Source organism: Microlunatus sp. YIM B11417, from assembly GCF_059617205.1.
On record NZ_JCAMPJ010000002.1, the window covers coordinates 1 to 223,895 of the forward strand.

Annotated in this window: 214 protein-coding genes, 4 tRNA genes, 1 pseudogene and 1 riboswitch (1 of these 220 running past the window's edge); of the genes and pseudogenes, 111 read left to right on the forward strand and 108 right to left on the reverse strand. The window is 69.6% G+C overall.

Annotated elements, in window-relative coordinates:
* Positions 1-322: 322 nt before the first annotated feature.
* The 6 genes from AC6CCG_RS10115 to AC6CCG_RS10140 all read right to left on the reverse strand — a co-directional run bounded on the left by AC6CCG_RS10115 (position 323) and on the right by AC6CCG_RS10140 (position 5,747).
* On the reverse strand, positions 323-1,753 hold the full coding sequence (locus AC6CCG_RS10115; protein WP_496654413.1) for a glucosaminidase domain-containing protein: 1,431 nt from the start codon (positions 1,751-1,753) through the stop codon (positions 323-325).
* 25 nt (positions 1,754-1,778) lie between these two features.
* Positions 1,779-3,236: an FG-GAP-like repeat-containing protein gene (locus AC6CCG_RS10120; protein WP_496654414.1), complete on the reverse strand. Its 1,458-nt coding sequence runs from the start codon at positions 3,234-3,236 to the stop codon at positions 1,779-1,781.
* Positions 3,237-3,390: 154 nt separating this feature from the next.
* Positions 3,391-4,209 carry a deoxyribonuclease IV gene (locus AC6CCG_RS10125; RefSeq protein WP_496654415.1) on the reverse strand — a complete coding sequence of 273 codons (819 nt, stop codon included), beginning with the start codon at positions 4,207-4,209 and terminating at the stop codon, positions 3,391-3,393.
* 50 nt (positions 4,210-4,259) lie between these two features.
* Positions 4,260-4,724 (reverse strand): P-loop nucleotide/nucleoside kinase family protein, encoded by a 465-nt coding sequence (locus AC6CCG_RS10130; RefSeq protein ID WP_496654416.1) that lies wholly within the window; start codon positions 4,722-4,724, stop codon positions 4,260-4,262.
* A 49-nt stretch (positions 4,725-4,773) separates the two neighbouring features.
* Positions 4,774-5,331 (reverse strand): TetR/AcrR family transcriptional regulator, encoded by a 558-nt coding sequence (locus tag AC6CCG_RS10135; RefSeq protein ID WP_496654417.1) that lies wholly within the window; start codon positions 5,329-5,331, stop codon positions 4,774-4,776.
* Positions 5,328-5,747, reverse strand: coding sequence for an SRPBCC family protein (locus tag AC6CCG_RS10140; protein ID WP_496654418.1), 420 nt, complete (start codon positions 5,745-5,747; stop codon positions 5,328-5,330). Before AC6CCG_RS10140 ends, AC6CCG_RS10135 begins: the two co-directional genes overlap by 4 nt.
* 84 nt (positions 5,748-5,831) lie before the next feature.
* Here AC6CCG_RS10140 and AC6CCG_RS10145 point away from each other — a divergent pair, with 84 nt between their 5' ends.
* Entirely contained in the window at positions 5,832-6,194 is a 363-nt protein-coding gene (locus tag AC6CCG_RS10145) for a VOC family protein (RefSeq protein ID WP_496654419.1), read from the forward strand.
* On the opposite strand, the gene AC6CCG_RS10150 is transcribed toward AC6CCG_RS10145, so the two are convergent.
* From AC6CCG_RS10150 to AC6CCG_RS10160, 3 genes are read right to left on the reverse strand one after another with little or no spacing between them, the layout of a single operon-like run.
* A complete protein-coding gene (locus AC6CCG_RS10150) occupies positions 6,195-7,058 on the reverse strand; it encodes a phosphotransferase (RefSeq protein ID WP_496654420.1) in 864 nt (287 codons plus the stop codon).
* Entirely contained in the window at positions 7,048-8,094 is a 1,047-nt protein-coding gene (locus AC6CCG_RS10155) for a M48 family metallopeptidase (RefSeq protein WP_496654421.1), read from the reverse strand. Before AC6CCG_RS10155 ends, AC6CCG_RS10150 begins: the two co-directional genes overlap by 11 nt.
* A 40-nt stretch (positions 8,095-8,134) precedes the next feature.
* Positions 8,135-8,575, reverse strand: a complete 441-nt coding sequence (locus AC6CCG_RS10160) for a protein-tyrosine phosphatase family protein (RefSeq protein ID WP_496654422.1) — start codon at positions 8,573-8,575, stop codon at positions 8,135-8,137.
* 141 nt (positions 8,576-8,716) lie between these two features.
* Between AC6CCG_RS10160 and AC6CCG_RS10165 the strand changes: the two genes are divergently transcribed.
* The 11 genes from AC6CCG_RS10165 to rplI all read left to right on the forward strand — a co-directional run bounded on the left by AC6CCG_RS10165 (position 8,717) and on the right by rplI (position 20,792).
* A complete protein-coding gene (locus AC6CCG_RS10165; protein ID WP_496654423.1) occupies positions 8,717-10,681 on the forward strand; it encodes an ABC transporter substrate-binding protein in 1,965 nt (654 codons plus the stop codon).
* Entirely contained in the window at positions 10,678-11,676 is a 999-nt protein-coding gene (locus tag AC6CCG_RS10170; RefSeq protein WP_496654424.1) for an ABC transporter permease, read from the forward strand. The genes AC6CCG_RS10165 and AC6CCG_RS10170 overlap by 4 nt, the downstream gene beginning before the upstream one ends.
* 7 nt (positions 11,677-11,683) lie before the next feature.
* Positions 11,684-12,835: an ABC transporter permease gene (locus AC6CCG_RS10175; protein ID WP_496654425.1), complete on the forward strand. Its 1,152-nt coding sequence runs from the start codon at positions 11,684-11,686 to the stop codon at positions 12,833-12,835.
* Positions 12,836-12,845: 10 nt separating this feature from the next.
* Positions 12,846-13,877, forward strand: a complete 1,032-nt coding sequence (locus AC6CCG_RS10180; protein ID WP_496654426.1) for an ABC transporter ATP-binding protein — start codon at positions 12,846-12,848, stop codon at positions 13,875-13,877.
* Positions 13,874-14,911, forward strand: a complete 1,038-nt coding sequence (locus AC6CCG_RS10185; RefSeq protein ID WP_496654427.1) for an ABC transporter ATP-binding protein — start codon at positions 13,874-13,876, stop codon at positions 14,909-14,911. The genes AC6CCG_RS10180 and AC6CCG_RS10185 overlap by 4 nt, the downstream gene beginning before the upstream one ends.
* Before the next feature lie 83 nt (positions 14,912-14,994).
* Positions 14,995-17,565, forward strand: a complete 2,571-nt coding sequence (locus AC6CCG_RS10190) for a hypothetical protein (RefSeq protein ID WP_496654428.1) — start codon at positions 14,995-14,997, stop codon at positions 17,563-17,565.
* A gap of 187 nt (positions 17,566-17,752) precedes the next feature.
* The gene (locus AC6CCG_RS10195) at positions 17,753-18,655 is read left to right on the forward strand and encodes a type IV toxin-antitoxin system AbiEi family antitoxin (protein WP_496654429.1); all 903 of its coding nucleotides are present in this window, start codon (positions 17,753-17,755) and stop codon (positions 18,653-18,655) included.
* 389 nt (positions 18,656-19,044) lie between these two features.
* On the forward strand, positions 19,045-19,335 hold the full coding sequence (gene rpsF / locus AC6CCG_RS10200; protein ID WP_496654430.1) for a 30S ribosomal protein S6: 291 nt from the start codon (positions 19,045-19,047) through the stop codon (positions 19,333-19,335).
* Between the two features lie 114 nt (positions 19,336-19,449).
* The gene (locus AC6CCG_RS10205) at positions 19,450-20,010 is read left to right on the forward strand and encodes a single-stranded DNA-binding protein (protein ID WP_496654431.1); all 561 of its coding nucleotides are present in this window, start codon (positions 19,450-19,452) and stop codon (positions 20,008-20,010) included.
* 76 nt (positions 20,011-20,086) lie between these two features.
* Complete coding sequence (gene rpsR / locus AC6CCG_RS10210) at positions 20,087-20,323, forward strand: 30S ribosomal protein S18 (RefSeq protein ID WP_179752559.1); 237 nt, start codon at positions 20,087-20,089, stop codon at positions 20,321-20,323.
* Positions 20,324-20,342: 19 nt separating this feature from the next.
* On the forward strand, positions 20,343-20,792 hold the full coding sequence (gene rplI, locus AC6CCG_RS10215) for a 50S ribosomal protein L9 (RefSeq protein WP_496654432.1): 450 nt from the start codon (positions 20,343-20,345) through the stop codon (positions 20,790-20,792).
* Positions 20,793-20,933: 141 nt separating this feature from the next.
* Here rplI and AC6CCG_RS10220 read toward each other — a convergent pair whose 3' ends face one another.
* Together AC6CCG_RS10220 and AC6CCG_RS10225 are read right to left on the reverse strand one after the other, a co-directional pair.
* A complete protein-coding gene (locus AC6CCG_RS10220; RefSeq protein WP_496654433.1) occupies positions 20,934-21,593 on the reverse strand; it encodes a hypothetical protein in 660 nt (219 codons plus the stop codon).
* Positions 21,594-21,804: 211 nt separating this feature from the next.
* Complete coding sequence (locus AC6CCG_RS10225; protein ID WP_496654434.1) at positions 21,805-22,404, reverse strand: TIGR03086 family metal-binding protein; 600 nt, start codon at positions 22,402-22,404, stop codon at positions 21,805-21,807.
* Positions 22,405-22,455: 51 nt separating this feature from the next.
* Here AC6CCG_RS10225 and AC6CCG_RS10230 point away from each other — a divergent pair, with 51 nt between their 5' ends.
* A complete protein-coding gene (locus AC6CCG_RS10230) occupies positions 22,456-22,890 on the forward strand; it encodes a MarR family winged helix-turn-helix transcriptional regulator (protein ID WP_496654435.1) in 435 nt (144 codons plus the stop codon).
* A gap of 47 nt (positions 22,891-22,937) precedes the next feature.
* Here AC6CCG_RS10230 and AC6CCG_RS10235 read toward each other — a convergent pair whose 3' ends face one another.
* The 3 genes from AC6CCG_RS10235 to AC6CCG_RS10245 all read right to left on the reverse strand — a co-directional run bounded on the left by AC6CCG_RS10235 (position 22,938) and on the right by AC6CCG_RS10245 (position 26,205).
* Positions 22,938-24,095 (reverse strand): hypothetical protein, encoded by a 1,158-nt coding sequence (locus tag AC6CCG_RS10235; protein ID WP_496654436.1) that lies wholly within the window; start codon positions 24,093-24,095, stop codon positions 22,938-22,940.
* Between the two features lie 188 nt (positions 24,096-24,283).
* Positions 24,284-25,636 (reverse strand): MATE family efflux transporter, encoded by a 1,353-nt coding sequence (locus AC6CCG_RS10240; protein ID WP_496654437.1) that lies wholly within the window; start codon positions 25,634-25,636, stop codon positions 24,284-24,286.
* 290 nt (positions 25,637-25,926) lie between these two features.
* The gene (locus tag AC6CCG_RS10245) at positions 25,927-26,205 is read right to left on the reverse strand and encodes a cell division protein CrgA (RefSeq protein WP_496654438.1); all 279 of its coding nucleotides are present in this window, start codon (positions 26,203-26,205) and stop codon (positions 25,927-25,929) included.
* 92 nt (positions 26,206-26,297) lie between these two features.
* On the opposite strand from AC6CCG_RS10245, the gene AC6CCG_RS10250 reads away from it, so the two are divergent.
* The gene (locus AC6CCG_RS10250) at positions 26,298-27,119 is read left to right on the forward strand and encodes a DUF881 domain-containing protein (RefSeq protein WP_496654439.1); all 822 of its coding nucleotides are present in this window, start codon (positions 26,298-26,300) and stop codon (positions 27,117-27,119) included.
* A 44-nt stretch (positions 27,120-27,163) separates the two neighbouring features.
* On the forward strand, positions 27,164-27,802 hold the full coding sequence (locus tag AC6CCG_RS10255) for an aminodeoxychorismate/anthranilate synthase component II (RefSeq protein ID WP_496654440.1): 639 nt from the start codon (positions 27,164-27,166) through the stop codon (positions 27,800-27,802).
* 14 nt (positions 27,803-27,816) lie between these two features.
* On the opposite strand, the gene AC6CCG_RS10260 is transcribed toward AC6CCG_RS10255, so the two are convergent.
* Complete coding sequence (locus AC6CCG_RS10260; RefSeq protein ID WP_496654441.1) at positions 27,817-28,251, reverse strand: GNAT family N-acetyltransferase; 435 nt, start codon at positions 28,249-28,251, stop codon at positions 27,817-27,819.
* A 96-nt stretch (positions 28,252-28,347) separates the two neighbouring features.
* Here AC6CCG_RS10260 and AC6CCG_RS10265 point away from each other — a divergent pair, with 96 nt between their 5' ends.
* Positions 28,348-29,016, forward strand: a complete 669-nt coding sequence (locus tag AC6CCG_RS10265; protein ID WP_496654442.1) for an alpha-ketoglutarate-dependent dioxygenase AlkB — start codon at positions 28,348-28,350, stop codon at positions 29,014-29,016.
* A 32-nt stretch (positions 29,017-29,048) separates the two neighbouring features.
* Here AC6CCG_RS10265 and pknB read toward each other — a convergent pair whose 3' ends face one another.
* From pknB to AC6CCG_RS10295, 6 genes are all read right to left on the reverse strand, one after another.
* Positions 29,049-31,016 (reverse strand): Stk1 family PASTA domain-containing Ser/Thr kinase, encoded by a 1,968-nt coding sequence (pknB, locus tag AC6CCG_RS10270; protein ID WP_496654443.1) that lies wholly within the window; start codon positions 31,014-31,016, stop codon positions 29,049-29,051.
* Between the two features lie 79 nt (positions 31,017-31,095).
* Positions 31,096-32,541, reverse strand: coding sequence for a peptidoglycan D,D-transpeptidase FtsI family protein (locus AC6CCG_RS10275; protein ID WP_496654444.1), 1,446 nt, complete (start codon positions 32,539-32,541; stop codon positions 31,096-31,098).
* The gene (locus AC6CCG_RS10280; protein ID WP_496654445.1) at positions 32,538-33,941 is read right to left on the reverse strand and encodes an FtsW/RodA/SpoVE family cell cycle protein; all 1,404 of its coding nucleotides are present in this window, start codon (positions 33,939-33,941) and stop codon (positions 32,538-32,540) included. Before AC6CCG_RS10280 ends, AC6CCG_RS10275 begins: the two co-directional genes overlap by 4 nt.
* Before the next feature lie 16 nt (positions 33,942-33,957).
* On the reverse strand, positions 33,958-35,526 hold the full coding sequence (locus AC6CCG_RS10285; RefSeq protein WP_496654446.1) for a PP2C family protein-serine/threonine phosphatase: 1,569 nt from the start codon (positions 35,524-35,526) through the stop codon (positions 33,958-33,960).
* Between the two features lie 8 nt (positions 35,527-35,534).
* Entirely contained in the window at positions 35,535-36,011 is a 477-nt protein-coding gene (locus tag AC6CCG_RS10290) for an FHA domain-containing protein FhaB/FipA (protein ID WP_179752519.1), read from the reverse strand.
* An 8-nt stretch (positions 36,012-36,019) separates the two neighbouring features.
* Positions 36,020-36,730: an FHA domain-containing protein gene (locus tag AC6CCG_RS10295; RefSeq protein ID WP_496654447.1), complete on the reverse strand. Its 711-nt coding sequence runs from the start codon at positions 36,728-36,730 to the stop codon at positions 36,020-36,022.
* 254 nt (positions 36,731-36,984) lie between these two features.
* On the opposite strand from AC6CCG_RS10295, the gene AC6CCG_RS10300 reads away from it, so the two are divergent.
* A tRNA-Leu gene (locus AC6CCG_RS10300) sits at positions 36,985-37,067 on the forward strand.
* Between the two features lie 163 nt (positions 37,068-37,230).
* On the opposite strand, the gene AC6CCG_RS10305 is transcribed toward AC6CCG_RS10300, so the two are convergent.
* Positions 37,231-38,112 carry an alpha/beta fold hydrolase gene (locus AC6CCG_RS10305; RefSeq protein WP_496654448.1) on the reverse strand — a complete coding sequence of 294 codons (882 nt, stop codon included), beginning with the start codon at positions 38,110-38,112 and terminating at the stop codon, positions 37,231-37,233.
* Between the two features lie 62 nt (positions 38,113-38,174).
* Here AC6CCG_RS10305 and AC6CCG_RS10310 point away from each other — a divergent pair, with 62 nt between their 5' ends.
* Positions 38,175-38,729, forward strand: a complete 555-nt coding sequence (locus tag AC6CCG_RS10310) for a TetR/AcrR family transcriptional regulator (RefSeq protein ID WP_496654449.1) — start codon at positions 38,175-38,177, stop codon at positions 38,727-38,729.
* On the opposite strand, the gene AC6CCG_RS10315 is transcribed toward AC6CCG_RS10310, so the two are convergent.
* The 5 genes from AC6CCG_RS10315 to AC6CCG_RS10335 all read right to left on the reverse strand — a co-directional run bounded on the left by AC6CCG_RS10315 (position 38,726) and on the right by AC6CCG_RS10335 (position 45,459).
* The gene (locus AC6CCG_RS10315; RefSeq protein WP_496654450.1) at positions 38,726-40,333 is read right to left on the reverse strand and encodes a bis-aminopropyl spermidine synthase family protein; all 1,608 of its coding nucleotides are present in this window, start codon (positions 40,331-40,333) and stop codon (positions 38,726-38,728) included. The two genes, AC6CCG_RS10310 and AC6CCG_RS10315, sit on opposite strands and share 4 nt — an antisense overlap.
* Positions 40,330-41,088, reverse strand: a complete 759-nt coding sequence (locus tag AC6CCG_RS10320) for an aminotransferase class IV (RefSeq protein ID WP_496655386.1) — start codon at positions 41,086-41,088, stop codon at positions 40,330-40,332. Before AC6CCG_RS10320 ends, AC6CCG_RS10315 begins: the two co-directional genes overlap by 4 nt.
* The gene (locus AC6CCG_RS10325) at positions 40,970-42,406 is read right to left on the reverse strand and encodes an NAD(P)/FAD-dependent oxidoreductase (protein WP_496654451.1); all 1,437 of its coding nucleotides are present in this window, start codon (positions 42,404-42,406) and stop codon (positions 40,970-40,972) included. The genes AC6CCG_RS10320 and AC6CCG_RS10325 overlap by 119 nt, the downstream gene beginning before the upstream one ends.
* Before the next feature lie 83 nt (positions 42,407-42,489).
* Positions 42,490-43,263: a DUF72 domain-containing protein gene (locus AC6CCG_RS10330; protein ID WP_496654452.1), complete on the reverse strand. Its 774-nt coding sequence runs from the start codon at positions 43,261-43,263 to the stop codon at positions 42,490-42,492.
* 30 nt (positions 43,264-43,293) lie between these two features.
* Positions 43,294-45,459, reverse strand: coding sequence for an AAA family ATPase (locus AC6CCG_RS10335; protein WP_496654453.1), 2,166 nt, complete (start codon positions 45,457-45,459; stop codon positions 43,294-43,296).
* 196 nt (positions 45,460-45,655) lie between these two features.
* Between AC6CCG_RS10335 and AC6CCG_RS10340 the strand changes: the two genes are divergently transcribed.
* Complete coding sequence (locus tag AC6CCG_RS10340) at positions 45,656-46,477, forward strand: alpha/beta fold hydrolase (protein WP_496654454.1); 822 nt, start codon at positions 45,656-45,658, stop codon at positions 46,475-46,477.
* Here the strand turns inward: AC6CCG_RS10340 and AC6CCG_RS10345 are convergent.
* Both AC6CCG_RS10345 and AC6CCG_RS10350 read right to left on the reverse strand, forming a co-directional pair.
* The gene (locus AC6CCG_RS10345; RefSeq protein WP_496654455.1) at positions 46,464-47,627 is read right to left on the reverse strand and encodes a DUF418 domain-containing protein; all 1,164 of its coding nucleotides are present in this window, start codon (positions 47,625-47,627) and stop codon (positions 46,464-46,466) included. The genes AC6CCG_RS10340 and AC6CCG_RS10345 overlap by 14 nt on opposite strands.
* Positions 47,624-47,908 carry an AbrB/MazE/SpoVT family DNA-binding domain-containing protein gene (locus tag AC6CCG_RS10350; protein WP_496654456.1) on the reverse strand — a complete coding sequence of 95 codons (285 nt, stop codon included), beginning with the start codon at positions 47,906-47,908 and terminating at the stop codon, positions 47,624-47,626. The genes AC6CCG_RS10345 and AC6CCG_RS10350 overlap by 4 nt, the downstream gene beginning before the upstream one ends.
* Positions 47,909-48,000: 92 nt before the next feature.
* Between AC6CCG_RS10350 and AC6CCG_RS10355 the strand changes: the two genes are divergently transcribed.
* On the forward strand, positions 48,001-48,816 hold the full coding sequence (locus AC6CCG_RS10355) for an HIT domain-containing protein (protein WP_496654457.1): 816 nt from the start codon (positions 48,001-48,003) through the stop codon (positions 48,814-48,816).
* A 326-nt stretch (positions 48,817-49,142) separates the two neighbouring features.
* Here AC6CCG_RS10355 and AC6CCG_RS10360 read toward each other — a convergent pair whose 3' ends face one another.
* Positions 49,143-51,530 carry a Tex family protein gene (locus AC6CCG_RS10360; protein ID WP_496654458.1) on the reverse strand — a complete coding sequence of 796 codons (2,388 nt, stop codon included), beginning with the start codon at positions 51,528-51,530 and terminating at the stop codon, positions 49,143-49,145.
* A 123-nt stretch (positions 51,531-51,653) separates the two neighbouring features.
* Positions 51,654-52,652, reverse strand: coding sequence for a class I SAM-dependent methyltransferase (locus tag AC6CCG_RS10365; RefSeq protein WP_496654459.1), 999 nt, complete (start codon positions 52,650-52,652; stop codon positions 51,654-51,656).
* Between the two features lie 147 nt (positions 52,653-52,799).
* Between AC6CCG_RS10365 and AC6CCG_RS10370 the strand changes: the two genes are divergently transcribed.
* Genes AC6CCG_RS10370 through AC6CCG_RS10380 form a run of 3 tightly spaced genes read left to right on the forward strand, consistent with a single transcriptional unit; the run spans position 52,800 to position 55,436 of the window.
* On the forward strand, positions 52,800-53,810 hold the full coding sequence (locus tag AC6CCG_RS10370; RefSeq protein WP_496654460.1) for an ABC transporter ATP-binding protein: 1,011 nt from the start codon (positions 52,800-52,802) through the stop codon (positions 53,808-53,810).
* Positions 53,807-54,616, forward strand: a complete 810-nt coding sequence (locus AC6CCG_RS10375) for an ABC transporter permease (RefSeq protein ID WP_496654461.1) — start codon at positions 53,807-53,809, stop codon at positions 54,614-54,616. Before AC6CCG_RS10370 ends, AC6CCG_RS10375 begins: the two co-directional genes overlap by 4 nt.
* A complete protein-coding gene (locus AC6CCG_RS10380; RefSeq protein ID WP_496654462.1) occupies positions 54,609-55,436 on the forward strand; it encodes an ABC transporter permease in 828 nt (275 codons plus the stop codon). Before AC6CCG_RS10375 ends, AC6CCG_RS10380 begins: the two co-directional genes overlap by 8 nt.
* Here the strand turns inward: AC6CCG_RS10380 and AC6CCG_RS10385 are convergent.
* Entirely contained in the window at positions 55,433-56,605 is a 1,173-nt protein-coding gene (locus AC6CCG_RS10385) for an AI-2E family transporter (protein WP_496654463.1), read from the reverse strand. The genes AC6CCG_RS10380 and AC6CCG_RS10385 overlap by 4 nt on opposite strands.
* A gap of 117 nt (positions 56,606-56,722) precedes the next feature.
* Between AC6CCG_RS10385 and AC6CCG_RS10390 the strand changes: the two genes are divergently transcribed.
* The 3 genes from AC6CCG_RS10390 (at position 56,723) to AC6CCG_RS10400 (ending at position 58,916) form a co-directional block, all read left to right on the forward strand.
* The gene (locus AC6CCG_RS10390) at positions 56,723-57,523 is read left to right on the forward strand and encodes an LLM class F420-dependent oxidoreductase (protein WP_496654464.1); all 801 of its coding nucleotides are present in this window, start codon (positions 56,723-56,725) and stop codon (positions 57,521-57,523) included.
* Between the two features lie 364 nt (positions 57,524-57,887).
* Positions 57,888-58,037, forward strand: coding sequence for a hypothetical protein (locus AC6CCG_RS10395; protein WP_496654465.1), 150 nt, complete (start codon positions 57,888-57,890; stop codon positions 58,035-58,037).
* A 36-nt stretch (positions 58,038-58,073) separates the two neighbouring features.
* Positions 58,074-58,916, forward strand: coding sequence for an SGNH/GDSL hydrolase family protein (locus AC6CCG_RS10400; protein WP_496654466.1), 843 nt, complete (start codon positions 58,074-58,076; stop codon positions 58,914-58,916).
* Here the strand turns inward: AC6CCG_RS10400 and AC6CCG_RS10405 are convergent.
* Positions 58,853-59,206, reverse strand: a complete 354-nt coding sequence (locus AC6CCG_RS10405) for a winged helix-turn-helix transcriptional regulator (RefSeq protein ID WP_496654467.1) — start codon at positions 59,204-59,206, stop codon at positions 58,853-58,855. The two genes, AC6CCG_RS10400 and AC6CCG_RS10405, sit on opposite strands and share 64 nt — an antisense overlap.
* A 74-nt stretch (positions 59,207-59,280) precedes the next feature.
* Between AC6CCG_RS10405 and AC6CCG_RS10410 the strand changes: the two genes are divergently transcribed.
* Positions 59,281-59,766, forward strand: a complete 486-nt coding sequence (locus AC6CCG_RS10410) for a group II truncated hemoglobin (RefSeq protein WP_496654468.1) — start codon at positions 59,281-59,283, stop codon at positions 59,764-59,766.
* 240 nt (positions 59,767-60,006) lie between these two features.
* On the opposite strand, the gene AC6CCG_RS10415 is transcribed toward AC6CCG_RS10410, so the two are convergent.
* The 3 genes from AC6CCG_RS10415 to AC6CCG_RS10425 form a co-directional block, all read right to left on the reverse strand.
* Positions 60,007-61,233: a sensor histidine kinase gene (locus AC6CCG_RS10415; protein ID WP_496654469.1), complete on the reverse strand. Its 1,227-nt coding sequence runs from the start codon at positions 61,231-61,233 to the stop codon at positions 60,007-60,009.
* Between the two features lie 208 nt (positions 61,234-61,441).
* On the reverse strand, positions 61,442-63,751 hold the full coding sequence (gene metE / locus AC6CCG_RS10420) for a 5-methyltetrahydropteroyltriglutamate--homocysteine S-methyltransferase (RefSeq protein WP_496654470.1): 2,310 nt from the start codon (positions 63,749-63,751) through the stop codon (positions 61,442-61,444).
* A gap of 124 nt (positions 63,752-63,875) precedes the next feature.
* Positions 63,876-64,047, reverse strand: a riboswitch (cobalamin riboswitch).
* Between the two features lie 53 nt (positions 64,048-64,100).
* Entirely contained in the window at positions 64,101-64,796 is a 696-nt protein-coding gene (locus AC6CCG_RS10425; protein ID WP_496654471.1) for a hypothetical protein, read from the reverse strand.
* An 88-nt stretch (positions 64,797-64,884) separates the two neighbouring features.
* On the opposite strand from AC6CCG_RS10425, the gene aat reads away from it, so the two are divergent.
* The 4 genes from aat to AC6CCG_RS10445 are packed head-to-tail and all read left to right on the forward strand — an operon-like array spanning position 64,885 to position 67,416.
* A complete protein-coding gene (gene aat, locus AC6CCG_RS10430) occupies positions 64,885-65,595 on the forward strand; it encodes a leucyl/phenylalanyl-tRNA--protein transferase (RefSeq protein ID WP_496654472.1) in 711 nt (236 codons plus the stop codon).
* 10 nt (positions 65,596-65,605) lie between these two features.
* Positions 65,606-66,133 carry a hypothetical protein gene (locus AC6CCG_RS10435; protein WP_496654473.1) on the forward strand — a complete coding sequence of 176 codons (528 nt, stop codon included), beginning with the start codon at positions 65,606-65,608 and terminating at the stop codon, positions 66,131-66,133.
* A gap of 41 nt (positions 66,134-66,174) precedes the next feature.
* Positions 66,175-67,041 (forward strand): Fpg/Nei family DNA glycosylase, encoded by an 867-nt coding sequence (locus AC6CCG_RS10440; RefSeq protein WP_496654474.1) that lies wholly within the window; start codon positions 66,175-66,177, stop codon positions 67,039-67,041.
* Positions 67,042-67,416 (forward strand): rhodanese-like domain-containing protein, encoded by a 375-nt coding sequence (locus tag AC6CCG_RS10445; RefSeq protein WP_496654475.1) that lies wholly within the window; start codon positions 67,042-67,044, stop codon positions 67,414-67,416.
* Positions 67,417-67,420: 4 nt separating this feature from the next.
* Here AC6CCG_RS10445 and AC6CCG_RS10450 read toward each other — a convergent pair whose 3' ends face one another.
* Both AC6CCG_RS10450 and AC6CCG_RS10455 read right to left on the reverse strand, forming a co-directional pair.
* Complete coding sequence (locus tag AC6CCG_RS10450) at positions 67,421-68,362, reverse strand: phage baseplate protein (RefSeq protein ID WP_496654476.1); 942 nt, start codon at positions 68,360-68,362, stop codon at positions 67,421-67,423.
* A gap of 91 nt (positions 68,363-68,453) precedes the next feature.
* A complete protein-coding gene (locus tag AC6CCG_RS10455) occupies positions 68,454-69,071 on the reverse strand; it encodes a LysE/ArgO family amino acid transporter (RefSeq protein WP_496655387.1) in 618 nt (205 codons plus the stop codon).
* 82 nt (positions 69,072-69,153) lie between these two features.
* Between AC6CCG_RS10455 and AC6CCG_RS10460 the strand changes: the two genes are divergently transcribed.
* A complete protein-coding gene (locus tag AC6CCG_RS10460) occupies positions 69,154-70,050 on the forward strand; it encodes a LysR family transcriptional regulator ArgP (protein WP_496654477.1) in 897 nt (298 codons plus the stop codon).
* A gap of 98 nt (positions 70,051-70,148) precedes the next feature.
* Entirely contained in the window at positions 70,149-70,967 is an 819-nt protein-coding gene (locus AC6CCG_RS10465) for a glycerophosphodiester phosphodiesterase (RefSeq protein WP_496654478.1), read from the forward strand.
* 321 nt (positions 70,968-71,288) lie between these two features.
* Here the strand turns inward: AC6CCG_RS10465 and AC6CCG_RS10470 are convergent, their stop codons facing one another.
* Complete coding sequence (locus AC6CCG_RS10470) at positions 71,289-72,503, reverse strand: arginine deiminase (RefSeq protein WP_496654479.1); 1,215 nt, start codon at positions 72,501-72,503, stop codon at positions 71,289-71,291.
* A gap of 84 nt (positions 72,504-72,587) precedes the next feature.
* Here AC6CCG_RS10470 and AC6CCG_RS10475 point away from each other — a divergent pair, with 84 nt between their 5' ends.
* Positions 72,588-73,355, forward strand: a complete 768-nt coding sequence (locus tag AC6CCG_RS10475; RefSeq protein WP_496654480.1) for a glycosyltransferase family 2 protein — start codon at positions 72,588-72,590, stop codon at positions 73,353-73,355.
* Entirely contained in the window at positions 73,352-75,031 is a 1,680-nt protein-coding gene (locus AC6CCG_RS10480) for an MptA/MptB family glycosyltransferase (RefSeq protein WP_496654481.1), read from the forward strand. Before AC6CCG_RS10475 ends, AC6CCG_RS10480 begins: the two co-directional genes overlap by 4 nt.
* On the opposite strand, the gene AC6CCG_RS10485 is transcribed toward AC6CCG_RS10480, so the two are convergent.
* From AC6CCG_RS10485 to AC6CCG_RS10495, 3 genes are read right to left on the reverse strand one after another with little or no spacing between them, the layout of a single operon-like run.
* Positions 74,919-77,066: a YhgE/Pip domain-containing protein gene (locus AC6CCG_RS10485; protein WP_496654482.1), complete on the reverse strand. Its 2,148-nt coding sequence runs from the start codon at positions 77,064-77,066 to the stop codon at positions 74,919-74,921. The genes AC6CCG_RS10480 and AC6CCG_RS10485 overlap by 113 nt on opposite strands.
* A gap of 2 nt (positions 77,067-77,068) precedes the next feature.
* Complete coding sequence (locus tag AC6CCG_RS10490) at positions 77,069-77,749, reverse strand: ATP-binding cassette domain-containing protein (protein WP_496654483.1); 681 nt, start codon at positions 77,747-77,749, stop codon at positions 77,069-77,071.
* On the reverse strand, positions 77,746-78,360 hold the full coding sequence (locus AC6CCG_RS10495) for a TetR/AcrR family transcriptional regulator (protein WP_496654484.1): 615 nt from the start codon (positions 78,358-78,360) through the stop codon (positions 77,746-77,748). The genes AC6CCG_RS10490 and AC6CCG_RS10495 overlap by 4 nt, the downstream gene beginning before the upstream one ends.
* 90 nt (positions 78,361-78,450) lie before the next feature.
* On the opposite strand from AC6CCG_RS10495, the gene pheA reads away from it, so the two are divergent.
* Both pheA and AC6CCG_RS10505 read left to right on the forward strand, forming a co-directional pair.
* Entirely contained in the window at positions 78,451-79,374 is a 924-nt protein-coding gene (gene pheA / locus AC6CCG_RS10500; RefSeq protein ID WP_496654485.1) for a prephenate dehydratase, read from the forward strand.
* Positions 79,375-79,408: 34 nt separating this feature from the next.
* Positions 79,409-80,290 (forward strand): DUF2510 domain-containing protein, encoded by an 882-nt coding sequence (locus tag AC6CCG_RS10505; RefSeq protein ID WP_496654486.1) that lies wholly within the window; start codon positions 79,409-79,411, stop codon positions 80,288-80,290.
* Here the strand turns inward: AC6CCG_RS10505 and AC6CCG_RS10510 are convergent.
* Positions 80,271-81,980: a bifunctional phosphatase PAP2/diacylglycerol kinase family protein gene (locus tag AC6CCG_RS10510; protein ID WP_496654487.1), complete on the reverse strand. Its 1,710-nt coding sequence runs from the start codon at positions 81,978-81,980 to the stop codon at positions 80,271-80,273. The genes AC6CCG_RS10505 and AC6CCG_RS10510 overlap by 20 nt on opposite strands.
* A 182-nt stretch (positions 81,981-82,162) precedes the next feature.
* Here AC6CCG_RS10510 and serS point away from each other — a divergent pair, with 182 nt between their 5' ends.
* From serS to AC6CCG_RS10525, 3 genes are all read left to right on the forward strand, one after another.
* On the forward strand, positions 82,163-83,443 hold the full coding sequence (serS, locus tag AC6CCG_RS10515; RefSeq protein ID WP_496654488.1) for a serine--tRNA ligase: 1,281 nt from the start codon (positions 82,163-82,165) through the stop codon (positions 83,441-83,443).
* Positions 83,444-83,496: 53 nt separating this feature from the next.
* The gene (locus AC6CCG_RS10520) at positions 83,497-84,288 is read left to right on the forward strand and encodes an HAD family hydrolase (protein ID WP_496655388.1); all 792 of its coding nucleotides are present in this window, start codon (positions 83,497-83,499) and stop codon (positions 84,286-84,288) included.
* Between the two features lie 156 nt (positions 84,289-84,444).
* Positions 84,445-85,089: an HAD family hydrolase gene (locus AC6CCG_RS10525; RefSeq protein ID WP_496654489.1), complete on the forward strand. Its 645-nt coding sequence runs from the start codon at positions 84,445-84,447 to the stop codon at positions 85,087-85,089.
* Positions 85,090-85,102: 13 nt separating this feature from the next.
* Here AC6CCG_RS10525 and AC6CCG_RS10530 read toward each other — a convergent pair whose 3' ends face one another.
* On the reverse strand, positions 85,103-85,504 hold the full coding sequence (locus AC6CCG_RS10530; protein ID WP_496654490.1) for a DMP19 family protein: 402 nt from the start codon (positions 85,502-85,504) through the stop codon (positions 85,103-85,105).
* Positions 85,501-86,889, reverse strand: coding sequence for an AAA family ATPase (locus AC6CCG_RS10535; RefSeq protein ID WP_496654491.1), 1,389 nt, complete (start codon positions 86,887-86,889; stop codon positions 85,501-85,503). Before AC6CCG_RS10535 ends, AC6CCG_RS10530 begins: the two co-directional genes overlap by 4 nt.
* A 162-nt stretch (positions 86,890-87,051) precedes the next feature.
* Here AC6CCG_RS10535 and AC6CCG_RS10540 point away from each other — a divergent pair, with 162 nt between their 5' ends.
* Complete coding sequence (locus AC6CCG_RS10540; protein WP_496654492.1) at positions 87,052-87,621, forward strand: WhiB family transcriptional regulator; 570 nt, start codon at positions 87,052-87,054, stop codon at positions 87,619-87,621.
* Between the two features lie 78 nt (positions 87,622-87,699).
* Here AC6CCG_RS10540 and AC6CCG_RS10545 read toward each other — a convergent pair whose 3' ends face one another.
* A complete protein-coding gene (locus tag AC6CCG_RS10545) occupies positions 87,700-88,281 on the reverse strand; it encodes a bacterial proteasome activator family protein (protein WP_496654493.1) in 582 nt (193 codons plus the stop codon).
* A 111-nt stretch (positions 88,282-88,392) separates the two neighbouring features.
* Here AC6CCG_RS10545 and AC6CCG_RS10550 point away from each other — a divergent pair, with 111 nt between their 5' ends.
* Positions 88,393-90,288: an ABC transporter ATP-binding protein gene (locus AC6CCG_RS10550; protein WP_496654494.1), complete on the forward strand. Its 1,896-nt coding sequence runs from the start codon at positions 88,393-88,395 to the stop codon at positions 90,286-90,288.
* Complete coding sequence (locus AC6CCG_RS10555; RefSeq protein ID WP_496654495.1) at positions 90,285-92,213, forward strand: ABC transporter ATP-binding protein; 1,929 nt, start codon at positions 90,285-90,287, stop codon at positions 92,211-92,213. The genes AC6CCG_RS10550 and AC6CCG_RS10555 overlap by 4 nt, the downstream gene beginning before the upstream one ends.
* A gap of 685 nt (positions 92,214-92,898) precedes the next feature.
* Here the strand turns inward: AC6CCG_RS10555 and AC6CCG_RS10560 are convergent.
* Positions 92,899-94,344 carry an MFS transporter gene (locus AC6CCG_RS10560; protein ID WP_496654496.1) on the reverse strand — a complete coding sequence of 482 codons (1,446 nt, stop codon included), beginning with the start codon at positions 94,342-94,344 and terminating at the stop codon, positions 92,899-92,901.
* A 79-nt stretch (positions 94,345-94,423) separates the two neighbouring features.
* Here AC6CCG_RS10560 and AC6CCG_RS10565 point away from each other — a divergent pair, with 79 nt between their 5' ends.
* Positions 94,424-95,044: a TetR/AcrR family transcriptional regulator gene (locus tag AC6CCG_RS10565; RefSeq protein WP_496654497.1), complete on the forward strand. Its 621-nt coding sequence runs from the start codon at positions 94,424-94,426 to the stop codon at positions 95,042-95,044.
* Here the strand turns inward: AC6CCG_RS10565 and AC6CCG_RS10570 are convergent.
* Positions 95,041-96,231, reverse strand: a complete 1,191-nt coding sequence (locus tag AC6CCG_RS10570) for an MFS transporter (protein WP_496654498.1) — start codon at positions 96,229-96,231, stop codon at positions 95,041-95,043. The two genes, AC6CCG_RS10565 and AC6CCG_RS10570, sit on opposite strands and share 4 nt — an antisense overlap.
* 9 nt (positions 96,232-96,240) lie before the next feature.
* Positions 96,241-97,485: an FAD-dependent oxidoreductase gene (locus AC6CCG_RS10575; protein ID WP_496654499.1), complete on the reverse strand. Its 1,245-nt coding sequence runs from the start codon at positions 97,483-97,485 to the stop codon at positions 96,241-96,243.
* Positions 97,486-97,579: 94 nt separating this feature from the next.
* Between AC6CCG_RS10575 and AC6CCG_RS10580 the strand changes: the two genes are divergently transcribed.
* From AC6CCG_RS10580 to AC6CCG_RS10620, 9 genes are all read left to right on the forward strand, one after another.
* Positions 97,580-98,194 carry a TetR/AcrR family transcriptional regulator gene (locus tag AC6CCG_RS10580; protein WP_496654500.1) on the forward strand — a complete coding sequence of 205 codons (615 nt, stop codon included), beginning with the start codon at positions 97,580-97,582 and terminating at the stop codon, positions 98,192-98,194.
* A gap of 97 nt (positions 98,195-98,291) precedes the next feature.
* On the forward strand, positions 98,292-98,798 hold the full coding sequence (locus tag AC6CCG_RS10585; protein WP_496654501.1) for an Asp23/Gls24 family envelope stress response protein: 507 nt from the start codon (positions 98,292-98,294) through the stop codon (positions 98,796-98,798).
* Between the two features lie 71 nt (positions 98,799-98,869).
* Positions 98,870-99,052, forward strand: a complete 183-nt coding sequence (locus AC6CCG_RS10590; RefSeq protein ID WP_496654502.1) for a hypothetical protein — start codon at positions 98,870-98,872, stop codon at positions 99,050-99,052.
* A gap of 4 nt (positions 99,053-99,056) precedes the next feature.
* A complete protein-coding gene (locus tag AC6CCG_RS10595) occupies positions 99,057-99,449 on the forward strand; it encodes an Asp23/Gls24 family envelope stress response protein (protein WP_496654503.1) in 393 nt (130 codons plus the stop codon).
* 68 nt (positions 99,450-99,517) lie between these two features.
* The gene (locus tag AC6CCG_RS10600; protein ID WP_496655389.1) at positions 99,518-100,009 is read left to right on the forward strand and encodes a DUF6286 domain-containing protein; all 492 of its coding nucleotides are present in this window, start codon (positions 99,518-99,520) and stop codon (positions 100,007-100,009) included.
* 20 nt (positions 100,010-100,029) lie between these two features.
* On the forward strand, positions 100,030-100,623 hold the full coding sequence (gene amaP, locus AC6CCG_RS10605) for an alkaline shock response membrane anchor protein AmaP (protein WP_496654504.1): 594 nt from the start codon (positions 100,030-100,032) through the stop codon (positions 100,621-100,623).
* Between the two features lie 2 nt (positions 100,624-100,625).
* Complete coding sequence (locus tag AC6CCG_RS10610) at positions 100,626-101,210, forward strand: RNA polymerase sigma factor (protein ID WP_496654505.1); 585 nt, start codon at positions 100,626-100,628, stop codon at positions 101,208-101,210.
* The gene (locus tag AC6CCG_RS10615) at positions 101,201-101,839 is read left to right on the forward strand and encodes an Asp23/Gls24 family envelope stress response protein (RefSeq protein ID WP_496654506.1); all 639 of its coding nucleotides are present in this window, start codon (positions 101,201-101,203) and stop codon (positions 101,837-101,839) included. Before AC6CCG_RS10610 ends, AC6CCG_RS10615 begins: the two co-directional genes overlap by 10 nt.
* Entirely contained in the window at positions 101,832-102,170 is a 339-nt protein-coding gene (locus AC6CCG_RS10620) for a hypothetical protein (protein WP_496654507.1), read from the forward strand. Before AC6CCG_RS10615 ends, AC6CCG_RS10620 begins: the two co-directional genes overlap by 8 nt.
* A 3-nt stretch (positions 102,171-102,173) precedes the next feature.
* Here AC6CCG_RS10620 and AC6CCG_RS10625 read toward each other — a convergent pair whose 3' ends face one another.
* Both AC6CCG_RS10625 and AC6CCG_RS10630 read right to left on the reverse strand, forming a co-directional pair.
* Positions 102,174-103,337 carry a Gfo/Idh/MocA family protein gene (locus AC6CCG_RS10625; RefSeq protein ID WP_496654508.1) on the reverse strand — a complete coding sequence of 388 codons (1,164 nt, stop codon included), beginning with the start codon at positions 103,335-103,337 and terminating at the stop codon, positions 102,174-102,176.
* Between the two features lie 2 nt (positions 103,338-103,339).
* Positions 103,340-104,365 carry a LacI family DNA-binding transcriptional regulator gene (locus AC6CCG_RS10630; RefSeq protein ID WP_496654509.1) on the reverse strand — a complete coding sequence of 342 codons (1,026 nt, stop codon included), beginning with the start codon at positions 104,363-104,365 and terminating at the stop codon, positions 103,340-103,342.
* Between the two features lie 1,646 nt (positions 104,366-106,011).
* Between AC6CCG_RS10630 and AC6CCG_RS10635 the strand changes: the two genes are divergently transcribed.
* Positions 106,012-107,736 (forward strand): sialidase family protein, encoded by a 1,725-nt coding sequence (locus AC6CCG_RS10635; protein WP_496654510.1) that lies wholly within the window; start codon positions 106,012-106,014, stop codon positions 107,734-107,736.
* Here AC6CCG_RS10635 and AC6CCG_RS10640 read toward each other — a convergent pair.
* Positions 107,727-108,704 (reverse strand): NAD(P)H-quinone oxidoreductase, encoded by a 978-nt coding sequence (locus AC6CCG_RS10640; RefSeq protein WP_496654511.1) that lies wholly within the window; start codon positions 108,702-108,704, stop codon positions 107,727-107,729. The two genes, AC6CCG_RS10635 and AC6CCG_RS10640, sit on opposite strands and share 10 nt — an antisense overlap.
* Before the next feature lie 78 nt (positions 108,705-108,782).
* Between AC6CCG_RS10640 and AC6CCG_RS10645 the strand changes: the two genes are divergently transcribed.
* Together AC6CCG_RS10645 and AC6CCG_RS10650 are read left to right on the forward strand one after the other, a co-directional pair.
* A tRNA-Ser gene (locus AC6CCG_RS10645) sits at positions 108,783-108,869 on the forward strand.
* Between the two features lie 23 nt (positions 108,870-108,892).
* On the forward strand, positions 108,893-109,360 hold the full coding sequence (locus AC6CCG_RS10650; RefSeq protein WP_496654512.1) for a YcxB family protein: 468 nt from the start codon (positions 108,893-108,895) through the stop codon (positions 109,358-109,360).
* A 13-nt stretch (positions 109,361-109,373) separates the two neighbouring features.
* Here AC6CCG_RS10650 and AC6CCG_RS10655 read toward each other — a convergent pair whose 3' ends face one another.
* Entirely contained in the window at positions 109,374-110,981 is a 1,608-nt protein-coding gene (locus tag AC6CCG_RS10655; RefSeq protein WP_496654513.1) for an LCP family protein, read from the reverse strand.
* 428 nt (positions 110,982-111,409) lie between these two features.
* Here AC6CCG_RS10655 and AC6CCG_RS10660 point away from each other — a divergent pair.
* Together AC6CCG_RS10660 and AC6CCG_RS10665 are read left to right on the forward strand one after the other, a co-directional pair.
* Positions 111,410-111,500 (forward strand) — tRNA-Ser (locus AC6CCG_RS10660).
* A gap of 76 nt (positions 111,501-111,576) precedes the next feature.
* Positions 111,577-111,984 carry a YkvA family protein gene (locus AC6CCG_RS10665; RefSeq protein ID WP_496655390.1) on the forward strand — a complete coding sequence of 136 codons (408 nt, stop codon included), beginning with the start codon at positions 111,577-111,579 and terminating at the stop codon, positions 111,982-111,984.
* A 15-nt stretch (positions 111,985-111,999) separates the two neighbouring features.
* Here AC6CCG_RS10665 and AC6CCG_RS10670 read toward each other — a convergent pair whose 3' ends face one another.
* The 4 genes from AC6CCG_RS10670 to AC6CCG_RS10685 all read right to left on the reverse strand — a co-directional run bounded on the left by AC6CCG_RS10670 (position 112,000) and on the right by AC6CCG_RS10685 (position 115,247).
* Positions 112,000-112,851 (reverse strand): 5'-3' exonuclease, encoded by an 852-nt coding sequence (locus tag AC6CCG_RS10670; protein ID WP_496654514.1) that lies wholly within the window; start codon positions 112,849-112,851, stop codon positions 112,000-112,002.
* Positions 112,852-112,984: 133 nt separating this feature from the next.
* On the reverse strand, positions 112,985-113,680 hold the full coding sequence (locus AC6CCG_RS10675; RefSeq protein WP_496654515.1) for an SDR family NAD(P)-dependent oxidoreductase: 696 nt from the start codon (positions 113,678-113,680) through the stop codon (positions 112,985-112,987).
* 36 nt (positions 113,681-113,716) lie between these two features.
* Positions 113,717-114,859 carry a glycosyltransferase family 4 protein gene (locus tag AC6CCG_RS10680; protein WP_496654516.1) on the reverse strand — a complete coding sequence of 381 codons (1,143 nt, stop codon included), beginning with the start codon at positions 114,857-114,859 and terminating at the stop codon, positions 113,717-113,719.
* Between the two features lie 241 nt (positions 114,860-115,100).
* A complete protein-coding gene (locus AC6CCG_RS10685; protein WP_496654517.1) occupies positions 115,101-115,247 on the reverse strand; it encodes a hypothetical protein in 147 nt (48 codons plus the stop codon).
* 265 nt (positions 115,248-115,512) lie between these two features.
* On the opposite strand from AC6CCG_RS10685, the gene AC6CCG_RS10690 reads away from it, so the two are divergent.
* The 4 genes from AC6CCG_RS10690 (at position 115,513) to AC6CCG_RS10705 (ending at position 120,178) form a co-directional block, all read left to right on the forward strand.
* Entirely contained in the window at positions 115,513-115,890 is a 378-nt protein-coding gene (locus AC6CCG_RS10690) for a RidA family protein (protein WP_496654518.1), read from the forward strand.
* Positions 115,868-117,199 (forward strand): type III PLP-dependent enzyme domain-containing protein, encoded by a 1,332-nt coding sequence (locus AC6CCG_RS10695; protein ID WP_496654519.1) that lies wholly within the window; start codon positions 115,868-115,870, stop codon positions 117,197-117,199. The genes AC6CCG_RS10690 and AC6CCG_RS10695 overlap by 23 nt, the downstream gene beginning before the upstream one ends.
* A 22-nt stretch (positions 117,200-117,221) precedes the next feature.
* Positions 117,222-118,781: an N-acyl-D-amino-acid deacylase family protein gene (locus AC6CCG_RS10700; protein WP_496654520.1), complete on the forward strand. Its 1,560-nt coding sequence runs from the start codon at positions 117,222-117,224 to the stop codon at positions 118,779-118,781.
* A 77-nt stretch (positions 118,782-118,858) separates the two neighbouring features.
* Positions 118,859-120,178, forward strand: coding sequence for an enolase C-terminal domain-like protein (locus tag AC6CCG_RS10705; protein ID WP_496654521.1), 1,320 nt, complete (start codon positions 118,859-118,861; stop codon positions 120,176-120,178).
* A 12-nt stretch (positions 120,179-120,190) separates the two neighbouring features.
* Here the strand turns inward: AC6CCG_RS10705 and AC6CCG_RS10710 are convergent, their stop codons facing one another.
* Together AC6CCG_RS10710 and AC6CCG_RS10715 are read right to left on the reverse strand one after the other, a co-directional pair.
* A complete protein-coding gene (locus tag AC6CCG_RS10710; protein ID WP_496654522.1) occupies positions 120,191-121,216 on the reverse strand; it encodes a DMT family transporter in 1,026 nt (341 codons plus the stop codon).
* Positions 121,217-121,279: 63 nt separating this feature from the next.
* Positions 121,280-122,383 carry a glycoside hydrolase family 183 protein gene (locus tag AC6CCG_RS10715; protein WP_496654523.1) on the reverse strand — a complete coding sequence of 368 codons (1,104 nt, stop codon included), beginning with the start codon at positions 122,381-122,383 and terminating at the stop codon, positions 121,280-121,282.
* A gap of 124 nt (positions 122,384-122,507) precedes the next feature.
* Between AC6CCG_RS10715 and AC6CCG_RS10720 the strand changes: the two genes are divergently transcribed.
* The gene (locus tag AC6CCG_RS10720) at positions 122,508-123,404 is read left to right on the forward strand and encodes an LLM class flavin-dependent oxidoreductase (protein WP_496654524.1); all 897 of its coding nucleotides are present in this window, start codon (positions 122,508-122,510) and stop codon (positions 123,402-123,404) included.
* A 51-nt stretch (positions 123,405-123,455) separates the two neighbouring features.
* Here the strand turns inward: AC6CCG_RS10720 and AC6CCG_RS10725 are convergent, their stop codons facing one another.
* Complete coding sequence (locus AC6CCG_RS10725; protein ID WP_496654525.1) at positions 123,456-125,339, reverse strand: phosphoenolpyruvate carboxykinase (GTP); 1,884 nt, start codon at positions 125,337-125,339, stop codon at positions 123,456-123,458.
* Positions 125,340-125,674: 335 nt separating this feature from the next.
* Between AC6CCG_RS10725 and AC6CCG_RS10730 the strand changes: the two genes are divergently transcribed.
* Entirely contained in the window at positions 125,675-126,436 is a 762-nt protein-coding gene (locus AC6CCG_RS10730) for a GntR family transcriptional regulator (protein WP_496654526.1), read from the forward strand.
* Between the two features lie 25 nt (positions 126,437-126,461).
* Here AC6CCG_RS10730 and AC6CCG_RS10735 read toward each other — a convergent pair whose 3' ends face one another.
* Positions 126,462-127,436 carry a nitrilase family protein gene (locus AC6CCG_RS10735; RefSeq protein WP_496654527.1) on the reverse strand — a complete coding sequence of 325 codons (975 nt, stop codon included), beginning with the start codon at positions 127,434-127,436 and terminating at the stop codon, positions 126,462-126,464.
* A gap of 70 nt (positions 127,437-127,506) precedes the next feature.
* On the opposite strand from AC6CCG_RS10735, the gene AC6CCG_RS10740 reads away from it, so the two are divergent.
* Complete coding sequence (locus AC6CCG_RS10740) at positions 127,507-128,403, forward strand: LysR family transcriptional regulator (RefSeq protein WP_496654528.1); 897 nt, start codon at positions 127,507-127,509, stop codon at positions 128,401-128,403.
* On the opposite strand, the gene AC6CCG_RS10745 is transcribed toward AC6CCG_RS10740, so the two are convergent.
* The 8 genes from AC6CCG_RS10745 to AC6CCG_RS10780 all read right to left on the reverse strand — a co-directional run bounded on the left by AC6CCG_RS10745 (position 128,354) and on the right by AC6CCG_RS10780 (position 137,711).
* On the reverse strand, positions 128,354-129,097 hold the full coding sequence (locus tag AC6CCG_RS10745; protein WP_496654529.1) for an HAD family hydrolase: 744 nt from the start codon (positions 129,095-129,097) through the stop codon (positions 128,354-128,356). The two genes, AC6CCG_RS10740 and AC6CCG_RS10745, sit on opposite strands and share 50 nt — an antisense overlap.
* On the reverse strand, positions 129,094-129,972 hold the full coding sequence (locus AC6CCG_RS10750) for a carbohydrate ABC transporter permease (RefSeq protein ID WP_496654530.1): 879 nt from the start codon (positions 129,970-129,972) through the stop codon (positions 129,094-129,096). Before AC6CCG_RS10750 ends, AC6CCG_RS10745 begins: the two co-directional genes overlap by 4 nt.
* 2 nt (positions 129,973-129,974) lie before the next feature.
* Positions 129,975-130,898 (reverse strand): carbohydrate ABC transporter permease, encoded by a 924-nt coding sequence (locus tag AC6CCG_RS10755; RefSeq protein WP_496654531.1) that lies wholly within the window; start codon positions 130,896-130,898, stop codon positions 129,975-129,977.
* Entirely contained in the window at positions 130,898-132,139 is a 1,242-nt protein-coding gene (locus tag AC6CCG_RS10760; RefSeq protein WP_496654532.1) for an ABC transporter substrate-binding protein, read from the reverse strand. The genes AC6CCG_RS10755 and AC6CCG_RS10760 overlap by 1 nt, the downstream gene beginning before the upstream one ends.
* Positions 132,140-132,222: 83 nt before the next feature.
* Entirely contained in the window at positions 132,223-133,134 is a 912-nt protein-coding gene (locus AC6CCG_RS10765; protein WP_496654533.1) for a helix-turn-helix domain-containing protein, read from the reverse strand.
* A 10-nt stretch (positions 133,135-133,144) separates the two neighbouring features.
* On the reverse strand, positions 133,145-133,918 hold the full coding sequence (locus AC6CCG_RS10770) for a phytanoyl-CoA dioxygenase family protein (RefSeq protein WP_496654534.1): 774 nt from the start codon (positions 133,916-133,918) through the stop codon (positions 133,145-133,147).
* A 134-nt stretch (positions 133,919-134,052) separates the two neighbouring features.
* On the reverse strand, positions 134,053-134,961 hold the full coding sequence (locus AC6CCG_RS10775) for a threonine ammonia-lyase (protein ID WP_496654535.1): 909 nt from the start codon (positions 134,959-134,961) through the stop codon (positions 134,053-134,055).
* Positions 134,962-135,116: 155 nt separating this feature from the next.
* Positions 135,117-137,711: an esterase-like activity of phytase family protein gene (locus tag AC6CCG_RS10780; protein WP_496654536.1), complete on the reverse strand. Its 2,595-nt coding sequence runs from the start codon at positions 137,709-137,711 to the stop codon at positions 135,117-135,119.
* Positions 137,712-137,886: 175 nt separating this feature from the next.
* Here AC6CCG_RS10780 and AC6CCG_RS10785 point away from each other — a divergent pair.
* The 4 genes from AC6CCG_RS10785 to AC6CCG_RS10800 all read left to right on the forward strand — a co-directional run bounded on the left by AC6CCG_RS10785 (position 137,887) and on the right by AC6CCG_RS10800 (position 141,904).
* A tRNA-Arg gene (locus tag AC6CCG_RS10785) sits at positions 137,887-137,962 on the forward strand.
* 104 nt (positions 137,963-138,066) lie between these two features.
* Positions 138,067-139,419 carry a tyrosine-type recombinase/integrase gene (locus AC6CCG_RS10790; RefSeq protein WP_496654537.1) on the forward strand — a complete coding sequence of 451 codons (1,353 nt, stop codon included), beginning with the start codon at positions 138,067-138,069 and terminating at the stop codon, positions 139,417-139,419.
* Positions 139,416-140,021: a hypothetical protein gene (locus AC6CCG_RS10795; RefSeq protein ID WP_496654538.1), complete on the forward strand. Its 606-nt coding sequence runs from the start codon at positions 139,416-139,418 to the stop codon at positions 140,019-140,021. The genes AC6CCG_RS10790 and AC6CCG_RS10795 overlap by 4 nt, the downstream gene beginning before the upstream one ends.
* Positions 140,022-140,515: 494 nt before the next feature.
* Entirely contained in the window at positions 140,516-141,904 is a 1,389-nt protein-coding gene (locus AC6CCG_RS10800; protein ID WP_496654539.1) for a hypothetical protein, read from the forward strand.
* Positions 141,905-142,175: 271 nt separating this feature from the next.
* Here the strand turns inward: AC6CCG_RS10800 and AC6CCG_RS10805 are convergent, their stop codons facing one another.
* The 3 genes from AC6CCG_RS10805 to AC6CCG_RS10815 are packed head-to-tail and all read right to left on the reverse strand — an operon-like array spanning position 142,176 to position 143,830.
* Positions 142,176-143,024: a helix-turn-helix domain-containing protein gene (locus tag AC6CCG_RS10805; protein ID WP_496654540.1), complete on the reverse strand. Its 849-nt coding sequence runs from the start codon at positions 143,022-143,024 to the stop codon at positions 142,176-142,178.
* Between the two features lie 18 nt (positions 143,025-143,042).
* Positions 143,043-143,612: a DUF6879 family protein gene (locus AC6CCG_RS10810; RefSeq protein WP_496654541.1), complete on the reverse strand. Its 570-nt coding sequence runs from the start codon at positions 143,610-143,612 to the stop codon at positions 143,043-143,045.
* Positions 143,609-143,830, reverse strand: a complete 222-nt coding sequence (locus tag AC6CCG_RS10815; protein WP_496654542.1) for a hypothetical protein — start codon at positions 143,828-143,830, stop codon at positions 143,609-143,611. The genes AC6CCG_RS10810 and AC6CCG_RS10815 overlap by 4 nt, the downstream gene beginning before the upstream one ends.
* Positions 143,831-143,979: 149 nt before the next feature.
* Between AC6CCG_RS10815 and AC6CCG_RS10820 the strand changes: the two genes are divergently transcribed.
* The 12 genes and pseudogenes from AC6CCG_RS10820 to AC6CCG_RS10875 all read left to right on the forward strand — a co-directional run.
* A complete protein-coding gene (locus AC6CCG_RS10820; protein WP_496654543.1) occupies positions 143,980-144,333 on the forward strand; it encodes a helix-turn-helix domain-containing protein in 354 nt (117 codons plus the stop codon).
* A 433-nt stretch (positions 144,334-144,766) separates the two neighbouring features.
* On the forward strand, positions 144,767-146,812 hold the full coding sequence (locus tag AC6CCG_RS10825) for a TraM recognition domain-containing protein (RefSeq protein WP_496654544.1): 2,046 nt from the start codon (positions 144,767-144,769) through the stop codon (positions 146,810-146,812).
* On the forward strand, positions 146,809-147,657 hold the full coding sequence (locus tag AC6CCG_RS10830; RefSeq protein WP_496654545.1) for an RRQRL motif-containing zinc-binding protein: 849 nt from the start codon (positions 146,809-146,811) through the stop codon (positions 147,655-147,657). Before AC6CCG_RS10825 ends, AC6CCG_RS10830 begins: the two co-directional genes overlap by 4 nt.
* Positions 147,654-148,349 carry a hypothetical protein gene (locus AC6CCG_RS10835; RefSeq protein WP_496654546.1) on the forward strand — a complete coding sequence of 232 codons (696 nt, stop codon included), beginning with the start codon at positions 147,654-147,656 and terminating at the stop codon, positions 148,347-148,349. The genes AC6CCG_RS10830 and AC6CCG_RS10835 overlap by 4 nt, the downstream gene beginning before the upstream one ends.
* Positions 148,346-148,714: a hypothetical protein gene (locus AC6CCG_RS10840; RefSeq protein WP_496654547.1), complete on the forward strand. Its 369-nt coding sequence runs from the start codon at positions 148,346-148,348 to the stop codon at positions 148,712-148,714. Before AC6CCG_RS10835 ends, AC6CCG_RS10840 begins: the two co-directional genes overlap by 4 nt.
* A complete protein-coding gene (locus AC6CCG_RS10845) occupies positions 148,711-150,033 on the forward strand; it encodes a DUF2637 domain-containing protein (protein ID WP_496654548.1) in 1,323 nt (440 codons plus the stop codon). Before AC6CCG_RS10840 ends, AC6CCG_RS10845 begins: the two co-directional genes overlap by 4 nt.
* Before the next feature lie 157 nt (positions 150,034-150,190).
* Complete coding sequence (locus AC6CCG_RS10850) at positions 150,191-151,177, forward strand: relaxase domain-containing protein (RefSeq protein ID WP_496654549.1); 987 nt, start codon at positions 150,191-150,193, stop codon at positions 151,175-151,177.
* Positions 151,177-154,671, forward strand: coding sequence for an AAA family ATPase (locus tag AC6CCG_RS10855; protein ID WP_496654550.1), 3,495 nt, complete (start codon positions 151,177-151,179; stop codon positions 154,669-154,671). Before AC6CCG_RS10850 ends, AC6CCG_RS10855 begins: the two co-directional genes overlap by 1 nt.
* Before the next feature lie 35 nt (positions 154,672-154,706).
* A complete protein-coding gene (locus AC6CCG_RS10860; protein ID WP_496654551.1) occupies positions 154,707-156,989 on the forward strand; it encodes a hypothetical protein in 2,283 nt (760 codons plus the stop codon).
* 312 nt (positions 156,990-157,301) lie between these two features.
* The gene (locus AC6CCG_RS10865; RefSeq protein WP_496654552.1) at positions 157,302-157,697 is read left to right on the forward strand and encodes a hypothetical protein; all 396 of its coding nucleotides are present in this window, start codon (positions 157,302-157,304) and stop codon (positions 157,695-157,697) included.
* Positions 157,694-157,921: a hypothetical protein gene (locus AC6CCG_RS10870; protein ID WP_496654553.1), complete on the forward strand. Its 228-nt coding sequence runs from the start codon at positions 157,694-157,696 to the stop codon at positions 157,919-157,921. Before AC6CCG_RS10865 ends, AC6CCG_RS10870 begins: the two co-directional genes overlap by 4 nt.
* A 101-nt stretch (positions 157,922-158,022) precedes the next feature.
* Positions 158,023-158,127: pseudogene (locus tag AC6CCG_RS10875) on the forward strand (hypothetical protein); the annotation flags it as partial.
* Between the two features lie 28 nt (positions 158,128-158,155).
* On the opposite strand, the gene AC6CCG_RS10880 reads toward AC6CCG_RS10875, so the two are convergent.
* The 5 genes from AC6CCG_RS10880 to AC6CCG_RS10900 all read right to left on the reverse strand — a co-directional run bounded on the left by AC6CCG_RS10880 (position 158,156) and on the right by AC6CCG_RS10900 (position 162,863).
* Complete coding sequence (locus tag AC6CCG_RS10880; RefSeq protein ID WP_496654554.1) at positions 158,156-158,548, reverse strand: hypothetical protein; 393 nt, start codon at positions 158,546-158,548, stop codon at positions 158,156-158,158.
* A 1,716-nt stretch (positions 158,549-160,264) separates the two neighbouring features.
* Positions 160,265-160,702: a pyridoxamine 5'-phosphate oxidase family protein gene (locus tag AC6CCG_RS10885; RefSeq protein WP_496654555.1), complete on the reverse strand. Its 438-nt coding sequence runs from the start codon at positions 160,700-160,702 to the stop codon at positions 160,265-160,267.
* A 248-nt stretch (positions 160,703-160,950) separates the two neighbouring features.
* A complete protein-coding gene (locus AC6CCG_RS10890) occupies positions 160,951-161,358 on the reverse strand; it encodes a pyridoxamine 5'-phosphate oxidase family protein (protein ID WP_496654556.1) in 408 nt (135 codons plus the stop codon).
* Positions 161,359-161,514: 156 nt separating this feature from the next.
* Complete coding sequence (argF, locus tag AC6CCG_RS10895; RefSeq protein WP_496654557.1) at positions 161,515-162,552, reverse strand: ornithine carbamoyltransferase; 1,038 nt, start codon at positions 162,550-162,552, stop codon at positions 161,515-161,517.
* Positions 162,549-162,863: an Hsp20/alpha crystallin family protein gene (locus tag AC6CCG_RS10900; protein WP_496654558.1), complete on the reverse strand. Its 315-nt coding sequence runs from the start codon at positions 162,861-162,863 to the stop codon at positions 162,549-162,551. Before AC6CCG_RS10900 ends, argF begins: the two co-directional genes overlap by 4 nt.
* A 200-nt stretch (positions 162,864-163,063) precedes the next feature.
* Between AC6CCG_RS10900 and AC6CCG_RS10905 the strand changes: the two genes are divergently transcribed.
* Together AC6CCG_RS10905 and AC6CCG_RS10910 are read left to right on the forward strand one after the other, a co-directional pair.
* Positions 163,064-163,633, forward strand: a complete 570-nt coding sequence (locus AC6CCG_RS10905) for a pyridoxamine 5'-phosphate oxidase family protein (RefSeq protein ID WP_496654559.1) — start codon at positions 163,064-163,066, stop codon at positions 163,631-163,633.
* A 10-nt stretch (positions 163,634-163,643) separates the two neighbouring features.
* Positions 163,644-163,946 carry a hypothetical protein gene (locus AC6CCG_RS10910; protein WP_496654560.1) on the forward strand — a complete coding sequence of 101 codons (303 nt, stop codon included), beginning with the start codon at positions 163,644-163,646 and terminating at the stop codon, positions 163,944-163,946.
* Between the two features lie 96 nt (positions 163,947-164,042).
* Here the strand turns inward: AC6CCG_RS10910 and AC6CCG_RS10915 are convergent, their stop codons facing one another.
* The 3 genes from AC6CCG_RS10915 to AC6CCG_RS10925 form a co-directional block, all read right to left on the reverse strand.
* Positions 164,043-164,255 carry a cation-transporting P-type ATPase gene (locus AC6CCG_RS10915; RefSeq protein ID WP_496654561.1) on the reverse strand — a complete coding sequence of 71 codons (213 nt, stop codon included), beginning with the start codon at positions 164,253-164,255 and terminating at the stop codon, positions 164,043-164,045.
* A gap of 117 nt (positions 164,256-164,372) precedes the next feature.
* Positions 164,373-165,287, reverse strand: a complete 915-nt coding sequence (locus tag AC6CCG_RS10920) for a universal stress protein (protein ID WP_496654562.1) — start codon at positions 165,285-165,287, stop codon at positions 164,373-164,375.
* Between the two features lie 16 nt (positions 165,288-165,303).
* A complete protein-coding gene (locus AC6CCG_RS10925) occupies positions 165,304-165,789 on the reverse strand; it encodes a universal stress protein (RefSeq protein ID WP_496654563.1) in 486 nt (161 codons plus the stop codon).
* Positions 165,790-166,038: 249 nt separating this feature from the next.
* Here AC6CCG_RS10925 and AC6CCG_RS10930 point away from each other — a divergent pair, with 249 nt between their 5' ends.
* The 5 genes from AC6CCG_RS10930 to AC6CCG_RS10950 are packed head-to-tail and all read left to right on the forward strand — an operon-like array spanning position 166,039 to position 171,139.
* Positions 166,039-166,560 carry a flavodoxin domain-containing protein gene (locus tag AC6CCG_RS10930; RefSeq protein WP_496654564.1) on the forward strand — a complete coding sequence of 174 codons (522 nt, stop codon included), beginning with the start codon at positions 166,039-166,041 and terminating at the stop codon, positions 166,558-166,560.
* Positions 166,561-166,565: 5 nt separating this feature from the next.
* Entirely contained in the window at positions 166,566-167,150 is a 585-nt protein-coding gene (locus AC6CCG_RS10935) for a DoxX family protein (RefSeq protein ID WP_496654565.1), read from the forward strand.
* Positions 167,151-167,179: 29 nt separating this feature from the next.
* A complete protein-coding gene (locus AC6CCG_RS10940) occupies positions 167,180-167,851 on the forward strand; it encodes a CBS domain-containing protein (protein ID WP_496654566.1) in 672 nt (223 codons plus the stop codon).
* Positions 167,852-167,864: 13 nt separating this feature from the next.
* Positions 167,865-170,141: a phosphoenolpyruvate synthase gene (gene ppsA, locus AC6CCG_RS10945; RefSeq protein WP_496654567.1), complete on the forward strand. Its 2,277-nt coding sequence runs from the start codon at positions 167,865-167,867 to the stop codon at positions 170,139-170,141.
* On the forward strand, positions 170,138-171,139 hold the full coding sequence (locus AC6CCG_RS10950; protein WP_496654568.1) for an Acg family FMN-binding oxidoreductase: 1,002 nt from the start codon (positions 170,138-170,140) through the stop codon (positions 171,137-171,139). Before ppsA ends, AC6CCG_RS10950 begins: the two co-directional genes overlap by 4 nt.
* A gap of 54 nt (positions 171,140-171,193) precedes the next feature.
* On the opposite strand, the gene AC6CCG_RS10955 is transcribed toward AC6CCG_RS10950, so the two are convergent.
* Genes AC6CCG_RS10955 through AC6CCG_RS10975 form a run of 5 tightly spaced genes read right to left on the reverse strand, consistent with a single transcriptional unit; the run spans position 171,194 to position 176,509 of the window.
* Positions 171,194-172,252, reverse strand: coding sequence for an alcohol dehydrogenase catalytic domain-containing protein (locus AC6CCG_RS10955; protein ID WP_496654569.1), 1,059 nt, complete (start codon positions 172,250-172,252; stop codon positions 171,194-171,196).
* Positions 172,249-173,211, reverse strand: coding sequence for a carbamate kinase (locus AC6CCG_RS10960; RefSeq protein WP_496654570.1), 963 nt, complete (start codon positions 173,209-173,211; stop codon positions 172,249-172,251). Before AC6CCG_RS10960 ends, AC6CCG_RS10955 begins: the two co-directional genes overlap by 4 nt.
* A 40-nt stretch (positions 173,212-173,251) precedes the next feature.
* Positions 173,252-174,499: an arginine deiminase gene (locus AC6CCG_RS10965; protein ID WP_496654571.1), complete on the reverse strand. Its 1,248-nt coding sequence runs from the start codon at positions 174,497-174,499 to the stop codon at positions 173,252-173,254.
* A gap of 2 nt (positions 174,500-174,501) precedes the next feature.
* Positions 174,502-175,938 (reverse strand): amino acid permease, encoded by a 1,437-nt coding sequence (locus AC6CCG_RS10970; RefSeq protein ID WP_496654572.1) that lies wholly within the window; start codon positions 175,936-175,938, stop codon positions 174,502-174,504.
* A 13-nt stretch (positions 175,939-175,951) separates the two neighbouring features.
* A complete protein-coding gene (locus AC6CCG_RS10975; protein ID WP_496654573.1) occupies positions 175,952-176,509 on the reverse strand; it encodes a flavodoxin family protein in 558 nt (185 codons plus the stop codon).
* A 237-nt stretch (positions 176,510-176,746) separates the two neighbouring features.
* Between AC6CCG_RS10975 and AC6CCG_RS10980 the strand changes: the two genes are divergently transcribed.
* From AC6CCG_RS10980 to AC6CCG_RS10990, 3 genes are all read left to right on the forward strand, one after another.
* On the forward strand, positions 176,747-179,242 hold the full coding sequence (locus AC6CCG_RS10980) for a cation-translocating P-type ATPase (RefSeq protein ID WP_496654574.1): 2,496 nt from the start codon (positions 176,747-176,749) through the stop codon (positions 179,240-179,242).
* Positions 179,243-179,295: 53 nt separating this feature from the next.
* The gene (locus AC6CCG_RS10985; protein ID WP_496654575.1) at positions 179,296-179,748 is read left to right on the forward strand and encodes a pyridoxamine 5'-phosphate oxidase family protein; all 453 of its coding nucleotides are present in this window, start codon (positions 179,296-179,298) and stop codon (positions 179,746-179,748) included.
* Positions 179,749-179,965: 217 nt separating this feature from the next.
* Positions 179,966-181,660, forward strand: a complete 1,695-nt coding sequence (locus tag AC6CCG_RS10990; protein ID WP_496654576.1) for a sensor histidine kinase — start codon at positions 179,966-179,968, stop codon at positions 181,658-181,660.
* 29 nt (positions 181,661-181,689) lie between these two features.
* Here the strand turns inward: AC6CCG_RS10990 and AC6CCG_RS10995 are convergent, their stop codons facing one another.
* Complete coding sequence (locus AC6CCG_RS10995) at positions 181,690-182,391, reverse strand: response regulator (RefSeq protein ID WP_496654577.1); 702 nt, start codon at positions 182,389-182,391, stop codon at positions 181,690-181,692.
* Positions 182,392-182,547: 156 nt separating this feature from the next.
* Here AC6CCG_RS10995 and AC6CCG_RS11000 point away from each other — a divergent pair, with 156 nt between their 5' ends.
* Positions 182,548-183,414, forward strand: a complete 867-nt coding sequence (locus tag AC6CCG_RS11000; RefSeq protein WP_496654578.1) for a universal stress protein — start codon at positions 182,548-182,550, stop codon at positions 183,412-183,414.
* Between the two features lie 64 nt (positions 183,415-183,478).
* Here AC6CCG_RS11000 and AC6CCG_RS11005 read toward each other — a convergent pair whose 3' ends face one another.
* The 5 genes from AC6CCG_RS11005 to AC6CCG_RS11025 all read right to left on the reverse strand — a co-directional run bounded on the left by AC6CCG_RS11005 (position 183,479) and on the right by AC6CCG_RS11025 (position 188,090).
* Positions 183,479-183,739: an SHOCT domain-containing protein gene (locus AC6CCG_RS11005; RefSeq protein WP_496654579.1), complete on the reverse strand. Its 261-nt coding sequence runs from the start codon at positions 183,737-183,739 to the stop codon at positions 183,479-183,481.
* A gap of 144 nt (positions 183,740-183,883) precedes the next feature.
* The gene (locus AC6CCG_RS11010; protein ID WP_496654580.1) at positions 183,884-184,351 is read right to left on the reverse strand and encodes a hypothetical protein; all 468 of its coding nucleotides are present in this window, start codon (positions 184,349-184,351) and stop codon (positions 183,884-183,886) included.
* A 4-nt stretch (positions 184,352-184,355) separates the two neighbouring features.
* Positions 184,356-186,998: a bifunctional acetate--CoA ligase family protein/GNAT family N-acetyltransferase gene (locus tag AC6CCG_RS11015; RefSeq protein WP_496654581.1), complete on the reverse strand. Its 2,643-nt coding sequence runs from the start codon at positions 186,996-186,998 to the stop codon at positions 184,356-184,358.
* The gene (locus AC6CCG_RS11020; protein WP_496654582.1) at positions 186,995-187,261 is read right to left on the reverse strand and encodes a DUF1876 domain-containing protein; all 267 of its coding nucleotides are present in this window, start codon (positions 187,259-187,261) and stop codon (positions 186,995-186,997) included. The genes AC6CCG_RS11015 and AC6CCG_RS11020 overlap by 4 nt, the downstream gene beginning before the upstream one ends.
* A 40-nt stretch (positions 187,262-187,301) precedes the next feature.
* Positions 187,302-188,090, reverse strand: a complete 789-nt coding sequence (locus AC6CCG_RS11025; RefSeq protein WP_496654583.1) for a DUF4389 domain-containing protein — start codon at positions 188,088-188,090, stop codon at positions 187,302-187,304.
* Positions 188,091-188,266: 176 nt separating this feature from the next.
* Between AC6CCG_RS11025 and AC6CCG_RS11030 the strand changes: the two genes are divergently transcribed.
* Positions 188,267-188,905 (forward strand): PIG-L family deacetylase, encoded by a 639-nt coding sequence (locus AC6CCG_RS11030; protein ID WP_496654584.1) that lies wholly within the window; start codon positions 188,267-188,269, stop codon positions 188,903-188,905.
* Positions 188,906-188,940: 35 nt separating this feature from the next.
* Here AC6CCG_RS11030 and AC6CCG_RS11035 read toward each other — a convergent pair whose 3' ends face one another.
* Both AC6CCG_RS11035 and AC6CCG_RS11040 read right to left on the reverse strand, forming a co-directional pair.
* On the reverse strand, positions 188,941-189,945 hold the full coding sequence (locus AC6CCG_RS11035; RefSeq protein ID WP_496654585.1) for a type I glyceraldehyde-3-phosphate dehydrogenase: 1,005 nt from the start codon (positions 189,943-189,945) through the stop codon (positions 188,941-188,943).
* 26 nt (positions 189,946-189,971) lie between these two features.
* A complete protein-coding gene (locus tag AC6CCG_RS11040) occupies positions 189,972-190,844 on the reverse strand; it encodes a universal stress protein (protein WP_496654586.1) in 873 nt (290 codons plus the stop codon).
* A 325-nt stretch (positions 190,845-191,169) separates the two neighbouring features.
* Here AC6CCG_RS11040 and AC6CCG_RS11045 point away from each other — a divergent pair, with 325 nt between their 5' ends.
* Both AC6CCG_RS11045 and AC6CCG_RS11050 read left to right on the forward strand, forming a co-directional pair.
* On the forward strand, positions 191,170-191,703 hold the full coding sequence (locus tag AC6CCG_RS11045; protein WP_496654587.1) for a hypothetical protein: 534 nt from the start codon (positions 191,170-191,172) through the stop codon (positions 191,701-191,703).
* Positions 191,704-192,268: 565 nt separating this feature from the next.
* A complete protein-coding gene (locus tag AC6CCG_RS11050) occupies positions 192,269-193,159 on the forward strand; it encodes an ArdC-like ssDNA-binding domain-containing protein (protein ID WP_496654588.1) in 891 nt (296 codons plus the stop codon).
* 339 nt (positions 193,160-193,498) lie between these two features.
* Here the strand turns inward: AC6CCG_RS11050 and AC6CCG_RS11055 are convergent, their stop codons facing one another.
* From AC6CCG_RS11055 to AC6CCG_RS11065, 3 genes are all read right to left on the reverse strand, one after another.
* The gene (locus AC6CCG_RS11055; protein ID WP_496654589.1) at positions 193,499-194,026 is read right to left on the reverse strand and encodes a hypothetical protein; all 528 of its coding nucleotides are present in this window, start codon (positions 194,024-194,026) and stop codon (positions 193,499-193,501) included.
* Entirely contained in the window at positions 194,019-194,435 is a 417-nt protein-coding gene (locus AC6CCG_RS11060) for a helix-turn-helix domain-containing protein (RefSeq protein ID WP_496654590.1), read from the reverse strand. The genes AC6CCG_RS11055 and AC6CCG_RS11060 overlap by 8 nt, the downstream gene beginning before the upstream one ends.
* Before the next feature lie 1,293 nt (positions 194,436-195,728).
* Positions 195,729-196,757, reverse strand: a complete 1,029-nt coding sequence (locus AC6CCG_RS11065; protein WP_496654591.1) for an NAD(P)-dependent alcohol dehydrogenase — start codon at positions 196,755-196,757, stop codon at positions 195,729-195,731.
* A 327-nt stretch (positions 196,758-197,084) separates the two neighbouring features.
* Between AC6CCG_RS11065 and AC6CCG_RS11070 the strand changes: the two genes are divergently transcribed.
* The 3 genes from AC6CCG_RS11070 (at position 197,085) to AC6CCG_RS11080 (ending at position 199,462) form a co-directional block, all read left to right on the forward strand.
* The gene (locus tag AC6CCG_RS11070; RefSeq protein ID WP_496654592.1) at positions 197,085-197,852 is read left to right on the forward strand and encodes a DUF4386 domain-containing protein; all 768 of its coding nucleotides are present in this window, start codon (positions 197,085-197,087) and stop codon (positions 197,850-197,852) included.
* A gap of 417 nt (positions 197,853-198,269) precedes the next feature.
* Positions 198,270-198,848, forward strand: coding sequence for a hypothetical protein (locus AC6CCG_RS11075; RefSeq protein ID WP_496654593.1), 579 nt, complete (start codon positions 198,270-198,272; stop codon positions 198,846-198,848).
* Between the two features lie 41 nt (positions 198,849-198,889).
* Positions 198,890-199,462, forward strand: a complete 573-nt coding sequence (locus AC6CCG_RS11080; RefSeq protein ID WP_496654594.1) for a hypothetical protein — start codon at positions 198,890-198,892, stop codon at positions 199,460-199,462.
* Positions 199,463-199,607: 145 nt separating this feature from the next.
* On the opposite strand, the gene AC6CCG_RS11085 is transcribed toward AC6CCG_RS11080, so the two are convergent.
* The 5 genes from AC6CCG_RS11085 to AC6CCG_RS11105 all read right to left on the reverse strand — a co-directional run bounded on the left by AC6CCG_RS11085 (position 199,608) and on the right by AC6CCG_RS11105 (position 203,822).
* Positions 199,608-199,778: a hypothetical protein gene (locus AC6CCG_RS11085; RefSeq protein WP_496654595.1), complete on the reverse strand. Its 171-nt coding sequence runs from the start codon at positions 199,776-199,778 to the stop codon at positions 199,608-199,610.
* Positions 199,779-199,931: 153 nt separating this feature from the next.
* Positions 199,932-200,114, reverse strand: a complete 183-nt coding sequence (locus AC6CCG_RS11090) for a YegP family protein (protein WP_496654596.1) — start codon at positions 200,112-200,114, stop codon at positions 199,932-199,934.
* 14 nt (positions 200,115-200,128) lie between these two features.
* Complete coding sequence (locus AC6CCG_RS11095; protein ID WP_496654597.1) at positions 200,129-201,193, reverse strand: fatty acid desaturase family protein; 1,065 nt, start codon at positions 201,191-201,193, stop codon at positions 200,129-200,131.
* Positions 201,190-201,756 carry a DUF5994 family protein gene (locus AC6CCG_RS11100; protein ID WP_496654598.1) on the reverse strand — a complete coding sequence of 189 codons (567 nt, stop codon included), beginning with the start codon at positions 201,754-201,756 and terminating at the stop codon, positions 201,190-201,192. The genes AC6CCG_RS11095 and AC6CCG_RS11100 overlap by 4 nt, the downstream gene beginning before the upstream one ends.
* A 1,091-nt stretch (positions 201,757-202,847) precedes the next feature.
* The gene (locus AC6CCG_RS11105; protein WP_496654599.1) at positions 202,848-203,822 is read right to left on the reverse strand and encodes a helix-turn-helix domain-containing protein; all 975 of its coding nucleotides are present in this window, start codon (positions 203,820-203,822) and stop codon (positions 202,848-202,850) included.
* A gap of 130 nt (positions 203,823-203,952) precedes the next feature.
* On the opposite strand from AC6CCG_RS11105, the gene AC6CCG_RS11110 reads away from it, so the two are divergent.
* The 3 genes from AC6CCG_RS11110 to AC6CCG_RS11120 all read left to right on the forward strand — a co-directional run bounded on the left by AC6CCG_RS11110 (position 203,953) and on the right by AC6CCG_RS11120 (position 206,615).
* Entirely contained in the window at positions 203,953-204,933 is a 981-nt protein-coding gene (locus AC6CCG_RS11110) for an aldo/keto reductase (RefSeq protein WP_496654600.1), read from the forward strand.
* Positions 204,934-204,959: 26 nt separating this feature from the next.
* On the forward strand, positions 204,960-205,943 hold the full coding sequence (locus tag AC6CCG_RS11115) for an aldo/keto reductase (RefSeq protein ID WP_496654601.1): 984 nt from the start codon (positions 204,960-204,962) through the stop codon (positions 205,941-205,943).
* A gap of 159 nt (positions 205,944-206,102) precedes the next feature.
* Positions 206,103-206,615, forward strand: coding sequence for a flavodoxin (locus AC6CCG_RS11120; protein WP_496654602.1), 513 nt, complete (start codon positions 206,103-206,105; stop codon positions 206,613-206,615).
* Between the two features lie 136 nt (positions 206,616-206,751).
* Here the strand turns inward: AC6CCG_RS11120 and AC6CCG_RS11125 are convergent, their stop codons facing one another.
* Positions 206,752-209,499: an ATP-binding protein gene (locus AC6CCG_RS11125; RefSeq protein WP_496654603.1), complete on the reverse strand. Its 2,748-nt coding sequence runs from the start codon at positions 209,497-209,499 to the stop codon at positions 206,752-206,754.
* A 143-nt stretch (positions 209,500-209,642) separates the two neighbouring features.
* Between AC6CCG_RS11125 and AC6CCG_RS11130 the strand changes: the two genes are divergently transcribed.
* The 6 genes from AC6CCG_RS11130 to AC6CCG_RS11155 all read left to right on the forward strand — a co-directional run bounded on the left by AC6CCG_RS11130 (position 209,643) and on the right by AC6CCG_RS11155 (position 215,898).
* Positions 209,643-210,443, forward strand: coding sequence for an SDR family NAD(P)-dependent oxidoreductase (locus AC6CCG_RS11130; protein WP_496654604.1), 801 nt, complete (start codon positions 209,643-209,645; stop codon positions 210,441-210,443).
* Positions 210,444-210,508: 65 nt separating this feature from the next.
* Positions 210,509-211,114 (forward strand): dihydrofolate reductase family protein, encoded by a 606-nt coding sequence (locus AC6CCG_RS11135; RefSeq protein ID WP_496654605.1) that lies wholly within the window; start codon positions 210,509-210,511, stop codon positions 211,112-211,114.
* Between the two features lie 429 nt (positions 211,115-211,543).
* Entirely contained in the window at positions 211,544-212,500 is a 957-nt protein-coding gene (locus tag AC6CCG_RS11140; protein WP_496654606.1) for a TIGR03885 family FMN-dependent LLM class oxidoreductase, read from the forward strand.
* The gene (locus AC6CCG_RS11145) at positions 212,500-214,038 is read left to right on the forward strand and encodes an alpha-amylase family protein (protein WP_496654607.1); all 1,539 of its coding nucleotides are present in this window, start codon (positions 212,500-212,502) and stop codon (positions 214,036-214,038) included. Before AC6CCG_RS11140 ends, AC6CCG_RS11145 begins: the two co-directional genes overlap by 1 nt.
* Positions 214,039-214,060: 22 nt before the next feature.
* The gene (locus tag AC6CCG_RS11150; RefSeq protein ID WP_496654608.1) at positions 214,061-214,807 is read left to right on the forward strand and encodes a phosphotransferase enzyme family protein; all 747 of its coding nucleotides are present in this window, start codon (positions 214,061-214,063) and stop codon (positions 214,805-214,807) included.
* Between the two features lie 137 nt (positions 214,808-214,944).
* Complete coding sequence (locus tag AC6CCG_RS11155) at positions 214,945-215,898, forward strand: hypothetical protein (protein WP_496654609.1); 954 nt, start codon at positions 214,945-214,947, stop codon at positions 215,896-215,898.
* A 30-nt stretch (positions 215,899-215,928) separates the two neighbouring features.
* Here the strand turns inward: AC6CCG_RS11155 and AC6CCG_RS11160 are convergent, their stop codons facing one another.
* Genes AC6CCG_RS11160 through AC6CCG_RS11170 form a run of 3 tightly spaced genes read right to left on the reverse strand, consistent with a single transcriptional unit; the run spans position 215,929 to position 218,611 of the window.
* The gene (locus AC6CCG_RS11160; RefSeq protein WP_496654610.1) at positions 215,929-217,521 is read right to left on the reverse strand and encodes an MFS transporter; all 1,593 of its coding nucleotides are present in this window, start codon (positions 217,519-217,521) and stop codon (positions 215,929-215,931) included.
* Complete coding sequence (locus AC6CCG_RS11165) at positions 217,521-218,027, reverse strand: VOC family protein (RefSeq protein WP_496654611.1); 507 nt, start codon at positions 218,025-218,027, stop codon at positions 217,521-217,523. Before AC6CCG_RS11165 ends, AC6CCG_RS11160 begins: the two co-directional genes overlap by 1 nt.
* 5 nt (positions 218,028-218,032) lie before the next feature.
* Complete coding sequence (locus AC6CCG_RS11170) at positions 218,033-218,611, reverse strand: dihydrofolate reductase family protein (protein WP_496654612.1); 579 nt, start codon at positions 218,609-218,611, stop codon at positions 218,033-218,035.
* Positions 218,612-218,715: 104 nt separating this feature from the next.
* On the opposite strand from AC6CCG_RS11170, the gene AC6CCG_RS11175 reads away from it, so the two are divergent.
* The 4 genes from AC6CCG_RS11175 (at position 218,716) to AC6CCG_RS11190 (ending at position 221,910) form a co-directional block, all read left to right on the forward strand.
* On the forward strand, positions 218,716-219,588 hold the full coding sequence (locus AC6CCG_RS11175; RefSeq protein ID WP_496654613.1) for a LysR family transcriptional regulator: 873 nt from the start codon (positions 218,716-218,718) through the stop codon (positions 219,586-219,588).
* Positions 219,589-219,721: 133 nt separating this feature from the next.
* Positions 219,722-220,843 carry a Gfo/Idh/MocA family protein gene (locus tag AC6CCG_RS11180; RefSeq protein WP_496654614.1) on the forward strand — a complete coding sequence of 374 codons (1,122 nt, stop codon included), beginning with the start codon at positions 219,722-219,724 and terminating at the stop codon, positions 220,841-220,843.
* Between the two features lie 111 nt (positions 220,844-220,954).
* Positions 220,955-221,542 (forward strand): dihydrofolate reductase family protein, encoded by a 588-nt coding sequence (locus AC6CCG_RS11185; RefSeq protein WP_496654615.1) that lies wholly within the window; start codon positions 220,955-220,957, stop codon positions 221,540-221,542.
* A 95-nt stretch (positions 221,543-221,637) separates the two neighbouring features.
* A complete protein-coding gene (locus AC6CCG_RS11190) occupies positions 221,638-221,910 on the forward strand; it encodes a hypothetical protein (RefSeq protein ID WP_496654616.1) in 273 nt (90 codons plus the stop codon).
* A gap of 13 nt (positions 221,911-221,923) precedes the next feature.
* Here the strand turns inward: AC6CCG_RS11190 and AC6CCG_RS11195 are convergent, their stop codons facing one another.
* The 3 genes from AC6CCG_RS11195 to AC6CCG_RS11205 all read right to left on the reverse strand — a co-directional run.
* Positions 221,924-222,322 carry a nuclear transport factor 2 family protein gene (locus AC6CCG_RS11195; RefSeq protein ID WP_496654617.1) on the reverse strand — a complete coding sequence of 133 codons (399 nt, stop codon included), beginning with the start codon at positions 222,320-222,322 and terminating at the stop codon, positions 221,924-221,926.
* A gap of 62 nt (positions 222,323-222,384) precedes the next feature.
* A complete protein-coding gene (locus AC6CCG_RS11200) occupies positions 222,385-222,987 on the reverse strand; it encodes a dihydrofolate reductase family protein (protein ID WP_496654618.1) in 603 nt (200 codons plus the stop codon).
* An 88-nt stretch (positions 222,988-223,075) separates the two neighbouring features.
* On the reverse strand, positions 223,076-223,895 hold the 3' portion of the coding sequence (locus AC6CCG_RS11205; RefSeq protein WP_496654619.1) for an MBL fold metallo-hydrolase. 14 nt of this gene lie beyond the right edge of the window; only the last 820 of its 834 coding nucleotides appear in the window; the start codon falls outside the window, past its right edge — the gene reads right to left on this strand; its stop codon occupies positions 223,076-223,078.

Consider the following 223,895-nt stretch of genomic DNA (forward strand, 5'->3'; position numbering starts at 1 on the left):
GGTGGGTGCGCGGACAACCATCCGGCCGCGATGGTCTGGGTGCCGCTGCCGCGGTACTGCGATGCGGCCTCCCGCCAGGCCCATCCACGTCCGCGCACCCACCCCCGGACCCCGACCGCCTTCTTGATCATGGCGAGCCTCTTCGGGGCCGTTGGAGAGCCGAGCGCCGGCCGGGTCTCCTCGACTGGGATGAACGAGCGGTGATCGAGTCACGATGGGGGAGGGGTCGCGAGGTGCGAGGGGAACGTGCACTGAGCTTGTCGAAGTGCCAGGCCAGATGGCGAACCACCGGCAGCGGGTGGCTGCCGGTGGTTCGTTTGGATCAGGCGATGGCTTGGAAGGTGTTCCAGCCGTGGCCGATGGCGGCTCGTTTGCCGAGGGCGGGCTTCCACGTGCCGGTGGCCCGGGAGTTGTTGGGGTAGTAGTACATGTCGCCCTTGGCGTCGACGGCGATGATGTCGGCGTGCTTGTCGCCGGAGAAGTCGGCGGCCTGGAGGTGTTTCATTGTCGACCAGCCGTGGCCGATCTGGGCGCGTTTGCCGAGGGCGGGCTTGAACTTGCCGGTGGCGTTGGAGTTGTTCGGGTAGTAGAACATGCCGCCCTTGGCGTCGACGGCGATGATGTCGGCGTACTTGTCGCCGGAGAAGTCGGCGGCTTGGACGAACTTCATGGTGTTCCAGCCATGCCCGATCACGACCGCCTTGCCGAGGGCGGGCTTCCACTTTCCGGTGATCTTGGAATTGTTCGGGTAGTAGAGGAGGTTGCCCTTGGCGTCGACGGCGATGAGATCGGCGTGGCCGTCGCCGGAGAAGTCGGCGGCCTGGACGAACTTCATGGTGTTCCAGCCGTGGCCGAGTTGGGTGCGCTTGCCGAGGGCGGGGCTCCACTTGCCGCTGGCGCGGGAGTTGTTGGGGTAGTAGAAGAGGTTGCCCTTGGCGTCGACGGCCAGGACGTCGGCGTGGCGGTCGCCGGAGAAGTCGGCCGACATGATGTGCGGGTAGCCGATCCAGCCGTGGCCGAGCGCGGCGCGCTTGCCGAGGGCGGGCTTGAACTTGCCGGTCGCGTTGCTGTTGTTGGGGTAGTAGAAGAGGTTGCCCTTGGCGTCGGCGCCGAGGATGTCGGAGTATCCGTCACCGGAGAAGTCGCCCACCGTGCCGGCCGGCTTCGGCGGGACCGGAGCGACGTTGTACTTGTACAGGTTGTACTTCTTCATGATCGAGATCAGCTTGTCGGCGTAGTCGGGATCGGTCGCCCAGCCACCCTTCTGCACCTCCCGGGCGAACTGGTCCGGGTTGTTCACGTACTTGAAGGCGGCCGCGTAGCGGGGCAGCGTGGACAGGATCCGGCCGTAGTCGCGCAGGCCGTCGGTGGTGCTCCGGTAGACCCGGAAGTACGCGTGCTCGGTATGACAGCCCGGCGTGCACTCCTCGGTCGGGTAGTCGTGGCAGCCGATCGCGATCGGACCATGATCACCACCGCTGCCGCACTTGATGCCGAAGTAGTTGTTGTCGTTCTTGGACAGCTTGCTGGCACCCCAGGCCGATTCCAGAGCCGACTGGGCCAGGGTCACCGATGCGGGGACCCGGAACTCCTTCTGGGTCGCCTGAGCGCCGGGTACGGTCTTCGCGAAGTACGACTGCGGGTCGGCCTGGGCCGCCGGTGCCGTGGCCAGCCCGGCCGCGACCAGTCCGGCAGCGGCCACGCCGACGGCCAGCACCGAACGGAACCGGCTCAAGATCTTTCGAGACTTCATGATCATTCCTTTCCGTGTCGGGAGCTCAGGCGATGGCCCGGAAGGTGTTCCAGCCGTGGCCGATCTCGGCCCGCTTGCCGAGGGCCGGCTTCCACTTGCCGGTCACTCGGGAGCTGTTCGGGTAGTAGTAGAGGCCGCCCTTGCTGTCGACGGCGATGATGTCGGCGTGCTTGTCGCCGGAGAAGTCGGCGGCCTGAAGATGCTTCATCGTCGACCAGCCGTGCCCGATCTGGGCGCGCTTTCCCAGGGCCGGCTTGAATTTGCCGGACGCGTTCGAATTGTTCGGGTAGTAGAACATCCCGCCCTTGCCGTCGACGGCGATCACGTCGGCGTACTTGTCGCCGGAGAAATCGGCGGCCTGGACGAACTTCATGCCGGCCCAGCCATGCCCGATCACGACGGCCTTGCCGAGGGCGGGCTTCCACTTTCCGGTGATCTTGGAATTGTTCGGGTAGTAGAGGAGGTTGCCCTTGGCGTCGACCGCCACGATGTCGGCGTGGCCGTCACCGGAGAAGTCGGCGGCCTGGACGAACTTCATGGTGCTCCAGCCGTGACCGAGCTGGGTGCGCTTGCCGAGGGCCGGCTTCCACTTCCCGGTCGCGTTGCTGTTGTTGGGGTAGTAGAACAGGTTGCCCTTGGCATCGACGGCGAGGACGTCGGCGTGCCGGTCGCCGGAGAAGTCGGCCGACATCACGTGTGGGAAGGTCGACCAGCCGTGGCCGATCTCGGCCCGCTTGCCGAGCGCCGGCTTGAACTTGCCGGAAGCGTTGCTGTTGTTCGGGTAGTAGAAGAGGTTGCCCTTGGCGTCGGCGCCGAGAACGTCGGAGAACCCGTCACCGGAGAAGTCACCCACCGTGCCGGTCGGCTTCGGCGGCGCCGGCGGCGCGTCGGACACCCCGGGCGGGGCGACGTAGCCGGAGATCAGGACGTTCCGGCCGCCGGCCCGGGCCGTGGTCGGATTGATGGTCCGCTTCTTCACGGCGTTGCTGTAGTTGCCGTCGATCGTGGTGATCGTGCCGTCCCGGTTCACCGAGTAGACCACCGACACGTGGCCGCCCGTGCCGGAGCCCGGCTCGCCGTACACGACGATGTCGCCGGGCAGCGGGTTGCCGCGCTGGCCGGCCGGGCGACGCTTGAACAGCCCCTTCGACACGCCCCACGAGCCGACCGCCGTCGCCACGTACGTCTTCCGCGGCGCACCGGCGACGCCGGACTTCTCCCAGACCCAGGTGGCGAACATGGCACACCAGTCCGCGCAGAGCGGGCCGTACGGCTGGCACTGGCTGCCCGGGGCCTGGTAGCCGACCTGGCGGTTCGCGGTCTCCGCGATGCCGGCGCGGGTGGCCGCCGCGTACGCCGGTCGTTCGGATCCGGTCAGGATCGGCGCGGCCACCGCACCGAAGAGTCCGAGCGCCAGCGCCACCACAACGGCGGCCAGGCGCAGACTGAGGGGCTCGCGTCGGGCGAGCGCATTCGTTGGCATCGCAGTCTCACTTCCTCGCGCAGTGACGACGAGGAAGCGTCATCCGTGACCCATCACCCCGTCGGCCGGCTCGATGCCGGTGGCACCGTTCTACGGGGCGAGACTCACCGGACTCTGACGCGACGCTGACGCGGCGATGTCCGAAACCCGGCGATCAGGACAGCTGCTCCCGCAGCCAGGCGATGTCGCCGGCCTGACCCTCCCGGCCGCCGGGCGTCTCCACGATCACCGGTGCGCCGGCCGTGGTCACCACGTGCAGCAGCGACTCGCCGGCGATCTCGCCCTCGGTGAAGTTGGCGTGCCGGTCGGCGCCGGAGTCGAACGGGTCGCGCGAGTTGTTGGCGTGCACCAGGTCGACCCGGCCGGTGATCGCCTTCACCCGGTCAACCACTCCGGCCAGGTCCTCGCCGCCGGCGTGCGCGTGGCAGGTGTCCAGGCAGAAGCCGACCCGGTCGCCGCCCTCGGCCTGCCCGATCGCGTCCCAGAGCCGGGCGATCCGGTCCAGCCGGCGGGCCATCGCGTTGTCACCGCCGGCGGTGTTCTCGATCAGGATCGGCACCGGCGCGTCCAGCCGCTCGATGCACTTGCGCCAGTTGTCGAAGCCGCCCTCCGGGTCGTCGTTCTTCAGCCCGTGGCCGCCGTGCACGATCACCCCGGCCGCGCCGACCTCGGCCGCCAGCGTGACCGTCTGTTGCAGCAGCTTCCGGCTCGGGATCCGGATCCGGTTGTTCGAGGTCGCGACGTTCAGCACATACGGCGCGTGCACGTACAACGTGATCTTCGCGGCCTCCGCCGCCTCCCGCAGCGCCGCGGCGCCGCCGGCATAGGCGACCGTCGGCGCCTTCCAGCCCTGCGGGTCGCCGAGGAAGAACTGCGCCAGGTTCGCCTGCCGGGCGACCGCCTCCGCGATCGGGTCCTCCTGGTCCCCATGGCCGCCGATGGCGAGGGTCTCTGCTGTCAGCGTGTCACTCACCCGGCCGACCCTAGCGACCGCCACCGACACCCGCTGGGCGGGCCGCCGACTCAGTCGAGGCCGGCCGGGAGCTTCCGCTCCGGACTCACGATCCTGATCTCCAACTCCTCGTCGGCGCAGGGCTCCTCGAAACGCCGGTCCGGCTGCTCGGCCCGGCCGGGCAGCAGGTGCAGGGCGGCCCGGAAGCCGGCGATCCGGGCGCGGTCCTGCCAGGCCGCCCGCTCCGACCGGCTCCACTGGTTCCAGTCCAGCACCGCGTCGGCACCGGCACCGAGCACCTGGCAGGCCGTGTCCCAGATCAGGTTCGTGCAGCGCTCGGCGAGCTCGCCGTAGCCCGGATCGTCGTCCGGTAACCGGTAGAGCTGCTGCATCCACTCGTCGAAGGTGAATCGGACCGCAGGATTGCTCCGCTCCAGCTCCCGGGCGAGGTCGGTGGTGCCGGAACCGTCGGGGCTCGCGAGCAGGTGGAGGGTCGGCGCCGTCGCCCGCCGAACCGGGTACTGCTTCATGATCATGATTCTGCACCCATCGGGCCGCCGGATCCGGCAGATCGGGGGATGTCGTTCAAGATCGCAACGAGGTCGGTACGAGCAGTTGGTTCAACCGCTCCGCGGCGGCGTCGACGGCCACCCGATCACCGGTCAGCAGAAGATCGAACAGCAGCCCGCGGGCGGCTCCCAGGGCGAGCCGGGCGGTCGCCGCACAGTCCTGCTCCGGTACGCCGAGCCGCCGGCACAGCTGCTCCAGCGGCGGCAGCCACGGATCGATCAGCCCGCGCCGCAGTGGCCGGGCGTGCTCCCGATCCTGCATCGCGTGCGCGCCGAGCTCGAAGAACAACCGGCCGTGCCGCTCGGCGGCCGCCGACACCGCCCGCCAGTAGTCGCGACCCTGCTCGAGCGTCGGCCGGTGGGGATCCATCACAGCGTCGAGCAGCTCCCGCTGCTGGCGTTCCACCTCCGCGACGACGGCGGCCAGCAGCCCGTCCCGCGACCCGAAGTGATAGATCACCATCCGGTGGCTGGTGCCGACCTCCTCGGCCAGCCGGCGCAGGCTGATGTCACCGATCCCGGCCCGGGACAGGTAGTCGACGGCGCGGTCCAACAGCGCCTGCCGACCGGTCACCGAGTGGCCTCGGACCGTTCCTTGAGGCCGGCCATCTCCATCGCGACGTAATTCCGGGCCAGCTTGCCGAGCAGCAGCCCGAACAGCCCCGACAGCGGGCCGGTCTGCTCGAAGCCCAGCTTCGCCCGGGATCCGGTCGCGGTCGGTTCGACGGAGTGGCGGCCGACGGTCGTCAACCCGGTCGAGTCCGCGGTCCAGTCGAACCGGCTGTTCTCGTCGAGCCGGCTCACCGTCCAGACCGCCTTGGGCAGCTTCGGCTGGACGACCTCGACGCGTGCCCCGACCCGGAGTTCGCCGTCGAGCAGGCGGAGCGACGTCATGGACGCCGTCCACTCGGGCCAGCGCTCCACGTCGGCGAGGATCGACCACACCACCGAGGCCGGTGCATCGATCGTGGTCTCTTGTTCCACCTTCATGTACCAAATGGTACACACGGCTGCGGTGTCGATTTCCGGGCGGCTCGGACGTGGTAGTGGTGAGACCCGACGAAGGGAGTACGGATGTACAGGGAGTCGTTCCCGATCCTCGCGGTGCCGGAGGTGGACCGGGCGCTGCGGTTCTACCGTGACCTGGTCGGAGCGGAGGTGACCTACCAGTTCCCGGACGAGGGACCGCCGGACTACGTCACCCTGGCGATCGGCGGGACGAAGCTCGGCATCGGCCGCGATCCCGAGGCGACCGAACCGTCCCGGCGGTTCGCCCTCTGGCTGTACGTGGACGACTGCGACGCCGCCGTTGATCAACTCAGGGCGGCCGGCGCGACGGTCGACGCCGAACCGGCCGATCAGCCCTGGGGCGAACGGACCGCGCAGGTCAGGGACTTCGACGGCAACGTCGTGCACCTCGGCGCGCGGCCGAACTGATCATGAACCCGCGACCCGCTGGATCGCGGCGGCTCCCTCGTCGGCCCACTCCTGGAAGATCGGCGCGGTGACGTCGGGGAAGAAGTCGTGCTGTGCCACCACGGCCCAGCGCAGGTGCAGGAAGTACGCGACGCCGTAGTCGGCCGGATCCACGTACGGGAATGGATCCGTGCCGGCCTCGGCGAGCAGCCAGACCAGGTCGATTCGGGCCGGCGCCACGGCCGGCGTGCCCCAGTCGATCACCCGGTAGCCGTCCTCGACGAGCAGGATGTGCTCCGGCTTCAGGTCCCGGTGCACCACCCGGGACTCGGTGGCGATCCTGTCGATCACCGGTGCCGAGGCAGCCCAGTCCGCGACGGTGCTGATCACGTCCGGTCCCGGCTCGCGGAACCGGCCGTCCTTGATCAACCGGCGCAGCTTGTCGAGGGTACGGTCCACCTCGGCCGTCCACCGCTCCGGCGACCCGACGTCCAGATAGACCGGAGGCCCACCGCCCAGCTGCGCGAGCCGATCAAGGACCGCCTCACCGTGCCGCAGCAGTTGATCATGATCGGCGGCGAGCCCGGCCAGGGACGGCGCGTCGATCCAGTCGACCACCAGGGTCGAGCAGCCGCCGAGGGTGCCGAGCGACCGGTGGCCCGGCAGCAGCGACGACCTCGCGGCGTCGTAGAACGCCGACTCGACCAGCGGCGGCAGCATCGACTTGTAGGCGTACCGCCGGCCGTCGGCGAGCTCGACCCGCTGGGTCAGCGAGAGCGGCCATTCGCGGACCGGTTCCCGTGCGACGAGCTCCCCGCCGAGCAGGGCGGCGAGCTCGTCGTCGCCGTGCGTGACCAGCGACCGCACCGGAGCGTCAGCGGTCACCGTCCGGCCGGGCGCCCGGCCCGCTCTTCCACCAGTCGCGAACCCGGTTCGCGGCGCTGCCGCTGACGCCGCTGACCACCGTGCCGGCCTTGTTGAGCACCTTGAACAGCGGATCGGCGGACGTCTCGAAGTCCTTCTTGTACGAGGCCGCGGCCGCCTTCACGTCCTCGCTCAGCGGGGCGTCCTTGTCCGCCGAGCGCCGCGGGTAGTTGCCGGCCAGCACGTCCTCGTAGCCGTCCTGGACCCACTTCTGCAGCTCGGCGGCCCGCAGCGCCGCCATCGGGTGGGTCAGGTCGGCGGTCTGCAGGATCTTCAGGAAGCTGTCCCGGATGTCGCCGCCGGACTCGTACTCCTTCGCCTGATCGAGGAACGCCGTGGTGTCCATCTCGTCAGGGTCCTTGGCTCCGGCCAGTGCGGCATGCACCCGCAGCGCCGCCTTCGGGTCCTGGCCGCAGAGCAGCCCGGCCCGGTCACAGGACAGCTCGGACTTCCGGAACCACTCGTTCAGCCCGAGGATGATCGCCCGCAGGCCCCAGACGCCGATCGGCATCCACTGGATCGAGTTCGCGACCGCGATCAGCTGCAGCAGCATCGTCCGGTAGAGCGCATGACCGGACAGCACGTGGCCGACCTCATGGCCGACGATGAACCGCAGCCCTTCATGATCAACGATGTCGAGCATGCCGGTGGTGATCACGATGATCGGCTTGTCCAGCCCGATCGCCATCGCGTTGGGCATCGGGTCACGCTGCACGTACAGTTCCGGCACCGGCTGCAGATCCAGCGTCGTGGCGCACTCGGTGAGCACCTGGTGCAGTTCCGGGAACTGACGCGGCGAGACCCGGATCGAGGTGGCCAGGAAGGCCAGCCGGACGCTGCGTTCGCCGATCGCTCCGGAGATCGCCTTGAGCACCTGGTCGAAGCCGGGGATCGCGCGCAGCGCCACCAGGGCGCCGCGGTCGGCGGGGTGTTCGTACGCGCGCGGGCTGAGATCCGGGAACCGGATGCGCCCCGGCCGCGAGGAGTCTTCGGTCATGGCACCGAGGGTAGTCCGCGGCGGAAGCAGCAGCGGGTGATCAGTGCGGGTCAAGGTCGACCCGGGCCACGAACCGGCGTTGCCACGGCGTCTCCACCGCACGCGGGTGATAGTGCCGCCGGGTCCACGCGACGGCGTCCGCGGCCGGCACCCCGCTGAGCCGGGCCAGGATCGCCACCGCGGTGCCGGTCCGACCGATCCCGCCGCCGCAGGCCAGCTCGACCCGGCGATCCGCACTTTGATCATGGACGCGGCGCAGCACCCGGATCGCCTCGGTCCTGGAGTGCGGCAGCCGGAAGTCCGGCCAGCGGATCCAGACCGACTCCCAGCCGTCCTCCGCATGCGGCTTGGCAGTCAGGTAGACCCCGAGCTGTGGCCGTTCCGGTCCCTCCGGGCGGCCGTGCCGGAGCCCGCGCCCGCGAACCCGGCGGCCGTCCGGCAACTCGACCAGTCCGCTCGTCCCGTCACTCCACGACTCCATGCGTCCAAGGATGGCGGAGGCCGGCGGCAACCCATTGACCGGCTCCGGTCCGGCGTTTAAGCTTAAATCACGAATTCCGCAGTGCGGAGTAGTGATGTTGCACAGCGGATTAACGGCATCTCATCGAGGGAGATGACGCCGATGTGGCAGGGTCATTCGACGCCCTGGCCCGGGGGACCTTCCCGGCGGCCGGCGTTCAGTCGCAAGGACTTCCTTTCGCTGGCGGGCCTGTCCGCCGGTGCGGCCGGCCTCGGCGGGTGCAGCTTCTTCTCGCTGGAGCCGGACCGCGGCGATGCCAAGGCCGGTCCCAAGGGAGCCGAGGCGCCGATGCTGGCCGAGCAGGTGGCCGCCGGGGCGCTGCCGCCGGTGGAACAGCGGCTGCCGCGGAATCCTCGGGTGATCGAGCCGCTCGATCAGATCGGGGTGTACGGCGGCGCGCTGCAGACGGTGCTGGAGAGCACCGACGCCAGCTGGCTCTGGATGACCGTCGTCCATGATCATCTGATCACCTGGGATCCCTTGTACAGCGAGATTCTGCCCAACATCGCGGAGGCGTACGAGGTGGAGCGGGACGGTGCGCTCTACGTCTTCCACCTGCGCGAGGGGATGCGCTGGTCCGACGGCGAGCCGCTGACCGCGGACGACCTGACCTGGTGGTACGAGAACGTCCTGCGCAACGAGAGCGTCACGCCGGTGGTGCCGCGGGCGCTCACCGCGAACGGGCAGCCGGTCCGGGTCAGCGCCACCGGTGACTGGGAGGTCCGGTTCGCGTTCGACAGCCCGAACTCCTTGTTCCTCGAGCAGATCGCGATCCACGGGCCGCCGTTCCGGCTGCTGCCGCGGCACTATCTGGAGCAGTTCCACGGCGGCCTCAACCCGGACCTGCCGGATGACTGGAGCCAGGACTTCCTGGCCAAGATCGACGAGCTGGAGAACATCGACCTGCCGGTGCTCAGCGGCTGGGTACCGCGCAACCCGCACGGCGACGGCGGCCGGCAGGTGTGGGAACGCAATCCCTACTACTGGAAGGTCGATCCGGACGGCAGTCAGCTGCCGTATCTCGATCAGGTGGTGTTCACCTTCTTCGCCGAGGAAGGCCCGCTGCTGCTCGCCGCCGCCAACGGCGACGTGGACCTCTATCAGCGGCAGGAGATCACGATCCCGAAGAACCGGCCGGTGCTCAGCGACGGCCAGGACCTCGGCGACTACGAGTTGATCAAGGTACGGGAGCCGAACCACAACACGGTCGGGATCTGCATCAACCTGACCCACCCGGACCCGGTCCGCCGGAAACTGTTCCAGAACAGGGACTTCCGGATCGGCCTGTCGCATGCGATCAACCGGCAGCAGATCATCGACCTGGTCTACCTGCGCCAGGGCCGGCCCTGGCAGACAGCACCGCGGCCCGAAGTGCCGTTCTACACCTCGGACGACTTCGGCACCCAGTACACCGAGTTCGATCTCGACCTGGCCCGTGACCACTTCGGCAAGGCCGGCCTCGCCGAGCGGGACGGCGAGGGCCGACTGCTCGGCCCGGACGGTCGGCCGATCGTGATCACCGTGCTGTGCCAGTCCCGCTACCCGGACCTGATCGACTGCATGGAGTTCGTCAAGCGGACCTGGGCCGAGGTCGGCATCGAACTGCGGATCGAGACCGCCAGCCCGGAGCTGGTCTCGACCCGGATGGACGCGAACGACTACGACTGCACGCTGGACAAGGGCGAGGTCGGCTATCTGGATCTGCTCGGCGATCCGCGCTGGCTGTTCGCCACCGGCGGCTCGTCGTACGCGCCGCTGTGGTCCCGCTGGTACGAGGGCGGCGAGCCGAACGAACCGCCGCCGGCAGCGATGCAACGGCAGATGTCGATCTATCGCGAACGGGTCGTCGGCACGGCCGACCGGGACGCCCAGTACGCGGCGATCAAGGAAGTGATCGAGATCGCCCGGGACGAGTTCTGGACGATGGGCCTCTCGTTGCCCGGCGAACCCTTCTGCGTCAGGACGAACCGGCTGCGCAACGTGCCGGGCGACGACCAGATGTGGATGTCCTTCAAGTGTCCGTACCCGGCGGTCACCAACATGACGACCTACTACCTGGAGTCATGATCATGCTCAGTTACGTGGTGCGCCGGCTGCTCTACATGATCCCGACTGTGTTCTTGATCAGCATCGTCGCGTTCCTGATCATCTCGCTGCCGCCGGGCGACTACCTGACCACCCTGATCGCGCAGATGCGGGCCCAGGGCGGCGAGGTCGACCAGGCCCGGATCGCCGCCCTGGAGCTGCGCTACGGCCTGGACTCGCCGATCTGGGTGCAGTACGGGAAGTGGATCGGCGGCATCCTGACCGGCGACTTCGGCGAGTCGTTCCAGCTGAACCGCCCGGTCACCACCGTGCTGGCGCAACGGCTGCCCCTGACGATCATGATCGCCCTCTGCACGTTGATCTTCACCTGGATCATCGCCCTGCCGGTCGGGCTCTACTCGGCGGTCCGGCAGTACAAGTTCGGCGACTACCTGGCCACCACGATCGGCTTCCTCGGCCTGGCCGTGCCGAACTTCCTGATCGCGCTGGTCCTGATGTATCTCGGCTACCGGTTCTTCGGGGCCAGCGTCGGCGGCCTGTTCTCGCCCGACTTCGCCGACGCCAACTGGAACCTGGGCCGGATCCTCGACCTGCTCGGACACCTCTGGGTGCCGGTCGTCGTGCTCGGCATGGCCGGCACCGCGGGACTGATCAGGATCCTGCGGGCCAACCTGCTGGACGAACTGCGCAAGCCGTACGTGATCGCGGCCCGGGCCCGTGGCATCCCGGAACGCAAGCTGATCTTGAAGTATCCGCTGCGGGTCGCTCTGAACCCGTTCATCTCGACGATCGGCTGGGTGCTGCCGGCGCTGGTCTCCGGCGAGGTGATCGTCGCCCAGGTGTTGTCGCTGCCGACCACCGGTCCGGTGCTGCTGAGTTCGCTGCTCAGCCAGGACATGTACCTGGCCGGCTCGATCATCCTGATCGTCTCGGTGCTCACGGTGATCGGAACGCTGCTGTCCGACTTCGCGCTGGCCTGGCTGGATCCGCGGATCCGGCTCCGGATCGGCGGGTGAGGTGATCATGACGACCCTCGCAGAACGCGAATCGGTGGACCAGCCCGCCGTGACCGGAAGCCGGGCCGACCTGTCGACCGCGGGTCAGGGCAGGCTCGTCTGGCGGGCGTTCCGGCGGCACAAGCTGGCCATGGTCGGAGCCGTGATCACGATCGTGTTCTATCTGGTCGCGCTGTTCGGCGAGTTCCTGGCGCCGTACAGCAGCGACGCGTTCAACGAGGCGTACCCGTATGCCCCGCCGCAGGTGGTCCAGTTCGTCGACGTCTCCGACGGCGGGATCCGGCTCGGGCCGTTCGTGAACGGCTACCGGTCCGAGATGGACCCGGAGTCGCTGAAGTTGATCTACTCGGTGGACCCGGACACCCGGATCCCGCTGCGGTTCTTCGACACGTCGGCGGAGGGCTACCGGCTGTGGGGCCTGTTTCCGGGCAACGTGCACCTGCTCGGTCCGGTCGACGACAGCCAGCCGATGTACCTGCTCGGCTCGGACCGGAACGGCCGTGACATGTTGTCCCGGATCATCCACGGCACCCGGGTGTCGATGACGATCGGCCTGGTCGGCGTCGCCATCGCGTTCCTGCTCGGGGTCGGGCTCGGCGGCATCTCCGGCTTCTTCGGCGGCCGGCTGGACACCGTCATCCAGCGGATCGTCGAGTTCTTCATGTCGGTGCCGACGCTGCCCCTGTGGCTCGGCCTGGCCGCCGCGGTGCCGGGCGACTGGGGCCCGTTGCAGCGCTACTTCGCGATCACCTCGATCCTGGCGATCTTCGCCTGGACCGAGCTGGCCCGGGTGACCCGCGGCCGGTTCCTGTCCTTGCGCGAGGAGGAGTTCGTCACCGCCGCCCGGCTGGACGGCAACCGGGCGCCGCGGATGATCTTCCGGCACCTGCTGCCGCTGTTCAGCAGCCACCTGATCGCGTCCTTGACCCTGTCGGTGCCGGCGATGATCTTGGCCGAGACCTCGCTGTCGTTCCTCGGCCTGGGCCTGCAGGCGCCGGTGGTCAGCTGGGGCGTGCTGCTCCAGGAGGCCCAGAACATCCGGGTGGTCGCCACCGCGCCCTGGCTGATGCTGCCCGGCCTGGCCGTGGTGCTCGCCGTGCTCTCGTTGAACTTCGTCGGGGACGGACTGCGGGATGCCGCCGATCCGTACAAGAACTGAAGGGGGCCCGATGGCCGACATCCTGCTCGAGATCGACCGGCTGCGGACCCACTTCTTCGTCGACGGCGGCGTGGTCCGCGCCGTGGACGGAGTGAGTCTCTCGGTGCCGGCCGGGAAGACGGTCTGTGTGGTCGGCGAGTCCGGTTGCGGCAAGAGCATCACAGCCAGATCCGTGCTGCGCCTGATCGAACGGCCGGGGAGCATCGTCGACGGCCGGATCCTGTTGTCCGGTGGCGATGCCGAGCCCGTCGACCTGGTCGCGCTGGATCCCGAGGGTGAACGACTGCGGGAGATTCGCGGCGGCGAGATCGCGATGGTGTTCCAGGAGCCGATGGCCTCGCTGTCGCCGATGTACACGGTCGGCAACCAGCTGGTGGAGGCGATCCGGGTGCACCTCGACCTGACCGAGGAGGAGGCCCGGAAACGGGGCGTGGAGCTGCTCGGCCGGGTCGGCATCCCGCGGCCGGAACGGATCATGGAGAGCTACCCGTTCCAGCTGTCCGGCGGGATGTGCCAGCGGGTGATGATCGCGATCGCGCTGTCCTGCCGGCCGCGACTGCTGATCGCCGACGAGCCGACCACCGCACTGGACGTCACCACCCAGGCCCGGATCCTCGACCTGCTGGCCGATCTCCAGGCCGAGACCGAGATGTCGATGATCTTCATCACCCACGACCTCGGCGTGGTCGCCGAGATCGCCGACGAGGTGGTGGTGATGTATCTCGGCACGGTGGTCGAGCAGGGGCCGGTCGACGACATCTTCCACGACCCGCAGCACCCGTACACCCGGGCGCTGCTCGCCTCGATCCCGCGGATGGGCCGCGGCGCCCGGGAGCGGTTGGCGACGATCCCGGGTCAGGTGCCACCGCCGCTGCAACGGCCGGCCGGCTGCCCCTTCCATCCGCGCTGTCCGGAGGCGATTCCGGGATTGTGCGACGCCGAGGACCCGCCGCAGGTCGAGCTCGGCGACCGGCGCCGGGCCCGCTGCGTCCTCCATGATCGAGAACGGCTGGACCGGCACCGGGTGGAGGTCGCGTCATGATCGACTCCGACGCCCTGCTGTCCGTCGAGGACCTGTCGATGCGGTTCCCGATCCGTGGCACCGGGCTGTTCGCGCGGACCACCGGGCACGTGCACGCGGTCAACGGGGTCAGCCTGGCGGTCCGGCCCGGTGAGGTGCTCGGCCTGGTCGGCGAGTCCGGCTGCGGCAAGACGACGCTCGGCCGGTGCATCGTCCGCAGCGAGCGGCCGACCGAGGGCCGGCTGCACTACCGCGGCCCGGACGGCCGGGTGGTCGACCTCGCCGCGCTGAACGCCCGCGAGCTGAGGCCGTACCAGAACCAGGTCCGGGTCGTCTTCCAGGATCCGTTCTCCTCCTTGAACCCGCGGATGACGATCTTGGAGATCGTGGGCGACCCGCTCCGCGTCGGCGGCATCGCCCGCGGGTCGGAGCTGGAGGAGCGGGTCGCGATCATGCTGCGCAAGGTCGGCCTGTCGCCGGGTCATCTGCGCCGCTACCCGCACGCCTTCTCCGGCGGCGAGCGGCAGCGGGTCAACATCGCCCGGGCCTTGATCACCGAGCCGCGGCTGGTGATCGCCGACGAGGCCGTCTCGGCGCTGGACGTGTCGGTCCGGGCGCAGGTGCTGAACCTGCTCCGCGACCTGCAGGAGGAGTTCGAACTGACCTACTTGTTCATCTCGCACGACATGTCGGTGGTGGAGAACCTCTGCGACCGGGTCGCCGTGATGTACCTGGGCAAGATCGTCGAGCTGGCCGACACCGCCGAGCTGTACTGCCAGCCACGGCATCCCTACACCCAGGCGCTGCTGTCGGCCGTGCCGCGGCCGGACCCGCGGCTGCGCGGCACCGGACGCCGGCACCGGCTGCCGGACAACTTCCCCGACCCGGCGAATCCACCGACCGGCTGCTTCTTCCACACCCGCTGCGAGTACGCCGACGACGCGGCGTGTGTGCAGCAGCGGCCGGAGCTGCGGGTCCTCGCCGGTGATCATCGAGCCGCCTGCCACCATACCGAGACGCTGACCCTGACCGGCGTCGACCAGACCGTGCCCTGAGTCGCCCCCCGAGCCGCCCACCACGCGCCCTGAGCCTGTCGAAGGGCCAAGCCCGATCCCCTGAAACCGAAGGAGTCCTGATCATGGAAACCCGTCCCACCCCGGTCGTCCTCGAGATCGACTCGGCGGTCGCCGGACCACCGGTCGACTGGGCCGGCGGGATCCTCGCCGGCCAGCTGGCCGAGCGCGGAGCGGAGTTGATCATCGCCGGCGAGGACCCGACGGTGACCGTGGTCGCCGCGGCTGATCACGGTCCGGAGGACTTCTCGTACGAGGCCGCTGACGGTCGCCTCACCATCCGGTCCGGCGCGGCCGTCGGCGCCTCGTACGCGCTGATCGGGCTGGCCGACCAGCTCGCCCTGGACGGTTCGCTGGCCGCGGCGATCGGCCGGCTGGACGGGCGGCGCGCCGCGGCTGCCGTACCGACGCGGGGGATCATGCGGTCCTTCTCCAGCGTCGACGAGGACCTGCCCTGGTTCCATGATCGACAGTTCTGGACCGACTATCTGGACTGGATCGCGCGCTGCCGGTTCAGCCGGTTCCACCTCGCCCTCGGCATGCAGTACAACTACGGCGCCGACCGGCACGGCGCGACCGACAACTACCTCTGCTTCGCCTACCCGTTCCTGTTCGACGTCGACGGCTGGGACGTCCGGGCGGAGGGAGTCCTGGCCGAGGAACAACGTGACAACCTCGAGGTGATCAAGTTCGTCGCGGCCGAAGCGACCCGACGCGGCCTGAAGTTCCAGCTCGGCCTGTGGAACCACGCCTACGACTACGGCCGCGACTCCGAACACCGGTTCCCGATCACCGGCCTCACCCCGGAGACCCACGCCGACTACTGTGCCGCCGCGATCACCCGGCTGGTCGCCGAGGTGCCCGAGCTGACCGGGTTCACCTTCCGGGTGCACTACGAGGGCGGCATTCATGATCATGGCCATGAGGCGTTCTGGGGCACGGTGTTCGACGCGCTGGCGGCGACGGGCCGCGAGCTCGAGGTCGACATGCACGCCAAGGGAGTCGATCAAGCTCTGCTGGACGCGGTCGATCAGCCCACGTTGCACCCGGTGCTGTCCGCGAAGTACTGGGCGGAGCACCAGGGGCTGCCGTACCACCAGACGACGATCCGCCGCCGGGAGGAGGCCAAGCCGGTGCCGCCGGGCAAGGAGATGACGGCGATCACCGAGTTCTCCCGCCGGTTCACCCGTTACGGGTACGGCGACTTCCTCAACGAAGATCGCCGGGCCGACCTGATCTTCCGGGTCTGGCCGGGCACCCAGAAGGTGCTGCTCTGGGGCGACCCGGCGCTCGCGGCCGGCTACGGGCGGCTGTCCACCTTCGCCGGCGCCCGCGGCGTCGACGTCTGCGAACCGCTGTTCTTCAAGGGACGCAAGGGATCCGGCCGGCCCGGCGGCCGCGAACTGTACGTCGATCCGGAACTCGAGCTCGGGTTGCGGGACTGGACCAAGTACAAGTACACCTATCTGCTCTGGGGCCGGCTGCTGCACAATCCGGACGCGCCGGCCGATGAATGGGCAGGCCACCTGCGCGAGACGTACGGGGACGCGGCCGACGCCGTGGCCGATGCGCTGGCGCCGCTCAGCCGGATCCTGCCGCTGATCACCGTCGTGCACGGCGTCGGCGGCTCCAACAACGGCTACTGGCCGGAGGTCTACACCAACCTGCCGATCACCGACGGCGTCCACCCCGGGCACTACCGCGACACCGACGACCCGCCGCGCTGGGGCACGGTCAGCCCGTTCGACCCGACCCAGTTCTACGTGATCGACCAGTACGCCGACGACCTGGCCACCGGGCGGCTGGACGGCCGGCACACCCCGGCCGAGGTGGCGGGCTGGCTCGACGGGATGGTCGACGCGGCGGCCGGGCCGCTGGAATCGCTGCGGTCCGTCGCCGACCCGTCGCCGCAGCTCCGCCGGGCCCTGGTCGACCTGGAGGTCCAGCACCGGCTGGGCCGCTACTTCGCCGCGAAGTTCCGCGCTGCCGCCGACTACGCGGTGTGGCGCCGGACCGGCAACGTCGGCTCGCTGCGTCGGGCCGTCGACCAGCACCGGGCCGCTCTGCGCGCCTACGCGGAGATCCTGCCGATCGTCGACGGCATCTACACGATCGACCTGCGCTTCGGCCCGGAGCGCAACGAGCACGGCCACTGGGCCGACCGGCTGCCGGCGCTGGAGCAGGACGTGATCTCGATGGAGGCCGAGCTCGCCGAGGCCACCGGCCCGGAACACATCACCGCCGACGAGTCGGCCCCGATCGAGCACCCGCTCCGGCCGGTCCGGACCGGGCTGCGGCACGACCCGCCGAAGACGTACGCCCGGGGCGAGGACCTGGTCATCGCCGTACAGGCCGATCCCGGCGTGACCGGCGTCCGGCTGAACTACCGGCACGTCAACCAGGCCGAGTCCTTCGAGAGCGTCGCCCTGGAGCCCGCGAACGGCGGCTACCAGGGCATCATCCCGGCCGGCTACACCGCGTCGACGTACCCGCTGATGTACTTCTTCACCGTCGACCACGGCGAAGCCGGCGTCACCGTCCACCCCGGCTTCGAGCCCGACCTGGCCAACCAGCCGTACCACCTGGTCACCAGCGACCAGTTCACCGGAGGCCCTCAAGCCCGCGCCGCCACCTGACCATCCCGAGTTCCGCAACCGCGACCGTTCCTCCGATCCGCGACCGTTGCACTGGTCGCGTTTGCGTGGAACGGTCGCGGATCGGGCCATGGAGCGGTTGTCCACAGTTGGCCGCAGCCCATGTCTCCTTTCCACAGATTTTCTGCGGCGGTGGCGACAGGGCGGTTGCGGTGGTGGGGTTCGAAGGGTGAGCGAGGTTGTGATGGCGCGGCAGTTGGCCGCGGAAGGGTTTCGGCCCTCGGAGATCGCACGGCTGGTCCGGCGGCGGGAGCTGATCCGGGTCCGGCGTGGTGGATACGTGACCGAGGTGCCTGACGATGAACGGGAGCAGCACCGACAGTTGATCGACGCGACGCTGCGACTGAGCAGCACCGATGTCGTCGTCAGTCACCTCTCGGCTGCGGCGCTGCACGGATTGCCGATCATGAGGAACACGCTGGATCGGGTCGAGTTGAGTCGGCCGGGCCGGTCGGGCGGCTACGTCAGAAAGTCTGTCCACCTGCACGCGGTACTGCTGACGGACGCGGATCGGGTGGTTCTCGACGGGCGTCCGGTGACGACACTGGCCCGCACCACCGTCGACGTGGCCCGCCGACTACCGGAGCGTCGCGGGGTGGCCGTGGCCGACGCTGCGCTCGCCTTCGGCATGACGGTCGAACAGGCCGCGGCCGCGGTCGGCAGGCTCGGCGGGTGCACCGGGATCGGCCGGGCTCGCCGGGTGCTGGACTTCGCCGACGGGCGGAGCGAGAGCGTGGGCGAGTCGGAAGGTCGGTTCGTCATGGCTGCGGCAGGTCTACCGCCGCCGACTCTGCAGTTCGAGGTGTACGACGAGCGTGGTGAGTTCGTCGCTCGGTGTGACTATGCCTGGCCGGAACAGCGGACCCTCGGCGAATTCGACGGTCTGATCAAGTACGGCCGGCTGCTGAGGCCGGGCGAGACGAGTTCTGACGTCATCGTGGCCGAGAAGCTCCGGGAGGACGCGCTGCGCGACCTCGGCTGGGAGGTCGTCCGGCTGATCTGGGACGACCTCTCCCGCCCCGCCAACCTCGCCGCACGCGTCCGCCGAGCGTTCGCCCGCGCCCGGACCTGACTTGACCGCCCACGGCCCAGCCCCGCATCCGCGACCGTTGCAGCGGTCGCGGACGGGAGCAGCGGTCGCGGACCGGGTGATCTGCACTTGCCGGTGGCCGGGTTTGCGCCGGCGCCGACGGACTTCGATCCGGGGGGATCTGCGACCGTTCCACCCATCCGCGACCGTTGCAGCGGTCGCGGATGCGAGCAACGGTCGCGGATCGGAGCGGGATCGGTGCGGGCCGGGTGGATTGGCGCCGAGCGGGGGCCGGCGGGTAGTCTGCGGGGTCGGTGTCGCTTCGGCGCCGCCGTGCGGGCTGCTCGCGGAACGAGCCGGCTCGCTGCATTCGCCCTCCTGCCACGGGGACGTCCCGTGGCCGCCGAGACCAGAGGAGGTGGAGTTCGCGCATGCGCAAGTACGAGATCATGGTCATCCTCGACCCCGATACTGAAGAGCGTTCCGTTCAGCCGACGCTCGAGCAGTACCTGAAGATCATCACCAACGGTGGCGGATCGGTCGAGAATCTTGACATCTGGGGCCGTCGCCGGCTGGCGTACGACATCCAGAAGAAGTCCGAAGGCATCTACGCGGTGATCGACCTGACCGCAGCCCCGGACGACGTGAAGGAACTGACCCGTCAGTTCTCGATCAACGAAACGGTCATGCGGACCAAGGTCATCCGGCCCGAGCTGCACTGACACGTCCGGGGGATTTGTCCACAGATTGCGGCCCGCAGGGGGTGTCGTTGTCAGTAGATGCTGGCACCCTAGGGAGCGACCGCAGACCGTACTAGCTTGACGGAGACCTCAACGATGGCAGGCGAAACCCAGATCACGCTCGTCGGCAACCTCACCGCCGACCCGGAGCTTCGCTTCACCCCCTCGGGTGCGGCGGTGGCCAACTTCACCGTCGCGTCGACGCCGCGCACCTTCGACCGGCAGACCGGCGAATGGCGGGACGGCGAGGCGATGTTCCTCAACTGCGCCGTCTGGCGGCAGGCGGCGGAGAACGTCGCCGAGTCGCTGCAGAAGGGCATGCGCGTGATCGTCCAGGGACGCCTGAAGTCGCGGACGTACGACACCCGCGAGGGTGAGCGCCGCACCGTCTTCGAGATCGACGTCGACGAGATCGGTCCCGCTTTGCGGTACGCCTCGGCCAAGGTGACCCGGAACCCTGCCGGTCAGGGTCGCCAGGGTGGCGGCGGCGGAGGCGGCGGCTACAGCAACAACAGCGGCGGTGGCGGCGGTTACGGCGGCAACTCGGGCGGCGACGACCCGTGGGCCACCGGTGCCCCGGCCTCGCCGCGCGGGGGCCAGCCGTCCGGCGGCAGCGACCCGTGGGCGTCGCCGCAGAGCGACGAACCCCCGTTCTGATCCATCTGACCAACCACAGGCACATTCCGGCCGGGGAGACAGGCCCTGGCCGGGCTCAGTAAAGGAGAGCACCACAATGGCCACATCACCGCCTGTTCAGCGCAAGCCGAAGAAGAAGTCGAACCCGCTGAAGGCCGGCCAGAACATCGACTACAAGGACGTCAACACCCTGCGCAAGTTCATCTCCGAGCGCGGCAAGATCCGCGCCCGGCGGGTGACCGGACTGAGTGTCCAGGAGCAGCGCAAGGTCGCGATCGCGATCAAGAACGCCCGCGAGGTGGCCCTGCTGCCGTACGCCTCGACGGCGCGCTGAGTCGAAGGAGTCTGACCAGATGAAGCTCATTCTGACTGCCGCCGTGGACAACCTCGGGGTTGCCGGCGACATCGTCGAGGTCAAGGACGGCTACGGCCGGAACTTCCTGATCCCGCGTCACTTCGCGATCCGTTGGACCAAGGGTGGCGAGAAGCAGATCGAGGGCATCAAGCGGAGCCGGGACGCCCGGGAGATCCGCGGCCTCGATCACGCCCAGGAGGTCCGGACCCAGCTCGAGGGCCTGACCGTCCAGCTCGAGCGGCGGGCCGGTGACACCGGCAAGCTGTTCGGCGCCATCACGGCCGCTGACGTCGTCGGCGCGATCAAGAAGTCCGGCGGACCGTCGGTGGACAAGCGGACCGTCGAGATCGGCAAGCCGATCAAGACCGTCGGCGCGCACACCGTCGGCGTGAAGCTGCACGACGCCGTCACCGCGCACCTGCCGGTCACGGTCGTCGCCGCCGGCTGAACCGAACCATCGCGGCGGCCCCGCACCCGGATCCGGGTGCGGGGCCGTTGTCGTCTCTCGGGGCGTACTGCTGGTCAGGGTTGCCGTGGCCGCCCGGCCAGGTCGCCGGCAGCGCGGCCGATGTCGCCGGTTCCGACTGACTCAGACTTCTGCGGCTGCAAGGAGTTCCCAGGCACGGTCGGCGAGCTCCGCCGGACCGCCGCCGCCGACCTCGAGTTCGATCACGGTCCAGTCGGTCCGGTTCAGCACCCGGCCGGTCAGCTCGGCCTCGACGCGAAGATGGTCGGCGGCGGAGTCCAGGTCGGTCACCCGGCCGGTGCCGGGCGCCGACCGCAGCTTGCCGACATACCAGTCCAGCCAGCCGGGACCTTCCCGTTCGACCGCACGGAGCAGGGTGGTCCGCGGGTCGTCGGTCAGCCGGACGATGATCACCCGGGTCGGCGGCGCGACCCGGCCGAGTTCGCCGACGATCGCCTCGATCGCCGGCTCGTCGTGTCCCCAGGCGAGCAGGGACGGGATGTAGGGCAGCAGAGCGTCGGTGATCAACAACTCGGTGCCGTCGCCCTCGGCCCGGCGCAGGTAGCGTTCGGTGGCGGTGATCAGCGTCTCCGGCCGTACGCTGCCGGCGCCACCGGCGAACTCCGTTGCCACGTCGGCGAACTCCGTCCGGCTCAGGATGTGCTCCTCGGCGAAATGATCAACCGAGCGGCCGGCCGCGGCGAACCGTTCGGCCAGCGCGCCGCAGAGAGTCGACTTTCCGCTGCCCGGGCTGCCGAGGACGGAGATCAGGGTGGTGCGCACGGGCTCAACCCTGCCACGGCGGGAAGGCCGGTCAGGATCGGTTCCTCGGCGATGTGCGATCGGCCGACGGCCTGCCCGCGGTGAGTCGTGAGGCCGCGCGCACTGCCGATCGGCGGCTTCGACCAGGCGCCGGCGCGCTGTCGGGTGAATTCCCGCCGGTCAGTCGCGGCGGAAGTTCACCCGAACCCTGCGCCGGGCCACTCGGTCGGCGTCAGTGCGGCCAGGACGGGTTGCGGCCGAGCAGCGCGACGATCTTGTCCAGCGAGGTCGCGTCGTCGGCGTACGGAACGGCCGGGCCGAACGGGGAGCCGGGCTCCGTGCGGGACGCATCGTCCGGAATCTGCTCGGACAGGTCGAGCACCGGCCGGAGGATCGCGTCGTCGAACTCGAGCGGCAGGTCCAGCGTGCGGGCCAGATCCCAGGCGTGCACGACCGAGTCGACGAGTTGCATCAGCACTGCCTGCGCGCCGGGGAACTCGCGCTCCCGCGTCAGCAGCGGCAGGGCGAACGAGCGGTCCAGCACGCCCGGCTCGGCGAACGCCTCGAGCAGCGTCTTGGTCGCGGCCGCGTAGTCCGCCACCGGGTCGGCCCGGTTCGGGTCGCCGGCCCAGGGCTCCGGGTCGTTGCCCCGGCCGCGGGCGGCGGCTGCGAAGCCGAGGTTCTCGGTGGTCAGGTGGTCCAGCAGCTGGCGCAGGCTCCAGCCGGCGCAGGGGGTCGGGGCGGACAGTTGCTCGGGTGTGGCCTGCTCGGCCAGCTCCACGGTCCGCCGGGCCGCCACCGCGTGCTGAGCGATCAAGGAATCAGTAGGCATGTGTAGATCATAGGCACACGCATATCATCTGTTCAAGGGTACCGTCGGATCATGGCGATGAGCGAGCGGCCCGACCTGGCGGCGATGCTGTTTCCGTTCGTCCGTGAGTTGATGGCGATGGAGCGGCCGATCCTGGAGGCGAACGGCCTCACCATGTGGGGCTACTCGATCCTGATCACCCTCGGCGCCGAGCCGGTGCGTACCCAGGCTGCGCTGGCCGAGATGATCGGCGCGGACAAGACCCGGATCATCGCGGACCTGGACACGCTGCAGGAAGCCGGCATGATCACCCGCGACGTCGATCCGGACGACCGTCGGGTCCGGCTGGTGGCGATCACGGCGAAGGGCCGGCGGGCCCGCGACCGTGCCCAGGCAGCGATCCAGCGGGAAGAGGAGCGCCTTCTCGCTCCGCTTCCCGCCGCCGATCGCCGTACCTTCCTCAGGGTGGCCCAGTCGTTGGCCGAGCTCACCCGTTCCGATCCCTGAGCCTGTCGAAGGGCAAGGCACGATCCCGCTCCGGCCCTTCGACAAGCTCAGTGCGCGTTCGATCCTGGCGGGGCGGACCGCCGGTGCAGGACGTACCCCCAGACGGCGAGCGACAGCATCGGTCCCCAGAACCAGAACGGGAAGATCACCGCGCTGATCAGGCCGTCGACGACGCCGACGGAGCCGAAGCTCCTGATCATCGGGACCGCCGAGACCATCAGGATGGCCGCGACGAACGACCCGGGACCGGCGGCCGCCCAGACCGGCACCGGACGGCCGGCGAAGAACGGGACCCAGCGCGGGAAGATCTCACCCCAGCGGGAGATCAGGCCGAGGGTGAGGATCAGGCCGGCCCAGCCGCCGGAGGACAGCAGCACGCCCCAGATCCGGATGTCGGGCGGCAGCCCCTCGCCGCCGCCGTACGGCCACGGAGTCAGCCAGGTCAGCCGGATCAGGCAGTACGGCAGCGGACCGAGCGCGGCCAGGATCGTGATCACCCGACGGTGCCGCAACACCCAGGCGGCCGGCCGGTCCAGCAGCCGGTTCCGTTGGGCGGTGCGGGCCGCGACGAGCAGCCACAGCAGGGTGGTCGCGGCGAGCGCGAAGATGATCGCCACGATGCCGAGCCGGTCGCGCAACCCGGCGATCCGGCCGGCCAGCACCAGCAGCGAGTCGGCCGGCACCAGCCCGGTGGCGAAGATCGCGACGATCCCCGCGACGGCCGCCAGCGCGAGCCAGCGGCCGATCGTGAACTTGCGGACCAGTTGGACGACCAGCAACACGCTGCCGGCCACCACGGCCAGGGCCATCAGATAGCCGGCCATCATGATCGCGGTCTCGTTGAGGATCCCGATGCCGATCAGCAGCGGCACCGCGACGCCGATCATGATCACCAGGACGGCGGGCAACGAGGCCGGTCCACGGACGAGCAGGACCGTGGCCGTCGCGACGGCGACCAGGCCGGCGCCGAGCAGGGCTCCTGCGGTCGCCGCGGGGCCGGCCAGCCCGTTGAGCAACGAGAGCGCGGCGTTGAACTGGCCGGTCGTGTTGGCCATCAGGTTGGTCGCGGGCACGGCGAGCCAGACCGCGGCGAGCACCGTGCAGAACAGTCCGGCCAGGCCGGCCAGCACGATCAGCGGGCGGTCCGTCCTGCGGTCGACCGGGCCCGGCTTCGGCCGGCCGCGTTGCTGCAGTTGGTTGATCATGGTGACCCCTTCGACTCGGCAGATCCACCCCACGACGGGGTTCTCCTCCGCTTCGCTCCCCCGAACCACGCCGCGGGGAACCCCGGATGAGTCGACCTTCTCGCCGGGCGCTGGGTCGCGGCATCACCCCCGCGGGTGAGCCGGCGGGGTGTCCGGGTGATCGCCGCGCCGGCGGTGGGGAGTCCGGGTCAGACGGTCGCGCCGGTGCGGAGCCAGGCGGTCCCGCGGGCCCGGAGCAGCAGCGTGATCACCCGGGCCGTCATGTAGCCGCCCCAGGCGATCCACAGCCAGACCAGGCCGGCCCGGTTGCTGCCGACCAGGTACGCCAGCGGCAGGTAGGCGGCCAGCGCGACCAGCCCGGCGAGGGCCAGGTAGCGTCCGTCGCCGGCGCCGATCAGGATCCCGTCCAGCACGTACGTGACGCCGGCGATCGGGGTGATGATCACGACGACGACCAGTACCGCGGTGATCAGCCGGACCACCTCCGGATCCGGCGTGAACAGCCCGACGTAGAGCGGCCGGGCCAGCAGCGCGATGATGCCGAACGCGACGCCGGAGACGACACCCCAGCCGATCATCCGGCGCATCGCCGCTCGACCCCGCTCGGTGTCGCCGGCGCCGAGGGCCGTGCCGATGATCGCCTGCGCGGCGATCGCGATCGAGTCGAGGGCGAACGCGAGCAGGGTCCACAGGGAGCCGACCACCTGGTGCGCGGCCAGTGCGGTCGCGCCACCGGTGGCCGCGACCATCACCGTGATCGTGTAGCCGGCCTGCAGCGCCGCGGTCCGGATGACCAGCCAGACCCCGGTCCGGGCCGCGGACAGGATGCCCTGGGGCCGGAACCGGAGTAGGGCCCCGTCCCGCCGGGCCGCCCGGACCACGAACACCGCGAGCACGACCGCAGCGCCGGTCTGGGCGATCAGCGTGCCGACCGCCGAGCCGGCGATGCCGAAGTCGAGCCCGTACACGAAGAGGACGTTGAGCCCGATGTTCGCCAGATTCGTCGCGATCACGACGAAGAGCGGCGTCCTGGTGTCGTGCAGCCCGCGCAGTACGCCGGTGCTGGCCAACACGAGCAGTACCGACGGCAGCCCGAGGGCGGCGATCCGGAGATAGCTGGTGGCCGCGGCGGTGACCTCCGGGTCGGCGCGGTAGATCCCGAGCACGGCCGGCATCGCCAACTGCAGGGCGACGCAGAGCAGGACGCCGAGCAGGACCGCGAGCACCATCCCGTCCAGGCCGCCGGTCATCGCCCCGGCCCGATCACCGGCCCCGAGTCGCCGGGCGACGGTGCCGGTGGTGCCGTAGGCGAGGAAGACGGCCAACCCGACGAGGAAGGCGAGCACGTTCGCCGCGAGCCCGAGCCCGGCCAGCTGGGTGGTGCCGAGGTGGCCGACGATCGCGGAGTCGGCGAGCAGCAGCAGCGGCTCGGAGAGCAGTGTGGCGAAGGCCGGCACGGCCAGCGCGAAGATCTCCCGATCCTGCTTGGAGAGGAGACGTCCGAGGAGGCCACGGGAGCCGGCCCCGGGCGTGTGAGGCATCGCCAGTATTGTCCCAGGCGGCGTCCGCGCCGACGGCCATGGGTCCGTCAACGGCGCCTGACCAGGGAACACGCCAGCAGAATCAACCGGGAGTCAGGGCTCGCGGCTGTCACCATGGGTGCTGGTGGTCCCCTGCCTGCGCGCCCCCAAGTCCGTCCGGCCTCTTCCCTATCTGCCGGCGGAATGCCGCTGCGCGGCAGGGGACCCACTCACGTCGTCGGCAACCCGCAGCAGTTGTCCACAGGGTTACCCCCAGCTGTGGAGAATCACACCGGTGTGATTCGTCGGCGTCAGCGCCAGAGGGTGGCGATGACGAAGGCGCCGGCCAGGCCGCCCATGCCGATCAGGATGTTCCAGTTGCCCAGCTCGGACATCACGGGGATGTTCTGGCCGGCCACGTAATAGACGATCAGCCAGGCGACACCGAGCAACCCGACCGTGATGAAGGTTGGCGGGACCCAACGCCGACTGCTCGGCGGCTTGACCCGCCTGGTCGGTGTCGGCTTCGGCTCCGTCGACTTCTTGGGCTTCTTCTTCTCGACGGATTTCCGGGTTTTGGACTCGGGCACGCATACTCCTCGCTCGTTGCTGCCCAGGGTAGTCAGTGACCCCGGACCGGCGCCATTCTCCGGCCCTCGCCCGAGGGCACTACTGTCGGAGCATGGCGTCGCGACATCCGGTCGGAGAGCTGCTGAACCGGGTCAACCGGGTGCTCGGACGCGCCCGTGACCGGCAGCAGATCACCGGCCCGAAGCGGCTGCTGGGACGCACCGCGACGACCGTGCTGTGCCTCCTGGCCGGTCTGATGATCGTGGTCGGCGGGCTCAGCGCCCGCGGCACCGATCTCCGGCCCGACCGGAACACCGACCTGGTCGGACTGGTCCGGTCGGAGGCCTGGAACAGCGAGGAGCTCCGCCGCCGGGCCGACGAGCTGCGCCAGGAGGTCGACAAGCTGGCCGAGCAGGGGACCGGCGTCGATCCGAGCCGGATCGCCGAGCTGGAACGGCAGTCCGACATCGCGGGACTCCGGGGCGTCGCCGGACCGGCCGTCTCGGTCACCCTCGACGATGCGCCCGAGACCGTGGCCGCCGACGGCATCGACGCCGACCTGCTCGTGGTGCACCAGCAGGACATCCAGGCGATCGTCAACATCCTCTGGCAGTCCGGTGCCGAGGCGATGACGATCCAGGGCCAGCGGGTGATCTCGACGACGGGCATCAAATGCGTCGGCAACACGGTGGTGCTGCACGGCATCCCGTACGCGCCGCCGTACGAGATCAAGGCGATCGGCGACCGCCGGCAACTCGAGGACGGCCTGGCCAATTCCGAGTTCGTCAACGTCTTCCAGCGCTACGTCGACGCGTACGGCCTCGTCTACCGGACGGGCTTCGACGCCAACGCGAAGTTCCCGGCCTACCCCGGTTCCGAACTCCGTTACGCGCGCTCGCTCGGTGGTGACAACCGGAGCCCGGGAACCCGGTGATCCCGCCGTGGGCAGCAGTCCGGCTCACGGGGCACAATGGTGCGGTGCCCGTGAAGATCCTCGTCGTCGACAACTACGACTCCTTCGTCTACAACCTCGTGCAGTACCTCGCTCAGATCGGGGCCGAGGTCGAGGTCTGGCGTAACGACGACCGTCGCTTCGACGACCCCGACTTCGCGGCCGAGTTCGACGGCATCCTGCTGTCGCCCGGCCCGGGCGTCCCCGAGCAGGCCGGCGTGTGCGTCCGGCTGGTCACCGAGTACGGCGGGCGGGTGCCGATCTTCGGCGTCTGCCTCGGGCTGCAGGCGATCGGCGTCGCGTACGGCGGCGTCGTCGACCGGGCTCCGGAACTCCTGCACGGCAAGACCTCGAGCGTGCTGCACGAGGGCGCCGGCGTGCTGGCCGGGTTGCCGTCACCGTTCACCGCGACGCGCTACCACTCGCTGGCGATCATGCCGGAGACGCTGCCGGACGTCCTCGAGGTGACCGCCCGGACCGACGAGAACGTGATCATGGCCGTGCGCCATCGCGAACTGCCGGTCGAGGCCGTGCAGTTCCACCCGGAGTCGGTGCTCACAGAGGGCGGCTATCAGCTGCTGGCCAACTGGCTCGCGGTCTGCGGCGACACCCAGGCGCCCGCGCGCGCCGTCGGCCTCGCTCCGCTGATGTCGGCGCACTCCTGAATCACCCGCCGGGCTCAGAGCGGGTCCGGCAACCTCCTTTCCGGGTGGGCCGGCCGGACCATGAAGGTCTCGTCGGGCTCGGCGAAGCCGTACGAACGGTAGAGCTCGTGCGCGTCCTTGGTGGCGAGCGTCCAGCGGAACCGGGCGCCCGGACCGTGATCCACCATGGTCGAGACGAGCCGGCGGCCGAGTCCTTGGCCGCGGTGGTCGGGCAGCACGAAGACGTCGGCGAGGTAGGCGTCCGAGACTCCGTCGGAGACGGCGCGGGCGAACGCCACCAGGGCTCCGGTGTGGCTGACGTACCCTCCGACGACGCGCCAGGCGGTGGCGAGCTGCCGGTCGAAGTCGGCCCGGGACCGCCAGCGTCCCCAGTACGCATCGGTGGAGAGAAAGGCCCAGATCGCGTCGGCGTCGAGCCGCGCCGGGTCGTCATCGAACTCATAGGTCACTCCCGAATCCTTGCAGGACGTGTTCCTGACAGAAAGTGATCCGGCCGCACCCGGGAATATCGAACACAGTAGCGAATCTTCGGCTATGCTGCAACCATGGCTGGACAACAGGCGCTCGCACCCGAGCCACGCGACTGGGCACCGGAGCCGATCCAGGGCTCCCTGTTCGACCAGGGGACCATCGGGCTGACTCCGCTGCTCGGACTGATCACCCGTGAGGACATGGGCCGCGGGGCCTGGGTCGACGTGCTGCCGGGCTGGCTGAGCGGTGCCGACCTGCTCTACCGGAGCCTTGTCACCGACGTCCCGTGGTACGCGGAGCGTCGCCAGATGTATGAGCGGGTGGTCGACGTGCCCCGGCTGCTCTGCTTCTACGACGAGCACGACCAACTGCCGCATCCGGTGCTCGAGGAGGCGCGGGATGCGCTGTCGGCGCACTACGCGGCAGAGTTGGGCGAGCCGTTCCGGACCGCGGGCCTCTGTCTCTACCGGGACGGCCGGGACTCGGTGGCCTGGCACGGCGACACCATCGGCCGGGGCCGGAACGAGGACACCATGGTGGCGATTCTCTCGGTCGGCTCGGCCCGGTCCCTGCTGCTCCGGCCCCGCGGCGGCGGCGTGACGATCCGGAAGAGCCTGGCACCCGGCGACCTGATCGTGATGGGCGGCAGCTGCCAGCGGACCTGGGAGCACGCGATCCCGAAGACCGCCCGCCCGGTCGGTCCCCGGATCAGCATCCAGTTCCGGCCCCGCGGCGTTCGGTGAACGCCGCGGACCGGGAGTTCAGCGGCTGACGGTCAGCCGCCGTGCCGCCAACCGAACCAGCCGAAGAAGCCGTTGGCGTTGCCGTTCCCGTTCGCGTTGCCGCCGCCGTTGGCGTTGCCCTCGCCGTCGTCGTCGGAATCGGCGTCACCGCCTCCCGGCGGTGACTGCGAGTTGCTCGGCGGCCCGAACGAGCCGGACGGCGGCTGGCTGCTGGACGGCGGCGGTGACGAGGAGGTCGGATCGGGATCCGGCTCGGGCGCCACGGCGCGGTAGGCGGTGATCTTGGAGCCGCGCTTGAGCATCGTGCCCTCTTCGGGATCCTGCGCGACCACGGTGTCCGGCGTCGCGTCGGGGTCCTCGCGGGTCTTCCAGACGATCTCGAAGCCGCGGTCCTCGGCGTCCCGTTCCGCCTTCTCGACGGTGCTGCCGATCAGGCCTGGCACCTCGGACTTCCCGGTGGCGACGGTCAGCGTCACCTTGCTGCCGGCCGGCTGGGTCGAGCCCTCCTTCGGGTCGATCTCCAGCACGTCGCCCTCGTTGTCGTCCAGGTCCTCCTCGGTGGCGTCCACCACCTCGACCTCGAAGTCGAGGTCCTTGAGCTCCTTGGTCACGTCGTCGACGTTCTTGCCGAGCAGGTCGTCCGGGATCTGCACCTGCTTCGGGCCGACGTTGATGTTGAGCTTGACCACCGAGCCCTCGGGGACCTCGCCGTCCTGCGGATCCTGCTTGACCACGGTGCCGACGCTGCCGTCGTCCTTGCCGTTGACGCTGCGCGCATCGACCTTGAGGCCGGCGTTGGTCAGCTGGCTCTCCGCCGCCTCCTTGTTGTAGCCGATCACCCGCGGCACCTTGACCATCACGACCGACGGGGTCGGCGAGAACGAAGGCGTCGGCGAGGGGCCTGTCTGCTGCCCGAAACCGCCGAACTGGTAGATGGCGAAGGCGGCGCCGGCGACCAGCAGCACGGCCAGGCCGACGATGAAGACGATCAGGCCGGCCCGGTTCTTCGGCCGGTCATCCTCGTCGTCCCAATCGTCCTCGGGATCCGGTTCGGGATCCGGCTGGTGGGCCGGCACGACCGGCACCGGCGGCACCACCCGGGTCGCGTTGTCGTCCGCGCTCGGCACCGGCGGCACCACGGCGGTCGCCTGCTGCCCGGACAGCACCCGGGCGATGTCACGCCACATCTCGCGGGCCGACTGATAGCGGTCGTCCGGGCTCTTGGCCAGCGCCTTCAGCGTGATCGCGTCGATGTCCGGTGTGATCACCGGGTCCAGCTCGCTCGGCGCCATCGGCATCTCGCGGACGTGCTGGTACGCGACGCTGACCGGCGACTCGCCGACGAACGGCGGCCGGCCGACCAGCAGCTCGAACAGTAGGCAGCCGGCGGAGTAGATGTCGCTCCGGGCGTCCACGGTCTCGCCGCGGGCCTGCTCCGGCGACAGGTACTGCGCGGTCCCGATCACGGCCGCGGTCTGGGTCATCGTGGCGGACGTGTCGGCGACCGCGCGGGCGATGCCGAAGTCCATCACCTTGACCTGGCCGGTCCGGGTCAGCATCACGTTGGCCGGCTTGATGTCGCGGTGGACGATCCCGGCCTTGTGGCTGTAGCTCAGCGCGTCCAGCACACCCTGGGTCAGCTCCAGCGCGCGCTCGGGCAGGATCTTGCGCCCGTCCCGCAGCACGTCGCGCAGAGTCTGGCCCTCGACCAGCTCCATCACGATGTACGGCACCGAGACGCCGGTGTGCGGGTCCGGCTCCTCGCCGGTGTCGTACACGGCGACGATCGTGGGATGGTTCAGACCGGCTGCCGACTGCGCCTCCCGCCGGAACCTGGCCTGGAACGTGGGATCGGTGGCCAGATCCGCCCGCAGTTGCTTCACCGCCACCGGTCGGCCGAGCCGGGTGTCGACGGCACGCCAGACCTCGGCCATGCCGCCACGCCCCAGCAGACCCTCCATCTGGTAGCGCCCGCCGACCATCCCTTGGTCGCCTGTCATCGCAATCCTTTCTCGACCCCGTGCCATTCTGGCCAACCGGGGGCCGGAGCGCTATTCAGCGCCGTCACCCTGGACGTGGTCATTCGAGAGCCGCCTTCATCACGTCTCTCGCGATCGGAGCGGCCAGCCGGCCGCCACTGATGTCGTTCCGTTCGATGTCCGCGTCCTCGATCATCACCGCGACGGCGACCTGCTTGCCGTCCACCTCGGCGAACGAAGTGAACCAGGCGAAGGGTTTCCGCTTCGGGTCAGACTGTGCGGTGCCGGTCTTGCCGCCGACCGTGAAGCCGTCGATCGCGGCCCGGCCGCCGGTGCCGTCGGTGACGACGCCGACCATCATCTGCTTCAGCAGCCGTGCGTTCTCCGGGCTCATCGCCGCGCCGACCTCGGTCGGCTTGTGCGTGCTGATCGGCTGCAGGTCCGGACCGCGCACCGTGTTGACCAGGTACGGGTCCATCAGCACGCCGTCGTTCGCGATCGCGGCGGTGACCATCGCCATCTGCAGCGGGCTGGCCGCGACGTCGAACTGGCCGATCGAGCTGAGCGCCAGCTCGGCCCCGTTCAGGTCGTCCGGGAACTGGCTCGCCGCAGCCCCGAGATCGGACAGGTGGCGCTGGTTGAAACCGAACTTCTGCGCCTGCGCCCGCAGCTTGTCCTGTCCGAGCTGCAGGCCCAGGTTCATGAAAGCCGTGTTGCAGGAGACGTTCAGTGCCTGGCTGATGGTGATCTGGGTACCGCCGCAGTTGGTGTCGTTGCCGACGTCCCGCCCGGTGCCGGGCAGCCGCAGCTTGTCCGGTGAGGCCACCTTGCTGTCCGGCTTCAGTCCCGCCTCCAGCGCGGCGGCCGCGGTGACCAGCTTGAACGTCGAGCCGGGCGGATAGATCTCCCGGGCCGCCCGGTTGGACAGCGGCCGCTGCTTGTCCGCGTTCAGTTCCCGGTACGCCTTGTCGGCCTTGCTGATGTCGTGGCTGGCGATCTCGTTGGGGTCGAACGTCGGGCTGGTGACCAGGCCCAGCACGGCGCCGGTCTTCGGATCCAGCGCGACGACGGCACCCTTCTGGCCCTCCAGCGCCTCGGCGGCCGCCCGCTGCACCTCGGGCAGGATCGTCGTCTCGATGCTGGCGCCCTGCGGCGTACGGTTCGTGATCATGTCGATCAGCCGCCGGACGAACAGCGAGTCGTCGGTGCCGGCCAGCTCGGTGTTGTAGCTGTTCTCCAGCCCGGTCCGGGCGTGATCGTAGGAGTAGTAGCCGGTCAGTGCCGCGTACAGCTCGCCGTCCGGATAGTTGCGCAGATACTTGAACCGGTCCTTGATCTCGGTCGTCTCGGCCAGCACCGTCTTGTTCTCGTCGCCGGCCACGATCGCGCCGCGGTCCTGGGCGAACTCGGCATCCCGGGCGCGCCGGTTCAGCGGGTTGGCATTGAGCTCCTGGGTGCGGAACATCGCCGCATAGGACCCGTTCGCCAGCAACAGGGCGAACATGATCATGGTCACGATCGCGACCCGGCGGATCGGCTTGTTCATCGGGCACCTCCGCCCGGACCGGCCGGGACCAGCGGCAGCAGCTGGGTCGTCTCGTCGTCCGAGCCGCGCTCGGCGATGGTCGGCACCGGCTTGCGTACCTGGTGCGAAATGATCATCAGCAGACCCAGCACGATCCAGTTGCAGATCATCGAGGATCCGCCCTGGGACATGAACGGCGTGGTCAGGCCGGTCAGCGGGACCAGCCGGGTGACGCCGCCGATGATCGTGAACACCTGCAGCGCGAACGCGAACGAGAGGCCGGCCGCAAGCAGCTTGCCGAACGGCTCCCGGCACTGCAGCGCGGTCCGCAGGCCTCGGGCGACGATCAGCCCGTAGATCATGATCACCGCCATCAGCCCGGTCAGGCCGAGCTCCTCGCCGACCGCGGCGGCGATGAAGTCGCTCCGGGCCAGCGGGACCAGGCCCGGCCGGCCCAGCCCGAGCCCGGTGCCGAGCAGGCCGCCCCAGGCCATCCCGAACTGGGCCACGATCACCTGGTAGTTCTGGTCATAGTTGGAGAACGGGTCCAGCCAGGAGCTGACCCTGATCTTGACGTGGTTGAAGTTGAGGTACCCGAGCCAGGCGCCACCGGCGAACAGGATGGTGCCGAGCACCGGCCAGCCGGCCCGCTCCGTGGAGACGTACAGCATCATCACGAACAGGCCGAAGAACAGCAGCGAGGTGCCCAGGTCGCGCTGGAAGACCAAGATCGCCAGGCTGACCAGCCACATCAGCAGGATCGGACCAAGATCACGAAGTCGCGGCAGGTCCAGCCCGATCACCCGCCAGCCGGCCAGCGCCAGCACGTCCCGCTTCTCCACCAGATAGGACGCGAACGCCAACGACAGCAGGATCTTGGCCGCCTCGGCCGGCTGGAAGGAATAGGGTCCGATGCCGATCCAGATCTGCGCCCCGTACACCTCGCGGCCGAGGCCCGGCACCAGCGGCAGCAGCAACAGGACCAGACCGACCAGGAACAGCGTGTACGTGAAGCCCTGCAGCGGACGGTGATCACGGATGATCACCGCGCACAGGATGAACAGGACCAGCCCGATCGCGGTCCAGATCAACTGGGTCCGGGCACCGAAGATCGGCGGGTCGTTGGCCAGGTCGATCCGGTGGATCACCGCCAGCCCGAGCCCGTTCAGCACGACGCCGCAGGGCAGGATCACCGGGTCCGCGTACGGCAGCCGCCAGCGCACCACGACGTGGGCGGCCAGGGCGAGCACGGTCAGCACGCCGGCGTGGACGGCGAAGAAGTCGTCCAGCCGTCCGTTCAGGTTGTAGTCGACCATCGCATAGCCGCCGATGCCGATCCCCAGCGCGAGGATGATCAGCAGCAACTCGACGCCGCGCCGCTTCCGCGGGACGACGGTTTGGGCCGGTGCCGCCGCACTCATCGGTATCGGGGCCGGGTCAGCATGGCTGCCCCGGGCCGGCATTCGGAGAGGCCGTCCCGCTCGGCTTCGGCGGACACGTGGACGACGACGGGGATGCCGACGACTTGGCCGACGGCGTCGGGCTCGGCGAAGTTCCGTTCGGCGGCGTGGACGGCGGCTTCGGGTCCTCCGTCTTGCCCTGGCCGGCGGCCTCGGTCAACCGGGCCACGGTCTGCCGGGCCGCGGTCAGATCGGCCACCTCGATGTTGGACCGGACCTGGTCCTGGTACGCCGACGGCAGCGCCGACAGGGTCAGCGGCTGCACCTCGTAGACGGTGGAGAGGGAGAAGCCGGGCACCGGGTCCGGCAGGCCCTGGAAGATCGCCACCTGATCATCGGCGGCGCCGACGAAGAACTGGGTCCGGGTCCAGGCGTAGCCGGCCGCGACCGCGCCGGCCAGCAGCACCACCAGCGCGACGACCCCGATCAGCGGGCGGAGCAGCCGGCGGCGGCTCGGCGCCTGCGGTTCGTAGCGGGCCTCGTCGTCGCCGTCCTCCGGCTCGACGGCGTCCTCCGACATCGGGTCGACAAGATCGTCTTCGTCGCCGAAGTCGCGCTCGGCCCGGTCCGGCCGCGGCGGCACCGCCGGGATCTCCCGCTCCGAGGCGGCGCCCAAGATCATCACCCGGTCGTCCGGCTCGCTGTCGACGACGTCGGCGACCACCACCGTGATGTTGTCGATGCCGCCCTCGGTGAGGGCCGCCTCGACCATCCGCTCCATGCTGGTGTGCAGATCCGGCTCGGCCAGCGCCGTCGCGAGTTGATCATCCTCGACCAGACCGCACAGACCGTCGCTGCAGAGCAGCAGTCGATCACCGAGCCGCAACTCGACCGTGGTCAGGTCGGGGTCCGCGGCCGGCTGCCCGTTCAGCACCTTGACCAGCAGGGAACGGTGCGGATGGACCGCGGCCTCCTCCTCGCTGATCTTGCCCTCGTCGACCAGCGACTGCACCCAGCTGTGATCATGGGTGAGCCGTTCCAGTGAGCCGTCGCGGAACAGGTAGGCACGGCTGTCCCCGATGTGGGCCAGGGCCAACGCGTGGCCGTCGAACAGCCCGCCGGTGACCGTGGTGCCCATGCCCTCCAGCGAGAAGTCGGCCGCGATGAAGTCGGAGATCCGTTCGTTGGCGGCCCGGATCGCGTCGGCGAGGACGGTCAGTTCCCGCTCCGGCTGGACCTCGGCGTCGACGTGCCGTACCGAATCCACGGCGATCGCCGAAGCAAGATCACCGGCGGCGGCCCCGCCCATCCCGTCCGCGACCAGCAGCAGCCGCGGGCTGACGTACCCGGAATCCTGGTTGTTCTTCCGGATCAGGCCGATCTCGGAATGGGCGACGTAACGCAGCCCGTACGGACCCGACGACTCCGGCGCCGGCTGCCCGGCCAGGTCCGGCAGCACGATCGTCTCGGTCGGCAGGTCCGACTCGACGACGTCCTCGTCCGGCTCCACCGGATCGGTGGCATCGACCGGTTCGGTGGGCTCGGAGGCCGACTTGGCCCGGCGGGCGGACGCGGTCGTCTCCGGGTCCGTGGGCTTGCGCGTCATTGCGGCGATCACGGCTCCAGTTTCATGGCGGTCTTGCCGATCCGGATCCCGTCGGCCAGGGTCACCGTCGTCGGCGCGGTGATCCGCTGGCCGTTGACGTATGTCCCGTTGGTCGAGCCGAGGTCCTCGATGTAATAGCCGTCGGTGGTGGCCACCACCCGGGCGTGCCGGGTCGACACGTAGTCGTCGTCCAAGATCAACTGGCAGTCGGCGCCGCGCCCGATCATGACGACGCCGTCGGACAGGCTGGCCTGCTGGCCGGCCTGTGCGCCCGCGCTGATCGCCAACACTCGGGGGGATCCCTTCGCCTTCTTGCGCTTCTTCGGCGGCGCGGGCTGGTCGAGTTCCTGCCGCCGCCCACCGTCCGGATTCGGCACCGGTCGGCCGAACAGATCGCTGCGGATGACGGACACCGCCGAGAGAATGAAGAGCCACAGTAGCGCCAGGAACAGCACCTTGAGAATGGTGACAGCGATCTCAGACATCGCCGTCCTCAGCGCCCGGCAGGTGCATGCACCAGCATCCGGGTCTGTCCGATCTCGATCCGAGATCCGTCGCCCAGGTGGGCCTGCCGGACCCGGCGGCCGTCGACGACGATGCCGTTGGTCGAGCCGAGGTCGACGATCTCCACCCGGATCGTGGAGCCGTGATGGACGACCCGGATCTCGGCGTGCCGGCGCGAGATGCCCGGATCGTTGATCCGCAGGTCCGCCTCGCTGCCCCGGCCGATGATCAGCCCCGGCGGCTGCAGCGGATGGCGCATCCCGTTCACCTCGAGCACCAACTGGGCCCGATTGATCGCGGTGATGCTGGCCGGCGAGTCACCGCCCGCCCCGGACACCGCCTGGGACGCCACGGTGAACCGGCCGACCGGCAGCGACTCGTTGAGCTCGAGGTGGATCCGGATCGGGCCGTTGAACTGGTAGCCCATGTCGCGGGCGTGCGACTTCAGCTCGGTGGACAGTTCGGCCGAGAGCGTCTTGCTGTACGGCGCCAGCTTGTCGTGGTCGTGCTGGGACAGCCCGACCACGAACTCGTTCGGGACCAGACGCTTGTCCCGCGACAACAGCTTCGCCTCCGAGTCGAGCTCCCGGAGCAGCCGGGCCGCGATCTCGACGGGCTGGACATCCCCCTTGAAGGCGCGCGCGAACACGCCGTTCACCGCGCCCTCGACCTTCTTCTCGAAGCGCTGGAAGATTCCCACCCGTCCTCCTTTCGGTCTCACCGGCGACCCCTCATGCCGCCCTGGACGACCGCCGCGTCCGGCTGTGAGCGACCCAGCCTGTGGCGCACCCGGTCCGGATGCAAGGTCGATGGTATCCGTCGTCCAACGGTGGGCGGATCACCTCCACGCCGTACGTAGCGTCCGCCCACGGTCGTGCCCGTCAACCGATGCGGAGTTCCCGGGACATCCGTGCTAGCCTTGCTCGGCGTTCGCATCTCACGAGATGTGGAACTGCGCGAGTGGCGGAACGGCAGACGCGCTGGCTTCAGGTGCCAGTGTCCGCAAGGACGTGGGGGTTCAAATCCCCCCTCGCGCACGCAGGCGGTCGACTGTGGTCGGCCGCCTTTTTGGCATCCTCCCGGGGGCCTGCGTGCCTTTCTTTGCGGGGGCCGAGCCCCCGCAGGCCCCGCGGCGGTGGTGGAGATTCGTTGGCGGGTTGCGTTGGTGTGGGTTCCGGATCGGCTTGGTGCGGGGGGCTCCTACCCGTTGTTGCGGAACCAGTCGGCGGCTAGGGCGGCTACCTCGGTGGGGGCGTCGTCCGTGATGAAGTGGGCGGCGTCGTCGACGTAGGCGAACTCGAAACGGTCGGCGTGGCGCTCGGGGTTGCGGCAGATTCGGGTCATCAGTTCCTCGGTCCAGGGGCGGTCGCGGCGGCCGAAGACGGCGAGGGTGGGGACCGTGAGGCGGCGGTGGCGGTAGACGCCGCGGCTCAGGCGGAGCGACTCGGGCAGGATCATGCCGCGGGTGAGCGGCCGGACGGCCTGGTCGATCTCGGGGCGTTGCAGCGGGGCCAGGTGGGCCTCGAGGGTGGCCTCGGACAGAGGGTGGGCGACGTAGGCGGCGGAGAAGGTTCCGCGCAACGAGGTGCCGGGGCGGTGCCAGATGAAGTGGGGCAGGTGCCGGAAGCCCGGGATGATCTTCGGGCTGAACCGCATGAAGAACGGCGGTACGGAGAGCTGCACGGCGGCCCGGACCCGCCCGGGATGCTCGTACGCCAGCTGCAGGGCGGTGATCGTGCCCATGTCGTGGGACAGGACGTGGGCACGTTCGATCCCGAGCGTGTCGAAGAGGGCGAGCAGGTCGTGCAGGCGGGTCTCGCGCTCGATCCGCGGGGTCTCGGCCACGGTCCAGCCGGCTCCGCGCAGGTCCGGGCAGAGCGCGCGATAGCCGGCCTCGGCGAGGGCCGGGGCGACCGTGCGCCATTGCCACCAGTGCTGGGGGAAGCCGTGCAACAGCACGACGGGGTCACCTTCGCCGACGGCGGCGACGTGGGTTCGGAGACCAGGGGTCTCGACGGTGAAGTGATCGAAGCCTGTGGCCGCCGGCAACGGCGGCGACCAGGTTGAGGTCGGGGTGGACATCGCGACTCCTTTGACGCGGAATACTATGTTCATAGTAGAACCCTCCGAAGGGAGTTTTGTCGATGCCGGCGGCGACTCGGGATCGTGCGCTCGAGGCGGCCGTGGAGTTGCTCGGCAGCGAGGGCGTACGGGCGCTGACCCATGCCCGGGTCGACGAGCGCGCGGGTCTGCCGCCCGGATCGACCTCGAACTGGTTCCGGACCCGGCGGGCCCTGCTCCGCGGTGTCGTCGATGGGATCGCCGAGCTGGAGCGGGCCGACTTCGATCCCGCGGTGATGGCGACGATCTCGGACGTCGACGCGTTGATTGAAGGCCTGTGCGCCATGACGGAGGTGCAGTCCGGGCCGTTCGCCGCGCGGACCCGGGCCCGTTACGCCCTCTTCCTGGAACTCTCCGACGACCCCGAGCTCGGCGGACCGCTGCGGCGGCAGCGCCTCGAGTTCGAGCGCTGGACCGAGGCGATCGTGACCGCGGTCGGGCTACCGGACCCGGGCCCGGCGAGCCGGGCCCTGATGGCGCTCTGCGACGGGCTGCTGCTGCACCGGCTGACCGTCGACCCCGGCCTGGACCTGCGCCCGGTCATCGACCGCGCGGTCCGCGCCCTCGCCGCGGGTTAGCCGGCCCGGGCCAGGAGGTCGGCGAGGCCGGCGCGGGGGAGGGCGATCGGGCGGGCTTCGAGGAGTTCGGCCGGCAGCTCCGCGGCGGTACGGTCTCGGGCGGCCTCGCGCTCCAGCGGCGAGCCGGCCCGCCGGGCCGCCTTGACCAGGCCGTCCCGCCAGGCGTTCTCGAGGGAGCGGTGGGCGCCGTCCAGGATCGCGCGGCGGAACGTGTCGGCGGGGGACAGCCCCGCCGGGTCGACCCGGACCGCCTCGACGATCGCGAGCCGCGGGCCGGGCGTGCTGCGGCGGAACCGGAGCTCCCATTTCGCGCCGACCAGCGCGCGCAGGGCCTGCTGGCCGGCCTGGTCGGCCAGGTCCGGATGATGGTTCGGTACGGCGACGGCGACCCGCGGACCGGACAGGGCGAGCAGGATCCGGGCCAGCCAGGGGCCGGGATCGGCGGTGGCGTCCACGGCCACCGCGGCCGACCGGGCATCCCGGATCGCACCGGGGCCGGCGAGCACCTCGGCCAGGTCGACGGCCGGCACGGGACCGGACGGGGAGCGGCGTCGTTCCGGTACCACCAGGGCGGCCACCGGCAGCGGGTCCGGGCCGGCGGCCGCGGCGAGCAGCTCGGCGGTCTCGACGCCGGAGCCGGCCGATTCGACGGAGTTCTCGCCGTGCGTGTAGATCGCCAGCGGGGTCCGGTCGGCCCGGTCCAGGGCCGCCCAACTGCCGCGGGTGGGTCGCAGTTGATAGAGGTCCGCGGCGCTGCCCACCGCCTGGGCGCCGTGATAGCGGTTGAAGTGCGGCAGGATCGCCTCGTACGCCAGCGCCAGCGAGGTGAGTTCGCGCTGCACGGCCAGGCCGAGGGCAGGCTGATGGCTGCCGAACCCGTACGCCAGCAGCAGCCGGCCGAGCCTCCGGTCGCGCAGCCCGGCCAGTCCGCGGAGCAGGAACAGCCGCACCCCGTCCGGCGTGTAGGGCGGGTCGGTGAAGATCAGGTCCGCCGTCTCGTGCAGGTCGGTCGGCAGTCCGAATCGGAGATCGGCCCAGCGGCAGGCGATCGGCCCTGGCTGCTCGGCCAGGAAGGCGAGCAGGCGCTCGTCGAGGTCGACCACCACCGGGCGTGCGGCCGGTGCCACCAGGGTCAGCCCGACCGAGGTCAGGTCATGATCACCGACGAACAGCACGGTCGCGCCGGCCAGGTCGAAGGTCCGGTCCAGCCACCGGGCCCGCCGCAGTACGGTCTCCGCGGTCGCCGGCACGTGGTCGAAGGAGCGGACCGGAGCCGGTGCGGCGTCGATGATCGCCTGCATTCTGGTGATCATGTCGGCCGGCGGTCGATCCTGATCATCGGGCAGCAGTCCGGCCAGGCCGAACCGGTCGCGATAGAGCGGAGCCTGCCTCGGATCGAGGCCCAGTCGATCATGATCACGACCGAGGTCGTCGGCGAGCCGGTCCAGCAGTTCCTCGACCACCCGCCGGGGCAGTGCGGTCTCCATGATCAACTCGGCCAGCGTGACGCCGCCCCGGTCCAGCAGGGCCAGTGCGACCCGGTGCGGCCGGGCGTACGGGCCGAGTTCGGTGATCAGCTCCGCCACGTCGGACAGCGCGGTCACGGTGTCTCACCCGGGATGGCGGCATAGGCCTCGCTCAGCCGGCCCAGCACCGGATGATCATGATCGAACACGTCCTCGTCGATCGCGGCGATCGGCCGGACCCCGAACCCGCTGTTGGTCGCAAACGCCGCCGCGAAGCCGCCGAGGTCGGTCGTTTCGACCGGTCGGCTCACCGAACCGGGGGCGGTCCCTTTGAGCAGCAGTTGCGTCACGCCGGGCAGGACCTCCGCCACCGGCCAGACGACCTCATGATCACGGACGAAGCCGATGTTCCAGGTCGGCCCCTCGGTGATCATGGTCCCGTCGATCAGCAGGGCGTCGTCGGCGCCGGCCCGGCGCGCCTCCCGCCGGGCCCAGAGGGTGCCGAACAACCCGACGTGCTTCACCTCGGGAAGTTCGCGCCGGACCGACACCGTGCGCAGCCGAAGCGGCGGCAGGGCCGCGGTGCCGGCCGGCCGGGTCGTGATCAGGACCGCCGGCTCGCCGTCCGGGTGCAGCAGGTCCGCCGCCGGGTCGAACACGGTGACCCGGACCATCCGGGACCCCGGCTCCGTGACGACCGGCCGCAGCCAGTCCCGCACCCGCGCCACCGGCAGCTCGGCGCCGAACAGGCGGCGGCAGTCCCGGGCCAGCCGGTCACAGTGCTCGGTGAGACCCCGGATCCGCCCGTTCTCCGCCAGCATCGACGTGAAATGGCCGTAGTTGATCAAGGCCAGGGTCGCCAGCTGGTCCTGGGTCGCCGGCTCCCCGTTCAGCACTGCCATGGGCCAACCCTCTCACCAGCACCCGGGCCAGGAACGCCGGCCGGGTCAGTGCGGTGGGCGGGTCGAGCAGCGCCATCACCCGGACGAACTGGCGGGCCACGGCGGGGTCGGCGGTCGCAACGCGTTGGATCCGCCGCGTCAGTGCCCCCGTGATCCGGCTGGCGGCGGTCTGGCGCTCCCGATGTTCGGGCAGAGCGAGATCGCTGCCGACCGCGATCGCCCAGGGCGCCTCGGTGACGGCCGCAGCGGCCCGGAAGTAGCGCTGCGGCAGCGTTTCCAGGTCGCCGTCGAGTTCCTCGGCCAGCCCGGCGGCCTGCAGTGCGGCCACGGTCAGGCCCTGGGCGTAGACCGGGTTGAGCGCGCAGAGGGCGTCGCCGATCGCGATCACGCCACCGGGCAGCCGGGCAGCACGGTCGTAGCGGAGCCGGCGGACCGCGGGAATCCGGTAGCCGCGCACGCTCCCCTCCGAACGTCCGGCCAGCAGCGCCCCGGCCAGCCCGACCGGCGCGACCCTTCGGATCACGGCATGCAACCCGGCCTCGTCACGCGGCGCCCGATGCCCGCCGGTGGCGACCGTGGTGACCAGGTGCCGGCCGCCCTCGACGGCCAACAGCGCGAGCCCGTACGGACACGCGGCGGTCGGCGCGATCAGGGCGCCCCGGACGCCGCCCGGCAGCTCGGCCGGAAGCCGGGTCACCAGGCTGGCGTACCGGATCTCGACCGGCAGCCGGTCCGTCGGCACCGCGGTCCGCCACTCGGCCGCCAGCCAACGATCGAGCCGGGAGCCGCGGCCGGTCGCGTCGACGACCAGGTCGGCCGGGACCGCCTCCGCCGCGCTGCCCGGGTGCCGCCGGACGGTCCGCACCCCGGCGCACTGGGCCCCGATCCCGGCCGGCAGCAGCCCCACCACGTCCCGGCCGGTGATCAACTCCACGCCGGGCGCGGCCAGCACCCGTTCCCGCAGCCGGTCGTCCAGCAGGGACCGGCTGACCTGGAGGGTGGTCGCGCCGATCGAGGCGGCACACAGCCGGTGCCCGCCCAGCACGAGCAACAGGTCGGAACCCGGATCCGCGGTGACCGCCCCCTCGGCGACCAGCTCGGCCGACAGCCCGGGAACGAGCCGGTCCAGCTCCAGCAACCCGCGGCAGAGCAGGGTGTGGGCGTGCGGTGCCTGCGCCACCTCGCGGTGCGGGCCGGCGGCGTGCGGGTCCCGGTCGATCAGCGTCACGCGCCCGTACCGCTGCGACAGCACCCGGGCCGCCAGCAGACCGGCGAACCCGGCGCCCAGGATGACGGCATGTCCGTCCATGGCGAACCTCCCTCGGTGAGGTTCGACGATCCGCGGCGGCGCTGGTCAGCCGCCAGGCCGGGCCCTGTCCATCCGCTGCCCGATCACTGCCCAGGGCCGGCGAGGGGCGGCGTCCGGGTGGCCGTGCGACCCAGCCGCGTCACCGTGCGGGCGAAGCGGACGGCGTCCCGGACGGCGGCGCCGCCCGGATCGTTGTTGAAGTAGGTGAACACGTCCGCCTCGTCCGGCCAGGTGTCGGCCAGCCGCCGGGCCCAGTTGCGCAAGGCCTGATCGCCGTAGCTCGGCCACGGCTGGGCGGCGCCCTGGTGCAACCGCAGGTAGCCCCAGCCGGCGGTACGCCACAACGGCGCCCGCGGCCGGCCCCGGACATCGGCCCAGCACAACGCCGCCCCGCGCTCGGTCAGGATGGCCCGGACCTCCGGCGTCCACCAGGACTCGTGCCGCGGTTCCACCGCCACCCGGACCTCGGCGGGGAACAGCCTCAGACAGCGGTCCAGCCGCTCCGGGTCGGCGCGCAGCGTGGGCGGCAACTGGAGCAGCACCGGCCCCAGCCGGTCGCCCAGGCCGGCCGCGACGTCGAGGAACCGGCGAACCGGCTCCTCGGGCTCGGCCAGCCGCTTGATGTGGGTCAGGTAGCGGCTGGTCTTGACCGCCATGACGAAGCCGTCCGGGGTCCGGGACCGCCAGGACTCGAACGTCTCGCGGGTCGGCAGCCGGTAGAACGCGCTGTTGTTCTCGACCGTGGCGAAGGCGCCGACGTAGTGCTCGAGCCACAGTCGCTGGGGCAGCCCGGCCGGGTAGAACCGGTCGCGCCACGACGCGTACTGCCATCCGGAGGTGCCGATGTGGACCGGCATTCCTCCATTCAACTACACCGGCGCGGGACCTCAGGCCGACCGGGCGGGTCCGTCGAGCTCACGCTGCCAGAGTCGCTCGGTGACGGACTCGACGCCACGGTCCCGGTGCCGGCGATAGGTGCTGAACGGCAGGTCGAGCAGTTCGGCAGCCTTCTCCTGCGACGGCGCCGGCCGGACGAAGGTCCGGTCCAGCACCCGGTGCAGGGGCTCCGAGCGGGGGTCGTCGCGGAGCTCCGCGACCGCCTCGCGGAGCAGCCTGGCCAGCGCCTGCTCCGGCGGCCGGTCCGGCTCGGTCGCCCGGCGGACCAGCGCGGAGCCGACCAGCGGGTTGTCGGCCAGGTCGGCCGGCCGGTGCAGCGTCCGCAGCGCGTCCCGGACCGCGGCCGTGAACTCCTCGTGGGAGAGCACCAGCTCGGCGCCGCGCCGGTGTATCGGCTCGACCGGCTCGCCCAGTTCGCGGGCCGCGGTGAGGTCGATCCATTCGGCGATCCCGATCCGGCGCCAGTCGTGCCCGAACACCTCGTACGCGGTGTCGCCGACCCGGTAGCCGGCCTCCGGCAGGTGGTGGAAGTCCAGGTGCCCGAGGAACGCGCGCCAGTGGTCGAGGTCCGTGTACGTACCGACGAAATCCCAGGCGGTACGGGGACGCAGCAGGATGTCCTGGGTATGGAAGGCGCCGAGCATCGTCCCGCTCGCCTGCAACTGCCGCTCGTCGACGGTGTCCCGGTCGACCAGGAAGCGCCAGGCCTTGACCAGCTCGCCCGGCCGCGGCGGCCCGTACCGCTGCGCGTAGTCCCACATCGCCCGGGTGCCAGGATCGGCCTCCCGGTCCGCCGGCGCGGCCCGGTCCAGCGACAGGTAGCCGGCGAAGCCGAGCAGCGAGCCGTCGCCGTCGCGGAAGACCAGGAACGCCTCCGGCTGCCGGTCCAGCCAGTGCTCGACCCAGTGGGCCTGCTCCGAGCCCTGCTGTCGCTCGGTCAGCGCGATCAGCGCCGGCCGGTCGGCGTCGGTGACCGGATCCGTGTAGCCGCTGCCGAGCAGTCCCCAGTCCCAGTGCGCGCCGGCCACCGGGTGATGCCGGAGCAGGAACAGTAGGTCCGCCATCACCGTGCGCCGGTCGGCCGGCGAGATCTCCCGGGCCCGCAACCGCTCCACCAGCGAGACTCGGATCCGGCGGTGCAGCGCCCCGTACCGCTCCTGGTCGCGCCAGCGCAGGTCGGCGTCGAGCAGGTCCCGGACCAGGTCGTGGCAGCGCAGCCCGTCCGCGGTCTCGTCGACGAACGTCTGCCCGCGCAACCAGGTGAACAGCTCCGGCACCGGCACCGCCGGCTCCTCCAGCACCGCGCGGAGCAGCGCCTCGGTGACGTGCCGGGCGTGGCCGCAGACCTGCAGAGCGGCCAGGTGGTCGGTGCTCGGCGCGGTGTCGATCAGGCGATTGAGCAGCGCCCGGACCAGGTCCGGATCCTCGGCCAGGCTGGCCGGCAGCTCGGAGTCCGGTCCGGCCCGGTGGATCGCGTCCACCAGGAGTGACAGGGCCAACGGGTGGCCGTGGGTCAGCCCGGCGACCCGCTGGTGCAGCGCCGGGGGTACCTGCTCGATCTCCAGGTAGTGCCGGGTGCCGTCCGGCGGCAGGCCGCGCAGCGAGATCACCCGGAGCAGGTCCCGCCAACCCGGATCGGCCAGCCAGCGCGCCGACGGCGGCAGCCGGCCGGCCAGGACGACGATCAGCTCGGCCGGCAGCTGGGGCAGCAGCCGGTCGGTGAACCAGGACTCGATCGGGGCCAGCAGCTCGAAGGTGTCGACCAGCAGCACCCAGCGGCTGCCGTCGCCGAGCCGGTCCAGGAACCCGTTCGGTACGTGCTCGTCGGCCGGCAGCCCGAGCGCCTCGGTGATCGCATCGGCCAGCGCGGCCCGGAAGCCCTCGGGGGTGGGCGGCGAGACTCCGTACCCGTCGATCCGGAGCGGGGTCCGGCCGGCCCGGGCGCCCCGGTCGGCGTAGGCGTCCAGCAGGCTGGACTTGCCGATCCCGCCGGGGCCGTACACGAAGAGCACGTTGAACGTCTGGTCCGGCTCGGCCAGCGCGGACTCGAACAGTTCGAGCTCCGCGGACCGCCCGACGAACCGCCGCCGCCGGCCCCGGTCGATCCGATTCGCCAGTCGCCGTTCCGGCTGGGGCGTGGTCGCGCCGCTGCTCATCTGCTGCGTCCTCACTGTCGCCTGACGTCCTGCGCCCGACAGTATCGACCGGCTCGACCGGGGCTCGTGGGCCGAACGGGGTCGGCTGGGCTGATCTTGCGCAAATCCAGCGTTGATGGTGCGCGGACCCGGTGGGCACCGGTTGGGCAGCGGTTGGTCTGGCGACTGAGCAGTCGGTACGGGAAGCCTTCCGGGCATGCCCGAGATCGAACTGAGCGCCGGAATCCTCGACTACGACGACACCGGCGGCTCCGGTCCGTGCCTGGTCCTGCTGCACGGACCGTTGATCGGCCGGACCGTGTGGCGGAAGGTGGTCGCCGAACTCGGGCCCGACTACCGCTGCGTGGCGCCGGCCCTGCCGCTCGGTTCGCACCGCCGTCCGATGCGGGCCGACGCGGACCTGACCATCGAGGCGCTGGCCGACCTGGTCGCGGAGTTCCTGGACCGGCTCGACCTGACCGACGTCACCCTCGTGATCAACGACTGGGGCGGCGCGCAGCTGATCGTGGAGCGCGGCCGCGCCGAGCGGGTCGGCCGGCTGGTGCTGACGCCGTGCGAGGCGTTCGACAACTTCCCGCCCGGCCGGGCGGGCCGGTTGCTCGGTGTACTGTCCCGGATCCCCGGCGGCCTCGGCCTGCTGGCCCTGCTGGCTCGATCACCAGGGGCGCGAGCCCGGCTGGCCGCCGGGATGGCCAAGCATCCGATTCCGGACGAGGTGCTGCGGGACTGGCTGGAACCGCTGGCCGATCCGGCGGTCCGGCGGGATCTGCGGCGGTACGTGGTCAGCGTGCCGCTCGTCAGTGGCCGGGACTGGAGCAGCGGCCTGGCCGGGTTCGCCAAGCCGGCGCTGATCGTCTGGGCACCGGAGGACACGATGATGCCGCCCGACCACGGCCGCCGGCTGGCCGAGCTGCTGCCGCGCGGCCGGCTGGTCGAGCTGGCCGACTGTGCGGCCTTGATCCAGGAGGATCAGCCTGCCGCGCTGGCCGACGAACTGCGGGCGTTCATCCCGGGCTGACCCGCCGCGGGGCCGGATAGGTCAGGCGCCGGAGCAGGTGTTCGGCCGGGCCGCGGCGGCCGGACCGGCGCAGCAGTTCGGCCAGTCCGATCGAGCCCAGCCAGGTCAGCACAGCGACCGCGGTCGCTCCGGTCATGCCGAGGCCATCCTGCAGGCCGAGTCCGGCGAACAGGACGAGGAAGATCACCGACTGCAGCAGGTACGCACTCAGCGACCGCTGGCCCAGCGCCTGGACCGCGGTGGTCAGCCGGCCGGGCCGGCGCCCCACCGCGATCGCGATCAGGGCGAGGATCGCGGCCAGCGCGACTCCGCCGACGTAGCCGGTCAGCGGCTGCAGCACCGAGGCGACCATGATCAACTCCGGGGTCGGCACCACGGCCCCGGTCTCGATCACGATCGCGGGCAGGGCGCCGGCGGCCGAGACGGCGGTCCCGATCACGGCGAACCGGGTCAGCGTGGGCCGATGCGGGGCCGGGTCGTCGAGGTAGCGGCGCCGGGCGGCCCAGACGCCGAAGATCATCGGCGGCAGCACGATCAGGGTGCCGAAGGCGAGGCCGAACGGGAGACCGGGCAGCCGGTCCAGCAGGTACTGCAGCCAGTTCCGGTCGCCGACCGCGACGCTGCCGGTGGTGTACGCCGCGACGCCGTTGCTGAGCGGGATGAACATCGCCGGGGCGGTGGCTGCGGTGGCCGGCAGCAGGGAGATCGCGGCCACGATCAGCACGGTCCGGTCCTTCGCGCGGAGCAGCCCGGCGATCAGGATCCCGGCCAGACCGTACGCGGCGAGGATGTCGATCGGCACCAGCAGCAGGAAGTGCGCCAGGCCGAAGGCGACCAGGAGCCAGCCGCGGCGCCGGATCAGCTTCCGCGGTGCGGGCCAGGCGTTGCCTCGGGCCAGTTGCCGGTCGGTCAGCTGGACGAGGGCGTACCCGAAGAGGAAGGCGAACAGCGGCCGGGCGGTGTTGTGGACGAAGATCAGGTGGAAGACGCCGAGCGCCTCGTTGACGGCCGCCGGGCCGCGCCCGACGTCGGTCACGAACAGCGGCGCGTGCGCGATCGCGATCAGCAGCAGCATCCCGCCGCGAGCCAGGTCGGGCGCGAGCGCGCGGCCGGTGCTGACGGGAGTCCTCGGGGCGGCCAGGTCGGTCATGGTTCCGGTTGGTCCTCCGGTCTCGGATCGCGGGCATGTTCGGTGATCTGTTCCAGCACGGCGGCCGGTCCCTGCCAGTTGGTGATCAGGCGGTCGATCGTGGCCAGGGCGAGGCCCTGCGCCGGGTCGCCGAGGACCAGCAGTTTGTCGCCCGGCCGGATGTTCAGATCGCGTCTGGCTTGGGCGGGAATGACGATCTGACCCCGCTCGCTCACCGTCACCGCGCCGTAGAAACCGCGGCCTCCCGGTCCGTAGGTGGTGCCGCCGGTGTCGTCGGCCATGGAAGCCTCCTGCAGTAGATACAAAGGATATCATGTAAATCATGCGCGACCTGGGCGTACGGCAGCGCACCGGGAACGCTACGGTTGTTCGGGTGCGCCCGGAAACCGTCGCCGAATTCGGCACTTGGCGGATCGTCGTCCCCGCGGTCCGGGTGGTCGAGTCCCATCTGGTCCTGGTCCGGAGCGTCGGTCGTGTCGACTCCCTGAACGAGCGTGAGGCGGCCGATCTGATCGACGCCTACCGTGCCGCGACCTCGGTGCTGCACCGGATCTTCGGATCCTCCGGCTTCATGATCAGCTTCTCGGTGCTCTGGCAGCCGGACTCCGAAGGCATCGGCGAGCCTGACCCGGTCCCGGGCGCCGGCTGCGCGATCCACGTGTTCGGTCGCCGGCCCGGCGAGCTGATCAGCCCGGTCCGCGCGATGGCCCTGCCCCGGCGGGTCCGGTTGCCCGCCCGGCCCGACCCGGAACTGATCGAGCGACTCCGCCACGAGCTGTCCCTGCCGGCCGAGCGGCTCACCATCGAGGCGCCGGAAGGCAACCTCTGCGACGGCTGTACGGGTTCGGTGCTGACCGATCAGGAGCGCTGGCGCAGCCGCGACGTCCGGGTGATCCGACCGCGCCGGGTGCTGATCGACCCCCACGTGCTGGTGCTGCCGCTCCGGCACGTGGTCAGCCTGCGCGACCTGGAGCCCTCCGAAGTGGTCTCGCTGTCCGCTCGCCTGATCGAGTCCCTGGCCCAGTTCCGGCTCGGCTCCGGCTCGACCGGCCTGAGCGGCTTCGCCAACGACGGCATCCATGCGCGCCAGGAGACCCCGCACGTCCATCTGCACGTGTACGGCCGCTCGGCCTCCGAGCCCGTCAACCCGTACCAGCGGCTGGCCGCCTACCTCTCCCCCAACCGCTGACCGGTCACCAAAGCAGCGGTTCTGGCGGCGTGCCGCTGCGGAAGTGACCTGTCGCTGACCCGGCGCGCCGCCGCGGGTGACCCCGGGAGCGGATCGCGAGCCGGGTCCACGACGCCGCTCGGGCCGACCAGCGTGGCTGTCGTTGGCCGCGGGCGGTCGATCGCCGAGTCCTGCGGCCCGGGCCGAGGGCGAACGCGGACCGCCGCGAGTGCGGGTCACGATCCCTGAGGTGACTCTCTCGCGTGACCGGCCTCGCCGCCGGAGTCTGCCAGGGCGCGAGACCGCGCCCGCGCCAGCCTCGGTGCAGGTCGTGGACTACTCCTGAGTCAGCGGGTGTAGCCGGCCCGGCGGAAGGCGTCGGCCATGGCGCCCTGCGGCTCCCGTTCCTCGCGCCGCTGCTTCGGCCGGCCGCCACGACCCTGTCGCCCGTTCCGGTCACCGCCCTTGGCGTCGGCCGACTTGCCGCCACCGCCCGGCTTGCCACCGCCCGGCTTGCCACCGCCCGGCCGGCCCTCGCCGGGCTTCCGCTCGCCGGGCTTGGACTCGAGATCGTCGTCCAGGCGCAGGGTGAGCGAGATCCGCTTCCGATCATGGTCGACCTCGAGCACCTTGACCTTGACCAGGTCTCCGGGCTTGACCACTTCGCGCGGGTCCTTGACGAAGTTCTTCGACAGGGCGGAGACGTGGGCCAGGCCGTCCTGGTGGACGCCGATGTCGATGAACGCACCGAAGGCGGCCACGTTGGTCACCTGGCCCTCCAGGATCATTCCGGGGCTCAGGTCGGCCAGCGTCTCCACGCCGTCGGCGAAGGCCGCGGTCTGGAACGCGGGGCGCGGGTCCCGGCCCGGCTTGTCCAGCTCGGCCAGGATGTCGGTCACCGTCGGCAGGCCGAACCGTTCGTCGGTGAAGTCGGCGGCCTTGACGGACTTCAGCGCGCTGCTGTTGCCGATCAGGGTCTTCAGCTCGGTACCGGTCGCGGTGAGGATCCGCCGCACCACCGGGTACGACTCCGGATGCACGCCGGACGAGTCCAGCGGATCGTCGCCGTCGCTGATCCGGAGGAACCCGGCCGCCTGCTCGTACGCCTTCGGACCCAGCCGGGCCACCTCGAGCAGCGCCGCCCGGGACCGGAACGGCCCGTGCTGATCACGATGCAGCGCGATGTTCTCGGCCAGCCCGGAGGTGATCCCGGAGACCCGGGTCAGCAGCGGCACCGAGGCCGTGTTGAGGTCGACCCCGACCGCGTTCACGCAGTCCTCGACCACGGCGTCCAGCGACCGGGACAGGGCCAGCTCACCAAGATCATGTTGGTACTGCCCGACGCCGATCGACTTCGGGTCGATCTTGACCAGCTCGGCCAGCGGGTCCTGCAGCCGTCGGGCGATCGACACCGCGCCGCGCAGTGACACATCCAGCTCGGGCAGTTCCTGCGATGCGTACGCGGACGCCGAATAGACCGACGCCCCGGCCTCCGAGACGACCGCCTTGGTCAGCTCCAGTTCCGGATGCTTGATGATCAACTCGCGGGCCAGCTTCTCGGTCTCCCGGGACGCGGTGCCGTTGCCGATCGCGATCAGCTCGACCTGGTGCTCCTTCGCCAGCCGGGCCAGCGTCGCGATCGACTGGTCCCACTGGTGCTTCGGCACGTGCGGGTAGATCACATCGGTGGCGACGACCTTGCCGGTCCGGTCCACCACGGCCACCTTGACGCCGGTCCGGAAGCCCGGGTCCAGGCCGAGGGTGGCCCGGGTGCCGGCCGGGGCGGCGAGCAGCAGGTCCTTCACGTTGGCGGCGAAGACGCGGACCGCCTCCTCCTCGGCGTGCTGCCGCAGCCGCATCCGCATGTCGATGCCGAGCGTGATCATGATCTTGGTCCGCCAGGCCCAGCGGACCACGCCGACCAGCCAGGCGTCGGCCGGGCGGCCCTGGTCGGCGATCCCGAACCGGTTGGCGATGATCTTCTCGTACCGGCTCTGACCTTGATCATCATCGCCCTCGTCCGGGGCGATCTGAATGGCCAGCACGTCCTCGGTCTCGCCCCGGTAGAGGGCCAGGATCCGGTGCGACGGCAGCGTGGTGAAGGACTCGGAGAAGTCGAAGTAGTCGGAGAACTTGGCGCCCTCCTTGGCCTTGCCGTCGCGGACCGTCGAGACCAGCCGGCCGTTCTGCCAGAGCAGTTCCCGCAGCTCGCCGATCAGGTCGCCGTCGTCGGCGAACCGCTCGATCAGGATCGCCCGGGCCCCGTCCAGCGCGGCCTTGGTGTCGGCCACGTCCTTGGCCGGGTCGACGTACGCCTCCGCCGTCGCCACCGGCTCCAGCGTCGGGTCGCCGATCAGCGCGTCGGCCAGCGGTTCCAGCCCGGCCTCGCGGGCGATCATGGCCTTGGTCCGCCGCTTCGGCTTGTACGGCAGGTAGAGGTCCTCCAGCCGGGCCTTCGTATCGGCCGCCAGGATCCGCTGCCGCAGGTCGTCGTCCAGCTTGCCCTGCGCCTCGATCGACTCCAGGATCGCCTGCCGCCGCTCGTCCAGCTCGCGCAGGTAGCGCAGCCGTTCCTCCAGCGTCCGCAACTGGGTGTCGTCCAGCCCGCCGGTGACCTCCTTGCGGTAGCGCGCGATGAACGGCACCGTCGACCCCTCGTCGAGCAGAGCCACGGCCGCCCGCACCTGGCCCACCGCGACGCCGAGCTCTTCGGCGATCCGCTCCTCGACCGACACCCTCGAAACCTGCTGCACCCTGAACCCCTCACTGTCCTGCCCGGAAATCCGAAGCGACCCTAGCCGACGGGCCGCAGCCTGGCAGGCACAGGACACATCACGGGACTGACAGTCCGGGCCGGATCAGACGTCGGCCCAGGCCACGTGGCGATCGGCACCGGCGACGGTGAGGCCGTGATGCTCGAGGAAACTCACCGCCGTGCCGTACGGACCCGGCTCGGCCAAGGTGACGATCAGCCGGCCGCCGTCGGCCAGGACGTGCTCGCGCAGGTGATCGACGAGCGCGCGCCGACGATGCGGCAGCACCGGATCCGGCCGCACGTGAACGAGGTCGAACCGCCGGCCCTCGGGGTGGACCCAGGTCTGCATGGTGCCGACCCAGAACCGGTCGGCCCAGTGGGGCAGCCGTGCCTGCGCGAGCTTGATCAACTCCGGTCCGAGATCCATCCCGTACGGCTCGACGGTGATCCCGCGCTCGGCACACCAGGCCTGCACCGACTCCATCAGGAACCCGTTGGCGCAGCCGACGTCGAGGAAGGTCGCGTCCCGCTCGATCGCCTCGGCGACCGGCCGCCGGCTGTGCGTCCAGTCCTCGAGGGTGCCGCCGTTCCCGGACTGGCCCCACGGCGTGTCCGCACGGAGATAGGCCGCCTGCAACAGACGCAGATTGTCGGCGGCGACGCTGTCGTCGGTCTGGGCCCGCCACGCCGCGGCCGCGTCCACGAAGAAGCGAGCCGCGGCCGCCTCACCGTCGGCGGCCAGCCGCGCCGCGAGCCGGTCGGCGGTCAGCTGCTCCAGCGGGACCGCGCGGAACTCCCGCCGGCCCCCGTACGGCGCTCCGACGGCGAAGCCGTACAACTCGAGACCGGCGGCCGGGTCGGCGGGATCGAGCTCGGCGACGGCGACGGAGTGCAGGCCCTGGGTCCGGACGCCGTGGGTGTGCAGCGGCACCCGCAGCGCCGTGTCGAGCAGCCAGTGCTCGCCGTCGGCGACGTCACCGGTGCTGAGGGCCGGGCTGCCGTCGACGGGCACGAGGCAGAGGCCCTCGGGAACGAGCAGGAGCAGCGTGATCCGACGGACCAGCTCGGGTCGGGGATCGGCGGAAACCAGTCGATAAGGCATTCGGTGATCATGGTCCGAGTCGGCCTCGGTGGCTCGTTTCCCGGCGAGCCGACCGCCCGGCACCGGCGTGGCGAGACCGGCCGGGTGTTCCCGGGACGAACGTCTTAATGCGTTGCCGCAGCGGGCACGGTTTGACACTGTGACCGGGTGGCGACCGTCGAGGGTCCGTTGGTCCGGGTCGAGGGACTGATCAAGGAGTTCCGGCGCGTCAAGCGGGTGCCCGGCCGGCTGAGCGCGATCCGTACCTTCCTCAACCGTGAGCACGACGTGATCCGCGCCGTGGACGACGTCTCGTTCTCGATCATGAACGGGGAGTTGATCGGGTTCCTCGGGCCGAACGGGGCGGGCAAGTCGACCACGATCAAGATGCTCACCGGCATCCTCACTCCCACCGCCGGTACGGTCTCGGTGGCCGGCCGCGACCCCTCCCGGGAGCGCAAGGCCAACGCCGCGACGATCGGCGTCGTCTTCGGCCAGCGCAGCCAACTCTGGTGGGACCTGCCGCTGCGCGAGTCGTTCCGCGCCGTCCGCGATCTCTACGGCGTACCGCCCGCCGACGGCGACCGGCGGCAGGCGGAGCTGGTCGAACTGCTGGAGATGACCGACTTCCTGGACGCCCCGGTACGCCAGCTGTCCCTGGGCCAACGGATGCGCGGCGACCTGGCCGCGGCCATGCTCTACCGGCCCCGGCTGCTCTTCCTGGACGAGCCGACGGTCGGCCTCGACGTCGTCGCCAAGCAACGGATCCGCGAGTTCGTCGGCCACACCAACGCCGAGAGCGGCACCACGATCCTGATCACCACCCACGATCTGGAGGACGTCGAGCGACTCTGCCGCCGGATCGTCGTGATCGACCACGGCCGGGTGCTCTACGACGGCGGCCTGGCCGAGCTGATGGCCCATTACGCGCCGTACCGGGATCTGGTGGTCACCCTCGCCGAGCCGCACGACGTCGACGTCCCGCCGCTGCAGCAGGTCGACCGGGACGACCGCCGGGTCACGCTGCGGTTCCGCTCCGACCGGATCAAGGCCCCGGAGGCGATCGCGGCCGTCACTGCCGCCCACGCCGTCGTCGACCTGTCCGTCGTCGAGCCCCGGCTGGAGGACGTGATCGCCCGGATCTACACCGAGCGCGGCCTGCCGGACGGCTCGCCGTGACGGCGCTCCGGCTCCGGACCCGGGCCGTGCTGGCCCAGATCCGGATCGGCTGCCTGACCCCGTGGTCCTACCGCGGCTCGATGCTGCTGTCGCTGGTCGTGATCGCGATCCAGGTCGTGCTCTATACGGTCGTCTGGCGGGCCATCTATGCCGGGCACGACGGGCCGGTCGCGGGCGCCGACGTCCGGCAGGCGGTCGGCTACGCGGTGCTCGGCATCACCGTGGCCGCGGTCCTGGACACCTGGCCCGGCCAGTCGATCGAGTGGCGGGTCCGGGAGGGCCTGATCGGGATCGACCTGACCCGACCGCTCGGCCTGCTGACCCAGAACCTCGCGGTGCAGACCGGCTTCGTCCTCGCCGCGCTGCCGACGGTCCTGGTCGGGCTCGGCGCCGGCCTGCTGGTCGGTGGCCTGCAGCCGCCCGCCGATCCGGTCGCCGCGCTCGCCTTCGTGGTCAGCCTGGTGCTGGCGTTCGGCGTCGCCCAGTTGATCACGCTGCTGATGGGCCTGACCTCGTTCTGGACGCTCGAGGTCGGCGGGATCCAGATGGCGTTCGCGGTCGTCCGTACCTTCCTGTCCGGCTCGGTGCTGCCGCTCTGGTTCATGCCGGACTGGCTGCAGGCGATCGCGACGGCGCTGCCGTTCCAGGCGGCCACCTTCACCCCGGTCGCGATCTACTTCGGCCGTCCGCCCGGCGGCCTGGCGATGGCGCTCGGTGTCCAGGTGTTCTGGGTCGTGGCGCTGGCGCTGCTGGCCGCCCTGGTCTGGTCCCGGGCCCGGCACCGGGTGGTGGTCCAGGGTGGCTGACGTCGTCGCGGCCCGGCCGCCGTCGCTCTTCCGGCAGTACGCGGTGCTGCTGCGGATCGGGCTGACCTCGGCGCTGCAGTACCGGGCCGACTTCGTGCTGACCGCGATCGGCGCGATCTGCTACGAGGCGGTCTCGCTGGCGTTCGTCGGCGTGGTGGTCTTCGCGTTCGGCGGGATCGGCGGCTGGGGGCTGGTCGAGGTCGCGTTCGTGTACGGGATCCGCTCGATGGGCCACGCCCTGCACGGCTTCCTGTCCGGTCAGCTCTGGGCCACCGACCGGGTGGTCCGCGACGGCGAGTTCGACCGCATCCTGCTCCGCCCGGTCAACCCGCTGGTGCAACTGCTGACCCGTCGGTTCACCGTGACCGCGTTCGGCGACCTCGCCTTCGGCCTGGTCGTCCTGGTGATCACCGCCGCCGCGGCGCCGATCGCCTGGACGGTGCCGACGGTGACGTACCTGATCATGGCGGTGATCGGCAGCGCCTTCGTCGAGTCGGCGGTGATGCTGGCGCTGTCCGCGCTGTCGTTCCGGCTGCTGGTCAGCATGCCGATGCTGCAGGTGGCCGACCAGGTGTTCGTCACCTTCGGCCCGTACCCGCTCAGTGTCTTCCCGCGCGCCGTCGCGTACCTGATGACGTTCCTGCTGCCCTTGGCGTACGCGGCGTTCTTCCCGGCCGCGGTGCTGCTCGGCCGGACCGACGAGCTGTTCGTCCCGCTCTGGCTGGCGCTCGCGTCACCGGCGATCGGCGTCGCGCTCTACGTGCTCGCGGTGATCTTCTTCCACCGCCAGTTGCGCCACTACGCGAGCCCCGGTCACTAGCCGGTACGGGCAGCGCGTGGCACCTTCGTCTTCCGGCGCAGCCCGAACATCGGCCGGTCCACGTCCGGCGCCTCGCCCGGCGTCGCACTGATCAACGCGCCGAACCATCGGGTCCGGTCGGACTGGTCGATCAGGATCGCCTTGACGAAGAGGGTCGCCGGCACGGCCAGCAGGGCGCCCAGCCCGCCGAGGATGAAGGACCAGAAGATCAACGAGATGAACGCGACGGTCGGGGTGATGCCGACCGCGTCGCCGGTGAACTTCGGCTGGATCAGGGTCTGGATCACGAAGTTGATCACGCAGAACGAGATGATCACCGCGAGCATGTCGCGCAGCCCGTTCTCGCCGCCGCTGAGCAGGGCGAGCAGGGCGGGCGGGATCATGCCGACGACGAAGCCCACGTTCGGGATGTAGTTGGTGACGAAGGCGAATACGCCCCAGGTGACGGCCAGCGGCACACCGATGATCGACAACGCGATCACGTCGAAGATCGACACGATGAAGCCGAACAGGGAGGTGACGATCCAGTACTTGCGGACGTTCCGGGCGAAGGTCTCCAGGGCCTCCGCGACCCGCGGCCGGGCCTCCCGGATGATCTCCATCCGCGGGGCGATCCCGGACGCGTCGAAGGCCAGGAAGACGACCACGGTGACCATCAGGGCGCCGAGCGACAGCCAGTTGGTGATGCCGCTGAGCAGCGTCTGCGCAACTCCGGTCAGCGAGCTCGGGTCGAAGCTGTTCAGGAACGACTGGAACTGTTCGGTGCCGACACCGAAGCCGGCCAGGGTGTCCAGCACGATGTTGTAGAGCCGGATGAAGGCCTCGCCGTACTTCGGCAGGGTCGTCGCCAGCTGGGTGATCGACAGCGCGATCGAGCCGAGGATGACGATCAGGATGCCGTAGATGGTGAACAGGGCGATCGTGCTGGCCAGCCAGGCCGGGACGCCGACCCGGCGCAGCCAGATCCGGAACGGGTGCACGGTGATCACCAGGGTGAGCACCAGGAAGACCGGGCCGGCGATGTCGGAGATCGCCTTGACCCCCATCGCGGCGACCACGATCCCGGCGGCGACCAGCACACCCCAGAGCGGCGGCGACCAGCCGGGGCCGGGGTCGGTTCGGCGGCTCGTGCGCTCGACGCCGCTGCGACGCGTACGTGGACCCGGCATCTGTTCCTCCCGCTCACCTGACCTGGCGTCGCGAGTGTAGTTCTCCCTGGTGACCCCCGGTCGAAGGAACGGGACACCACGACCAGGGTCGGACGTCCGGATCCTAGGGTGAGACTCATGACAGACATTCCGTACGCCGACCGCCCGTTCCGGGTGGGCGTCCAGCTCCAGCCGCAGCACGCCGACTACTCCGCGTTGCGGGAGGCGGCGGCCGCGGCCGAGGAGGCCGGGGTCGACGTGATCTTCAACTGGGACCACTTCTTCCCGCTCTCCGGCGAGCCTGACGGCCTGCACTACGAGTGCTGGACGATGCTCGGCGCCTGGGCCGAGCAGACCAGCCGGGTCGAGATCGGCGCCCTGGTCAGCTGCAATTCGTACCGCAACCCCGAGCTGCTGGCCGACATGGCCCGCACGGTCGACCACATCAGCAACGGCCGGCTGATCCTCGGCATCGGCGCCGGCTGGTTCCAGCGCGACTACGACGAGTACGGCTACGAGTTCGGTACCGCCGGCACCCGGTTGGCCGACCTGAAGCAGGCGCTGCCCCGGATCAAGGACCGCTGGTCGAAGCTCAACCCGGCGCCGACCCGGGACATCCCGGTGCTGATCGGCGGTGGCGGCGAGAAGAAGACGCTGCGCTACACGGCCGAGCACGCCACCATCTGGCACGGCTTCGGCGACGCCGAGACGCTGAAGCACAAGAACGCGGTGCTGGACGACTGGTGCGCCCAGATCGGTCGCGACCCGGGCGAGATCGAGCGGTCGACGGGTGTCAACGGCAGCCCGGACGAGGAGGCGCAGGGCCTGGTCGACGTCGGGGTACGGATGGTGACGATCACGACCGACGGCCGGGTGAACTACGACCTGACCCGGGTCAAGGAGTGGGTGGCCTTCCGCGACGAGTTCAACGCGGCGTAGGCTGCACCGGTCAGGCAAGACTGAAGGGCCGGCGGATCCGAAGATCCGCCGGCCCTTAGCGCATTCGTCGACCCCCCTGAGTGTCGGCGAATCAGACTGTGGCTGGTACCCCTCCCCGTGCTGGGTACCGATCCATCTGCCCCCCTTGCGTAAAGAATCATGACCCGGCAGCCTCTGCAGGTCCGCCAGGATCCCTCAAGAGTTACGCAAGGTCTGCACAAAACTGACATGAGCCGGTGCAGCGCACCTCAGGACCCGTGCCACCGGGGTCCGATACCCCGACGACCAGCGCCGTCGTCGGCGTACCCGGAACTCCGGACCGGCGACCGATGGCGGATTAGGCACTGCGAGCGATTCTTGATGCATGGATGCGATACAGGTACTCATCACGGTGTTGGCGATCATCGGAATCGTCGTCGTCGGCGTGCTGGCGATCGTGCCCACCATGCTCGACGTGTCGGCCCGCGCCGCCAAGACTCCGCGCAGCCGCAGTCACGTCGACCTGGCTGCCTGACCCGCTCGGCTTGAGCGGTACGGCAGAATCCAGGGCGTGGTGAGCTTCGAGCGGTACGTCGCCATCGGTGATTCCGCGACCGAGGGTCTGGAGGACCCCGACGGCAACGGCGGCTACCGCGGCTGGGCCGACCGGCTCGCGCAGCACATCGCCGACGGTCAGGACGAGCCGCTCGACTACGCCAACCTCGCCGTCCGCGGGCTGCGGCTGGACGAGATCCGCAACACCCAGTTCGACGACGCCCTGGCCTTGAAGCCGGATCTGATGACGATCTTCGGCGGGGTCAACGACGTCCTCGCCTTCGGTTGCGACTACGACCAACTCGCCGCGACGCTCGCCGAGATGTACAGCGAGGCCCGCGGCAACGACATCACCGTCCTCACCTTCACGATGCCCGACCCGACGGCGATCAACCCGTTCGGGCGCCGGCTCCGGGACCGGATGTTCCGGCTGAACGACCTGGTCCGGGCCGAGGCCGCCCGGTACGGCGTGATCGTGCTCGATCTGCAGGCCTACCCGATGGCCGGCGATCCGAGGCTCTGGTACGAGGACAAGCTGCACGGCAACCCGCTGGGCCACGAGCGGGTGGCCCGCGGACTGGCCTGGCGGCTCGGCATCGACGGAATGGACGAGTCCTGGGCCGAGCCGCTCCCGCCGGAGTCGACCCGCTCGGTCCGGGCGCAGCTCACCGAGGAACTCGACTGGGCGGTGACCCACCTGGCGCCCTGGCTCGGCAAGGGGATTCGCGGCATCCCGCACGGCGCCGGGATCGTCGCGAAACGCCCGGTCCCCACAGTGGTCGCCAAGTCCCTGGGTCAGTCGACCGGCTCCGGCAACGTGATGCCGCGCTCGGCCGCCCGCCGCGCTCCCCAGTCGTAGAGCGCCTGCAGCACCGGAGCCAGGCTCTGTCCCTCCTCGGTCAGCCGGTACGAGACCGGCGCCGGCATCTCCTCGGCGTCCCGGTGCACCCGCCGCTCGACCAACCCGGCCGCCTCCAACTCACGCAGCCGTTGGGTGAGCATCTTCTCGCTCAGGCCGGGGATCCGCCGCCGCAGCTGCCCGTACCGGTGCACGCCCTCCTTGAGGTGGGCCAGGATCACCGGGGTCCAGCGGCCGGCGATCGCATCGACCGCGACCTCGACGGCGCAGGAGTAGCCGCGTCTGTTCATCCGTTCACCGGCCCTCCACGCACCGGAAAGTGCGTACTTGCGGATCCGTCCCGGCTCGACTCTAGTTTCTGTACGTGAGCATCGAACACGAGCCGGCCGCGGCGACGCCGAGCCTGTACGCGTGGGCCGGCGGCAGCGAAGCGCTGGAACGGCTGACCGAGGACTTCTACCGGGAAGTGATCAAGGACGAGCTGCTGGCGCCGGTGTTCGCCGGCATGTCGGCCGATCACCCGAAGCACGTCGCGGCCTGGCTCGGTGAGGTGTTCGGCGGGCCGCCGGCGTACTCGCGTGATCATGGCGGGCACCCGGGCATGGTCCGCCACCATCTGGGCCGGGCGATCACCGAGCAGCAGCGGCGCCGCTGGGTCGCCCTGCTGCTGGAGGCCGCCGACCGGGTCGGCCTGCCCGACGACCCCGAGTTCCGCGCCTCCTTCGTCGGCTACCTCGAGTGGGGCAGCCGGATGGCCGTCATCCTCTCGGCCCCCGACGCCCAGCCCGACTTCGACGAGCCGATGCCGACCTGGGATTGGGCCCGCCCACCCTGGGTGCCCGGCCCCTGACCGCGATCCGGGCCGGCCCGACCGCCGGTGACCCGAATCTGCAACGCAACGCCTACCGCAATCGGGTCGCGGCTGTCGGAGACAGAACCCTGACGCGGACCGAGCCGAAACCTCGTGGTGTTGTCGACCTGCCCACGTGGATGGTGCCGATCACGGTGGGGTTGTCGACATTCCGACGCTGAACATGCCGAGCTGGGTGGGTTGTCGACATTCCCACAGTGGGCGGGGTGGGGTGCCGGGTCAGTGGGAGACGGCGGCGGGGTGGTGGGCCGGATCGGTGGTGGGCCGCGGGGCGCCGTGGTCTCGGCCGGCAGGGCGGAGTTCGACCGGGCCGGCTGTGCTGGTCCGGGCCGCCTGCTCGCTTGCCGGGAGAGCGAGCTGGGTGGTCAGGCCGCCGCCGGAGTCGGCGCGGACGGTGAGGGTGGCGTCCAGCGAGCGGGCCAGGTTCTGCGTGATCGCGAGGCCGAAGCCGTGGGCGGCCGCACCGGTCCGGGTCTCGGGGGTGGGGTTCAGTGCGTGCTCGACCTCGCGCTGGGTCATCACCTCGCCGGTGTTGGAGATCGTGATCGTCGGCTGACCCCAGCCGCGGCTGGTGCCGACCCAGACGGTTCCGTGTCGCCGGTTGTAGCGGATCGCGTTGTCCAGCAGCTGATCGACGATGCCGCGCAGGATGGCTCGGTCGGTCGCCGCCCGGACGTCGTCGATGTCGAAGATGATCTTGACCTGATGCTGGCGCCGCAGCGATTCCAGGCCGACCGCCGACTCGACGATGACGTCGTCCAGGTTGTTCACGGTGATCATGGGCTCCACGGTGCCGGATCGGGACAGCGCCATCAGGCCGTCGACCAGGTCGAGTGATCGCTGGTTGGCGTACGCCAGCTGTTCGATCAGCCGCTGCGTCCGGGCCGTGATCAGCCAGTCATTCGCGGCGGCGTCGAGCAGCTGCCGGGTCGTCGTCAGCTGGGTCGGCAGCTCGGTCGCCGCGATCGCGGTGAACCGGCGGCGGGCCTCGAGCTGGTGGTCCAGCCGGGTCAGCATCCGGTTGAAGCTGGTCGCCAGGGCGGCGAGCTCGTCGCGGCTGGACACCTTGGCCGGCTCGTTGACCTCGAGCCGGCCGGCCGGCGGCCCCTGCGCGGCCCGGGTGGCGGCGGCGTTGAGATCGTTGAGCGGGCGGAGTACGCCGCCGGTGATCATCCAGGTGACCAGGGTGGTGCCGGCGATCAAGGTGATCAACGCGACGACCGAAACGATCATGAGGGCGTCGACCAGTCGCCCGGTGCCGCCGGTCAGCAGCGGGTCGGGCACCAGTCGAACGGCGAGGTTGACCGCGACCAGCGCGGTGGTGGCGGCGATCGCGGCGAGGATCCCGTACACGATGGTCAGCTGGGCGCGCGTACTGACCCGTCGGCGCACCCGTCGCCAGCTGAACAGGAAGGCCCGGCCGAGCGTGACGGGTTGCGCGGTCATGACCGACGTTCCGCGATGATCAAGCGGCACATCTCAATCCCCCGATCGACAGTGTCGATTATGCGCAGGATCTGGCCGTCGCGGGCGCAATCGGGGCAATCGGCCGCGGCGTGTCCGGCGCCGCCCTGGTGCGCTGAGCCTGCCGAAGCGCCAGGCCCGAGCGGACCTTGCCCTTCGACAGGCTCAGGGAACTGATCAACTCGGCGGATCAGCCGGTCGGACTCAGCTCGATCCGAACCTGCTTCGCCGCCGCCACCAGATGCCGCAGCGACTGCTCCACCTCGGCATAGCCGCGGGTCTTCAGACCGCAGTCAGGATTGGCCCAGAGCCGTTCGGCGGGCAGGGTCTGCCCGGCCAGCCGGAGGGCTTCGATCATCTCCTCGACCGGCGGCACCCGCGGCGAGTGGATGTCCCAGACGCCCGGGCCGACCTCGCGCGGATAGCCGGCGTCGGACAGCTCGCCGACCACCTCCATCCGGGACCGGGCCGCCTCCAGGCTGATCACGTCGGCGTCCATCGCGACGATCGCGTCCACGATGTCGCCGAACTCGGCGTAACACATGTGGGTGTGGATCTGGGTCGCGTCGGCCACCCCGGCCGTGGACAGCTGGAACGCCGCGACGGCCCAGTCGAGGTAGGCCGGCCGGTCGGCCCGGCGCAGCGGCAGGGTCTCCCGCAACGCCGGCTCGTCCACCTGGATCACCCGGATCCCGGCGGCCTCCAGGTCGGTCACCTCGTCCCGCAGCGCCAGCGCCACCTGCCGTGCCGTGTCGCCGAGCGGTTGATCATCGCGGACGAACGACCAGGCGAGCATGGTCACCGGCCCGGTCAGCATCCCCTTGACCGGACGGTCGGTCAGGCCCTGCGCGTACGAGGCCCAGTCCACGGTCATCGGCCGCGGCCGGGCCACGTCGCCGACGATGATCGGCGGCCGGACGCACCGGGTCCCGTACGACTGGACCCAGCCGTTGCGGGTGCTCAGGAACCCGACCAGCTGATCGGCGAAGTACTGCACCATGTCGTTGCGCTCCGGCTCGCCGTGCACCAGCACGTCGACCCCGAGCTCGGTCTGCAGCTTGATCACCTCGGCGATCTCGTTCCGCATCGCCTGGTCGTACGCGGCGTCGTCGATCTTCTTCGCTCGCAGGTCGGCCCGCGCCTGGCGCAGCGTGGTGGTCTGCGGGAACGAGCCGATCGTCGTGGTCGGGAACGCCGGCAGCTTGAGTTGATCATGCTGCGCCTCCGCCCGGACCGGGTACGCCGAGCGGCGCCGGAGTTGATCATCGCTGACGGTGGCCAGTCGCTCCCGTACCGCTTGATCACGGACGATCGGCGACGACGCGCGGGAGGCCAGCCGGGTGGCGTTCACGGTCAGCTCGCCGGCCACCGCGTCCCGGCCCTCGTTCAGCGCCCGGGCCAGGATCGCCAGCTCCTCGAGCTTCTGGTCGGCGAACGCCAGCCAGCCGGCCACGGTCGGGTCCAGGTCGGGCTCGTCGGTGACGTCGATCGGCACGTGCAGCAGCGACGACGAGGACGCCACGTCGAGCCGGTCCACCAGGCCGAGCAGCGTGCCGAGCTTGCCCAGCGCCGCGGCCAGGTCGGTCCGCCACACGTTGCGGCCGTCGACCACGCCCGCGATCAGCCGCTTGCCGGCCAGGCCCGGCTGCCCGGCCAGTTCGTCGAGGCTGGCCGCGCCGGGGCCGACCAGATCGACCGCGAGCCCCTCGACCGGAGCCGAGGCGAGCACCGGCGCGGCCTCGCCGAGCCGGTCGAAGTAGCTGCCGATGATGATCTTGGGCCGGTTCGGCACCGCGGCCAGCGTCGCGTAGGCCTCCCGGACCTGTTCCAGCCGGTCCGGTTCGAGGTCGGTGACCAGCACCGGCTCGTCCAGTTGCACCCACTCCGCACCCGCCTCGGCGAGCCGGCCGAGCAGCTCCGCGTACACCGGAATCAGCTTGTCCAGCAGGGAGATCGGCGCGAAGTCCGGGTCGTCGGCGGACTTGGCCAGCAGCAGGAACGTGACCGGACCGACCAGCACCGGACGGGCCGCGACGCCCAGCTCGGCCGCCTCGGCCAGCTCGCCGATGATCTTGGTCGGGTCGAGGATGAACTCGGTGCCGGCCGACAGCTCGGGCACCAGGTAGTGGTAGTTGGTGTCGAACCACTTGGTCATCTCCAGCGGCTGCACGCGGTCGTCGCCGCGGGCCATCGCGAAGTAGCGGTCCAGCCGGCCCGCCTCGGTCGTGGTGTCCGGCACCGCCGCGGCGTGCCGGGGCGGGATCGCGCCGACCATCCAGGCGGTGTCCAGCACGTGGTCGTACAGCGAGAAGTCGCCGACCGGCACCTCGCCGAGCCCGGCGTCACGCAGTCGTTCCAGCCGTTGCCGCCGCAGCGTCGCCGCGGTGTCCAGCAGGGCGGCTGCATCCGTCCTGCCCTTCCAATAGCGTTCGATGGCGCGCTTCAGTTCGCGGCGCCGGCCCTGGCGTGGATAGCCGTGGGTCGTGGCAATCGAAGTCATCTGAAGAGAACTCTCCTTCGCGAGTCCTGCTGATCAGCCGGAGGCGGGCAGCACCGGAAGACCTTCCGGCACGACCTTCCTCCGAGATCGTCACCTCCGCCAGGCGGGCGCCGGGCGGACGGCTGGCAGGTCTTCGGACTCGAGGGCGCGGGCGAACCCACCTACTGGCCGTCGCTTCCCAGGCCGGGGGCCCAGTGCTCGATGACGGCGATCGTTCCCTGATACCGCTGCGGGGCAGTCCCGGATTCGCACCGGGTTCCCTTGTCCAACCGCACCATCACCCTATGCGCGGCACCGCACCGGGCCCGGAATATCTCGCCGTTCAGAACCGGCGGAGCATCACCGGAGGTCAGGCTCGGATGGCGCGGCGACGGACCAGTTCGGTCTTGGCGTACTTGCCGATCTGGTGGGTGGCCATCCCGTCCATCACGGCGCCGACGCCGCCGCCGATCAACGGGATCCGCTTGGTCACGAGCAGGGCGAGGTTGCGGCCGCCGACCGCGGCGAGCAGGCCGGACACGACGGCCTGGGCGACCGCGGCGTCCAGGCCGGGGTCGAAGACCGGCGCGGTGGCGACGGCCAGCGGCGAGGTGGGGAACGTGCCCTCGGCGATCCGCTTGGCCACCTGTTCGCCGCCGAGCAGACACATCAGCAACGCCGTCCGGACCCGGGGATCGTCGAGGTCGTACCCGCGCAGGTGGGCGATCGCGGCCACCATCCGGACCTGCACCACGGCGACGCCGGTCAGGTTCGCCGGCAGCGCGACCGGCAGCGTGGCCAGCCCGCCGATGTTGGTGACGAAGCCCTGCGCCGAGCCGAGCATGATGTGCGACTCGATCACGGACTCGATCGCGTCGTCGACGTACCCGGCGCATTTGGTCAGATGCTTGCCGGCCGCGTGCTTGGCGCTCGGCAGCCGGCCGATCCCGTCGATCGCCGCCTCGACGACCCGCCGCAGCACGCCGCCCGCCGCCTGCGGACCCTGGGTCCGGATCGGTTCGAGCGTGCGCGCGATGTTGCGACCGAACTCCTGTGCTGACGGCATCCGACCTCCCGGGCCACGAAATCACCACCAGCGTACGTGCCCGGGGGCGATGGCGCGTCGCTCGCGCCCGGGCGGCACAATCAAGGGCATGCAGCCGTCGCCGTTCGGTCCGCCGGCGGACTGGCCGGACGAGGACCTGATCGGGTACTCGCACGGGTTCGACCTGGGGCTGGTCGTCGCGGGCTATCGCTCCGGCGTGTTCCCGATGCCGATCGGCCGCGGCACCATGGGCTGGTTCTCCCCGGTCCGGCGCGGCGTCCTGCCGCTGGACGGACTGCGGATCAGCCGGTCGCTGCGCAAGATGCTCAAGCGGTACGAGATCCGGGTGGACACCGCCTTCAGCGCGGTGCTGGACCGCTGCGCCGACCCGCGCCGCGAGGGCTCCTGGATCAACGCCGAGATCCGGGCTGTCTACACAGAGCTGCACCGGGCCGGCGTGGTCCATTCGGTCGAGGCCTGGACCTCCGACGACCGGTTGGCCGGCGGTCTGTACGGGGTCGGGCTGGGCGGGCTGTTCGCCGGCGAGTCGATGTTCCACGACGCCGAGATCGGCCGGGACGCCTCCAAGGCGGCGCTGGTCGGACTGGTGGAACTGCTCCGCGCCGCCGGCCCGGACGGCCGGGTGCTCGACGTGCAGTGGCAGACCGATCACCTGGCCACCCTCGGCGTCGTCGAACTGGACCGGGCCGACTATCTCGGCCTGTTGCCCGCGGCGCTGCGGGCCGAACCGCCGGTCTGGCGGGCCGGTGTCCTCGCCACGCCGGGGACCACCCGCCCGGCCGAGCCGGTGACGGACTAACATCCCGCCAGTGCAGGACGAGCGGAAGACCGTGCGGCTGAACCGGTTCTGGACCGGCCAGGTCGAACCCTTGGACGTGCTGCTGATCGTGTTCGCGGCTGCGGCGGTCGCCGGAATGGCGACCTGCATCTACGTCGCGATCTGGCTGCGGTCGACCCAGCCGGCGATCTCCGGCGCGGTGGTGATGATGGCGATCGTGCTGGGCCTGGCGCTGGCCGGGATCGGGTGGCTCGGCGTCCGCGGCCGGACCGTCCAGGTGGGCCTGGCTCGGTCCGGGGTGGTGCTCGGCAGCGGCGAGTCGCGGCTGGTCATCCCGTGGTCCGACGTCGACCGGATCGTGGTCGAGGACGCCGACGGCGACGGCAAGTTCCTCCCCGTCCGGATCCAGCTGAGCGACATGGCGGCGGAGTTGGACGATCCCGTCGTGAGCCGGATGTTCGGCGGCGACGGGCTGGCCCTGTCCCGGATGGGCGGGCTGCCGGCCCAGCGGCTGGACCGGGTGGCGACCTGGGCCGAGCACCGCCTCGAACTCGCCTGAATTCCGCCGGCCGGGGCGTTCCCGGCGAATAGATTGGTGTCATGCCGGAGATGCCTGAGGTCGAGTCCCTCGTACGGTTCCTGCGGCCGGTCTGCATCGGACGGACGATCGCCCGGGTGGACCTGGTCGCGTTCAGCGCCCTGAAGACGTACGACCCACCGCTGACCGCCCTGTCCGGACTGGAGATCGACGGGGTCGACCGGCACGGAAAGTTCATCGACCTGTCCGCGCAGGGCCTGCACCTGGTGTTCCACCTGGCCCGGGCCGGCTGGCTGCGCTGGAAGGACGAGGTGCCGGACAAGCCGATCCGGCCGAGCGCCAAGAATCCGCTGGCGTTGCGGTTCCGGCTGGACGACGGCTCCGGGTTCGAGCTGACCGAGGCCGGCACCCAGCGCAAGCTCGCCGTCTACGTCACGGCCGACCCGTCGACCATTCCGCACGTCGCGACGCTCGGCCCGGACCCGCTGTCGGACGAGTTCGACGCCGCCGCCTTCGCCGACCTGCTGCAGCGGGCCGGCCGGTCCCAGCTGAAGGGCGTCCTGCGGGACCAGAAGATCATCGCCGGGATCGGCAACGCCTACTCCGACGAGATCCTGCACGCCGCCAAGCTGAGTCCGTTCAAGGGCGCCAACACGCTCACCGACGAGGAACGGGACCGCCTGTTCGCGGCGATCAAGGACGAGCTGGCCGGTGCGATCGAACGGGCCGAGGGCCTGGCGGCGAAGGATCTCAAGGGGGAGAAGAAGGCCGGCCTGCGGGTGCACGGCCGCAAGGGCGAGACCTGTCCGGTCTGCGGCGACACGATCGCCGAGGTGTCCTTCCACGACTCGTCGCTGCAGTACTGCCCGACCTGTCAGACCGGCGGCAAGAAGCTCGCCGACCGCCGGCTGTCGAAGCTGCTCAAGTAGATGGGCCACCTCGCGGCGCTCTGGTCCATGATCAAGTTCCGGTTCGCCCGTAAACCGGGTGATCATGGGCGGGTGGATGTGATCGAGATCGGACCGGACCAGGTCGACCAGCACGTACGGGACGGCTGGACCCTGTTGGACGTACGGACCGACGGCGAGTGGGCCGGCGGCCGGATCGACGGCGCGGTGCACCTGCCGCTGGACCAGTTGATCGCCCGACTGGACGAGGTGCCGGACCGGGTGGTCTGCGTCTGCGCAGTCGGTGCCCGGTCCGCCCAGGCGGCGAGCTACCTGGCCGCGCAGGGCCGGGAGGCGGTCAACCTGGCCGGCGGCGTCTACGGCTGGCAGTCCTCCGGCCGCGCGCTGACCAGCTGACCGGCTAGAGGTAGAAGAGGTTCGACCGCCGGACGCCGCCTTCGCCCGAGGCGAAGCCGAAGTGGAGCCTGGTCGGCGCCGAGCCGAACGACCCGACGGCCATCCCCTCCGGTTCGCGATAGACCAGGTCCGCGCCCGCGTGGGTGAGCACCCGCTCGGCCAACGCTCCGGTACGGGTGTCGATGCGGGACAGGTAGGCGTTGCCGGGCGGCGGATTGGAGTCGCCGTACGCGGTGCCGTCCAGCGTGTAGACGTCGCTGCCGTACAGCGCATAGCCCTGGAACACGCCGAGCCCCGGTGGCTGCGCGAGGTCGACGATCCGGTCGGGTGCGCCGCCGGCGGCGACGTCGGCCAGCCGGAAGATCGCGATCCGCTTGCCCGCGCTGGTGTGGTAGCGGACCGCCATCCGGCCGGCGTCGTGATCGATGGCGCAGGTGGTCTCCAGCGCCTCGGGCACCGGCCGGAACGTCGTCGCCCGCGCGTCGTCCCGGCTGAGCGTCGCGCCGTTCTCCCAGGCGAACCGCTTGAGCACCGTGCCGTAGCCGTTCGCGTTGGCCTCGCCCTCGGTCCACAGGTAGGTGCCGCCGCGGAAGGCCTGGGCGGCGAACGAGACGGCGTGTCCGTAGCCGAGCAGCACCATCGCGCCGAGCAGCCTCCCGGTCCGGTCCACCTCGCTGATGTGCAGGTCGCCCGCGACACCGGGCGAGCCGGCCTTCAACTGGGCGACGAACAGCCGGTCGTTCTCCGGGTCGAACGTGAACGACTGCTGGACCGTGGCCGAGGCCAGTGCGGCGCCGGTGTAGAGCGTCCGGGCGGGGGCCGAGAGGTCGAACGACCGGGGCCGGGCCGAGGCGGGCCGGGTGCCGCCGGACCAGCCGGCCGCGGCCAGGCCGGCAAGCCCGGCGGCACCGAGAAGTCTGCGTCGATTCCACATCGCTGATGCCATTCCGAGCTCCCTCTGCGCAGGTCAGATTAACAATCAGGATGTGAAAGCTAACACTCGGTGTGACGTGAATTCACAGTGTGCGGCGGTTGTCTCATTCGGTGGTGATGCCGGAGATGATCAAGGAACCGGCCAGCCCGATCATGATCACGGCGATCAATCCGTCGAGCAGCCGCCAGGTCAGCGGCTTGGCGAACACCGGCCGGAGCAGCCGGCCGGCGAGGGCGAGGGTGAGGAACCAGAGCACGCTGGCGACGATGGCGCCGGCGCCGAACGGCCAGCGGCCGTCGGGCCCGTGGGTGTTCGCCACGGTGCCGAGCAGCAGCACCGTGTCCAGGTAGACGTGCGGGTTCAGCCAGGTCAGGGCCAGCGCGGTGATGATCACCCGGGCCGTCGAGGCCGAGCCGCCCGTCGCGGCGTCGAGACGTTGCTGCGGTCCCAGGGCCCGGCGGGCGGCCAGGATCCCGTACCCGATCAGGAAGGCGGCGCCGCACCAGCGCAGCACGTCGATGATCACCGGGGCCTGCTGGACGATCACGCCGATGCCGCTGATCCCGAGCAAGATCAACACCACATCGGAGGCAATGCAGATCGCTGCCACGACTCCGGCCCGTTCGCGGCTGATCGCCTGGCGGAGCAGGTACGAGTTCTGCGCCCCGATCGCGACGATCAGGGACAGGCCCATGCCGAACCCGGCGGCTGCGGTGTGCATCACCCGGCCGAATCTAGGTTCCGGCAGGCTGTCGTACCAGCTAAAGATTCTGACGAATCATCAGGATTGCTAATGTCGGAGGATGCAGGTCCAGTTCGATCAGCTGGCCACCTTCCTGGCCGTACTGGAGGAGGGCACGTTCGACGCGGCCGCCCGCCGGCTGCAGGTGACGCCGTCCGCGGTGAGCCAGCGGATCAAGGCGCTCGAGGTCGGGACCGGCCGGGTGCTGCTGCTGCGCAGCAAGCCGGTCCGGCCGACCGAGTCCGGTGAGGTGCTGGCCCGGCTGGCCCGGCAGACCGCCCTGTTGACCGGCGAGGCAGTGGCCGAGCTGGGCGGACCTGCTGGTCCCGGGCAGGTGCAGGCGGCCGAGATCCCGATCGTGATCAACGCCGACTCCCTGGCCACCTGGGCGCTGCCGCCGCTGGCCCGGCTGGCCGACCAGCACGGGCTGCGGTTCGACATCCATCGCGAGGACGAGCAGCACTCGGTCGAACTGCTCCGGGCCGGTGCCGTGATGGCCGCGGTGACCGCGATCGCCGAGCCGGTGCAGGGCTGCAGCGTCCGCCGGCTGGGCCGGCTGCGCTACCTGCTGGTGGCCAGCCCCGGCTTCGCCGAGCGCTGGCTGCCCGGCGGTCTGACGGTGGAGAACCTGGCCGGGGCGCCGATGCTGGCGTTCGACCACAAGGACGACCTGCAACGGCGCTACCTGCGCCGGCGCACCCGGCGCCGGCTCCGGCCGCCGCAGCACTACGTGCCGTCCTCGGCCGAGTTCGCCCGGGCGGTCACCCTGTCGATGGGCTGGGGTCTGTTGCCGGAGCAGGACGCTCGCCCGCTGCTCGCGGCCGGCTCGGTGATCCAGCCGGAGCCGAAGGCGTCCGTGGACGTCGCGCTGTTCTGGCAGCGCTGGCGGCTGCCGTCGCCGGCGCTCGACCTGGTCAGCGACGCGATCGCCCAGGCGGCTTCGGTTGCGCTTCGGTGAACTGCGCGGTCGTACGATCCGGAAAGGTCCGTGACCATTCGTCCAACTCCGACCCGGCTCGGTGAGCCGATCGGCGCGGGTGTGCCAGACTGATCGCCGTGATTTCACCGGTGCATGCGGCCCGGCCGCAATCCCACCAGCTCTTCGCCCACCGTGGATTCTCCGGCCGCCAGCCCGAAATGACGATCGCCGCCTACCGTGCCGCGATCGACTGGGCCGGCGAGACCGGAACCCGCCTCGGCCTCGAGTGCGACGTCCAGTTCAGCGCCGACGACCAGCTGATCTGCCTGCACGACAGCCGGGTGGACCGGACCGCCACCACGACCGGCATCGCCTTCGAGTTCACCGTCGCCGAGCTGAAGGCCCTCGACTTCGGGTCCCGCCAGACGCAGAACCCGTCCGAGGAACAGCGCACGCTGATCACGCTCGCCGAACTGCTCGCCATGGTGGACGAGGCCCGGCAGCGCGACGTCGACGTGACCCTGGCGATCGAGACCAAGCACCCGAACCCGCGCGGCCTGGACACCGAGGACCGGGTCGCCGCCATGCTCGCCGACTACGGCTGGACCAAGGCCGGTGCGCCGGTGCGAATCATCAGCTTCTCCATGGAGGCGCTGCTCAAGGTCGGCCGGCTGCTGCCGGACCTGGAGCGGACCTACCTGCAGCAGTTCGACTTCGGCGACTACGAGACCGGCGAGCTCCCCGACGGCATCGAGGCGTTCGGCCCGGACATCGCCATGCTCCGCGTCGACCCCGACTTCGTCGCCCGCGCCCACCGGAACGGCAAGCAGGTCCACCCGTGGACCCTGAACGAGCCGGACGACATCGACTTCGCCCTCTCCCTCGGCGTCGACGGCCTCACCACCGACTTCCCCGACCGCGCCCTGGACCGCCTGAACACCCCGGCCCGCGCCTGACCGCCGAGGAGCACGGCCGGAGTGAATTTCGGCCGGTCAGTCACGGCGGAATCCACATCGGTCGGAACGTGAGCCACCGCACCACCAAGGTCCTCCGCGGGTCACCCGAAGGTGCCGAATCCGCAACGCGCTCTGCCTGAGTCCGGGTTCGCCGCACGACCCGATCCCTTCGCCGAACGTGGCCCGACTCCCCGGTCTTCCCCCACACTTCTTGCCGCTTTACGCGAGAAGTAACGCGTGGGAAGTGCCGGTTTTTCACGTTAACGTGAAAAACTTGTGGCCAGAGTGACGTGGGGGACCGCCGCCGGCGAGAGTGGGGGGTCAGTCGCGGAGGACGGGGCAGGACATGCAGCGGGGGCCGCCGCGGCCGGAGCCTAGTTCGGAGCCGGCCAGGGTGATCACCTCGATGCCGGCGGCCTCGAGGCGGGCGTTGGTCTCCACGTTGCGTTCGTACGCGACGGCGACCCGCGGCTCGATGGCCAGGGTGTTGTTGCCGTCGTCCCATTGTTCGCGTTCCGCGGTCACCGGATCGAGGCCGGTCGCGATCACCCGCAGCCGGTCGATGCCCATGGCGGTCGCGGCCGCCTCCAGGAACGGGGTACGTTCGCCGATGATCAACTCGCGGCCCTCGCCGGGTCGGACCGGGATCGCCGACAGGCGGTCGGCCACGTTGGGATACATCACCACGGCGTCGACGTCGACCATGGTGCAGATGGTGTCCAGGTGCATGGTGGCCCGGTTCTGATCGATGGGTACGACCAGCAGTTGCTCGGCCAGACCATGATCGAAAACGGTCCGGGCGAACCGCTCGGCGCCGGCCGGCGTGGTCCGTTCGCCGACACCGACCGCGAGAACGCCCGGCGCCAGCGCCAGGACGTCGCCGCCCTCCAGGTGTTCCCGGGTCCACCCGTGCAACCGCGGTACGGACTCGAATCGCGGGTGGAACGCGTAGATCAACTCGGTCAGCTGGGTCTCCCGCTGCCGGGCCGGCATGGCCAGCGACGTGATCGCCACCTGGTCGCCGACGCAGACGCTGGAATCCCGCGTGAACAAGAGGTTCGGCAGCGGATCGATCAGGAAGTCCTCGGCTGCCAGCAGCGACGAGACCAGCCCGGTCGAGCGCAGCTCGTCGTTGCGCAGCCCGGCGATCAGCACTCCGGACAGTTCGTCCGGCCCGAGCTGGACGAGTTGATCACGGAGCTGGCGGCGAAGTTGATCACCGAGCCGGAGGTCGGTCAGGACGCCGTCGATGGCGTCGGCGGCCGCGGTCGGCTGGGCCAGTGTCTCGATCAGCAGCTGCTCCAGGTGCAGCACCTCGACGCCGCGGTCCCGCAGCGCGGCGGCGAACGCGTCGTGCTCGTCCCGGGCCCGGCTCACCCAGGGGATGCCGTCGAAGAGCAGGGCATCGTTGTTGCGCGGGGTCAGCCGCCGCAGTTCCGGTCCCGGACGATGCAGCAGTACGGTGCGCAGCCGACCCACCTCGGACCGTACGCCGACCGGGCGCTGATCAACCTTCTCGGCAACGTTCTCGGCCATAGCGCCAGACCCTACCCCCGGCCCAGGAGGGTGGTGCCGGATACGAACGCGCGGCGACCAGCAGGAAACCACTAACCTTGCCCTGTGACTTCCCGGACGCCGATCGCCTGCGTGATCTGGGCCAAGGACGCGCAACGGCAGGTGGCCGACGTCGTCCGGGCCGCCGCAGCACTGCCGGGGATCGACCCGGTGATCGTCTGCGACGACGGCAGCGCCGACGAGACCGCCAAGTACGCCGGCGCGGCCGGGGCGATCGTGGTCACCCATCAGCGGGCCCGAGGCTGGGCCGCCGCGATGGAGTCCGCGGTCAACGCGCTCGGCATCCTGGAGCAGCGGGATCGCCGCTCCGAGGCGGCCTCGCTGTTGTTGCTGTCCGCCACCGGCGGCCAGCCGGCCGAGCTGGCGCCGCTGGTCGAGCCGATCCGGTCCGGCCGGGCCGACCTGACGATCGCGGTACCTGTCCCGGAGTCGGCCGCCGCGCCCGGCGTTCCCGAGCTGGCCGCGATTCGGGGCATCGCCGAACTGACCGGCTGGACGCCGCGGGCGCCGCTCGCGGTCGAGCGCTGCCTGACCCGGCGTGCCTTCGAACTGACCAGCCCGCTGGCCGCGGGCTGGGGCGGCGCGGTGAGCATGCTCGTCGACGTGCAGCGAGCCGGCCTGACCGTGGCGGAGGTCGAGCTGGACCGGCCGCGCCGCGAGTCCTCGCTCGATCTGACCGAGCGGTTCGACCGGGCGGTCCAACTGGCCGAGGTGACCCGGGCCCTGGCCGCGCGCGGCCTGGTGCAGGCCGGGCTGTCCGAGTTCAAGGAGTCCGGCGGCATTCAAGGAATACTGAAGCGGTTCAAGCGATGACCCGAACGACCCAACGACCGGCGGGATCGAACTCGACCGGCTACGTCCCCGATGCCTGGCATCGTGATCATCGGATCGCGCTGGCCATGATCATCGGCGCGACCGTGCTGACCTTGATCACCGGCTTCCTCGGCCCGTCCGCGGTCACCCTGACCCTGGGTGCGCGGTCCAGCCTGCTGCCGCCGTGGTACCTGCCGGACGGCAGCCCGAAACCCAACGAGTGGGTCGTTTCCACGATGATCTGGGCGGTGATCATCGTCGGCGGGGTCGGCCTGACCATCGCCCTACGCGCGCTGTCCCGCGGCTGGCGGCCGGATCATCGCAAGATCTTCGGCCTCGGCACCGGGCTCAGCCTGGCCACGATCCTGGTGCCGCCGATGACCTCGGCCGACATCTTGATGTACGCGGCGTACGGCCGGCTGCAGGTCACCGGCCACAACCCGTACGACACCACCCCGGCCGAGGTGTTCCGGACCGTCTACGACCCCGTCCTCCATCAGATCGAACCCCCCTGGTGGGACGTGGTCAGCGTCTACGGCCCGATCACCTCCTGGACCCAGTGGGCCGCCAACATCATGGGCGGCGAGAACCTGCACGACATCGTCTTCTGGCTGCAGGTCTTCGTCGTGGTGCCGTTCCTGCTGGCCGGCGCCGGGATGGTCGTGCTGGCCCACGGCGACAAGACCCGGCAGGCCCGCACCGCCCTGCTCACGGTGGCCAACCCGCTGCTGATCTGGGCCGTGGTGGCCAGCGGCCACAACGAGGCGATGTCGGTGATGTTCGCGGTCGGCGGGCTGCTGCTGATGCGGAAGAGCCCGTTCGGCGCCGGGATCGGGATCGGCCTGGCCGGCTGCGCGAAGCTGAGCATCGGGCTGTGGGGCGTCGCCATGTTGTGGGCGTACCGCAAGGAACCGAAGAAGGCGCTGCTGCTCTGTCTCGGGGCGGTGATCCCGATGGGGCTGTGCTACGGGCTCTGGCAACCGACCGCGCTGGTCCGGGTGCTGAACAACACGACGTACGTCTCCGTGGGGTCCTGGCCGGACCTGCTGTTCCGCCTGTTCGGCCTGTTCCCGGGGCCGCCCGGGATCAAGAAGCTGGCGCTGAACCTGATCTGCTACGCCCTGATGGTGATCGTGGTCTGGCTGCTCTCCCGAGTGCTGCCGTGGACCGCCGCGCCCGGCCTGTCCCGGGACGCGAACCCGCGCACCGACCCGCTCACCGTCGCGTTGCGGACGTCGGTGCTGCTGGCGGTCGCCTGGCTGGCCACCTCCACCTACACGCTCTCCTGGTACGACCTGATCGCCTGGATGCCGCTGGCGGTGCTGGCGCCGAGCAAGCTCGACCTGCTGATGATCTTGCGCGGCGTGCCGCTGTCGCTCGCCTTCGTGCCCGGGCGGGATCTGCCGATGGGTCCGGAACTCGACTTCGTCGCCACCCGGGTCCGGGAGAACGTCTCCCCGGTGATCCAGCTGATGATCTTGATCGCGATCATCCTGTGGGCGATCCGGCGAGCCCGGCCGGAATCGCTGCCATGGCTCGATCGGTTCGTGGGACCGCCGCGCTCTAGGGCGAGACCAGCGGCGGGTGCAGGTCCCGCATCGAGAACCGCTGGCGCCGCAGTACGGTCAGCGCGCACAGCCCCAACGCCAGAACGGCCACCGCCGCCAGCACGATGACGTCCCGGATCAGGTGACTCGCCTCGCCGCCGGAGATGGTGATTCGGAAGGCGTCGATCAGGTACGTCATCGGCATGTACGGCGCGATCGCGGCGAAGAACCCGGGCAGCACCGGCGACGGGTAGGTGCCGCCGGCCGATGTCAGCTGCAAGATCAACCAGACCAGCAGCAGTGACGAGCCGGGCGTGCCGAGCGCGGTCCGGAGCAGGTGCGCGATCGCCGAGAAACAGATCGCGGCGAGGGCGACCAGGCCGAGGAAAGGCCACGGCTGTACGGGATCGAGGCCGAGCGCGAGCCACACCACGCCGACCATCAGCCAGCCGCCGACCACGGCGATCGCGCCGATCGGCAGCCAGCCGGCCAGCGCGTGCCGGAGCGGGCTGCCGCGGCCGGCCAGCGCTCGCGCGGTGATCGGCCGGACCACCAGGAACACCGAGATCCCGAACACCCAGAGCGCGATCGCGAAGAACATCGGGGCCAGCCCGCGGCCGTAATAGGTGGCCGGGTTGTCCACCCGCATGGTCACGTCGGCGGGCGACGACAGCACCTGGATCGCCTGGTCCTGCTCGCCGGCCGAGTAGACCGGGATCCGGTCGGCGCCCTTCTTGAGTTGATCATGGAGCTTGGTCGCGCCGCCCTGCAGGTCACCGAGCCCGCCGGTCAGGTCGGTCAGACCCTGGTGCAGCGTGCCGAGACCCTTGGTCAGGTCACCGGTCCCGGTGGCCAGCCGGTCGGCACCGGCCGAGGCGTCGGAGATCCCGCCGGCCAGGGTGTGCGCGCCGGAGTTCGCCTTGACGATGCCGCGGTTGAGCTCCCGGGCGCCGTCCTCGACCTGGTGCGCGCCGTCGTTGAGCTTGATCAGATCGCTCCGGGCCGACTTCAGCCGTTCGCTCGCGGTGGTGTCCTCGGCCACCCGCCGGTTGATCGCGGCGATCCGGTCGGCGCCGTCGGTGGCCCGGCCGGCCAACCGCTCGGTCCGGGCACCGGCCTGTTCCAAACGTGCGGTCAGGGCCAGGAAACTCTTGTCCTGGGCCAGTTCCGGATGGTCGGCCTTCAGTTGATCAAGGGCGGCACCGGCCTGGTCGAGGTCGCTGCTGATCGACTTCTCGTTCCCGGCCAGTCCGGCGGCGAGCTCGTCCAGCGGTTCGGCCGCGGCCCGGGCGTCCTGCTGCACCCGGGTGAGCACCTTCTGCACCCCGTCCAGGATCGGCAGCAGCCGGTCGTTCAACTGCTGGGTGCCGTCGGCGACCTGGCCGGCGCCGTCGGCCAGGTCGGCCGAGCCGGACTCGAGTTGATCAAGGCCGCGGTCCAGGTCGGCCGAGCCCTGCTCGGCCGACTTCAGCCCGGTGGCGAGCCGGCCCGCTCCCGCATCCAGCTGCTTCGCGCCGGACTCGGCGTCCGCGGATCCCTGCTCCAACTTGCCTGCCCCGGTGCCGGCCGACTTGGCGCCTTCCGCGAGCTTGCCGGACCCGTCCGAGGCCTGCACCATGCCGGACCGGATCGTGGCGAGGTTGGCGAACACGGCGTCGAAGTAGCTCGCCACGGCGGACTCGTCGACGGCGCGGGCGATCGTGTTCTGGGCGCTGTTGGTGATGCTGCCGATCACGAAGCCGTTGGCGTCGTTGCGCCGGAGCATGATCACCGCGCGTCGCGGATCGTCCCCGGCCCCGCTGACCAGGTTCGCCGAGAAGTCCGGCGGCACGACGACCGCGAGGTAGTAGTCGCCCTCGCGCAGCCCGCGCTCCGCCTCTGCCTCGTCCACGTCCGAGAAGTCGAACGTCGCCTTCTCGCGTAGCTGAGAGACGAAGTCGGCGCCCGCCGCCACCTTCTCCTTGTTGTAGGTCACGGGCCGGTCGTTGTTGACCAGGGCGACCGGAAGATGATCGAGCCGCCCGTACGGGTCCCAGTTCGCCGTCAGGTAGATCGCCCCGTACAACAGCGGGACGATCAGCACGAAGATCAATGCGATCTTGGGCAGTGGACCGCGGAACCGGCGCAACTCGAGCCGGGCCAGTCCGGTGATCGGGAACGGCATGATCAGTCCTCTTCTTCCGCAGCATCGGGGCGGGTCAGCGGGATCAGCGTGATCCCGGCCGGCGCCGCATCGGCGTGTACGGTGCTCGCCACCACCGTGGTGAAGTCCTCGCCGAGGCCCGCGAGCACCGCCAGCAAGGTGGCCTGTTCGGCCGGGTCGAGGCCGCGGTCGGCGTCGTCGAACACGACCAGGTCGGCGGCCCGTACTGTCGCCAGCAGGGCGGTCAGGATCGACCGGTCCAGTGCGGGCAGCCGGCCGACCAGCGCGGCGTCGTCCAGTTCGAGCCCGTACTCGCGAGCGGACCGGTGGATGATCATCGCGGCCGACCGCGGCGCGACGTTGTCGATCAAGGCCCGCTCGGTGATGGCCTCACCGACCGTGTGCTGCGGCTCCAGATCGATCAGGGTGTCGATCCGGGCCACCGACGAGATCCGGCGCACCGCCCGGGACTCCCGTGCCGCGTCCCGGCCGCCGACCCGCAGCGCCCCGGTCCAGCCGCGCATCCGGCCGGCCAGGGTGAGCAGCAGCGCGGACCGGCCGGACCCCGACGGTCCGGCCACCACGGCCAGCCCGCCCTGCGGCACGCTGAACCGAAGATCACGAAAGACCGGGCCGTCCCTGGTGATCAAGGACAGTAGTTGCGCGTCGATGAACGGCTCCGGCTCCGTCCCGGCCGCGGTCACCGGAGCACCTTGATCAACAACTCGGCCAGGCACTGCTCGATCCGGTCCCGGTCGGTCACCGCGGGCGCGGCGGCGTGCTCCAGGGCCAACGAGGTCGCCGCGGTGAGGATCAGGTACGCCGCGACGGCATGATCGAAGTCGCCGGGCAGCCCGATCGCCTCCCCGTGATCGCGCAGTTGCCCGGCCAGTCCGTCCAATTGCCGCGCGGACAGTTCGGCATAGGTGCGGGCGACCTCCGGATCGCGGACCGCGAGCAGCCGGAACTCGCCGAGCGCGGTGGCCCAGCCCGGCGTCTCGGTCAGTCGGACCGCCAACTCGCGGGCCACCTCGGTCAGGATCTCCTCCCGCGGCCGGCCGGACCGGATCAGCTCGGAGCGGCCCAGCGCGAAGCCGGCGATCGCCTCGAACCGCTCCGACCAGACCGCGCTGAACAGCCCCGGCTTGCCGCCGAAGTTGGAGTAGACGGCACCCTTGGTGAAGCCCGCAGCCGTCGCGATGTCGATCACCTTCACGCCGGCGTAGCCGTCCCGCAGGAACGCCTCCGCCGCGTGCTCCAGGACCCGGTCCCGCACCTCGCGGCGCGGCGGTCTGGCCCGAACCTCCGACCCCATCCGTGACTCCTTCCCGCAGTCCTTTCGCACTTCTCGATACCCAGGGTATCGAGATCGGGCACCGAAAGCCAACCCCGGTAGGGTGAGGCCGTGTCCGAGCTCCCGTACGGCTATTTCGGCCCGGAGGGGACCTTCACCCACCAGGCCCTGCTCACCCTGCCGCTGCCGGCGGCGGCGCCGATCCCGTACCCGACGGTGCCGAGCACGCTGGACGCGGTCCGGGACGGGGCGGTCGCGGCCGCGCTGGTGCCGATCGAGAACTCCGTCGAGGGCGGCGTCAGCGCGACCCTGGACAACCTCGGCTACGGCGACCCGCTGGTGATCACCCGCGAGGTGCTGCTGCCGGTCAGCTTCGAGCTGTTCGTCCGGCCGGGCACCGCACTCGCCGAGGTCCGGCGGGTGATCACCCATCCGCACGCCGCGGCCCAGTGCCGCAGCTGGCTGGCCCGGGAGCTGCCGCTGGCCGAGCTCACCGAGGACGGCTCGACCGCCGCGGCCGCCGCCGAGGTGGCCCGACCCGACTCCCCCTATGACGCCGCGATCTGCGCGAGGGTCGCCGGCGACCTGCACGGCCTGACGTCGGTCGCCGCGGGGATCGGCGAGAACCCGGACGCGGTGACCCGGTTCGTGCTGGTCAGCCGCCCGGGTCCGATCGCACCGCCGACCGGTGCGGACAAGACGACCATGGTGCTGTTCATGCGGCACGACCATCCGGGCGCGCTGCTGGAACTGCTGGAGCAGTTCGCCAGCCGCGGCGTGAACCTGTGCCGGATCGAGTCCCGGCCGACCAAGAAGAGCCTCGGCGACTACTGCTTCTCGGTCGACGCCGAGGGCCACGTCGACGATGCGCGGGTCGCCGAGGCCCTGATGGGCCTTCATCGGATCTCCGCCCGGGTGGTCTTCCTGGGCAGCTATCCGCGGGCCGACGGTGTGCAGCCGGTGGTACGCGGCGGCACCTCCAACGACGCCTACCGCGAGGCCGCCGACTGGCTCGGCCGGCTCCGGCGCTCATGACGCCGCTGATCCCGGCACCCCTATCCTTGGTGCCGTGACGGACCGGCCCGGATGGTACGCCGACCCCAGCGGCAACCCAGACACCTACCGCTGGTGGGACGGCGCGAACTGGACGCGTTGGCTGAGCGACGACCAGCACGCCCCGGCCCCGACGGCCGAGGAGACGGCCGACCTGCTGGCCGGTGACGCCTACGCCGAGGCCGGGCACGACCAGCCCGCGATCCGGCTCCCGTTCGCGGTCGGCATCACCGTCGGGGTGGTGATCCTCGCCGTCGTGCTGCTCGGGATCACCGTGTCGATCACCAGCGATCGGCTGCCCACCGGTCCGGCGATCGACCCGCCGCCGCGGAAGGACCAGGCGGCGGTCGCGCTCTACGACAAGACGGTGCCCGGTTATCTCGCCGGGAAGGTCCGGATGAACCTGCCCGGAGCCCCGTACCACTGCTCCGACTATCTCGGCCAGCTGCGCAGCGGCGGCGACCAGGGCTTCACCTGCGACTTCGTGGTGCACAAGGAATACCGCGACGGCGGCAACTGGATGGCCGACACCGGCTTCGGCCTGGTGCCCGCGGAGCTGGTGGTCAAGGACGACCTCAAGGGGACCTGCCAGAAGGTGCTCAGCCAGCTCGGCCTGCACGGCTACGAGAACGTGAAGTTGATCAACCCGAAGTTCAAGGCCGAGCCGCTGACCGGGATCACCGATCCGCCGGACGAGGCGATGAAGGTCACCGGCACGGTGGGCTTCCGGGTGCCGGGCCTGCCGTCCACGAGCTCCACGATCACCTTCGTGGTGATCAAGATCGCCGACACCGGCCAGCACGTGGTCTTCTACACCGACTACCCCAACGACGCGCCCAAGGAGATCGTCGCCGCCAGCGACGCCGCCCTGAAGTCGCTCACCGCTCGCTCTCGCTGAGCACCTGCTCCTCCGGTACGGAAGCCGGCTCGGCCTCGTCCGACGCCGGGGCTGCCTCGGCCGCCATGATCGCCGGCCGGGTCGTGCCCGCGGCGGCCAGCGGCCACGTCCCGCGTGGGGACCGCAGCAGCAGTGCCCCGGGCAGCACCTCGGCGATCAACTGGTTGCACTCGCCCTCGGTGTCGCCGTCGAGCTGGTAGCGGTCCCGCTCCTCGACCGTGATGGTCACCCGGCGGCCGGTGATCCGGTCCAGTTGATCATCGGTACGGCGCTGCCGGGTGAGCACCCGTGCGGTCAGCTTCACCCAGTCGCCGACCCCGCGCGGCGACGCGATCAGCACGTCCAGCAGGCCGTCGTCCGGCGCGGCGTCCGGGATCAGCGGGATGTTCGCCTGCAGGAAGCCGACGTTGCCGATCACCAGCACGTGGGCCCGCCGGCGCAGCGGCGGGTCGTCGTCGACCTGGATCGTCGCGTGCAGCGCCGGATGGCCGGCGTTCTTCGCCGCCGACACGAAGTAGGCGGCCGAGCCGACCGCCTTCTTCAGGTCCGGGTTGGTGGCCTCCATGATCACCGCGTCGATGCCGATGCCGGCCATCACCGCGAAATGATCAACGGTCCGGTTGTCGATGGTGAGCTTGACCAGGTCGATCGGCCGGTCGGCGCCGTCCAGCGCGACCTGCAGCGCCTCGTCCTCGTCCAACGGGATCCCGACGTTCTTGGCCAGCAGGTTGCCGGTGCCGGCCGGGATCAGGCCGAACGGGATGCCGGAGTTGGCCAGGCCGGCGCAGATGACCCGGATCGTGCCGTCGCCGCCCGCCCCGAGCACCAGGTCGACCCCCTCCTCGACGGCCCGCGCGGTCTGCGCCCGGCCCGGGTCGGACTCGGTCGTCTCCAGCCACAGCGTGTCCCGCCAGCCGCGATTGGTCAGCTCGTAGTGCACCCGGCGCCGGAACACCTCCCAGTTGGTCACCTTGGCCGGGTTGTAGATCACCGCGCAGCGCCGGGCCCGGCCCGGCTCGGCGGGCCGCCGGATCCGGACGATCTCGGTGACCAGGTCGTGCGGCGCCGGGATCGCGACGCCCGCGATCATCAGGGCCAGCCGGGCCGCCAGGCCGCCGTACAGCATCCCGCCGATGATGTCGGAGATGTAGTGCGCGGACAGCAGCCAGCGGTCGACGCCGACGATCAGCACCACGACGGCGCCGCCGAGCAGCCAGCCGAACTTGGTCGCGATCCGCTCCCGGGTGACCAGCAGGGTGGCGCCGATCCCGACCGAGAACGCGACGATCGCGACCGCGTGCGACGAGGGGTAGGAGAACCCGCCGGCCGTGATCAGCGGCAGCGCGTCCTCGGGCCGCGGCCGGGCCAGCCAGAGCTTGAGCAGGTAGGCGCCGCCCCAGGCCAGGATCACGGTCAGCGCCAGCGCGAGGGCCAGCTGCCGGAGCCGCTGCCGTACCGCCCAGACGGCGATGCCCAGCAGGATCGCGTACGGGACGCCGGGCCAGGTCAGGATCGCGATCGCGGAGCCGATCTGGGCCACCGGCGAGACCAGTTCGAGGGGCGGTGCCGCCATCCGGCGGTCGAACGCGGCGATCGGCGGCCAGTAGCGGACCAACGCGGTCCAGACCACGAACGCCACGAGGATGCTCGCGGTGATCGCGGAGGACGAGGCGGAAGGCGGCCGACGCACGCGCCCATAATCGCCGACCCTTCAACCGATTGTGTGGAGCAGAGCGCCGTCGAGCCTGACGGCGGGGTGTCGCCGCCGGAGATGGCCGGTCGGTGAGGCGGAGAAGGGTGGCCGTGGAGGCACCGGCGACGCGGGGGTAAACGACCTGCTTCGCCCGGGCGGGCCCGGCTAGGCTGGGCGGCATGCTCGATCCCAAACTGCTTCGTCAGGACCCAGACCGGATTCGTACCTCGCAACGTGCCCGAGGCGAGTCCGAGTCCCTGGTCGACGACGCCGTTCGGGCCGACGAGGAGCGCCGTACCGCCATCGCCGAGTTCGAGGCGCTCCGGGCCGAGCAGAAGGAGTTGGGCAAGCAGATCCCGAAGGCCACCGGCGACGAGAAGGCCAAGCTGCTGGCCCGCACCAAGGAACTGGCCGACGCGGTCAAGAAGGCCGACGGCACGGCGACCGAGGCGGGCAACCGGTACGCCACCGTGATGGCCCAGTTCGGCAACCTGGTCGCCGACGGCGTCCCGGCCGGCGGCGAGGACGACTACGTCGTGCTGGAGACCCACGGCACCCCGCGGGACTTCGCGGCCGAGGGCTTCGAGCCGCGGGATCACGTCGAGCTCGGCTCGCTGCTCGGTGCGATCGACCTGGAGCGCGGGGCCAAGGTGTCGGGCTCGCGGTTCTACTACCTGACCGGTCAGGGCGCCGAGCTCGAGCTGGCCCTGGTCAACCACGCCGTCGCCTCGGCGACCAGGAACGGGTTCACGCTGGTGATCCCGCCGTCGCTGGTCAAGCCGGAGGCGATGGAAGGCACCGGGTTCCTCGGCCAGGCCGCCCAGGACGTGTACCGGCTGGAGGCCGACGACCTCTATCTGGTGGGTACGTCGGAGGTTCCGCTGGCCGCCTACCACGCGGGCGAGATCCTGGACGCCGACCAGCTGCCGCTGCGCTACGCCGGCTACAGCCCGAGCTTCCGCCGCGAGGCCGGCTCGCACGGCAAGGACACCCGGGGCATCTTCCGGGTGCACTGGTTCGACAAGGTCGAGATGTTCAGCTTCTGCGATCCGGCCGACGCGGCCGAGGAGCACCAGCGGATGCTGCAGTGGGAGCGCGAGTTCATCGAGTCGCTGGAGATCCCGTACCAGGTGCTCGAGCTGGCCGCCGGTGATCTTGGTCTGAGTGCCTCGCGGAAGTACGACTGCTACGCCTGGGTGCCCAGCCAGCAGCGCTACCGGGAGATCACCTCGACCTCGAACTGCACCGAGTTCCAGGCCCGCCGGCTCAACATCAGGGCGCGGTTCGCCGACGGCACCGGGCCGGTCGCGACCCTGAACGGCACGCTGTGCGCGATGACCCGGGTGATCATCATGATCTTGGAGAATCACCAGCAGCAGGACGGTTCGGTACGGATCCCGGCGGCGTTGCAGCCCTACCTGGGCGGCCGTACGGAATTCACCCCGGTGCGGACCGGATAGCCGACGTGAAGTCCAGGTTCCTCTCGTCGCTGTTGCGGCGCGACCGTCGTCGGCTGCCCGCCGACTGGCGGCCGGAGCTGGTGGCGCTGGACATCGACGGCACCGTTGTCGATCATGACGGCCGGATGCCCGACTCGGTCCGGGACGCGGTGCGCCGGGTGGTCAAGGCCGGCGTGCCGGTCGTGCTGGCCACCGGCCGGTCCTGGCACGGCACCCGCGACCTGTTCGACTACCTGGACCTGCCGGCCGGGCCGGCCGTGCTGTCCAACGGCGCGGTGGTCGTCCGCTACCCGCCGCAGGAAGTGATCAAGACGGTGACGTTCGACCCGTCGGACGTGATCAGGAAGGTCCGCGACTTCTCGCCGACGACCCTGATCGCGGTCGAGGAGATCGGCCGCGGTTACCGGGTCACCGATCATTTCCCGGAGGGCGACCTGACCGGCGAGATGATCATCGAGACCCCGGAGCAGCTGTCCGCCCGTCCGGTGACCCGGGTGATCCTGCGCGAGCCGGGCCGCTCCGACGAGGAGTTCCTGGCCCTGGCCGATCACCTCGGCCTGCACGGCGTCACCTACTACGTCGGCTGGAGTGCCTGGATCGACATCGCTCCGGTGGGCGTCAACAAGGCGACCGCGCTGACCGAGGTGGCGGCCGAGTTCGGCGTCTCACCGGACCGGGTGCTGGCGCTCGGCGACGGCCGCAACGACGTCGAGATGCTGGCCTGGGCGGGCCGCGGCGTCGCCCTCGGCGACGCGCCGGACGAGGTCCGGGAGGCGGCCGACGCGGTGACCGACCGGTTCGACGACGGCGGCACCGTGAACGAACTCGCCCGCTGGTTCGACTGACCCCTCCGTCCGTGCCCTGAGCCTGTCGAAGGGCCTTGGCTGATCCTCGGCTCGTCCGTGCCCTGAGCCTGTCGAAGGGCCTGGGCTGCTCGTCCGTGCCCTGAGCCTGTCGAAGGGCCTTGAGTTCGCCGCGGCTCGCCCGGGTACTGTCGGCCCGTGACGGAACCCGCGTTGGTGATCTTCGACAACGACGGCGTCCTGGTCGACAGCGAGCCGATCGCGAACCAGGTGCTGGCCGACCTGCTCACCGGCTACGGCTGGCCCACCACCTTCGACGACAGCGTGAACGCCTATCTCGGCGGCACCCTGCAGCACGTTCGTGATCTTGTCGAGCCGCGGCTGGGCCGGGCGCTGCCGGCCGAGTTCGAAGATCAGTACCACGAGCGCCTGTTCGCCCGGCTCGGGGCCGAGCTGACCGCCGTGCCCGGCGTCCGGGAGGCCCTGGACGCGCTCACGCTGCCGTACTGCGTGGCCTCCAGCGGCGCCCACCCTCGGATCGAACGGACCCTGCGCACCGTCGGCCTCTACGACCGCTTCGCCGGCAACATCTACAGCGCCGACGACGTCGAGCGCGGCAAGCCGTTCCCCGACCTGTTCCTGTACGCCGCTCGCCGGCAGGGCGTGCCACCCGAGCGCTGCGTGGTGATCGAGGACAGCCCGTACGGTGTCGAGGCGGGCAAGGCCGCCGGCATGACCGTGATCGGCTACGCGGGCGTGACCCCGCCGCACCGGATCGCCGACGCCGACGTGATCATCACCGCGATGTCCGAGCTGCTTCCGGAACTGTCCCGGCTCGGCTGAGCCCGAGGGCGGCTCAGGCCGGCTCGGCCGCGACCTCCGCGTCGGCGAGCGGCGCGAAGTCCTCCGGTCGCTCCCGGAGCCGGGTCCGGAACTGCTGCTCGACCTGCCCGGCGAACCGGTCCAGCCGTCCCTCCAACCGGCTGAACCGGGGCTCGTTGTCCTCCAGGTCGGCGTCCAGCCGGCGGGCCGCGGCCACCAGGTCGGCGCCCTCGTCCAGGCCCAGGTAGCGATAGCCGTCCTCCACGGCGTCCAGCTCCTCGCCGCTCAGCCCGGCGCAGGCGTCGGCCAGCCCGCCGTCGTCGGTCATCGCGCTGAACCTGATCACCGCCGCCAGGGCCAGGTCGCCCGCCCGGCGGGCCACCGGACGATCCGAACCGGCCCGCTCCCAGACCGCCCGTTCGTCGTCGTTGATCATGCTCCGTCCTTCCCGGGCTCCGGCGTGTGGCCGAGCAGCGTACGCGTGAACAGCTCGGTGTCCGACAACAGTGCGGTCAGCGCCTCGTCCAGGTCGTCGTCGGTGACGGTCCCGGCCGCCCGCAGCACGGCCCGGCGGACCAGTTCCTTGGCGAACGAGGCCGTCGCCCCGTCGGACCGGTCCGCGGCCCGCCGCAGCGCGTCGTCGGAGAACCCCAGCCCGTCGGCATACAGCCGAAGCAGCCGCAGTCGAGCCGCGGCGTCCGGCTTGTCGATCTTGACCGCGAGATCGACCCGGCCGGGCCGCTCCACCAACGCCCGCTCCAACAGGTCCGGCCGGTTCGTCGTCATCACGAACGCGATGTCCGCGTCGCCGTCGATCCCGTCCAGGGCTTCGAGGGTCTCGAACAGCGCAGCGTTGGTGTCGCCGCCCCGGTGCTCGGCGATCAGGTCGCAGTCCTCCAGCACGATCATCGCGGGCTGGTTGGCCCGGGCCAGCCGGGTCGCGACCGAGATGTACTGCAGGGTACGGCCGGACAGCAGGACCGCCGTCGTCCCCGGCGTCACGCTGAGCAGGTGCCGGACGACGTGCGTCTTCCCGGTGCCGGGCGGCCCGTACAGCAGGATCCCGCGTTTCAGGTGCTGGCCGGCCGCGGTCAGCCGTGCCGCGCCGGACCCGATCCCCACCACATGACCGACGATCCGCTCCAGCTCGCCCTCCGGCAGGATCACCTCCCGGTCCGCGACCGCCGGCCGGGACAGGAACGTCAGCGGCGCCCCGCCCGAGAAACTGTTGAAGTCGTCCCGGTGGAAGGTGATCACCTGGCCGCGGAAGACGCTCTCGGCGCCCATCACCTCACGCAGCTCCCTGAGGTAGCCGTCGGCGACCGCCGGATCGGGGCAGAGCACCTCGAGCCGGTACTCCTCCCGACCGAACCGCGCGTTCGCCGTCTGCTGCAGCACCGCCAGCGGTACGCCACCGATCCGCAGCAGAGAGATCCCGAACGCGACCACCCGGCGCTCGGTGTCCGGCCCGACCGGTTTGCGGACCTGGCTCACCGGACCCGGCTCGAACCGGAACATGGTGCCGAGCAGCAGGTCGAGGAACGACCCGACATGCTCCCGGTGCGCGCCGAAGACTCCGATCCGTTCGCCGCCGTAGCGCTCGTTCAGCACCGCCGCCGCGTGATCGACGTCGATCGTGAGGTGCTCCCCGAACTGCTCGATCACCGGGTCCATCGTGCCGAGGCCGACGCCGAGGAAGTCCTGCACCCGTTCGCCGAGCGGGCTGGTCCGGCTCACCCCGCCGCCGGCCTCCGCATTCAGGTGATTGAGGAACTCCTGGAAGGCGACGGCGAATTCGAGCCGATCGAATGCCATGATCATCAACTCCCGCAACGTTGGGGAGTCGACTCTAACCGCGACGGCTGCCACTCTCACCGGGCCGGATCGGTGCTCGCGGAAAATTCTCGGATCGGGTGGAACCCGGTCCGACGGCGCGTCGTCTCATGCGAGGCCAACAGAGCTTCGAGACCTCCTGGAGACACGATGTCGACCCAAACCAGCACCAACACCGCTCACGCGTACGAGCGCGTGTCCTGCCTCGACAACCCCGAGCTGTTCCAGGACCCGTTGCTGGAAGAACCGCCCTCGACCGCCGCCCCGGCCTCCGTCCGGCGCCGCTACTCCATGCTGGAGTCCAAGGCGCAGGACCTGTGCCAGGCGTGCCCGCTGCTGACCGACTGCCTCTACCGCGCGGTCGTCGACCACAACGTCTCGGGCATTGCCGGCGGCACCACCGAACGGCAGCGCAACGAGATCCGCAAGCGCCTCCGCTGGAGCGTTCAGCCCGAGGACTTCGACACCCTGGCCGGCGTCACCGGCCGGCACCGCCAGGTGGACCACGACGAGGTCGTACGGCTTCGGCAGGCGAACCCGCACGAGAGCCTGGAGACCCTGGCCCAGCGCCTCGGCTGCTCACTCTCCACCGTCAAGCGGCACCTGCGCCGGGCCCGGACCGAGCCGCGGCGCCCCAAGAAGACGGTCTCGGCGCCCAGCATGGCCGCCGTCCTGGCCGCGTCCGCCGCCGTGATCAACCGGCTCCGGGTGGCCGCCTGAAGACGATGAACACGCGACCCTGAACAACCTTTGACGCCCACGCGAACCCAGCCGGTCGCGTGGGCGTCGCGCGTCCGGCTACAGGTACATGCCGTCGCTGCGGCCCGGTCCCGGGCCCTGACCCTGGGGTGCCGCACCGGGCGGCAGGGCCCGGCGCATCTGCTCGAGCTGCGCCCGGGCCGCCATCTGCTGGGCGAACAGCGCGGTCTGGATGCCGTGGAACAGGCCCTCCAGCCAGCCGACCAGCTGGGCCTGGGCGATCCGCAGCTCGGCGTCGCTCGGCGCCGACTCCTCGGTGAACGGCAGCGAGATCCGTTCCAGCTCGGCGACCAGATCGGGGGACAGACCGTCCTCCAGCTCCTTGATCGAGGCCTGGTGGATGCCCTTGAGCCGCTGCCGGCTCGCCTCGTCCAGCGGCGCCGCCTTCACCTCGTCGAGCAATTGCCGGATCATGCCGCCGATGCGCATCACCTTGTCCGGCTGCGAGACCATGTCGGTGACCGATTTGGCCTGGTCCTCGGAGCCCTCCGCATCCTCCTGGGGCGGTCCCTCGACGGCCATCGCCGTCGGTGTCACCACATAGACCCTGCCGTCGTCGGTGGTGCCCGCGACGCCCTGCGGTTCGGCTGCGTTCTGCTCCGGATTCGGTTGGTCGGTCATGGCCTCGATACTAGTGCTGACGACTTCCTCGGCGGGGTGCGTCGGGGGCCCGAGCCGTCCCCGGAAAATCGGTTCGGGAATGTCGGTGCGACGCCATAGTGTGGTGCGGTCATGTTCGACTTCCCGCCTCAGGTTCCCGAGTTCTCAGCGCGCCCGAACGCCACCAAGCGTTCGTGGACGCGAGGCTTTCGCGACCCTGACACCTCGTCCCCGCGCCGGTTCCTGTTCTGGCTGCTCTGGCAGCAGGGACCGAGCCTGCTGGTCGCCTCGCTGGTCGCCGTCGTGGAGTTCATCCCCGGCGCCATCGGGCCCTATCTGATCGGCCAGGTGATCGACCGCGGGATCGCGGTTCGTGATCTTGGTGCGGTCTGGTTCTGGTCGCTGCTGCTGCTCGGCGCGATCATGATCGGAATCGGCTTCGGCATCGTCCGGCACACCATGATCGTCAGCCAGTGGCTGATCGCGATGTACGGGTCGATGAAGCTGGTCACCCGGAAGACGACCCAGATGGGTCACGTCCAGCTGCGGCGGGTGCCGGCCGGCGAGGTGCTGTCCGTCTCGTCCGGCGACTCCGACATGTTCGGTGCCCTCTGTGAAGTGGGTACCCGAGCGGCCGGCGCCCTGGTGGCGTACTTGGTGGTGGCGGGCCTGGTGCTCTCCACCTCGGTGCAGCTCGGCATCGTCGTGCTGATCGCCGCGCCGGTCCTGGTCGCGGCGGCGCTGCCGCTGCTGAAGCCGCTGGAGCGGCGGCAGGCGGTGGAGCGGAGCCGGCTGTCCGAGCTGACCTCGCTGGCCACCGACATCGTCGCCGGGCTGCGGATCCTGCGCGGCATCGGCGGCGAGCGGACGTTCGCCGAGAACTACGCCGAGCAGTCGCAGGTGGCCCGCAAGGCCGGCGTCCGCTCCGGCACCTGGAACGCCCTGGTCGACGCGACCGCGGTGCTGTTCTCCGGGCTGTTGCTGGTCACGCTGACCTGGCTCGGCGCGCGCCAGGTGGCGGCGGGCGAGCTGACCGTCGGTGCCTTGATCAGCTTCTTCGGCTATGCCGTCTTCATGATGTTCCCGGTGCAGACGTTCTTCGAGCTGGCCCAGACGTGGGTGCGTTGCCTGGTCTCGGCCCGGAAGGCGATCGCGGTGCTGGAGCAGCAGCCGCCATGGGCCGCCGGCGCCGCGCCGACCGGGACGCTGCCGGCCGGGGCGGAGATCGTCGACGACGCCTCCGGCTTCACCGGCCGGCCGGGCGAACTGACCGTGGTCGTCTCTGCGGTGCCGGACGACTCGGCGGCGCTGGCGGACCGGCTCGGCCGGTATCTGCCGGCGGAGTCGGAGCAGGTCGGCCTGGACATCGACGAGTCGATCAAGGGACGCGAGGCCAAGGAGGCCCGGGCCAAGCAGAAGGAGGCCCGGGCCAGGCAGGCGGCCCGGGATCTGGAGGTGGCCAGCCGGGCCTGGGGCGTCACCGTCGGCGGCGTCGATCTCGGGGCGGTGGACATCGGCGAGGTCCGGCAGCGGATCCTGGTCTCCGACACGACCAGCCAGGTCTTCGCCGGCACGCTGCAGTCGGCGATCGACCCGCTGGGCCGGCTGAGCCGGGCCGAGGCGGAGCGGGCGTTGCACACGGCCGCCGCGGAGGACGTGTTCGACGCGATGCCGGGCGGCTGGCAGGGCCGGATCGACGAACGCGGTCGCGGACTGTCCGGCGGGCAGCGGCAGCGACTGGTGCTGGCCCGCGCGCTGGCCGCGGATCCGGAGATCCTGATCTTGGTCGAGCCGACCTCCGCGGTCGACGCGCACACCGAGGCGATGATCGCCGAGCGGCTGTCCCGGCACCGGGACGGCCGGACCACGGTGGTGATGTCCACCTCGCCGCTGCTGCTGCACCATGCCGACCGGGTGGTGTTGCTGCAGGACGGCCGGGCCGTCGTGGACGGCACGCACGATGAATTGCTGGAACGAAGCGCCGACTACCGCAGGGTGGTCGTGCGGAGCATGGAGGAACCGGGATGACTCAGCTGATCACCCCCTTGGCGGGGTCGGCCGAGACCTGGCGCGAACAGGCGCACGAGCCGCGGGTGCCGGCGGAGCTGATCCCGCCGGCGCGGGCCACGCCGTTGCAACGGCTGCGGCACTGGCAGTCCCGGCACCTGCTCCGGGAGCAACGGGCCCGCGACGTGTTCGAGGCCTCCCGCCGTCCGGAGCGCGGGCTGCCGGTGGCCGAGAACCGGCAGGTCACCGGCTTCCTGGTCGACCTGTTCAAGAGTCGCCGGACCATGATCGTGATCATGCTGGTGCTGAACGGGCTGGCCGCGGTGGCCGGCCTGCTGGTGCCGCGGATCCTGGGCTCGCTGATCGACGCGGCGAGCGCGACCGGCACCCTGGCCGCCACCCTCAACGGCCTGGCCCTCGGGGTCGCCGGTGTGGTCGTCATGCAGGCCGCGATGACCTTCCTGGCTCGCGCCTCCGCGACCGTCTTCGGTCAGGACGTGCTGGCGTCGGCGCGGGAGTACGTCGTCCGTACCGTGCTCCAGCTGCCGCTCGGCCGGGTCGAGGGCGCCAGCTCGGGCGACCTGGTCACCCGGGTCACCCGCGACGTGGGCGCGATGAGCAACAGCGTCCGGCAGGGCGTGCCGGAGGCCGTGATCGCGTCGATCACTGCGCTCCTGACGATCATCGCGATGCTGCTCAACTCGGTCTGGCTCTCGCTGCCGCTGGTCTTCACCGGTGTGCTGTTGATCATCTTCGTCCGGCGCTACCTGCGCCGCGCGCCGAAGGGCTACATCACCGAGGGCGGTACGTACTCGGACATCAACACCACACTGACCGAGACCGTCGAGGGCGCCCGGACCGTGGAGGCGCTGGGTCTGCAGGGATCGCGGAACCGGACCAGCGACGAGGACATGGCGGCGTCCGGACAGGCCGAGCGCTACACCATGGCGCTGCGCAACCTGCTCTTCGTCGGGATGGACACCGGCTATCAGGTGCCGCTGGTGCTGACCCTGCTGCTCGGCGGCGTCGGCTTCGTCAACGGCTGGGTGACCCTGGGCCAGATCACCGCGGCGGTGCTGTACATCCAGCAGGTCACCGACCCGCTGAGCCGGCTGATCCGCAACCTGGACCGGCTGCAGGTCGGGATCGCCTCCACCACCCGGCTGCTGGGGATCGCGGCGGTGCCGCAGGACCGGGAGCCGGGGGAGGAGCGGCCGACCGGCACCCAGATCCAGGGCAAGGACCTGCGCTTCGCGTACCGAGCCGATCACGACGTGCTGCACGGCGTCGACCTGGAGCTGGAGCCGGGCGAGCGACTGGCGATCGTCGGGCCGAGTGGTTCCGGCAAGTCGACGCTGGGCCGGCTGCTGTCCGGGATCAACCGGCCGCGGACCGGCACGGTGAGCGTCGGCGGGGTCGAGCTGACCTCGCTGCCGCTGCCCGTACTGCGGACCGAGGTCGCGCTGGTGACCCAGGAGCACCACGTCTTCGTCGGCACCATCCGGGACAACATCGTGCTGGCCCGGGAGGATTCCACCGACGAGGTGGTGATCCAGGCGCTGCGCACGGTCGACGCCTGGGAGTGGGTCGAGCGGCTGCCCGACGGCCTGGACACCATGATCGGCTCCGGCCGGATGACCCTCACCCCGGCGCAGGCCCAGCAGATCGCCCTGGCCCGGCTCGTCGTCGCCGACCCGCACACGCTGGTGCTGGACGAGGCCACCTCGCTGATCGACCCGCGGACGGCGCGGCACCTGGAAGGCTCGATGGCGGCGCTGCTGCACGGCCGTGCGGTCGTCGCGATCGCGCACCGGCTGCACACCGCCCACGACGCCGACCGGATCGCCGTGGTGATCGACGGCAGGATCGCCGAGCTCGGCAGCCATGATCAACTCGTCGCGGCGGACGGTGAGTACGCGAGCCTCTGGAAGGCCTGGACTTCCTGAGTGGTCGGGTTGGACCCGCGCCGGGTTCAGGGGTCTTGCGGTTCTGGGCGCGGGCAACCAGTCGCGGGCGGTGGTTTCGGTGCCGCTGCCGCGATCCGGCCTGCGCGCGGCGGCCAGTCCCATCCCACGTCCCGTGGTCGCTGCGGCTGTCCCGTCGAGCGCTGATCGGGTACGGACGGGGCCGGCGAGCCAGGTGTCCCAAATCTGCAATGGAACGCCTCGTGATGCCCGGATTCGGCATCGAATCCGGGTTCCATTGCAGATCTAGGACCCTTGCTCCCAACCGTCGCGAGCGAAGCGGTCGGCGTCTCTGCTGCCCATCTCGCCGTCTGCTCCTCCCCGTCCTTCTTGCGGGTTCTTGGCGTCCCTCGCTTCCGGATTCTGCTTCAGGCCCGCCCCACGGTTCTCCTTCGCGCCCCCCCGCACCCCGGGCCCTCGTTCGTGGCCGCTTCGCTCGCCCCTGTCTTCGCAGCCCTATCCGCCTCGTGCCCTCTCGCCTCCCGTGGCCGCGTCCGCTGTTCACGGCGTCACGCTGGCTGCGCCTTCGCGTCCTCGTGGTTTTCCTTCGCGCCCGGGCCGGCTTTCGTGGCCGCCCCTGTCTTCGCAGTCCCGATCAGCCCCGTGCCCGCGCCTCTCCTGCCGCCGAATCCCTGCACATCGCATCCCGCCAGCAGCGCCTTCTCTGTCAGGCGGCGGTTCGGGCGGGTTCGGGGTCGACGGGTGCCGGGGCGGGCCGGGGGAGGCCTCGGGTGGCGATCAGGGCGATGATCAACAGCAGGCAGGCGACGGCGAAGGCGATGCCGACCGCGGTCGCGGAGCTCAGGCCGGCGTGCAGGCGGTCGAAGTAGACCGAGCCGATCAGGGCGATGCCGGTCGCGGTGCCGAGCTGGAAGACGGTGTTGATCACTCCGGAGGCGCCGCCGGCGGACTCGGCGGGCACCTCTTGCAGGGCGGTGCCGACGAGTTTGCCCATGGTCAGGCCGAGCCCGACGCCGAAGATCACGGCGGACGGGATCAGCTGCCACAGCTGGAGTCGTTCCGCGGTCAGGGTGACGGTGACGGCGATCCCGGCGATCCCGGCCATGCTGGCGAGCACGCCGAGCGACACCAGGCCGCGGCCCGCCTTGGCACCCACCGACATGGCCAGCCCGTTGCCGGAGACGATGCCGAAGGTCGCCGGCAGGAAGGTCAGCGCGGTGATCATCGGGCTGAAGTGCAGCACCTCCTGCAGGTGCAGGGTGAGCACGAAGAACACCGCCATGCCGGCCAGGAACAGCCAGGCCGCCAGCAGGCCGGGACCGAAGCCGCGCCGCCGGAACAGGCCCGGATCGACCAGCGGCTCCCGGCCGGACCGGGCCCGCCGCCGCTGCTGGGCGAGGAAGATCAGCACCAGCGGGACGAACAGGACCAGCAAGGCCACCGCCCACCAGGGCCAGCCGGCCGGCATCCCCTGGATCAGCGGCACCATCAGGCTCAGCACGACCGCGCCGGCCGACAGCATGCCGACCGGATCGACGCCGGCGGTACGGGATTCCACGCTCGCCCGACGGCCCGGCATGGTGACCGCGATCATGATCAGCGCCAGCAGGCCGACCGGCAGGTTGACCAGGAAGATCGTCCGCCAGTCCAACCCGAACAGGTCGGCGCCGGTCAGCAGCCCACCGAGCAGCGGACCGGCCATGCCACCGATCGGGAACGTGATGCCGTAGAGCCCGAACGCCTTGCCGCGCTCTTCGGGCGGGAACTCCGACTGCACGTACGCCAGCACCTGGGGCACCATCAGTCCGGCGGTCGCCCCCTGAGCCAGCCTGGCGATGATCAAGGTCTCGACGGTCGGCGCCAGCCCCGCGACCAGGGAGGTGGCGACGAACCCGGCGACGCCGGCCAGCAGCAGCGGCTTGCGCCCGTACCGGTCGCCGAGCCGGCCGCCGGTGATCAGGACCAGAGCGAAGGTCAGCGTGTAGCCGGCGGCGATCCATTCCAGGGCGGAGCCGGAGGCGCCGGTGTCGGTGCGGATGGACGGCAGTGCGACCGCGACGATCTGGCTGTCCACCATGTCCATGAAGACCACGAAGAGCAGCGGGACGAGCGCGATCCAGCGCCGCGGGTGGTAGCTGCGGAACTCGTTCATGGAACCCATAATCATCCGAACGGATGAAAGTGTCAACCAAACAGATGACTGTGCTGCCCGATCGGGTAAGGTGACGGCCATGGCCAGGCGGACCCCACAGCCCGACGAGCGGCAGCGCGACCCGGAACGGACCCGGCAGGCGATCCTCGACGCCGGCCTGGCCGAGTTCGCGGCGAAGGGCTACGCCGGTGCGCGGGTCGGCGACATCGCCGAGCGGGCGGGCGTGAACAAGCAACTGATCTCGTACTACTTCGGCGGCAAGGAGGGCCTCTACCGGGCCATCGGCGAGCTCTGGTGGGAGTTCGAGAGCCGTGAGCTGCGGGAGATCCCGGGCTTCGCCGAACAGGTGCGGCAGTACGTCATCGCCGGTGCTGAGCACGGGCAGTCGGCGCGGCTGCTGGCCTGGGACGGCCTGGCCTACGCCGGCCCGGACTCCGACATCGGCGGCGCCGAGCGCGATCAACGGCTGCGCGACAACGCCGAGGTGATCAAGAAGGCCCAGGCCGACGGCCGGCTGGACCCTCGGCTGGACCCGATGGTGGTGATGTTGATCTTCCTCGCCGCGGCGAACGCGCCGATGGTCTACCCGCAGTTGGTCCGCGGGCTGACCGGCGAGTCGGCGGATTCGCCGGCCTTCGTCGAACGGTTCGCCGAGCAGCTCGGGCTGGTCGCGGAGTTGATCACCGGCGGTGAGAGCTAACCCTGCCGCCGAGTCCGTACGGTGATCATGACGGAGCCGGCGACCGCGAGCAGCAGCCCGAACCCGCCGACGACCAGGAAGCTCGACGGCCAGCCGGCGTGATCGATCGCGAAGCCGGCCACCGGCGAACCGAGTGCGGAACCGCCGGTCAACGCCGAACCGTGCCAGCCCATCGCCTCACCGCGAACCCGGGCCGGCACCGCGCGGCTCAGTTGATCAATGGTCGCGGTGATCGTCGGCGCGCAGAACAGCCCGGCGACGAAGATCAACACGCCGAACGCCAGCGGGCCGCCGGCCAGGGCGAGCGGCACCGTGGCCAGGCCCAGCAGGCCGAGCAGCGTGAACGCCGAGACGGTCCGCCGCATCGCTCCGTAGATCAGGCCGCCGGTCGCCGAACCGAGGCCCCAGGCGGCCAGCACGATGCCGATCGAGGGCTCGTGGCCCATCGCGCGGAGCGCCGCGATCGCGCCGACGTCACTGCCGGTGAGGACGATCATCGTCGCCGTGGTGGCGGCGAGCACCAGCATCACGGTCGGCGACAGCCACTGCCGCAGTGGCACCTTGGCGGCCGTGGCCTCGTCCGGCTCGGCCGGCCGCAGCACCGGGTTGACCAGCCACAGGGCGACTCCGCCGGCGACGCTGGCCAGTTCGCAGATCAGCAGCGCGAACGGAGTGCCCAGCCAGGTGGCCAGCAGCACGCCGAGCGCCGGGCCGGCCATGTAGGAGAGCTCGACGGCGATCGAGTCCAGCACCAGTGCGGTCTTGCGCCGCTCGTCGTCGACTGCGGTGATCATGACCTGCCGGATGATCGAGAAGGTCGGCACGATGAACAGGCCGGCCACCGCCACCAACGGCAGCAGCAGCCAGTAGCCGACGAACGGCGCGATCGACCAGCAGGCGGTGAGCACGAACAGCGACGGCAGCACGGTGCGGCGCAGTCCGTACCGATCCAGCAACCGGCCCCGCCAGGGACCGCTGATCGCCGAGGCGACGGTGACCACGGCGGCGGCGATCCCGGCCGCCGAGTAGGACAGGCCGAGGTGCGAGACGACGTGCAGGGTCAGCGTCACCATGCCCGCCATCAGCGGGGTCCGGATGATCACTCCGAGCAGCAGGGTCCGCCGCGCGGCGGGGATCCGCAGAACGCTTGCGTACGCTGACCCGGAGGCGAGTTGCCGAAGAGTCACGCCTTCGAGTCAACCACCGGCCTCAGACAGTTGCCGACGGGTTTCGCGGAGGGCCCGGCCCGGATCGGGCGCGGTGGCGAGCAGTCGCTGGATCGGCTTCAGGACGGCCTGCACGCTGAGCAGCCGGGCGGCGACGTCGCGGACCACGGCCAGCGGCCGGCTGCGCCGGAACATCATCCGGGCCAGCGCGCGGGAGTTGTCCTGGGCCGCCTCGACCCGCGGGCGCTGGGCGCTCTCGTACCGGGTCAAGAGATCGGGAACGGCCAGCTCGTGGCCGTCGATGATCATGCGGCCGAGCACCCAGGCCGACTCCATCGCCATCCCGGCGCCGATCCCGGCGGTCGGCAGGAAGCCTGCTCCGGCATCGCCGAGCAGCACGGTGCGGCCGCTCGCCCAGCGCTCCGCCCGGCAGTCGGTCAACGGCCAGTAGTACGGGCTCGGATCGGCCGCGACCGCAGCCAGGATCCGGTCCATCCGTGGACTCACCTCGCGCAACCGTCGACGCACCGAGGCGGTGAAGGCGGTCGGCCCGGCCTGCAGGTCCTCGACCGGGCCGCCGAGGATGGCCCCGAACCGGTCGGCGACCGGGTAGACGCCGAGGAAGAACCCGGCGCCCCAGAGCTCCTCGCCGAGGTCCGGCTCGTCGTCCGGCGGTGCCCAGGCCACCCAGCCGGCCCAGCGTGTGTCGACGGTCTGCACCCCGATCCGCGGCCGGATCAGGTCCCGGGTGGTCGAGTGCAGGCCGTCGCCGACGATGACCAGGTCGACGTCCAGGTCGGCGGGACCGTCCGGTGTGGCGAGGGTGGCTCGGACCGCCTCGGGGGTCTCGGTCAGCGCGGTCACGGTGGTGCCCGGCGTGACGTCGCAGCCGTCCCGGGTGAGCACCTCGAGCAGCGCGCCCCGGCTGATCCCGCGGTAGTCGCCGTACCGGTCGAGGATGGCGGACATCGAATCCGTCCGCAGCCGGCGGCCGGTGTGACCGTACAGGCCGTAGCGGGACAGTGGGACGCTCGCGGCCCGGTACCCGTCCCGGACGCCGAGCTCGTCCAGCACCGGGTCGACCATCGGCATCAGGGCCAGCATGTAGCCGGGATGCCCGCGGTCGAGGCCGCGCTCGACCAGGATCGGGCGCAGTCCGCCCCGGCGCAGCAGCTGGGCCATCGTCACGCCGGCGATCCCGGCTCCGACGATCAGGACGCGAAGCCCGTCGCCCTGCCGCTCGTCCTGCTCCCGAAGCGAGACCGTACGGAACATGAAGAGCCCTCCCTCGAACGTCTCTGGACCACCTGGTCCAGAACCAACGTAGCACGCTCTGGACCGGGTGGTCCAAGGCCACTACGCTGCGACCATGACCGACGCGTGGGACCGGATGACGCCGGAACGCCGACGCCGGCTGATCCGGGTCGCCGCGGCCGAGTTCGCGGCGGCGGGCTACCAGCGCGCCTCGCTGAACGCGATCATCCGCCGCTGTGGACTGAGCAAGAGCTCCTTCTACTACGTGGTGCCGGGGAAGCGTGAGTTGTACGACCTGGTGATCCGCGAGCTGTCCGCCGACCTGGCCGAACGGATCCGGATCCCGCACCCCGAGGAACTCGCCGGGCCGGCGTTCTGGCCGGAACTGGCGGCGCTGTTCGACCGGCTGCTCGCGGCCGCGGCGGAGGACGAGGGGTCGACCGCACTGGGCCGGATGATCTACGGGCCGGGGCCGGACGATTCCGCCGGAGCGACCTGGGCCGGCATCGAGGGCTGGATCGGTGAGGTGCTGCGGGTGGGCCGGGAGTCCGGCGCGGTCCGGGCCGACCTGCCGCCGGGGCTGCAGCGGCGACTGGTCTTCGCGGTGCTCCGGGCGATGGACGAGTGGAGCCTGACCGAGGTCGATCCCGGCACCGACCTGGACACCCTGACCAAGGCCCAGTACGACGCGATCCGGCGGCTGCTGCAGGACGACTCCGAAAAGTCGTGAACTCGGCCGTGACGATCCGTGTCGCGCGACGTCTGTCCAGGTGTACGGACACAATGATTCCGACGGTGTCCGGGTTGCCCGAGAGGAAACGGTGCAGATGAGCGAGACAACGAAGAACCTGCCGGCCACCGGCGAGGAGCGGCGCCAGGCGGAGAACGCCGCGGCCCGGCCCGCCGAGACCGAACCGAAGCAGCTCGACGAGCTGCACACCGAGTTCGGTGACACGACCATTGCGGAGGCCGTGGTCCAGAAGATCGCCGGGATCGCGGCCCGTGAGGTGCCCGGCGTCTATGCGATGGGCAACATCGCCCGGCGCACGCTGAACAACCTCACCCAGCGGATCCCCGGGGGCCAGCCGAATGTGACCGGCGGGGTCGCGGTGCAGAAGGGTGAGCGGGAGACCGCCATCGACGTGTCGATCGTCGTCGAGTACGGCGCGCAGATCGTCGAGGTGAGCCAGGAGATCCGGGAGAACGTGATCCGCGCCGTGGAGACCGGCACCGGACTCAAGGTGGTCTCGGTCGATGTCGACGTCACCGACGTCCACCTGCCCGAGGACGATGCGGAGCCTGCGAAGCGGTCCGGCGACGACGAGCTCGCCTGATCGATCCGAACTCGGTCCGGGAAGTCACTGCGGGGACTTCCCGGGCCGTACCAAGCGAAGGGAGAACGGCCATGTCCCGTACCACGATCGCGTTGTTCGTCGGCCTGGTGCTGGGGGTGACGGCGGCGTTCGGCGGGTTCGGGGCGTTCCTGCTCGTCGCCGTCTTCGGCGGGATCGGCCTCGTCGTCGGGCTGGTGCTGGACGGCCGGATCGACCTGCCGGCCCTGCTCGGCCGGGCCACCGAACGCCGGTAGCGGCATGGCGAGCACAGTGGTCGTGCCGCCGGTCGACGACCCGCGGACCCGCGGCCGGCTGACCATTCCGCAGCGCGTGGTGCAGCGGATCGCCGCGCAGGCCGCCTCCGAGATCGCCGCGGCCGGCGGCCGGGCCGGCGGGCTGCTCGGCCTCGGCGGCCGGGCCGAACAGGGGGCCCGGCCCAAGGTGACGGCGACCCTGTCCAGCGATTCGGTCGACCTGGCCATCGAGCTGGCCCTGGACTACCCGGTGTCGCTCCGCGCGGCCGCCGGGCAGGTCCGGCAGCACGTCGCCGAGCGGGTACGGACGCTGACCGGCGTCGCCGTGCACCGGATCGACCTGTCCATCGTCGCGGTCGGCCTGGCCGATCGCTCGGAGCGGGAGGGACTGCGATGAGTGCTAGGTCACCGAAATTGCGGCATCGTCCTCAGCGAACCGTTCCGGCCGGCCTGACGGCTCTGGTGATGGTCGTCCTGGGCGGCTTCGTGGCGGTCAGCGGCGCGCTGCGGCTGGGGACCGGGGCCTGGCCGGAGCCGGCCGGTGCAGTGCTCGGCTTCCTGGCCGGGACCCGGTGGGGTTCGACGGTCTGGCTGGTGATCAGTGCCGGGGTCGCCGTGATCGGACTGATCATGATCATTGCCGCGGTGAAGCCCGGCCGGCTGAATGCCGCCCGGCTCGGTACCGCCGAGTCCGCCGGGGGGCCGGAGCTGGAGGTGGTGATCTCCCGGCGCGGCATCGCCCGGCTGGCGGCGGCACGGGCCGAGCTGGTCGACGGCGTCGATTCGGTACGGGCTCGGGCGGACGCCCGGTCGGTCCGGCTGGCGATCGGCACCGCGACCGAGCATCGGGCGGAACTGCGGACGGCGGTCACCGAGGCGGTCCGTCAGTCGCTGAGCCGGACCGGGGTCAGCCCGGTGCCGCGCGTCTCCGCGACCGTGACCACCAGGTCGAACTGAACTCGGGGCGGGAGGAACGGATGAGCAATCGAGCTGCGGGCGTGAACCGGTTCTGGCTCTGTGTACTCGGCTTGATCATGATCGTCGCCGGTGCACTCGGTGTTGCGATCGGCGCCGGGTGGATCGCCTGGATCCCCGTACCCGTTGAGCTTCCGGCGCCCACCGCGCCGATTCTGACTGATCCCGGGGCCGATCAGGTCGTCATGATGATCTTGATCGCTGCCGGCTTGTTGATCATGCTGGCCGGGCTCGCCTGGCTGGTCCGGCAGCTGCCGCGCAGCGGGTCGGTGAAGCCGTTCCGGTTGCACGACGACCCGGCCGACGGGATCACCACGGTCGACCCGGCCGTGATCGGGGAAGCGGTGCGCGGCCAGCTCGAGTCGTTCCGCGGGATCGCCGCCGCTGCCGTACGGTTGCGCGGGTCGGTCCGGCATCCCGAGCTGACGATCAAGATCACGGCCGACGAACAGGCCGATGTCGCCGAGCTCGTGGACCGGATCCGGACCCAGGCGGTGGCGGACCTGGAACAGGCGCTGGACGCGACCGTGACCCGGCTGGCCGTCCAGGTCGAGATCGATCGCGTCCGCGGCGGTGTCGCCGAGATCAGGATGTGACGTTGATCGAGGAACTGGAGCACGCCGCCACCGCCGATCGGCTGGCCGACCTGGACGAGACGACGATCGTGGTCCGGGCCCAGGACGGCGACCTGGCGGCCTTCGAGTCCCTGATCGATCGTTACCAGCGGCCGCTGTTCCGTCTCGCGGTACGGACCCTGAGGAATCGCGAGCTGGCCGAGGACGTCCTGCAGGACTCCTTGATCGCCGCCTGGCGGAAGCTGCCGACCCTGGAGCAGCCGGGAGCGGTGCGGACCTGGCTGTACCGGCTGGTCACGTTCCGCTGCCTGGACGCGCTCCGCCGGCGTCGCGAGGCCGACCCGCTGGACGAGGAGCGAGACTCCGGCGGCACCGGGCCGGGCCGGGACCCGGCCGAGGTGGTCGAGCATCGGGAACACTGGAAGCAGTTGCATCAGGCCGTGGGCGAGCTGCCGGCGCAGTCCCGGGTCTGCTGGATCCTCAAGGAGATCGACGGTCTCAGCTATGGCGAGATCGCCGAGGTGATCAACCAGCCGGTCAGCACGGTCCGCGGCCGGATCGCCCGGGCGCGACAGCAGCTGGCGGAGAGGATGGCGTCATGGCGCTGACGGACCGTGGTCGCGACCTGGCCGAGAAGCTTGCCTGCGGACGCTCGCTGGACGAGGTCTGGGAGCGGGTCGCCGGCCCGCCCGATGATCATGAAGCCTCGTGCCCGTACTGCACGGAGGCACGGGAACGCCTGGCCCGGCTGCACCGGGCCACCCAGGAGCTCACCGAGAACGAGGCGTCCGATCCGGCGATGGAGGTCAGCCCGAATCTGAAGGCGTCGATCCTGGACATCGCGCGGACCGAGGTACGCCGGAGCCGGCTGCTGCCGCTGGTGCAGCCGGACGAGCAGGCCTCGGAAGCCGATCAGCTGACGGTCAGCGAACGGGCACTCGCCGAGCGGATCCGGGCCGCCGCCGACAGCGTGTCCGGCGTGCATGCGCGGCGCTGCTCCGTCGAACTCGACCTGGCCGGCGAGGGTGCGGCGGAGCCGGTGCAGCCGGAAGCATCGGCGGCGGACGACCGGCCGGCCCGGATCGCCGTCACGCTCCGGATCGCCGTCGGCGCCCGGACCGTCATTCCGGAGGCCGTCGCCCGGGTCCGTACCGCGATCGGCGAAGAACTGGCCCGGCGCACCGGCCTGGTCGTGACCATGATCAACATCACCGTGGAAGACGTCTACGATGCCTGACCTCGAACCTGCCGCCGGCCGGGCTCCGGTGAGCCGCGCGGAACTCTCCCGGGCCGCGGCCGAAGCCGTGCTCGCCGTCGCCGGGGTGTCCCGGATCGAACCCGACCTGCGGCGGGCCCTGCGCAGTCTCGGTCGTGGTGGAGCCGAGGGGCTGCCGACGATCAAGGTCGCGGACCGGACCGACGTCGCCGTGGAGATCTCGGTGACCGACCCGCGCACCGCCTACCAGGTCGCCCAGGACGTCCGGGCCGCGCTCCGGGCGTGCCTGACCCGGCTCGGGCACCGGCCCGGCGTGATCACGGTCTCCGTGCTGGGGCTGACCGACCGGTAGCCGTCAGGCCTGGTTGTCCTCGTAGTAGGCCACCAGGTCCGGATCGAGCTCGGGGATCGGCAGGCAGGAGTTGTCGCCGCGGATCGACTCGGTGGCGAGCAGCGCTGCGGCGACCGCCTGCCGGGCCGCGATCGGCGAGGTGCGGGTCGGGCCCCCGTCGGCGACGAACCGCAGGAACTCCGCGATCATGACCGGGTCCGCCCCGCCGTGACCACCGCTGCCGCCGCCGATGATCATGGACTCGTCCGGCTCCGCCGAACCCATGTGCCGCCGGTTCCACAGGCCGATCTGATCACCCGGGCCGTCACCGAAGTTCTCCACCCGGCCCTCGGTGCCGATCACCGTGTAGTTGCGCCAGTAGTCGGGGGTGAAGTGACACTGCTCGTACGAGGCGAGCACGCCGTTGTCCAGCCGCATCTGCATCATCGAGATGTCCTCGACGTCGACCACCGGATTGAGCCCGGTCAGCGAGGTCGGCGGCCAGTTGTCCAGGCTGAACCACTCGCCCATCCGTTCGCCGGTCCGGTCCTTCCGGTCGGTGATGTCGCCGTAGACCGCGAGTGACCCCATGGCCGACACTGCGGTGCTGTAGCCGCCGGCCAGCCAGTGGATCACGTCAAGATCATGAGCGCCCTTCTGCAGCAGCAGGCCGGTCGAGTAGCGCCGGTCGGCGTGCCAGTCCTTGAAGTAGTAGTCGCCGCCGTGGCTGACGAAGTGCCGGCACCAGACCGCCTTCACCTCGCCGATCCGGCCCTCCGTGATCAGGTCGCGGAGCTGGGTGATCACCGGCATGTGCCGCATGTTGTGACCGAGGTAGAGCCTCGTCTTGCTCTCGTACCCGGCGCGCAGGATCGCGTCACAGTCGTCCAGCGTGGTCGCCATCGGCTTCTCGCAGAAGACGGCGATGCCGGCCTCGAGTGCCGGCACCGCGACCGAGCGGTGGGCATGATCAGGAGTGGTCACCAGCACCGCGTCGATCCCGGACTCGAGCAGCCGGTCAAGATCATCGGTGACCACGGCCTCGGGCAGCGTCGCCGCCGCATCCCGGCGGCCGCGTTCGCTGGTGTCGCAGACGATGGTGACCTCGGTCCCCTCGTCCGGCCGATGGGCGTGCCGCCACAGGCCCGCCCGCTGACCGAACCCGACGACACCGATCTTGAGAGCCATGCTTACTCTTCCCCTCGTGGTTGGCTGGAATCCCGGACGAACAGGGTCCAGGGAAACTCGTGCAGCCGGCCCGGTGCGTCGTCCTCGCCGACCGCGCGGGCCCGGATGATCTCGGCCAGCCGGTCGAAGAAGTCGGTCGGGCCGACCGTGGTCAGTGCCGGATCCATCTGCTCGCTCTCGCGCGTGTTGCCGACCCCGGCCACCGCCACGTCCTCCGGCACCCGGAGCCGCAGCCGCTGCGCGGCGTGGATCGCACTGATCGCGGCGAAGTCGGTGGTCGCGAAGATCGCGGTCGGCCGGTCCGGCAACGTGAGCAGGCGCATCGCTGCCGCGTAGGCCCCGGCAGCGTCGCGTGGATAGACCTCGACGTAGTCCTTGCGTACGTCCAGCCCGGCCGCCGCGAGCCCGGTCGTGTACGCATGGAACCGGTTCGCCTTGGTCCGGCGGGTCGTCGCGGTCAGGCAGCCGATCTTGGTGTGCTCACGGGTCAGATGATCAACAACCATCCGGCTGGCCGGCATCGCCGTCGACCTGATCACGTCGAAGTTGTTCGGTTCCAGCTTCTCGTCGAAGATCACCAGCCGGTGACCGGCGGCCGCCAGGTCGGCGAGCCGTTGCTTGGCGTTCGGCGAGGCGGGCACCGCGTCGAGGAAGGCGGCGTCGCACGGCTGCCGCTGCAGCACCGGCTCCCAGTCGTCGTCGGCCATGATCAACGTCGTGATCCCGTGTGGCAGCAGAGCCCGGTTGACCGCCTCCGCGACCGCCTGTGACCACGGATCGGACAGCATGGTCAGCGACAGCAGGACGACGCCGGTCTTCCCGGTCCGCATCGAGCGCGCCGCCGGATTCGGCCGGTACCCGAGCCGCTCGGCCGCCTCGCGAACCCGCCGCGCCGTCTCCTCGGACACCCCGGCCGACCGCCCGGCCCGGCCGGACACGACGTACGACACCGTCGCCGTGGAGACTCCCGCCTCCTCGGCGACCATGCGCAGAGTCGCCCGCCCCGTGCGCCGCGCCTTCGCGTCCATGCTCGGCTCCCTGGTCCCAATGCTCGTCCGGCGGTCATTCTGTCACCGGCACCCCGACGACCGGCAGTAGCTTTCCGGAGAAATGTTAAACGATTAACGCAACCCGATTCTGCAGACCGGTCAGAAACGCAGCCGTTTCTGCGGCGTGTCGCGCGTAAGCGACGTCTCACGATATGGGTGCGGGGTGCGGGGTGCGGGGTGCGGGGTGCGGGGTGCGGGGTGCGGGGTGCGGGGTGCGGGGTGCGGGGTGCGGGGTGCCGGGGTGTGCGGGTGCCCGGTGTGCGGGTGCGGGGTGCCGGGTGTGCGGGTGCGGGGTGCCGGGGTGTGCGGGGTGCGTGCCGGGTGCCGGGGTACCGGGTGCCGGGTGCGGGAGCTGAGGGCGTTGGCTCGGTGCGCTGGAAGGTGCGAACACGCGGGAGTTGAGGGAGTCCGTGCGGCGTGCGGGGAGTCGAGGTGTTGGTGCGGCGTGTGGGCGTCGGGGGTGTCGGTATGGCGTGTGGGTGTCGGGGGTGTCGGTACGGCGTGCGGAAGTCGGGGGTGCCGGGGGCGGGAGCTGAGGGCGTTGGCTCGGCGCGCTGGAAGGTGCGAACGCGTGGGAGTTGAGGGAGTCCGTGCGGCGCGGGAGTCGACGGAGTCCGTGCGGCGCGGGAGCCGAGGGTGTTGGTGCGGCGTGTGGGTGTCGGGGGTGTCGGTACGGCGTGCGGAAGTCGGGGGTTCCGGGGGCGGGAGCTGAGGGCGTTGGCTCGGCGCGCTGGAAGGTGCGAACGTGCGGGAGTCGAGGGTGTCCGTACGGCGCGCGCGAGCGGGGTGCGGGGTACCGGGGTGCGGGAGCTGAGGAAGGTGCGAACGTGCGGGAGTCGGGGGGTGTCGGTACGGCGCGCGGGGATCGAGGATGTCGGCTGGGGCGCGGTGGAGTGCGAGGCGTGGGACGCGGGTTGATGTTGACGCGGTGCAGGGGAGTTGCGGGGTGTCGGCACGGTGCGGACGTTGCGGGTGCCGGCTCGGTAAGCAGAAGCGCGGGCGCCGGTGCGGAGGGCGAGGGTCGCAAGTGTCGGCATGGGGCCGGACGCGGGATGCGAAGTCGGGACCACCCGCGCTGCGCTCCTGGTGATCGTCCCGCCCGGGTCGAGGACCTGGCTGTCGGATCATCGCGCGGGTGACTCCTGTCGGAATTCCTCCATGGGCGGAGCGTTACCGCGTGGCACCCGCGATTCAGGGTTCGTCTGTGGAGGAATTGTGACAACACGCTGCACTGACCCGGCAGTAGACGCCGCACGGCAACCGGCCTCGGCGCTGGCTTTGGGGGTTCGTCTCGTGCAGGACAGCGCGGCCCACGGGGCGCTGACCTGCCGGTCTTGCACTGCGACCGGAGGGCAGGTCGACCAGGCGCGTCGGCGGGCGGGGTGAGTGTCTCGGGACATCGGGCGCGGCGCGGGTCGAGTGAGAAAGGTGGTCGCTCCGGGGAGAGCGATCGCGGTGCGCGTGTGGGCCGCGGACGTGCCAGTGCGGGCGCACCGGCCAGGGGAGCGTGGGCGGCGGTCGTGAGCTGAGAGCGTCAGTGATGCGCCGTGACTCGGATCTGCGACGCAACGTGGGCGAGATCGCGCTCGTGCTGCGTCGTGACCACTTCCGACCGATTCGTTGACATGGAACGGAGTTCCAGACGAATCTTGATCATCGGCAACTCTGGGGAGGCGATCATGCTCGGGTTGAGGCGTCGGATCGGGATCGGGGTCGCGGCGCTGGCCGCGTTGGTGCTGGCTCAGGCGGTGATCACTGCGGGGCCGGCAGCGGCGGCGGAGACGGCGGCGCCGCGGACGTTCGACGCGGAGCCGCTCGGGCAGCCGCCGTCGGGGGCGACGGTGCAGGGGTCGGTCTCGGTGGTGACCAAGCTCGGCGGTACGGGGCGGGCGGTGCAACTCACTGACAACTCGGCGAGCCTGCAGACCAAGGCGTACTTCCCGGCTCCGGCGGTCAACTCGCGGCACTACGAATTCGATCTTGCGGTGACCGCCTGGCAGACCGCGACCCTGTTCGCGATCCGGGGGAGCGGGGACAACCCGGGGCTGGGCGTGTTCCGGTTCATGATCACCGCGAACGAGACGTCCACCGTGCTGTCGGTCTACGACGGCACGGCCTGGCGAACCCTGGCGACGGAACCGATCACCATCCGCAACACGTACCGCAAGATCAGCGTCGACGCGACGGCCGATCATGCCGCGGTGTCGCTCAACGGGAACCGGCATTCGACGACGATCAAGGCTTCGGCCGGCTCGCCGATCACCGGCATCGAGTTCGTCTCGGCCGGCACGGCGCCGATCGGGAGCTCGGCCCAGCTGGACAATCTGGTCATGCATTCGACGGTGGTCGCGCTCGATCCGGTCGGCACCCAGATCAGGTTCCCGGATGTCACCAAGCTGCAGAACGGCACGCTCGCCGTCGTGTACGACAGCGGGGCGGCCCACACGAACGCGAACGAGGACATCAAGTTCGTCACCTCGGCGGACGGCGGCGTCAACTGGAGCACGCCGCGGGTGATCGAGGACGGCATGTTCGGGAGTCAGCACTACGACGCCCGCGATCCCAAGATCAGCAGACTCTCCGACGGGACACTGCTGGTCAGCTTCTTCGTCACCGAATGGCTGTCCGGTGGCGGCAGCAAGCAGCACGGCACCCACGTGATCAGGTCGGAGGACAGCGGTGCGACCTGGAGCGAACCGGTCGAGGTGGACTCGGCGATGGATCCGGACGTGTCCGGCGGCTGGAACGCCAGCCACGGCGCGGCCGTCCAGCTGCCCAACGGCGACGTCCTGATTCCCTTGTACGGAAAGGTTCCGGGCGACGCCACGTCCAGGGCGACGGTGGTCCGCAGTACGGACGGCGGGCGAACCTTCAACCGGGCGAACGAGGTGACGGTCGGGTCCGGCGGAGGCGTGAACTTCCAGGAGCCCAACCTGTCGGTGCTTCCGGACGGCTCGCTGGCCTGCCTGATCAGGATGGCCGACTCCGCGGGAGCCGGCATCCCCGCCCGGCTCAGCCGGTCCAGCAACGGCGGCCAGGCCTGGACGGCACCGGCGGTCACCGACATCAACGCCTCGTCCCACCACCAGCTGGTCACCTCGACCGGCGCGATCCTGCTGACCTGGGGCGCGATCACGCCGTCCACCCGCCCGACGTACGGTCAGTTGATCACCAACCCCGCCGGATCCTGGAACGGCATCGGCGAGATCCGCCTCTACGACACCACCCGGGGTGATCAGGCCAATCCGAGCAGCGTCGAGGTGTCGCCCGGCCGCTTCCTCACCCTCGGGTACGACGTCAGTCGGCGCACCCTGACCGCGGTGTTCAGCACGGTCGCGGACTACTCCTGAGGGAGCAGCAGCACCTTGCCGAGGTTGTCGCCGGACTCCAGCAAACGATGGGCGGCGGCAGCCTCGGCCAACGGGAACGTGGTCTGCGGGGCGGGCCGGATCCGGCCGGAGGTGATCAGCGGCCATACCCGCTCGGCGACCCGAGCGCAGATCGCGGCCTTCTCCTCGACGGGCCGCGGGCGCAGCGAGGTGGCGTGCACCTGGGCGCGCTTGGCGAGCAGGCGGCCGAGGTCCAGGGTGCCCTTCCGGCCGCCCTGCAGCCCGATCACCACCAGTCGGCCACCCGTGGCGAGCAGCCGTACGTGATCTTCGAGATAGCTGCCGCCCATGTTGTCCAAGATCACGTCCGGTCCGGCACCGTCGGTGATCGACTCGATCGCGGCCGGCCAGTCGTCCCGGTACGACAACGCGTGATCAGCACCGACGGACCGGCAGTAGTCGAGCTTCTCCGGCGATCCCGCCGTCGCGATCACCTCGGCTCCGAGCGCCTTCGCGTACTGGATCGCGAACGATCCGATCCCACCCGCTCCGCCGTGCACCAGGAATCGCTCGCCGGCGCGCAGCCCGACCAGGTCCAGATTCGCCAGGACGGTCGCGGCCACCTCGATCAGACCGCCGGCGGTGACCAGGTCGACGCCCTCCGGCGGCCGGACGACCTGACCGGCCGGTGCGCTCACGTACTCCGCATAGGCACCGCCGGCCAGCAGCGCGACGCAGGCATCGCCGACCGCCCAGCCGTCCGCGCCGGGCCCGAGCGCGGCGACCGTACCGGAACACTCCAGTCCGAGCAGCGGGCTGGCTCCGGGCGGTGGTGGATAGTGGCCCTGCCGCTGCAGCAGGTCGGCCCGGTTCACCCCGATCGCGGTGGTCTTGATCAGAATCTCGCCGGTCCCGGGCGTCGGCCGTTCCAGCTGTGTCGGGCGCAGTGCCTCCGGGCCGCCCGGCTCCGTCACCTCGATCGCCTGCATGATCTCAGGCTGTCACACACGAAGGTTGTCCCGACCATTAGGATCGACGATGGTCCGCCGGGCTCAGCTCGGCGGCCGGGCGAGGTCGCATAGTGGACTAGTGCAGGCGCCTTGAAAGCGCCCGAGCGGGAAACCGTTCCGTGGGTTCGAATCCCACCCTCGCCGCCCGACTGGCTTAAGGTGTGGCCATGGGTGAGCAGGATGCGCGGGCCGCCAGCCCAGGGACCGAGGTGCACCTGCTTGCTCCGAGGCCGCCGATCAGGGCGTACGCCATCGCGGCCGGAGCGGCCGTCGTCGGGGCCGGCCTGATCGTCGCCGGTACGGTGAGCGCACTCCAGGTGATCTTCGTGATCGGCGTGATCGTGCTGGTGCTGGGCGTCGCCCTGGCGCTGGTCGCACTGATCATGGTGCTCCGGCTGACCACGACCGTGATCATGGACCGGGACGGGATCGAGGTGCGCCGGATCGGCCATCGGCACCGGGTTCCGTGGTCGGACATCACCTCGGTGAAGGCGACCCGGCACCACTTCATCGTCGTCGCGAACTCCGGTGGCACCGAGTTCGTCAACCCGCGCGACGGCGAGGACAAGACCGTGATCGCTCTGATGACCGCGATCCGGGACCGGCTGGACGCCAATCGCGGCTACGGGACCTGATCGGGCCTAAGACTCAGCCTTCGTACTTCGGCTTCGAGGTCGCCGCAACGTCCGGCTGGAACGCGCAGGAGTCGCCGGCGTCCTCGCTGGTCTCGGTCGACTTGCTGCTCGGCTTGTCCGACTCCGGATCCGACGGCTCCTCGGACTGCTCCGGCGGATCGCTCTGCTCGGTCTCCGGGTCGTCCGGTTCCTTGGTGGTCTCCGGATCCTCGGGTTCCTGGCTGTTCTCGGGATCACCCGGCTGCGGGTCGCTCGGCTTGGGGGAGGGCTTCGGCTTCTCCTTCTCGGTCTCGCCGATCGACTTCCGTACCTGTTCCCGCATCAGTTCGAAGTCGGGCCGGTAGACCAGGAAGCCGTTCTTGCCGTGCTTGAAGACCAGGCTGCGGAGGTTCCCCTTCTGGGCCCGGCTGGCCAGCTCGACCATCGCGGGCAGCATCTCCTGCGGCACGTCGGTCTGGACGATCTCCTTGCCGGCCTTGGCGATGTCCTCGTAGCGGGTCAGCAGGGTGCCCGGATTGGCCTGCTTGACGATCGCGTTGATCACGCAGCGCTGCCGGTCCATCCGGCTGAAGTCGTCGTACCCGTAGCGCCCGCGGGCGTACCAGAGCGAATCCTTGCCGTCGAGGTGCTGGCTCGGACCCGGGGTGAGGAACTCCTTCGGCGGGATGCCGGCATCCTTGTCGCCGCCCTTGGGGATGTAGAAGTTGACGTTCAGGGTCAGCCCGCCGAGGGCATCGATCAACTGTTCGAAGCCCTTGAGATTGACCAGGACGTAGTAGTCGATCTTGAGCCCGATCGCCTCGCCGACGGAGATCTTGACGACGTCGGCGTTCAGGTTGTCGGTCTCGCCGAGGACGTCCTTCGGCACATTCGCCGGTACGTTCTCGTACATCGCCGTCAGGCAGTACTCGAGGTCGTTCGGGTCACCGTTGGTGAAGCCGTCCGGGTAGTACTCGTGCAGCGGCGAGTCCTCCGGGAACGGCATGTTGGCCGTGCACCGCGGCAGGCTGATCAAGGTCGTGTTGCCGGTGTGGGTGTCGATGCTGGCCACCATCACCGTGTCGGTCCGGACGCCCTGCCGCTTCGAGCTGCCGTCGCCGCCGAGGAGCAGGACGTTGAGCCGCTTCTTGTCCTTCCACGGGTCGTTCTGCCCGCCCTTCGGATCGAAGCTCGGCCGGGTCGCGCTCTTGTTGTCCTCCTGGCGCTTGAAGACGTTGGCGACCAGATCGGCCTGGTCGTAGCTGTACCGGGCCGCGACCGCCATCGGCGCCGCGACCGCGAACGCCAGCAGACCGACGAGCAGGCCGCCCGCGATCCGCTGCGGCTGGCTCGGCAGGTTGCGCAGGGCGAGGTGCGAGGCGATCACGACGACGACCCAGGCCAGGCCGATCACGACCGCGATCACGGAGACGATGTTGAGGGCCTCGGGCGTCACGGCGATGCTGGCCAGGCCCTTCGGGTCGACGACGGCCCACAGGCACAGCGTGACCAGGCCCATCACGAACACGCCGAAGACGGTGAAGCCCGCCTTCTTCCGGCCGGCCGCGATCAGACCGGCACCGGGGATGATCGCGCCGAGGATGGTGAACAGGACGGTGCGCCGGAAGTCCGGGGTGTCCATCGTGCGGCGGTTGCGCCGGTTCCGTGCTGCCGTACGACTGCGCGGGGACTGCCCGGAGCGAGGCGACTGAGCCGAACGGGGGGACTGGCCGGAGCGAGGGGACTGGCCGGATCTGGACTGGGGGCGGCTGCCGGAGCGCGGTCGCGACTGGCCTTGCCGGTTCCGCGGCGGCCCGGACGGGCGGGATGACGCGGGCAGGTCCCAATGCCACTGATCCTGCTCATCCACCACCGAACCTGACCCCCAAAACCCTTACTCGCCGACTTGAGACCCGACCCAGCCTAGGCGGTCGGAACCGTGCTACGACTACGACCTCAGTCCCGTCTTACGGAGCGCAGCTCTGGGGCGACACGGCACCAGTCCAACGACACTTTGCTTCACGAGGTTCCCGATCGGTACTCTTGGGCGGTCTCGGCGATGCCGAGTCGGGAGGCGTCGCCTAGTCCGGTCTATGGCGCCCGCCTGCTAAGCGGGTTGAGGGTTCATCCCCTCTCGCGGGTTCAAATCCCGCCGCCTCCGCCCCTTGAGAGGGTTGGCCGGGCGACTCCACACCATCGGGGAGTCGCCCGGCGCCCACGAAGGCTCGGTGACGTCGATGCCGTGGTGGGCCGAACTGCTGATCGGGATCGCCGTCGCCCTGCTGGCCGTCTGGCTGTTGTTGATCATCGTCCTGATCGCCGTGAAGCCGGACCGGACCGTGATCCGGGAAGGGCTGCGGATCCTGCCGGACCTGATCCGGCTGCTGAAACGGCTGGCGACCGATCCGCGCCAGCCCGTCGGCATCCGGGTGCGGCTCGGCCTGCTGATGGGCTACCTCGCCCTCCCGTTCGACCTGGTCCCGGACTTCATTCCGCTGCTGGGGTACGCCGACGACGTGATCATCGTCGTCGCCGTGCTGCGGTCCGTCGTCCGCCGGGTCGGGCTCGGGCCGCTGCGGGAAGCCTGGCCCGGGACCGACACCGGCTTCGCCGCACTGTGCAAGGCCGCCGGCCTGAAGACCTAGCCGGGGCGGGCAAGATCACCACAGGCCGAGCGCCTCGACGACGACCGCGGCGGCCGGCAGTGGCGCGGCGGGCCGGCGGGTGAGGAGGCCGTCCGGGAGGGGGTGGTCGGGGCGGAGTCTGATCATGGAGCGCCAGCGGAACGCGTCGGGCAGGGCGGCTCGGACCCGGTCGCCGACCCGGCCGGTCAGCCGTCCGGAGTCCGGCAGGTCGTCGATCGTCAGGCCGCCGGCGAGCAGCCTGGCCGCGGTGACCGTACCGACGCCGTGGATGCCGCGGATGCCGTCGGACGGGTCGCCGACCAGGCTGGTCCGGTCGCACCACTGGCTCGGGCGGACGCCGTAGCGGTCCTCGATCTCGGCCGGCACGATGGCCCGGCGGCCGGGCTTCCGGGCCGTGTTGAGGATCCGCGTCCGGCGGTCGAGCAGCTGGTAGAAGTCGCGGTCGCCGGACATGATCCAGACCTGGCGCCGCGGAGTCGTCTGCCGGCAGGCGTGCAGCAGGGAGGCGATCAGGTCGTCGGCCTCGGCGGTGTCGAAGCAGAGCCGGCTCACGTCGAGGAGGTCGAGACCGCGTTCGACGTCGGCGAGCGCGTGGATCGGGGCCATCGCGTCCGGGTCGGTCGGCCGGTGCGCCTTGTAGTCCTGGTCGACGGCGGTCCGGTCGGCCCAGGCGTTCTCGCCGTCGAAGACGACCACGATCTCCGGCGGTACGTCGAGCTCACGGACCGCCACCCGGAGCAGGGCGAAGAAGCCGAACACGCCGGTCAGATCGCGGGACTTGTCGCGGCTGGTGATCCGGGCCGGGAAGCCGTACCAGGACCGCCAGAGCAGATTGTGGCCGTCCACCAGGAGCAGCGGAGGAGTCATCGGGCACGCATCCATCTCTCGCTCATGGTCCGCTGAGCAGAGACGGGCGGGTCGCACCGGACGCGGTGCGCTGATCCAATCGGACCTCCACCGTACGATCTCGCGCCGACAACCCGAACGCCGACGCGCCGCCTCACCTCAGCAGCCTCGGCGGGCCGCCGCGCGGGAGCAGCATGACCGCTCCGGCCAGCGAGTCGTCCTCGATCAACCCCAGCACGGCGGCCGTGAAGTCGGACAGCGGGATGGGTGGCGGGTCGGTGGCACGTTCGGCCTCGCTGACCCGTTCGGTCGCCACCCAGTCCGGCACCAGACAGGCGACCCGGGCCGGCGCGACGTCGGCCAGCGTCGCGGTGAACCGGATCAGCCCGGCCTTCGCCGCCGAGTATTCCGGCGACGGGTGCGGCTCCAGCCCGAGCCCGGCGGTCGAGGCGATGTTGACGATCACCCCGCCCCGGTCCCGCATCCCGGCCAGCGCATGCTGGGTGGCGCGCATCGGCCCGATCAGGTTCAGCGTGATCAGCTGCTCCCACTCCGCGGCCGAAGCCGCCGGGAAGTGTGGTGGCAGGTGGCCCCCGCCGCCCGCGTTGTTGATCAGGATGTCCGGCCGGCTGGTCTCGATCAGGTCGGCGGTCTGGCCGGCGTCGGTCAGATCCGTGCAGACGAACCGGCATCGACCCGGACCGGCGCGTTCGACCGTCTCCCGGCCGCCCGCCTCGTCCAGGTCGGCCACGACGACGTCAGCGCCGCCCTTGGCCAGCGCAATCGCCGCCGCTCGTCCGGTCCCGATCGCGCCTCCGGTGACCACGGCCCTGCGTCGTTGGATGTCCATCACCCCTGGCTATCAGAGGCCACTGACACAGCGTGCTCAGTCGCCGGCGGCTCGGCGTACGGAGGTGGCGTGCAGGTCGACGGCCTCGGAGTAGAAGCCGACCAGTTCGGAGCAGATCGGGCGCCAGCCGCGGTCGATCACGCTGGCCCGGGCAGCCCGGCCGAAGGCCTCCCGCTTGGCGTCGTCACCGACCAGGTCGCGGACCCGGTCGCGCATGATCATCAGCTCGCCGGGCGGATAGAGCCAACCGGTCCGGCTGTGGTCGATCAGGTCCAGTGGGCCGCCGGCGGCAGGCGCCACGACCGGTACGCCGCTGGCCATGGCCTCCTGCACCACCTGACAGAACGTCTCCGACTCGCCGGGCGTGACCAGCACGTCCAGGCCGGCCACAGCGCGGGCCAGGTCGTCGCCGTGCAGCATGCCGGTGAAGGTCGCCTCCGGCAGCACGGTGGCCAGCCGCCGCCGCTCGGGACCGTCACCGATGATCACGAGCCGTATCCCCGGCAGGTCTCGGAGCACGGCAAGATCATCGAGCTGCTTCTCGGCGGCCAGCCGGCCGACGAAGCCGACCAGGCGTTCGCCGTTCGGTGCCAGCCGGTTGCGCAGCTCATGATCACGAAGCTCCGGCCGGAACCTGGTCGAGTCGACCCCGCGTCGCCACAGCCGGAGCCGGCCGATTCCATGATCACCGAGGGCCGTCAGCGATGCGGAGGAGGGTGCCAGGGTCAGCGTGGCCCGCGTGTGGATGTCCCGGATCCGCTTCCACAGCAGGCGCTCCGCGTGCCGGAAGCCCGACCGTGCGGCCATCCCGGGTACGTCGGTCTGATAGACCGCCACCGTCGGTACGTCCAGCGCCTGCGCGGCCAGCACGGCCCGCCAGCCGAGCAGGAACGGCGAAGCCAGATGGACCACGTCCGGCGCGAAATCACGCAAGGGGGCCACCACCGGCGCGAACGGGCCGCCGGCGACCCGTACCTCCGGATAGATCGGCAGCGGCAGCGACGGGATGGTGATCACCGGTGCACCGGAAACGATCATGGGAACGCCGGCCGGATCGGCCGGCGCGATGACGACCGCCTGGTCGCCCCGTTGCTGGAGGTGTTCGAGCACCCGGAGCACCGAATGCACGACGCCGTTGGTCTGCGGAAGGAAGGACTCGGCGATCAGCGCGACCCTCATGAGCCGAGCCTTGCCGCCCGGGCGGACGGGCGGGCAACGCGCGCGTGACGTGTCGGAAACGGCAGCCGGTCCGTTCGGCGACCTGGTCAGGGCTTCCGGCCGGATGGCCGAGGTGCTCGGCCGTCACCGAGGTGACGAAACCGGTCCTCGCGCGGGCTCTGCGCCGGCCGCTGAACCTGGTCGACGGCGTCGTTCCCGAGAGGCAAGCTCGCTCGTCGGCGTTCCGGGCCATGACCAACGGCTAGTGGCCGAGGAAGAAGAGCAGGAAGATCAGGATGACGAAGTTGATCACCGTCGTGACCACCGCCGCGACGGTGCTGATGATCATGAGCTTGGTGGTCAGGTCGAGCCGGCGCGAGCTGTCGTCGTCCAGTCGGTAGGGGTTCATGCTGCGCCTCTCCTGGCTCGGGTTGACCAGGCCGGATCCCGCACCGACCGGACGACGAAGCGTAGCGCGAGCTGGACGCGCCGGTGACGCTGCGCCCGGTGCAGAGCACGCCCTTCCCGAGCGGGGTCCTGGAGCCGACCCACGGACCCGCCGGGCCGGGACGGTGCGGCGGCCGCGCCCGGAGCTGTGGGACGGGTGTGTCGCTGCGCGGGACGGGGCGCGGGGTGGCCGTCGCTCCGCGCGGCCGGGCACTACGGTGTTGCCCATGCGTGAGGCATTCCAGACCGAACAGGCGCCCAAGCCCGGTGGCAGCTACTCCCAGGGCATCGCCGCCGGCGGTTTCTACTACACGGCGGGTCTCGGCCCGGTCGACCCGGCGACCGGGCAGATCGTCGGCGAGACGATCGAGGAGCAGACCGCGCAGGTGCTGGACAACCTCGAGGCGATCCTGGCCGCGGCCGGCCTCGGCTGGGGCGACGTCGTGAAGGTGACGACGCACCTGCAGGAGCTGCACCGCGACTTCGCCGGCTACGACCAGGTGTACCGGAGCCGGCTGGTCGAGCCGTACCCGGTGCGGACCACGGTCGGCTCGCAGCTGATGAACATCCTGGTCGAGATCGATGTCGTCGCCGTCCGCCCCTGAGGCCGCGGCCGATCGCCGCACGCCGGGCAGCACGGCCGGGCTGGAACGGACCGTCGCCGAGCACGCCGAGGTGGTGCTGGACTGGCGGGTCAAGGGCTTCGCCGGTGCCGGGATCACGGTCGGCGACCTGCGCGCCTCGGGCCGCCCGCTGTCCTCGCTCGGCTCGCCGTTGATGATCATCGACCGGTCCGCGACGCAGGCCAACATCACCGGCATGAACGCGTGGTGCGCCGAGCACGGCGTGGTCCTCGCGCCGCACGGCAAGACCACGATGGCGCCGAGCCTGTGGCTCGATCAGCTGCGGGCCGGCTGCGTCGCGATCACGGTCGCGAACGCCTTCCAGCTCCGGGTCGCGCGGGCGGTCGGCGTACCGGACGTGATCGTCGCCAACGAGCTCGTCGATCCGACCGAGCTGGCCTGGGTCGGCGCCGAACTGGACGCGGACCCGAGCTTCGGCCTGGTCTGCTGGGTCGACTCGGTGGCCGGTGTGCAGCGGATGCAACAAGCGCTCACCGGGCACGGCTCCCGCCCGCTGGACGTCTGCGTCGAGGTCGGTGGCGTGGGCGGCCGGGCCGGTGCCCGTGACCCGCAGACGGTACGGGAGGTGGCCGAGGCCGCGGTCGCCGCGGATCGCCTGCGCCTGGTCGGGATCAGCTGCTACGAGGGCGCGGTGCCGGGGATCGGCGCGGACGCCGACGGGCTGGCCACGGTGGACGCGTTCCTGGCCGAGGTCGCCGAGATCCATCGTGGGCTCGGGGATCTCTATCAGGACGAGCGGGTGCTGGTCACCGCCGGCGGCAGCGCCCACTTCGACCGGGTCGCGGCGGCGTTCGCCGAGCTCGGGCCGGAGGTGGACCTGGTGATCCGGTCCGGCGCGTACGCGGTGCACGACGACCTGCACTACGCCCACGTGACGCCGAGCACCCGCGGTGCCGGGCCCGAGCTGATCCCGGCGATCAGCACCTGGGCCACCGTGCTGTCCCGGCCGGAACCGGGCCGGGTGATCATCGACGCCGGCCGCCGGGATGTGCCGTTCGACCAGGATCTGCCGATCGTGCTGGAGGCCAGGCGTCGCGGTGATCATGGGCTGACCAAGATCGAACCCGGTCCGACCACGGTGATCAGCCTCAATGATCAACACGGGTATGTCGACGTCGCCGCGGACTCCGAGCTGGCGGTCGGCGACCTGGTCCGGCTCGGCCTGTCCCACCCGTGCACCGCGTTCGACAAGTGGCGGGTGATCGGTGTCGTCGACACCAACGACGTGGACGACCCGACGGTGGTCGATGCCGTGCTGACGTACTTCTGACCCCGAACGAGGGAGCCCGATCATGATGATCACTCGTACTGTCCTGCGCGGCGGCCGGGTGGTGACCGAAGGGGGCTGCGCCGAGGCCGACCTGGCGATCGTCGACGGCACGATCGAGCAGGTCGGCGAGGTGTCGGCCGGTCCGGATGATCAGGTGGTCGACTGCTCCGGACGGTTGATCATGCCCGGGTTGGTCGACGGGCACACCCACGCCGACGGGCGGGTGTTCGACGACGAGGTGGCGTTCGCGCTGCTCCGGCAGGGCGTGACGACCGTGATCGCCGGCCAGGACGGCGTGTCCTACGCACCGGGCGACGGCAGCTACGCGACGCGCTACTTCGCGGCGATCAACGGGGCACACCCGAGCTACGACGGCGGTGGCGTCGCGGCCCTGTTGGCCGGCTACGACCAGGCGACGCCGATCAACGTCGGCTACCTGGTGCCGGCCGGAACGGTCCGCGAGCAGGTGATGGGACTGCGGCCGGGCCGCCCGTCGCCGACCGAGTTGATCGAGATGCGGGACCTGGTGGCCCAGGGCATGGCGTCCGGCGCGCTCGGCCTGTCCACCGGCCTCGACTACACGCCTGGCCTGTTCGCCGACGCCGACGAGCTGGCCGCGCTGTGCCGGCCGGTCGCCGAGGCCGACGGGGTCTACGTCAGCCACCTGCGCGGCTACGAGGAGGACAGCCCGGCCGGGCTGTCCGAGTTGATCAAGATCTGCGAGGCGAGCGGGGCGCGCGGGCACGTGTCCCACTTCCACGCCCGGCCGGAGTTGATGATCGAACTTCTCGACGAGGCCACGACAAGAATTGATCTGACCTTCGACTGGTATCCGTACTCGCGCGGTTGTTCGGTCCTCGGCATGGTGCTGCTGCCGCCGGAACTGCTGGCCGAAGGCTTCGACGCGACGACCGCGGCGCTCTCGACGCCGGCCGGCCGCACCGCGGTGATCGAGTCCTGGCTGCCCCGGCTGGTGGCCAAGGAGCACCTCGGTGCGACCTGGGCGGACAAGCTGGCGCTGGCCCACATCGCGGCACCGCAGTACGGCTGGGCCCACGGACTGACGCTGGCCGAGGCGGCCCGCCGGGCCGAGGCCGAGCCGATGGACCTGGGCTTGCGGATGCTGGCGGCCGCCGATCTCGAGGTGAGCGTCGTGATGCGGACCCAGTTCGACCGGGGCGACGACGACCTGGCCAAGATCCTGTCGCACCCGGCTCAGCTGACCGGGTCGGACGGGATCTTCATCGGGCGGAGCACGCATCCGCGCGGCTGGGGCACGTTCGCGCGGCTGATGGACGTGTTCGTCCGGCAGCGCGGCGACCTCGGCTGGCCGGAACTGGCCCAGCACAGCAGTGCCCTGCCGGCGCGGGCGTTCCGGCTGGGCCGCCGCGGCGAGCTGCGGCGGGGTGCGATCGCCGACCTCTTCCTCCTCGATCCGGCCCGGATCAGGGACAACGCGACCTATCCGGCGCCGCGCCGGCCGGCCGACGGGATCGACGACGTCTGGGTGTCCGGCGAGCGCGTCCTGGCGGACGGGCAGCTGACCGGGATCCGGTCCGGAAGGGGAATCCGACGCAGCTGAGCTCTGCGTCGTGGAAATCCAACAACCATCCGGGATTGATCTGATGTATTGTGGCGAATGCCGTGAGAAAGGACATCATGTCGCGCATCGCCTCCAGTCGGGTCCTGGACGTCCGATTTCCGACTTCGCTCGAGCTTGACGGCTCGGACGCGGTCAACGTCGACCCGGATTACTCCGCCGCCTACCTCACCCTGACCACCGACGCCGGCGACGCCGGGTACGGGCTGGTCTTCACCGCCGGGCGGGGCAACGAGGTCGTCGTCGCCGCCATCGAGTCCGCGGTCGCGCTGTTGCCGGACGCCGACGTCGAGACCCTGCTGGACGATCTCGGCGCCGTCTCGAAGGCGCTGGTCCACGACTCCCAGTTCCGCTGGATCGGTCCCGAGAAGGGCGTCTCCCACATGGCCGTCGGTGCTGTGCTGACCGCGCTCTGGGATCTGAAGGCCCGCCGGGCCGGCCTGCCGCTGTGGGAGCTGATCGCGAACCTGACGCCGGAGGAGTTCGTCGCCGCGGTCGACTTCTCGCATCTGCGCGACGCGATCACCGAGGACGAGGCGCTGGAGATCCTGCGCCGGGCCGAGACCGGCAAGGCGGAGCGGATCGCCGAGTTGAAGCAGACCGGCTACGCCGCGTACACGACGTCGGCCGGCTGGCTGGGCTACAGCGACGAGAAGATGATCACGCTGGCCAAGGAGGCGGTGGCCGACGGCTTCGAGTTGATCAAGCTCAAGGTCGGCGGCTCGGTCGAGGACGACGTACGGCGGATGAAGCTGGCCCGGGAAGCGGTCGGTCCGGACATCAAGATCGCGGTCGATGCCAACCAGAAGTGGGAGGTGCACGAGGCCGCCCCGTGGATCAAGTCGATCGGCGACTCGAGCATCCACTGGATCGAGGAGCCGACCTCCCCGGACGACGTGCTCGGCCACGCTCGGATCCGGCGCGAGGTGTCACCGATCAAGATCGCCACCGGCGAGGCCGTACAGAACCGGATCATCGTCAAGCAGATGCTCCAGGCCGGTGCGATCGACATCTTGCAGATCGACTCGACCCGGTTCGCCGGGCCCAACGAGAACCTGGCCAATCTCCTGCTGGCCGCGAAGTTCGGGATCCCGGTCTGCCCGCACGCCGGCGGCGTCGGCCTCTGCGAGCTGGTCGTGCACTTCTCCTTCATCGACTACGCCGCAGTCTCGGCGGACCGGGACGGCCGGGTGATCGAGTTCGTCGATCATCTGCACGAGCACTTCGTCGACCCGGTGGTCGTCGAGCGGGCCCAGTACCAGGCGCCGGCAGCGCCCGGTGCCGGCGGCGAGATGCGCGAGGAGTCCGTCGCGCGCTGGACCTACCCGGACGGACCGGGCTGGGTCGAGCTGTTCGAGAGCGGCGCCTTCACCCGCTGACCCGGGTCTTGATCAACTCCGGACCGCGGTGCGCCGCGGCCGGAGCAGGGTCGCGATCGCGACCCCGATCAGGGTCACGGCGGCCGCGAGGTAGCTGAACAGGGTCAGCTCCTCCGGCGCGGAGATCAGGTCGATCACGATCGCCGAGACCACCTGGCCGGAGATCGCGCCGAGGCCGAGGATCAGCACGCCGTGGACCCGGACCAGGATCGACGACGCCCAGATGAAGACGATGCCGAGCGACCCGCCGAGATACAGCCACCAGGTCGGCGGCAGGCCGCGCAGCGTTCCCGGCACCAGCAGCGAGATGCCGAAGTAGATCGCCAGGCCGATGAAGCCGACGACGAAGTTGTTGAACGTGGTGGCCCAGGAACCCGCGTAGAGGGCGACTCGGCCGTTCAGCGCCTGCTGGACGCTGGTGCCCATGCCGGCCACCAGCGGCAGTACGGCGATCAGCAGTCCGAGCCCCGCCACGGTGGAGACGCCGCTGCCGATCGCCGACAGGGCGACCGCCACGACAGCCAGCGCGGCGCCGATCATGCGGCCGTGCGAGACCGGCCGCCGGCCGCCCGGACCGAGGCCGTGGTGGTCGACGACGAGTCCCGCGGTCGACTGTCCGGCCACGTACGCGACGATGAAGAGGGCCACCCCGAGGATGCCGACGGACAGGCCCTGCGACGCGACGAAGAGGCCGCCGGCCAGGCCGCCGAGGACCAGCCAGACCGGCACCTCGCCGTGCCCGATGCCGCGGTACAGCCGGGCCACGCCGCGCCGGGTGGACGGATGCACCAGGACCAGGATCGACAGCAGGACCAGGCCGGTGCCGAAGCTGATCACCGCCGACAGCGCCGCCGCCCGCAGGCCGGTGCCGAGCTGCTGGGCCAGTTCGCTGTTGATCTTGGACTGGATGGAGACCAGCGCGCCGATGCCGAACAGCGCCGGGATCGTCGCGGCCCGGACCAGCGGTGAGTAGGTCACCGGCTGCGGGATCGGCGGCGTGCCCGAACTCGTCGGGCCGGGGTCGACTGTCGTACGCACGTGTCGATACAACCACCGCCGGCACCGCCGCATTCCGGGACGTCGAGATCCAGGTCGGCCGGATCAGGAGCTGCCGAAGCCCTGCACCCGGAACTGCATCACCCGATACGGCCAGTTGTTGGCACCTGGCGTCGTGTTCCACTGGCTGACCGAGAGATGCAGGTCGTCCAGCGTCGAGCCGGGGATCACGTACCCGCCGTAGAGCTGCGCCACATGGGTGTCGTCCTCATTGCCCCAGCTGGTGCCGTGCAGGAAGGTGGCCCGCTTCGCCTCGTACAGGTTGGAGGTCGGGGTGTCGGCGATCAGTCCGTCCATCCGGTAGTCACCGGCGTTGAACCAGGTCAGGATCCACTTCCCGCCGAGCGGCCGGAACGACATCTCGCCGAACTTACCCTCCAGGATCGGCGTCGCCGGCTGGCCCCAGCGCCAACCGCCGCCGCTGGTCCAGCCCCACGGCTCCCAGGCCGCGGTGTTGGCGATGTTCGCTGTCCGTACCCGGTGCAGGATCAGCGGCTTGTCCCGCTGGAACCCGGTCGAACAGATGTAGACGTAGTCGTCGTTGCCGAGGCCCCAGCCGACCAACTGGGCCAGCCCACCCGCGAAGTTCGCCGGGATCCGAGCGCCGGTGTCCTGCCAGGTGTTGCCGTTGTCGTCGGAGAACCAGATCTCGTTCCGGACGACGTTGCCGATGCCGCCCTTGTTGACGATCGCGTGCAGGTAGATCCGGTTGCCGATCGTGATCACGTCGGACGGCAGCACGGTGGAGAACTCGGGATTGTTGTGCGGGTAGTCCCAGAACTGCCGCGCCGTGGCGCCGCCGACCGCGCCGGACCAGGTCACGCCGCCGGCCAGGTCGGTGGTGGTCGAGTAGAGCCCGACCGGCGAGCGCCAGTTCGGGTCTCCGATCGTCTTCTCGAAGGTGTCGCCGAAGACGAACAGGTTCCGGCCGTCGGGCGTCCGGACCGGTATGCCGAGGTCGGTCGCCTCCATTTCCCATTCGGTGGTCAGCCCCGGCCCGGTCAGGTCGGCCACCTTGGTCACGGTCAGCGCCAGCGGCTCGGCCTGGGCCGGCCCGGCGGTCAGTCCGGCGAGGGCTCCGCCGGCGACGACGCCTGCCGTACCCCGCAGCAGGGTGGAACGAGAGATCCTCGGATTGAAGGCCCGCATGGTGTGTTCCTTCCGGTCGATTCACCGTTGAAATCGATTACACGCTAACCCGGGCCCGCCGGTCGGCGCCAGGGGTCGAGCCCGTAGATTTGTGCCGGAGTCGAGGTCGAGGAGAGGCGCGCACATGAAGATCGGGGTGATGCTGCCGTTCGGCGGCAGCGACGGGCCGGACGGCACGATGCCCAGTTGGACCGACGTACGGACGGTGGCGCAGACCGTCGAGCGGACCGGGCTGGACTCGGTCTGGCTGGCCGATCACTTCCTGCACCGGTCGCCGGACGGTGACCTGTCCGGCATGCATGAAGCCCTCTCGCTGCTCAGCGCCGTCGCGGCCGTCACCGAACGGGTCGAGCTCGGCAACCTGGTGCTGTGCTCCTCGTTCCGCGATCCCGGCCTGACCGCGAAGATGGCCGTGACCATCGACGAGATCTCGTCGGGCCGGCTGATCCTCGGCGTGGGCGCCGGCTGGCACGATCCCGAGTACGAGGCGTTCGGCCTGCCGACCGACCACCGGTTCAGCCGGTTCGCCGAGTGGCTGGAGATCGTGGCTCGCCTGCTGCGCCAGGAGACCGTGACCTTCGACGGCACGTACTACAGCACCAACGAGGGCGTCCTCGTTCCGGCACCGAAGCGCCGGATCCCGCTCCTGATCGCGGGCGGCCGGCCGAAGATGCTGGGCCTGACCGCCACCTGGGCGGACGCCTGGAACACCGCCTGGTTCGGGCCGCCGAACGACGAGGTGGCCGAACGGCTGGCCGGTCTGCAGCGGGCCGTCGAGGCCACCGACCGCCCGGCCGATGCCGTGGCGACGACCGTCGGCATCACCGTCCGCGACTCCGAGCACGACGACGGCGAGCCGAACCCGAAGATCATCGACGGCACGGTCGAGGAACTGGCCGGCGCCCTGCGCGGCTACCGGGACCTCGGCGTCGCCCACCTGATCGTCGGCCTGCGGCCCGGCACGCCGCGCTCGGTCGAGCGGCTGGCCGAGGCCAAGCGCCTGCTCGACGCCGTGTCCTGAGCCTGTCGAAGGACCGAGCCGCGATGCCCTTCGACAGGCTCAGGGCGCTGGTCAGTCGAGCCGGTCGGTCAACCGCTCCAGTTCGGTACGGAGAGCGGCTGGCAGCCGGTCGCCGATCTTGGCGAACCACTCCTCGATCCGCGGCAGCTCGGCCCGCCATTCCTCGGGACGGAAGGCCACCGCCTCGGCCACGGCGGCCTCGGTCAGGTCCAGCCCGGAGCGGTCGATCGCGTCCGGCCTCGGGAGGAAGCCGATCGGCGTCTCGTCCGCGTCGGCGCGACCCTCGAGCCGCTCGACGATCCACTTGAGCACCCGGGCGTTCTCGCCGAAGCCCGGCCAGAGGAAGCGGCCGTCGGCGTCCCGGCGGAACCAGTTCACGTAGAACACCGGCGGCAGCTGGGCGTTCGGGTGCCGGTCGCCGAGCCCCAGCCAGTGCGCGAAGTAGTCGCCGACGTGGTAGCCGAGGAACGGCAGCATCGCCATCGGATCACGGCGCACCACACCGACCGCGCCGGTCGCCGCCGCGGTGGTCTCACTGGACAGGGTGGCGCCGAGGAAGACGCCGTGCTGCCAGTCGCGGGCTTGGCTGACCAGCGGCACCGTGTCCTTGCGCCGGCCACCGAACAGGATCGCGTCGATCTGCACCCCGCGGGCGCTGTGGTACTCCTCGGCCAGCACCGGCACCTGGTCGATCGGGAAGCAGTACCGGCTGTTCGGGTGCGCCGCCGGTTCGCCGGTCTGACCGCCGGCCGGCCCGTTCTCGGGGGTCCAGCTGCGGCCGCGCCAGTCGGTCAGGTGGGCCGGCGGCTGCTCGGTCAGGCCCTCCCACCAGACGTCGCCGTGATCGGTGAGCGCCAGGTTGGTGAAGATCGCGTTGCCGCGCTCGATCGCCCGCATGGCGTTGGGGTTGGTCTTCCAGCCGGTGCCCGGCGCGACGCCGAACAGCCCGAACTCGGGGTTGACCGCGTAGAGGCGGCCGTCGTCGCCGTACCGCATCCAGGCGATGTCGTCGCCGATCATCTCGGCCGTCCAGCCGGGCAGGGTCGGATTGATCATGGCCAGGTTGGTCTTGCCGCAGGCGCTCGGGAACGCGGCGGCGATCGTGTACGAACGCCCCTCCGGCGAGGTCAGCTTCAAGATCAACATGTGCTCGGCCAGCCAGCCCTCGTCGCGGGCGATCGCGCTCGCGATCCGCAGTGAGTAACACTTCTTGCCGAGCAGCGAGTTGCCGCCGTAGCCGGAGCCGTAGGACCAGATCGCCCGCTCCTCGGGGAAATGGCTGATGTACTTCGTGGTGCTGCAGGGCCACGGCACGTCCTCCTGGCCGGGCTCCAGCGGTGCGCCGACGGAGTGCAGACAGGGTACGAACTCGGCGTCGCCGTTCGCGGTCATCGCGGCCAGCACGTCCGCCCCGGCCCGGGTCATGATCATCATGCTGACGGCGACGTACGCGGAGTCGGTCAGCTCCACGCCGAACATCGGCCGCGGATCGTGCCCTGAGCCTGTCGAAGGGTCGAGCGGCCCCATGCAGAACGGGATCACGTAGAGGGTTCGGCCGCGCATCGACCCGCGGTACAGCTCGGTCATGATCGACTTCATCTCGGCCGGGGCCATCCAGTGGTTGGTCGGCCCGGCGTCCCGCTCGTCCCGGCTGCAGATGAAGGTGCGGTCCTCGACCCGGGCGACGTCGTCCGGGTCGGTGCGGGCGTAGAACGAGTTCGGCTTGGCGACCGGGTCGAGCCGGGTCAGGGTGCCGGCCTCGACCAGCAGGTCGGTCAGCTCGGCGCGCTCGAGCTCGGAACCGTCGCACCAGTGGATCGCGTCGGGGCGGGTCAGCTCGGCGACCTCGGCGACCCAGGTGAGGAGCGCGGCATGGGTGGTCGGCGCCTGCGCGGTGGGCGGCGCGATCCGGGCGGGATCGAGGGTAGCGGTCACGGGCGGCATCCCTTCAAAAGAGACCAGTTGGGGCGGTGGACTGACCATAGCCCACTGATGCCACTGGTATTATATTCGGAAAGCGCCTACTGCAGGGTGAGGCTGCTCACATTCACGACAAGAGCCTGCTGATCAGGGATGATGCCTGAACTGCGTGACGCCGGTCACCATCTCGGATGGTGAGCCAGGACACTCGGTACAACTCCGTCGGCCCCGACCAGACCAGTGAAACGTGCCAGCCGGTTTCGGGGCCGGCCTCGGCTGGCGTGCCGCGGGCGGGCCAGGCGGGTGGACGGCGGATAATGGGCGGACGCCGCCGCGGGTCGAGGAGGATCGTGAAGCAACAGACGGGTGCCGAACTCCTGTCCCGTACGCCTCGCCGACTGGACGGCGACGGCACCCGCGGTGAGCAGATCGTCGCCCATCTGCGCCGCCTGGTCGCCGACCTCGCGCAGGGTGCCGAACTGCCCTCGGAACGGATGATCGCCGAGCACTTCGGGATCGCCCGGATGACGGCGCGCGAAGCGGTGGACAAGCTGGTCGAGCAGGGCCTGGCCGAGCGGATCCCGCGCCGCGGCACGTTCGCCAGCCAGCCGCGCTTCGTGCACACCCGGCACCTGGCCTCCTATGACGAGGACATGCAGTCCCGCGGGCTGGTCCCCGGCGGGCGCAAGATCAGTTCCCGGGTCCGGAAGGCGAGCCGGGCGATCGCGACGGCCCTCGGCATCGAGCCCGGTGCGCGCTATCTGGACCTGGTCCGGCTGCGTACCGCCGACGACGTGCCGATGGCGGTGATCCGGTCCCAGCTCGCCGTGGAACGGTTCCCCGGGATCGAACGGCTGGAACTCGATCATGGTTCGTTGCACGGCGTGCTGGAGCGACGCTGGGGTGTCCGGGCCGCCAAGCACGAGCAGCGGATCAGGGCGAGCCTCGTCGACGAGGCGGACGCGGAGCTGCTGGAGGTTCCGCCGGGCGTCGCCGCGTTCGAGATCCTGGGCGTCAGCCACGACGGCGACGGCGCGGTGATCGAATCCGGCCGCTCGGTCTACCGGGCCGACCGCTACGAGGTCGTTCTGCACACCGATCTCGGGGCGTGACCCGCCGTCCGGCGGGACCCGGTGATCATGTCGGGTCGAGGCGCACCGGCTCCTCGGAGAACCGGGCGGTCCGCGGATCCCGTTCGTCACCGAACCTGCGGGTCAGCACGCCGTACAGCTCCGGGCGCCGGCCCTTCAGCCAACGGCGGCCGGTGCTCAACGGCAGCAGGTCGAGATCAAGATCAGCGGTCACCAGCTCGTCCCGGGCGGCCCACGTCTCGGCGATGATCCGGCCGTACGGGTCGATGATCATGGCGTTGCCGGTCCGCACCTCGTCGTCGTCGCGGCCGACTCCGTTGCTGAAGATCACGAAGAGCCCGTTGTCATGGGCCCGGGCCGGCAACCAGCGCAACAACCACGCGCGCCCGTTCGGCCCGCGGAACTCCGCTTCGATCGCGTCCGGATCGGTCCGCCGGTTCTCCCAGAGTTCCAGGGGAATCGGCTTCGTGGCGTACGGGCTGCGGGATCGGGTGCCGCCGGTCTGGTGCGGCGCGATCAGGACGGAAGCGCCGAGCAGGGCCGTGGCCCGGACGTTCTCGACCAGATTGTTGTCCCAGCAGATCAGGATCCCGGCCTTGACGCCCCACGGTGTGTCGAAGACGGTGAAGTCCTCGCCGCTGGAGATCGCCTCGTGCTCGAAGGCGTGCAGCTTGCGGTGTCGGTGCACCTGTCCGTCGGGCAGGCACACCGCATACGCGTTGAACAGCTGATCATCCGCCGCCTCCAGGAAGCCGACGCCGACGGCGATCCCGTGTCGCGCGGCGAGGTCGCGAACGGCGCCGACCGACGGTCCGTCGAGCGGTTCGGCGAGCTCCCGCAGCCGGGTCGGCGACTGGCGCCGCAGGTGCCAGTAGCCGACCAGGCACATCTCCGGGAACGCCAGCAGTTGCACTCCGGTTGCGGCAGCCCGCTCGGTGTAGGTGGTGATCAACGCGAGATTGCCGGCCTTGTCGTCGGGCCGGGCCTGGAACTGGACGGCCCCGGTGCGCAGGAGGTTCACCCGTCCAGCAGACCGCGGATCCGAGTCCGCTGTCCAATGAATCCTCGTCGCTCACGCATAACCTGTCGGAATGGATGTACGGCTGCTCCGCGCGTTCCTGGCCGTGGCGGAGGTCGGCGCGATCGGGGTCGCGGCGCAGCGGCTGATGATCAGCCAACCGGCGCTGACCAAGCAGCTGCAGAGCCTGGAACGCCAGGTCGGCGGGACGCTCTTCCGGCGCGGCCGGCACGGGGCCGGGCTGACCGAGTTCGGGCATGCTCTGCTGCCGGAGGCGCGTGACCTGGTGCTCCGGGCGGACGCCTTCAGCCGTCGCGCGGAACGGTTGGCGCGGGGCGAGCTGGGCCGGCTCGCGATCGGGTTCGGGCTGTCCAGCATCGAGTTCGCGCCCCGGGTCGTCGCCGCGTTCCGGCGGCGGTATCCCGAGGTCGAGGTCAGGCTGGACGACCTTCCGTCGACGGTGCAACGGGAACGGCTCCGCGATGATCGGCTGCAGGTCGGCTTCGTCCGGCTGGACGCGTCGGTGCCGCGGCCGTACCGGATCGTCGGCACGGACCGGCTCGCCATCGCGATCGGCCCCGACGCCGACCCACCGGACCGTTCCGAGCCGCGGGACTGGCTGGCCGGACGCCCGTTGGTGGGCCTGACGCCCGACCGTGGCCCCGGCCTGGCCGGGCAGATCGAACGGCTCGGGCTCGGGTGGGGTCTCGGCCTGAGCGTGATTCAGGAGGCGGACGATCTGCAGACCGTGCTGGCCCTGGTCGCGGCCGGGGTCGGCGCGGCGTTGGTCCCGGCGAGCGGTCGCGGCATCGCGCCCGACGGGGTCCGGTTGTTCCCGATCATGGACCCGGCGGCCGCCTGGCGCGTGGCCGTGCTGTGGCGACCGGACCACGCGCCGGCCCTGCGCTTCGTCGAGTTGATCAACGACGAGGGTCGATCCAGGACACCAGGTCGGCCAGCCGAGCCGTGATCAGATCCGGCGTGATCGCGGCGAGGTCGGAACTCGGGGCTCCGTCCGCCACCGCCCGCGCGACCAGGTAGTCGTCGAACGCGTCCGGATCGGCCGGGACGTCGGTCCGCAGCAGCACGGTCCGGGCGCCGGCCGCCTTGCCGCCGATCACGTCGTGATCGATCCGGTCGCCGACGTGGACGTAGGTCCTCGCCTCGCCGCGGGCCGCGGCGAACGTGATCGCCGCGGGCTTGGCCCGGCCGACGTCGTCGCTGGTGATGATCAGGTCGACGGCAGCGAGCAGGCCGCTGTGCCGCAGGATCGGTTCCTGGTAGCGGCGCCAGCCGTTGGTCAGGATGATCACCCGCCAACCCTGGTCGCGCAGCGTGCCGAGCAGGGCGATCGTGTCGTCGTGCAGGATCCGGGTCGAGCCGTCGGTCGCGTACCGCTCCAGCCGCTCCAGCAGGTCGAACGGCGCCGCGACATCCAGTTCGCCGATGTAGCCGTCGACGATCGCCTGCCAGTCGTAGGCCCCGAGCAGATCGGTGGCGAGCAACTGCTCGTGCCGGCGGAGGATCTCCCGCTTCGCTCCGGCCGTGGCGTGGCGGCGGTCCAGCTCGTCCCCGAGGTCGGTCAGCACCCGGGCGAACGGACCGTTGATCAAGGTCCCGTCCAGGTCGAAGCTGATCACTCGGTCCGGTCGGTGCGCGGTCAACGGGTCCCCTCGGTCATGCCGTCGATGAACTGTCGGGCCATCAGGACGAAGATCACGACCACCGGGATCACGGCGATCGTCAGGCCCGCGAACAACAAGGCCCATTCGGTACGGAACTCGGCCATGACCGTGGCAAGACCGAGGGGCAACGTCCGGTGCTCCTCGCTGCGGATCAGGACCAGGGGGAAGAAGAACTCGTTCCAGACGCTGACCGAGGAGACGATCGCCACCGTGCCCAGGGCCGGCCGCATCAGCGGCAGGAAGATCCGGAGGAAGATGCTGCCCCAGCCGGCGCCGTCGACCAGAGCCGCCTCCTCGATCTCCCGCGGCACCGAGAGCGCGAACCCGTACAGGACGAAGATCGCGAACGAGAGCCGTTCGGCGACCTGGATCAGGATCAGGCCGGTCAGCGAGTCCAGCAACCCGAGATCCTTCATCAGGCCGAAGATCGGGATCACCGCCAGCCGTAGCGGCACCATCAGGCCGAGCAGGAACAGCACCAGCAGGGCCCGGTTCCAGCGGAAGTCGAACCGGGCCAGGTAGAACGCGACCATCGACGCGATCACCAGCAGCGTGGCCACCGTGATCAGCGTGACGACGACGGAATTGCCCAGGTAGCGGCCGAAGTTCGCCCGGTCCCAGATCTCGGCGTAGTTGGCGAAGCGGAACTCCGCCGGCCAGCCGACCGGGTTGTTCAGCACCTCCAGGTCCGACTTGACCGAGTTGACGATCATCAGCAGGACCGGCGCCAACTGGACGGCGGCGAAGACGATCAGGAACGCGTAGCCGGCGAGCCGGCCCAGCTCGGCCGGGCGCCGTCGGCGGGTCGCCGGCACGACGGGGCCGGTGCGGGGCGGGGTCAGGGTGGTCGTCACGATCAGTCCTTGGCCGGCCGGAACAGGCGCAGGGTCAGCACGGCGGCGGCCGACATCACCAGCAACATGGACAGGGCGAGTGCCGACCCGAGACCGACCGCGGCCGTGCCGCCCTCGCCGCCGAACGCGAGTCGGTAGAACAACAGGCCGAGCGTGTCGGTGCCGTAGTACGGCGCGCCGGTGACTCCCTGCATCGCGTACACCAGGTCGAACGTCTCGAACGCCCCGATGAACGCCAGCACGGTGAGGATCATCCAGGCCGACCGGGTCAGCGGCAGCGTGATCGAGAACAGGGTGCGGACCACGCCGGCGCCGTCCAGGCGGGCGGCCTCGAACAGGTTGGCCGGGATGGCCTGGATGGCGGCCAGGAAGACCAGGATCGAGAACCCGATGCTGTGCCAGGCGCCGACGGCGATCACCGAGGCCAGCGCCGAGTCCGGCGTGCCGAGCCAGGCGTGGCCGGGCAGCCCGATCGCGCCGAGGAAGGCGTTCAGGGCACCGGACCGCGGGCTCAAGATCAACTGCCAGAGGAAGCCGACGACGATCAGCGACAGCAGCCGGGGCAGGAAGAATGCCGCCTTGAAGAACTCGCGGCCGACGGTCAGCTGATGCAGCAGGGCAGCGACGACGAAGGCGGCGAACGTGATGATCATGGAGCCGGCGAACATGATCAGGTTGTTGCCGACCGCGTTGATCACTCGCTCGTTCAGCGGCGCTGTGGTGAACAGGGTGGCGAAGTTGTCCAGGCCGACCCAGGCGCCGCGCTGCAGACCACGGAAGGCGAAGAAGCTGTTCAGCAGCGTGGTCAGGATCGGGTAGAGCACGAACAGTCCGTAGACCGCGAGTGCGGGCAGGGCGAACAGATGGACCAGGGGAGTGACCCGGGCCGGGCCGCCGCGACCCCGCCGGTGGGTCGCCTTCGCCATCAGGACCTCGAGCCGCGGTAGGCGTCCTGGGTCTTGGTGAACAGTTCGTCGGCGGTCAGCTGGCCGCCCAGCACCCCCTGCAGGGCGTTCTCGAACTCGGCCTTGACGTCGGGCTGGCCGCCGCCGATCTCGATCAGCAGGTTCGGTGCCGCGGAGGTCTTGATCGCCTCGGCGAGCCGTACGTGCAGGTCGTCCTCGGGCTGGAAGCCCGGCACCGGGCTGAGCCGGGAGAACTCCTGACCGAACGCGGTCCCGAACGCCGGCGAGGCCAGGTAGGCCAGCAGAGTGCGGGCGTCGTCGAGATGCTTCGAGTCGGCCATCACCGCGTACGCACCGTCGACGAACGTGCACAAGCGGGAACCGGCGCCGCTGTCGGGCAGGCTGGGCAGGAAGCCGATCCTGAGGTCGGCGTTGAGCTCCTGCAGGGGCTTGATCCGGTAGTCGCCGTTGATGTACATCGCGGCCTCGCCCTGGGCGAACATGGCCCGGGCCTCGTCGTCGGCCATGCCGATGAAGCTGTCCGGCAGGTACGGCTCGAGGTCGAGCACCCGCTGCACCGACTGGCGGAACTCGGGCCCGGTGAAGTCCGCGGTGCCGGCCCGCGCCGACTCGACGAACGCATCGCTGAGCACGGACGAGGAGACCGCGGCGTGCAGGATGGACAACAGATAGGCGGCCTTGCCGGATTGGGCGATCGGCACGATCCCGGCTGACTTCAGCTTCTGGCAGGCGTCCAGGAACTCGGGCCAGGTCTTCGGCTCGTCAAGATCATGGTCGGCGAACAGGTCGACGTTGTAGAGCGTGATCAGGGCGTTGAGAGCGAGCGGCACCCCGTACACCTTGCCGTCGGAGCCACTGACCGCGGCGAGATCGGCCTTGCTGAAGCCGGACAGTCCGGGAAGATCATCCAGTGCGGCGAGCGAGCCGCCGTCGATGATCTCGCGGCCGGCTGCGTAGGGCCGGAGCTGGATCACGTCCAGGGTGTCGCCCGTCTTCATCGCCGTGGCGAGGATCTGGTCGTAGTCGGTGGAGTTGAACGGCTCGAACTTCACGGCGAGGCCGGGATTTGCCTCGGAGAAGGCGGCGAACAGCTTCGTGTAGCCGTCGGTGTCCTCCTGGCGCCAGCTGTAGACGCTGATCGACTCCGCGTCGTCCCAGGACGTACCGCAGCCGGCCAAGGGAAGTGAGGCGCCGAGCGCTCCGGCGCCGGCGGCCGCGAGCAGCACTCGCCTGCTGATCATGATCAACTCCGTTCCCGGTCGGCTCGACGCGCGGCCGTGGCCGCACTCGGGTACGGAGATCGTAGGCCTGGTCTAGTCCAGAGTCAACGGGACTGCAGATGGAAGGTCCCGCCGGTCTGCCGGAACCGCGTCGGCGGCTGCCCGTACCGGCGGCGGAAGGCGGTGCTGAACGGCCGCACCTCCGGGTAGCCGCAGCGGCGGGCGACCTCGGTGACCGGGTCGGTCGACTCCAGCAGCAGCCGGGCGGCCCGCTCCAGGCGGAGCCGGCGCAGGGCCGCCATCAGCGATTCCCCGGTCTGGGTCTGGAAGAGCCGCTCGGCGTGCCGCTCGGACAGGTGGACGACGGCCGCGACGTCGCGGACCAGCAGCGGCCGGGCCAGATTGTCCAGCAGATAACGCTCCATGGCCGCGACGGTGACCGATCGCCGGTCCACCGGCCGGGTCGCCAACGCAAGATCGTCTTCGTCGGCGAAGGCCCGCGCGGTCTCGATCACGAGGGCCGCGCCGAGGCCGGTGAGCATTCCGGCCTGGCCCGACCGGGGCTGGTCGGCCTCGTCGGCCAGGGCTCTGACCGTCGCGGGGAGCCGGCCGAGCCGGTACGACAGCACCGGCTGGTTGGGATCGAGCAGACCGCGCCACCAGCCGGGTCGCGACGGGGCCGAGCCCCGGCCGGGCGCGAGCGTGAAACCCCAGAAGGCGATGCCGAGCGGGTCGCGACGGTTCGAGATGATCTCGTGCACCTGGCCCGGCCGCGCGATGAAGACGGAACCGGTCTCGACCTGGTGAAGGTCTCCGTCGATGGTGAAGGTGCCGCGGCCCGCGTAGGTCAGGCACACCTCGTAGTACGAATGCGTGTGGGCGTAGTTGCGCCAGTAGCGTGGCTCGTAGAAGCCCCAGCTGACGAAGTCGCTGGCGTAGGTGTCGACGACGCACCGGTCGAGCAGCCCGTGCAGGCGCACGAAGCTGCTCGAACCGGCGACGTCGTCGAGACTCATCGGGAACTGATCATTGCGGATTGCGGTTGGTCGGGTCGACCCCGGCCAAGATCATGCCCTGGCCGAGCGAGCCGGAGTGCTGGTCGGTGAGCGGCGGATCGGCCGGATCCCGGTACTGGATCAGCCAGGTCGTCCGGGCCTCGTCGGAGGTGTTGATGCCGGAGCCGTGCACCGTCAGGTAGCTGAAGAACAGCACGTCGCCGGCCTCGGCCGGCTGCGGCACCGCGTCGCTGAACGGCACGTCGGTCAGGTGGAAGCTGCCCTCCGCGCTGTGCTCGCGCGGGCCGGACGTATGGCTGCCCGGGATGACCCGGACGCAGCCCTTCTCGTCCGGGGCGTCATCGAAATGGAAGATCGCCGCGCCGACCCGGTGGTACTTGTGCGGGAAGAACGGATGATCTTGGTGCAGCGGGAACGGCGAGCCGTTCTCCGGCGGCTTGATGAACAGCTTGGTGTGGTGCAGTTGGACGTTCGGCGTGCCGAGCACCGCGCCGGCGACCTCGGTGAACCGAGGGTCGAGCAACAGCCGTCCGAACGCGGCGTCGTAGAACTGGGCGTCGTGGACGTGGCGCAGGCTGGTCGCCTGGCCCATCGCGACGTCGGCCGCCGAGGCCCAGGTGGGATCGTCGTTCCGGTTCAGCCGTTCGATCAGCTCGTGGCTCCGGGCCCGGTAGTCGGCCGCTTCCTCCTTGCTCAGCAGGCCCTTGACCAGGACGAAGCCGTCCCGGGCGTGGTCGGCCGCCAGTTGATCAAGATCGCGGGTGGGAGTGGTCAGGGTCGTCATCGAGGCTCCTCGTCAGGGGTTCGTACGACCACCAATGTAGGAACCGGGGACTCCGCCGGGGAAGACTCGGGCCGGACGCTGATGTTCGCGAGACGGACACCCTCGGGCCTCGTGCCCTGAGCCTGTCGAAGGGCTCAGGGGCCGTTGCCGACCGTGCTCAGCCGGGTCGCGACGGCCGCCGCGACCGCCGGGCTCGGATTCGCGCCGGTGATCACCGTGGCCGGCCGATCCCCGCCGACCTTCCTCGCCGCGATCGCGGCGATGCCGGCCGCGCCGGCCGGCTCCGGCAGGATTCCGACACAGTGCAGGATCAGTTCCATGGCGTCCAGCAACGCGGCGTCGTCGACCAGGACGAACTCGTCGACCAGTGCGCGCACCCGGGTGACGGCTTCCTCGATCGGGCGGCTGACGGCGATCCCGTCGGCGATCGTTGCGGCGGGAACCGTCACCGGAGCGCCGGCCTCGGCGCTGCGGATCATCGCCGGGCTGCCGGTGGCGCAGACGCCGACCACCCGTACCTCGGGCCGGTGCTCCTTCAGCCAGCGAGCGACGCCGGTGATCAACGCGCCGTCGCCGACCGGCAACACGATCGTGTCGAACTCCTGGTCGGAGAGCTCGACCCCGATCGTCCCGGCGCCTTCGGCGATCTCCGGCTGCCGGCCGTCCTCGATGAACACCGTGCCCGGCCGCGCGGCCGCCTGCTCGGCGGCGGCGAGCCGGGCCTCGGCACTGCCCGTTCCGGCCGGGGTGAGCCGGGCGCCGAACGTCTCCATCCGGCGCCGCTTGTCCGGATTGAGCTCGTACGGGACGAACACCTCGACCGGCAGGCCGCGCTTCCGGCCCGCGTACGCCACGGCCTGGCCGAAGTTGCCCGACGAGGCGCAGACGACCGGCGTACCCGCTGGCAGGGTTGCCAGCATCGTGTCCGCGCCGCGGCCCTTGAAGCTGCGGATCGGGTTCGCGGTCTCGAGTTTGATCAACACCGGCCGGCCGAGCGCGGCCGCGAGCTGCTCTTCGACGAACTGCGGGGTGTTCCGGAACACCGGGTCCAGCTCGCGCGCCGCGCGGGCGATCCGGTCAAGATCAAGATCGATTGCCGAACCCTAACCCGCCGGGACCCTGGAACCGTGCCCTGACCCTGTCGAAGGGCCGAGCCACAGGGGACCTGGCCCTTCGACAAGCTCAGGGCACGGATGGCTCAGCCGGCCGACCGTCGCCGGACCATGATCATCAGCGCACCGCCGCCGAGCAGTGCCACCGTCGCCGAAAGCAGCGGCAATGGCGCCGACGCGCCGGTCTCCGGCAACGCTCCGTCGCCACCCGGGTTGCCGCCGGCCGGGGGAGCGCTGGTGTCGTCCGAGGGCTCGGTACGGCCCGGGCTCGGCGTCGCTGTGGCGACGGGCGGCTCGGCCGGAGTCGGCGAACCCGACGGCGGGGTCGGGCCGGCCGAGGGCGTCGGGGATTTCGAGGCGGTGCCCGATGGCGTCGGGGTGACCGGCGGGGTCGGACTGCCGGACGGGTTCGGAGTGGCGGACGGGGTGGGATCGGGACCGAAGATCTTCTCGGAGTCACCGAGCCGCAGGAACACTGTCTCCCCGGTCGCGTCGTCGACGCCGTCGTTGTCGGTGATCGCGTACACCTGGCCGTCGCCGGCGATGCCGAGCCCCTCGAGCTTTTCCTGCGTCCAGCCGTTGGTCTCGCGCAGCAGCGGCAGGACGTCGACGGCCGTCTGCTTGGCGAGCGTCGTCAGGCCGGTGGCGGCCGGCTGATCCGGAACGGTGATCAGGGTGACCCGCTTGATCGCCGCGTCCGGCCCGTTCAGCTTGTCCCGTTCGATCAGCGCCAGCCGATGATCATCGACGAGGGTCAACTCGCTGAGCCCGATCCAGTCACCGTCGGCGCTGGTGCGTTCCAGCGGATAGCCGAACCAGGCCCACTGCCCGGTGGACGGGGTGTAGCGCCCGATCCGAGCCGTGTCCTCCGGGTCGCCGTCCAAGTGGCGCTGCAGCGCGACGTACACCTGCTCGACACCGTCGACCGCGTGTGCCGCGACACCCTCGAAGCCCTGGCTCTTGACCTTCGCCGCCACGTCCTCCGGCAGCCGGATCTCTTCCTGGACGGCGCCGTCGGCGGCGACCTTGATCAACGCGTTCTCGGGTCCGGTCCCGCCCTCGGCCGCGATCCAGAAGCTGCCGTCCGGACGCTGCGCGATGCCCTCGGCGTCGACCGGGTAGGGCTGCCCGTCCTTGGTGATCACCAGCGCGGAGTCGATCACCGCCGGCGTCGCGGTCGCGTCGATGCCGAGGATCCGGGTCGGCCGGTACGCGGCGTCGGTCACCGTGTAGAGCCGGCCCGGGTCGTCCACGTCGCGGCTCAGCGCGCCGAGGGCACCCCACGGGATCGGCCGGTCGCCGGTCGAATGGATGGTCGGGAAGGCCGGCTTGCGCTGGCCCAGCTGGAAAAGGTTGACGCCGGCGCGGACCCGTGCCTCCGGGTCGTCGGTCTCGCTGGACACCGCGAGCAGACCCCGGCCCGGGATCGGCAGGATGCCCTCCGGCCCGTTGGTGGTCGGCAGCGTCTGCAGATACCTCGGCGCGGCCGGGTCGGCGAGGTCGTACACGGCAACGAAGTTGGCCCGCTCCGCGGCGACGAACCCGTACCGCGTCCCGTCGAACTCCGCGACCGCGAGCCCCTCCGGCTCGGTGCCCTTGTTCTCCGACCGGTCCTCCGGGTAGAGCCCGTTCGCGATCGCCAGCTGCTCGTAGCTGTTGCCGGCGTCCCAGACCGGCCGGCCGGTTCGGGTGTCGAAGATCGTCCAGCCGCGGCTGCCGCCCTTCCAGTCGCCCTCGTTGGCCGTGGCGACATGATGATCATCGACCCAGGCGATCGCGTCCGGCTCCCGCGGGACGTCGGTGATCGTTCCGGTCGGATCGATCTGATCATCTTCCTCGGTGTCGACCCCGGAGATCGTCACTGTGCCGGCGGTGAAGGCCTTGATCAACTTCCCGCGGCGGGGATCGAACAGCGCGATCCCGTTGTTCTCCTGGAGTGTCAGGGCCACCGTGCCCGAGTCGGGCGCGTACGCGACGTACTCCGGCTCCGGATCCTGCGGGGTGTTGAGGCCCGGGACGCCGGCGAGCTGATCGGCGAACTCGACCGTCCGCAGCGACCAGCGGGCCGGCCCGGTCGGGGCGAGGCGCAGGAAGCTGATCATGCCGCCGGGCTGCTGCGGCAGCCCGCCGTCACCGGCCTCCTCGTCCCGCTCGTTCTCGATCGCGATGGCCGCCGTCGACCCGTCCGGCGCGATCGCGATCGAGTCCGGCTGCCCCGGCAACTCGATGCTGCGGACCCGGGACCGGTCGGCGATCCTGATCACGTCCAGCCGGCCGGACGGCTCGGTGAAGGAGGGGCTGGTGTTGACCACCACGAGGACGTACTCCCCGACCACGGCGACCGACGTCGGCTCGTCCTCCGCGTCGCCGAGCTCGGTCAGCGACAACGTGCCGAGCCCCTGCGGTGCGTGCGGATCGGTGATGTCGAGGAACCCGATCTGCCGCGCCACCGCGTCGGTGTAGATCAGCGTGTTCTCGTCCTCGCTGACCGCCGAGATCTCGGCGACGGTCTCGACCGACGGATCGTCACCGTTGTTGAGGTAGACCGGGTAGGTCGCCGTCCGCTGGAACGACACCTCACCCGCGGCCGATGCGATCTCCGGCGCGGCCGTACCGGCGGCCGCGAGGGCCACCACCAGCCATCCGGCCGCGAGCTTTCCGGACAACGTGCGATGCTTCATCGACGACGATCCCCCTGCGATCTCACCTGCGCCCCCTGCGCCGGCCGAGCATCGCAGCCGGACCGTACCGCCAGGTGTCCGGGAGGTGGCCGCCACGTTGCCGAGCGGCAACGGGTTTGAGCCCCGGCCTCCCCGACGCTAAACTCAGGCGTCGGCCGTCGTACGCGACGATCGAGCGCCCGTGGCTCAACGGATAGAGCATCTGACTACGGATCAGAAGGTTGCAGGTTCGAATCCTGCCGGGCGCGCCACACAAAACAGGGCTTGACCAGGGCCGGGAACATCACCGGTAATCGAACACCGCGAGGCTCTGCTCGCCCTGTCCATGTCAGTGTCCATGGTTAGACTCCGAATCATGGTGCGAGAACGCGTACGAGCCTCCGTCAGGAAGCGGGGCAATTCTCACCAGATCCGGGTCTATGCCGGTGTCGATCCCCTCACAGGTGAGGACCGCTACCTCTCCGAGTCGACGACCGACGCGGCCGAGGTCGAGAAGATCAAGACCAAGCTGCTCGCCGCCGTTGACCAGCAGCGATCGACGCCGACCAAGGCATCGCTGGGCCACCTGCTGGACTCCTGGCTCGAGGTACACGACGCCGAAGAGACCACGATCGATGGCTATCGGAACCTCTCCGCCACAGTGATCAAGCCGGCGCTGGGCGACGTGCAGATCGCGAAGGTTGACTCGCTCGTCCTCGAACGGTTCTATGCCGAGCTGCGGAAGTGTCGTCGCCGCTGCGGGGGCAAGATCGAAGTTGATCACCGAACACACCTCCCGCACGAGTGCCGCACCGTCCGACACCATCGCCGGCCCGGCCGACCCAAGGTTGGCGAGACCCACGACTGCGAAGAGAGGGGCTGCGAGGTCATCGAGTGCAAGCCCCATGTGTGCTTGCCGATGGCGCAGTCGACCATGCGGCAACTGCACTGGATCCTGTCGGGCGCTATGACGGCCGCCGTACGTTGGAAATGGGTCCCCTGGAATCCGATGGAGGGCGCCGAAGCTCCCCGCCGTCCGACGCCCAACCCTGAACCGCCATCGGCGGCAGACGCGGCCCGAATCGTGAACGCTGCCTGGGAGCGAGGCGATCTGGAATGGGGCACACTCGTCTGGCTCCTCATGATCACGGCGCCGCGCCGCGGCGAGATCGTGGCTCTTCAGTGGCGTGATCTTGACCTGCACAACGGCGTCGTTGAGTATCGGCGCGGTTTTACCCATCGTGCGGGCAAGAAGTCGCTCAAGCAGACCAAAACCCATCAGAATAGGCGCCTTGGCCTCGACAGCCTGACCGTAGAGCTGTTGACCGCTCACCGAGAGCGGTTCGAACAAGAGATGAGGTTCCTGCAGGGCGTACCCGCCGACGCGGCGATGACGATCAACCCGGAGGCGTACGTCTTCTCTGCCAAGCCAGACCATTCCGCGCCGCGCAATCCGGACGCTGTAACCCACCGCTACGCCAGAATGTGCGCCAAACTCGGCATCGACAGTCACCCCCACGCGATGCGGCACTACAACGCCACCGAACTGCTCACCTCGGGAGTTGACCTGCGCACGGTCTCTGGGCGCCTGGGCCATGGCGACGGCGGCAGTACCACGCTGAAGGTCTATACGGCCTGGAGCACGGCGGCGGACAAGAAGGCCGCCGATGTGCTGGCCACCAAGATGTCCCTGCCGCTGTCTGCAAGACGCCTGAGCAGCAAGGAGTGAACACCCGCAACACCTCCGCCTCAATCGAAGCGGCGGGTCTGAACGCTTGGGTCGACGAATCAATCCGAGAAGCTGCTGGCGGAGGTGACTACATCCTGGCAGCGGTTCTCGGTGACCCTGAGGGATGCGAGCCGTTCCGAGAGAGGCTTCGATCACTGCGGATCGGGCGCCAGTCACGCCTTCACTGGCACACCGAGGACCAGCGCCGCCGCGGCGTCCTGGCGACAGCAGTTGCTGGGTTCGATCTTGCGTCCATCGTCATCGTCGGATCGCCGCTGCAGCGGACGCGGCAGGAACGAGCGCGCCGGAAGTGCCTTCAGCGGCTACTTCACGAACTGGACCAGTTCGACGTCGGCCAGGTGTGGATCGAGGCCCGCACGGAGCGTCTGAACCAGCGAGATCTCCACCTTGTCGAGGCTCTCCGTGGTCAAGGATCGATCAGCAAGCGGATCCGTGTCGAGCCTGCCCGACCAGTGGAAGAGCCGATGCTCTGGGTCTCCGACATCCTTGCCGGCATCGTCGCGGCGGGCCGTGGAGGTGCGAACGAGTGGATCGGGCTAGTCCGACCGCGGCTGACCGAAATCTACGTCGACGCCAGCTAACCTGTCCAGAAATGCGCGAAGGCCGGGTCCCGTCATTCCGGCGGGGGTTCCGACCTCACGGCTTCCCACCCCCCATCAGGAGGCGGGCTCACACACCGAGTCTAACAGCCTGAACCACACAGCCTCGATTCACCAGGCGGGTCGACACCCCATCCAGGTCGATCCATCGAGCCACGCTCGAATCCTGCGGCTGGCGCAACTTCTGCCATGTCTCGGCGCATCCGGCGGCCGGGTGAGGTCATATTGGGTGCGAACGGAGGTCGGAGCGGAGTGGTTCACGGGTGGAGTGAAGCGGGCGCCTTGGTCTGCAGGCGGCGCCCTCGACTCACCGAGTAGGGTTCCGAGTACTGGTCCGAAGAGGGGCCGCTCCAAGTAACGATCTGGACACGCTGGGCGCAGCGCGCGACGTGTCGCCGAGCTTTGCTCGAAACTGAGGATCACCAAACTTCGCCTGAGGTTGGACTGGCTACGGGCTCTCTGGGGGCAGAGGCGATATGACAACTGAGATTGCAATTTTGAACAAGAGTGGTGTTGCGTTAGCCAGTGACAGTGCTGTCACGATTTCCATGCGGAATGGAGACGCGTACCAGATCGCCAAGATCTATGCGAATGCGAACAAGCTCTTCGAGCTTCGGCGAGGGCGTCCAATTGGGCTCATGGTCTATAACAACGCCGATCTTGCTGGCGTCCCATGGGAAACCCTCGTCAAGCTCTATCGCGAGGAATTTCCTTCATTGAGGCGAGAGGGTCTGGCGGACTATGCCAATGATTTCCTCGAGTTCGTTGGTCGCAAGCTCAGGTCCCATCTGTCTGATAATCAGCGCAAGGTCGCAACGCTTCTGGCAGTAAACACGATCGTGTTAGGAATCTTGCCAAACTCCGACTCGGACTTCCACCAGATTCAAGGCAAGCTACAACGTCGCGAGGCACTCAAGAACGCCTTTGAGGCCGCGCTCAACGCGTGGTCACAAGAGCCAAGAAAAGCCTGGGCGTCTGAGATCGATGAGGGAGAACTGTGGTCGGGCCTGCGGTCCAGCCTGATGCAGATGGTCCCGACGAAAGTGTGTGACACATCGCTCTCCGCGCCTCAGCGAGAGTTGCTGGCACGGTTAGGGATTTGCGTCCTGCTGCGGGAGAGTGCGCCCCCGCGCGGTCCCTGGTCGGGTCTTGTTGTGGCAGGATTTGGCGACGATGAGGTGTTTCCGTCGATGCACCATGTGACAGTCACGGGAATGGTCGACGGTGTCCTTCGCTCAATCGACCCTGATCATGAGCGAGTTGATATCGACAGGCCCGCCATAATTAAGCCGTTCGCCCAGACCGGTGAGGCGATTATGTTCCTGCAGGGCGTCGACCCCGAGGTCTCTGCGGGGATTAGTTCTTTTTGGCGGACCTGGTCAGATGGTCTCTCTGCTAACATCTCTCAAATAGTCAAGGATGGTTTTCCGAAAGCAAAACCAGAGGAATTGAGAGAGTTCAAACGAAAGACCAGTGAGTACATGAAAGCCTCGTGGAGCGAGTTCGGTGATTTCATGAACGACCAGTACCATAAGCCCAGAATGGATCCAATCGAGGCCAGTGCCTCTTTTCTTTCCAAGGGCGAGATTGCTGACTTGGCCGAGAATCTGGTTGAGTTAACCTCACTGCGAAATCGTGTAAGCCTGAACCGCCAGGAGACAGTTGGTGGCGCCACGGACGTGGCGGTGATCTCGAAGGGCGATGGCTTCGTCTGGGTCAAGCGGAAGCACTATTTCGATCGCGATCGCAATCCCACATGGGCTCTGCGACAGACAGTGCGAGATGTAGTATCAGAGATGGTCGAAGATCGGAAGGGTGGCAGCGATGGCAACGCCGATGTTGATAGACCTGAACCAACGCGCTGAGGGTGATCGTGCGCGTCGGCAGCGCGAGGCCGAGGCTGTGGCGAAGAAGGCAGCGCAACAAGCCGGTGCGCGTGCACTTGAGCGGGCGTTGCGGGCTCCGCGCGACACGACTGATGGCAACCTACGCAACGAGGCGTGAGGCATTGGCGGCGCGGCAGGCTGCAAATGGACAGGCGCGGCCATTGATTGGCCAAGAGAGAGCCAGGTTCAGCAGTCGGAGGTAGGTCGCCGGATCGCGATCGAGGCAAAGCCTGCTGGTTCTGGACTACCGCTACTCGAACAGTGCGGCGGTCTCTCGGCAGATCCGAGCGGCGTCTGGGCCTGTCGCGGCCACATCGAGAAGGCGTTTCAGATACTCGTTGTACCTGGCCACATCTGCGGGGTCGGAGATATCTAGGTCGCCGAGGGGTGTCTCGATCGAAACGATGTCGTCGGTGAGATCCCAGCCGTTGAACAACAGGACGGGAAGCTGACGATCGAACGGGATGACGCCGATCGTCGCAGTGGTCAGCGCCTCTGCGAGGCGAGCGATGTGCTCGAGCTGATCCCGCATCACCGGCGCCGGTGCGAACCGATTCCGCAGGGCTCCCTCACCGATGAGCAGGGTGACCTCGCGGCCGGGCTCGTACAGGATCGCGGCGCGCCGGAGTCGCGAGGCGATCATGCGCGAGATCTCGTCTGGGGTGGCGCCGGAGTCGATCGGTCCGCCTGGCAGGTTGAGGAGTGCTCGAGCGTAGTCGGCTGTCTGCAGGAAGCCGGGGATCAGGAGCGGTTGGTAGCTGGCGATGACCTTCGCCGAATACTCCGCAGCTGCGACGGCGTCCTGCAGTGCGGCCACGCCGCCGTCTTCGGCGAACATTGCCTTGTAGGTCGAGTACTCGTGCCGGGCGCGCTTCAGCAGCGCGATGAGTTCGCCTGCGTTGGCGCCGGTCAGCTTGGCCCAGGCAGCAAGATCATCTTCAGCTGGAAGCTGGCGCCCGGTCTCCAGCTTGGAGACCTTGGGTTGCCCCCAACCCGGGCCGAGCTTGGCGACAAGCTCGTTTCCGGTCAGGCCGGCGTCGAGGCGCGCCTTGCGGAGCTTCTCGCCGAGGGCGGACCGGGCCCGGAGGTTGGGGGTCACTGTTGATCTTGGTCCTTTCTAGGCTGGTACGCGCTCGCGAAGCTGAGCGGTACGTGCGATGAATTCGCTTACTGGCGTCGACAGGTCGAGTGCCCGATCGCGCCATGCACGATGTTGCGCAACCTCGGCCTCATCCGTGACGTTGTCCGCGTACAAGGGTCGACCCTTGTCGTCGTACGTCATCACCCACAGCTGATCGTCGAGGAGCCAGTAGTCATGGTCCTTCGGCAGACTGTCGGGCCACGTTCCTTGCTGGCAGTGGATCACGCGGATGTCCTCGCCCGCACTGAGCGACGGCTGATAGCCCCAGGCAACTTCGTACTGGACGTACGGGCTGAGCGGCTCGACGACAACGTGCACCCTCTGCAACGTACGGCCGGCCGCGATGTGGCCGGCCACCATCGCTGACCACTCCTCGTCCGCAGGGTCGTACGGCACTGTCGATTCGCCGGCCTGGAATGCGTCGAACTGCTCTTGCTCGCCCGAGACGTCGTAGTGCTGCAGTGTCTCGAGTCGGAACCACGACTTCTGGACCTGTGCGAAGAGCTCGCCGAACTCTGGGCTGTTCAGGCTGACTCGCCGGCTCATGCTCGACCTTCGAGGCGCGCTACTGCGGCCAGCAAGGTCTGACGAGGGATGGCCACTGCGAGTTCATCGTCGGCGACTCCAACAAGTTCAGCAGCTGTGGCGGAGTCCAGGACCTTCCCCTGTATGACCAACACCGAGGGGTCCTCGCCGAGGTAGACGGCGGGGCAGCTGCCGTTCTTGCAGCCGTCCGCGTCGCGAGCAATCTCCGTGAGCTTCATGTCTGCACCCTTTCCCGCGCTCGTGGCGCATCGAATCTTCGACGAGCCAAGCATGACATGGATGACGGCAAGAATCACCAGTTGAGCAGTGAAGAATATTATGCTTGAATCAGGACATAGATTCTCCATACCTGAGGAAGGGTGCAGACATGACGATCAGTGCCGAACGGCCGGGCGGACCCGCCTTTCGCGGTCAGCTGCGTGACCGGATTCGTGAGCACGCGCTGCAGAGCGCGCTACGGAAGCGATCAGCGGGGGTTCCGAGCCTGACAGTCGCCGAGGCTGCTGCTCTGTGCAGCGTCTCGCCGGAGCACATGTACCGACTTGTCCGGACGGGCGCCGTCCCGTCTGTCCGAATGCGGCGTGGAAGCGAACAAGGTCGGTACGTCGTGCCGACCGTTGTGGTGGAGCAGCTGTTCAGCGCAGCCACATCCATGGCGGAGCCCGTCGAGGTCGCCGACTGGGCAGAACAGTGGACCGCCAAGGTCGGTGGTCCGCAATGAAGCGGATGTATCGAGACCGGCCCCGCCCAGGCGCCAACCAAGTCGGGGCCGGCTCTCCCACTACCCAGCTAAGTGCAGCGGAGACCTCAATCATGACGGATCGCTCTGCGTTGCCCGAGGCCCGGGGGCCCCTGGCGGCCAGGTTGAACGAGATACCGGCGGATCGGGCGGCATGGGTACGGGGCATGCTCGAGTTCACGGCATGGGTTTGTGATCATCCGGAGCTGCCGTTGCCGATCGTGTCGGCACGGGTTCCGTCCGGATATCACGGATGGCGCGTTGTTGATCACGTCGCCGCGGCCGTGGGTGACGCGCCGTGTGTGGAGTTCGGTGGCCGTCGCTACTTTGTGGAGCGTTCGTTCGGGCCGGTCAAGATCACGTGCACGGCGTACGGGCCGCAGTCGCTGCGGCGTGCTGGTGCTGGTGGTATGCGATGAGGCGGCCGACGGAGAAGGAAGGCCGGGTCGTCCCCTGGGTCGGGCTTGTCGGGCTCGGTCTGGCGATGGTGGGTATGTTCCTGGCCCGGGCCGGTCAGCCCGCAGGTGGCTGGGTGATCGCAGTCGGCGCCGGGTGCGTGATCACGTTCTGCCTAGTGTTTTGGCGCCTGGTCGCCGGCGGGATCTTGTCGGCCGGGCTGTGGTTCGGGCTGGCGGGTGTGTTCTGGCTGGCCCATCCGGGACTGCCCCATCGGGACTACGCGCCGTTGGTGTTGATCACTGGTCTGGTGATCATCGCGGGCACGGTGACCTATCTGTTGCGGCGGTCGTTCGGGTCGCAGGGGATGGTGCGTCGGTTGGCGCGTCGGTCGGCTCGTAAGGACGGTGTGGCGTCGTGGTGGGACGTGTGGCGCCGGGCGTCGGTGTTCACGTTGCGGCGGAAGGCGAAGATCCTGCGGCCGTCGCTGCGGGACGTGTCGTGGTGGGTCCGTTGGTTCAAGACTCCGGCGACGGAGTTGGGGACGTGTCTGGCGAGGATCGGCCGGCAGAAGGTGTGGTCGGCGATCGAGAACGTCACGTTGAGGTTCGGCGGGCCGCGGATGGGCAAGTCCGGGGAGTTGGCTGGCCGGATCCTGGACGCGCCGGGCGCGGTGATCACTACGAGCACCCGCACAGACCTGATCGAGAACACTGAGCTGGTCCGCGGCAAGGTCGGCCCGCTGTACGTGTTCAACCCGTCGGGTCTGGCGAGGTTGGAATCGACGTTGACGTTCGACCCGCTGGCCGAGTGCGGCGAGCCGCATGTGGCGATCTACCGGGCCGAAGACCTGATCTCGGGCGGACCGTCAACGGATTCGAACGCGGATCGTGAGTTCTGGATGAGGCAGGGCGCGCAGGCGCTCGCGGCGATGCTGCACGCCGCCGCCCTGGGCGGTTTCGACATGCTGGACGTGCAGCGGTGGGTGGCCGCCCCGACCGAGTTCAAGGAGTTGGTGTTGCGGCAGCTGCGGCGGTCGCCGTCGCCGGCGTTCGAGGCGCAGGCGGTCCAGTTCTTTGACAACAACGACCGGACCCGTTCGTCGATCACGACCACGATCCTCCCGGCACTGTCCTGGCTGACCAGTGATGTCGCCCGGGACGCTGCCCGGCCGGGCGATTCGATCGACGTGGAGAAGCTCCTGGCGGAGAAGGGCACCCTCTACCTGCTCGGCGCGGAGGACTCGCTGACGGCCCCACTGGTGACCGCGTTGACGGCCCACATTGCCAGGGAGGCGCGCCGGATAGCTTCGGAGCAGCGGTCGGGTCGGCTGGACCCGCCGCTGACGCTGGTCTTGGATGAGGCGGCGTTGATCTGTCCGATCCCGCTAGATCGGTGGACTGCGGACATGGGTGGCCGGAACATCACCATCCACATCGGTGCTCAGGGTCGTGCGCAACTCCGCGCCCGGTACGGCGACACGGGCGCGGCGACGATCTTGAACAACGCGGCGATGTTCATGATCATGGGCGGCGCCCGCGACGATGGCGATCTTGCCGCGTACGCGACGTTGGTCGGTGAGCGTGATCACGAGGTCGCCACCCATGATCATTCCTCGCGCGGGTTCTCCACGACGAGCCGGCGGCAGCAGACCCTAAGCGATGCCCAGGTGGCCCAACTGGCTGAGGGCGAGGTCGTGATCATCGGCCGGGCGATGCCGCCCGCACTGGGCAAGCTGCCGATGGTGTGGAAGCGGCGGGACGTGAAGCAGGCGGCCCGGGCGAAGAAGCGCGCCGCCCGAGCTGCAGCCCGGCTCAACCGCGAGATCGAGGCTGGTCGGCTGCGGCTGGTCGAGATCTCCTGGCGGGCCGGCCGGGCCGGGTTCCGCGCGTGGCTGGCCAGCCTACGGCCGACCGACCGGTTCGCCCCGACCCTATCGACGACCCGCCGGGTCGGAGAGACCCCCGTCAGTCCGACCGACTTCGACACCGCCTGGGCAACCGAGCAGGAACGTCACCTGGTGGTCGTTCCGCCGGCCGAGGACGAGGCGGGTGATCAGCGATGACCGCGGACATGGAGGCCGTCGAGTTGTGGGACGGCCGGACTTGGCCCGGCCGGGTCGACGAGGACGGGTTGCCGGCGTTTCGGTTCGGCTGGGCGCCGGACGGGCTGTTGACCCGGCGGCAGTTGCGTGAGGCCGGGCTGTCGCCGGGCGGTCAGGACCCGTACGGGCGGATCGTGTGGAAGCACGATCAGCGGTTCGCCTGGCTGTACCGGGAAGACCTCGCGACTCCGAAGCGGGTTCCGACTCCGGCCCAGCTCGCCGCGGTCGAGGCCGCCCTCGCCGCTCGCAAGGTGTGTGTTGAGTGTGGCCCGGTCGATCACACCGTGCGCACCACGGACGGGTTGTGCGGTGACTGCTACACCGCCACCCTGACCGCCGACGACGATGTTGATCAAGTCGACGCAGCTGACGTAGCCGAAGAGCTGATCGCCCAGTACCGACAGGCCCCGAATCCGGACGACCCGTTCCAGTCGATCACTGACGAGCGCCCTTTCGCGCAGCCGCCGGCCGACGTTGAGCGGTCGGCGGAGGAAGCGGTCGAGCGGGCTTGCCGGGCCGTGGCGGAGCTACGGGACCGGCAGCCCGTTCAAGATCAACACACCGAACAAACCGAGGTTGACCGTAGCGACCGGGCCCGAGTACTGGCGGTATGGAGCGGGACCGAGGTCACGGACGCATTGGAGCGGGCCCGGCGATCACTCGATGACGCCGTGAGTCGGCAACTCCAACACGACAGCGAAGAGCGGTGGAGCCGTGGCGATGATCTCGCCCGCTTGCAGGCCGCCGACGCGACCGCCGCCGGCGGTCGCGCTGACGAGGACTGGCAGGAGAGAGGTGTCGCATGAGCAAGCTCACGCCCGAGGAACGGCTCGGCCTGATGGAACGGCAAGTTCGGGGTCTGGCCCGCGAGGTCGAGGCCGCCAAGACCGCCCAGGAGACCCTTGCCGGCAAGGCCCAGTTGGTCGAGTTGAAGGGCCAACTGGTGAAGCTGGCCGATCAGGTCGCCGACCTGCCGAACCTGCTCAAGGCCCCGGCGGCGGCCGAAGCGACGCCGGTCGAGTCCTGGCTGGCCGAGGTGCCGGACACGTTCACGCCGGCAGAGGTGCTGACCGACCTGGTCGGCTGGCTCCGCACCGTGTACCTGCGGTACGCCGATGGTGCGGCCGGGTTGCCGGAGTGCTGGTTGTGGCACCCGGAGGTTGTCGAGGAACTCATCTGGTTGCTGCAGGCCTGGCGGGCCGCCTACCTCGGCGAGCCGTCGATCCGGGCGGTCGGTGACTGGCACGACCGACTCCGGCCCGGCGTGGTGCGCCGCATCGACGCCTACGCCGGCAAGTGCTCCCTGGTCAACCACCAGCAAGCCCGCGCCCACCGGCAGCCCATCGAGGTTCCGGCCGCCGACGCCGCCACGGTGATCGCCGAATGGTGGGCCGGTGACCACGACGCCGCTGCAGCGCCGGAGCCTACCGAGGAACAGCTCGCCGCCGCGGACGCGGCCTTCAACCGCCGCACTCGCTACACGGGAGGACAGCCATGATCATTTGGGACGATTTCTGGGCACGCGTCGGTAGCGAGGAGTGGCTCGCCGCGAAGGCGCTGCTCGAACTCTCACCGACCGTGCGGCGGGATGCGAGCCTGTGGCTGCTCGCCGACGGCGACGACACGCGTGATCCGTGGCAGGCGTGGGCTGAGGATGTCGACACCCGCGGACGCGGCTGGTCGAGCACTGAACGCCGCCTCTACACGGTCGTGGCGAGCCTGACGACCGGCCGGCCAATCGATCTGTCCACCCTCGGCTCTCTCGGGTCGTGGGAGACCGCTGTCTGGGCCGTCCTGGTCGACTGGGGCACCGGCGGCAACAACCGCGAGTACCCCGGCCGGGCGCGGGTGGTGGTGTCATGATCCCGTTCGATCAGATCGATCCGCCCATAATCACCGCCGTCGCGGCCGGCCTGGCCGCGATCGCCGTCGTCGTGATCATCACTCGAGTCGTGCGCCGGATCGCCCGCGCGGTCCGCTCGTCGGCACGCCGGGCCTCCGGGTCGCGATTCGGGTTCGGCGTCGCGGTGACGGTCGCGCTCGGTGTCGCCGGAATCGGCGGCGTGACGTCGTTCGAGGCGGTCAGTGCCGCTTTCGGCTCGCCGTTGGTGCCGCTGGTCGCCGACGGCATGATCATTGCCTGTACCGCCCTCCGGTTGGCGGCGATGAGCCGTGGCTGGCGCATCCCCGGTGCGATGTTCACCACGTACGTGTTCATCGCGGGGTCGGTGTTGATCAACGCCGCGAGCGTCGAGGGGTGGGCGGCCAAGCTCGGCCACGCCCTCGCCCCGCTCGCCTATGCGGTGTTGGTGGAGATGCTGGCGCACCTGCTCCGGCTCCATATGGGCCTGGCGCAGCCGCCCGCGGCGCGGCGGTTGTCGGCGTTGACGTCGGCCCGCTGGTCGGTCCTGACCTGGCTCACCTCGCCGGTGATCACGACCCGGGCATGGCTGTACTTGGCCCGGACCGGCGGGGACGATCCGGTGGCCGCGCGGGCGTTGATGCAACAGCTCGTGCGGATGTCCTCCCGGCTGTCGACGGTGTGCCCGTCTCCGGCCGGGCTGCGCCCGATGTTGCAGGCCCGGGCGGCGCGGGCTGCCGCCCTGCACACGATCCGCGACGGGCTCCTGACCGCCCGCGATGTTGCCCTGCTGCTGCCGCACCGCGAACAGTTGACTCCGGCGGACCTACTGGCGCTGGTCGATCGCGCCGCGCTCGGCCTTCCCGCCGATGAGACCGACGGTGCGGCCGCCCCGGTTGAGGCGCACCGGCCGGTGCGCCCCGCGGCTGTCGAGCCGGGGCACCGCCCTGCTTCCGTAGCTGCACCGGTGGCGGTGCATCCGCCCGCCGCCGAGAGCGCCCCGTGCACCGGTGCACCGGTGCAGCCCGAGCCCGCTACCAGAGATGCACCGCCGGACGGTGATGACAGCGCCCTGGTCGCCTGGCTCCACCGGCACGCGGCCGAGCACAACGACGGCGAACCCCTGTCGGCCCGCGCCGTTCAGCGGCTGCTGTCATCCGGCTGGCCACGAGCCCAGCGCATCCATGCCCTCGCCGGATGGAACGACACCAACGACACCGACCAGACCAAGACCGAGCCCAGACAGCTCCAGTTGATCGCGACTTCCAGCGATCGAGAGCCCCAAGAGTCCGAGTCCGAGCTTGCGGAGAGCCGAGCATGACGACCCACTTCCACACGAGTCCAGTTCTCGCTTTCCATGGCCCATTCCAGGTAGCCAGCACAGTTCAGTTGAGCGCACGAGACCCACAAGATTTTCAGATCACACCTTGGCATCACGATCAGATGGGCCGCCGGGCGGCGGGTGCGGAGGTGACCGGATGCTGACCGTCAGCTCCGGTCACCGGGCGAACTATCTGACCGATCAGGTCGCCCAGGGCCGGGAGAACTACTACACCGGCGCGGTCGCGGCCGGCGAGCCGCCGGGCCGCTGGCAGGGCACGGGCGCGGCCGCGCTCGGTCTGTGGGGCGAGGTCGACACGCAGGACATGCAGGCGCTTTACGAGCGGTTCCTCGACCCCCGCGCCGAAGGGTTCCGCGATCCGGAAAAGTGGGCTGAGATCGACACCCTCGGCCACCCCGGCCGCGCGTACCTGTCCGAGGACGAGATCTATGCCGCTGCCCTGGAGCGGGAGCCCGGTGCAGACGCCGAACGCCGGGCCGCTCTGCGGGTCGAGGCGGGACAGAAGGCCCGCAAGAACGTCGCGTTCCACGATGCGACGTTCAGCGTGCAAAAGAGCGTGACGGTGCTGCACACCGCGTTCGAGGCGCAGGCGGTGCAGGCCCAGCGGGACCTGGACGCCGCCGAGGCCGCCCTGGTGGAAGCGCAGGAGCGGGGCGCCGGGGCGGCGGTGCACCGGGCGGCAGCGGCGGTGCACCGGGCCCGCACCGCCGTCGAATCGTGGGCTGATTACCGGCAGGCGGTTGAGGATGCGATCTGGGCCGGGAACAACGCCGGTTTGGAGTACCTGGCGGAGAAAGCCGGCTACAGCCGGGTCGGGCATCACGGCGGGAACGCCGGCCGGTGGACCGATGCCCATGACTGGGTCGTGGCGTCGTTCTTCCAGCACGACAACCGCAACCACGATCCGCAGCTCCACATCCACAACGCGATCCTGAACCGCGTTCAGGGCGCGGACGGGACGTGGCGCACGATCGACTCCCGCGCCCTGCACAAGTACCGCGGGTCCGCCGGCGCGATCGCCGAGCGGGTGATGGAGCAACACCTGACGCACGCGCTAGGCGTGACGTTCGCGACCCGTCCGGACGGCAAGGCCCGCGAGATCGTCGGGATCCACCACAGGTGATGGACCTGTTCAGCTCGCGCCGGACCGCGATCAGCCGGAAGGCCGAGAAACTGGTCACCGAGTTCGAGACCAAGTTCGGCCGGTCGCCGAACGGGCTGGAACGCAAACGCCTCTCCCAGCAGGCGACGCTGGCGACCCGGCGGGCGAAGTCCCATGACGGAGAGACCGTCGAGGAACGCCTCGCCCGGTGGGACACCGAACTCCGCGCCGAGGTCGCCGGCGGCCTCGCGGCCGTGGCCGATCAGGCCCTCGCCGCCCGGACCGACGAGCCGCCGCCGGCGGAGGAGTGGACCGAGACCGCGGTCCTGCAGACCGCACTGGCCAAGGTCCACGAGACCCGCGCCCACTGGAACGAGTCGGACCTGACCTGGGCGATCTCGGCCAGCCTGCCCGACCACCTCGGCAACCTGCAGCCGAGCGAGATCACCGAGCTACTCGACCGGCTCACCCAAGACGGCCTCAAACTCGCGACGCCGTTGGAGCCGGAACGGCCCGGCGAGGCGGCCCTTCCGGACGAGCTGCGGCTCGCCAACGGCGCATCGTCCTACCAGGCGCCCGGCGGACGGGTCTACGCCACACCCGGCCACCTGCACACCGAACGTCTCCTGCATGCCGCCGACCGATCCGCCGACCGCCGCGCCTTGGACCCGGCCGCGGCTCAGGCTGTCGTCGACCAGGTCGCCAACTCCGGCGCCGCCCTCGGCGCCGATCAGGCCGCGGCGATCACTGGCGTGCTCACCTCCGGCGCCCGGGTCGAGGCCCTGATCGGCCCGGCCGGAACCGGGAAGAGCTTCCTGCTCGGCACCCTCGCCAAGGCCTGGGAAGACCCGGCGCTTTGGGGCGGAGAACGCCGTCGGGTGGTCGGGTTGGCGACCGCGCAGATCGCCACCGACGTGCTCGCCGGCGAAGGCCTCACGGCCCGCAACATCACCCAATGGCTCGGGATGCAGGACCGGCTCGCCGCCGGCGAGCCGCGGCCGGAGGAACAAGCGTGGGCGCTGAGCGACGGGGATCTGGTCGTCGTCGACGAGTCCGGTATGGCCGACACCACCGACCTTGCCCGGATCCACGCTCACGCGGAAGCCGCGGGGGCGAAACTGCTGCTGGTCGGGGATCACCGCCAGCTTTCCGCCGTCGGCGCCGCCGGCGGCATGGACCTCGCCGCCACGGCCGGGCCCCGGTACGAACTGACCGAGACCCGCCGGTTCGCCGAGGCGTGGGAAGGGCTGGCGTCGCTGCGACTGCGGGAACATGACCCGTCCGTCTTGGGCGAGTACCACCGCCAAGGCCGGCTGCTCGACGGCGGCGCGATCGAGCAGACCGAACAGGCCGCCGCGCGGGCGTGGCTGGCCGACACCCTCGAGGAACGCCGGTCACTCCTGATCGTCGGCAGCAACGAGCAAGCCGCTCGACTGTCGGCCGAGTTGCGGGCGCGGCTGGTTGATCTTGGCCTGGTCGACGACACTCGCACCGTCCAGTTGGGCCTGCAGGGCCTGCTGGCCGGCGCCGGCGACGTCGTTCAGGCGCGGGAGAACGCGTGGCACCTGGACGGCTACTGCGGCAACACGCGGGCGCCGCGGAACCGGGACGAGTTCAAGATCACCGAGATCCACGACGACGGGTCAATCTCGTGCGCACCGATCGACCGCGACACCGGCCAGTCAATCGACGACGAGTCGATGCGGCTGCCGGCCGACTACGTCGCCGACAAGCTCGCCCTCGGCTACGCCTACACCGTCCACGCAGCACAAGGCACCACCGTCGACACCACTCATACGGTGGTGACGCCGGGGACGGGTGCGGATGCTCTCTATGTCGGGATGAGCCGCGGCCGGCACGCCAACACCGCCCATGTCGTCACCCTGGACCGGCCCGAGCAGGCCGAGACCGGCGAGACGCTGCAGGCGGTCCGGCGGAACCCGCAGGCGGTGCTGGCGACCGTGCTGGAGACTGACCATCCGGAATTGTCCGCGCTCGCCCAGGCTGCCGAAGCGGCTGCGGAGAACGAGGCGATCCGCACGCCCGGGGAGTTGTTCGCCGACGCGTGCGAGATCGCGGTCGCGAACCGCACCGCAGCCTGGCTCGACCAGGCCGTCCAGGACGGCCAGCTCACCGCCCAGCAGCGGGCCACGCTCGCAGCCGAAGACGGCAACGCCACCCTCTCCCGACTCCTCCGGCAGGTCGAGATCGCGGGGCACGATCCACGGGCCGCCCTGGTCGAGGCCATTGAACGGCGCGACCTCGCCGACGCGCGCCAGATCACCAACGTGGTCCACCACCGCATCACTGAGCACACCGACAATTTCCAGCCCGCCGGTGAGGGCTACGCCGACTGGATTCCAGCTGTCGGTGATCCGCAGTGGGCGGCATACCTCCAGCAGCTTGCGGACCAGGCCGAAGCTCGGCAGGCCGAGCTGGGGGAGGCCGTTGCGCAGAGCGCACCTCAGTGGGCTGTCGAATCGTTCGGCTTGGTGCCTGAGGATGAGGGCGCTCGAGAGGCCTGGATCACCAAGGCAGGTGTTGTTGCCGCTCACCGTGAGCTGACCGGTCATGAGGATCCGGCGGAGGCGTTGGGTGCGGCGCCGAAGCCTGGGCAGGTCGAGGCGTACGCGTCCTGGCACGCTGCGTGGCGCGCCCTGGGGCGCCCGGCCGCGGACCGTGCCGAGGCCGAGATGAGCACGGGGCAGTTGCGGGTCCGGATCGCTGCGTATGAGCGGGAAAAGACGTGGGCGCCGGCCTATGTCGCCGATCAACTCGCGGCGACTCGGCAGACGGCCGAACAGCGGCGGAACGATGCCGCGCTGCTGCACGCGCAGGCCGACAACTCCGCCGACGACGCAGAGCGGGGCCGGCTGCTGGACCAAGCGGGTGACGCCGCCGCGCTGGCCGAGACGTTGGAGGCGCAGGCGGCTGATCTAGCGGTCGCGGACGAGGCCCGAGCAGCCTGGTACGCGCACACCGCTGAGACGCGGGCGGCGGCCGAGCGGGCCGCGGCGGAGTTGCCGACCCGTGACGACGCCGCGTTGGACGAGGAGCCGGTGACGGCCGAGGAATGGCTGGCCGCCCGCCGCGAAGCTGAACTTGCTGAGGATCCGCACCGGGAGATCACCGGCGAGCACGAACTCACCGACCACGAACAGGCGCGTGACGAGGAGCTGGCTGCTGTACGGCCAGAACCCGCACGGGACGAGCCGGCGGCCGAGCCGGTGCCGGATATCCGCGCCGAGACCCCGGTCGAGGTGGAGGTGGCGGACTCGATGCGGGTGCCGTCTGCGGACGAGACCGCGGCCGCGGTCCGCAATGCCCAGCGGGCCTTGGTGGAGTTGCGGTACCGGCAGGCCGCCGACGAACAACGCGTCGTCGACGAGCAGACCGCCGAGCGGGACGACGAACTGGCCCGCTGGCACACCGAGCAGCCCGCTACGGACGGCCACCGGCCTGCCGTCACTGACCGGCAGGACGAAGGCCCTGCCCTCGAATTGGCCCCCAACTGAGCAGCAGTACCCAACCAACTGGAAGGAAGTTGATCATGTCCGAAGCAACGAACAACACCCACGGTGCGTCCGACGATGCCGGCTACACCGACGCTGAACTGCTGGCCGGGATCGCCCAGTCGGTCGAGGCCGGTGAGATGAGCGTCTATGTGTCGGAGCAGGACACACGTGCGGAGCTGGCGGCCGCGTTGGCCGATCTGCACGAGGCGATGGCCCGGGCGGCGGCCATCGAGAGGTCGGCCCGGATCGAGGCCGGCCACGAGAGGGTGACCTCGCCCTTTGAGTGGCGGATCTGGCGGACGATGAACCACGCCACCACCGCCGTCGGCCGGCTGATCGAACTGGACCCGAAGCTGGACGACCCGATCTTCGCCAACGTCCAGGTCGGTGTGAACCGGACGGACGAGTTCACGACCCTGGATGATGACCAGCGGCTGGCACTGCTGGTGCCGGCGCACGCCGCCGCCGAAGTGGCGGCCGAGCGGGCGCAGACCGCGTTGAACCGGCTGGTCGCCGATTTCAGCCACACCGCTGCCGAGGAGAGCGTGTGGGCCGAGCTGGACGATCGGCTCGACCGGGCGGCCGGCACGCTCCGGGTCAATCTCGGCGAGCTGAACTTGCCGGAGTTCCGCGAGCTGATCCGGACCGACTGGCAGATGGCCGAGGCGTCCCGCAGCGAACTGGTCGCGATCTTCGAGCGGCTGCACCGGGCGGAGCGTCCCGAGGCGTTGAGCCTGGGCATTCCCGGCAACGATGAGGAGGCGAACGCGGAGCGGCGCGAGCTGGCTCAGCGGTTGATGGTCGAGTACAGCCAGCAGCGCAAGGCCTATTACACCGGTGAGACCACCGAACCGACTGTGAAGGCGCCGTTCGGGCTGCGGCTGGTCGTCCAGCACGAGGGTGATCTCGCTGCGGTGATCGCCGACGACGAGATCAACAAGGATCTGATCACCGCCCTCGACCTCGCCCGACCCGGAGACGATCGTCGGCTTGGGGCGGCGCCGAGCCCGGACGAGCTGGCCAGGCTCGCTGAGGAACGCGGCCGGCTCGCCGAGCTGCTCGGCCTGGAGGCCGGCCACTCCGCCTCTGATGTGGCCGCGGTGTACTCGCGGCTGGTGCGAGCCGACCGGGTCGAGGCGCTGACCCTCGGAGTTGAGGGCACCGACGCCGAGGCCAACGAGCGGCGGGCCGAGCTGGCCCGGCTGTTGATCGAGGAGAACTCCTGCAAGTCCGAGGCCGCCTACGCCGAGGCGGCCGCGGCCCGGTCGTTGGAGGAGCCGTGGATCCGGGAGCCGTTCGGGCTGTGGCTCGTGGAGAAACATGGTGGCGATCTTGCTGCGGTTGCGGACGATCCCGACCTCGACAACAAGCTCCGGCAGGACATGGAAATCGGCCTGTTCCGCACCGAGTTCGTCAGCGACGAAGACGGAGAACGCTACGTCGACAGCCATCCGAGCGAAGCCGAGCACGCCGCAGTGGCCAAGGAACTCGCCCGGATCACCGCCCAGCTCATCGACCCAGACCACGCAGGCCCGATCGAGGACGGCGCCGATCAGGCCGACGCGGCGACCAGTGCCGGCGTACAGGACGACGAGAAGATCGTCCTGGTTCCAGGCAACAGCTTTCTGCCGCTGCTGGAGCCAGACCAGTCGCGGCTTCAGACCCGTGCGGGGAACCCGCGGTATGCCGATGGGGCGCCGGTGAGGTTCTTCGCCGACGGGTCACCGATTCCGCGAGACCACGGCTCGTACGACTGGTGGGACGCTGAACGGCAGGCCTTCGTGGACCCGCTCGAGGACGATCCCGAGTACCTGCCCGACTACGACCTGATCGACGACGACGCACACCACGAGTCACAGGCTCGCGATGATCAAGATGACGGCGACACCGCCGATGCTGAGGTGGTGCCATCCCCAACGGTGGTGAGCATGGAGGTCGAGGAGTACGACGAGCGGCGCAGCGACCAGGTCCCGGAGGATCCGGTGAACGGCCTGGACGACTTCGCCAGCGGCGGGCCGTACTCGACCGGCCTGGCCGATCACGAGCCCGACGACCTCGATGAGGACAACAGCACCGCGGATTCTGACCTTCGGTGCGACAGCGAGGAGACCGTGGCGGCGGTCGAGCGAGCCGAGCGAGCCGTGACCGAACTCCACCACCGGCAGCAGGAGGACGAGCACCGTCGCACGGCCGCTGATCGGGCCCGCGACGATGATCTCGCCCAATGGCACCAGCAAGATCAACAACAGCACGCCGCCTCCATCGAACAGGCCGACACCAGCCCGGTACTGGACTGCGCCGACTACGACGGGCGGTAGCCGGGCCGGCGGCCGCCGGCCTGGCCGGGTGCCCACCGCCCTTGCGGGCGGAAATGAGGGTGCCTGGCCGGGTTCGGCGGCCTGGTGCCAGCCCGGTCCCTCCAACCTCAAGCGGGGTCCGTGGAGTTCTCGCCTGACGGACGTCGGCGCTCCGCAAGCTCCGCTTCATTCCTAGTCCGCCAAACGAGAACCCCACGGACCCGCTTGACCTTAGAGCCTCTACCGGGCCGGCATGCGACAGCAGTCGGCAGGCCCCGAAAGACAGGGGCTGCCGCCACCCAACGGCCACCAGCAGGGGGAGCAGGGGAGTTGATGATCATGGCGAAGGAATCAAACCCACCGCGACGGCTCCCCGCCGGCGCCTGCACCTGGTGCGGCCAAGCCCCGCACACCACGCCGTGCACCGACGAGATCCGCCTCTCCCGCGACCAGCCCATCCACAGTCCATGCCCCTGCAGCCGCCACATGAAGGAGAAGTCGATCATGACCATGACCGTGACAGTCGGCCAGTCTGCCGGGACAAAGTGTCCCCGTGGAGTCAGCGGGAAGCAGCGCGACCTGTTCCTCTCCCTGCCCGACGCCCAGCGGGAGATCTACCGCTACCACTTCGACGTGTGCGGGCGTCTCGCCCAGCACTGCTACCTGATCGCCTCCGGCAAGATGCCCGCCCCCCCGCTAACCCAAGATCACGAAGGAGACCAATCATGAACACCGCCACGAATGTCCGCATCGTCGACAGCAGCATTCGCACCATGGACCAAGGCGTCGTGCACACCGCCAGCCGGCTGGGCCAGACCGCCGGCCTGCAGGACTACGAGATCGACTGCACCGAGGGACAGGCCTACGTCCTGGCCGTGGACGTGCTGAGCGCGAACAATGATGCCGAGCACCGGTGCCGCGAATGTGGCGGCCGGCTCCTGCTGCCCCGCTGACCCGCATCGGTGACGCCCCTTCGGGGGGCGTCACCGTGGACGGGCCAGACCCAAGATCACCAAGGAGCTGACATGTACGCCGCGCACAACTCCCGCCCGACTACACCATCCACGGCAACAACGGCGAACGACAGACCCAGGCCGGAAACGCCGTACCCGTCAACGTCGCCCGCTGGATCGGCAACGGCATCAAACAAGCCCTGTGACGGGGGTTACTCGGGTCAACGAATCGGGTCAGCTTGCCTCTGCCGCACCGACCTGCAGCGGAGCCGGGCCGTGGCCCTTCCACGCCCACCGGAGCGTCGCAACGGCGCCCTCGACGATCAGCCGCCGTGGATTCTCAGAAGCCTGAGCCTGGATGGCACGTCGCTCGGCGGCCAGGTGCTCACGTTCTATCAGTTCCTCGTGCGCTCGCCGGGTCGTGTGCGTGACTGGCGCCATCGCCGGACCAGGCCGGCCGTTGAACTCGATGGTTGCGCAAGCGATCCACCGACACGTCAGGCAAACACCGGCGGCAAACTTGTCCGTCTTGCCGAGGCGCTCAGCCGCCCGCCACACGTCGGCGAACTCGGCGCGCGAGACTCGGAGATTCCCGCTGGGAATCCCGTCGATGTTCGCGATGCTCACCTCCACGACTCAACGATCGCACGCAGGCCTGACAATTCCTATGGCTCGAGCTATCCAGCCGTCCTCCGGGAGTAGGTCCGCCTGTGAGGCGAGTCGCCCGGACGGCGGCTCGACTGTGTTCACTCCAGTCCCGAAGCACCTCGGGTACACACAAGATCATCGGACTGCTGGGGCTGAGCCTGGGTCGTCGAAGGTCGGTCGCGTACGAGCGTGTGCGCCACGGATGTCGGACAGTTTGTCGGACACGGCCCCGGTGAACAAACACGTCTGCGAGTCCATCGACTCCTGGGGCGACGAATTCCACCGTTTGTCCCGGCCTGCCGCGCCCGGTGTCCTACGATGTGCGATAAGTATCGGGGAGGCAGAGAATGAACTACGATGAACTGAAGCAGCAGTTTGAATCCCATCCCGGTTACATCGCGAATAGCCGGTGGCGCGTCCTTGAGACTGCCCACAGAATGCACCTCACGAATAGAGACGTTCTACTCCGCCACTTGGAGAACTGCCGGGACAATATGGAGCAGTTCCTTCAAATGAATTCGGAGGGTCCAAACGGTGACTTTTGGATCACAATCTGTACGATGTTGCACAACTACGTAGCATCAGCTGCAACCTTGATCGATTACACTCGCAATCTCGTTAGGCATTACAGTGGCACCTTCGTCTCAGAGTATGAGGTACGACGCGCCGCCCTGGCTGGGCTCCCTGTAAGTGCGTTTACGAAGAGTCTTCGAAACCTCATGCTCCATGCCGCGACACCCCCGATTGGTTACACACTACACTTTGAGAATCCCAAGGATGGACCGCAGGCTCAGAGGTGCTTTGTTTCTATTGAGCCGACGATGCTGCTTTCAGCGTATAGCGATTGGAGTTCGGGGGCTAAAAAGTATCTTAATGAGAAGGCTGCGCGTTTCCCGCTATCAGAGGTAGTGGAAGAATACGGCGAGGCGACCGATTCTCTCTCTATGCCTGGATGTTCGAACAGTTCGGACGAATTCACGACGCGGATATTACTGATGTGAATGCACTGATCAGGCGGTCCCATTCAGTTTAGGAGTGGGGTATGCGATGTCAACGGGTGCGGCCGGCAGCGAAGCGAGGGCAAGCGCAGCCTTGATCCAGTAGAGATCAACTCGGAGGGCTGCCCGTATGGCTAACCGCTGTAGCTGTACTTGCCAGCCATCGTTAGTCCGGCGCTTGTCAATCAGGAGCGCAGGGGCAGGCGGGCCCCCGTCGGAGAGCGGACCGCGCCAGAATTGGCGGATGTCAGAGCGTTCACGGGCCCAAGTGCTCGGCGTCGCGTTGGCAATTGGGTCTAGGAGGTCGACGGGCACCCATTCGATCACTACGTTCGCGGTCGCCCGTTGGACGGCGACGAGGGCCAGCCCTTCGTTGGGTTCGGCGCCGAGCTGTTGGTGCCAGGCGATGAAAACGCCGGGTGAGGGGTAGCTGTAGCGGCCGTGGGAATGGACCCAGACGTGCCGCACAGTGGGCACGACCAGACCGTGGGGCATGACCGCATCTTCGCAGCGGCTACTGTCAACGGCGAGGCATGAATGGGTGGAGGCTGCGGTCGCGCGGGTGGAAGAAGGCGAGCCGTGAGGGTGACCGCGCGTATTTGCCGAATGGATCCGGACAGCCAGATGCCGGTCGAGCCCGCCGAGACCGACGAGGTTGTAGGCGTGGCCGAGATCTACGCAGAAGCCAAGGACCGGACTAGTCGGTCTCGAGCCAGGTCGGTGGCGTCCCGGCGGTAACCGCGCGGCCGGTGACTTGGTCGAGGGTGACCGCGATGAAGAGGTTCCTGGTACCTGGCGCCCAGGGCACGGGGTCCTTGGCGCGCCAGACCTGGATCAGGTCGCCAGCAGCGGTCATGCCCCGCGCCCGCCCATGCACCACGACGCTCCACCCGGTCCGGGCAGCCGAGTCGAATGCATCGACTTCGAACACGGCCGGCTGTGGCTCATGCAATCTGGCCAGGGGCCCATACGGGGATGTGCGGAACACAATGGCCCGGTCATGCAGCGCGTACGTGACTGGGAGCAGTTGGAGGCCTTCGTCGTCGGTCCAGCCGACTCGACCAATGACCTGAGAGCGGAGCAAGGCCAGGCACTCGCTGGTCGAGATCGACCGGAAACTTCCCTCCCTGGCCATTACGTCGCCTCCTGGATCTGCTCTCTCCTCCATGCCCGGTAGCCTCGCCGAGGAATGGACGATCGGACAGGGCCTTAGGTCCTGGCACCGGTGGGACGAGCGTGAGGTTGGAGCCAGGTCAAGAGCCTCCACGACCCTGTCTCGGTTCAGCTGCACAGACCGGTCAGGACACCTTCGCAGGCTACGGCGTGGCCGGCCGCGTCGCGGTCTCTCGCCCCATGATCGTGTCGGCGCTGTGCCCTTCGGATTCAGACCCCGCCTACGACGCGGCAGCTGAGCCTGTCGATCACGATTGCGATGAACAGGTTGCGGGCGCCGGGCGCCCACGGCGTGGGATCGTCCGAACTCCACAGTTCCGTGAGATCGGCTGCGTCGGCGACAGCGCGGGTGTGTCCTTGCGCAACGACACTCCAGCCGGAGCGGCTGTCGACGTCGAACCGGTCGACCTCAAAGGCAACGGTGTACGGTTCGCGCAGCTCCGAGAGCAGTCCGTACGGCGCCGTCCGGAAGACGATGCCTTGGTCTCGGACGGCGTAGGTGACGGGCAGGACTTGGATCCCGTGGCCATTGGCCCAAGCCACGCGGCCGATCAGTTGGGTGTGGAGGAGCTCCAGGCACCTGTCTGGCGGGAGCACGGTGAAGTTTCGGCCAGCCACTGGTACCTCCTCATCGTTGTTTGCTGCGTCTCCAGCCTCGCCCGCACCGAGATCCGTTGCATGGGGCGAAGGTCCTTACGGTCGGGGTCATTCGTCGTTGAGGCGCTGCCTTCTGGGGGCCGGGCCGACCGCTGGTTAGGTGGGTCGAATTCGCGGTCAGGGTCGTTCGAGGGTGGCGACCAGGATTGCCTTGATCGCGTGCATTCGGTTCTCGGCCTGGTCGAAGACGATCGAGTACGGCGACTCGAACACCTCGTCGGTCACTTCCAGTTCAGCCCGCCCGGTCGCTTGGAAGACGCGCTCCCCGACGACCGTGTCCCGGCCGTGGAATGCGGGCAGGCAGTGCATGAACTTGGTGTCGTCGCGTTCGGTCAACTCGATGAGTTGCCGGTTGACCTGGTAGTCGGCGAGCAGCCTGATGCGTTCGTTCCAGGTCTCATCGGGCTCGCCCATGGACACCCAGACATCGGTGTGGACGAACTCCGCTCCGAGCAGTCCGTTTACCGGGTCGTCGGTGCAGGTGATCTCGGCACCGGTCTCGTCGGCAATTCTCAGCGCCGCGGCAACAACGTCCGGCGGCGCGGCCAGTGGTTCGGGAGTGACCATCCGGACATCCATGCCCGCCATGGCCCCGGCGATGAGCAGGGATCGTGCGACGTTGTTCCGTCCGTCTCCGACGTAGCCGAAGGTGATCGGCTGCGCCGGCTGCGAGGCGCTCTCGATCATGGTGTAGATGTCGCAGAGCGATTGGGTCGGGTGCCAGGCGTCGCTGAGTCCGTTCCAGACAGGCACCTGGCTGTACCGGGCAAGTTCCTCGACATCGGCTTGTGCGAAGCCCCGGTACTCGATGCCGTCGTAGAACCGGCTCAGGACTCGAGCCGTGTCCTTGAGTGACTCCTTGTGACCGAGCTGGGAGCCGGTTGGATCGAGGTACGTGACGTGGGCCCCCTGGTCGTAGGCGGCGACCTCAAAGGCGCAGCGAGTACGGGTTGAAGTCTTGGCGAAGACGAGCGCGATGGTCCGGCCGGAGAGCCGCTGGATCTCGCGGCCGGCTCGTTTCTGGGACTTGAGTAGCCGCGTCAGGTCGAGCAGATCTCGCCATCGCGCTGGTGACAGGTCCAGCTCCTTGGTGAGGTCCCGGCCGAACAGCGAGGCCGGCTCTCCCCGGCCGGGTCGATTCAGGTCAGGCATCATCGTCGGCTCCTTCGCCCAGAGCCTGCACCGGGGCCGAGTCTCTGGTGATCTTCAGACGTGTCGAGGTGGGGCTTCTCGGACACGGGAATGGTGATCCTCGGGATTCCTGCCGTGTACCGCGCGCTTGCATGCAGTTGATCGAGGTTCCTCGGCAGGTCAATGCTGCGGGTGAACGTCCCGTAGCGGAACTCCGACCAGGAGGCGTCGGCATTCCTGATCTTGCGCTCAGCCGTGATCACCAGAGTGTCGTCGAGCCAGTCGAGGACGTCGAACCTCCGGCGGTGTTGCTCGCCACGATGGTCCAGGGACATGATCAACTCCTGCTCTCGAGAGAACCGGCTTCCAGTACAGGCCAATGGGAGTGCGGTGACCAGGGTCTGCCGACCCGGGCGGAAGTCAACCGGCGACAGGTCTATGGTCCCGAGGTCGGATGAGCTTCAAGCCCTGCCACGTCAATGGTCGGAACGGTGGACTTCGGGATGAGCCACCACCCCTCATGCCAGGAGCGACCATGATCACTCAACCGGACGTCGAGACGGTCGAGGATGCCGGCAGGTTTCTGCTGAGCGTCGCCGAGTGCACCGCCTTGATCCGGGCCCATCGGCTCGGACGGTTGGTGTGGGCCGAGGACGCGGGCCCGGAGGTCCGGCCCGTCGGTTATCGCTCGAGACTCGACGGTGCCGAACTCATGATCGGCAGTGGGAGTCTGATCGGTCGCCTGAGGGCGGGGCAGCGGGTGGCTCTGCAGATCGATGATCTCGATCTGGAGACGGCTGTCGGGTGGTCGGTGACCGCTTATGGCCGGGTCTTGCGCGGTACGGCCGGGGCGCACTGGCGATTGCGGTCGATCACCGGAGCGGGTCCTACTGGGCGGACGTGGGGTAGGTCCGGGGGCCCTGAACCGGAATCGCCGGGGTGGGATTCCGCAGATCGACCGGGTCGCAGGCGATCTCCAGGCCGATCAGGTCGTCGACGTGCGGGACCTTTGGCTCTGGGCGGCTCGGACCGCGGCGCGCAGTCTGGGGCAGGACAACAGCCCGATGACGAGAGGAGACAGAAATGGGCAAAGGCCAGGAAGTGACGGAGCGGCGGTGCGAAACGGCCTGGCGCCGTGCACTGATCGGATCGGCGATCGGGATCCTGTTGCTGGCCGGCTGTGCGGCCGGCCCAATGTCATGGCTGGCCAAGGCCCGGACCCGGCTGGCTTCTGGCTCGGCTTGTGGCACGGACTGATCAGTCCGGTCACGTTCTTGATCTCGTTGTTCCGAACGGATGTGAACATCTACGAGGTTGTCAACAACGGGAACTGGTATGACTTCGGGTTCATCCTCGGCGTCTTCCTGATCTTCTCCGGCCCGGCCGGCGGTGGGTTGGTCCGGAGCAGGCGCGAGTGACAGCGACGCGCAGCCGGCCCGATTCGCACCTCGTGCCTGGAGGAAGCCCAGCACGCCGGACAGCAGCAGAATGGTCAAGATGATCAAGGTGTCGATCTAGTGGCCGAGGACGCCGGACAGAACGGTCGCGGTGATCAGGATGATCTCGACCGGGCCGAGGAACTGGGTTGCGAGCAGCCGCCAGGACGAACGCCGTTCGGGGTAGTCGAGGCGGTTCGCTCCGGTCCGGCTCAGCACCCTCGCGGCGCGATCCGCCGACAGTCCGTTAATTGTCGTGTCAAGGTCTGCGACCAGGTCCTCCGCAGGCACCGACCAGAACCCGGGTTGATCCGGCTGCCTGCCGCGGCCAGCGGCCGCGCGGACGGTGGGTGATCATGACCTGAGGTCATGGCGCGACCTGACCTGCTCGAAACCTTCCGGCACGGCTCAGCTCCGGACTAGGGGCTTCGCCCCGGAGACCGCGCGCGGTGACCTCTCGTCCCGGGTCCCATCGAACAGGGAACCGAGCCGGAGGCGGAGCGAGCCGGGCCGAACCACGAAGACCGGCCGGTCGACCTGCTGCATGATCGACTCGGTGGTCGATCCGATCATGGTCGGCAGGCCGTAACGAGGGCTGCCGCCGATCACGAGCAGGTCGGCGTCGCGCGCCGCGTGGCTGAGGATGACAGCGGGGTCGCCTTGGATGACGGCAGACTCCACCACTGCGTCTGGGTACTTGCGCAGCGGTCCGGCGAGCTCGGCCTCGAGCCGGATCCTGGTGACCGTTTCCTGGCGATGGGTCTCGTCCAGGATCGACCGCCCCTTGCGTGTCGGCGGACGCTCGATCGCTCGGATCACTCGGACGGTGCAGCGCTGCCGCACGGCGAACTCGAGGGCGGCGTCCAGGACGCGCTGGGCGGTCTGGGCGTCCTTCGCCCCAACCACGACGTGGCCGGTGCGGCGGCGGCCGAGCCGCCAGTTGCCGGGCACGACCACCACCTTGCCCACCCCACGAGACAAGACGCCCAAGAGGGTCGAGCCCAGCATCGGCTGAGGGCGGCGATGGCCAAGGACCAGTAGCCGGCCACGGTTCGCCTCGTCGATCAGGACCGTTGTGCGGGAGCCGCGACGAAGGCGCCAGACCGTCGACGGCGGTTCCGGGATCCGCGACTCGGCGAGTCGTTGGTAGACGGCGGATTGGACGGCGCCGGGTTCCGGGCCCCGGACTCCCGGCACGTGCACCATTCGCAGCGGGCAGCGGTTGACGGCCGCGTAGGCAGCAGCCCACTCGAGAGCGGTGAGCGACCCCTCCGTGCCGTCGACCCCGACGACGACTGGCCGGTTGACCAGGAACCTTGGCATGATTTCTCCTTGAAGATCAGGACGCCAGGGTCGCGGCGCCTACCGCGGCCGGCGTCCGAGGTAGCGCGGGCACGGCGAGCACTGGGCACGCCGCATGGCTGAGGCAGTAGTGGCTGACCGAGCCGTCGAGCACTCGGGCGAGGCCGTGCAGCTGCCGGGTGCCGATGACGAGCAGAGCTGCGCCGTGCGCGGCCTTGACCAGCTCGGGCCCGACCGCTCCCTCGGCGAACTCGAGCGAAGCGGACGGCCTGCCCTCGGTGACGTTGTCGAAGAGCTGCGTGATCCGCTCCCGATGCGTCGCCGGGTCGTCGCCGAACTCCGAGATGGGCACCCAGCCCATCGAGGCCGGATACCACCCAGGCGGAACATCGAGTTCCGGCATGAGTACGTGGACGGCCCGCAGCCGGGCGCTGGTGCGGGTGGCCCAGTCGACCGCCCAACCGAGCGCTGTCCGGGCCGACGCCGAGTCGTCGATGCCGACGACCACAGTCGGTTCCTCCATGGCATTTCCTTTCGGTACGGGGATTCCGGACTCCCAGTCTCGAATCGTGACCAGCCTCGCGGCGACGGGCTTAGGTCCGGCGAGGCCGGGACCATCGTCATCGGCCTGCAGGCGATTCAGCCCTGCCGCCGATCTTTCGAAGGCAGTGGACTAACGACAACAGGACACGATGATCTTCGAAGGGATCGAACCGATGCAGGCCTTGCCCACAAGCCGCCTCAGCCCGAGGCTCGCTACTGGAGGACTCCGATGACCCGGGTCTTGATCACGTACGCGACACGGATGGGGTCCACGGCCGAGATCGCTCGCGCGATCGGTGATCAACTGAGCCGCCGCGGCGCTGACGCGATCGTGCTACCGACCGACCGGGTACCCAGCCTGGCCGGCTTTGACGCGGTCGTGGTCGGCAGTGCGATCTATCTGCGCCGTTGGCTGCCCGAAGCGGTGCGCTGGCTCAAGGCCAACGCGCCGGAGCTCGCGGAGCGTCCGACCTGGCTCTTCCAGAGCGGCCCGTGCGGCGCGGACTCTCCGGACCCCGATCGGGTACCGCGCGCGGTCGGACGTCTGGCCTTCGGGATCGGTGCCGAACCGCCGGTCACGTTCGGCGGCCGGCTGGATCGCACACTGGCCCGATCCCCATTACAGCGCTGGGTCGCCGACGGACCGCTGGCCGGTGACTACCGCGATTGGGAAGCGATCGCCCGCTGGGGCGACGAGATCGCCGACCGGCTCAGCACCACCCACCACCACAACACCACACGTAGGAGTTGAATCTCATGACCAGCACGCTTCACCGCCAGACGGCCGCCGAACACCGAGTCGATCATGGACCGGTGCGCACGTTCACCGATCAGGTCCGCGGCCCGATCCTCGCGATCACCCGGATCGCCACCGGCCTGATTTTCCTCTGGGCCTTCGTCGACAAGACCTTCGGCCTCGGCTTCGCGACTCCGGCGGAGCGGGCCTGGATCCGTGGCGGGTCGCCGACCGCCGGATTCCTTGGCGGAGTCGACGTCGGGCCGTTCCAGTCCGCCTTCCGTGCCCTGGCCGGCAATCCCTTCCTCGACTGGTTGTTCATGCTCGGGCTGCTCGGCATCGGCGTCGCTGTGATCTTGGGCGCCGGTCTGCGCATCTCGGCCATCGCCGGATCGATCATGATGATCTTGATGTGGGCCGCGGAATGGCCGCCGGCACTCGTGAACGCCGCCGGGGAGGCCACACGCAGCACGAACCCGATCGTCGACTACCACGTCATCTACGGCCTCGTCCTGCTCACCCTCGCCGTCACCGGAGCGGGCCGCTACTGGGGCATCGGCCGCTGGTGGGAACGCGTGGTCGACCGGCACCGCTGGCTGGTCTAGTCATGCTCCGGCTGCACGTCAGGGACGTCATGACCACCGACGTCGCCACGGTCACGACGACGACGCCGTTCAAGGAGGTCGTCGAGGAACTGGGCGCCCACCGGGACGCGTTGCCCGTGCTCGACGCCGACCACAGCCTGGTCGGGATCGTGTCGGAGACCGATCTGCTACCGAAGCAGGGGTATCCGCACCGGCGTCGGTGGTCGCTACTGCCGCAGCGGCGGCGGATGTTGGACAAGGCACACGGCGTCACCGCCGGCGACCTGATGACATCGCCGGCGATCACGATCGAGAGTTCCGCAACCCTGGCCGCCGCTGCGCGGCTGATGATCCGGCACCGGGTCAAGCAACTGCCGGTGCTCGGGGCAAGTGGGTCGGTGGTCGGCCTGGTCAGTCGGGCGAATCTGCTGACCGCCTTCCTGCGCGACGACAGCGACATCCGAACCGAGGTGCTGGAACAAGTCTTCGGCCCGGGTGTCCTCGCTGCGCCGGACTCGATGACTGTCCGGGTGCACGAGGGCGTCGTCCAGCTCAAGGGCCGGCTGGAACATCGCAGCGCAGTCGAATCCGCAGTCGAGTTGATCAGCGATCTCGACGGCGTGGTTGAGGTCGTCAACCAGCTCGAGTACGCCCACGACGACACCGTCCGCTCCACGTCGCGGGTCCCGTCGGAGTCGCCGCCGGACCCGGCAGCGCCCTGATCTTGGAGGAACGATGGAACGACTGGTGATCGGGTTCAACGACTTGGCCCGTACCGACACTCAGGTGGCCGGCGGCAAGGGGGCGAACCTCGGCGAGCTGACCAGGGCCGGACTCCCGGTTCCGCCGGGCTTCGTCGTCACCGCACAGGCGTACCTCGCGTCCATGGAGCAGGGCGGCGCACGGGAGAAAATCGTCGCTCTGCTCTCCGAGGCGGAGCACCTGATCGATCATGAACGACAACTCGCTCTCGCCTGTGAGCAACTTCAGGCCCTGGTCCGCTCGGCCGGGGTGGCGGTCGAAGTCCGGCAGGCGATCACGTCGGCCTGCCAGACTTTCGATCCCGAGGTCCGGCTCGCGGTCCGTTCGTCCGCCACGTCGGAGGACACCGCGGGGACCTCCTTCGCCGGAATGAATGCGACGTTGACCAACGTCGCCCAGACTCGTGTGATCGACGCGGTCCTGGCCTGCTGGGCCTCGCTGTTCACCCCTCGAGTGCTGGTCTACCGGACCAGCCAGGGCATCGACGAGGAGCCGGCGATCGCGGTCGTGATCCAGCGCATGATCGACTCGGAACGGTCCGGCGTCGCGTTCAGCGTGGATCCGTCCACCGGCCGCCGTGATCGCATGGTCATCGAGGCCGCGCTGGGCCTGGGCGAAGTCGTGGTCAGCGGCGCCGTCGAACCGGACACCTATCTGCTTGCCAAGGACGGGCCGCACCTGGTCGAGGTCCGGGTGGGCCATCAGAGTCACAAGATCGTCCGCGGACCGACCGGCTCCGATCTCAAGATCGATCTGGACCGGCAGACCGGCAGCGAACGCGTCCTCACCGACGACGAGGCGATCGGGCTGGCCCGGCTCGCGCTCCGGGTCGAACAGCACTACGGGACACCGCAGGACCTCGAGTGGGCGATCGCCGGCGGCGAGACCTGGCTGGTGCAGTCGCGGCCGATCACCGCCCTCGACCACCCGCCTGCCGAACTCGGCGAGGTTCTGGTCACGGGGCTGGCGGCGTCACCGGGCACCGCCTCCGGGCGGGTCCGGGTGCTCACCGCGCCGAGTCAGGGTGACCGGTTCGCCGACGGCGAGGTCCTGGTCGCCCCGATGACCAACCCCGACTGGCTGCCGACGATGCGCCGGGCGGCGGGACTGGTCACCGACGGCGGCGGGCTCACCTGCCATGCCGCGATCGTCGCCCGGGAACTCCGGGTGCCGTGTGTGGTCGGCACCAGGAACGCGACCGCGGTCCTGCGTGACGGGGAACTGGTGACCGTGGACGGCGCCCGCGGCAGAATCCTGTCCGGAGCCGAGCCCGTCGTCCATCTGTCCGAACGACCGGTGCGGCCGGTTCCCGAGCCGACGGGCGCTGAATCGCTGGCGACCAGGGTCTACGTAAATCTCGCCATCCCCGAACACGCGGACGAGGTGGCGGCGCTGCCGGTCGACGGGGTCGGCCTGCTGCGCGCGGAGTTCATGCTGACCGAGGCCCTGAACGGCACACACCCGCGTCGGCTGCTGGCACGTGGCGAGGCCGAGGACTTCGCGGGCGCGATGACGGCGTCCCTGCTCAAGATCGCCACCGCGTTCGCCCCCCGGCCGGTGATCTACCGCGCTACCGACTTCCGCAGCAACGAGTTCCGCGGGCTGTTGGGCGGCGACGAGTTCGAGCCGGTCGAGGCCAACCCCATGATCGGCTACCGCGGCTGCTTCCGGTACGTGCACGAACCGGATCTGTTCCGCAGTGAGCTCGAGGTGCTCGCCCGAGTCCGCGAACAGGCGCCCAACCTGCACCTGATGATCCCGTTCGTCCGGACGGGCTGGGAGCTCGACGCCTGTCTCGAGTTCGTCCATGCGAGCCCGCTCGGTCGGCAGCGCGGGTTCCACTGCTGGGTGATGGCCGAGGTGCCGTCCGCGGCGCACTGGATCCCGACCTACGCCGGGGCCGGCATCGACGGCGTCTCGATCGGGAGCAATGATCTGACCCAGCTCATGCTCGGCGTCGACCGCGACTCCGAGGTCTGCGCCGAGCTCTTCGACGAGAGCGATCCCGCCGTGCTCGACATGATCGGGCAGATCATCCGAGCCTGCGGACGGGCCGGCATCACGTCGTCCCTGTGCGGCCAGGCGCCGTCGAACCGGCCGGAGTTCGCTGAACACTTGGTCCGGTTGGGGATCACGTCGATCTCGGTGAATCCGGACGTCGTCGGTTCGGCTCGCGTCATGATCGGCTCGGCCGAGCGGCGCCTGTTGTTGGAGAACCACCGGCCGTTCGAGGGAAAGGCACGATCATGATCACCGCCACCGGGCCCGACGAGGAGACCGTTCGTACCGCGTTGTCGTTGGCGACCCGGGCCCCGTCGATCCACAACTCGCAGCCCTGGCGATGGTTGCTCGGGGATCGGACCGTTCAGCTGTATGCCGATCCGGACCGGGCCCTTCCGGTCACCGACCCCGATCGCCGTGATCTTGTGGTGAGCTGTGGCGCGGTCCTGCACCACGCCCGGGTCGCCTTCGCCGCCGTGGGCTGGTCGACGATCGTGCACCGGCTCCCTAATCCGCAGAACCCGATGCAGCTGGCCACCCTCGAGTTCGCCGCGCACAACCCCACGGCGGAGGACGTCGTGGGGGCGCGGACGATCGCCGGCCGTCGCACCGACCGGCGGCGGTTCAGCTCCTGGCCGGTGCCGGGGGAGTTGCTGCAGACCCTCGGAGACCGCGCGGTACGGCAGGGAGCGATCCTGACGCCGGTCACCGAAGTGGAGCACCGGCAACTTCTGGAGGCGGCCATCGTCGAGGCCAACCGGCGCCAGCGGAGCGACCCCGAGTACGCCGCCGAGATCGCCTTCTGGTCAGGGCGCGGATCGACCGATCGGGACGGCGTCCCGGCCGCCAACGCACCGCAGGCGGCAACCGTCCACGGCGGTACCGAACTGCGGACCTTCCCCTACGGACGCCTCGCCGAGCCCGTCGGCGACGACCCGGACGCCGGTGAACTTGCCGTCGTCGGTACGTCCTCGGACGACTGGGAGTCCTGGCTCCGTGCCGGCGAAGGCCTGAGCGCCGTGCTGCTCGCCGCGACCGAACTGGGCCTCGCCAGCTGCGTGCTGAGCCCGGCCCTCGAGGTCGGCGAGACCAGGATTCTGGTGCGGGACAGGGTCCTGGACGGGGTGGCCGAGCCCCAGTCGGTGGTGCGGATCGGCTGGGCTCCGATCAGCAGCGAGCCGCTGCCCGTGACACCGCGCCGGCCCCTGACGGAGGTACTGGGACGGGTGCCGGACGGGACCGCCTGATCAGTGCGCGACGGTCGGCCCGGGGCGGCACCTGTCGCCCCGGGCCGATTGCTGTCAGCCTTCGATCACGTCGTCGCCGAACAGCACCACCTTGAGCGCGTCGGAGTCGGCGGGCCGGGCGAAGATGTCGTACGCATCGTCGAACTCGTCCAGGCCGAACCGGTGGGTCACCAGCCCCGGCATCGCGAGCCGGCCAGCGGCCAGCATCCGGAGCAGGTCCGGCGTGGTGACCGTGTCGACCAACCCGGTGGTGATGGTCAGGTCCCGGATCCAGCCGGTCTCCAGGTGGAGTGTGGCCGGGCGACCGTGCACGCCGACGTTCGCGACATGCCCACCCGGCCGGACCAGTTCGACGCACTGCTCGAAGGTCTCCGGAAGGCCGACCGCCTCGATCGTGACGTCGGCACCGAGCCCGTCGGTGAGCTCGGCGACGCGGCGGGCCACCGGTTCGGCGGCGGGGTCGATCATCACGTCGGCGCCCAGCCGGGCGGCGGCCGCGCGGCGGGCCGGAGCAGGGTCGACGACGATGATCCGGGCCGGGCTGAACAGCCGAGCTGTGGTGACTGCCGCGAGCCCGATCGGACCCGCGCCGATCACCGCGACGGTGTCGCCGGGCCGGACCTTGCCGTTGAGCACGCCGACCTCGTACGCCGTGGGCAGGATGTCGGCCAGCATGACCGCGTCCTCGATCGCGACGCCGGCGGGCAGCCGATGGGTCGAGGTGTCCGCGAACGGGACCCGGACCAACTCGGCCTGGGTTCCGTCGATCACGTGACCGAGGATCCAACCGCCACCGCCGAGGCACTGGCCGTAGCGGGCCTCCCGGCAGAACCGGCACCGGCCGCAGGCCGAGATGCAGGACACGATGACCTGGTCTCCGACGGCGACGTTGCGGACCTCGGGCCCGACCTCCTGCACGGTCCCGACCGCTTCGTGGCCGAGGATCCGGCCGGGTTCTACATCAGCGACGTCGCCCTTGAGGATGTGCAGGTCGGTGCCGCAGATGGTGACGCAGTCGATCCGGATAATGGCATCGCCAGGATCCTTGATCACCGGATCGGGCACGGTGTGCCAGGACCGACGGCCCGGGCCGAGATAACTGAGTGCTTTCATGACGCCTCCTGAGGTTGGGTGAGGGGATCCGGTGCCAGGACCACGCCCGGGGCGGCGACTGAGATCGTCGTCCCGGCGGTCCCGGCGAGCATGCGGTCGATCTCGGTGACGTGCCCGATCACGGCATCGCGTCCGGGAGCTGCGAACGCCACCGCGGCCTGGATCTTGGGTCGCATCGACCCGGCCGCGAAGTCGAGTCCGGCCAGCACGGCGGGGCCGGCACGGGTGATCAGGCGGGCCGTGGCGGTACCCCAGCCGTCGATCACGCCCGGTACGTCGGTGGCGATGATCAACCGGTCGGCGCCGAGGGCCCGGGCCAGCATCGCGCTGGTCAGGTCCTTGTCGATCACCGCCTCCACTCCGGCCATGGATCCGGATGCCGGGTCGCGGACGACGGGGATCCCGCCGCCGCCGGCGCAGATCACGATCCCGTCCCGGTCCAAGATCCAGCGGATCGGTTCGAGCTCCAGCACCGCGCGCGGGGCCGGCGACGGCACGACGCGCCGGAACCCGGCGCCGTCGGGTCGTACCGCCCAGCCGTGCGCCGCGGCCAGCCGGGCCGCCTCGGCTGCCGGGTAGACCGGACCGACCGGTTTCGAGGGGTCGGCAAAGGCCGGATCGTCGTGGTCGACGAGGGTCCGCGTGATCACGGTCACCACAGTCCGCCGGTGACGCAGGTGATTACCCAATTCCTGGCCGATCAGATAGCCGATCATCCCCTCGGTCTGGGCCCCCAGGACGTCGAACGGGTAGCGGCTCGCCGGGTCGTATGCGTCGGCCTGCAACGCGAGCAGTCCGACCTGCGGGCCGTTGCCGTGGGTGATGATCACGTCGTGATCGCGCGCGATCACGGCGAGCGGGCCGCAGGCGGTGGCGATCGTCGCACGCTGGTTCGCCACGGTCATCGGCTGGCCACGGCGCAAGATGGCGTTGCCGCCGAGCGCGACCAGGATCCTCATCGCGGACCGGTCCCGATCGTGACGGCGGGCTGGCAGGTGATCATGGTGCCGTCGTCCCTGACTCGTCGGCGGCGTCGCGCACGATCGGGCAGGTCATGCAGCGTGGCCCGCCGCGGCCGCGGCCGAGTTCGTTGCCGGCCACGGGGACAACCGTGATGCCGTTGCCCTGCAGGTAACGGTTGGTGTGCGTGTTGCGCTCGTAGCCGAGGACCACGCCCGGTTCGACCGCCAGGAAGTTGTTGCCGTCGTTCCACTGTTCGCGAGCGGCGGCGCCCGGTGTCGCCGGAGCCCGCAGAACGCGGACCTTGTCCAGTTCCAGCGCGTTGGCGATGGTACGGAACAGATCATCGTTCTCGGCGACCTGGTACTCGCCGTCTGGCCCAGCCGGGCGCAGCGCGAAGGTCCGCATCGTGTCGGGCAGGAAGGGATAGACCACGAACGCGTCGCGGTCGACCATGGTCATGGCCGTGTCCAGGTGCATGAAGGCCCGGACCTTCGGGATCTCCGCGACGATGATCAAGTCGGTGAGGTGATGCCGGAACAGGCTTCGGGCCAGCTCCTCGATGCCCTGCGGTGTGGTGCGCTCACCCATTCCGATCATCACGGTGCGGTGGCCGAGGACGAGGATATCGCCGCCCTCGACCGTGGCCGGCTCGTGCGGCTCCGCATCGTTGCCGTAGAGGAATGTGATCGGTGCGATCCGGAACCGGGGATGGAAGTTGTAGATCAACTGCAGGTTGATCGTCTCGCGCATCCGAGCCGGCTTCGCCATCGGGCTGAGGCACAGGCCGCGGTAGATCCAGGACGAGCTGTCCCGGGGGAACAGGTGGTTCGGCAGCGGCGGTAGCAGGAAGTCCTCCGGCCTGAGGTACTCCAGCAGCAGACTGGATGCTCCGCTGAGCCGGTCGGCGACATCGCACTTCAGCAGGCCGCCGACGAGCACGGACGCGAGTTGCGGTGCCGAGGTCTCCGTGATCAGCCCGTCCAGCGGGGCGTCGAGAGCTGGTCCGAACCGGGTGGCCGTGGATAGCCGGTCCTGGAGGAACTGTCGCGCCCCGACCTGGTCCAGCGACTCCTCCAACAGGGTGCCGAGGTGGTGCACACAGACGCCGTGCGCGGTCAGCTGGGCGACGAATTGATCATGCTCCTGCTGGGCCCGCTCCGGCCAGAGCACGTCGTCGAACAGCAGGGTCGCCACGTTGTCCGGGGTCAGCCGGGCCAACTCCAGTCCGGGCCGGTGCACGATCACCTCGCGCAGCGGTCCGACCTCGGAATCGACGTGGAACATGATCATCCCTTTCGGTCGGCGGGCTCGACGGCGTCGGCGGGCACCTCCGGCGGTGGGGTCATCCGGCGGCGTTCGGACAGGTAGACCGGGACGCCGAACAGGAAAGCCGCCGCCGTCAGCAGGAAGGGACCCCAGGTCACGTACCAGGTGTTGCCGCTGTTGCGCGAGTACCAGACGAACAGCACAGCAAAGACGAGCGACAGCACGGCCACCGTCAGGTCGAGGACCAGGCGCCCGGTGCGGACCCTGGACCGGTCCCGGACCCTCCAGGTCAGCTGGGCGGCCGCCGAGAAGCCGTACGGGATGGCGGCGGTGATGCCGGTCATCAGGACCAGGGTGGTGAACACGTCCGAACCGGCCGCGCCCCAGAAGCTGATCAAGGCGGCGACCGAGGCGAGCGCGGTCGAGCTGACGATGCCGAACGCGGGCACCCGACGCCGCGAGCGGCGGCCGAAGGCCCGCGGGAACAGGCCGTCGTCCGCTGCGGCCAACGGCATCTCGGCGCAGATCATGGTCCAACCGTTGAGCGCGCCGATGCCGGAGATGATCACGATCACCGCGACGACCGCGCCGGCCCAGCCGCCACCGCCCAGGATCGCGTCGGCCGCCGCCGCGAAGGAGGCGCGGTTCTCGTCGGCCGCCAGCGGCCCGCTCGCCAAGATGCCGAAGACGGCCACCAGCGAGAGCAGGTAGACCACCGCGCTGGCCAACGTGCCGAGCAGGGTCGCCCGCGGGACGTTGCGCCGAGAGTCCCGGACCTTGGCCGAGGCCACGGCGGCGGTCTCGACCCCGAGATAGGTGAAGAGACAGATGGCCATGGCACCACCGATCGCCGACCAGTCGCTCTGGCCCGAGACGTTCCACGGGACGAAGTTCTCCGGTCGGATGAAGAAGAGTCCGACGGTTCCCATCAGGACCAGGGGAACGAACTTCGTGATCGTGGTGAGCACCTGGAACCAACCCACGTTGCGCAGGCCGGACAAGTTGATCAAGGCCGGGATCCACAGCGCGGCAAGGGTCAGGACGATCGTCATGATCAGGTTCGGGCCCGGGTTGAGGAACAGCTCCGCGTAGTAGACCCAGCCCACCGCGATGGCGGCATTCCCGGCCCAGGCTGTGATCCAGTACGACCAGGCGTTGGCGAACCCGACCCCGTTGCCGAAGGCGATGCGTGCGTACGCGTACGGGCCGCCCGCGGCCGGGACCCGGTGCGACAGTGCCGCGTACAGCAGGGCCAGGGCGATCGCGCCGACCGTCGTCAAGATCATCGCGACCAGGCTGATCGGGCCGAACCCAGCCAGCGAGTAGGGCAGGCTGAAGATTCCGACGCCGACGATGCTGCCGGCGATCAGGGCCGTCGCCTGTGGCAGGCCTATCCGGTGTTCCGCTGAGGCCGGGCTGTCGATCGTTCGCGCCCGGGGCGCGGTGTCCTGAGTCATGCGGTGCTCCTGATCAGTTGTCCTGGTGGTGCCAGATCCGGCCGTCCGACCAGCGGAGCAGTGGATCCTGGGCACGGCTCTCGGCGACGAGGCGGGCGCCCCACTGCGCGGCGTGCTGCAGTTCGCCGCGGTACAGCGGCCCGTCCGACCGGCTGAGCAGAAAAGTTCGCGGCGCCAACTGTGGATTGGCGTGCTGGCGGCCAACCTCGCGAAGGGCCTGCACCGCCGCTGATCCGCGGGGCAGCGGTGCCCCGGTCGGGACGAGATGGAAGGCGGTCACAGCGGTGTGTTCGGAGAAGGCCGGCTCCTCGGCCAGCCATTCCCGGACGCCGAAGTCGGTCGGGCCGACGCGTCCGGCGCTGGCGAGCGCCTCGGCGCGGGTGGCCGGGTTCGGCATCCGGCCGCGGTGCGTCGGCGCGCCGAGCACGACCAGGTCGTAGCCGACCGCCGAAACGTCCGGATGAAATCGAACGAGCGCCACCCGCGCCTTGGGGAGCATCTCGGCGGCGATCGTCTGGGCGACTCGCCGGACCCTGCCGAGGTGGGATTCGTACAGTACGAGCACGTCCACGGGTCCGTTCCTCACTGCTGGCAGCTGCCGAGCGCTACTGCGCTCATGATCATCACCGTGCCGCCGCGGCCTACGGCACGGCCAGGGACCAAGGCCACAGAGCGACAGGTCGGTCGCCCCGGTCCGGACGGGCCCTTCGAGGCAGGGTTCGGGTACGGGCCGCGGGTGGACGTACGGCTCGTGCCCGCAGGACCTTCGGCTCTGCTCGTGGCAAGATCAGCGATCTTGACTGAAGTCGTGCGACCATCGTCCTCACCCGTCGCGCCGGGTCTGACCGATCCGGCGGCTGGCCTCGATCGCGGTGCCGCTGCGGCCCGGCTCCGGCAGCACGGCCCGAACGTGCTACCGCAGCCGCCGACGCCGACGTTGCTCCGACGGGCCCTGCGCCAATTGATCGATCCGATGTCCCTGTTGTTGATTTTCGCCGGCGTGACCAGCCTGGCCGTGCTTCATGACCTGCCCGAGGGTCTGGCGATCCTGTTGATCTTGCTCGTGAATGTCGCCGTCGGGGCCGGGCAGGAGGGGCGCGCGGATCGAGCGGTCAGGGCGCTGAGACAGCTGACTGCGCCGACGGCCAAGGTCCGCCGGGAAGGACGCTTGGAGCAGGTGCCCGCCAGCGACGTCGTGCCCGGCGACGTGATCGAATTGGCGGCCGGCGACCGGGTCCCGGCCGACGCAATCCTGGTAACCGCCGCAAGCCTCGGTGTCGAGGAATCCGCTCTCACCGGAGAGTCGGCCACGGCCGACAAGGAAGCGCCGGGCCGGACCGGGACCGATGTCCCCGTCGGCGACCGGACGGGGGAAGTGTTCGCCGGAACGCTGGTCGTACGCGGCTCCGGGACGGCTGTGGTCACCCGGACCGGCGGGGACAGCGAGGTGGGCCGGATCGCCGCAACCCTGCAGGCCCGGCCCAAGGCACCGCTCGAACGAGAACTCGCGCGCGTCTCGGTGCGCCTCGGCCTGGTCGCGGTCGGCGCCGGAATGATCATGGTCCTGGTCGGGTCGACCCGGATCAGCCGGGGCGAGGTGAGCCTGCTCGACGTTCTGCTCGCCGGGACGGCCCTCGCTATCGCCGCCGTCCCGGAGAGCCTGATCGCGGCGGTCACGTCGGCGCTCGCGGTCGGCGCCCAGCAGATGGCACGGCTGGGCGTGATCGTCCGGAAGCTGCCGGCGATCGAGTCACTCGGAGCCACGACCGTGATCGCTACCGACAAGACCGGCACCCTGACCACGGGACGGCTCGCGGTCGTGGACGCGGTGGTCCTGCCCGGCGCCGATCTGTGGTCGGCCGCCCTGCGCTGCAACGACGCGGCGGACGGAGTCGGCGACGCCGTCGACATCGCCCTGCGGGCGCACGCCGAATCGCTCGGCTATGTCCTGGAGTCGCGGCCGAGGCTGGCCACCCAGCCGTTCGACGCCGCGACGCGGTCGATGGCGGTCGTTCACCGGGGACCGTTGCTGACCGTGAAGGGGGCGCCCGAGGCGATCTTGGACCGCTGCCGCGACGAGCCGGAGACCGAGCGGCTCGCGGGCGAGGTCTCCCGGCTCACGGCTGCGGGGTTGCGGGTGCTGGCCTTCGCCTCGGCGCCGACCGACCGGCTCGACGCCCGGCAGTTACGGCCACTCGGGCTGGTCGCGATGAGTGATCAACTGCGTCCGTCCGCCGCCGCAGCGGTCGCCGACTGCCGTGCCGCTGGCACCCGCGTGATCATGGTCACCGGTGATCACGCGGACACCGCACGTGCGGTGGCTCGTGAGGTCGGGATCGACACCCGGGTGGTCGTCACCGGGTCGGAGCTCGGGCCGGACCGGGCCGCGGCGCTACGCCGGGCGGACGTGGTGGCCAGGGTGGATCCGGAGACGAAGCTGGATCTCGTCGGCGCCCTGCGGCGGGCTGGCGAGGTCGTCGCGATGACCGGGGACGGTGTGAACGACGCACCGGCCCTGCGCCAGGCGGACGTCGGCATCGCGCTGGCCGGCGATGCAGGCACCGACGTGGCTCGGGAAGCCGCCGCGGTCGTCGTCACCAACGGCGAGCTGGGCACGATCGTCAGCGGGATCCGGGCCGGCCGGCGGCTCTACCACAACGTCACCTCCATGGTCGGGTATCTGCTGGCCGGCAACTTCTCCGAGGTCGGGCTGGTGCTCGTCGGCCTGTTGCTGTGGCCCGATCTGGGCTTGCCCCTGCTGCCGATCCACCTGCTCTGGATCAACCTGGTGACCGACGGGATCCCGGCGCTTGCCCTCGGCGTGGACCAGCCGCCCGGCGATCCGCTGCGCGATCGTCCACGCCGGCCCGGCAGCCGGCTGCTGAACGCACGTCTGTTGATCACCCTGATGGCGCGCGGCCTGATCGCCGCCGCGCTGGTGGTGGCGAGCGGCGAGATCGCCCGTCGGCTCGGCTGGTCCGATGATCAAGTACGGACGCAGGTGGTGCTCACTCTGGTCTGCGCGCACCTCTCGATGGCCTACGTGGCCAGGGCGCGCCGGTGGACCTTTGAACGCGGCTGGTGGCGCGGCCGGGCACTGCGCCGGGCTGTGCTCGCGTCGTTCCTGCTCCAGGCCGCCCTGTTGATGCTTCCGGGTGCCGGGGCATGGTTGTCGCTGAGCCCATTGCCGCTGGCCGGCTGGGCGATGGGTGTCGCCGCCGCGCTGCTGACTCCCCTCCTGTGCGACGCTCTGCGTACCGTGATGCGGCCACAGGCGGCCCACGACAGGCCGGTCGTCCGATGAACCGGGCCTTTCGACTCTGCGGTAGTCATGGGACGCCGGGCAGGCTCGATCTCATGAATCAGGGGCAGGGCCGTCTGGAGGTGCTGAGCGAGGGCGAATGCCGATGGCTGCTCGCCAGTACCGACGTCGGCAGAGTTGTCTACTCGGATGGCGCCCTGCCGGCGATCGCCGTCGTGAACTACGTCGTCCATGGCGACACGATCGTGATCAGGAGCTTGGCCGGCGCCAAGTTGTCGGCAGCGCGCCGGCGGGATGTCGTCGCTTTCGAGGCGGACGTCATTGATCCGCACGACGGCACCGGGTGGTCGGTCGTCGTCGTGGGCGAAGCGCGCCTCGTCCGGGACCGGGTCGAGGCCGAACTACTCACGGCACTGTCGCTGCGCAGCCGGGTAGCGGAGCCGGAACCGGTCGCGTTCCTCCGGATCACGATCTCGATGATCTCCGGTCGTCGGGTCGTCGTTGACCCCGTAGACAGCCGGGCAGCGGTGGCCGAGGACCAGAATTAGCGCTGCCGGGATGCCCTGCCTGATCTGCTCGATCTTTCCGGCCGCGGGGTGGTCCGGGTCGATCAAGGCGCGTTTGTAGCGGTTGACCGCGTCCGCTCGTGGTCGACGATGCAGTCGGATCGCTGCGGTTGCGATCGCGGCGTCGAAGGCTGACGATGGTTTCTTCCCGCTCGTGCGCCCAGCGGCCTACAGGCGGGCATGGCCAGAGCGGAGGCAGATGGTGTCAGACTCGGATCGCCGCCACTTTCTGCCTGGACTGCGGCTGGACGAGTTGTTGGAGGAGTTGCAGGGCCGGCTGAGCGAGGCGATGTCGGAGCGGGAGAGTCTGCACGCGTTGCTCGATGCGGTGGTCACGATCGGGTCCAATCTGGACTTGGAGACCGTACTGCTACGGATCATCGAAGCGGCCAAGACGGTGGCCGAGTGTCGGTACGGCGCATTGGGTGTGATCGGCGAGAACGGCCAGTTGACCGAGTTCATTCCGGTCGGCATGACCGAGGCCGAGGTGGAGGGGATCGCGGAGTGGCCGCACGGGCGCGGCCTGCTCGGCTTGCTGATCAAGCATCCGCAAACCCTTCGCCTGCCCGAGATCTCCGCGCACCCGGAGTCGTACGGGTTCCCGCCGGGTCATCCGCCGATGCATCGCTTCCTCGGCGTCCCGCTGATGGTGCGGGACGAGGTCTTCGGCAACCTTTACCTGACCGAGAAGTTGCAGGGTCGCGAGTTCGACGAGCAGGACGAGGTCATCGTGAAGGCGTTGGCCACCGCCGCCGGGGTCGCGATCGAGAATGCCCGGCTCTACCAGGTCACCAAGGCCAGGGAGGTCTGGCTGGACGCGATCTCGGAGGTGACCAGGATCCTGCTGTCCGGCGCGGACCGAAGGGACGCGCTGGCGATCGTCGCGGCCCGGGCCCGGGAGATGGCCGACGCCGCGGTCAGTGTGATCGCGTTCGCCGACGGTGATCGGTTGCGGGTCGAGGTTGCCGACGGCGATGCCGACCTGGCCGGGTTCGAGGTCTCACTCGACGAGTCGGTATCCGGCCGGGTGGCGACCGCGACGGAACCGGTGCTGATCGACGACGTCCGGGCGAGCGGTGTTCCGGCGCCGCTGCTGGACCGGCTTCCGGGGCCGGCGCTGCTGCTTCCGATCTCCGGGGCCCGGCCCGGGTTGCTGGTGGTATCGCGGCGCCGGGCTGGGGTTCCGTTCGCGGTCCAGACGATGCGGATCCTGGAGTCCTTCAGCCAGCAGGTTGGTGTGGTGATGGAGTTGGCCGATGCTCGCCACCAGGCCGAGCGGTACGGTCTGGTCGAGGACCGGGAAAGAATTGCTCGCGATCTGCACGACCTGGTGGTCCAGCGCCTGTACGGGATCGGGATGCATCTGGAGGGCGCGGCTAACCTGATCACCAATCCGCTGGTCGAGCAGCGGGTCCAGTCGGCCGTGGACGGTCTCGACGACACTATCCGGCAGGTCCGCTCGACGATCTTCGGCCTGCAGGTCGCAGCTGGCCCGCGCGGCCGCCAGGGCCTGCGGCGGCAGATCACCCAGATCGTCGACCAGACGAGCGAACTGCTCGGCTTCGCCCCCGGGGTCCGGATGGCGGGGCTGCTCGACACCGATGTCTCCGATGCCGTAGCCGCGGACCTGGTGGCAGTGCTGGAAGAGTGTCTGTCGAACGTCGTCCGGCACGCCAAGGCCAGTCAGGTCGAGATCACGGTCGAGCTGTCTCCCGACGGCGAGCTCCAGGCTCGTGTTTCGGACAATGGTGTCGGTCCCGGTACGGCGGAGCGTCGCAGCGGGCTGCGGAATCTCGAAGAGCGGGCCCAGCGGCACGGCGGCACGTTCTGGGTCGAACCGGGAGACGACGACGGCACCACCGCCGTCTGGGCCGTCCCAGTCGCGATCGACTGAGCCCCCGCGATCGCCTGTCCTCGGCAAAATCAGGCGGAGTCGCCGTCGGAGGATCGGAAGGTCGACTTCAGCCGACTGGCCTTCAGCGTCGCTGCCAGCGCGGCGGCCTGGGTCCGACGGTTCATGTCGAGCTTGGCGAGCAGATTCGACACGTAGTTCTTGACCGTCTTCTCGGCCAGGTAGAGGCGTTCGCCGATCTGCCGGTTGGTCATGCCCTCGCCGATCAGTTCGAAGATCCGCCGCTCCTGATCGGTCAGCGTGCTCGTCGGATCCGCCGCATCCTCGTCCCGCTGACGTAGCCGGCGCAGCATCCGCTGCGTGCTGTCCGGGTCGAGCAGCGACTTTCCCTCGGCGAGCGTCTTCACCGCGCCGATCAAATCGGTGCCGCGAACCTGCTTGAGGACATAACCGGCCGCACCCGCCATCACCGCTTCGAAGAGGGCGTCGTCGTCGGGAAAGGAGGTGAGCATCAGGCAGGCGATCTCGGGCAGCCGGGACCGGACCTCGCGGCAGACCATGATCCCGTCCCCGTCCGGCAGCCGGACGTCGAGCACCGCGACCCGGGGCCGCAGCGCCAGAATCCGGGCCACCGCGTCCGCCGCGGTGCCGGCCTCACCGACGACCTCAAGGCCGGGATCCGCGTCCAGCAGCGCGCGAACCCCTTGCCGTACGACTTCGTGGTCGTCGACGACGAACACCGATACGGGCCGATCAGGCTCACGTTCCACCATGTCCCGAACTCAACCACACACGAGCCGGAATGCGTATGGTCCTCTGCCGGGATCTCCGGGACGAAGGTCCCGACCGCCCGGTGCCTCGGGCCCTAATCCGCGCGATGCGTGTCGGCTGGACTGTGGACCTCGGATCAGTCGCGAGCGGGAGGACAGATGACGGAAATCGTGGTCGGAGTGGATGGCTCGCCAGAGGCCCTGGCCGCGGTCCGGTGGGCGGCGGTACGCGCAGCACTCGACAGGACACGGTTGGACCTGGTGGCGGCGGTCCCGGCCTGGGCCAACGAGATGCCCGAGGACGACCCGCACGCGTCCGTCGGACGCTGGGCGAGGGAAGACGCCGACCGGTCCTTGACCGAGGCGCGGGCGGCGGCGCGGGAGGTCTGGCCGGACTGCCCGGTCGAGATCCAGCGACGCGGCGGGGAAGCGTGGACCGTGCTCACCGAAGCGGCCCCCGACGCGGTGATGCTGGTGGTCGGGGACCGAGGGACAGGTGGCTATCTCGACCAGCTGCTCGGGTCGGTGGCGACCTGGGTCGCCTCGGCGGCTGACTGTCCGGTCGTGCTGGTCCGCGATCAGCAAGATCAAACCGCTACCGGCGTCGTGCTCGGGATCGACCTGTCGGACTCCGAACTGGCCGACCCAGACCGCTCGGCCCTTGAGTTCGCGATGAACGAGGCGTCGCTGCGCAGCGTCGCCCTGACGCTCATTGCGGCGGAACGCGCTTGGCCCGGAGCGGCTGCATCCCGTCACTGGGACCTTCGCGCCCACACCGAGCGGGCGGTGGCAACGCTGAGGCAAAGGATGAGGGCACTCGTCGAAGACAGTCTGGTACGGCACCCCGGGCTCGACCTGTCCGGCGAGGTGGTGACCGGTCATCCGGTCGACGTCCTCGTCGCGGCGGCCGCCAAGGCCGAGCTGCTGGTGGTCGGTCGGCGCCGCAGGGGTAACGGACTACACCTGGGCTCCGTCGCCAATGGCGCGGTGCACCAGGCGAGGTGCTCAGTGGCCGTGATCCCCTGAGCGCTCGAGAGCTCATGACTGTGCTCGACCCCTCGGATCCTTCGCTGCCCGGGCGGTCGATACCTCAGTGCTGTTCCGGCCCGCGCCGGAGCGCGTCCAGCCGGGAGCGGTACTCGTGCTCGTCGAGCTCGCCGCGTGCAAAGCGGTCGGCGAGCAGGTGCTCCGCGGAGACGTGGCGGCTGTCGCCGTCCGTTCGCTGCGCACGGGTGATGTGTCGGGTCAGTACGACGACCGCGAAGATCACCGCTGCCCAGAAGAGGACCATGCTCACGGTCATCAGCAGATATCCCCATCCGCCCATGCCGTTGCCGTACCAGAACATCATCGGAGTTCTCCTTTCCTCACCGACCACGATCGTCGTCGCGGCGGAGGGTCACCAGGGACCTATTGCCTGCGGCCGGATGCCCTCGGTCCAGACCCGGCAGGGCCGGAGCGAGGACGTTCGCCCCTGGCCCGCCGGCCCAGACCCTCATTGCGGACCGCCCGGACGCGACGGAACCCGCGGCAGCCAGCCGACGATGCCGAGCAGGGCGAGGACGAAGATCAACTGGAGGGTGCCGGTGCCGAAGTAGAGCACCTGGAGTACGGATCCCGCGCGGATCACGAGCACCTCGCCGAAGATCCAGATCTGCATCCCGAAGCCCGCCACGGCGGAAGAGATCAGGGCGGCTTCGCGACGTCGGACCAGCAGAACGGAGGCCAGCGCCTGGGTGCCGCCGACCACGACCAGCAAGATCAGCCCGGGCCAGACGAATGTCTGGAACGGGGCCTTGGCGAGGAAGGTCATGGGCATCCCGAGCCCGTCGGTGACCAGCAGCCCGATCCCGCCCGCTGCGGCCGTGACGGCGTTGAAGATCGTGATCACGACCAGCGTCCGGTAGGTCAGGGAGCGGAGCCGCCGAGCCAGCCGGGTGTCGGTGTCTTCCGTTGTCGTCATGGTGTCACCTGAGGCGTCGTAGGTAGGGGTCCGCGGGTGCGGCGGGCATGATCTTGATCTTGAGATCGACGGCGCTGACACCGTCGGTCCGGACCAGGACCGGGTTGAGATCGAGCTCGGCGACCTGTGGAAGATCGGCCGCGAGCCGGGCGACCCGAGTCACCGTGTCCTCGACCGCGCCGATGTCGAGCGGTGGCGCGCCGCGGAACCCGTTGAGGATCGGCCAGATCCGCAGGCCGGACAGCATCTCTCGCCGGTCCGGCTCGGTCAGCGGCAGCAGCCGGGCCGCGCGGTCGTCGAGCAGGTCTGTCAGCACGCCTCCCGCGCCGACCTGGACCAACGGTCCGAAGGTATCGTCCTGAACCACGCCGACGATCAGCTCCAGGTCGCTCTCGGCCATCGGCTGTACGGCCAGACCGCTGAGGTCCGTGCCGAAGCGGTCCGTAAGCGTCCGGTGCGCCGCGCGGACCGCCGCCTCGTCGGCCAGGTGCACGAGGACCCCGCCCTCCTCGGTCCGGTGGACGATCTCCTCGGTGATCGCCTTGAGCGCCACCGGTCGGCCGATCCGGCGCCAGGCCTCGACGGCATGGTCCGCGTCCCGGGTCACGATCGCCGGCACGACCGGCAGCCGGTACGCGGTCGCGATCGACTGCGCCGTCGCCCAGTCGGCCCAGCCGCCCGCCGGCCGGCGCTGCAGGAAGGTCTCGATCACGGATACGGCCGCCGGCTTGTCGATGTCGGTCAGCGCGGGCAGCTCGCCGGTGTCGCGGCGCAGCCGGTCGGCGTAGCGGGCCGCGTGACCGAGGGCTCGGAGCGCCACGGCCGGATCGGCGTAGACCGGCGTCGCGCCGCGGACGGTCACGACCTCAGAGTGCCCGAGCACGACGGCTGCCATCGGCTTGGCCGAGACTTCGGCGATCCGGTCGATCGCCGGGGTCAGGTCGCCGAGGGCGGTCGGTGCGATCACGACCAGGAGCGCGTCCACGGCGGGGTCCCCGGCGAGCAGCCCGGCCGCGGCCGCGAAGCTCGCCGGGTCGACGCCCGCCGTGGTGTCGAGGGGATTGGCGAGCGAGGCGGCCGCCGGGAGTTCGGCCCGGATCCGGTCCAGGGTCGTCGGTGCGAGGTCGGGCAGTTCGAGTCCGTGCCGAGCCGCCGCGTCGGCGGCCAGCACGCCGGCGCCGCCGGCATTGCTGATCACTCCGATCCGCCCGCCGGCAGGCGTCGGCAGCACACTGAGCAGCGCGGCAGTCGCGACCGCCTCCTCCAACTCGTCCACGGCGATCACACCGGCCTGCCGGAAGAGCGCGTCGCGCGTGACCGCTGGGGTGGCGGTCGCGGCCGTGTGCGACCGGGCGGCCCGCTGGGCGGTCGGACTCGCCGCCGCGCGCACCGCGATCACCGGCGTTCTGGCGGAGAGTCTGCGGGCCAGCCGGGAAAACTTGCGTGGATTGCCGAACGACTCCACGTAGACGATCGCGACGCGGGTCCGGTCATCGGCGTCCCACCACATGAGGAGGTCGTTGCTGCTGACGTCGTACTTGTCGCCGGTCGACACGAAGGTCGAGATACCGAGGCCGGCCGCGGCCAGGGCCTCGATCAGTGCGATGCCGACACCGCCGGACTGGGTCACCACACCGATGTCGCCCGGCGGCGCCGGGCGGGCGAGAAAGGTGGCGTCGAGGCGGACGGCGTCGTCGGTGTTCGCGACGCCGATGCAGTTCGGGCCGACCAGGCGCATGCCGTGACGGTGCACCTGGTCGAGCAACCTCCGGCCGGCCCCACCCGGATCGGCGAGGCTCAGACCCGCCGTGAGGACGAGCAGTGCCGGCACCCCGCGGATCCCGCACTGCTCGGCCACTGCGGGGACCTGGTCGGCCGGGACAGCGACCACCACGAGATCTGGCACCATCGGCAGCGCCGCGACCGACGGGTACGCCCGACGGCCTTCGACAGACTCGGCGTTCGGATTGACCGGCAGAACCGTTCCTCCGAAGCCTGCGAGCAGCCGTCGCAGCACGGCGTTCCCGACCTTGCCTGGGCTCCGGCTGGCGCCTACGACGGCCACCGCCGCCGGGGCGAGCAGGGGGGTCAGGCTGGCCACGTCGGAGCGGACTTCCCGAGAGCTGACGGCCGCAAGATAGCGCTCGCTGGCCCCGAGCGAGATGTCGACGGTCAGCGTCGTACCGTCGCGGTGGACGTGTTCCTCCAGCCCGGCGTCGGCGAAGACCCGCACCATTCCGGCGTTCGCGGCTAGCACCTCCGCCCGGAACTGCTCGACGCCGCGAGCCCGGGCCTGGGAGACGAGATGCTCCAGCAACAGCGTCCCGACTCCGCAGTGCTGCAGTTCGTCGGCGACGACCAACGCCGCCTCGGCCACGGTCGGACGCTCCAGCGTCTGGTAGCTCGCCAGCCCGATGATCCGGCCGTCCATCTCGGCGACGACAGCCTGCCCGAACCCGAGGTCCGCGACGATCTCGTGGACGAACCGAGTGCCGGCGTTCCGATTGGGCGTGAAGAACCGGAGATACAGGCTTCGTTCGGAGAGGCCGTGATGGAGGGCGACGAGCTCCGCCTCGTCGGCGCTCGTCACCGGCCGGATTCGGACCTGGCGGCCGTCGGTCAGCAGGGCTCGGGTCGTGACGGTCAACGGTGCACCCGGGCGGTGCGGTGGGTGACGCCTTCGATGTCGTTCTCCGCGGTGTGCAGCAGCCTGCCGCCGAGGTCGATCAGCGCTCTTCCGGTGGCGATCTCGGCGCCGATCTCGGGCACGTCCCGGTCGTCCGGGTTGCGCCGGGTCGCGCCCACTCCGCGGATGCGCTCGGTGCCGTCGATGATCAACAGGGCATGCGCGGTGGTATGGGTCTCGTGGTTGCTCAGGAAGATCGTGATCTCCCAGCGATCGGTGTGCATAGTCAGCTCCGTTCTCGTTGGGTCGCCGCGCGACGCGGCGCTAGGCGCTGGGGTGCGGGTCGGCCGGGTTGGTCGGGCTCGTCGGTCCGAAGTGTTGGTCCGGTGCGGCAGGATGATCATCCGCCGTGCCTCGGGACGGTTCGTCCTGTCGGACCGGATGGTCGACGGGCGGCTCGCTGCCGCCCTGGTCGAGCCGGAACGGCGGATAGGCGTCGGTCATCAGCGCGGCGTACGCGACGACCCGGAGCACCCACCGGTTCAGGCCGAGCACGAGGTCGAAGACGGTCCGCGGATAGCGCCCGGTGAACAGGAGGGCGAATCCCGCGATGATCACCAGGATGCTGATCAGACTGCCGCGCCAGGCCACCGGTTGGGTGGTGCCGGTCTCGGTGGTCAGGTAGACGCCGCCGCCGAGGAAGAAGCCGATGACGAGGTAGTGCGGGATGGCGAGAAGCCACCACTTGACGAGGACGAGCCCGCGGGACAGCTGTTCCGGATAGTCGATCCTCAACCGCGCGGGGTAGTCAGGCCGGTCCGCCAGCGAGAACGGCGGGTAACGGTCCGTGCCCAGAGCGCCGTAGGCGTAGTAGGCGACGCGCCAGTTCCACCGGAGCACGCCGACATTGATGTCGAAGATACTTCGCGGATAGCGACCGGTGAACAAGATCGCGAAGAACGCGACGATGCTGAGCACCAGGAACACCAGCCACAGAAAGAACAGCACCACGTAGTGCGGAATAGCCAGCAGCCACTTCACCAGCCACGGCCAACGGCCCAGCTCGGGATCCAGCCGACCCTCGATGCGGACCGGATATGCGGTGGCGTCCATGTGATATCTCCTCGGTTGTCCGACACCCAGAGCCTCTCGTCGGCGGTGCTCCGCCGGTCAGGGCCGACGGTCGCCGAGTCCTCTCCATTCGCCCCTCGTCGAGCGGGCCGAAGGTCCCCGGCATCCGTGCCGTTCGCTCGTGGCGGCGCGCGATGGGCCGGAGGACCGTTTTGATCATGGACATTCAGGTTGAGTCGGTCCCGTCGGTGAAGCACCTGCTGGTGGTGTGCGCACGTCCGGATGACATGGTCTTCGCGCTCGGTGGGATGATCCGTGCGTTCGCGGACACGGGTTCGGTCGTCCAGGTCCTGTCGCTGTCGGACGGGCAACGGTTCGGGACGGCACCCGGTCACTGGGTCGCGCTCAGCCATCGGATCGTGGACGCCGCTGACGAGCTGGGGGTCGGTGAGTTGGAGATTCTTGATCATGGACTGTCCGAGCTGCCGGTCATCGGGGTGAAGACACTCGCCCGGGAGGTCTGCGAATCCTCCGGCCGTGTGGACGCCGCCCTCGCTATCGACCAGCCGGGACGGCGGCGCCCGAGCCAGCGGGTTGCGCTCCGGACCGCCCAACGTGTGGCGCAGGTACTGGAGGTGCCGCTGCTGCGCTGGTCCGGTGTGATGCCCCGGCGCCGGGCGGCCGGAGAGAGCACTATCGCGGTGGAGGTTCAGCGGTCGCGCCACCAGGCGGCCTTCGCCCGGCTGATGCGTCTGGCGAGCGAGGACCGGTCCATGGTCGGCGTTAGCCCGGAGCCTTGGGAGTACCTCACCGTCCCGGCTGCCGTTCTCGCGGTGCCGGGGACCAGGTCCACCTGATCGACTCGGGGGAAGCCGATCACCCGATCGGATGATCATGGTCCGGTCCGTTCGAGCAAGCGGTGCGCCTCGCGGATCAACTGGTGCGTGAATCCCCACTCGTTGTCGTACCAGGCCATCACCTTGACCAGCGTGCCGTCCACGACCTGGGTCAGTTGGGCATCGATTACGGCGGCGTGCGGGTCGCCGATGATGTCCGCGGAGACGAGTGGCTCGTCGGAAACGGCCAGGACCCCGCGATAGCGGTGGTTCGCGGCCTCCTGACGGAAGATCTCGTTGAGTTCCGCAGCGTCGGTGGGCCGGCCGGCCACGAAGACGATGTCGGCCAGCGACCCGACTGCGACCGGGGCCCGCACTGCGACGCCGTCGAAGCGTCCGGCCAGGGCGGGGACGACCCGACCGGTCGCGTGAGCGGCACCTGTCGACGTCGGAACCAGATTGGCGGCGCCTGCCCGGCCGCGGCGGACCTGCCGGTGGGAACCGTCGACGAGCCGCTGGCTGCCGCTATAGGCGTGGACCGTGGTCATGATCGCTCGGTCGATGCCGATCCTGCGGTGCGCCACCTCGAGGACGGGCGCGACGCAGTTCGTCGTGCTGCTGGCGCATGACAGCACGGCCGGGTGTCCGGCCGGACTGTTGACCCCGTGCACGATTGTCGGTACGGGGTCCGACGGCGACGGCGCCGACAAGATCACGTGTGCAGCTCCGGCGTCCCGATGGCGGTTCAGCTGCGCCTCGGTGGTGAGCGTTCCGGTGCATTCGAGAACCAGATCCACTTGAAGATCACGCCACGGGAGCGCCGTGGGATCGGGCTCGGAGCACGCGCAAATTCTGCGTCCATCGATGATCAAGGCGTCGTCCGCGGCCTCGACGGATCGGCCGAAACGTCCGTACATCGTGTCGTACTTGATCAGATAGACGAGGTTGTCGAGATCGACGATGTCGTTGACCGCGACCACCTCGAAGGTCCAGTCGTCGGCCAGGATTCTGAGCGCCGCCCGCCCGATCCTGCCAAGTCCGTTGATCGCGATCCTGGTCATCTCGGCGCCTCAGTCCCGGACCTCGGTCAGGTCCCGATCGGAGTCGACCATGTGCGTTCGCCCCTGGTTCGGCGGAGCAACCGGCGCGGAGTCGGATGGGCGACCACGACCGGGCGGTCGCCGTGCGCGAGCAACTGCTCGACCGTCGAACCGACATGGACCGGGATCTCGGCCCAGCGGCGCCCGCCGAGCACCACCAGATCGGCGTCGGCCGCTACCCGAAGCAGCACTTCGCCCGGCTCTCCCTGGATCACCCTGAGATCGAGCGGTACGTCCATCCGGCGGTTCACGTCGTCGAGCACGGCGTCCACGACGGCCCGGCCCTCCGCCTCGATCCGCCTGGTTTCCTGCGCGATCGTGCGATCTGGGTGCGGCACGGGGCGGCGCACCGCGTGCACGACGGACAGCGTCGAATTCTGGGTGACCGCAAGGTCGTACGCGAGGTCGAGCGCAGGGGCAGAGGTCAGATCGCGGATCCCCACGACGATCCGTCGCGAGGGCGCCGTGACCGGCCTCCACGCCCCGGGCACGACGGCGACCCGGCCGGCGCCCCGGATCAGCACGCCGCGCAGCGTGGAACCGATCACGGGCTGCGGCTCGCGGTGACCGAGAACCAGCAGGCGTGCGGCGACCGCTTCCTCGGCCAGGATCTCGGCGGCCGGTCCGTGCCTGACCTTCCATGCCACCCAGGGCGGGCTGGGACTCATCGCGGCGAGCCTCGCCGCCACCATCTGTTTCAGGGCTTCGGTCTTCCGCGGATGACGGCCGGCCGCGTGCACCATGCGCAGTGGGTGATGCTGCTGCACCGCGAAGCGGCCGGCCCATTCGAGCGCATCCAGTGCAGAGGTCGAGTCGTCGATTCCCACGACGACCGGACGGTTCATGGTGAACCTGGCCATGATCAACTCCAGTTCTGTCGGCGACTCGGCCAGTCCAGCAAGTGATCTTGCGCCGATTAAGGGGCGAAGGTCCCGGGTACGGATGACCAAGGAGACCGATACCGAAGATGGCTCGCACCGGGGGACGTAATGCCCTACCCAGCCGGGGCCGAGCGTTCAGATCATTGGTTGGGCTATCACGTCTCAAGATCAATTGCGGCACGCTGGAAGGTGTACCGATGATGCGATCATCCTCGAGTGAACCGGACAGCGCTCGCTGGCGTTCCGGACCACCGGAAGTCTGCCGGTGAGCCTCCGGGCGCGGCATGTCCTCGGGGGAGCCGCGGTGATCGTCGGCACGGCGGCGGCGGCGAATGCCTACCGCCAGATCCGCGACTGGGGTGCGTCGCCGTCCGACCTCCGCCTGTCCTTGCCTGGCGACGACCTCATCCCGGATCCTGGATTCGTCCGTACGCGGGCCGTCTACATCGATGCGGACCGCAGTGTTGTCTGGCGCTGGCTGGTTCGTGCTGGGAAACCGTTCGGTGCCTGGTTGCGGGGCTTGTGGATGGGTCAGTTCAATGGACTCGGCCTGACCGTAGCCCGTGCTGATCGACCGTATGCACTCGTCCTGGAGCAACGGTTCTCGGGGCCGGTAGACCTCACCTGGGCCTTCGTGATCATCGACGGCCCGGCGAATGGCTGCCGGTTGCTCGCGCGTACCCGGGCCCGCTGCCGGTCCGGCTGGATCGGGGCGATTCGCTTCACGGCATTCCGCTTCATGGATCCGCTCGCTCTCGCAGCAACCCGCCGCATACTGCTCGACGTGAAGTACCAAGCCGAGGCAGAGCGTCTGACCGAGCCCTACCGGAACGACTGATTCCAGCCAGCCACGCCGGTGAGGCGTTCGTCTGTTGACTGATGAATCGGCCCATGATCAGCTTCAGCCGACCGGCCGAGCCGGGGGAATCCCCTGTGTCGCGAAGGCGGTCGACACGTCCCGCCAGCACCCGTGTACGCAGCGACCCGGAATCTGGTCCGTGCCGACGGTCAACACCTCTCGAGGCCTCCGACCTCTAACGACAGAATTCGGATTCCGCGGCTTCACCGGCACCGATAGCAGGATCATCCCCGGCAGATCACCCTTGATTTAGCTCCGTCGGGCTCGATTAGCCACCACTCCGGATCTCAACCAATGCCTGGTCGGGTCGGCGGCCTGGTGCCAGCCCAGTCCCTCCAACCTCAATCGGCCGCCGCAGGGGTTCTCGCCTGGCGGACGTCGGCGCTCGCGAGCTCGCTTGTTTCCTTGTCCGCCAGATCGAGAACCCCTGCGGCACTCGATTGACCTCAGAGCCTCTACCGGGCCGGCATGCGACAGAAGCCGGCAGGCCCCCAAGGACGGGGCTGCCGCCACCTAACGGCCACCGAGCAGAGGAGTGATCGCAATGCCGAAGAAGATCAAGAACACCAAGACCGCCGAGGAACGCCGCGCCCAGGCCGAGCAGCTCCAGGCCTCGATCGCCGATCAGGTCGAGCAGCTCCGCAACTCCGAGCAGTGGGTCCGGTTCCTGGAGTTCGCCCGCTCATTCCACCCCTACAGCTTGAACAACCTGATGTTGATCATGGGCCAGCTGCCGACCGCGACCAGGGTGGCCGGGTTCCGTCAGTGGCAGGCCAAAGGACGACAGGTCCGCAAGGGTGAGAAGTCGATCAAGATCTTCGGCTACGCCCAGAAGAAGATCCGCGACGACGACGCCCCGGCCGTTGAGGACGAGGACGCGGCAGAGCGGATCGTCACGTACTTTCCGGTGCTGAGCGTGTTCGATATCAGCCAGACCGATCCGATCGACCCCGACAATGATCCGTTCGCCATCGCCGAGGCCCGGCTCAACGCGGACGACTCCCACGGGATCGCCGAAGCCGTGACCGGCTACCTCACCGCGCGCGGCTGGACCGTCGAGCACAAGACCATCCAAGGCGCCGACGGCTACACCGACCCCGAAGCCCGGCGGGTCGTGATCGAGACGAGCCTGTCATCAGCTGACGTCGCATCGACGCTGCTGCACGAAGCCGCCCATGTGATTCTGCACGCCGACGAGCCTGCGGCGGAGTACCAACAGCACCGGGGAATCAAGGAGACCGAGGCCGAATCCGTGGCCTACGTCGTCGCCGGCCTGCTCGGGCTCGACACTGCGCCCAGCAGCATCAGCTACGTTGCCGGCTGGTCCCACGGCGACACCGACACCATCAAGAACACCGCAACCCGGGTCCTTCACGCCGTTCGGATTCTGAGCGACGCACTGACCGGAGAAGCCTCAGCGCACGCTGCTGCGTGATCATGGTCTGAGCCGCAGCCGAAGGGCTGCGGCTCAGACCATGGACTCGTTCAAGTAACGTCGGGCCCGTGGATGGCGGGCCTCGCTGGAGCTTGGTCCATGATCATCTGTCCATCACTCTGCCCATCAGATGCCTGCAAACCATGCCGAATCTGCCAGGTCAGACAGCCCTGCAGGCAGGGATTCCAGCGTGAGACGCACCACGTGCTCCGGACCTCGGACTTTTGCTCCTCGGGTTGTGGATTTCGAGCCCGCGGCGGGGCTGCATTGGGCAGATGCCTTAGATACAAGGAATTCCGACACTGGATCGAGCCGGTTGGTGCCATTATGGTGGCCACATCAGCCGGGATGCCTGGTACTCCCGAGGTTAGGTAGTGAACCAGCGGAGAGGTCGAGCCCCTCCAGCGGAGCTTGATCCGACGAGCCAACTTCGTTCTCCGAGTCTTCGAACTCGTCTTCCGTGATGTCAACGGCCGGAGAAGCAAATGGCAGTTCCAATGGCGGCGCGTCCATCGCAGCGCACAGGGATCCGAGGGTTCGGCGCGCGACGTCCCAAAGCTGTTCCACGTGGCCGCGGACGTGCGCGGCGATCGGGTACCGATCAATCGTAGCGGCGTCGATCGTCAGGCTGCCTGCCACGATGATCTGACCCCAGGACTCTTCCCGCCCGTTGACGAGGTGTCCTGTGACTGCCACCACGTGACGGTCGATGGCGTCGACGAATCCCACGTTTAGGAATGACACTTCCCAGGAGGTGGTGACAGGAATCTCGGTGGCCGCCGTGATGAACTCAACTCGAACTGGCTTGCACTCGAACGACGCCGGCGTGCCGGCCCAGCTTGGCTCTCGGTTCTCGGTCTCAGCCACGGGCCAACGCGGTGTCGCGCGTGACCTCGCGCGCAACCTTGCTGCGGAGCGCATGGCGTGACGCGGGAGCGAACGCACTGAACTCGGGCTTGCGCCAGGTCTCGACCGCGGTCTTTAGTGCTGCATCGCTGCTGATCCTGTCGAGAAGCCGGTCGACCGCGGGAGTAACTATGTACCCGACATGGGCGCCGATGGCGAGCGCGATCATCTGAACATCACTCAGGGTGACGTCGATCGACCGCGAGAGCGCTGCGCGGATGCTCTCCTCGTCGGTTCCGACCAACTCTGCGATCTCGGCGTGGCTAGCCCCCACGGCCTCAGCTTCTTCCGACAGTCGTTCCATGAGGAGCTCGGCGCTCTCGACGTTGGCCTCCGCGAGCGCCTCGCTGAGCTTGCGCTGTGACGTCATGGTGTCAGTATGACCTAGCGTCATAGAGCCTGCTTGATCCGGGCCATTTCCCAGTCGTTCGCACGGTTCTCAGCCCGAGTGATGGAGCTTTGCTGCTCGCCGGTTGCGTCGGGCTGGTCGCCAGGCTTCGTACCAAGATGAAGAGCGAGGATGAGGGCCGCTACCGGCCGAGGCTCTGCGCAATACAGACGTACGGCCCGGCGGTGTTGCCGACGAAGGTTGGATGCATAGGCTGGCCTGATCTCATAGAGGAAATCTGAGGATTCGATGACCTTCGCTTCAGCAGCCCCGTCCCGGCCGAAGAGTACTCGCCCCTCCCTCGCTCTTCTCATGGCAGCGAGTAACGAAGACCTGATCTGGAGGTGCTCCGCAGGCGCCATCAGTGGGTCCAGTCGGTTATTGACGAGCGCCTCAATCTCGCTCTGGCACTCCGGAATGGGGCTGATGGTGTTGCCGGGTGGCACACTGCAATCCAATCCGCAGGCCCTGGCCCCGACAGGCTGAGTACTGATGAACAGTGTCACGTGGCATCTGAGCCATGACGAGTGATGACTGATCCCAACGTCCCCCCCAAAGTGAACGGCAGAATCGTAACCCTAGGGTTCAGCCCTCGCAGGAGGATGACGCTTAGGGCGCGTTCGGTTGGTGCAGCGTGATCCAGTACTTGGTCACGATCTCCTGCGCGACCTTGATGTGGGGGCTGGGCGATCAGGTCCCGGCAGAGGCGCGGGACAGGGGTGTCCGGCGATGGTCCGAGCCGGTGTCGGACCGCCGTGCCAGCCGGCTGGCGTTCATGATTCAAGTCAGGCGTGGGATCGCCCCTGACCTTCTCCGGCGGTTCGTCTCGAAGAGTAAGATGCGAAGTTCTCGGCGAGTGTTCGAATCTTGCGTTGGTGGCCGGGCTCTGTCCATGGCGATGTCCATGAAACCCTGTCTGTCCATGGCAAAGATGACAGTGCAGACACTCACCATGAGCTATCTGACTAGGGATGACATGGCTGTCAGCGGTCAGCTTCGGACTACGGATCAGAAGGTTGCAGGTTCGAATCCTGCCGGGCGCGCCACACCATTCAGTTCCTGACCAGGGCCGGGAACGTTCTGGACTGACGAGCCTTAGCCACTCGGCGGCAACTGATCCGTAGATCGACGGGCAAGGGGCGGACCCTGCCCCGGCCTGGGTCCCCCGCAGTCACCCGGAAGCGCGCCCACTGCCCAACGCTGATGTGGTGCGCTCCACCTGCAGCTTCACGGGCGAGTGCGGGGTAGGGGCGAAGGCTCTGGGCAGCTGTCGCCTCACTCCGTGATCGGGCGGCTAGCTGCCGCCGGGGCGGTACGGCTTCGGGTTGCTCCTTGAGTGGTGAGGACGACGCTGCCCTTCTTGCGGCCGGTGTCCACATAGTGGTGGGCCTGGGCGATCTGGTCCAGCGGGTAGGTCCGATCGACGACAGGCGTGATCGTTCCTGCCTCGAGGAGGTGTTTGAGCAAGATCAAGCAGTCGGTCTTCTCGGTGTCGGGGCGGAGTCCGGCGGCGGCGATGATCGCCTTCTTGCCGCGGCCCCGCGAGGTGAGCAGCATCTGGGGGTAGATCGCGAAGCTGGGAACAGTGGTGAGATAGACACCGTCCGGTTCGAGCGCCTGACGGCAGCGGGCGAAGGAACTCTTGCCGACGGTGTCGAAGATGATGTCGTAGCGGTGTCCGGTGTCGGTGAAGTCCTCGGCGGTGTAGTCGATCACCGCGTCGGCACCGAGCGACCGGACCAGGGCGATGTTCGGCTCGCTGCAGACACCGGTCACGACCGCACCGAAGTGTTTCGCGAGCTGGACCGCGGCGGTGCCGACCGAGCCGGACGCGCCGTTGATCAACACCTGGTGGCCCGGCCGGATGTGGGCCTTGTCCTGGAGGAAGTACAGCGACGTCGACGCGCCGTCGATCACGGCGGCTGCCGCGGCCGGCGTGAGGTTGGTGGGCTTGATCGCGAGCGCGCCGGTCTCGCTGACGCAGAGGTACTCCGCGGCACAGCCGGCTTTGATGCCGGTCTCGCCGTAGACCTCCTGGCCCGGTTTGAACCGGGTAACTTCGGCGCCCACGGCCTCGATCCGGCCGGCGAACTCGGTGCCCGGAACCGGCTGTTTGGGTCGGGTAAACCCGGTGAACAAGCGACCGATCAGCGGCCGTCCCTGCCGCATCATGCTGTGCGCCGCGGACACGGTCGTGGCCTGGACCCGGACCAGAATCTCGTCGGCGGCCGGGATCGGCCGTGGGAGCTCGGCGAATTCGAAGACCTCCGGCGAACCGTAACGAGTGGCGACGATGGCCTTCATGGCGACTCCAGATCCACGAGCCGACGCGAGAGGCCGGCTCATCCTTCGACGCTACGCCGTCCTGCAACGGTCCGCCGACAAACCGAGAACCCCGTTGCCGCGGGAGTCAGCGGTGATCATCCCGGTCAGGAGGGGGCGAGGTGCCCGATCAGCGCCGGTGCAGCCTCGGAGGATTTGAGCGGATGCCCCTGATCGTGCGGGCCGGGCGTAGTGTCAGGTGTAGTTCCGGAATCGACGACATCCCGGTTTGAGATGCCAGCCATACCGGCCCCGATGAGGGCGGGCGCGATGGCGACGGCGCCCGGGTTCAGATGAAGGAGCTCCACCATGCAAACTTCCCAGCCGGTCGCGAGACGCGGCCAGCTCAACCAGTCTGACTATCGGGTGACCGCCCGGATCATCGGCGTGCTGTATCTCGCCGGCATGGCGATCGGCATTCCAGGCAACATCATCATCCAGTCCGTCCTGACCACACCGGGCGGTCTCGCGGCGATCGCCGCCGGCAGTCTGCTGCTGGCCGCTGGCGTGGTGTGTTGGCTGGCGACCGTGGCCGGTGATGCCGCGCACGGCGTGGTGATGTTCCCGGTCCTGAAACGCCACAGCGAGCGCACCGCGGTCGGCTATCTGGCCGCCAGGATCATCGACGCGACCTTCATCGCGGTGATGGCCTTGCTGATCATCATCCAAATCCCGATCGCTGCCGCCTTTGTGAGCGCGGGAGCTGCGGACACCTCCTACCTCCAGGCCTTGAGCACAGTGCTGACCGAGGCGAACTTGTACGCCTACGACTTCGCCATGACCACGCTCGGCGTGTCCGGGCTGATCTTGTGCGCCGCGCTCCTGCGGTCCGGGCTGATCCCGCGGCCGCTGGCCGTGTGGGGCCTCGTCGGGTACGCGGTGATCTTGGGCGGGTCGGTGCTGCAGATCTTCGGGCTCGACCTGATCTCGATCCACTCCATCCCGGGCGGCGTGTGGGAGATCTTCATCGGCGTCTGGCTGATCGCCAAGGGGTTCAACACGCCGACAGTCACACCCGGACCCGCCGTTCCCGTTTCTGGCCCGGCGCCGTCGAGGCTGGCGGGCACCACGCTCTAGCACCAGGACCCGTGGCCGAGCTCAACGTCGGGCCGCAATCCACGCCGCCAAGCGAGCCCGGCTTGCAGGGATGTTTCAGGGTCGGGCGGGTTGGCGTGGACCGTGGTGGTGGTGCTGGTGATCATCAGCGCGGCACCGCCGAGCATGGCGGCCGCCGATCGGCGCATGTTCAAGATCCTTCTTTCGTCATGCCGCCATGGGGCGTCTTCTGGACCTCGCCAGCGTGTAACTATCCGCAGCTCAGCGGTGATCATCGCCCCCTCACCCGTTGTCGGACTTCCGCTTCCGCGATACCGGCCAGTTTCGGTCATGGTGGGACATTCGAGATTCCAAGATCATCTGCCCAGGGAGGCGCATCGGAGTGGGACTAGCCGCGGCTCGACCAAACGGTGCGCCCGGGCCCATGACGGGCCGACCGTGACGCTGAAGCTGCGGCACCTGCTCGAAGGAGCTGCCGTGATCGCCGGCGCGGCGGCTGCCGCGAACGCCTACCGTCAAGTCCGTGACTGGGGCGCGTCGCCGACCGACCTGCGACTGTCGTTGCCCGGCGACCACCTGGTGCCGGACCCTGGGTTCGTCCGGACACGGGCCGTCTGCATCGACGCGGACCGCAGCGTGGTCTGGCGCTGGCTGATGCGTGCCGGAAGGCCGGTCGGCGGCTGGCTGCGCGGCCGATGGATGGGACAGTACGACGGGTTCAACCTCGCCGTCGCCGTCGCCGCCGCCGATCCGCCGAACGCGCTCGTCCTGGAACATTTGGGATCGGGACCGCCGGACGTGACCTGGGCCTTCGTGATCATCGAGGGGCCGGCCGATGGCTGCCGGCTGCTCGTCCGCACGCGGGCCCGCGCCCGGTCAGGCCTGCTCGGAAGCCTCCGCTTCGTCACGTTCCGCTGGCTGGATCCGGTCACCGTCGCGGCGATCCGCCGCCTGCTGCTCGACGTGAAGTACCAGGCCGAGGCGGCCCGCCTGGCCGAGACGTCTCGGCCGGACTGACGCAACGGTGCCAGGGTGCGGACGGCACCCTGGAACGGCGGGTGACGGACGCCGACCAGCTCCGTGAGGTCAAGGGCCGGCAGGTCCGCAAGGGCGAGAAGGCGATCGAGATCTTCGGCTTCGCCCAGAAGACGGTCCGCGACACCGGCGACCAGACTGCCGACATCACCGACGAGGCGGAGCGGGTCGTGACCTACTTCCCGGTGCTGAGCGTCTTCGACATCAATCAGACCGAGCCGATTGACTCCGCCAACGACCCGCTGGCCCATGCCGAAGCCCGGCTCAACGTCGACGACCCGGACGGGATCACCGAGGCAGCGACCGGCTGCCTCACCTCGCGTGGTTGGACTGTTGACCACAGGAGGATCCAGGGAGCCGACGCGGCTGCACGAAGCGGTCACGTGATCCTGCATGCCGACGAGCCGCCGGAGGAGTACCAGCAGCACCGGGGGATCGAGGAGACCGAAGCCGAATCCGTCGCCTACGCCGTCGCCGGCCTGCTCCGGCCCGACACCACGCCGACCAGCATCAGCTCGTTGCAGGCTGGTCGCACGGCGACACGGAGACCATCAAGAACACCGCGACACGCGTCAGGTTCGCCGCTCGGACACTGACAGAGGCCCTCACCGGCGACGGGGCAGGCCGCCGCCTGAGATCATTTCTGAGCCGCGGCCCGATCCGGACCACGGCTCAGTGCGTCCGGCTAGGGAGATCTCCATTCCGTTCCTGCAGTCCGTTGGCGTACGGCTTACGACGCCGTCATTGACGTCCGGCCCGGCTTGTGGTGCGGTGCCGGACGATCCCGAAGACGAGGGTGCCGACAAACAGGACCACTCCGACTACACCAAGCCAGATCAGGTTCGGTAGTGCGAACCCCACCACCGACAGCACAGCCCAGATGATGAGCAAGATGACGATGACCGTCCACATAGCGATCCACTCCTTCTCTTCGCAGGCTTGCGAAGGTCTGTTGTACGGCCCACTCCGCCGGTGGGCCGGCTGGTCAACTCACACGACGGCTGCGCAACGGGCGATGCGGAGCCCGACCCGCGGCGACGTGGCGCTGGCCACCAGTCGCTGGCCTCACGTACGGTCAGCGACCTTGGCTCCGGCGGCGACGCGTTTCGCGGTTGCGGTGGCGGCGATCGCGGCGTCCAGAGACTCGTAGGCTGCGTCGGCGCCAGCGAGGATTTCGCCGTCAGCGGCGGTCAGGCGCCATCGGAACTTGCCGCGATTGTCCTTGTAGATATCGAAGGTACCGGTCATCGTGGTTGTCCTGTTCAGGCGAGGTTGCGGGCGGCGGGGCAGTCGAACGGGTCCCTGGCGTGCAATCCGACCCGATTGAGATAGCGGACGATCCGCGCGTACGACGCCGGCAGGGTCGTTTCGAGGTAGGGAATCCTGGCTTGTCGACAGTGTTCGCGGACGATGATCGCGGCCCGGCGAAGGTGCGGGCGGGGCATGCTCGGGAACAGGTGATGCTCGATCTGGAAATTGAGCCCGCCCATCAGGGTGGTCGTACCGAAGCCGTGGATGTTGCGCGACGTGAGCACCTGCTTGCGGACGAAGTCGAGTTTGCTGCGTGCGGAGATGATCGGCATCCCCTTGTGGTTCGGCGCGAACGACATGCCCATGTAGAACCCGAACACCGCCAGTTGCACGCCGAGGAACGCCGCTCCCATTCCCGGGCCGAGGAGCAAGATCACGAACGCCGGATAGAGCGTCAGCCGTACCGTGATCAGGATCCGTTCCAAGATCGACGCGCGGCCCCTCCGACTGTATGCGCTGCGGACGGAGTCGACATGCAGCCCAAGCCCCGTCAACAGCAGCAAGGGAAAGAACAGGTAGCCCTGCCGGCGCGTGACCATCGCCCAGAGCCCCTTCTTGGCGCGGGCGTTGTCGGCGTCGAACGACAGCGCCTGCATGTCGATGTCGGGATCGCGGCCGATCTTGTTCGGATTGGCGTGATGCCGGCTGTGCTTGGACACCCACCAGGAATAGCTCAACCCGGTGATGCCGGTGCCCACCAGGAGTCCGGCAAGATCATTCTTGCGACCGGAGGCGAACACCTGCCGGTGTGCGGCCTCGTGGGCGAAGAACGCGAACTGGGTGAAGATCACGCCCAGCCCGGCCGCGATCAGCAGCTGGAACCAGGACTGGCCGATCAGGAACCCACCCGTCACGGCCAGCGCGAGACAGCCGCCGAGCACAGCCAGAAGCCCCAGATAGAAGCCACGACGACGGTTCAGCAGCCCTGCCTGCTGAACGGCACGAATCAGCGCCTGGTGACCGCCGTCCGCGCGGGCACGGAGGGTCGATGGTTTCGGTAGTGCGATCGTCGTCATCGGATCTCCCCCACAGTGCCTTGAGAGCGAGGGCTCTGGGGCGTCGGCCGACTGCCGCCCTCGTTCTCCCAATCGCCTTCCGCGCCGGACACGGCGGGCGGTTCGATCGTGTCGGTCAGATACGTCAGGATCTGTAGGGCCCGCAGCCGGTTGCCCTGGTCGGCGGCCACATTCATCGCGGCTGTGGCGACGTCACGTCGCGTCGCGGCGGGCACGACCAGGAGATCGATCCGGCCACTCACGAAGGTCGAACTGAACGCCGTCAGTAATCCCGAGGGATGGCTGTCGAAGTAGGCCAGCCGGATGATCCGGCCCGCCAGCCCGAGCAGGTGCGGAAAGTGGGTCCAGTCACCGCGATGAAGCACGACCCGTAACACCGGACCATGAAGATGATCAAGAGCCAGAATCAGACCCGGCAACTCCGCCACCGGGTTCGATGAGCGAGGCCACCACCCGCCGTCCAGAAGACCGTACGGGCTGATCGTGTCGCGCAACCGGAGCCGCGGAACCGACGGCTCGGCAACGGCGGTCGTCACCGTGTTTCGGTCGCTGTCAAAGGTCATGGGAGTCCTCCTGAGGAGGACGGACGATTCGTGCACGATCTGAACTGGCCGCCTGGCCAGTGCTTGGCCGATCGTCGACGCCTGGGAGGAGACGCCGGGTGGTGTGACGCCGGAGTCCGTGCCATCGCGTCCGCCCTCATCGTGGCCGGCCTGGCTGGCATCTCAAGACGGGATGCCGTCGATTCCGGAACTGTTCAGAGTCTATGCCTCGGGACCAAAGCGGATCCGGTGTCGGCGGCTTGGTGCGGTGGGCCGGTCTGGCCCAGGCCTCTGGCTGGCGGACGGATAGCTCGGCCCTGGATTGACCATGATTTCGTGGGTCCAAAAGGTCTTACGAACTTCGCCGCGTCCCCAGAGGCACCGGCCGTGAGGTCCCTTGAGGTCTGGGGACCTGTGTGCTCGCCGTCGACGACGGCAAAGCGCGAATCCGAGACGGGTGCTCGGTCAAACCGTCAGTGCGAGGAACGCGTGCCCCGAAGCCCCCGACATGCCGGGCCGCGCGGCCCTCGTCTTTCGACAGATGGCGAAGGGAAACGACCTTGGTCATGGTCCAGAACCACCACACGACACCCGTCATCCGGGTCCGCGTATCCGACAACCTAGACCTGTGTTCAGCCATCCGTCAACGCGTTCAATTGCGCGGTTCAATCGGGCGGGGAACCAAGCCGGGGTTGAGGTGTGGGCCGGCTACCGCGATTCCCGGCGGCCCGGGAGGGAATCCGCAGAGGAGGAACACGAGCACGGCAGGGCCGGCGGCGAGTAGTACGGCAATGATGATCTTGGTCTAGATCGCTTCCGCCCGGGTAAGGGGATGCCCGAGCCAACGGCCACCAGGTATCGGAGTCGTTCGCGATGCAGACGAGGATCAAGATCAACAAGCTCGCCGACGAAGTCGGGCCCTCGCCACCCATCAGCCGAGGATAGCGACCCCACCAGGTTGCAGTCCTCGATCTGGTTGGGTCGACCGGTAGCCTTTTCGCCCATGGATTCCGGTGATCTTGCCATCGGCGGACTGCCTGGCTCCTAGGCCCGGCCTAGTGGTGGCTCACTGGCTCGGGCCGCTTCATGATCAACGTGTGACCTCCGCCTGGTCACTCGCACCGTGCGCCGCAGTAAGCGGGAGCGGTGCTCGGAGGCGTGGGTGGACCAGGCCCCCAAACGTCTGGTCCCCCGCAGTACGCCCATCCGTCTGTCGACGTGCTGGCGCGCGGCATCGCCGCGCGCGTTGCGATCCAACTGATGAGGAGTTGGAGTTGATCTTGGGCGTTGGTGCCGGGGTCGGCGGTGTAGGCGACGAGGACGAGATCGTCGGCGGGGAGTTCGAGGGCGTTGCCGGTGAGTTGGATGTCGCCGACGATGCGGTTGTGCAGGGTCTTGCGGGCGGTGCGGTGGAGGCGGACGTTCTGTTTGGCCCAGCGGGTGGCGAAGTCGTCGCTGCGCGTGGACAGTTCGCCGACGAGGTCGCTGAGGGCGCGGTTGCGCGGGTCGCGGCCGGCTTGGGTTCGGAGTGAGCCAGCGAGGTCGTCGGCGACTTGGTCCCATTCGAGGTAGACGTCTCGGGCTTGGGGGTCGAGGAACAGGAACCGGGCCAAGTTCACAGGAAGCTTGTCGTCATCGAGCGCGCCACCATAGAGGGCCTGGCACAGTTCGTTGGCCGCGAGGATGTCCATGGTCGGCGTGCGGACGTAGGCCGGGACACCGGTGAGCCCGTCGACGATGGTGCGCACAGCGGGCCGGAGGCCGGGCTGTTTCGGCCGGGCAGACCGGCGAGCGGCCGGAGCGGCTGGGGTGGCGCGGGCGAGGTCGAGCAGGTGCTGGTACTCGGCTTCATCGAGCTTCAGGGCGCGGGCGACGGCTTCGAGGACGGCGTCGGAGGCTCCGGCGAGGTGGCCGCGTTCCAGGCGGGCGTAGTAGTCGACACTGACGCCGGCCAGCATGGCGACTTCTTCGCGGCGTAGCCCGGTGACGCGGCGGCGGTCGCCGAAGGTGGGCAGTCCGGCCTGTTCCGGGGTCAGCCGGGAGCGGCGGCTGGTCAGGAATTCCTGGATGTCCTTGCGGCGGTCCACGCTTCTGACGGTACGGGCACCGGTCAGAGCCTTACCAGGGACTGGCAGTACATGGCACGGCAGTCACTGGTACCGGTCCAGCCCGCGTCGTTGGATGGGGTGTCATCGAGCAGAGAGGCACACAGCCACCATGGAACAGGTACGACTCGGATCGTCGGGGTTGAAGGTCAGCCGGCTCGCGCTGGGCTGCATGAGTTTCGGCGACGGCTCCCGAATGCCGTGGGCGTTGGGCGACGAGGCCGGCGAGCCGATCTTCCGGCAGGCGATCGAGCTGGGCATCAACTTCTGGGACACCGCCAACATCTACGGCTACGGCAGCTCGGAGGAAATCGTCGGCCGGGCCCTGCGCAAGTACACCAACCGGGACGACATCGTGCTGGCCACCAAGCTGTTCCAGCCGATGAACGACGGCCCCGGTGGCGGCGGATTGTCGCGGCGGGCCGTGTTCGAGCAGGTGGAGGCGTCGCTGCGCCGGCTGGGCACCGACTACATCGACCTCTATCAGATTCACCGGTTCGACCCGGACACGCCGATCGAGGAGACGATGGAGGCACTGCACGACGTCGTGAAGGCGGGCAAGGTCCGCTACCTCGGCGCCTCATCGATGTGGGCCTGGCAATTCGCCACGATGCAGCACGCCGCCGACCTCGGCGGCTGGACCCGCTTCGTCACCATGCAGGACCAGTACAGCCTGCTCGCCCGCGAGGAAGAGCGGGAGATGTTCGGGCTGCTCGCCCGCCAGGGCGTCGGCTCGATCCCGTGGAGCCCGCTCGCGGCCGGCCGGCTCGCCCGCCCGTGGGGCCGGGGCGGCACCGAACGCTCGGCCAAGAACCCCGACGTCGACATGTACGGCCGGCCGCTGTTCCTGGACAGCGATGCCGCGATCGTTGACGCCGTCCAGCAGGTCGCGGAGAACCGTGGTGTGCCGATGGCCCAGGTCGCGCTGGCCTGGGTGCTGCACAACCCAGTGGTGACCGCGCCGATCATCGGCTCCACCAAGCCGCACCATCTCACCGACGCGGTGGCCGCGCTCGACCTCGACCTCACCGAGGAAGAGATCACCGCCCTGGAACAGCACTACGTTCCACGCCACCCCACTTACTACCGCTGAACCCCAACCACGCAAGGAATCGGACCATGATCAAACGCACCCTCGGCCACGGGCTCGACGTGTCCGCGCTCGGCCTCGGATGCATGGGCCTCAGCCACGGGTACGGCCAGCCGGTCGACGACAGCGACGGGATCGCGTTGATCCGTGACGCCGTCGACCGTGGTGTCACCTTCTTCGACACGGCCCAGGTTTACGGCCCCTACACCAACGAAGAACTCGTCGGCAAAGCGCTCGCTCCAGTCCGGGACCAGGTGGTGATCGCCACCAAGTTCGGCTTCGGCATCACACCCGGCCAGCCGAACACCCTGAACAGCCGACCGGACCACATCGTCGAAACCGTCGACGCCTCGCTGCAACGGCTCGGCGTCGACCGGATCGACCTGCTCTACCAGCACCGCGTCGACCCGGACGTGGCGATGGAAGACGTTGCCGGCACCGTCAAGGACCTGATCACCGCCGGCAAGGTCGGCCACTTCGGACTGTCCGAGGCCGGCGTCGACGCGATCCGCCGTGCCCACGCCGTCCAGCCGGTCGCGGCGCTGCAGAGCGAGTATTCGCTGTGGTGGCGCGAACCCGAAACCGAGATCCTGCCGACCCTGGCCGAACTCGGCATCGGGCTGGTGCCGTTCAGCCCGCTCGGCAAGGGCTTCCTCACCGGCACCGTCACCACCGACACCCAGTTCGGAGCTGGCGACGTCCGCAACCGGCTACCCCGCTTCACCCAGCCGGTCGAGGACGCCGACCAGGCCCTGGTCGAGCTGCTCACCACCATCGGCCAGCGCAACGAGGCCACGGCGGCCCAGGTCGCCCTGGCCTGGCTCCTGGCCCAGCAGCCGTGGATCGTGCCGATCCCCGGCACCACCAAGCTCCACCGGCTCGCCGAGAACACCGCCGCTGCCGCCCTCGACCTGACCGCCGACGAGCTGGACCAGATCACCACCGCCGCAGACCGGATCGACACGACCCGCGACCGCTACCCGGCCGAAATGCAGGCCTGGATCAACCGCTGATGCTGACCCGACGAGCCCTCCTCACCAGCGCCCTCCTCGCCGGCTCGACAGCCTGCACCAACGGGCCAGACCCGACGGAACCCAGCACCCAACCCGGCTCACCCCGCCCAACCCCCTCCGGCTCGCCGTCACCCGGCGGCGCCGCCGGCCGGGTGCTGCTTGCTTGTCTACTTCTCCCGTCCGGGCGAGAACTACTACTACGGCGGCCGCCGCAACCTGCAGACCGGCAACACCGAAGTCCTCGCCGGCATCATCTCCGAAATGATCACCTGCGATACCCACCGCATCGAAGCCGCCGACCCCTACCCGGACAGCTACGACGCCACCGTGCAACGCAACCAGACCGAACAGAACGCCGACGCCAGACCCGCCATCGCCAACCCGCGGGCCACGATCGACGGCTACCGGCACGTCCTGCTCGGCAGCCCGATCTGGAACACCCGACCCCCGATGATCATGACCACGTTCGCCGAAGCCCACGACTTCACCGGCATCGAAGTCCACCCCTTCGTCACCTACGCCATCAGCGGCCTCGGCAGCACCGAAGACGTCTACACCACCGCCTGCACCGGAGCCCAAATCAGCCCCGGCCTCGCCATCCAAGGCGAAGAAGTCACCCAACACCGTGGCGACGTCGAGACCTGGCTTCGCGAACGCAGACTTCTCAACTGACCCGATGCGGTGCTGGGTGGATGGTGGCCCGAGGGGCACTCGGCGCATGCTAGAAGGTTGCAGGTTCGAATCCTGCCGGGCGCGCCAGACGAAGCGGCGGTTGACCAGTTCTACGGCGTGATCACTCTCATGCTGATCATGTCCCGGATCCGTCCGGATCAGTGACCACACCCCAGTCGACAGCCATGGTCGCTCCCAGGGCGACCATCTCGGCCCGTCCCTCGGCGGCACGGTCCGGCAGCAGCAGCAAGGTGCACGCCCGCTCGAAGCGGGCACCGATCCCGGCGTACAGGTCGGCTGCCTCGGTGTAGGCCGAGAGGTTGCCGGTCAGTCTGCCTTCCGCGCGGAGCATGCCGGCAGCCGCCCAGTCGCTGATCGCCCGGACGGACCCGGCGGCTGCCAGGAGGTCGGCGGCCGCCGGCAGGCCGGCCACGACCGCGAGTTCGACGCCAGCGACCTTGGCGTACTGCGCGTACCAGGGCCCGGGCAGGTCGGCGACGGCACGGCCCACCAGGTCCTGCACGTCCGCGGCCGATCCACGATGGATCGCCAAGCGGGCGTCGACGTAGGCGTCGATGGCGGCCAGGTGCGGAACCTCGGCCGCATCGGTGACCCTCGCGATCTCCAGTGCGCGTGCCCGCCAGGTGTCCTCAGCTTTCGTCTGCCCGAGCAGGCCGTGGGCCAGCGCAGCCGCGGCCGCGTGCGGCGACATCCAGCGCCGTGGCGGTGAGCCGCTGCGGATCCAGTTCTCCCACTGTGATTCCGCGACGCCGGTGGCCTCGGCAAACCGGCCGGTGCAGCTGAGGGCGAGCACCTTACTGGCGTCCAGGAGCGGGTACGAGCCGGCCAGCACGGCCGCGTAGTCGGCGGCACCGACTGCGTGAACGGCTGCCATCAGCAGGGCATCCTCGACCTCGAGGTCCGCGTACGGTTCGTGCCGAGGGATCTCGGCCAGCAGGGGCAGCCGTTGCTGGGCGATCAGGTGGGCCTCCCTCAGCCGGCCTTCGCCGGCGACCGCCGCCCCGAGAGCGTCGAGAGCTCCCAGGAGGAGCACCGGGTCGCCGGAGTCCCGGCCGGCGTCCACGGCGACCTGAGCCAACGCGGCGTCGGGAGCTGGATGCGTGAGGTCGGGGGCCGCATTCCAGGCGCGCGCGGTCTCGATCATCGCCCGGGTCGTGGGATCGCCTGCGTCGTCGAAAAGCTCCCGCGCCGTCGCCAGCAGCGCCGTCATACGGTCGGCGGTGACGTCGGTGTGCTCGGCGCCGTGGCGATGCATCAAACTCACCGAGAGTGCCAGCGCCTGAGCGCGAACGTTCGGATCATCGCCCGCGCGCTCGGCGGCGGCCAGGAGGTGTCGGCTCGCCCGGGTCCGGCCGGAGACGTTCAGGGCGGCCGCGGCCGCGTTCCGACTGTCCAGCAACGCTTCCGCTGCCGTCGGAGCGCACGCTGCCGCGGTCAGATAGTGCTGCTCGGCCTCTGCGAAGAACCTCCGGGCGAACGTCAAGCACCCCAGTCCTCGCGCCAGTCGATGCGTCAGCGGCTGGCCATCGGCGTCGCCGGCGGCCAGAGCGGCGCGAAGGTCGTCCGCGACCGCGTCGAAATCGCTCTCCCAGCGGCCGTCCAGGCGGTCTCGCAGGTCGTCCGCCACGGAGAGCGCCCACCGGCGGTGCCGGGCGAGCGTGTCGGCGTACTCCCGACTGGCGTGCAGTTGCTCGACCGCGTACGCACGAATGGTCGCCAGCATCCGCCACCGGCCGCCGGCCTGGGCCGGGATCAGCAAGCTCTGGTCAGCCAACCGGCCGAGAAGGTCCGCCGCCGAGGCCGATTCCAGCTCGGCGACCGCGGCCACAGCCGCAAGATCGAACCCGCCGGCGAACACCCCCAGCCGCCGGAGCAATCGCTGTTCCTCAGCATCCAGCAGGTCATGACTCCAGCCGATGACCGAACGCAGGGACCGATGCCGCACCGTCGAACCGCGACCACCCGCAAGAAGCCGCAAGGAGTCTCCCAGGCCCACGATCAGGCCGAGCTCCCCGATCGCCCGCCGCCGCGCTGCCGCCAGTTCGATCGCGAGCGGCAACCCGTCCAGTCGAGCACACAGCTCGGCCACCACCGTTGGATCGGTGGCGTCGTCCGGACCCACTGCCGCGGCCCGATCGGCGAACAATTGCTCGGCGTCCGAGTCCAGCGGAAGCGGCCCTAGGTGATAGGTCTGTTCGCCCGGGATCGCGAGCCGCTCCCTGCTGGTCGCAAGGATCGTCGTGCCAGGACTGGCAGCCAGTACGACGTCCGCGAAGGCGGCGACCCCGTCCACCACGTGCTCGCAGTTGTCCAACACCAGCAGGAAGGGACCCCGCTCGAGCCGGCCGATGATCGCGGCCTCCAGGGACCGACCCGGACTCTCGGCCACCTCCAGCGCAGCCGCCACCGCCTGTGGAACCGAGCCATCCTGCGCCGGTACGAGATCGACGAACACCCCGCCGAACGGGTACGTCGGACCCGCCGCCTCCGCCACCACCGTGGCCAGCCGGGTCTTGCCGACGCCGCCCGGCCCGACCAGCGTCACCAGGGGAGCAGACGCGAGCAGGTCCAGCAGCTCGGCCCGTTCGCTGACCCGCCCGACGAAGGAGGTCCGGGCCGGCGGCAGGCCGATGATCATTCCCGGAGTCGGCGCGCCACCCGCAGCGCCGGTACCGGACAGCGCCGCCAACTCGCCGCGGCTGCTCACGCCGTACTTGCGCAGCAGCGAGGAGACATGGCCCTCGACGGTGCGGATCGAGATGTGCAGACGGTTCGCGATCCGAGCGTTCGACAGCCCCGCTCCGAGCGCGGCGAGGACCTCCGCCTCACGCCCGGACGGTTCGGTCACTGGACTCCTGGTCACGGCCTCATCATGCCCCGCTCCAGCCCGCGGACGGCCGCCCGACCGGGTGCCGAACGCGTGGTGCGCAGGTGGTCTGCAGGTGGTCGCCTCGGATGTCCGGCCCCGGGGTCCGGCAGAAGGCTGTACGTCGTACGGCAACCACGATGACGAGGAGTAACGACATGCTGCTGCAGAACAAGAACGCGATCGTGTACGGCGCCGGCGGCTCGATCGGCCGCGGGGTCGCGCTGGAGTTCGCCCGGGAAGGAGCCCGGGTCTTCCTGGCCGGGCGGACACTGAACACCCTGGAGAAGGTGGCGGCGGAGATCGCTGCGGCCGGGGGTAGCGCCGACGTGGCCGTACTCGACGCCTATGACGAGCAGGCGGTCGACCGTCACGTCCAGGTCGTTGCCGAGCAGGGCGGCAGTCTCGACGTGTCGCTGAACCTGGCCACGCGCGGCGATGCCCAGGGCACGCCGTTGCTCGACATGACCGCCGAGGACTTCGTCAGGCCTGTCACCAATGGACTCACCACCAACTTCATCACCGCCCGGGCCGCCGCGCGGGTGATGGTCAAGCAGGGCTCCGGTGTGGTGCTCGCGCTGAACAGCGGGTCGGCCGTCGGCAGCCCGCTGATGGGCGGCACCGGTCCGGCCGACGCCGCGACCGACACCTTGATCCGCAACCTCGCCGCCGAGGTCGGTCCGCACGGCGTCCGCGTGCTGGGGATCTGGACGTCGGGGGTCGAGGACGCACTGACCCCGGCGAAACTCGCCGCCGTCAACCCGAACCTGCAACTCGACGAGGTCGGACTCCGCGGCCTTCAGGAGGCCCTCGCCGGAATGCGGACGTTGCGTCGGTCGCCCCGAGTGGCGCAGGTCGCCGCCACGGCCGCCTTCCTCGCCTCGGATCGCGCCGCAGCCATCACCGCCAGCTTCGTCGACGTCTCCAGCGGCACCAACTGACCACGCACCTTCAATCCACCACTCCGGTCTATCCGGCCGGAAACAACACCCTTCGGAGGTTCACCATGACCAAGATCATCGCCCAGGCCTCGGTATCCCTGGACGGCTACATCGCCGGCCCCGCCAACTCCGGCTTCGACCGCCTCTTCGCCTGGTGCACCGCCGGCGACGTCGAAACACCATCAGCCCAACCAGAACGCCTCACCTACCGCACCGCGGCCGCAACCGCCACCTACCTACAAGACCTCGTCGACCGCACCGGCGCCTTCATCGTCGGCCGCCGCCAATTCGACGACACCAACGGCTGGGGCGGTTCACACCCAGCCGGCCAACTACCCGTCTTCGTCCTCACCCACCAACCACCCACCGACTGGGTCAACACCGACACCCCGTTCACCTTCGTCACCGACGGCCTCGAGGAGGCCATCCGACAGGCCAGCGCCGCCGCCGACGGCAAGGACATCGGCATCGGCCCCGGCAGCCTCGTCGGCCAAGCCCTCGACCTCGACCTCCTCGACGAACTCCGCCTCGACCTCGTCCCACACATCCTCGGCGGCGGCACCCCCATGCTCACCGGCATCAACCACGCCCCCGTCGGCTTCACCGATCCCGAGATCATCGCCGGCACCGGCGTCACCCATCTGATCTACCGCCGCTCCGCAACGAGCTAGACAACTCGGGTGCCCCAAGGGGTCCTGGCGCGGCCGCCCGGCTGGTGGCCTCGGCCGACCTGATCCGCGGGTTGATTCTCTGCACCCTGTGCGGGTCGCCACGAGTTCCGATCCGGGAAGGATCGTGGGCAGGACCAGGCCCCCAAAGCCTTGTTCTGATCCTCCGCGCAGTGCCCACGAACCGAGGCGCAGACCGTAGAGACGGTGCTGGTCTGGTCCTCCCCCCAACGTGGTCAGTTTCCATGACCGAGCTGTGATGTCGATAGATTCAAAGGGTTCTAGCGCTTGTTGACTCGGAGGTGTACAAGGGACCCGATGGCTGTGGAGGCCTGCTGACCTGATCATGATCATGCATCGATCGGCGAGCAGATTTGCCGGAACCGATCGGTCCTTGCGTACCGCTCATGACCGCTGGGTACGTGGCCCGAGGTGACGGTCATCGGCATCCACGCCTCCCACGAGCAGATCCATCCCACTGCGCTGCTGGACGCGGTCCGGCAGGCGGAGCAGGTCGGGTTCGACGCGGCGATGAGTTCGGACCACTTCTCGCCGTGGAGCCATCGGCAGGGACACAGCGCGTTTGCGTGGTCGTGGCTGGGCGCCGCGCTGCAGGCGACGACGCTGCCGTTCGGAGTGGTCAATGCGCCCGGCCAGCGCTACCACCCGGCGATCATCGCCCAGGCCATCGGCACGTTGGGTGCGATGTTCCCGGGTCGGTTCTGGGTGGCCCTCGGCACCGGCGAGGCCAGCAACGAGCACATCACCGGCGAGGCCTGGCTGGACAAGGCGACCCGGACCGCACGGCTGCGCGAGTGCGTGGAAGTGATCCGCGCGTTGCTGCGCGGCGAGGAGGTCACCCACCGGGGCTTGGTGGTGGTGGACCGAGCCCGGGTGTGGACCCGGCCCGAGAAGTCGCCGTTGCTGTTGGGAGCAGCGGTCAGTCCCGAGACGGCGGCGTGGTGCGCGGAATGGGCGGACGGCTTGATCACCGTGAACGCACCGGCCGAGAAGTTGATCAAGGTCCGCGATGCGTACCGGGACGCCGGCGGCCGAGGCAAGCTCCACCTGCAGGTGCACCTGAGTTGGGCACCCGACGAGGCTGCGGCGCGAACGGCGGCGTACGAGCAATGGCGGAGCAACGTGTTCCCGCCACCGGCCTGCTGGGACCTGGACCTGGCGGAGACCTTCGATGCCGTGTCGGAGCACGTCTCGGCGGCACAGGTGGCGCAGGTGGTGAACATCTCGGCCGACCTCGGCTGGCATTCCAAGATCATCCGCGACTACGTCGAGCTCGGGTTCGACGAGGTCTATCTGCACCACGTCGGTCAGGAACAGCGGGCGTTCCTCGACGCGTTCGGTGAACACGTTCTTCCGGAGGTGCGGTGATGAGACTGACCCGGACCGCAGACCTGTGGTGGAAGAACGCGGTCATCTACTGCCTGGACGTGGAGACGTTCCATGACTCCGACGGTGACGGCGTCGGCGACTTCCGCGGCCTGAGCCAGCAGATCGACCACCTGCAGCGGTTGGGGGTGACCTGCCTCTGGCTGATGCCGTTCTTCCCGACCCAGGATCGCGACGACGGCTACGACATCACCGACTTCTACGGCGTGGACCCGCGGCTGGGCACGCTGGGCGACTTCGCCGAGTTCGTCCGTACCGCCCGGGACCGCGGGATGCGGGTCATCGTGGACCTGGTGGTCAATCACACCTCGGCGCAGCACCCCTGGTTCCAGGAGGCCCGCGACCCGTCCAGCCCGCGGCACGACTGGTACGTCTGGGCCGACGAGAAGCCCGCCGGCGCCGACCAGGGCGTGATCTTCCCGGATCAGGAGACCTCGCTGTGGACGTACGACCGCAAGGCCAAGCAGTACTACCTGCACAAGTTCTACAAGCATCAGCCCGACCTCAACGTGGCCAACCCGGCGGTGCGGGACGAGATCGCACGGGTGATGGGGTTCTGGATGGCGCTGGGCCTGTCCGGGTTCCGCGTCGACGCGGTGCCGTTCCTGCTGGAAGCCCCGATCGAGGCGCTACCCGACCCGCACGACTACCTCGGTGACCTACGGGCCTTCCTGTCCCGGCGCAACGGCGAGGCGGTGCTGCTGGGCGAGGTGAATCTCCCGTACGCCGACACCATGACGTTCTTCGGCGGCGCCGACGGCGTGGGCGACGAACTGCACCTCTGCTTCGACTTCATCGGCATGCAGCAGCTGTACCTGTCGCTGGCTCGCGAGGAGGCCAGTCCGCTGGCGCATGCGCTCAAGGAGCGGCCGCAGCCGCCGCGCGACTGCCATTGGGCGACCTTCGTCCGCAACCACGACGAGCTGACCCTGGACAAACTGACGGTGCCCGAGCGGCAGGAGGTGTTCTCCGCCTTCGGGCCCGAGGAGCACATGCAGCTGTACGGTCGCGGTCTGCGGCGGCGGCTGCCCTCGATGCTGGGCGGTGACCTCAAGCGGATCAAGTTGGTCTACAGCCTGCTGTTCTCGCTGCCCGGCACGCCGGTGCTGTTCTACGGCGAGGAGGTCGGCATGATCGAGGATCTGTCGGTGCCCGGCCGCGAGGCCGTACGGACTCCGATGTGGTGGGACGCCGCGGCCGAGCAACGCCGCGACCCCGCTTCCCTGCTGGAGTGGATCAAGCTGCTGATCGAGCGCTACCGCGAGTGCCCGGAGTTGGCGTGGGGCACCTGCCAGATCCTCGACACCGCCGACCCCGCCGTGCTGGCGCACCGCTGTGACAGCGACGGCGGCACCGTGGTCGCCGTCCACAACCTCGCCGACCGCGCCGTCACCGTCGACCTGGACCGGCTCGACGGAGACCTGACCGACGTGCTGGTCGACGGAACGGTGCCGATCACCGGCGGCACGGCGAGCATCGACCTCGGCCCGTACGACTGCCGCTGGTTTCGGATGGCTTGACCCCTCTGCCAGGATGTGGCCGATGGGATGGTCGGCGCTGAAGGAATGGGGTGACGACGCCCGTCGGATCGAACCGTTGACCGGCGGAGTCGGGGTCAACGAGGTGTGGCGCGTCCGGGTGAACGGACGCCTGGGGGTCGGCCGGCTGGGCCGGCGCAGCGACGCCGATCTGGCTTGGGAGACCGACCTGTTGCGCCACCTCGACCGGGCGGGGATGGCCGTACCGGTTCCGATCCCGACCACGGACGGCCGGAACTTCGCCGAGGGTCTGGTGGTGATGACGTACGTGGAGGGCGGGCCGCCGGAGACGGCGGCCGACTGGCAGCGGGTCGGCGAGACGCTGCGGCAGCTGCACCGGCTGACGCGGGACTGGCCGCAGCGCCCGGGCTGGCGATCATCGACCGACCTCCTGCACGCCGAGACCGGAACGAGGGTCGACCTCAGGGCGATGCCGCTCGAAGGCGTCGAGCGCTGCCGGGCGGCCTGGGCTCGCGTCGCCGGCGGTGCCCGGTGCGTCGTCCACGGCGATCCCAACCCACGCAACATCCGGATGACCGCGGATCGCGTCGCTCTGATCGACTGGGACGAGTCGCACGTCGATGTCGCTGATCTTGATCTGGCGTTGCCGTACAACGCGGTCGGTCTCGACGAGGAGGCGTACGACCTCGCCGCGCAGGCACGGGCGGCCTGGGAGGCTGCCGTGTGCTGGGATCCCAGCGGGGTCGACCCGTTCGGGGCCAGGCGGCTGGCCGAAGTCCGGGCTGTTTGAGCAACCGGTCATCACCCGTCAGGCAGCGGGCGTCCCAGATCGGCGAGAACGCCCTGCCGTTCGCGGGCTGCCCGATTAAGATTGCCAGTAAATCGCTATTACGGGGGTCCGGAATGCCGTTGCGGTTGTGTTCTCTGGTGTTGTTGGTCGGCTTGTTGATCATGGGTTCGGCCGGAGCGCCGACGCCCGCCTTGGCGGCCGAGCCGACCGAGCTCCATGTCAGTGCGGACGGTTCGGACACCAATCCGGGGAGCGCGGAGGCGCCGGTCGCGTCGCTGACCCGCGCGGCCCAGCTGCTCGCCGACGTGCCGGGTGACCAGGGCACCGCCACCGTCTGGATCGGACCCGGCACCTACTACGAGCCGGCGGTCGTGTCGTGGGGCAAGGTCGCGCTGGCGCGGGTGGTGCTCCGTCCGACCGACCCGGCCCACCCGCCGACCTTCGATGGCAGCCGAGCCACCGGGACGTCCCACTACTGGATGAACACCGGCGGCGGGCCCAGCCTCGACGTCAGCGGCATGGTGGTCACGCACTACCGCACCGGCGGCATCCGGCTCGACACCGACGGCAATGCGATCTACCGGATGGTGTTCAGCGAGCTCGGCAACGCCTTCGTGCCCGACGGGCCCGGCTACGCCGCCCTGCACTTCCTCAACTCGTCGGACAACACCGTGACCGACTCCGTGTTCAGCGACCTGGTGAACACGGACTGCCCGGGCTGCATCCACGCCGCCTACGTCGCGAACGGCAGCAGCGACAACCACTTCGCCCGCAACACGATGGCCCGGATCACGGGCGACCCGGTGCGGTTGCGTCACGACACGCACCGGAACCTGTTCCAGCAGATCGTCTTCGCACGGTCGGGCAGCGCGTTCCCGCACCGCGCGATGGCCTCGTTCTGGCGGTTCAAGGACACCGAGGTGTGCGGCGTCGACAACCGCGTCGAGCGAAGCGTCTCCGACGGCCGCTACTACGACGGTACGGCGGGGCAGCGGACGATCGGCAACGGCGCAGAGCCCGGCATCGAGGTGTGTGATCAAGCCCTGCGCGGGATCGGCAACGTGATCAATCCGTACCTGCGGCTGCCCTGAGCGGCCGCCGGCAACGATCGGCCCGGTGACTCAGGCATCGGCCGACGGGGCGGCCAGGAGCGGGGGCTTTGGTTCCGGTTCGGTCGCGGTCGTCGGGCCGGATTCGGCGCTGCGCAGGTTGCGGACGTGCCGGAAGGCGCGCACCGCGAGGACGGTGAGGCCGGCGTAGAGGACGGCGCTGGCGATCCCGACGACGTGGACGCCGGAGCTGAAGGCGTCGCGGGCGGCGACCAGCAGCTCGTCGGCCTGCCCGACGGGCAACTGACCTGCCGCGGCGATGGCTCGGTCGACACTCTCCCGGGCTGCGTCGGCGATCGAAGCCGGGACGGCACCGAGGGCGCCCTCCACGTTGTTCCGGTACACCACGGTTCCGAGGGTCGCGATGGTGGCGATGCCGAGACCGATGCCGAATTCGGTGGTCGTCTGCACGATGGCTGCGCCGGAGCCGGCCTTCTCCGCCGGCACCTCGCCCATGGCGAGGTGATTGCAGAGCGCGGCCAGGGGTGCGGTGCCGATCATGACGACACACATCGCGACGAAGATCGGTACTGGTCCCGAGGTTCTGCCGGCCAGCGTGAAGATCAGATAGCCGATGCCCGCGATGATCAAGCCTCCGGCGATCAGGTACGCGGGCCGGACCCGGTTCGCCAGCGTCGGCGTGGTCAGATTGCCGATGATCATCACCACATTGGGTACGAGGAGCAGCAGGCCGGCCGCCAACGGTGTCAGGGCGGCGACGTTCTGCAGGTAGAGCGTGACGATCAGCAGGGTCCCGGCCCCGACGGTGGCGCTGACGAAGAACAGGATCAATGCAGCGCGGAAGGTGCGATTGCCGAACAGGCGCAGGTCGAGCAGCGGCTGGTCGAGGCGTCGTTGCCGTTGAACGAACGCGATCCCGGCGGCGATCCCGATGATCAACATCAGGCCGGGCAGCCAGGCCCAGCCGTTCCGGGCGAGCTGTTTGAGGCCGTACACGAAGGGCAGGATCGTGGCGAGTGACAACACCACACTGATCGGGTCGAGCCGGCCGGGCTGGGGTGCCTTCTGGTCGGGCAGCAGAAATGGACCGCAGACCAGGAGCAGCACGATGCCCGGCACCGCGATCAGGAACACGGAGCCCCACCAGAAGTACTCGAGCAGGACCCCGCCGACGAGCGGGCCGAGGGTGCCGCCGGCCATGAAGCAGGTCAGATAGATCGCCAGCGCCCGGCTGCGTTGCGCCTCGTCCGTGAACATCCCGGTCACCAGCGCCAGCACCGAGGGTGCGACGGCGGCGCCGGCCACGCCGAGCAGGGCCCGGCTGGCGATGAGCATCTCAGGGCTGGTGGAGAAGGCCGCCGCGATCGAGGCAAGCCCGAACACCGCCGCGCCGATCAACAACAGTTTCTTCCGCCCGATCCGATCACCGATGGTGCCCATGGTGACCAGGAAGCCGGCGATCAAGAAGCCGTAGATGTCCACGATCCACAGCTGCTCCAGGCCGGTTGGGACGAGGTCGACGGTGAGGTGCGGTACGGCGAGGTAGAGCACCGAGAAGTCCATCGTCACCAGGAAGGTCGGCAGGCCCAGCACGGCCAGGCCCAACCACTGCCGCCAGCCGGCCCTGTTGTCGGTGATCACCATCAGGATCCTCCGTTCGAGGGCGACGGCCGCGTCGGTGATGGGCTCGGCTCGGCCGGCGGTTCGGTCAGTTCTTCGAACAGCGTGATCTGGAGATCTCCCGGGGCGGCCAGCCGGGAGTTGAGCGAGTTCCACGGGGTCGGCGTCGGCGGGGCGATCGGGTCCGCCCCGGCCGCGACGAGCCGATCGGTGACCTGCCGGACGTCGCTGACCTCGAACGCCACGCGCAGTTTCGGACTGACCGGGCGGCCGACCTCGACGTCGTCGATCATGGCGACCTGCTTGGGGTTGGACAGCTCGAGGGTCGCTCGGCCGAGGTCGAGAATCGTGACGTGCTCACCGTCGTCGCCGTGGACCTGCAGTTCCTCGTCGGCTCCGAGAACGTCGCGGTAGAAGCGGACCGCTTCCTCGTAGTCGTCGGCTCGTACGACCAGGCGCATCTGCAGCACCCGGCGGCCGGGTGCCGTGTCCGCCTCCGTCGGGTCCGGAGCGTCGTGATGGATCGTCATGATCTTCAGTGAGCCGTCGGCACGTAGATCAGCTCCTGGGTGCGGCCGTCGAAGGTACGGCTCTCGATCAGTTCAAGATCGAAATCTCCCGATCCCGCGAAGATCGGCTCCGTCCCGGTCCGGCCCGAGATGACCGGGAAGATCGACAGCTGGATCCGGTCGATCAGTCCAGCGGCCAGCAGAGCCCGGTTCATCGACAGGCTGCCGTGGGACCGCAACGGCACGTCGGATTCCGCCTTGAGTCGGGTGACCACGTCGACGGCGTCGCCCCGAGCGACGGTCGCGTTCGGCCAGTCGAGCGGATCCTCCAGGGCGTTCGACACCACGATGGTGGGCAGCTTGCGCAGCGCCTCGTTGACCGGATCATGCCCCTCCACCACGGCACCGGCAGCAGCCAACTCCACCGACTCCCGGTAGGTGTTGGCGCCGAAGATCATCCGCTGGTCCTCGTTGTACAAGGCGAGTCGGCGGGCCAGGAACTCCGGCCCTTGCTTGCCCCAATATCCGCCCCAGTCACCGCGTTCGTCGTACGAACCGAACCCGTCGATGGTGCAGTACACGTCGAAGGTGTAGACAGCGGCCACAATGCTCTCCTTTGAGTACGTCTGAACCAACAGTCTGGGGCTGACCTCGGCCATGACTCCAATGCATTGTGGTCATGTCATTGATCGTGCGGAACGATGGATGCGTGGAACTGCAGCAACTCAGGTACGTCGTCGCCGTCGCCGAGCTCGGCAACTTCACCCGCGCGGCCGAACGGTGCTTTGTCGTGCAGTCGGCGCTCAGCCATCAAGTGGCCAAGCTCGAGCAGGAGCTCGGGTCTCGGCTGTTCCACCGGACCAGCAGGTCGGTGGCCCTGACGTCGGCGGGCACCGCGTTCCTTCCGGCGGCCAGGGAATGCCTCGCGGCGGCGGAACGTGCCCAGGCCGAGGTCTTCGCCGCCGCCGGCGAGATCCGCGGCCAGCTCGTGGTCGGGATGATCCCCGGGGCGGCCGCCGTCGACGTACCGGCCGTGCTGCGCGCCTTCCACCAGGAGCATCCGCAGGTCCGGATCGGCTTGGTGAACGGTGGCAGCGACGGTCTGTCTGACCAGGTACGTGACGGCGCACTCGACGTGGCCTTCATCGGGCTGGCCGACGACGTCGAGGTCACGGGCCTGAACCACCGGCAACTGGCCCGCGATCCGCTGGCCGCGATGTTGGCACCCGACCACCGGCTGGCCCGCCGCAAGCGGATCCGCCTCGAGGACGTCGCCGACGAGGAGTTCGTCGACTTCCTCAGCGGCACGCCCGGTCGGGTCCAGGCCGACCTCGCCTTCGCGGCCGCGGGACTGACCCGTACCGTCGCCTTCGAGATCACCGACCCGCACGTCATGGCCCGCCTCGTCGCCGAAGGACTCTGCGTAGCCCTGCTCGCCTCGACCTATGCCGCCCGGCTCCCCGGCGTGGCGGTGGTACCGGTGATCAACACGTCGTACCGGCGCGAATACATGATCTGGAGCCGGCTGGGCCCGACCCCGGCGGCCAACGCGTTCATCGACCGGGTGGCCAAGATCACGTGAGGCCGTGCCGAGTTCGAGGATTCGCATCTCACCCAAGCCCGACGCTGCGGCGCGACCGGTCGGTCGCCGTTGGGGTGTTCACATCGTGCCCGGGCACTCGCGGCGAAGTTGATCATTCTGATCTACTGAGTGCATGGCTGATCAGGTTCGCATCGGAGTCGTCGGCGCCGGCAGCATCTCGGTTCGGGGGATCCTGCCGCACCTTGCCCAGGCCGACCTGGCCGATCGCGTCGCGTTGGCTGCGGTGTGCGATCCGGTGCCCGGCCGGGCCGCGGCGGCCGCGGAGAAGTTCGGGGTGGAGCAGGCGTTCACCTCGTACGAGGAGCTGCTGGCCGACGGCGACGTGGATGCCGTGACGATCGCCTCGCCGATCGGATTGCACTACGAGCAGGGGAAGCTGGCGCTCGAGGCGGGCAAGCATGTCCACTTCAACAAGACGATGACGATCACCGTGGCCGAGGCGACCGAGCTGATCGATCTTGCTGCCGCCCGGCAGTTGCGGATCGTCGCTTCGCCGGGCGAGATGCTCCGGCCGCATCACCAACGCACCCGCGAGCTGATCGCCGAGGGTGCGATCGGGACGCTGTCCTGGGTCAGCTGCGGCGCGGCCTTCGGGACGTACCACGAGAACGAGTCGGTCCGCGGCGGCAGCGATGTCCTGACCAACATCGATCCGTCCTGGTATTTCCGCAAGCCCGGCGGCGGCCCGATGTACGACATGACGGTCTACTCGCTGCACACCGTCACCGGGATCCTCGGCCCGGCCCGGCGGGTGACCGCGATGTCCGGCGTCCGGGTCCCGACGCGTTCGTTCGGCGATCGCACGGTGAAGACCGACGCCGACGACAACACGGCGCTCCTGATCGACTTCGGGGACAACCTGTTCTGCGTGGCGACCGGCACCGCGGCCGGCACGATGAACGGCGGCATGGGCGGCGCCTTCTACGGGACCAACGGCACGATCAACGGGCTGTTGTTGAACGGCGAACCGTTCGAGTTCCCCGGCCGCAATCCCGCCGAGGAGCACGCCCGCGGGCCGCTCAACCAGGCGCTGCTGCCGCACGTGACCGGGGTGCACCGGGAGATCGAGGAGCAGCACGTGTACGAGGACGTGATGCAGTTGGTGGACTGGGTCCGCGACGGTACGCCCTCGATCGTCACCGCCGAACACGCCCGGCACGTGATCGACATCATCGAATCCGGGTACCGCGCTGCCGAGACCGGGCAGACCCAGGACCTCACCACGACGTTCTGAGCGAGAAGTCGCCCTGCCCGGGCGATGAGTTGCCGGCCCGGTCCGAGTCTCAGTGTTCAGAGGGTGGCGGGTGCGCCCGCCACCGGACCAGCACGGACTTCGGAGGATCGCATGCGGAAGTTGATCTTGGGCTTCTACGTCTCGCTCGACGGCAAGAGCGCCGACGGGGACAACGGGATTCGGGACGTCATGATGGGGATCGACGATCCCGAGCAGGAGCAGTACTTCGTCGAGCGGCTGTGGGAGGCGGGCGCGTTCCTGATGGGCCGGAACACGTACGAGATCATGGCCGGTTACTGGCCGACCGCCGATCATCCGTCCGCCGAGGCGATGAACCGGATTCCCAAGATCGTCTTCTCCCGTACCCTCCAGGCCGCCGACGACTGGCCCGAGACCCGGATCGCGCGTGGCGACACGGCGGAGGAGATCGCCAAGCTGAAGGCCGAACCGGGCAAGGATCTCGTCGCAGCCGGCGGCACCGCGTTCCTGCAATCGTTGATCAAGCTCGGCGTGGTCGACGAGTATCGGCTGTGGGTGCTGCCGGCCGTCACCGGCAAGGGCGCCGCGCTCGTTCCCGAGTTGGACGAGGCCCGGAAGCTGCGGCTGGTGAACTGCAAGGTCTTCCCCGACAGCGGCATTCTGGAACTGAGCTACGTTCCCGCCGACCAGCCGTCGCCCTCACGGGAACCCGCTGCATGATCGAACCCGCGGACTGGCCAGCGAACGGCCGTACATCGCTAGGATGCTCCCCGGCCACGATTCCGTGGCGGGAGCCGAGGTAGGGGTGGACGTGAATGTCGGGCGGTGACGCGGACGCAGATCTGCCCGGCCTGTCGCTGAACGATCTCGAGGCCCGGCTCCGCCAGGTCGACGAGTCGATCCGTACCGTCAGCATGCTGGACGGGGTCGCGGGGAACCGGACCAAGAACATGGCGATCCGCGAGGTGGCGATCCTGTCGGTCCGCCGCCGGCGGATCCTGGCCGAGATCAGGCGCCGTCGCGAGGCGCTCGAGATCTGGCGGGCGAACCAGACCCTCGTCCACTCGCCGGCCACGCCCGATCCCTAGCCGCGGCGGGCGCTCAACCGACCGATCGGTCGGATCCCGCCGGCCCGAGCCGTGGGCCGGCATGGCCGGCCAGCAGTCGCCACCGGCCGACATCACGGACCCAGGTCATCGTGATCAACAACCGGAACTCCTCCGGTTCGCCGTCCTCGCCGGCGACGACGTCGATCACGGTCCCGGTCAGCACCGCACAGTCGCCGACCACTCGGACCACCGGCTGTTCGAGCTCCTGCGCCGCCCAGCCGACCGTCGTCGTGTTGCGCCGGACATAGTCGTCCCGATCCAGGACGAGCCCGGCGTACGAGGTCCAGCGGCACTCCTCGTGCATCAGCGCGCGCAGCCCGTCGGCGTCGCCGGCAGCCAGCGCCGCGGCCCGGAGCCGGGCCGCGGCCAGCACCTCAGCGGAGTCGCTCATGGCCCAAGACTGGTGGGTCGGCCGGGCGTTGATCAAGCTCCCCGGCCGACCCGGCCGGCAGCTCAGCGTTGCCGGTCGTAGGTGAGGATGACGGCGCCGCTGTCGGTGCTGGTGACGTCGGTCAGGCTCCAGGAGGTGGACGGGAAGCCGTCCTCGAACAGCCGGACCCCGCCGCCGGACAGTTCCGGGCAGAGGGTCACGATCAGCCGGTCCAGTTCGTCGGCGGCCAGCAGGGCCCGGATCAGGCTGAGGCTGTTGTTGATCACGATGTCGCCGCCCGGCTGGTCCCGCAGCTCCCGGATGAGCGTGGCCGGGTCACCGGCGACCAGCCGGGCGTTGTGCCAGTCGGTGGCGGTCTGGGTGGTGGAGAAGATCACCTTCTCCACCTGTTCCAGCCACTGGCCGTAGGCACGGTCACGGGGGTCGGCGTTCTCGTCCTGGCCGACCGGGACCCAGTAGCCGCGGAAGCCCTCGGCGTTGACCCGGCCCAGCACGGCGGTGGTGCCGTTGACCAGTCGGGTCAAGATGTCGCGGGCCTGCTCGCTCACGGCGTGCTTGACCACCCAGCTCATGTCGGCCGGGCCGCCCGGGCCGGTGACGTAGCCGTCCAGCGACATGGTGAAGTTCGCCAGGACGGTCCGGGTGGTGGTCTGCTGCTCGCTCATTTCGGTGATCCTTCTCTTCGTTGTGGCTGCGATCCTTCGCAGTGGTTCGTGGTGCTGTGATGTGATCTTGTCCGGTGCCGGGTGGTCGCTACATCTGCCAGGTGGCCGATCTTCGTGTGCCGGACGGTCTCTGCCACGGACCGGCTTGTTCGGCGAAGTGGGCGCAGGCGAGGATCTCGGAGCCATAGGTGTCGAGCAGCCGTCGCCGGGTTTCAGCCGCCTGTTCGGGGTCCAGGTCGGAGCCGAAACACCACTCCGGATGGCTGAGTTGTGCGGGGGAGTGGAGGACGTCGCCGGCGATGACGCAGCTCCGGCCGTGGCCGAGATCGACGAGCACGCTGAGATGACCGGGCGTGTGGCCCGGGGTTGCGATCACCTGGAGGTCCGGAGCGAGCCGATCGCCGTCCTCGCAGAACTCGATGATGTCCCCGAGCGGGTCGAGCACGGCGTTCCGGTCCGGGCCCAGCGGTGACGGATGGCGCTGCCAGTGATGCCATTCGGCCCGGTGCACGACGTGACGGGCCCGGTCGAAGATGATCTTGCGGCCTGTCGGGCCGCCAGCGGAGGTCCAGCCGACGTGGTCGCGGTGTAGGTGGGTGAAGACGACCAGGTCCACGTCCCTCGGTGTGACGCCGGCGGCGGCGAGATTCGCCAGCAGTCGGCCGCTGCGGTAGGTCGCCCCGGTGGCCGTATCCGAGTTCGATTCGCCGAGACCAAGATCAACCAGGGCCGTGCAGCGCGGTGTGATCACGAGATGGGCCCCGACGGAGAAGACGAGCCGGCCGGTCGCATCGATCAGGTCGGGATGCATGTCCCACGCGGACCGAGGCGTGTCCGGAAAGAGGTCGGTCGGCCGTGCCCGTACCTCACCATCGGGTACGAAGATCACCGAGGCGGCAGGCTTCGAA

Excerpts from the sequence above, each read along its gene's own strand:
- AC6CCG_RS10115 (WP_496654413.1), bottom strand. The coding sequence starts at position 1,753 with ATGAAGTCTCGAAAGATCTTGAGCCGGTTCCGTTCGGTGCTGGCCGTC.
- AC6CCG_RS10120 (WP_496654414.1), bottom strand. The coding sequence starts at position 3,236 with ATGCCAACGAATGCGCTCGCCCGACGCGAGCCCCTCAGTCTGCGCCTG.
- AC6CCG_RS10130 (WP_496654416.1), bottom strand. The coding sequence starts at position 4,724 with ATGATCATGAAGCAGTACCCGGTTCGGCGGGCGACGGCGCCGACCCTC.
- AC6CCG_RS10140 (WP_496654418.1), bottom strand. The coding sequence starts at position 5,747 with ATGAAGGTGGAACAAGAGACCACGATCGATGCACCGGCCTCGGTGGTG.
- AC6CCG_RS10145 (WP_496654419.1), top strand. The coding sequence starts at position 5,832 with ATGTACAGGGAGTCGTTCCCGATCCTCGCGGTGCCGGAGGTGGACCGG.
- AC6CCG_RS10155 (WP_496654421.1), bottom strand. The coding sequence starts at position 8,094 with ATGACCGAAGACTCCTCGCGGCCGGGGCGCATCCGGTTCCCGGATCTC.
- AC6CCG_RS10160 (WP_496654422.1), bottom strand. The coding sequence starts at position 8,575 with ATGGAGTCGTGGAGTGACGGGACGAGCGGACTGGTCGAGTTGCCGGAC.
- AC6CCG_RS10165 (WP_496654423.1), top strand. The coding sequence starts at position 8,717 with ATGTGGCAGGGTCATTCGACGCCCTGGCCCGGGGGACCTTCCCGGCGG.
- AC6CCG_RS10170 (WP_496654424.1), top strand. The coding sequence starts at position 10,678 with ATGATCATGCTCAGTTACGTGGTGCGCCGGCTGCTCTACATGATCCCG.
- AC6CCG_RS10175 (WP_496654425.1), top strand. The coding sequence starts at position 11,684 with ATGACGACCCTCGCAGAACGCGAATCGGTGGACCAGCCCGCCGTGACC.
- AC6CCG_RS10180 (WP_496654426.1), top strand. The coding sequence starts at position 12,846 with ATGGCCGACATCCTGCTCGAGATCGACCGGCTGCGGACCCACTTCTTC.
- AC6CCG_RS10185 (WP_496654427.1), top strand. The coding sequence starts at position 13,874 with ATGATCGACTCCGACGCCCTGCTGTCCGTCGAGGACCTGTCGATGCGG.
- AC6CCG_RS10190 (WP_496654428.1), top strand. The coding sequence starts at position 14,995 with ATGGAAACCCGTCCCACCCCGGTCGTCCTCGAGATCGACTCGGCGGTC.
- rpsF (WP_496654430.1), top strand. The coding sequence starts at position 19,045 with ATGCGCAAGTACGAGATCATGGTCATCCTCGACCCCGATACTGAAGAG.
- AC6CCG_RS10205 (WP_496654431.1), top strand. The coding sequence starts at position 19,450 with ATGGCAGGCGAAACCCAGATCACGCTCGTCGGCAACCTCACCGCCGAC.
- rpsR (WP_179752559.1), top strand. The coding sequence starts at position 20,087 with ATGGCCACATCACCGCCTGTTCAGCGCAAGCCGAAGAAGAAGTCGAAC.
- rplI (WP_496654432.1), top strand. The coding sequence starts at position 20,343 with ATGAAGCTCATTCTGACTGCCGCCGTGGACAACCTCGGGGTTGCCGGC.
- AC6CCG_RS10225 (WP_496654434.1), bottom strand. The coding sequence starts at position 22,404 with ATGCCTACTGATTCCTTGATCGCTCAGCACGCGGTGGCGGCCCGGCGG.
- AC6CCG_RS10230 (WP_496654435.1), top strand. The coding sequence starts at position 22,456 with ATGGCGATGAGCGAGCGGCCCGACCTGGCGGCGATGCTGTTTCCGTTC.
- AC6CCG_RS10235 (WP_496654436.1), bottom strand. The coding sequence starts at position 24,095 with ATGATCAACCAACTGCAGCAACGCGGCCGGCCGAAGCCGGGCCCGGTC.
- AC6CCG_RS10240 (WP_496654437.1), bottom strand. The coding sequence starts at position 25,636 with ATGCCTCACACGCCCGGGGCCGGCTCCCGTGGCCTCCTCGGACGTCTC.
- AC6CCG_RS10250 (WP_496654439.1), top strand. The coding sequence starts at position 26,298 with ATGGCGTCGCGACATCCGGTCGGAGAGCTGCTGAACCGGGTCAACCGG.
- AC6CCG_RS10265 (WP_496654442.1), top strand. The coding sequence starts at position 28,348 with ATGGCTGGACAACAGGCGCTCGCACCCGAGCCACGCGACTGGGCACCG.
- pknB (WP_496654443.1), bottom strand. The coding sequence starts at position 31,016 with ATGACAGGCGACCAAGGGATGGTCGGCGGGCGCTACCAGATGGAGGGT.
- AC6CCG_RS10275 (WP_496654444.1), bottom strand. The coding sequence starts at position 32,541 with ATGAACAAGCCGATCCGCCGGGTCGCGATCGTGACCATGATCATGTTC.
- AC6CCG_RS10280 (WP_496654445.1), bottom strand. The coding sequence starts at position 33,941 with ATGAGTGCGGCGGCACCGGCCCAAACCGTCGTCCCGCGGAAGCGGCGC.
- AC6CCG_RS10285 (WP_496654446.1), bottom strand. The coding sequence starts at position 35,526 with ATGACGCGCAAGCCCACGGACCCGGAGACGACCGCGTCCGCCCGCCGG.
- AC6CCG_RS10290 (WP_179752519.1), bottom strand. The coding sequence starts at position 36,011 with ATGTCTGAGATCGCTGTCACCATTCTCAAGGTGCTGTTCCTGGCGCTA.
- AC6CCG_RS10305 (WP_496654448.1), bottom strand. The coding sequence starts at position 38,112 with ATGTCCACCCCGACCTCAACCTGGTCGCCGCCGTTGCCGGCGGCCACA.
- AC6CCG_RS10310 (WP_496654449.1), top strand. The coding sequence starts at position 38,175 with ATGCCGGCGGCGACTCGGGATCGTGCGCTCGAGGCGGCCGTGGAGTTG.
- AC6CCG_RS10325 (WP_496654451.1), bottom strand. The coding sequence starts at position 42,406 with ATGGACGGACATGCCGTCATCCTGGGCGCCGGGTTCGCCGGTCTGCTG.
- AC6CCG_RS10330 (WP_496654452.1), bottom strand. The coding sequence starts at position 43,263 with ATGCCGGTCCACATCGGCACCTCCGGATGGCAGTACGCGTCGTGGCGC.
- AC6CCG_RS10335 (WP_496654453.1), bottom strand. The coding sequence starts at position 45,459 with ATGAGCAGCGGCGCGACCACGCCCCAGCCGGAACGGCGACTGGCGAAT.
- AC6CCG_RS10340 (WP_496654454.1), top strand. The coding sequence starts at position 45,656 with ATGCCCGAGATCGAACTGAGCGCCGGAATCCTCGACTACGACGACACC.
- AC6CCG_RS10345 (WP_496654455.1), bottom strand. The coding sequence starts at position 47,627 with ATGACCGACCTGGCCGCCCCGAGGACTCCCGTCAGCACCGGCCGCGCG.
- AC6CCG_RS10350 (WP_496654456.1), bottom strand. The coding sequence starts at position 47,908 with ATGGCCGACGACACCGGCGGCACCACCTACGGACCGGGAGGCCGCGGT.
- AC6CCG_RS10365 (WP_496654459.1), bottom strand. The coding sequence starts at position 52,652 with ATGCCTTATCGACTGGTTTCCGCCGATCCCCGACCCGAGCTGGTCCGT.
- AC6CCG_RS10385 (WP_496654463.1), bottom strand. The coding sequence starts at position 56,605 with ATGCCGGGTCCACGTACGCGTCGCAGCGGCGTCGAGCGCACGAGCCGC.
- AC6CCG_RS10390 (WP_496654464.1), top strand. The coding sequence starts at position 56,723 with ATGACAGACATTCCGTACGCCGACCGCCCGTTCCGGGTGGGCGTCCAG.
- AC6CCG_RS10395 (WP_496654465.1), top strand. The coding sequence starts at position 57,888 with ATGGATGCGATACAGGTACTCATCACGGTGTTGGCGATCATCGGAATC.
- AC6CCG_RS10405 (WP_496654467.1), bottom strand. The coding sequence starts at position 59,206 with ATGAACAGACGCGGCTACTCCTGCGCCGTCGAGGTCGCGGTCGATGCG.
- AC6CCG_RS10415 (WP_496654469.1), bottom strand. The coding sequence starts at position 61,233 with ATGACCGCGCAACCCGTCACGCTCGGCCGGGCCTTCCTGTTCAGCTGG.
- metE (WP_496654470.1), bottom strand. The coding sequence starts at position 63,751 with ATGACTTCGATTGCCACGACCCACGGCTATCCACGCCAGGGCCGGCGC.
- AC6CCG_RS10425 (WP_496654471.1), bottom strand. The coding sequence starts at position 64,796 with ATGCCGTCAGCACAGGAGTTCGGTCGCAACATCGCGCGCACGCTCGAA.
- aat (WP_496654472.1), top strand. The coding sequence starts at position 64,885 with ATGCAGCCGTCGCCGTTCGGTCCGCCGGCGGACTGGCCGGACGAGGAC.
- AC6CCG_RS10440 (WP_496654474.1), top strand. The coding sequence starts at position 66,175 with ATGCCGGAGATGCCTGAGGTCGAGTCCCTCGTACGGTTCCTGCGGCCG.
- AC6CCG_RS10445 (WP_496654475.1), top strand. The coding sequence starts at position 67,042 with ATGGGCCACCTCGCGGCGCTCTGGTCCATGATCAAGTTCCGGTTCGCC.
- AC6CCG_RS10450 (WP_496654476.1), bottom strand. The coding sequence starts at position 68,362 with ATGGCATCAGCGATGTGGAATCGACGCAGACTTCTCGGTGCCGCCGGG.
- AC6CCG_RS10455 (WP_496655387.1), bottom strand. The coding sequence starts at position 69,071 with ATGCACACCGCAGCCGCCGGGTTCGGCATGGGCCTGTCCCTGATCGTC.
- AC6CCG_RS10460 (WP_496654477.1), top strand. The coding sequence starts at position 69,154 with ATGCAGGTCCAGTTCGATCAGCTGGCCACCTTCCTGGCCGTACTGGAG.
- AC6CCG_RS10470 (WP_496654479.1), bottom strand. The coding sequence starts at position 72,503 with ATGGCCGAGAACGTTGCCGAGAAGGTTGATCAGCGCCCGGTCGGCGTA.
- AC6CCG_RS10480 (WP_496654481.1), top strand. The coding sequence starts at position 73,352 with ATGACCCGAACGACCCAACGACCGGCGGGATCGAACTCGACCGGCTAC.
- AC6CCG_RS10485 (WP_496654482.1), bottom strand. The coding sequence starts at position 77,066 with ATGCCGTTCCCGATCACCGGACTGGCCCGGCTCGAGTTGCGCCGGTTC.
- AC6CCG_RS10495 (WP_496654484.1), bottom strand. The coding sequence starts at position 78,360 with ATGGGGTCGGAGGTTCGGGCCAGACCGCCGCGCCGCGAGGTGCGGGAC.
- serS (WP_496654488.1), top strand. The coding sequence starts at position 82,163 with ATGCTCGATCCCAAACTGCTTCGTCAGGACCCAGACCGGATTCGTACC.
- AC6CCG_RS10530 (WP_496654490.1), bottom strand. The coding sequence starts at position 85,504 with ATGATCAACGACGACGAACGGGCGGTCTGGGAGCGGGCCGGTTCGGAT.
- AC6CCG_RS10535 (WP_496654491.1), bottom strand. The coding sequence starts at position 86,889 with ATGATCATGGCATTCGATCGGCTCGAATTCGCCGTCGCCTTCCAGGAG.
- AC6CCG_RS10540 (WP_496654492.1), top strand. The coding sequence starts at position 87,052 with ATGTCGACCCAAACCAGCACCAACACCGCTCACGCGTACGAGCGCGTG.
- AC6CCG_RS10545 (WP_496654493.1), bottom strand. The coding sequence starts at position 88,281 with ATGACCGACCAACCGAATCCGGAGCAGAACGCAGCCGAACCGCAGGGC.
- AC6CCG_RS10550 (WP_496654494.1), top strand. The coding sequence starts at position 88,393 with ATGTTCGACTTCCCGCCTCAGGTTCCCGAGTTCTCAGCGCGCCCGAAC.
- AC6CCG_RS10555 (WP_496654495.1), top strand. The coding sequence starts at position 90,285 with ATGACTCAGCTGATCACCCCCTTGGCGGGGTCGGCCGAGACCTGGCGC.
- AC6CCG_RS10560 (WP_496654496.1), bottom strand. The coding sequence starts at position 94,344 with ATGAACGAGTTCCGCAGCTACCACCCGCGGCGCTGGATCGCGCTCGTC.
- AC6CCG_RS10565 (WP_496654497.1), top strand. The coding sequence starts at position 94,424 with ATGGCCAGGCGGACCCCACAGCCCGACGAGCGGCAGCGCGACCCGGAA.
- AC6CCG_RS10575 (WP_496654499.1), bottom strand. The coding sequence starts at position 97,485 with ATGTTCCGTACGGTCTCGCTTCGGGAGCAGGACGAGCGGCAGGGCGAC.
- AC6CCG_RS10580 (WP_496654500.1), top strand. The coding sequence starts at position 97,580 with ATGACCGACGCGTGGGACCGGATGACGCCGGAACGCCGACGCCGGCTG.
- AC6CCG_RS10585 (WP_496654501.1), top strand. The coding sequence starts at position 98,292 with ATGAGCGAGACAACGAAGAACCTGCCGGCCACCGGCGAGGAGCGGCGC.
- AC6CCG_RS10590 (WP_496654502.1), top strand. The coding sequence starts at position 98,870 with ATGTCCCGTACCACGATCGCGTTGTTCGTCGGCCTGGTGCTGGGGGTG.
- AC6CCG_RS10595 (WP_496654503.1), top strand. The coding sequence starts at position 99,057 with ATGGCGAGCACAGTGGTCGTGCCGCCGGTCGACGACCCGCGGACCCGC.
- AC6CCG_RS10600 (WP_496655389.1), top strand. The coding sequence starts at position 99,518 with ATGGTCGTCCTGGGCGGCTTCGTGGCGGTCAGCGGCGCGCTGCGGCTG.
- amaP (WP_496654504.1), top strand. The coding sequence starts at position 100,030 with ATGAGCAATCGAGCTGCGGGCGTGAACCGGTTCTGGCTCTGTGTACTC.
- AC6CCG_RS10615 (WP_496654506.1), top strand. The coding sequence starts at position 101,201 with ATGGCGCTGACGGACCGTGGTCGCGACCTGGCCGAGAAGCTTGCCTGC.
- AC6CCG_RS10620 (WP_496654507.1), top strand. The coding sequence starts at position 101,832 with ATGCCTGACCTCGAACCTGCCGCCGGCCGGGCTCCGGTGAGCCGCGCG.
- AC6CCG_RS10625 (WP_496654508.1), bottom strand. The coding sequence starts at position 103,337 with ATGGCTCTCAAGATCGGTGTCGTCGGGTTCGGTCAGCGGGCGGGCCTG.
- AC6CCG_RS10630 (WP_496654509.1), bottom strand. The coding sequence starts at position 104,365 with ATGGACGCGAAGGCGCGGCGCACGGGGCGGGCGACTCTGCGCATGGTC.
- AC6CCG_RS10635 (WP_496654510.1), top strand. The coding sequence starts at position 106,012 with ATGGAACGGAGTTCCAGACGAATCTTGATCATCGGCAACTCTGGGGAG.
- AC6CCG_RS10640 (WP_496654511.1), bottom strand. The coding sequence starts at position 108,704 with ATGCAGGCGATCGAGGTGACGGAGCCGGGCGGCCCGGAGGCACTGCGC.
- AC6CCG_RS10650 (WP_496654512.1), top strand. The coding sequence starts at position 108,893 with ATGGGTGAGCAGGATGCGCGGGCCGCCAGCCCAGGGACCGAGGTGCAC.
- AC6CCG_RS10655 (WP_496654513.1), bottom strand. The coding sequence starts at position 110,981 with ATGGACACCCCGGACTTCCGGCGCACCGTCCTGTTCACCATCCTCGGC.
- AC6CCG_RS10665 (WP_496655390.1), top strand. The coding sequence starts at position 111,577 with ATGCCGTGGTGGGCCGAACTGCTGATCGGGATCGCCGTCGCCCTGCTG.
- AC6CCG_RS10670 (WP_496654514.1), bottom strand. The coding sequence starts at position 112,851 with ATGACTCCTCCGCTGCTCCTGGTGGACGGCCACAATCTGCTCTGGCGG.
- AC6CCG_RS10675 (WP_496654515.1), bottom strand. The coding sequence starts at position 113,680 with ATGGACATCCAACGACGCAGGGCCGTGGTCACCGGAGGCGCGATCGGG.
- AC6CCG_RS10680 (WP_496654516.1), bottom strand. The coding sequence starts at position 114,859 with ATGAGGGTCGCGCTGATCGCCGAGTCCTTCCTTCCGCAGACCAACGGC.
- AC6CCG_RS10685 (WP_496654517.1), bottom strand. The coding sequence starts at position 115,247 with ATGAACCCCTACCGACTGGACGACGACAGCTCGCGCCGGCTCGACCTG.
- AC6CCG_RS10690 (WP_496654518.1), top strand. The coding sequence starts at position 115,513 with ATGCGTGAGGCATTCCAGACCGAACAGGCGCCCAAGCCCGGTGGCAGC.
- AC6CCG_RS10695 (WP_496654519.1), top strand. The coding sequence starts at position 115,868 with ATGTCGTCGCCGTCCGCCCCTGAGGCCGCGGCCGATCGCCGCACGCCG.
- AC6CCG_RS10700 (WP_496654520.1), top strand. The coding sequence starts at position 117,222 with ATGATGATCACTCGTACTGTCCTGCGCGGCGGCCGGGTGGTGACCGAA.
- AC6CCG_RS10705 (WP_496654521.1), top strand. The coding sequence starts at position 118,859 with ATGTCGCGCATCGCCTCCAGTCGGGTCCTGGACGTCCGATTTCCGACT.
- AC6CCG_RS10715 (WP_496654523.1), bottom strand. The coding sequence starts at position 122,383 with ATGCGGGCCTTCAATCCGAGGATCTCTCGTTCCACCCTGCTGCGGGGT.
- AC6CCG_RS10720 (WP_496654524.1), top strand. The coding sequence starts at position 122,508 with ATGAAGATCGGGGTGATGCTGCCGTTCGGCGGCAGCGACGGGCCGGAC.
- AC6CCG_RS10740 (WP_496654528.1), top strand. The coding sequence starts at position 127,507 with ATGGATGTACGGCTGCTCCGCGCGTTCCTGGCCGTGGCGGAGGTCGGC.
- AC6CCG_RS10755 (WP_496654531.1), bottom strand. The coding sequence starts at position 130,898 with ATGGCGAAGGCGACCCACCGGCGGGGTCGCGGCGGCCCGGCCCGGGTC.
- AC6CCG_RS10760 (WP_496654532.1), bottom strand. The coding sequence starts at position 132,139 with ATGATCAGCAGGCGAGTGCTGCTCGCGGCCGCCGGCGCCGGAGCGCTC.
- AC6CCG_RS10765 (WP_496654533.1), bottom strand. The coding sequence starts at position 133,134 with ATGAGTCTCGACGACGTCGCCGGTTCGAGCAGCTTCGTGCGCCTGCAC.
- AC6CCG_RS10770 (WP_496654534.1), bottom strand. The coding sequence starts at position 133,918 with ATGACGACCCTGACCACTCCCACCCGCGATCTTGATCAACTGGCGGCC.
- AC6CCG_RS10780 (WP_496654536.1), bottom strand. The coding sequence starts at position 137,711 with ATGAAGCATCGCACGTTGTCCGGAAAGCTCGCGGCCGGATGGCTGGTG.
- AC6CCG_RS10790 (WP_496654537.1), top strand. The coding sequence starts at position 138,067 with ATGGTGCGAGAACGCGTACGAGCCTCCGTCAGGAAGCGGGGCAATTCT.
- AC6CCG_RS10800 (WP_496654539.1), top strand. The coding sequence starts at position 140,516 with ATGACAACTGAGATTGCAATTTTGAACAAGAGTGGTGTTGCGTTAGCC.
- AC6CCG_RS10810 (WP_496654541.1), bottom strand. The coding sequence starts at position 143,612 with ATGAGCCGGCGAGTCAGCCTGAACAGCCCAGAGTTCGGCGAGCTCTTC.
- AC6CCG_RS10815 (WP_496654542.1), bottom strand. The coding sequence starts at position 143,830 with ATGAAGCTCACGGAGATTGCTCGCGACGCGGACGGCTGCAAGAACGGC.
- AC6CCG_RS10820 (WP_496654543.1), top strand. The coding sequence starts at position 143,980 with ATGACGATCAGTGCCGAACGGCCGGGCGGACCCGCCTTTCGCGGTCAG.
- AC6CCG_RS10825 (WP_496654544.1), top strand. The coding sequence starts at position 144,767 with ATGAGGCGGCCGACGGAGAAGGAAGGCCGGGTCGTCCCCTGGGTCGGG.
- AC6CCG_RS10830 (WP_496654545.1), top strand. The coding sequence starts at position 146,809 with ATGACCGCGGACATGGAGGCCGTCGAGTTGTGGGACGGCCGGACTTGG.
- AC6CCG_RS10835 (WP_496654546.1), top strand. The coding sequence starts at position 147,654 with ATGAGCAAGCTCACGCCCGAGGAACGGCTCGGCCTGATGGAACGGCAA.
- AC6CCG_RS10840 (WP_496654547.1), top strand. The coding sequence starts at position 148,346 with ATGATCATTTGGGACGATTTCTGGGCACGCGTCGGTAGCGAGGAGTGG.
- AC6CCG_RS10845 (WP_496654548.1), top strand. The coding sequence starts at position 148,711 with ATGATCCCGTTCGATCAGATCGATCCGCCCATAATCACCGCCGTCGCG.
- AC6CCG_RS10850 (WP_496654549.1), top strand. The coding sequence starts at position 150,191 with ATGCTGACCGTCAGCTCCGGTCACCGGGCGAACTATCTGACCGATCAG.
- AC6CCG_RS10855 (WP_496654550.1), top strand. The coding sequence starts at position 151,177 with ATGGACCTGTTCAGCTCGCGCCGGACCGCGATCAGCCGGAAGGCCGAG.
- AC6CCG_RS10860 (WP_496654551.1), top strand. The coding sequence starts at position 154,707 with ATGTCCGAAGCAACGAACAACACCCACGGTGCGTCCGACGATGCCGGC.
- AC6CCG_RS10865 (WP_496654552.1), top strand. The coding sequence starts at position 157,302 with ATGATCATGGCGAAGGAATCAAACCCACCGCGACGGCTCCCCGCCGGC.
- AC6CCG_RS10870 (WP_496654553.1), top strand. The coding sequence starts at position 157,694 with ATGAACACCGCCACGAATGTCCGCATCGTCGACAGCAGCATTCGCACC.
- AC6CCG_RS10885 (WP_496654555.1), bottom strand. The coding sequence starts at position 160,702 with ATGGCCAGGGAGGGAAGTTTCCGGTCGATCTCGACCAGCGAGTGCCTG.
- argF (WP_496654557.1), bottom strand. The coding sequence starts at position 162,552 with ATGATGCCTGACCTGAATCGACCCGGCCGGGGAGAGCCGGCCTCGCTG.
- AC6CCG_RS10900 (WP_496654558.1), bottom strand. The coding sequence starts at position 162,863 with ATGTCCCTGGACCATCGTGGCGAGCAACACCGCCGGAGGTTCGACGTC.
- AC6CCG_RS10905 (WP_496654559.1), top strand. The coding sequence starts at position 163,064 with ATGATCACTCAACCGGACGTCGAGACGGTCGAGGATGCCGGCAGGTTT.
- AC6CCG_RS10920 (WP_496654562.1), bottom strand. The coding sequence starts at position 165,287 with ATGCCAAGGTTCCTGGTCAACCGGCCAGTCGTCGTCGGGGTCGACGGC.
- AC6CCG_RS10925 (WP_496654563.1), bottom strand. The coding sequence starts at position 165,789 with ATGGAGGAACCGACTGTGGTCGTCGGCATCGACGACTCGGCGTCGGCC.
- AC6CCG_RS10930 (WP_496654564.1), top strand. The coding sequence starts at position 166,039 with ATGACCCGGGTCTTGATCACGTACGCGACACGGATGGGGTCCACGGCC.
- AC6CCG_RS10935 (WP_496654565.1), top strand. The coding sequence starts at position 166,566 with ATGACCAGCACGCTTCACCGCCAGACGGCCGCCGAACACCGAGTCGAT.
- AC6CCG_RS10940 (WP_496654566.1), top strand. The coding sequence starts at position 167,180 with ATGACCACCGACGTCGCCACGGTCACGACGACGACGCCGTTCAAGGAG.
- ppsA (WP_496654567.1), top strand. The coding sequence starts at position 167,865 with ATGGAACGACTGGTGATCGGGTTCAACGACTTGGCCCGTACCGACACT.
- AC6CCG_RS10950 (WP_496654568.1), top strand. The coding sequence starts at position 170,138 with ATGATCACCGCCACCGGGCCCGACGAGGAGACCGTTCGTACCGCGTTG.
- AC6CCG_RS10955 (WP_496654569.1), bottom strand. The coding sequence starts at position 172,252 with ATGAAAGCACTCAGTTATCTCGGCCCGGGCCGTCGGTCCTGGCACACC.
- AC6CCG_RS10960 (WP_496654570.1), bottom strand. The coding sequence starts at position 173,211 with ATGAGGATCCTGGTCGCGCTCGGCGGCAACGCCATCTTGCGCCGTGGC.
- AC6CCG_RS10965 (WP_496654571.1), bottom strand. The coding sequence starts at position 174,499 with ATGTTCCACGTCGATTCCGAGGTCGGACCGCTGCGCGAGGTGATCGTG.
- AC6CCG_RS10970 (WP_496654572.1), bottom strand. The coding sequence starts at position 175,938 with ATGACTCAGGACACCGCGCCCCGGGCGCGAACGATCGACAGCCCGGCC.
- AC6CCG_RS10985 (WP_496654575.1), top strand. The coding sequence starts at position 179,296 with ATGAATCAGGGGCAGGGCCGTCTGGAGGTGCTGAGCGAGGGCGAATGC.
- AC6CCG_RS10990 (WP_496654576.1), top strand. The coding sequence starts at position 179,966 with ATGGTGTCAGACTCGGATCGCCGCCACTTTCTGCCTGGACTGCGGCTG.
- AC6CCG_RS10995 (WP_496654577.1), bottom strand. The coding sequence starts at position 182,391 with ATGGTGGAACGTGAGCCTGATCGGCCCGTATCGGTGTTCGTCGTCGAC.
- AC6CCG_RS11000 (WP_496654578.1), top strand. The coding sequence starts at position 182,548 with ATGACGGAAATCGTGGTCGGAGTGGATGGCTCGCCAGAGGCCCTGGCC.
- AC6CCG_RS11005 (WP_496654579.1), bottom strand. The coding sequence starts at position 183,739 with ATGATGTTCTGGTACGGCAACGGCATGGGCGGATGGGGATATCTGCTG.
- AC6CCG_RS11010 (WP_496654580.1), bottom strand. The coding sequence starts at position 184,351 with ATGACGACAACGGAAGACACCGACACCCGGCTGGCTCGGCGGCTCCGC.
- AC6CCG_RS11020 (WP_496654582.1), bottom strand. The coding sequence starts at position 187,261 with ATGCACACCGATCGCTGGGAGATCACGATCTTCCTGAGCAACCACGAG.
- AC6CCG_RS11025 (WP_496654583.1), bottom strand. The coding sequence starts at position 188,090 with ATGGACGCCACCGCATATCCGGTCCGCATCGAGGGTCGGCTGGATCCC.
- AC6CCG_RS11030 (WP_496654584.1), top strand. The coding sequence starts at position 188,267 with ATGGACATTCAGGTTGAGTCGGTCCCGTCGGTGAAGCACCTGCTGGTG.
- AC6CCG_RS11035 (WP_496654585.1), bottom strand. The coding sequence starts at position 189,945 with ATGACCAGGATCGCGATCAACGGACTTGGCAGGATCGGGCGGGCGGCG.
- AC6CCG_RS11040 (WP_496654586.1), bottom strand. The coding sequence starts at position 190,844 with ATGGCCAGGTTCACCATGAACCGTCCGGTCGTCGTGGGAATCGACGAC.
- AC6CCG_RS11050 (WP_496654588.1), top strand. The coding sequence starts at position 192,269 with ATGCCGAAGAAGATCAAGAACACCAAGACCGCCGAGGAACGCCGCGCC.
- AC6CCG_RS11060 (WP_496654590.1), bottom strand. The coding sequence starts at position 194,435 with ATGACGTCACAGCGCAAGCTCAGCGAGGCGCTCGCGGAGGCCAACGTC.
- AC6CCG_RS11065 (WP_496654591.1), bottom strand. The coding sequence starts at position 196,757 with ATGAAGGCCATCGTCGCCACTCGTTACGGTTCGCCGGAGGTCTTCGAA.
- AC6CCG_RS11070 (WP_496654592.1), top strand. The coding sequence starts at position 197,085 with ATGCAAACTTCCCAGCCGGTCGCGAGACGCGGCCAGCTCAACCAGTCT.
- AC6CCG_RS11085 (WP_496654595.1), bottom strand. The coding sequence starts at position 199,778 with ATGTGGACGGTCATCGTCATCTTGCTCATCATCTGGGCTGTGCTGTCG.
- AC6CCG_RS11090 (WP_496654596.1), bottom strand. The coding sequence starts at position 200,114 with ATGACCGGTACCTTCGATATCTACAAGGACAATCGCGGCAAGTTCCGA.
- AC6CCG_RS11095 (WP_496654597.1), bottom strand. The coding sequence starts at position 201,193 with ATGACGACGATCGCACTACCGAAACCATCGACCCTCCGTGCCCGCGCG.
- AC6CCG_RS11100 (WP_496654598.1), bottom strand. The coding sequence starts at position 201,756 with ATGACCTTTGACAGCGACCGAAACACGGTGACGACCGCCGTTGCCGAG.
- AC6CCG_RS11110 (WP_496654600.1), top strand. The coding sequence starts at position 203,953 with ATGGAACAGGTACGACTCGGATCGTCGGGGTTGAAGGTCAGCCGGCTC.
- AC6CCG_RS11115 (WP_496654601.1), top strand. The coding sequence starts at position 204,960 with ATGATCAAACGCACCCTCGGCCACGGGCTCGACGTGTCCGCGCTCGGC.
- AC6CCG_RS11130 (WP_496654604.1), top strand. The coding sequence starts at position 209,643 with ATGACGAGGAGTAACGACATGCTGCTGCAGAACAAGAACGCGATCGTG.
- AC6CCG_RS11135 (WP_496654605.1), top strand. The coding sequence starts at position 210,509 with ATGACCAAGATCATCGCCCAGGCCTCGGTATCCCTGGACGGCTACATC.
- AC6CCG_RS11145 (WP_496654607.1), top strand. The coding sequence starts at position 212,500 with ATGAGACTGACCCGGACCGCAGACCTGTGGTGGAAGAACGCGGTCATC.
- AC6CCG_RS11150 (WP_496654608.1), top strand. The coding sequence starts at position 214,061 with ATGGGATGGTCGGCGCTGAAGGAATGGGGTGACGACGCCCGTCGGATC.
- AC6CCG_RS11160 (WP_496654610.1), bottom strand. The coding sequence starts at position 217,521 with ATGGTGATCACCGACAACAGGGCCGGCTGGCGGCAGTGGTTGGGCCTG.
- AC6CCG_RS11165 (WP_496654611.1), bottom strand. The coding sequence starts at position 218,027 with ATGACGATCCATCACGACGCTCCGGACCCGACGGAGGCGGACACGGCA.
- AC6CCG_RS11180 (WP_496654614.1), top strand. The coding sequence starts at position 219,722 with ATGGCTGATCAGGTTCGCATCGGAGTCGTCGGCGCCGGCAGCATCTCG.
- AC6CCG_RS11185 (WP_496654615.1), top strand. The coding sequence starts at position 220,955 with ATGCGGAAGTTGATCTTGGGCTTCTACGTCTCGCTCGACGGCAAGAGC.
- AC6CCG_RS11190 (WP_496654616.1), top strand. The coding sequence starts at position 221,638 with ATGTCGGGCGGTGACGCGGACGCAGATCTGCCCGGCCTGTCGCTGAAC.
- AC6CCG_RS11195 (WP_496654617.1), bottom strand. The coding sequence starts at position 222,322 with ATGAGCGACTCCGCTGAGGTGCTGGCCGCGGCCCGGCTCCGGGCCGCG.
- AC6CCG_RS11200 (WP_496654618.1), bottom strand. The coding sequence starts at position 222,987 with ATGAGCGAGCAGCAGACCACCACCCGGACCGTCCTGGCGAACTTCACC.